The following is a 227,917-nucleotide window of genomic DNA, read 5'->3' as shown; positions in this document are numbered from 1 at the left end:
GGGTCGTAGAGAGCAATCTGGAAGACCTCACTTTAGAGGCACAGGGGGCGGTCAGCGCAGTGCTGAATAGCCCATACTCGTCAAGGACACTTGGGTTGGTGCGAGATGGCTGGCTCCCTTCCGGCATCGCGTTCAAGGATTCGATGATTGTGCTTCCCGACAGATGCGTTTTCACTGAGCTTGCCGGCAGGTTTCGTGCTGGGGAAAAAACAAAGTTGGAGGACAAGGACTTCCTTGATTTCCTCACCGGGCGACCGGTTCGAATCAATCCTTTGCTGTATGTGCTTGAGGGTAACCTCAAAAAAAATCCCGACTATGCAAGCATCGAACAGCAGTTCGACGTCGCAACTGAGATCATAAACGCGGCATTGCCATTGGCTCAGATAGTACCGAGCGGGCGGGGTTGTCTGGAGGGTGTAAGGGGCCTCATTCGCGACAGTGAAGCGGGCATGGCGCGTAAGCAGGACTTTCTGATGTGTTTGGCGCCGAAACTACGGGCTCCGATAGCCGCGCGACGTGTGACGGAGGTCTGGGATGATGTGTTATCCACCGCCAAAGCATGTAGCGTTCCTGCTCTGTCACTTGTGGTGCTGGCTGCTTTGAGTGTTGTATGTGTGCCAAACGGCAAGAGTCCGGCCAAAGGTCTGCTCAAGTTTAACGTAAGTAAGTACACGGTTGAGGATGCGTACAACGCCTTGGCCGACCTTCGATCGCTTGAGGTACTGATGCACCTGTTTGCAGCGTTCCCGGATGAGGAGATTCTTCTCTGCACTGGGGACAAGGATCTCGTGCTCTTCTGGGCGGGAATCAGGCCGTCCGAGTTCGTGATGGTCAACGGGGTTTTCAGTGCCAAATTCTCGCCCGTCGAAGAGCTTTTGCCGAGCGTCACGCCGGAGCGAAAGGCCGCCTACTTTTCCGCAAATGGCGAATGACGCTCGGAGCCTCACTTTGCGGCGTTGCGGTCACGATCTCGGGGGCTGGTATGTGTAGTCTGGGGGTAGAGGTTGATCGGTTATCGCTGTGCATCGACACCCAGGATTGGGGGGGGCAGCCTGCAGGTCGGTACAGCCTGAACGCGAGCCTGGGGCCCTGATCGTCAGCATGCTGTTGTCAGATGGTAGGCCAGGTTCGATACCACCCTTGAACTGGCATGCTGTTGATAGCTCCCCTTGGCCACGCTCCAGCATCTGAGCATGTGAAGCCAATTAACAGCAGCTTGGGCGACACTTCCTCGATTGACCTCCATGGTTCTCGATCAAACTCGATACTGTTTGATCGTCTCAAATACCAGTAACGTAATATGATCGAGCGTATGTTCGGCTGGCTGAAGGAGAACCGTCGAGTCGTGACACGCTTCGACAAGCTCGCAAAAAGTTATGGCGCGATGGTCTCGCTGGCTTGTGTTACGCGGTGTCTGCGACAATTTTTTTCAGACAGAACCAGGCAGACTTTTCGGGCCGCAAGCGCGCCTGATGATGTGTCGTGGTGGTTTTTTATATTAATGATTGACACGCGCATTTTGATTGTCATGTACTCCATTACGACGTGCGTATGGGGGTAGGACGTAAGCCAGCCGACATCGAGGTAAGGAATGTACCAAGTCATAGGGATCACCAAGACCCTTGGGTATTTTGCTAGCACGTGCGTGCTAGTTTTTCTGGTCATGCACTATAAGGACATCTCTGTGCTGGTCACTGGGCCGCTGATTGATCTCGGTCGACCGATCTCCTCAGCGGTCACGATCGGCGCCAGCGTTTTCTGGGTGCTGGGTCAAAGCCCTCTGTTCGTTTGGCTGTGTCGGGTGCCCCTTGTTCGCAAGTACCTTCCCCCCATCGAAGGAGACTGGGACATGCAGCTAAAATCCAATTGGGGGATCAAGCAAAAATGGCTGGGACAGGGCGCTGGGACTTCGCTCATCAGCGTGCCCGGCAAGGTCAAAATCTATGCGCGACTGTTCAGCGTCAAGATGGAATTCACGTCTGCTGATAGGTATTCCGAGTCGAAGACCATCAGCGTCTCGGTGCGGTCCAGCGATCAGACGGGTCTACTTGAACTGAACTACATGTTCGTCAACTTCACCCAGATCCCTGTGGCGACTGATACGAACACGCATACCGGTGCTGCGCGGGTTTTCGTGAAAGAGTCGGGTGATGAACTCTACATGGAAGGCACGTACTTCACCGATCGCAAATGGACTGAAGGCCTCAACACCGCGGGGCAGGTCACCTTCACAAGAGCTAAATCAGCCTAACCCTTTCCATGAGTTACGCGGTTTGCAACCGCTATAACACTATATGTAGTGCTATGTATTATCTGTTGATCTACATGTTGTGGCATGGCACTATGTCATCTCACACGTGTCATCGAGCATGGTAGCTGACAAACCGGGAAGGACTGCACCCTTTGGAAATACGTGGTTGGCGTAGGGTGGCAGTGACGAGATTCAGGGGCGCATGAGCGCTCGGTAATCTCGATGTGAAGGTCAGCAGTTGCTGGAGGCACCGTTCATTTAGCGACTGAGCGGAGGCTTTATGCCCAATTTTAGTCCTTTGCTGTTCACTACTACTGGGGAAGCATGCTTCCTTGACCAGCTTGACCTGGCACCCGAAGAACTATCCCGCATTGATAATGCCCGGAAAGACATCCGGGAAGCCTTGAAGGCCGATCTTCGCGGTAAAGGCCTGGAAGGCGATATCTGTGAACCCCGGTTTTACATCCAGGGTTCGCGTGCTTACAAAACCCTGAACAGCCCTTGCACGACCCCTCCTCAGCAATCAGATATCGATGACGGCGTTTACCTGCCTCTTAGTGTTATGCGTGAGGAGAGCAGCCCTAAGCTTGCAATCGCATTGTTCTTTGATGCAGTCCTGGACGTGCTTCGACCTATGTGCGCTGAGCGGGGCTGGCATACCGAGAGCAAGGACACCTGCGTTCGCGTAACCATCTCGCCTTACGCGCACATCGACCTACCGCTGTACGTGATCCCCGACACGCTGTTCCAGCAGATCAAGGCCAACATGGAGAGCCGCGGGCATGCGGTTTTCGATAGCGCGATCAATTCCGAGCGCGATAGCTGGAAGACCCTGCCTTCGGACAAAATCCTGCTAGCTGACCGCAAGCAGGGTTGGCGTAAGTCTGACCCCATGGCAATGAAAAATTGGTTCAAGCGCGAGTGCTTGGAAAAGGGTGATCAGTTGATCCGCGTCGTGCGGTACCTGAAGGCATTCCGGGACAAGCAGTGGGAAGAGAAGGGGCCGAGTTCGATCCTCCTCATGGCCGCAGCCTGCCCACTGTTCGAGTCCTTCGACAAGCGCGATGACCGCTCGCTGCTAAATGTGGTGAAGGGCATTCCGGCCGCTCTGCGCAACGGTGTCGCCAGCCCCATCGATTCCACCGCATCGCTCACTGCACACATGCCCAAAGAGGCCATTGCTGACGCAGTGGAATTTTTCGAAGAGTTCGCCCGGCACCTGGAAGGCGCCATCAATGCAACTGATGCCACTACCGCCAATAACTGGTTGCATAAGATGCTGGGTGACCGTTTCCCTTACGCCCCTCACCGCATGAAGTCGACCCCTGAGGGCATGCCGGCATCAATGGCTGCGATCGCGCCCTTGGCTGGCCCTGCAGAGCCTGTGAAACGCACCAAGGCAGGTTGAGCCATGAGTGCCATGCAGGAGGTGTTGCGTCACATGACGGCCTGGGGGTTCACCAAAATGGAACCCCAGCCCCGTGCAGCCTGGCTTGTGATGACTGGAAAATTGTCGACCACTACTCAAGGCAATGTGCCGTGCGAAGTGTGGATAGACCATTCATTCGAACGGCCTCTGAAGCTGTGGGTCACCAAGCTACCTAGGTCGCTTCCACGGCTGGTGCCGCACCTTGGGCCGGATGGGTATCTATGCTACGCCGCGCCCGGGACACAGGTGATTGATATCTACGATCCTGTTGGACAAATCCGGACATCCTTGCTTCAGGCCGCAGAGGTTCTGGAGCAGCTGCTCGCGGGGAAGATGAAAGAAGATCTCCAGGAAGAGTTCTTCGTCTACTGGGACGGTATCTACTGCTTCCATGACATCGAAAGACGTACGTCTGGCCGGGCTGAGTTGCTTCAGCTATCCGACAACAAGATGTTCGTGCTCACTGACGATGTTGATCGCAGTCGTGCCAAGTTTGCACGCCCAGGGCGCAACATTGATGAGTTCATCTCCCAGATAGCGCTGATTACATCCAGCGCAGCACCGAGACCGCTGCAGGAAAACTGGCCACCGAAAACGGTCAGCCAGATTCTCGACTGGCAACACGAGATGGATGAAGCCTGCCGGCGCAAGATTCGCGACAAAATCATCGCAGCGTACCGCGATAAAGCACCGGGCCTACTCATCGTCATCGAGTCTGAGAAGACGGGATACAGCTACGGTTTTATCGTGCATGAGCTTCAGCGCAACCGTCCAAGTGACCACCGTGCTTGTGATCAGCGCATACCCATTTTCGACTGCCCGATTGAGCCGGTGCAGATGCTTCGGCTCGATGATAAATACCTGGCGGAGCGCAACATTCCGGGGCGTACAACCCTCGCCGGTAAGCGCATCGGTTTGATCGGGTGCGGCACCATCGGCGGGTTTCTTGGCGAAATGCTCATCAAAGCCGGTGCCGGAACAGGTGGGGGTGAGTTGCTGTTGGTCGATGACGATCTGGTGATGCCACAGAACCTAGGGCGCCACCGATTAGGCTTCAACTACCTCTTCAAACCCAAAGCAAAAGCGCTTGCGGATGAGCTCAAAATTGTCCTGCCGAGTGCCCAGGTACGCGGGTATAACAACGACGCCAAGGACGTAAATTTGGCTGACTTGGATCTCATCATTGATGCTACCGGAGAAGAGGCCTTCGGCCACTGGCTTGCTAAAGCTTCACCCTGTCCAACCTTGCATATCTGGATCGAGGGAGCTGGTGTCGCTGTGCGTTCGCTGATCAAACACCGCGCAGAGCAAGGTTGTTATCGGTGCCTGACGGAAGCAAATAGCCAAGGTGAGTTGCTATCGGTCGTCGGCGGTGTAGAGCCCATTTTCGCAGGGCAGGGGTGTGAAGGGTTATACGTACCATTCCCTGCATCGGTCTCCATCCAAGCAGCAGCGTTGGCAATGGATACTGCTCTGGCGTGGGTCGCAGACAAGCCTTGGCCCACCCTCACGACTCGCCTGACGGATTATACCTATGAGCCGGCAACCCCAGACTGCTCACCATTGCCACATATGGGATGTCCAGCATGCCGTTCGTAACGACTTGGGTTGTGCCTGGTACCCAGCAGATGGTGTATCTGCGTGAGCAACCCCTAGAGGTCTTCAGTCGCTACATCCAGGAAGGAGTCGACTCGACGGAGGCTGGTGGGATATTGCTTGGTCATGTTCGCGGTGAGCATCTGGAGATCATTGAAGCGACTGAGCCCTCGTTTTGGGACAGGCGCTTCAGATTTTTTTTTGAGCGAATGCCCTATTTCCACCATAAATTGGCCATGAAACGTTGGAAGGAGAGCAATGGCCTTGTGAGGTACATCGGGGAGTGGCATATCCATCCGCAAGGCCGCCCAACACCGTCGTCAATTGACCTGAAGGAGTGGCAAATTTTAGCTGCTGACCGTGTCGACGGAAGGCCTCTCCTGGCCCTTATCGTTGGCTGGGAAGATCTGCATGTGGAATACATGTCGCCCACAGGTAAGCGCCATCCTCTTGAGCATGCGCACTTGAGGCGTTGAGACGAGTGACGTGTCCGAGATGGACCGCTCCTTTAATTTTTCTCCAATCGTTAGCACCAGGGGATATTTTCTAAAGCGCGGCCGAGCCGCTATGCTAGCGGGGCATTCAGATGTTGAATGCCTCAGTCAGACCAAAAATCAAGCCAAGGTGTGTTTTTTATGACGTTAATTCGGCTGGCAACAACGTGACGTTGCAGCGATTGGCCGATCTGCTCGTAGATGTGGCAGCCCTTTCAGGAGAAGATTTTTCTGGGGCGGGGGTAATCGTGATGGAGGACGATGCCATTCTACCTGCATTCCCTATGCGTGTTAACGCGACAGTAAATAGTACGTTGGATACTGCACATCTATTGGCGGAGATATCACATGCTGATAACGATTTACATGATGGTTTTCATGTTTTGAGCGCTGATCTAAAGATTATTTTATTAGCGCAGTATTTCTCTCCTCCGATCCCTTCAGGTGTTTTGCCAAATCGAAGCCGCGCGTTCGGAGGGCGCTATTTAGCAGCTCTATTTGGCTCGTGTCTGCCAGGTGTAATATTTACTGGCGTTTCCACACCGAGGCTGGGAGTGGCCGTGTTTGAGAAAGGCAATGAGGTTTTTTTTCAAGGAGTGTAAATGTTTTCTACTTTGTCTCCGTTAAAAGCAATGGTTTTGGTTGCTAAGATATATGCGGCTTTCGTTACATTATTGGTTTTTATTTTGTTTCTCTGTGGTGTCGAGGTTACGCTTCAGCAAGCTCTCAGGGTCGTGGGAGGTGGAGCGGTAGTGCTAGAGGTTTCACTGTTCGTACTTGGTAGTTTTCTGTGGAGAAAATTGTGGGGGCTCTTTCCAGTTCTTAATGACTGGGTCTTTCCTGATTTGAATGGTATGTGGGATATGGATATTGCTTACGTGTGGGATGGCACAGAGGGCTCGGCAAAAGCAGTTGCGACGATCAAGCAAAGCTTGTTTTCAGTAAGTATGGAGGTTCACTCTGAAAGTTCCGACTCCGAAACGCTTGCAGTGAAAACTATCAAGGATATTAACTCGGCGCGTCCTGTTCTTTATTATTTCTATAGAGTAGTTCCTAAGGTTTCAAAAGGTGTGGTTGGAAGTGGCTATGAGGGGGCTTCCATTCTAAAGCTTTATGGTCATGAAGGTGATATATTGAGGGGTAATTATTTTACAAGTAATAACAGTCAGGGACGTTTTTCGTTGGCAAAAAGGTAGCGGATGTTCTTTTTCGATTTTTGAACTTTCTTGAAAGTCGAAGTGGCTAGCTGGCAGATAATTGCAAGCGTCACCTGCCTGTTAGTTCGGAGTACAGATTTCCGCCGATTTTTTCAGTTCTCTACAGCATCCAAATTCAAGCCCCTGGATAACTAGCAGCATCGGCCATCTACATCGATAGGACTCTGACTAATAGGTGTATCCTTGATTGATTATCTCCAGTGCATCTTTGACGAATGCGTGCCCGGACTCGCTTGGCGCGAATTGCAGTGGCGTGAGTCCACCCAACTCGGTTTTTGGGTGGTTCAGCCAGCGTCGCTTTTGTTTGTTGTCAAAAAAATTCTCCGTTCGACGCTGAAGAGGCCCGACATCATTTATGTTTATAGAAAATCGGGCCGCGGCAGACATAAGCCGCCTGGACGGCTTATGTTTTGAACTGTCAAACTCTGTTCAACTACTCCAGTGTCTCCTCGCGGCGTCTTCTGCTGATTTCACTGCGAATTCTGATTTCTTCCTGGAACTGACGTTCCTGTTTGCGTTTTTCTTCGTCTTTGTCTTCAAGGGCGTTATGCAATGGCGGGCAATAGATCCATCGTTTTTCGTAGGTGTCATCGTGCAACGAATGGAATGCCATGATGGCTAAACCAGATAGGCTTAGCCAAATGTGTGTAGTCGTTGAAAAGTATGTAATGCTCATCTGGGCCAAGGTCTGCGCTTGGGGTGAGCTAGGTAGGCAGCAATTCAGTATGAGAAAGCACAGTGCACAAAATGCAAAAAAATCGACTCTTCGTTGGTTCATTTGCTCTTGGTTTCGAATCGTGTCATAGGCGTTATAGAGCTGAATGAGGAAGTCGCTTTGTGTTTTGTGTGCTTCCTCTCGCAGCTCCCATGGACGTACACGGTCACGTTCGCGTCTTTTTGGCCCTGTATAGTGTATAGGCTCATTGTCCGGTTCGATCTTCTGCTTCAACCAAAGAAGGAAAGTATAGATCGTGGGGATATAGAGTTGGATCGATGCTATGTATAAAAAAGGAAGAATCATTGAAGCCAAACCTGAAAAGACCAGGAAGGTCAGAATCAAGTGGATTCCAACGGTTGAAGTGCTCAGGTTCGAAGTGCCGAGTTCAAAGAGTCCGGTGTGGTGAAAACGTACTAGCGAAGCGTCGAAGAGCACAACGAAACTAAATGTGAGAAAAAAGAACTGTGGCTTGACCGCTTTTTCAACTAGGGAAAATAATTCTTCTTTCGTAAGCTCTACTGATCCAGACATGAGATGACCTATTCGCTTGTTTAAGATTCGATACTTTTGAATTGTTTTGACGAGATTATTAGTTGATTTTTTCTTTCCTGATTTCTCGGATTTTTTGACTGGCAAATTCGATACCAGCAGATCATTTCTCCTAGGTTGAATGCTGTTTCCGCAAGCAGAGGGGCAACCTGCCATGCCCCTTTGGGTAGTGCCTTATAGGTACTGCATTGTGGATATTAAGAGCGCCGCGCTGGTAGGTGGACACCATCGACTTAAGCGGTGATGTTAGGAAGGTGAGTTGCCCGGGCGGTTATGGTCAAACGGAACGATTTTCTGCGTAGGAGAAATCTTTCCAAAATACAGATAGATGCCTGTGAACAGACTTACATTGCCGTCGAAAATTGTATCGTACTTGATTTCAATCCCGACACTGGATGTCGAAGCGTTGAGAAAGTAATTGTTTGCGAGGTGATGTTTATGGGCAAATTTTTCTTTCACTTCATCTGGTATGTTTGGTGATGTGCCTGAACCCATAAACTCATAATCATTCGGAAATTTATTTTTCGAAAGTTTCAGTAGTTCGGAAAGGGGGGCTACGGGGATTTTTATTTCTCCTTGTGCAGGTACGCTAAGGCGGCTTAATGTTGATTTTGATATTGCCTGGCTCGGTGTGAAAGCGAGCCCGCGAGAAGACTTTTCACCAGGTCTGACGGGCTCTAATAATTGAATCCTTAACTTTTCTGCAGGTAGCTTGCTGACGTTGCTTAATGTGAGTGTCAGATACTCCTCAGCATCCACTGCCCACATCTCCATTTGGGCAGTGGATAGTTTTACCTCGGTTGGATTTGTGACCTCCAAAAAACGTGCGATTTTCGTGACTGCATCAGCCATACCCTTAATTGCCGAAAGATTTGTACAGTAAGTAGGCTGAATGTTAGGTGCCTCACCATTCACTATGTTCACAACGACGTTACAATCTCCACTGATTATTTGCTTGTTTTCAGAGGCTGGATTGGCAGCTATAACCGGCGCAATCCAGGCAAAGATAGTCGCAATAATGCCGCATAGAATCCGAGAGATCATTTGGTTTTTCCAACTTGGTTTGTAATCGTGTTGTGGGAGCCGTTCACAATCTGCATATTATTGGATTGAACAGCGCTCAGGTCCGGTCCCTCTATTGGTTTTACTGTCGACTCTTGCTTCTCCGGCACAGAAGGAGTATGTGGGATGGATAAAGGCTCTTGAATGCTCTTATAAGCTGCGACTACAATAACAAAAGCAGCAATCGTCAGAAAGCAAAAAAACACTTGGTGGGCGATCTTTATATTTTGTCGATTATTAGTTATTAAGAAAAAAGCTATGAGCGAGACTAGCAGCACAACGAATCCAATCAGGACGTTGGGTTTCTCTAGGTAGGGAACCCATGACTCCCACTTGATGTTGTTCAATTTAAACTCCGGTATTGTTAGGTTGAAGTTTGGAGAGTGTTTTCCTGTGCAGGTTAGCGGCCAGTCGGACAAAAACATTAATTAATGGAGTGCGTTACATGTAAGGCGCCGATCATTGCGTTAATGGGATATTACTGAAATTTATGTTTTTTCGACTTTAAGAAAAGGATTGTCTGCCGGTAGAGGTGCAGTTTCGAACAATGCTGCTGATTTTTCTAGAAAGTAGCCTTTGAGTTTGGCCTTTCTCCGAGGACCTTCAACTTGGCAAGTCCAGATGTTCAAACCGTCGTCTCGCTTTCTGTGGACTTTCAGTTTCTCAAACTGCTTCTGCACCCAGCGCCATTCTTCAATTTCTAGATCGGCCCCCTGTGAGATACCAGGAAACTCATGGACGTAGCGTTGGAAAAGGCCAGGTGTGACCAGTAATACGCTGCCACTTACCGTGTGAATTTTGGCCTTGCTGTCATTGATGATCAGTTTGTGGCTCTGGATGCCCTCCTTGACCCAATTCAGAAATGCCTGGCCAGGGTTATCCGAAGGGAGGGTTGAAGTTTCGAGAGCACTTTCTGACGGTGCATCACTGGCCTCAGGCTCTTCCAACTCGAACATTTCCAGCAGCGTGCCGAGGTAGTCGGCATTCTCCCTCGTCATGGGATCTGGCTGCGATGGGCTTTGAGTTGACTTTGTATTGGCAGCCTTGGGGGCTGGTGGTGATACCGGAGCGTTCTGCTGATTGTCATCGAGTGCCACGCTCACTGTTCCAGTGAAAGCCTCAGGGCGGTCTTCGCTTCCCCAAATCAACGCCGGTTGAAGTCGCAGAAAGGTGAAGCTCTGCTGCCAGTCTCCCTGTACCACGAGCGCAGTCCAGATGGCTTTGCCTTCTGGGGTGGACTCAACCAAACCATGCGACTGGAGTTCGTCGAACACGGCAATGTTGGATGAGGGAATGCCCTCTATCGCTTGCGACAGCAGATAGGCCCGTAGCTTGTCCGTGACCGTCTTGCTGACCAGCCAGAGTGCGTCCTGGGTCAGCCATCCCGCGGCACCCGGCTGGTTAAGTTTCAGCTCGTGCTGAACCAGATGACGTAGTCCGCTGATCAAGTGATGTTGCAGCGAATGAGTTGGTGCTTGCAGCGCCTTGCTCGGGTTACCGCCAATGTTCTGCGCAGTGGAAACGCGGTCGGCTTGAATGACCAGCTCACCCAGTACGCCGGCACGTTCGTATTGGCCGGCCAGGACATACAGCAGGCTGGCCCAAAGTGGCGGAAACCCACTGAGCCAATCGAGGATTGGGCGCTCGAGAATTTGGGTGTAAAACAAGCCTGCGGCGGCAGCGTGCAAGTGGTAATCACGACCCTTGATGTAACGAAAACGGTAGGGCTGATCCAGGGAGCCCTGCCAAGGATGCCAAACACGGCCATCCTGGCGTTCGACCAGCAGGTCCACGGCGATCTTGCCGATGTCATGCAGCAGGGCGCCATAGGCGATGCCAGCGGACCAGGCGTCAGTCTGGGCGGCCTGGTCTTCGGGCGCAGCGCCGGTGGGAAGCAGATACGACTGACGCAGTTTCAAACTGCAGGCGACCAGTTCCAGTCCATGGTCGAGCATGCCGCCGAGATAAGCATGGTGGTGCGTCTCGCTGGCCGGGAGTTGCTGGACTTGTTCGGCGTAGCGATGGATCGGATTTAAATAGAGCTGGGTGAATTGGACGTGGGAGAGGGCGGTGTATTGCCAGATGCGATCGAGCAACTGGCGGCGGTGTTCCGCTGCTAACAAACTGTGGGCCGACTCAATGGGCAGGTAACCGTCGGCGACGCTCACGGTCGGTGGTGGAGGGGGCTTTTGCCTTTTGCGGCGAAACAGACTGAGCATTGTGGCCTCCGGGAATTGGCTGGGTCGGTGGCCTTTTAGCCTTTTTGGATAGCGCTCTTACCCTTGAGTCCCCATTCCCTTCCAACCCTTACCCGTCCTTTTGGCTTGGGTCCCTTTGTGCGGCAATCGGAATATCGATTTGCGCTGGTGCCATTTTGTTGGAGGTGAGTGCTGGTACGGCCAAGGAAAGAGTCGGTACACTGCGTGTGCGAATTTTCTCGGGTCTTGCTATGAACCTCACTGACGCCACGCTCGTACTGCTGCTCGCGGCACGTATCCATGGGACCGACGAAGCCGTCAGGGCCTCGGCGAAGAGCGTGGTCAAGAAGTTGCCGCGCAGTAAGCGTGATCTGATCTACCAGGTGATCGACAGCCGGAGACCACTTGAGTTGGTTGGGTTTCTAGCGGAAAACCTGGATGACTGACCACAATCTGTTCGGGGCGTTCAGCTCTCGAAATGGCTCTCGGTGGCGAGAGTGAGTTGTCCACGAAATGCGTGGGTATGTCTGTGGATAAAGCTCGGCATGCCGCGGAGCACACTGATTGCGATGGAGTGATTATTAATTGAGCGATAGCGCTCATGATGGCTGATGGCATGCGATCCCGACATCGAAGAACGTCTCCCAAGGGCGCGAGGTCTCTCTGCTAATGTGTCATCGCCGAGTAGAAAAAGGCCCAACTCGTGTCGGGCCCTGTGAAGCATTTGATGCGGTGAGTTTAAGAGTTGCTCACGATTAAACGTTGGCGCTTCTGCTCGGCGGGCTCCTCCAATACTGCTTGCTCCAATTGTTGCTTCAGATTGAGTACATACTCTGACGCGGCTCTAGCTTGGCCACTGGCACGAAAGATTGCGCGCTTGTCAGCCTTGAGCAGGCCGAGCGACGAGTCGATGTAGCCCTCGTGCCGCAGCTCTCCCTGTATACCGGTGTAGGCGCATAAAAAAGCAGCGCCCATTTCGGCAATCAACTCCTCAAACGCGTAGCCTGGCGAGCCGAACGGACAGGCTGACGTTACGCCTTCGCGCTGCAACCGCGAGTGGTGTCCGGTCCAGTGCGTCAGCTCGTGCAGTGCGGTGGCGTAGTACCCGCCTTCATCGTGAAATTGTGCTTTTGTCGGCAGTTGGATGAGATCCCTGATCGGGTGGTAAAAGGCTTCGTCGGCCGGCCGATGAACGATGCGTGCACCTGAACTCAGCAGCAGATTTTCCGCAACGCTGTTGGCCTGGAAGGGATCGGTCAATTCCGTTTCGAGCAGGGTTTCATTGAGCGCTTCGAGCCCCTCCGTTTGCTCGATGTTGAACAGAAAATGCGTCCTGAGAAGGCCAAAGTGAGCAACCTTGGACTGACCGTTTTCATCCAGTACTGGCTGGCCTGACTCGGTCTGTTCCTCGCGCTCCATCGGCTTGTAGAGCACTGCCAGGGCGCTGTGCTCACCCTTACGAATGTGCCCACCGGCCTTTTTGGCTTGGTTGAAGGTCAGCCAACGATCTTGAGTGAACCCCTGTAATCTGGCCTCAGCCCAGAGCAACGGTAAATTGATACCCGAATACGGACGACGCGTGATGGCGTTAATGGGGTAAGGTTGATGATGACGGACGTCAGCTGAGCCACTTGAGGACCAGGGTTTGATCCAGGGAGTTACGCCTTGGTCCAAGGCGGTAACGATCTTGTCAGTCACGTCTTGGTAGATATCGTGCATGGCATTTCCTCGAGAGAAAACGGAGGAACGCCTTGCCCGTCGGGGAGGGTTCCCCGGTTGGGTGAAGGGTGGATTGATGCAGGTCTTGCCTGCTGTCCGAATTTGAATTTGAGCGCCAAGTTCGGTTATGTGCGTTTTGCGTTGGCCTCTCCTGCAAGTGCTATCAGCAAGGCGCCAGGCTGACCCGGTTCTTGGAGTAGGCTGAGACTCAATTGCAGCAACAGGTCTTGGTCTGAGTGATCCGTTGATTGAATGTGGACTACCTCGAACGGCACATAGGGCTCGCGTGGAGAGGCCAGGTGAGCCTCGAAGGCTGCGCGCAATACGTGGCTCAACTGATCGACCTGCAGCGTCTCAGGATGATCTGAGCGCTCGAGTAGTACTGCGCGTTGCCACGCGCCAGGCGTGAACACAACGGGCAACCTTAGGGTGTTCAGTGCTTCCGGCGTAAGTGAATCGGACATGGTGTGCCTCCGTTGAAAACGCGAAGAAACCTGTCCCGTGCGGGGAAAGATTTCCCCGCAGTGGGTTGCAAAAAAACAAGAAGGTTTGCCTGGCGAGCAGAGCTCGAAAGGCGCTCAGGAGAGCAAGTAGGCGTTCATCACCGTCGAAACGGTCACCGTGCGAGCCACCGAACGCTAATCGCACTTGGGGAGAACCATCACCGAAGTGATGTAGCCTTGAAGGCTCTGGCTACCTGGGAAGGTGCTGTCGATAACAGCGATCCGTACCTTGTATTTAGCTGGACGATTTATATGGGTCAATCACTGTAGAGAAGCTGTTTCACGGGGCTTGTCTTCTGTCTTCCAGTGAAGATTTTTCGGCTGGGCAAACTGATAAACGGTCAGGCACGGACAGATTTCAGTAGTAGGCTGTTACTCCTGTCTCAACCATGACAACGCTCAGACGAGGGCGAGAGCATGCCGACTCAGCAACCTGTTCGGAATTCACGTGCCCACTACTGGGCATACGCCTGTGGCATGTCGGTAAAGCGTGGTTACCGTAGGTTAAAAACGTTTGAGTCCTGCGTGGCTGAGCGTGTGGTAACGGCAGGTATACCCGCAGGTAAATTACTGGTTCGCGGGAGCTTTCTGACTGCCAAGTTGGCGTTGGTTGGTGGGCTGCTCTTTATCGGTTTCTGGCTGGTCGCTTCTGTTGTGGTGATGATCGCTGTGATTGCTCTTCTGCAGTCCAAGGCTGTCATCGACACGGATTTTGAAAAGGATAATCCAGGTCCGGACTATCTTGGTGCTAGCTCCTATCTTGGCAACTACGATGACAATGGCCACTACATAGGTCATTTCAAATCATCTGATGACGTCAGATGAGTTTCTTCGTAGCACCCATCAACTGATCTGTTCCTTTGCCCGCTGCACCATGCGCGGCTTTGCTTGCACCACCTAACATCCCCTCAAGGCTGTTGCCGATTGAGTAGCCTGCCCAGCTCATGGCGACCAAAAACAGTCCAGGGAGCACCAAGAACATCGCCCCCATCACATACTCGATCACCTGCGCCGTGACGGTTCCATCCATGAGGCCGGATGTGGGCACCGATAACAGCACCTGATTGGAAGCCGAAACCTGGTTGTACAAGGTGTCGAGCATGCTGGAGTCGACCCAGCGGGCCAGTTCCCACCAGAAGGTGAGCATGTGCAGCGTGAACAGCGCGAACGTCACGGTCATGATGGTCTTCAGCTGGTAGGTACTGACCAGCAGGACCAGCGGCAAGCTGATGATCACGCCCATGATCAAGAAAGCCTGCACCATCGGCAGCGCTGCACGTAGCGCATTCATTGCCGGGAAGTTGCTGAAGGAGCCGAGGGCCAATCCGGTATTGGTGGCCAGGTTATTAAGCCCCTGATTGACCGAGCCGCCACGAGCGCTGGAGCCATAGTCCTGATACACCTGTCCGGGCGACATGGACATCGATTGCTGGCGCGGGCTGACCAGCTCGCGCAAGGTGGCATCCTCGATCTCGTTGCTCGAACGGCCAGTCAACCAACCTTTCAGCTGAGTCAGCAACGAGGGATCAACTTGCTCGATTAAGCGTTCGCGTAACCCGACACCGCTATCATTCCACCACTGCTTGCAGGTGGGGTAGCCCGCGCCATTCTCTAATCGAGGCAGAGAGACATCGCGATTTTCATCATACGGCCAACTGACTCGCGGTGTGCGTGAGCGATCGGTGTCGTAATAGCCGGGCGTGTCGAGAAAATAGCTGGAGCCGATCCAGGAGGCGTCGTGACTTTGCGCCTTGTCCAGCTGCGGGCGATTGGTAAACAATCTAGATCGGGAATAGCCGTAGCAGTCGCGGGTGAAGTCGGCGACTTCCTGCAGCAGTACCTGATTGTTGATGCGCGAACTGTCGATCTCCATACGCATCTGCCGGATATCCGGTGCACAGGGGATGGAGGCAGTAGCCGCGGCAGTCACCCCTTTGCTCAAGGCATGCACCAGAAACCACCAGATCGGTACATTAGCGGAGCGTTCGCCGATGGTATTGAAGGTGGTTCCCCAGGCTGTTTCTGCTGGCTTGGCCACACTCACGCCGCAGCGCTGGCTCGCCGCATCTTCGAACGCCATTGAGGCGAGGCTCAGCGGAAAGACCGGCGCGCAGCCGAACAAGACGACGATGTAGGCCAGCCACAGCCGGTTCTCGATCCTCGGCACCGAGAGCAGTCCCTTGTTGCCCTCATCCGCACCTTGCTGACGGGCAGACAACCATTCCTGCAAGATAATTGCACCAAAGGGCGCGGCGAATAGCCCTGTGTCGGACAGGACGCTCCAGAGGCCGTTGTTGATGATCCAGGCTAGGAGAGAGAGGTAAAACTCCAGGTAGCTGTTGGTGCTCATGAGCATGGTGGTGACCTCACAGTCGGGTGAGTTCGACACAGGTAAAGAGCACGAGCCCTAATGCCCCGATACGTTTCATGCGCCGTCGATCCTGTGGTCGATGTCGGTAGCGCCGAAGCAGATCCCACCAGAGCACAAAGAGGGCGGCGTAGAGCAGGGCGCGCCACCACTGCAGATAAGGCCGTGCGGATTCGAAAGCCTGCTGCCAGACCTCAAAGCTACCCAGCGCAGTGCGGCCGATCCAGGCGACCAGTGCGGCGGTCAGGATCATCAGTGCTGCAATCCCCAGACCTGAAAGCAGAGTGAATAGCGGTGAGCGTTTCATGACTCACTTGCGCCTGGCGTCAGCATCATTGAGTCGGCCCGGCTCAGGGTCGCCTTGCTCGACGGTGCGCGAAGCATCGGCACCACCGGCATGCCGATCGAGCACCAGGCTGGCAGTGTTGGTAGCGAGCATCTGCCGGACCTGCAGTTCGGTTTGTAGCAGGCGTATTTCGCGCTCCAAGGCGTCGATATTTTTCGTCAAGGCGGTCTGAGCCGGCTCGGCGGAAGCGATGTTCGGTTCGTGACTGCCCGCCAGCAGCGTACGCAATAGCAGCAGGGCCTTGTCGAGTACGCTAGACATGGCCGTTTCACTGGCCAGTCGTCGTGCTAGGAGTTCCTGGTCGGGATCGTCGCGCAGGGCTTCGATCACACCACGGGTCACCGGCAGCATCGGGCTGGAGGCTTTAGTCAGCTTGTCAGGGGTTGGTGGTAGAGCGCCCGACAGCAGCCCTTGCAGGGCCTTGAGATGTTCGCTGTAGGCCTCCTGGATCAGCGGCGTTAGCCCACTGCCAGCGGTAGCACGTAGGGTTTCGCAGGCGTCGCAGGTCGCGACTTCGCTCTCGCCCAACACCCGAACGGCCCATTCGGATTCCTCCTGGGGCGAGGTCCATGTCTGGCAAATAGCCCCACCCAGACAATCATTGCTACTGATCGAGGCGCTGTCATCCACCGAACGGTTATGCAGCAGGTTATAACCCGCGCGCACCACGTCGGCGGTCACCCGAATGGGCGTCTGCCCGCTGCCTCCAGCCTTGGAACCGCCGATCCAGGACACTCCATTGTTGCCGTTATGAGTCTCGGTGTTTTTCACCGCGGCCACTGCATCACCGCCGGTTTGCTCCAGATTGCCCTGCATCTCCTGGTTTTTGGCCAACGCGCCCCAACCGGCTTGGCCGACTTTGTCGGCCATCTTTTCGGCCATGGCCTGGCAGGTCAGCTTGGAGCGGTCGAAGTCGATACGCCCCTGCATCACCCCGTTACTGAGTAACTCATAGAGGCCGGGGTTGGCACGCTGGATGATCAACGCCGGCAGCGACATCACCGCTTGGGTCGCGTTCTGCACGATGCTGCCCATGATCTGCTGAAAACCTTCGGTGGCGCCGTTCAGCTGGTTTTGCAGGGTGTTGGTGAGGCTCATATTGCCGCACATCATGTTTGCTCGCCAGGCCCCGCCGACGCCGAGACCGCTGGGTCGGTAGAGCGAGCTGGGTGAGCCCACTGCCGAACCGCCGCCGATGGTGTACATCACCCGGTCGTCGAGCACTTCGCCCTGCGTGCCCAGACGGTAATTGTCCTCGGCAGCGTGGGCATGCGTGGCCATGGCGAGCAGTCCGTAGAGCAACAGACTCATTACACCCAACCTGGGCCGCGCGCGAGGCTGACTCATGAAGCACCGCCTTCGAAGTCGATGCTAAACAGAAATGTCTGCCCCTCGCGTTTGCAGCAGCTGTAGGGCCGCCACAGCGACCAGGCGTAGCCGCCATCCGCGCTCTGTACCGGATCGCTGGGGAAGATGGCACACGTGGACTGAACCTGAGGGAAGAGTAATTGCCATTTGTGGGTCGACGCGTCGTTTTCAACGATCGGGCCAGGCGGCCAGTAGCCGTCGCCTTTCGCGGGCGTGAGCGGTAAGTACACATGCGGCTGTCCGTTACGGGTAATCACATCGCCGGCCCGTTGTGTCATGACAGCGGCCGCCTTGAAGTCGTCGGGCTGTACCAGAAAGCCTTGCCGGGGATAAAGGTTCCCCCACATGTTTCCCGAAGCCTGCCGACCGATTTCACGGATCCCCGGCATGAGCGACTCGGGGTAAAGACTTTCCGGTATGCCATGGCGCCAGGCCAGCGAGTCCAGGGTGCTAAGGTAGTAGGGCATGAACGCAGTTGCACCGCTGGCGCAGGCATAGCCAGATTGAGAAGCCAATTGCGTGGCGGCCCAGCCACCGGGGTGGCCGATGCCATCGACGTTTTTGAAACGAGGCAGGTTGTCGCGGTGGGTGTTTGGGGTGATCAGGTTGCCGCCACCCTCCGCGCCGCTGATGGGAGCGGAGAGTGTAGCCATCTCGGTCCAGGGGTTGTTGCCGGTGGTGGCGTAGCTCGTGACCACCAGCTCAGGAATGAAATGACGAACCTTGGTCGAGGTCTTGATTGAGCAGCCGAAGGGCGTGCAGAGCAGCCAGAAACAAATGCCGACGACCCTGTAGGCGAGGCAGTTTGGCGAAAGCACGGAGGAGATGATGCTAGGGGTGTCCATCGCCATGCTTGGGCCACACGCCAGCAGGATACCCAGGGCCAAGGGCCGTAGCTTCGTAGGCGGGATTGACGAGCAGTCAACAGGCATGATCCAGGCACTCAATGTATGGCCTGGGCAGGTTCGGTTACGGACTGAAGACTGTCAGTGGAAATTATGAAGGCGGATCTATCGGATTTGTGAGACGTGAGACTATTATTTGACGTGAAGGACGCTTCGTAGGATGTCGGGTTCTACAAGTAGCTGATCTGTGGTGATTTCGAGAATATTGGCGAGCTTGCACAGGACCATCAGCGACGGATTGCCCGTGCATCGTTCGATTTGACTGACGTAGGTGCGATCGACCTCGGCCATGAGCGCCAGCTGCTCTTGGGTAAGGTTTTTCACGCGTCGCATCAAGCGGATGTTTTCCGCCAGTTGCAGACGCAGCTGTTCGTAGTCTTGAGTCATGCGCGCAAATTGCGCCTTGAGGGACTCTCAATCCACGGGATATAGTCTACATTGGTATTGATCTAGGCCATTTGATGCTGATGTCTGTTATCGAGCGTTCATTTTGTTTCGTTATGATTTCCAGATTGGGTCCAGCGTCTAACAATAAAATCAGCAATCTAGGGTGTGTATGGACGAAAACTACATTTCAATTCCCGCGGCGGATGGTTGCCCGAGTCTTCTGACACCTTGGGGCAGCGAGTTTGCCCCGATGATCGAACGTGGCGTGCAATGCGCCCAGGCTTGGCTTGATACGCCCGGCGAGATACCCCTGTGGTGGGAGCTGGCGCAAACCCGCAAGACGTTTCCTGTTGGCGACTGCCAGGATGCGTTTGAAGCCGGATTCCTGTTGAGGATTCAGCAGCGGCTTCAGAGCGTGTCACATTAAAAACTCTTGAAAGGTATGGTTCCAGACGCCATTCCTCTAGAATGGAGTCGACAGAACCAGCCTTTGCCCTGTTACCAACAGGTTCACGTAGCTAAGATTCTGATTAAGTGCAAATTCTGCACGCTCTGAGAACGTGGAGCGCGATATGAAAGCCAAACGAGTGTCGAGTGACGAAGTGTTGAGTGATGACCTGGTGAGCAGGCTGGAGAATAAGATCCCGGTCATGGCTGAAGGCGCCATCAATACCGCCTATATCAACGCGCTGGCTGCTGGCCGTAGCGTGATGGAAGTCGTGAACGGCATGCTTGTTGAAACGACTGCCGACGGTAAGCACAAGGTCATTCGGGTGGCTAAACCCAAGCACAAAGTGACGCAGGGTGGTGTCATCAAGGTGCGCCGCTGCTCATGATTGTCCCTCGCTTGAGGGTCTTTGCTGGACCCAACGGCTCCGGCAAGAGCACGATGAAAAGTGCCATCCCTTCCCACTTGATCGGCATATATATTAACCCGGATGAAATCGAGAAGGCTGCCAAAGAGAGCGGCCGTCTGGAGTTCAGTGATTTTCAACTGGAAGCTGAGAGTGATGAAATCCTCGGTTTCATTCGAGAGCATCGGCTGGTCAGGTCCGCCAGGCTCGATGAGGAGGCGGCCAAAATAGGCTTTAGCGGCAACGGCCTGAATTTTCAGGCGGTCGCGATGAACTCCTATTTTGCCTCCGTGCTCTCCGACTTCATTCGGAACAAGCTCCTCGAAGAGCAACTGTCTTTCACCTTCGAGACGGTGATGTCCAGCGAAGACAAAGTCGCTTTTATGCTCAAGGCGAGAGCGTCGGGGTACCGAACCTACCTCTACTTCGTGGCAACTGAAGACCCAGACATCAATATCAACAGGGTCAAGAACCGTGTTGCGGCAGGTGGACACCCAGTTCCCACCGAGAAAATTGTCCAGCGCTACGCCCGTTGCTTGAACCTGTTGCCTGCGGCTATTGCCGCTTCGAACCGGGCCTACATCTTCGATAACTCCGGTGCCGATCTGGTGCTGCTGGCCGAAGTTACGGATGGAACTGACCTTGAATTCAAGGTTGATGAGGTTCCTGACTGGTTCATGGATGCCTACGTTGAAAAGGTGTCCAATGGCTAGCTGCTGGATAGGCTAGAGCGGTGTGCTACTGCTCCCTTAGATCGGCTCTATTCCTCGCGCGCTATCGATCCGTTCGGCTACCCGGTAAGCCGCTTCCAGCTCTGAGCAGCCGTGCTCCTGCATCAGAGTCCAACGCTCGGCTTTTTCCTCGGGCTCCGTCATAGCCAGAGCGAGATAAAGGCTAGGCGGTACGGCCCGAAACAGCGTTTCGAGCTTCTTTGACAGCACGACCCCCTCAGTGTATTTCCCTGGCTCCTTACTGGCGGAGAGCAACAAGGCTTTCTGCGCCGGCGTGAGTTTCTTGAAGCGCGCGATCTCTTCGATTTCCGCGGGCGGCATGTTCAAACAAATCCACCATTCGATCATGTTGAGCATGGTCTGCGCGGCCGTGGGGAAGTCGGCAAGGTTCTGTGTGGCGAGCCAGAACCACGCGCCGAGCTTGCGCCACATCTTCGTGCCCTTGACCACGAATGGCGCCAGCAGCGGGTTCTTGGTGATGATATGGCCCTCGTCGGTGACCATGATGATCGGTCGGCCCAGGTACTGGTCGCGCTCGGCAAGGTTGTTCACGGTGTTCATCAGGCTGATGTAGCTAATGGACATCTGTGCTTCGTAGCCTTCACGAGCATAGGTGGCCAGGTCGACGATGGTCACATCGCTCTCGGCCCAAGGCATGCCTTCGCGATCGAACAGTTCCCCTTCGAAACCCTGGCAAAACAGGTCGATGGACTCGCCCATCTCCTGGGCGCGTTCGCGACGTTTTTCCGGCAGGTGCGGGTCGGCGGCGACGCGCAGCAAAGCGTTGCGCACGTCGCGGGTCAGCACCTGGCGGTTCGCTGCGACACAGGTCTGCGCCGCATCGAGAATGCACTCGCGAATCAAGCTGCGATCGGCTCGACTCAGGCGCGCCTCTTCCTTGGCCTCGCCGCCGGTGATCATCAGGCGGGCGGTGATTTCCAGTTCGCCAAGAACATCGCGCTGGTCTTCGCGATTGGTTACCACCTCGTCGTCCAGCTCATCGATCGACAGACTCGCCACCTGATCCGGCTGCTCGACCAGCCGCCCGGCATCGGCGAACGGCGCGAGACTGACCGAGGCGCCAGGTTTCAATTGGACCTTGTTGACCGACAGACCCAATGTCGCGAAGTAGTCGCCCTGCAAGCCGAATGAGTTACCGGCCTCGACGATAAACAGGCGAGGGCGGTACACCGCCATGACCTGCATCAGCAGGGTGACCAGGGTGGCCGACTTGCCGGCGCCGGTGGGGCCGAACAGTAGCAGATGGCCGTTCATGGCCCGGTCCAGGCGCGACAACGGATCAAAGCTCAGTGGCGAACCGCCGCGGTTGAACAGGGTGATACCCGGATGGCCGGTGCCGGTGCTGCGGCCCCAGATGGGGGCCAGGTTCGCCAGGTGCTGGGCGAACATCAGGCGCGTGTACCAGTTGCGCGTGTCGCGGGCCGGGTTGTACGCCATCGGTAACCAACGTAGGTAACTGTTGCAGGCGGCGACTTCATCGCCTTCGCGTACCGGTTGTAGCCCCGCACTCAGCAGTGCGCTGGCCAGGTTGACCGAGCGCTGGTGCAGTTGCTGTTGATCCTGACCGCGCACGTAGAACGCCAGGGTTCCTCGGTACAGCTTGTGCTGGCGACCGATGATCGCGCGAGCCTCTTCGACATCTTGGCGGGTCTGGGTCGAGGCCAGGTTTTCCCCGATGGCTTTGCGCGCCAGGCGGTTCAACTGGTCCTCGAGCACATCTTGCGGTTTGACCACCAGGGTCAGACTCATCACCGTACCTTCGGGTAACTGGTCGAACAGCGCATTCAGCGCGTCACCCTTGCGGGTTTCGCCGGTAAGTTGACCAATCAAGGGTGCCCGCCGCAGTTTGTCCACCACCATGACCTGATGGGGCTGATCGTCGAAAAACCAGAGTCCGCGTTGGACGTCTGAACGAGGTAAGTTGAAGAATAGGCGCTCGGCGAAATCGTGGTCGAAGGGCAGTTCCAGCGACTCGCCGTCGTTCGACTCCGGATAGGCCACGCGGCGGTAGAACTCCTCGGGCGCTTCCTCGGTGAGCCTGGGTGCCGGATTGAACCAGGGCAATAACCAGGCATACAGACCTCGGCCATCGACTCGCGTCGATTGCACGCCGCACGCCTGCAACGAAGCACCGATACGTTCGCAAGCCTGTTGTAGGGATTGCTCCGGAGTGAGCCCCGTTTCCTCAGCGTCAGACTCGAGCCAGCGATAGACCACCAGGCGCACCCGGCGGTTATTGCCACGCCAGGGCAGGCGTGTCATCACCTTATCTTCAAACAGACCGCCGGGCTTGGCGATGGCCTTAAGGTGACGGCGGCAGAGTTCGAGAAATGCCTCGGTAAAGACCGTGCCTCGCGCGCTGTCCTGAATATACTCGGTGAGCCGGGTCAGGTAGGGGGTGAAGTCGTTGTCGTCCTGGCAGAAAAACTGCGCCACCCAAGGCGCTTGATCCAGCTCATCGAAACTGTCCTGCAGGGCATCCTCTAGGGCATCGCGGGCCGCCATCAGACAATCGGGTTCGCGCCCTTCAGTGCCGAGGGGCAGCAACTCGAACACCGCACCCACCGAGCGATTGTCATCCAGTAGAAAACACTGTTCGGTTTCGAGGTATTCCACCCAAGGCAGGTGATCGGTGAAGCTAGGATTGTGCGCATACAGTGCAGCTTCATCGGTCAAGGTGGCGCGAGGTCGCAATGGGTGGCGCCAGGCTTTCCACGCAGATGTGCGTTTGCCCGATTCGCCGGTACGCACTACAAGTCTTCCTGACGTTCACCCGGTAATGCGTATTGCACCCGCTGGTAGAACGGAAAAACAGTCGAGTAACCCGGCACCGGTGCCTGCTCGGTACCACTCAAATGCGGATACACGTACAGCACTAGATCGGGATTGGGCAAGCGAGGGAACAAATTGCGGATCTCGTTCGCCGCTGTGCGCGTGTACGCTTCTTGGAGAGCAACGGAGAAATCTGCCGGGGCCAGCGGGCGGCGTAACTGCTGCCGAGCTTCCAGCAGTTGCAGCTGAGTGCCTTGCGAACCGTCACCGTTCCAGATGTCCAGCATGGTTTGCTCGCCATGGGGCAGCAGCGTCTCCTTGTCGGTGGAACACCCCGCCAGGACCCAGCAGAACACGCTAATCCAGGTCAGGCAGGGAAGTACGGTCTTTTTCATGGCGAACGCTCCGGCCCTTGGGCTCGTAGTCGATGGTGATCTCATGGTCGAGGTGCAGTGCGACTTGGGCGGCCGGTGGCACGTACACGGCAGCAAAGGCCTCGCCATACAGTTTGTTGACCCACTCGCGGATGTCGCTGACCCCGCCGCTGAGAATTGAATTCAGCGCGCTATTGCCACTGCTGCTGGTGACCCCGAGCGTACTGCCGCCCGAACTGATCACGCTGCTGTTGCTCTGCTCATCTCCGAGCAAGGCGGCGACACCCGCGCCGGCCGCGGTGATCAAACTCTGGCTGCCGAGATATTGTTGGGCGTTCGAGCGGCGCTCGCCGGCAATGCACGGAATACCGTACGGATCGGACAGGTAACCGAGTCCGCCACGGATTTTGTCGGTACTCGAACTCTGGGTGGTGGAGGCATTGCGGCTGGCTACCGCCTTCGGCTGAGGCACCGTGCGGATGGTGCCATCGGTGAACACAAAGGTGATCGACTCGACCTGTCCGCGTACGCAAGACAACGTCCAGTCACCGGACGCCGTGCCGCTCATTACGGCACCCGCGACGTCCGGCAGGTCGATGCCGTTGGCGGTCAGGTTCTCCGGACCGACCAGTACCTTGAAGGGATAGGGATCATTCACGGTGCCGTCCACCGGGACTCGGCCGATCAGCGCGGTCATGGCGACCGAACCCATCAATGTCGCGTTTTCGGGAATGGTGTAGACCGGCTTCGCGCCTTCGGTACGATCAACGGATCGCGTCAGGTCGCGCTCACCCTTGGTGACAACACGTAGCTGTTTCTGGCTGCGATCAATCGCGTTATCGTTTGAGCCTTCCAGCGAGTTGAACGCGGTAGGCAGACTCATTGCGGAGGAAGTCTTGGTTTTGCCTCGGGCGTCGGTGGCCGGAGTATCCGAGGGTTCAATCCACTGCAGCGCATCAACAGCAGGATGCTGCCCGTCGAACTGAGCCCCATCACCCGGCTCAAGCCCCAGTCCGATCGGCATGTCCTTGGCTTTGCCGGACAGCCCCGACAGCTGTTCCTGCAATTGCGTCAGTAGACCGCGAGCCTGACGACTGTCTTGTTCTGCTTTGAGTCGGACCTCATTGGCTTGTCGACGGCCTTCGTCGACCTGCTGGGTCACGCTGCCCAGAGCCGTCTGGATACGCGAATCGACACTGTTTTCCCGTTCGCGCAGGCGGTTGTTTTCCGTCTGCAGTGAATCGTTGTGTTTCTTCAACCCGAGCATGTCGCTGCGCATGGCCTTCACTTGGCCGACCAGGGTGGCGACGGTGTCGCGTGGGGTATCGCCAGCAATGCCGAGCGACTTGGCTTGCTCGGCGGATAGCTGAAGGTTGCCCTGATCTACCGTGCTTTTTGAAGAGGGAGCGTTACTACCCGCGACCCAGGTTTTCAAAATGATCAACACCACGGCCAGTAGCGCAGCCGGTACCAGCCATTTGAGCAAGGCGTTAGCTTTCATCGTCAGCCCCTCGCGCAACGGGCGGGAGCAGCACGGCGTGTTCGAGGCCGGCTCCGCGGGTGATGAGGTAGGCAACCGTGGTGTCTTCAGCACTGCCGAGCGGCCCGAGGAAAGCATGCTGGAAGGTCGCGGCGAACAGCGTGGCCTGAAGCCGACGCGGATCGAGTTGCACCGTCGCTGGACCACGATTGCGCAACTTCACCGCCGTCACCCAGAAATCACCGAGTCGCCAGGCGGCGATGGGCGTGCTGGACACGTTTTCGGTCGGCAGCAGGGTCGGCAGTTCGGTGCGCAGCTTGAGCGGGAGGCGGCGGACGCCGGGCAAGGGTTCTACGGTGCGCAGCGGCGCGTACAGGCTTTGCGCGGCATAGCGCGTCAACGCGACCGGGATCGGCGTGCGTTCTGGAACAGGCACGGTGTTAGATTCAGCCTCGGTAGCCTGCATCGGAGCATTCTTGAGAATACGCACGGGCTCCAGCGGTTGATCGCCAGGCGTGGCCGCGATATCCAGCAGGATGATCTCGCCCGTCGTGATTGATTGCAGTTGCAGGCGGGTCGGTGCGATAGCTTCCGACGCGCGCAGGTACAGTGTGCCGCCAGTTGATTGCACGCGCAGCTTGCCCGTCAGGGTTGAGGGCACGCCGACTCGAACAGCCTCATCGATAAAAACCACCCGCTCCTGATTGATCACCAGTGGGACCGCGAGGGGGAGGCGTTCCCAATGCATCAGCTCGATGGCCTGCGCCGCAACTCCCCATAGCATCAGTACGACGGTCAGTCCCAGGGTAGACATCCGCTTCATGGTTCACCTCCCGGCAGGGCGATTTTTTGCGGCGTGCCCTGATAACAATCCAGTGCCAGCCCCCACTTATTGCGTTCGGGGTCCAGGTCGAAACGCACCACGCGTAATGGATAACGCACCACCACCCGTTTCACCGGCTCCGCTGCGTAATACTCATCGGCATTGAGGTCGAGCTTGACCAGCCAGCTGTCGCGGTCGAGTTGCTTGACCCTGAGTTCCGGATCCTCGCTGTAGCCTCGGCCCAGGATTTCGTAGACGCCACGCACCCGCTGGCGCAGTTCGCCGGCAGCCTTGCGGTACTCGTAGTCGCCATCGAGAAAGGCCTTGCAGGCGGGTGTCAGGTAGGACTGCAAGCCATAGATGGCGTGGCGATAGTCCTGCTCGCCGTCTGAGGGCCAGCGGTTGAGTTGGCCAAAGATGTACAGGGCAAAGGCATAGACATTCTCTGAGGGAATATCCCACCACTTGCGTGTGCTGCCCGAGCGCAGATCCGGGGGGACATGCACGGTCAAATCGGTCGGTGCCGAGCGCCAGCCATACCAGAGTCCGGCACAGACCAGGGCAAGGACCATTACCGCCAGACGCAGGCTGAAGATATGCGCCTGTTGGGCATCCACCTTGTTTCGAAATCGGCTCATGACTGCCACCGAGACAGGGCAGGGCGCAGTCGGCGGGAACGACGAACCGTCCAGGCACCGGAGTGAAGGATCAAACTCCCGCGGCTCAGACGCCAACGGCTGGCGAGTACCCATTCGAGCTTGCGATACAACCAGGTCTCGGGGCGGGCCCGTTTGGCCCGACGCAAAAGCGTGCCGCCGGCAAATAACACCAGCGCCATGCCTGCGATCATGCCGGTTGGCGCCACAGCAATGGAGGCGGTGGCGATCGCCAGCGGAATGCCCAGCAGCAGACCAATGACCGCACCGCCACCGAGCGCCACCCACATCTCGTCGTTGGTCAAACCGCGCAGCACGGCGGGATCACGATTGAGTCGCTCAGGCAGAAAGACCAAGGTGCCGTCGACGAGGTGTTCGATAGTGTCGTTCATGTCGACCTCAAAGAATCGCGGCTGCCTTGGTCAGGAACCAGATGATGATCACCACCAGTAGGGCGCCGATACCAACCACGGCACCGAGGTCTTTCCAAGTCTTGCGCTGATTTTGCACGTCGGCATACACCGTCAGCGAGTGCCAAGCCACGCCAAGAAACGCAAGCAAGGCGATCAGCAGGCCGAGCAGGATGCCGCCGTCGTAGGCGTAGTTTTTGATCGTATCGATCAAGCCGGATCCTTCACCACGTGAAGGAGCTTCCATGGTGGGAAGCTCGGCAAAAGCCAAACTTGGACCGAGCACCAGCAGCAGACCGATCAAGCGCTGGCTGGCACCATCGCGCAGGTTGTTTTTCAGAGGGGCAAGGCACTTGAGCATGACGGCGATCTCCGGTGTTAGGACAGGGTGAAGAACATCAAAACCAGTAAGGTGAGCAGTACGCGTGCGGCACTGCCGCCCAAGGCGCCGAAGCGCACACTGCCGGCGGCCCAGCCCCGGTAAGCGGTCCATATCACCCAGGCGCACCAGAGCAACGCCAGGACGAGAATCAGCGAGATCCAGAGCGTCGAACTGCTCTGTGCCGAGAAGCCGGAGGCGTTTTGGAACGCTGAGCTTTGGGCGTCGGTCATGCTCATGGCGCCGACTCCACAGACAATGTGTCGAGACGGTATTCACCGACCAGCTCAGCGGGATCGCGGGGTTGAGCACGGGAAGGGGAGAGATAGCCCTGCACACCAAAACGGACGCGCTGTATGTCTCGAACGAACTGGGGATAGTCGAAGCGATAGCGTTCGTCCGGTTCGGCCGTGCTGGCTGCCTCAGCTTGCGTTGTTAGGCGCTCGAGAATGGCGAGTTGATGCAGAATAAGACTGAACTGATCCTGCTCATGCGCAGATGCGGCGTAGCCGCCGCTATGGAACGTCATCAATATGAACAGCGAGCAGATTCGGAAAAATGTAGTTGGCATGTGGATGGCCCATTTGAAGATGGGGCCAGCATTCAACTAATGTCCAAGGCTCAGCAGTAAGAAACACGAAACACGCTGCGTCATTTTATTTCGGCACAGTCTCTGATCAGTAGCGAGTTCGGAAACCGTATCGAGCGCTATAAAACGCGGAAAATGACGCGATTGGACCGCAAGTTCGGCCTCGGTTACTCATGAAAAACGATCAGTAGCCGTTAACGTTTGACTCTACTAACACCATCGTTAGGAGGGCGCAGATAAGCGCGGACGAAATCAGTTAACGAAAAGTGAGTGCAAAGAGTGAACATCCAACAAGCAATTCGGCGGTACCGTATTCGACAGGCCGTGGGTTTCTCCTTGATAGTTTTCGGTGCGCTATTTTATTTGGTTTCATCGTTGATTTTTTTGCACCGTCAAGCAGAGATTCTCGCTGGCACAAAGATTTTTGGGCATCTGGGAGGGGTTGTGCAAAATTTAGTAGCCGACATTTATCAGGCCACATCACCCTACATCGGTTTTGTGTGGCAGCACGCGCCGACCCTCAGCCAGGAAAACCCGCTCAGCTATGGAAATTTGCTGTTTTTCGGTTTGCTGGGTGTGATGATTATTGGAAAGCAAATTCTCCTTTCCGCGAGCCAACTCAAGAGGCGTGTTCAGGTTCAACTCGAACGTCTTGAGGAGGCTCAGTGGCGCAATTCGATGCAAAATGGCGTAGCGACCCAAGTCAACGCGAATCAGGTCGGACAGATAAATTTCTATCAGCAATCTATGCCGCCGTCCTCTAGCGGTGATTGGTGGCAGCGGCCGTTGGGTATTGTTGGTTTGTCTATCATTGGCGGCTACATCGTCGCGGTGTTGGCCAAACTCACCGGAATGGTCTAACACGCCAGCAATACGTTTATCAGATGTATTTTTTAAACGTCGCCGCGGTGATAGCTGTCGTTATTCCGAGCGTCACCGCGCACGGCAAAAATACGGCTATAGGATTGAGCGAGAAGGGTAGAGAGAGATAAATGATCCACGGCACGATCAGCAATGGCATCACTGCCCGCTTGGCGCGGTGATAGACAAAACTGCTCTCTCGCCCGGCTCCAAATTTTCGCAGGTCACGGTGCATCAGGCCGTCGATAAAACCGGTGAACATCGCCAGCAGAAACAAGGGTGTGGCCAGGGCCAGAATGGTCAGGCGCACCACGAAGGTGAAGCTGACGTACACCGCTGCCAGCACAAAGTCCTCGATGCTCACGTAGAGCTGATTGATCCCGCTCCATAAGCCGTTGCCCTGGCTCGAGACTCGAGCCTGCTGGGCAAAATCCGTAAAACCGGTCTTGACCAGTAACCACTGCTTGAGGAAATCCAACCACTGGACAATCGTCTGTCCAGGCTGTTGGATAATCAGTGAGGATGTGAAGTGCTCACTGAACCAGCCCAGTTCGCTGCTCATCATCGCCTGACTGTGTCGCCAGCCTTGATCGCCCCAGAACAGCAGCAGACCGGCCCACTCGATTAGAATCGAGAGCAGCAACGAGGCGATCAACAAACCGATAATGCGCAGGACCAGGCTAATCGCCGAGACGATCAGCCCTGGGCTCTGGTTGGGTTGCGGTGGAGGGCGCTGAGATGAAGTCATCCTCCTTGAATCCACGAGATGCACTGTAGGGCCGACGGCGTCATAGGGCTTCCTTAGCAGGAACACTTGCATCCAGCGCTGAAGGAGTGCTTGGAGGCGTAACCCGATCTGGATCGAAGTCTAGCGTCGGACCGCCGCCACTTGCACTCCACCAGTGCCCCGCCTGTTCGTTGTAGCTGACGCGCATCCGCTGAGTGAGCTCTTGAAGATCCTTGGGCATGGCATCGTCTGGCGAAGGTTTGGGCAGAGGCATGCGGACTTTCCAGAGCTGACCGCCCACCTGGAACGAGAACATTTGCCCCTTGGGTAAGCTGACGATATGGGCCGGTTCGATCAGTGGCACGCTGGTGCTGCTGACCCGGTCTTGGGAGGACGAGGTGAAATCCGTGTTGGCCTCCGGATCGGAGGTGTCGGTGGCCCCCGAGACCAGGGTCTTGGTCAGCACGTTGATCTTGGGCAACTGTTGGGTGAGCAGCTCAGCGGTGGCGGTTTCGCGCACGCGGAGCATCTGCAGCGTGTTGAAGTTGCCGATGACCTGGCCGGCTTTGGCGCGGTTGCCGATACGCGCTTCGATATCGCTGAGGGTTTGGGTGTACGCCGTCACTTGGATACCCGCGCCGCCGCCCTTGTTGATCAGCGGAATGAATTCATCGCCCATCAACTCGTTGAACTCATCGGCGTGCAGGTTGATCGGTAGCTTGTCACTGCTGCTGCCTGATGCGGGCAGGCCATGATCGATGCCGTGTTTGTAGATATGCCCGGCCACTGAGACCAGATCGGCAAACATGGAGTTGCCCACGGCGGCGGCCACCTCGGCGTCGGTCAACGCATCGAGGCCGACGTAGACGATGCCGCGTTTTCGGATGATCTGCATCCAGTCGAAGATCGGCCGCGGGTCATCTAAATCGGTGTAGTTGGGGGCCAGTAACTGGGCGGTCTTGCCGGTGGTGAGTTTTTCCAGCAGCGGTAGTAGCGAGGCAACAATCTTGTCGAAGTAAGTACGGTCGTAGCGCACTGCCGAACGCAGCCCGTCCATTACCGGATCAAATACCCGTTTGGCCGCCAGGTACTGCTCGATGGCCACCACGCGCTTATCGCGTCCCACCATATGCCGGGGAATGTTTTTCTCGGTGAGCTTGCCTTCGAGCTGGACGATCACTTCCCACGCCTTCGGGTCGGTCTTGGCGAAAAACTGCTGGGCGTACTCGATGAACAGGGCGTCGATGTTGACCACATGTCGCTGGATCTGCAGGTAGTCTGGACGCCGGCCCAACTCGATCAGAGCGCGGGCGATGATGTTGACGAAACGCCAGGCGAACTCACGAAAGGCCGCAGAGTTGCCTTCACCGCTGAGCTGCCCGGCGATGCGCGACGCCACTTCCGAAATTCGCCCGAAACGTCCTACGGCGTTGTAACGCGCGGAGATCTCTGGCCAGCCTAGATGGAAAACATAGAATTCCTTCTCCCGACCGGCGCGCTTGGCTTCGACATACATCCGTTTGAGCAAGTCGGCATCGCCCTTCGGATCGAAGACAATCACTACCTCATGTTCAACACGGTGAATGTCCTGAGTGATGTACACCTCGGCAAGTCGCGTCTTGCCGACACGAGTAGTGCCGAGCACCAGGGTGTGTCCGACCCGTTCGCCCAGTGGCAGACTGACCTCCGTTTCATTGGGCTCGACCCCATGCAACAGCGGCGAGCCACCTACCGAGGGCAAAGGGCGCAACGGATTGAAGGCACTGTCCCAGGCGGTGACACGGGCCAATGTCGAGAGCGGAAACGGTGCATGCTCCAGGCGCCGTTCGAGTCCTCGGGCCAGGCGGTAGGTGGTCGGTTGCTCGACATAGTGGGCGACTGCCGGATCCTGGGCCTCGACCAAGCGCTGGGTGTGCAGGCGGGTCCAGCGAAAGCCGGGACCCATGAATAGACGTTTGCGGCTGACCGGAATCTGTCGGCTGGTCAGTTCGTAGCGGGGTAGGCGACGGATATTGCGCCGATAGCGTAGCACCTCCCAGGCTTGTCGCAGGCGGATGAGGCCGAATAGGGCGTAGGCCAGCGCTGCAACCAGACCGATCTCGGGTGATAGGGCCACGGCCCAGGGCGAATACACGCACAGCACCGCGGCGGCGATGCAGATCGCTACGGTGTACAGCTCCACCGCTGGCCGGAGCTTGGATTCCATTGCATGTTCGGTCATGACCGGGCTCACTGTTCCAGTGAGGTGGCAGTGATCAAGACGGGGTAGTGCTCAATCTGCAAGCGGGTGGCGATGTCGTTGCCGTTGACTGGCAGTATAGTGATGCCCGGAGCGGCTGCTCGAATCCGGGCCAGGGCTTCAGTATTAGCCACTTCGACGGCGAGGCCAGCCGCGCCTATTTTCTGCAATCCAGCCGCGCGTTGATGCAACCAAGCCAGTGACTGGTTATCCTCACCGACCAGGAAAAATGGCCGTAAGCCCGGCATGTTCAGGGCACGAGACGTGATCTGGCCTGGGGTCAAGAGAGAGCTGCGGACGGGCAGTGTCCAGGCTTCATCAGCAAACGTGGATAGGTCTGTATGTATGGCCCGATCGGACTGGATCTGGTTGTTTATGGGCGGCCTGGCGACCTGAAAATGGAGGCGGGTGAAGTCGCTAGGCTGATCCCCGGCTACGGTCAACTCCGGCTGGGCGAACGGTGCCAAGAGTAGGATGAAATAGCCGGTAAGGGATATTCGCTTCATGGTGGTGTGCCCTGTTCGAAGGAAACCAGCAGTCGTTCGAGTTGTCGGGAAAAGCCTACGCGGTAACGCGCAGCCGGCGCGCCGCCTGCCGGGCGGTGATAGCGTCCGGCTGCTGATACCCAATCGCCGGTGGCGGCGTGATGCTCTTGTAACAGCGCGGCGGTCACGGCGAGATTTCGGTAGGGATCCAGGGCTTCACAGGGGCTCGAAAAACGTTGGCCGTGGTAACCCAGGTTGGTTTGCCCGAGTCCGGCGTCGACCCGCTTCGCGTCATGTCGGGCGAGCGCCTGAAGCAAGGCGTGACAGGCGGCTTGGCGACTGGCGAAGCGGTAAGGTGTTCCGGCGATGTTAAGGGTCCAAGGCCAGGGTCGCAGTCGACCACGGACGCGAATACCACTCTCTTGCAGGGCAATGGCGAACAGCACCGTAGAAGGGATGTCGGCGCCACGCGCCGCCAATTGGTAGGCTGGAGGTGGAAGCTCCTCGGCCTGTGCCGCTAGCATCAGCGCAATACCACTCAGTCGAGGCGTTGCCATTGTCCATTCACCTGTTGAAATGTGGCAGGTAATGACCCCAAGGCACCCAGGCTGAACCAGCGACCACGGTCGTGGTTCAGGGTGATTTGGCGGCGTTGAACCTTGGTCGGATCAATGCCGGCTTGCCGAGCCCAGCGACGGACGCGTTCATCCTCGCCTTGGCTGCCCACCAGGTAGATATCGAACGCCGTGTCACTGCTTTGCAGACGCTGCGCTTCGGCGGTGCATGCTGGGCAGTGATCCTCGACAAACAAGGCTTGGCGGGGCGCGGCCGCTGAGCCGATGGGGGACGGGGATGCCATGCCCTGGATCGGCAGCAGCCCGGGGAACAGCTTGGCCCAGGCCGCGGTGTAAGCGTTTTGGTAGGCCAACTCGCGTTCGGCGCGTTTGGCTTCGAGCGCTACCTGTAGTTCGGCATAGCGATGGCGCTCTTGGTCGGTCTCGGCTTCGACTCCGAGTGTGGTCAACGGATCGAGGTTCGGGCTCCAGAAACCGCGTGGGCCGGCTTGGATCTGTTCGAAGCGCGTCCACTCCTGCTCGGTCAGCCCCCAGCTCGCAGCCTGTTCAGAGTGAGAGCGCCGCAGCGGAGCGGACTGCGTGTCCTGAATCCGTGACTGTGTCGTGACGGGGTTACCCACCGCAGCACCGGTGATCAGTAGCGAAACCAGACAGACGATGGCGGGCAGTTTCGTTCTGTTCATGATTGCTTCTCAAGGGAGGTGCACGGTCTGGTCTGGCTGAGCGGCCACCGCGAAGATGGCAGCGTTCGGCTCCAGTACTTTTAGGTGCCAGGCGCCGAATTCCTCGCCGCTATGCAGCAGTCGAACCTCTGTGAGAGAGCGGCTGTCATGAGGTGCGATCGCCAGAAAGTGCTCTCCACCGCGGGACTCGACCCCCAACACTGAGAACGGTGGCGAGAGCGGGATGGGCTTGGGGTGAGCGGTCTTTTTCGGCTGGGTCGTGGAAGAGGTCGGTGGTGGGAGTGAAGGCTTGGTCTTGAGGTTCAGGAGCTGCTGCTCGACGTGCTCAAAGCGTGCACGTAGCGCGGTCATGTCTGCCGCGGTGGCACGGGCTGCCAGACCATCGTGCAGTTCCTGTATTTCTTGCGCCCACTGATCCAGCATCGGATCGAGGGTATTGGCCTGTAGCTCACCGGTATCGACCATTTGCTTCAGGTCTATCAGTGCGTACTGCAGTTTTTCCTGTGTGTCCTTGAGAGCGCTTGAATCTCGTTGCAGGATGTCCAGGGTTTGTTGGTATTGCGTATCCGTGCTCTGTAGCTCGGCCAAGCGCTGATACTGGTTATACAAACCACTGCTCAGGCCGGCGACCGCCAGGCAAAGCAATCCAATGATGAGGGTTTGAAACGTTGAGGCTTTCATGGACGCGCCTCCCATTGATGGGGCGAGACTGGCGTGATCGGCGTGACGCTGGCATTAGTTTTTTGCTGTTCGAAGCAAACCGAACGGCTGACTTCATCGGTCGTGAGTTGCCAAGCGGGGCCAGCCAACACTTGTAGCGCGCGGCGCAACGGGATTGGACCGAGCTGGTAATGGGCCGCTGGCAGGGGCCGGGTAAACAGCACCTCCACCGACGGGGAAACTGGACAGAGCGAATAACCCGAGCGCAGCAGCACGTAGTGCATCGCCTCCTCTACCGATGGATTTAGGTTGGACGGGATACTCACGTCAATGATTTGAGCGAGAAGATCGCGTTGTTCCGTGGTGGGTTCGGTGCTGACCAGCGTATAGCGGCCATAACGAAGCTCTGCCGGATGGCTTCCTACAGCTGTGGCCGACGAGAGCTGGGCCTGATTGAAGCCACTGTCGATCTCTGAATGGGTCGGTAATGGGGTAGGGATTTGCGCAGTGCAGGCGCTCAACAAACCCAGCAGGCACACAGGCGTGAAAAAACGCTCCATGGAAAAAACCTCATGTCAGATTCAGTGCAGAACCTGACATGAGGTGAAGGAGCGATTCAGTGAGAAAGTTGATTCAAGGCGGTTCGTGTTAACGCTGAACACGTTGCTATTCGTCAAAAATGGCGAGCCCATCCAAAACGGCAGCGTCGGGGTCGAAAATCAACAATCGCACATCCGCCAATGCCGCCAGGTACAGTGTGTTGACCAAGGCTTCCGGCGTGCCGGCGTCGAGCTGCTCTTGTCTCAGGCTGGAGTATGGCTGGCTCTCAATGTTCAGCAGGTTGTCGTCCGTCCATGGCGTGCCGATCAGTTTGCAACCGATGCCACAGCAATCCGGCAAGTTGAACAGCTCGAACAAGAGGCCGGTTTGCCACAGGGCGGAGTGACCGACCCACGCCTCCAGGCACAGCATCGCTTCGTCGGGAAGGTGCGCGGTACTGATCTCCCAGGCTCGACTGTAGTGTCCCGTTTCGAAGCTCAAGCGATGGACCATGACTTGGGCTTCTTCCAGGGAGTACAAATCGCCGACGTGATGCCGCTCGTTGAACATTTCGCCCATCACGGCGTAGATCACTTGGCGCACCAACCCGGTAGACGGGCAGCGTTCCTCCAAGTCCTTCGGAATGGATTGGCCTTCGCTGATCAAGACGAAATCGTCATTGAACAGGCAGGGGAACAGTTGCAACTCTTCGTCGGGCAGCTGCGCCTGTGTGTCGTGTACGGGGCGAAAGCAGGGAGGGCAGTCGTTTTCATCGGTGATCAGTAGCAGCCGTGCGATATGCAGGTTGTCGTAGCCGCGAACAAATGGGTTTGAGGCCGTCAGCAGGGTTGAGGTTTGGTGTGCGGGGTGCATGAGGGTTCTCGAGAGTGAAAATGAACAAGGCGCCCGAAGACGCCTGTGAGGATTACAGCCAGCCATGTTCGGCAAGGGAGAGCGGACGGCCTTCACCGACGATGAAGTGGTCCAAAACGCGCACCTCGATCATGGCCAAGGCCTCCTTCAACCGTGCGGTCAAGAGGCGATCCGCCTGACTGGGTTCCGTACAACCTGAAGGGTGGTTGTGGACCAAAATGACAGCGCCGGCGTTATGAGCCATGGATCTCTTCATGACCTGTCGGGGGTAAACGCTGGCGCCGTCAATGCTGCCGTGAAAGAGGATCTCGAACGCCAGCACCCGGTGCTGGGCGTCGAGAAACATCACACCGAAGACCTCATGCTCCTGTTGCACAAGGTGCAGTTTTAAGTACGAGGCCACGGCGTCAGGTGAGGTCAGGGTAGGGCCGCGGGTGAACAGCCGACGATCCAGAATATGCAACGCTTCGTCGATCATCTGGTTTTCTTGGACGATACGATCAGCCTCGACATCCGAGGTTTCAATCAGTGTGAGTTGGGTGCTCATGGTGGTACCTCCGAAGGGAACAATCAGGGGTACACGCCCGAGGGGAGTGGAGTCCCCAGGTGGATATAGCGTGGCGGGTGTTAGTCGCTGGCGCGCTGTTTACAGCTGAGTGAATTGATGGCGCTGACCGTGCAGGGGTGAACCACAGCCGTCGCAGGGCAATGGGGAAAAGGCTCTTATCCCCCAGCCGGCTTCGGGATCGAAGTCGGCACTGATGGGCATTAATCGAACCAGTCCACGATGGATATTGGCGATGCGATCCTCGATCTCATCCGTCGTGTAGTAGAGCGATAACGCGCTGTAGTCCTCGTAAGCCGCAGCGAATAGGCAGTCGTCGCAAAGCCAGAAGGATTCCATGTCGGTTCTCCTATGCTGATTGAAGAAAAGGCGCTCGAGAGAGCGCCTTGATGTGGAACATCGTGGACTGTTCAGGCGGACTGAACAGTGCGGGTGGCATCACGGCGGGCCGTGCGGGGAGTGGGTGGAGATTCAGGTTCGACCTGAGCCTCTGTTGGTTCGTCGGTCCCGTCAGCTTCGGCATCAGCCGATGGTGGGGATGGTTCACTGGTGGGCGCTTGCTCAGCAGGTGCTGTTGCTTCCTGCCTGGCGGGCGCTTTGTATTCGAACATCCCGTTGACCTTGATCCAATCGATGAACAGCAAACGACCTTTCAGGCTGGCACCGGGTTGACCTTGTTTATCGCCTTTCTCGTAGAGAAACGGATCGATCCACAGGTCGCCGATACGGAACGACAGCAAGACCTTTTTCTCGGCTTTGACGGCGTCCATATAGAGACGAATCAAGCGTTCAGCTTCACCCCCAGCGACTTTGCAGTCGAAACGGGTGTACTCCACCGCATCGCTGGCACCGTGCAGTGCGGCGATATCGCAGGCCATGAACGGCTGGCCGCGGCGGACCTGTACTTCACGAACACGGTTGAGGTAGCCGATACCGACGGTGTGAAGGTTGAAGTAAGTGGTCGCTTCTTGGGATTGGTTGGTGTGGGCCATGGTGGTTCTCCTGTTTCAAGGGAAAACGGCGACGCACAATCCCTAAGAGGGAAGTGAGCCCCCGTCAGGGTGGGTAAAGTGAAGGTGAGCAATGAACGACTCGCTACCGGCAAGCCGATGACGATCCGAACGATGCGTCTGGAGGAATAGCTGTGCAGAAGAGGAGCGTCTGCGGTGGTGATCCGCAGGCATGGGTAGTGGGCATTCATCACCGCTGAAGCGGTAATCGCGCGAGCTTCCGAACGCTGATCGCACTTGGGTAAACCACCACGAACGTGGCGTAGCCTTGAAGGTTCAAGCTACCTGGGCTGGGCTGTCAACGACAGCGAACCACGCCTTTTGTATAAGCCTGTCACAGGGGAGCGTCAAGGCGCTGCCACCCGATTTTTTACGCCTGGAATACGGTAGCAGTCACTGGAATGAAAAAATGAAGAGTAGGCCTGGCGAGGCGCCAGGCGAGGAACAGAAAAGCCACCTTTGACGGTCTTACGCAGTCACAAGCTCCTCGCAAAACTTGGTTTAACTGCGCCATGATTCGCCAACCGACCCTTGTCGTGGCCTGGGTCGGAACATGCTGGCACGCATCCGCGCACAAAGGGTGCCCCGTGTTTCCCCGGTGGGCTCCGGGACTGAATACGATCGCCGAAGCGGATGACCGCTATTGCCGGGTAGAGGCAACAGTGGTCATCCGCCACCACGATCAGGTCGAGCACAAAACGGGAACGAAACCCCGCAGAAGAGAAGGCTCCGAACTCAAGGAGTCCGACCGAACTACCCGGAGCGAGTCGGTCTTGGGTCGCCGTTGGCGATGATCCTGAGGCACTACAGCAGAGAGGGTGGGACGAGGTCAAGCCAGAGAACTCACCGTTCTCATGATGATCGTCTCATGGCACATCAAGAGCGACGCGTATCTTTACTGATTGACACAGTGCCCTTGCAACCCGGATAGCGGGAGCATGACCAGAACGGACCTGATTTTCCCTTTCGCCTGAGCATTGAGGCGTTGCACATGGGGCAGTCCGGGCTCATTTCTCCCGCTATGGCCAAAGTGAGCGAGCGGTAGTGTGCGACCAACTGCGCAATCCAGTTCGCCTGCTTCGCGACGAACGCATCCAGGGTCAGACGTCCCGCTTCGATTTCGTCCAGCGCCTGTTCCCAGATCGCGGTCATACCCGGATCCGCGACTGCAGCGGGTACCGCCTCGATCAGAGTATGGGCCGCGGCGGAGGCCATTAAAGCGCGTTTTTTCTTCAGCAAATAACCGCGTTCAATCAACCCCTTGATGATGCCGGCTCGCGTGGCTTCGGTACCGATACCGGTGGTGTCCCGAAGTTTTTGTTTCAGGCGTGGGTCGTTGACCAGCTTGGCCACGTTTTTCATCGCCTTGATCAGATCGCCTTCGGTAAGAGGTTTGGGAGCGGCAGTGCGCATGGACTTGAGTTCGGCATCGTCCACTGCGCAGTGCGTGCCCTGCTTCAAGATGGGTAATACTTGGGATTTTTGACTGGGCTCATCCTCCTCGGTGTTGTCGGTGAGCAAGCCTTTCCAGCCCTGGATCAGGATCTGTTTGCCGACGGCGGTCAAACGTTCTTCGCCACATTCCAGTTCGACCTGGGTTCGATCAAACTCATGATGCGGAAGAAACTGCGCAAGGTAGTGGCTACGGATCAGTTCGTGGACATGGCGTTCTTGTTCGGACATCCGCGCCAGGTTTGCCGGCTCGGTGGTGGGAATGATGCCGTGGTGCGCGGTGACCTTGGTATCGTTCCATACGCGGGAGCGTAATGATCGATCCAGGCACCCAAATGCAGTTCTGAGTGTAGGATCCGTTTTAAGCAGGGCATCAAGTACCGTGGGTGCCTCGTTGAACGTATTCTCTGGCAAATAGCGGCAATCGCTGCGAGGGTAGGTGGTGGCTTTGTGGGTTTCATACAGGGTTTGGGCGATGTTCAGGGTTTCCTGAGCGCCGAGTCCCAGCTTGCGTGAGCAGACTTCTTGCAGTGTGCTCAAGTCGAAGGGCAGGGGCGGCGGTTCGCGGGAGTGCTCAGTCTGCAGCGAGACCACTGTGGTGGTCTTACTGCTAGAGATCGCTTGGACGGCCTGACTGGCAAGCGCCTGCTGCAGGCAACGACCTGCCTCGTCCCGTCCTGAACATGGCGGTAACCACGAGGCGATGAATCGCTGGCCCATCGAGGACAGGTGCACATCCACGTCCCAGTAGGGCACCGAGACGAAGCCGGCAATCGCACGATCCCGATCGACCACCAGACGTAAAGTGGGTGTCTGGACGCGTCCAACTGACAATACACCATCGTAGCCTGCCCGCCGACCGAGAAGGGTAAATAAACGACTGAGGTTCATGCCAATCAGCCAGTCGGCGCGGCTGCGGGCGAGGGCGGAGTGATAAAGCAGGAAGGTCTCCTGACCGGATTTCAGCGAGGACAATGCTTTGCGAATCGACGCCTCGTTGAGGGCGGACAACCAGAGGCGCTGAACGGGTCCTCGATACCTGCAAAGCTCCAGCAATTCGCGGGCAATCATTTCACCTTCGCGGTCGGCGTCGGTCGCGATGATGACGGTGGTAGTGTCACTGAGCAGGCGTTTGATGACCTTGAACTGTGCCGCTGTCTTGGATTTGACCTCGACCTGCCACTGCACGGGAATGATCGGTAGATGATCCAGCGACCAGGATTTGTACTGATCACTATAAGCTTCAGGTGGGGCTGTCTCCAGCAAGTGGCCAATACACCAGGTGACAGTGGAGTCGGCGCCGATCAGGCAACCATCACCGCGCCGAGTGGCCCCGAGTACTTTGGCAATGTCCCGACCCTGGGAAGGTTTCTCGCAGAGGAAGAGACGCATAGAACTGCTCCAGATTGAGTTCGGAGCAGCGTTATTGGAAACAGCAGTGACGGGATATGAGAAACCTGAATGGCAGGTTCCTCATATTAGTCGGTGAGGGCATGCTTGAATGGTCCGAGGCTGCTAGCCCATTGCAGTTTGTCGGCAGTGTGGAGCTTCACGAGCAGCGCGTAATAACACGCCAGCAACTTCGTGTGGAGGTGCAATTTTTATGCCTGATGTCCGTCAGTCCGTAGGTGGTGGCTCTCTGCGTTTCTTGGATTTCGACGCCGGTGAACTGGCCTGCTCTGTATTTTGAGAGGCCGTCGGTTCACTGGAGCGCTCCCGCATGACCACGCTGTGCACTCGGTGAGGCAGGATGCCGACTCGACGGGCCTCGATCTTGAAGGTCACCCGCGCATTGTCTTCGCTGTCCTCCCACTCATCACGCACCGTACGACCTTCGACCAGCACGCGCATACCCTTTTGATACAGCGTGCTCCAGTGTTCAGCCTCGCGGTGCCAGAGCTCAACCGGCGCCCAATAGCCGCCTCGATCTTCATAGCTGCCCTCGCGTGGCACGGGATTGTCGAAATACACATTCAGCCGCAGCAAGCGCCGTGGCTCGTCATTGCCTGAGGCGAACTCCTGGAACTCCGGCGCACTGCCGATATTGCCTTCACCGACGAAAAAAGTACTCATTGTGATACCTCCACTGCGGGTGTGAACTGGCGCAGCAGCCGCTCGGCGCTGTCCATTTTGATCGCGCAGGTCGTGGCCTGGCGGTAGAGCGAGTGCACCACGCTCATCTGCAGGTTCAGTGCAATGCGATCGCATTCGAAACGGTGCAATCTCTCGCGTACGGCCTGCGGCAGGGCTTTGTTGCAGACCTGGCGTTCCCAGACCGCAACCCCCATACGGGCGAAGTCACGGGTGCGCCAACGCAAAAAGGTGCTGCCTGCGCTGGTGTTCTGCAGCACTAAACGAATGTCCAGCAGCGAGTAAGGGGGCTGTCCGGCCTGCTGCACCACAGCCTCCATCAGGTGACGTAACTGCGCCTCGATTTCCCTCGCCACCTGTGCCAGTTGCTCCAACTCCCCCTTACCCTTAAATGGTTTTAAAAGGCCTTTTAGGGAGGCGGCGTGTTCGAGCTGTCGATAGGCATCCGGTGTCAACACTTCGAAGGGCATTGGTTGAGCCGGGATCATGAGATTCATGCTTCGTCCTCCGGCTCATCCACTGTCGCAGCTAGCTCTCTCGCTTGCTCTGCCAACGCTTCAGCGTCATCCACTGCCACCGCACCACGCCGAGTGATCGGCGGCGCGAACTGGGAGCGTCGATGACCCTCAAGTATATCCATGGGGGGCAAACCCAATTTATCGATGGCCGCCAGGGCACGGGCGTTGTTCGCCGCCATGTCATCACGGGTGACGCCGGCATGCCGGTAGCGCTGTGTCTGACCAAACAGGCTACGCAGTAGATGGGCGCCGTCGTCGATCCAGGCTTCCATATCGATGCGGCCGATCAGGGCGGTGTGATGGGCCAATAGGGTCCGGCGCACCAGAGTGTCGTAGTCGGTCAGCAGGTAGACCGCGAGAAAGCCCAGCTGGCTACCGATGTACAACGGCAAGGTGACGGGGTGGATGTTGAGGTTGTCGCCCATGTCGATCTGTGTCGGCAGATCCTGCCTGATCCGATCCAGCTGTTGGCTCAGTTCTAACATCCCAGCCTTGGCCTGTATGAGTTTTTCTTCGAGTTGCACGATAGCCCAGTCGGCATAGGGGTCGTCTTGGGCCGCGGTTTGTTTGATCAGGTTGGTGACACTGATGTAGCCCGCCATGCCCATGATCGAGTGGGCACCTTCACGTGCGGTCCGACCTTGCCAGATGCGGGCGGCGTGGTGAGTGTGCAGGGTAAGGGTGATACTGCTGCGCAATGAACCCAGGTTGAGTTGGTAGTGATCGGCCACGGTGTTGTCCTCACAGAAGCTTGGACGGGAACGTTGCGACAGATGAGGGTCAAGGGCAGCCAAAAAGCTGAATGCGGTCTGTTCGATTTGGTTTAAGAGGGCTAACTATGGCGACGTCAGTGGGGAGGGGGGACCGGCTTTTCCCTAAAAGTTTCATCGTTTGCTCCGATGTGTTCGTAGAGTGGAACTCCATGGATTTGATGCCACTGGCATCAAATCTACTAACGTCCACTCCCTCCACGCAGTTGGCGCAGCTCATTCAGGCACGCTTGAGCGACGGCTGATGCAGGTTCGCCCTTTTTTCGAGACGTCCGCGAAGGGGCTGGTGGGGACGGCTCTGCGATGGGTGATGGTTCGGCCTGACTTGCCCAAGGCCGAAAGTCACCCTTCAGCGCACGCTGGGCCAAGCCCATCAGATAGGCCGCTGGCTTGCGTATACCACCAGCCGCACAGCGTGCCCCCGCTTCGTTAAGGACTGCCTGCCGATCCGCTGGGCTGAGCTTGTTCAGCGCCACGGCGACGGCTTTACGCTCACTTGGACTTAGATGCAGCGGCTCGGGCCAGTGAAGGTTATCCACTGGTGGAGTCGCGCGCGTTACAGTACTTATTCTTTCTTTTAATACAGTACAGGCGCCGTTCGGATTCCGAACGCTGCCGGAAACACTGGCGTTCACGCCTGGTTTGGATTCCGAACAAGGATCTGCACGATTCCGAACGAGGGAATTTTCTCCCGGTTCGGAATCGTGCAGAGCGGCATCGGTTTCCGGATCCAATCCTTGCTGCGCCCAAAGTCCGCCCCAACTGTCGAGCCGCGTCGGTAATCGATCCCGATCAATATTCGTGTCTTGGCGGACTTCCTCCACAACGTGCTGGGCGACAATACGTACCGCCTTGGTGGCATGACCGAGGGCATGTCCGACCAGCGCCAGGTAATCCTGATCCAGTTCCATGGCTTCGGCGGGGGTTAACGGCTCATCGTGCAGAACGTACAGCGAACCTTGAAGACGTCCGCTGAGCTGATCGCGTCCGCGACTCACCAAACTGAGCCAGCGCGTTAACCTGAGCATCGTCAACACCCGAGAAATGGTTTCACGGGACGCTGACGCTCCGTAGGGCACGCTTGATAGGTAAGGCTGCAAATCCTCATAGCGCGGTGTGACCACGCCCTGACCGTGCAGCATGAGCCGAAACACCTGCCAGGCATTCCGTTCCAATGGCGTCAGCCGATTATCCAACATCAGCCGACGTAGCACGACTTCGTGAGATTGGCCACTGAACAAAAAGCCCGCCTGCAGGGCCTGGTTGGAGGGTTGTTCAGTGGTGGGGCGTGCGGGCCAGCGTTCACTAAGCTGCTGGGTGCATTGCTGCAGAACACGCTGCCAGCGACTGGAAGGTGCAGGGTTCATGTTCCGTTGCTGTACTGGTTGATCTGCTGCCAGACGATGGTCAAGCTGATCTGCTGTTCTTGGGCCAGCAGCATCATGGCGTCGAGCTGATCCTCGGTACCGTCTTGAGTGCGTAGCTGGCACCATCGCTGCCAGAGCGCATGTTCCTGGGCTTCGCTCAAATGCTGAGGGCGGCCCTTACGGGTTTCTATCTTGAGCAGACGTCGACGCAGGGCGGTTTCCGAATGCGCCAAGCCGAAGTAGTGATACATGATTGTGCTGCTGGCGCCTAACTTGAGCGCGCGGTTGATCAAGCGCTCGTTCTGTTCGTCGCGTTCGGCTTGTTCGATCAACCGGTGCAGCACCGGCGAGTCGATCTTGACCTCTACCCATGGTACGGCGGCATGGGCCAGGCGTGACAGGGTGGTGGGCGGTAAAGATTGCAACAGGTAGATGTCGTCCTCACCCAGTCCAAGTGCTTTGCAGCGCTGCAGGTTGCCCTGGCGCAACTCGTGTAGCACCTGGGTAAGCATGGCTTGGTTGAGCACATTGAAAGACGGATTCATAGCAGCTCCTTCGGTGAGTTGCCTTCCTGGTTAAGCGTTAAGTCGATCAGGCGGCGGGCCAGGCGGATCAGGCGATACAGTTTGATGAGCAGACTGTCGGGCAATCGCTCCAGTCCCACATCCATGGCGGGACGATCTGTCAGCGGCATTTGATAGATCCCCAACAGCAGCTGCCCGAACAGGGCTGAAGGCAGTTGCTTGCGATCCTCCCAGTTCACTTCGTCTTGAGCACGCAGCAGGGCCAGGAGCAATAAGTGAACGCCGGCCGTGCGCGGCGCTGCAAGATCAACTCGCTCGATGTTCAGGGCGAAGCCCAAGCCAAGCTTCTGATCGATGATGCTCTCGGGATGTCCAGCATAGGCCGCCATTTCCCGCGCCAGTTTGGCAATGGCGGATCGCAGTTGTTCGGGGCTATCCAGTGCTGGTGCGATAGTCCAGATGTCGTCGATCGCATAGGTGTCGACCGAAGATGCCGCGTCGGTGGCGGTCTCGCGATCGATCTGTTCACGGATCTGTTGAACGCGTGATGGAAGACTGACCGCTGATACGACCTTCGTTTCTGGCGGTGTGAGCGGCTCTTCTAGCGTGGGTTCGGTATGGGGCCCAGTCTCAGTTGATTTGGGATGGAGCTCGGAGGAGGGAGGTCCTGCCGCGGCGACATCAACGCTCGGCAGATGGCTATTCTCTGAGGGTGTAGTCACGACGATGCCCGGCGTTGAGATGACTCGCTGGGTATCGCTCAGCTCCAGGGCCAACATACGGTAGGACTGTCCGAGCAAGCGGCTCATGCGTTCGAGCAGTTCATCCTGGAGCTGCTCAAGATCGAATGACTCGGGTTCGGCATCAAAGTAACCCAGTGTATCGAACCAAAAATCGGTGAACGCAATGGGGGCGGTTGGATAGCGGTTCCAGGTTCGTTCAGCCTGGCTACGTAGACCGATCAGGCGCTCTATTTGAGGTTTGCCCAAACCGGCATACAGGGTTTGTGGAATGGCGGGCAATAAGTGTTCGAGGGTGTCCAGCATTCGGCTGATGTGCGACTGCGAAATCGGATAGCCTCCAGCGGCAAGATGTCCTGCCAACTCACGTTGCGAGAGCAGCGCTCCCTCTGCTTCGAGCATGGTTTTGAGCTTGGCTACCGCCAGAGCCCGTTCGATGAAGGTGAGTTGGCCGTGCAGATCGCTTTCGGCCAGATGGCCGAGTAGGGCGGTGATTTCATTGCTCCAAGGTCGGAACAGGCAATGAATGCGAAAGAAACGCTCGTCGCGGGTTTCCTGCCACAGCTCGCCGAGAATTGCCAAGCGTGTATTACCGCCGTTGCGGATGATGAAATAGGATTCGCCCGGGCGGCGGGTAATCGGTGGGGGTTGATCCAGTCCGCGCTCACGGATCGACGCCTTGATGTCGTCGTACAGCGGATTACGGATGAAGCGCGGGTTGTGTTCGTAGGGCCGCAACTGCTCCAGCGTGACCAGCATGGGCGTGTCGATGAGTGGATCGGACAGCCGCTCCAGCTCCGGGCCCCGAGGGAAGTGGTCCTGGTGCAGCTTGCCGGTGATCTGCTCCTGACTGAGCTTCTTCATCTGAACAACCTCAGTTAACGCCGGTTGCGCAAATGGTCACCGACCTCGAACTTGACGATCTCGGCAGTACCCGAACCTTCGAAATGCCGAGAGAGTTCTGCGAGGAACCAGCCCATAGCCGAGCGCCCACCCTGCAGGCGAAAGACCACGGTGCAGTACTCCTCACAAGGCGGGTGGTGTGGTTGAGTGGACGGTGGAACGATGATGGGAAGTTGATCCAACATCAGAGAACTCCTAGCCAAACGGTTGGCCTCAAGATCGATCAAACACAATGACGGGGTGAGAAGTGCCAGTTGGGTGACTTGTCTCATTGAACCTCCGCGCATCGGCTTACCGAAGAGATCGCTTTGTGCCAGTCCGGGAATAGCTCAATGGCCAGCGCTTGCATGGTTTCCATCGCGGATGGCGAGCGTCGTTCGCGTGACTGGCGCGTCTCGATTCGGTGGACCGGTAGGCCAAGGGAGGCGGCATTGAGATACGCCACTCGGTCTGGAACTACGGTGTCTAGAACTGAGATATTGGTAGTCCCAGCAAAGGTTTCGCGCAGGCCTCGGATGATCATCCGTGTGTCCACTCGAATGCTATTCACCTGGTTCAGTAGCAATCGCAAAGGGGGCGGTGGAATGCCCATGTGGCGGAAAGGTTCGAGTTCGCTGAGTAGCTTCAAGGTGCCACGCTGCAGTTCGCGGGCGGCGAGCATTTCCGGGGTGATGGGAGAGAGGGCAAGGTCGGAGGCCAGGATGGCCATCTCCAGCAGCACGCTACGCGCACCTTGGGTGTCGATCAAAAGCAGGTCGTAACGGGCGCGGAAGTTGTCGAGCAGATTGCGTAGGCGAAATCGCCCGTCAGGGGCGTGCAGCAGCAAGGTACTCAGTCGACCTTGATCGTCGTTGGAGACGATCAGATCGAGCCCTGCAATCACTGTCCTGGAAATAATCTGGGCAGGCATAGCTAGGTTGAGTGCGATGAACTCGTACGCACCGGCATCAGCCTTCTGGCTCAAGGCGTAATAGCTGGAGAGGGTGGGTTGGCTATCCAGATCCAGTAGCAGGACGCGTAGGCCTGCGTCAGCCAGTAGGCCGCCGAGATTGGCGGCTACTGTGGTTTTGCCCACCCCGCTTTTGGTGGAAACCACCGATACCACACGCATGGCATCAGGCCTGTTGGCCTAAGCGTTCAACGACCCACTGCTCGATTTCCAGCGAGTCCCAGCCGACTGCCCGCAATCCAATGCGTTTAGCCTGAGGGAATTTACCTTCCTTCATCAGGTTGTAGATGTGCGCGCGTTTGAAGCCGGTTTTTCGTTCCACCTCGTCACGTCGCATGATGTGGCGTTCAATGTTGTCTGCGCGCGTGGGCAGGTAGAGGGCCAATTGATCAGTCATGTGGAGCACTCCATAGCACTTGCTGGGGAGTTGCCATTCAAGAACAAGATGAGTAACTGAGCACCGAAAAATGCGATAGTGGCTCTCGCGGATTTCGGTATCTATTCAAAATCATCGATGCATCGCTTGGCCGCTGCAAATTTTTCCTCAAGAGTACGCTGGCTGAAACCTGGCTTATTACGATTGTGTGCAATCAGCGCACTGATGATCGAAGCTTGACTTGTCAATGTGGAATAAGATCTGCCTCCTGGGGATTTCCCAAGCATAAGCTTCAAAAGCGCTCCGATCAGACGCAGATAGTTTTTTTGGCTTCGTTCGGAGGGCTTGCCTCGCACGCAAAGTTCTGAAGTAAGAGCAATATTCTTTTCGCGAAGGGAGTCTCGTTCTTCCTGAAGTTCAAGAAGTAAGGACTGAGTGCGAGCTTGCTTGATCTTGTATATTTCGATCTCTGTCAATAAAAAATTGTACGTGTCAGAAGTTTCAGGTAGTACAGATTTTCTTTCCAAGTCATTGAATAAAAAGGCTGGTTTTTCACCCGAAAGAAATTGAGTGAACCAGTTTTTTAGGTCAGTATGTCGGATAGTCAGTAAGGCAGGTTCGACGTGTTCGCTAGATGACACAGTGACTCCCAGACAACCGTACGGCAGTTCCTGATGACGGATGGCATCCCATAAAATTTCGAGTTTTTGTTGAATGCAGGGATAAGAATGAGTATATCCTCGCTGCAGTAGTAAGTGATCGGCTTCGCTGACTATCTGCGCCTCTAGATGTAATAAATCGCACCAGCGGATGGCAACTTCGATTGGGCGATAGAAAGTTTTTGAGTGTGGCAATTTGAGGGATTTATTATCCATTTTAATATCCTTCTTCACTCAAAAATACGAACGTCACCAGCCATATGAGTTTGGTTACGCTGACCGGGCGGCGTTAAGCAAATGGCGCCGCTTGACCTACGGTTAGGCTACCGACCAAGGCAGCAGCGGGAACAGGTCGTACGGTTCCATCAACGGATGGACGGTATGGTTTCGCACTATGTCCCGCCCTAATGGCGCATTCATTCTTAACACTACCGAAGATGAGGATTCACTCCCAAGGTAGATTAAGGGGCGCCAGACAAGCTTTGGGACCTAGGCTTTGCGCGATCTTCAAGGTTGGCATGGGGCTATTACCGCGCCTGTCTGTGGCGATTTACTGATGGTTGCCATCACACCGTTCCTCTCTCGTTGGCACATGCGTACATAATTTCGTTGCCGCCCCGAGTGAAACTACTGTGGCGCGCGCTTGCCTCAACCGCGACGAGGTTTTGCAATGGTGGCATGGGAGTGATATGCATAATTCACTAGGCCGGAGATATTGCGGTCTGAATGGCACTCATCCGTGTATCTCCCATTGCACGAGATGCTCCAGTGGCGTGGCGCTACCTTATTAGCTAGCGCCAATCAGCCTTCTGTGACGGTCACTCGACGCTTAGATCTCTGGGGATCGCCCAAGGCCATCTATAACTTAAGCTAGAGCATTTGGCGTGCGATGTCCCGGCCCACACCTGATGCTCTAGTCGATTATGTAGCTAGAGATTTTAGCCAAGCAGGATAAGCTCCTTGAGTATGTCCTTTGGAAGCAGCCTCAACACAACCAGCTAGGCTCGCGAAGTGGACGGGGCGACCGACGAGACCTGGAGCGTAATGCGCAAATTTCGCCGAGTTGGTCATGACGTTTTTGGCAGCCAGCGGGATCACTGGCTCGCCTAGCATGCACCAGCAAGTGTCATTTACGATTTGGCCGCCGAACCGCTCGATCTCCGCGATATAGCCGTTTTGTATCGCCTGCTCGTAAATAGCACGTCCACATGTGATGACCATTGCTGTATCAGGAGCTTTGACTAAACCCTTGCAGAGCTTCGCCAGAGTCTTGAATTCCGTCAGCGAAAAATGTGGATTACCCAGCGTTACGATATCGACGCGCGATTCACTGGCACTGTTCAGACTGTTCCAATTTTGAAGCAAGTCGACTGGGGCAATGGTTATCTCTTCTAAGCCGGAGTCCAAAAACTCGGATTTATCGACATCCAGTGCTTCTGGCGTAACACCCGCGATGTGAAATAGCGGGGCCCCTGATGTGGTTCCGAATGCTGCCGAGAAAGCCTTCAGGTTGTCTAGGGTTGGAGCAGCGCTCTCTAGCCCAAACACAAGCGGAATACGCTTCCCGGCCAACAATCCGACGTGATACCCGAGCAGAGGATAAAACGCATCGTCTAGCTCATTAGGCAATGCCACGTGGATTTTCAACTGAGGCTTCCGGTGTTCGTTTAGGTGGCATCCGGAAAGGGGCGCTCGCCCAGTGATGGCGATGCAGATATCTAGGTAATCGGGGTACTTCAATGTTCGGGCCGCAAGAACACTGTTCGCATACACGACCGCGTTAGACTCTGCCCAGACGATTTGCTCACCTGCCTTAGGCGCCGACTCCAGCAGGTAGGGCGCGCACGTGTAACTCATCCGTGCTCCCATTGCCATATAGGCACTTCCCACAGCGCTGGCAGGCTCGCCGAATGCTGGATCTACACCGAGAGTCTTCCACCGGCGCTGATCAACGGAAATTGAGTTGAGCGTCGTAGGAACAACAACCTTGGCACCCCACTCGACAAACTGCTCAGCGAATTTAAGGCTCGCTGGCCCGGTGTAAATGCATCCATCAATATGTGCTTGGGTGACGTTGATAAGCTCACTGGCACCTTGTAAATCGGCCATCTTCAAAACGACTTGCATAGCAACCTGGGCAGCTTTGCCTTGATCGCCTGCTAGCATTTTTCGATCTTCATCCGAAAGAACGATTGGGTACGCTGAAAAGTCGAGCGTGCCGTTGGGCTTGCTCGGTGCAAAATCATCTTGGGGAAGGCTACTCAGTGTCCTTACGGACTCGTCGCTGACACGTGCATAGGAGCTACCACGAAGGGATTCAAACGCCTCCTTACCGATGCTGATAACAGGTATTGAGCGCTCGTAGATCATCTCCGCCAGCAACACTCCGAGTGTAAGGATCTCATCCACTTCCGCTAGGATAAGCGCTGCAGGCGCATGGCCAGAACTGATGAGCTCCATCATCACACTGCTTCCAGTGCAAGAGCCCCTGCCAGAAGGAATCGCCAAGACACGACCTGCTAAGTTCTTCCCGGCTAGCGGATGATGCTGGTCGATTACGTCACCTGTGAGTGAATTCACTCCTCCCCAGAAGCTGAGTCCTACGTCAGCGAAAAGCAGTTCGCCCTGTGCAGAGCCGCCAACCAAGCTGCGGCCTGGGAGAATTTTATCCTCGTTCGTCATCAGTAACCTCGGCACTCAACTTTACCTTCGGCGCCCAATCGGACGCTGAAGGCCGTCATTTAGCTGTTTTTAGAGTTGACCGGCTGCACAGTGAAGGAGCGCTTCATCTTGTAGAGCGTACCCTCGCCCAGCCACTTATCAAAAATTGTCTGCATTTCACCAGAGTTCTCCATATCTCGAAGCGCTTTGTTGACCGATTCAAGCAAGGCTGGCTCGCCCTTCTTCACACCGATACTCCAGAACTCGTTACCAATAGGCGGGCTCAACACAGCGTATTTGCTAGCGTCAGCGCCAACTTGATGCCGTTGCTCCCAGATGGGCTGCAGCACTTCACGGAGCTTTTAGTACCGGTACTGCAGGCCCGTGGCCTCTTCCGCACTGATTACAGCGGCACGACTTTGAGAGACCACTTTGGCCTGGCCCCCCCAGCGAATCGCAACGCAACTCACCAGGAAAAGCTGAACCAAAGCGTCTGATCAGAGATGCTTGACCTGGCGACTAGTTTGCCAGGCGCCGAGGCCAAATGATCATCCCATAATGCCCGGCATGATACGCCGGGCACTTCTAAGCAGTGCGATCGAACCGTACACGGCTCACAGCTATCGACCCAAGCGGGCACTTGGCATTCGCCACTACTTGTTTCCAGCAAGCCAGATGATGGCTCTGCCGGAGCGAGATTTGGCGTTTCCCCCGGACCAGGGGCATACCCACGGTGTATTAAGCTCGCGCAGGCTCCGGCGCAAACGCTTGGCAGATTACTCCGCCGAGCACCAACGCACCAATACAGATGCCCAGTGTTGCCTGCACGCCATGGGTCTCCATCACGATCGGCAACAGGAATGTCCCGCCCGCTGCTCCTAGCCGGCTTATGGCCACCGAAAATCCGATTCCAGAAGCCCGCAATTCAGTCGGGAACAGCTCCGGCAGATAAGCATATTCGAGCACAGTGCACCCTGACATCACTACAGCGAACGCCGAGAACAGCACCACAGCCAACATTGGCGGCATGCCCGCCCACAGGGTGAGCACCAGTAGCACGGCGGCGCAGAAGTAGAAACTGCCGATCAGGAAGACACGGCGGCTGATCTTGTCCACGATCCAGAACCCAGCCAGGATGCCGACGAACAGGAAGATGTTGTAGATGATCGAGCCTGCCTCGGTGTTCTCCACCTTTATGGCTTCCAGCACCCGCGGAATGAACGTGCCCAGTGCAAAGAACGGTATCACCTGACAGAAGTAGAACGCCGCGCCAACAAATGCATTCTTACGCCAGGCTCGGCTGAACAACTGCGCCCAGCCGGCATTCTTCTGCACAGCGCCTTGCTCTGGCAGAGCAATGTCGGCGCCCATATGCTGTTTGACGATTGCCTGCGCTTCCTGCCGACGCCCCTTCGAGATCAGCCACAGCGGCGATTCAGGCGTACCCATCCGGATCAACAAAGTCATCAGCGCCGGAATCAAGCTGCTGGCCAAGGCCCAGCGCCATGCGCCTTCACCCATATTCTCGATCAGCACACCCGCAAAGTAGGCGAACACAAAGCCAGCCACCCAGGCGATCATCACGGCGCTCATGATCCGACCGCGATGGCGCTTGGGCGCTAGTTCGCTGACCAGCGAAAGGCTGACCGCGTAATCGGCGCCAATCGCCAGCCCTAGCACCAAACGCAAGACAAGCAACTGCTCAGGGGAAGTGACGAAGTATTGCAGCACCGCGGCAACGGCGAACACCCAGATCGTCTGGTTGTAGATGCCCTTGCGACCGATACGGTCGACCACCGAGCCGGCAAGCAAGCTGCCGAACAGAATACCGAGCAAAGAGCCGGCGGCGATCAGGCCGGTCCAGAAATTGTTCAGGTGCAGGTCACCAGCGGCCATGCTTAGGGCGATGCCGATCATGCCGATAATGAAACCATCGGTGAACTGGCCGCCCATGCCGCCGGCAATAGCCTTGACGTGTACGCGCCGCAGCGGCGCATCATCAAAGGAGATCGAGCCGGGTGAAACGGAATCCGAGTATCCAGTAACGACTGTACTCATGGTGTGCCTCGCTGTTTTTATAGTTGGCTTGGTCAAAGGATGTGGATCGGTTTTATTGGGGCTGAGCGAATCCGTCGCACGGTCAGAAGGCCGACCTGGCAAGTGGGCGTGATGCTTGTAAGCGGCGGTTATCTATTCAGCATTCGGGCCCCAGGTGTCTGAGAGCACGTAGCCGTTGGCGTAGGGGTCTGTGGCATCTGCCCAGTACTTTTCGCGGGAGTAGATCCAGGCCCTGCCGCTAATTTCATGGGTGATGTTGCCGCTACGAGGTTCGGCCTGCTCGACGATCCGGCACTCGAACGTGCTGCCGATCAGGCTGTGGAAAGTCACGGGCTGGTTCACTGCTACCTGCCCCCGTCGATGCAGGATCGCCAGCCTTGCACCGCAGCCGGTGCCGCATGGTGAGCGGTCGACGCGACCGGGGTGGATGATGTTGCAGTTCAGCCGTTTGCCGTCCTCGGTGTCGGTAAACATCACGTATTCGATCTTGCAGGAACCCAGTCCCGGGCGCTGCGCGAGGTGAATCTGCTCCTGGGCGGCCTGCTTGATGACCGCGGCCAGTTCAACCAGCCGCCGCGCCGCCTGCTTCACCAGACGCACACCCAGTTGCTCGGCCTCGACCAGCACAAAGAAGCAACCGCCGTATGCCACATCCACCTTCAGCTGCCCAAGGCCGGGCACCTCCAGAGCGTGGTCCAGGTGCTCGACGAAGCTGGGCGCCATCTTCACCGTTACCCGTTCACACTTGCCATCGCGACACTTGGCGCGGGCTTCTACGCGCCCGGCCGGTGTCTCGATCGCCACGGTGGTCAGCGGCTCGCGCATGGCGACCGTGCCTATCTCCAGGGCGGCGGTAGTCACGCAGATGCAGTTGGACCCAGACAGCGCGTGGGCGCCGTCGGGCTGAAGCGGGATGAAGGCGATGTCCGCCGAGGTATCCACCGGCTCAAGCAACAGGTTCACGGTCATGTTGGCCGAGCCGCGCGGTTCGAACAGACAGCGCCGGATCAGGCTGTCATCCACGAGGTTGAGATAGTCCATCTTCTCGCGCAGCGTGTGCCCGGGAATGGCCGGTGCGCCCTTGAGCAGCACCCGGCCGATTTCGCCTTCGGCGTGCACACCAGCCAATTCGATGATCTGCATAGTTCAGGCCTCCAGGTTCTTGACAGCGACCAAGCGCAGCGCCGAGGGCGTGGTGGCGCAACCGCCGCGTGCTGTGCAGCGCAGGTCGGGATGCATCATGTCGCCGACCTTGACGGTCTGCTCGACCAGTTCATCGAAGGGAATAACCGCATCGAAGCCGCCCAAGGCTGCTGTGCTGGCGCTCCACGCGTGGCCCACACCGGCGATATTGCGGGCGTGGCAGGGGATCTCCACTTCGCCGCCCACAGGGTCACAGATCAGCCCCAGGGTGTTCATCAGGCAGATCGATGCAGCGGTAAGGATCTGCGCCGGTGTACCGCCGAAGTAGTGGGTGATGCCAGCCGCCGCCATGGCCGCCGAGGTGCCGGTTTCCACGGAGCAGCCGCCCATTTCTGCGGCGTAGGAGCCGCGCACCGCGAACAGCGCGCCAATCAGCGCCATCACTTTCAGGCTGTCGCTCAGGGCGTGGTAGCTGGCGCCGAATGCGCGCAGTGCGTGCAGACAACCGGGTACGATACCGGCGCTGCCTGCCGTGGGCGCGGCGCAGACAACGCCGCGGCTGGTGGTTTCTTCCATGGCAGCCAGCGCGCCGGCGATCGCGATCTTGAGGAAGCTGCTTTCCAGCGGCTCCGGCAACGGGGTGCGGGAAAATCGGCGGGCCGTCGGGCGCAGGTATTTCATGCCGGCGCTGTCTTCTTTGGCCAAGCCAGCTTCCACCGAGGCGGCCATCAGTTGCACGCGTTCATCGAACCGCTGCTGGACAGTGGCCACGTCCAGCCCGAGCCGGTCGCATTCGTAGGCCGTCGCATAGTCGGCCAGGTCGGCGTCCGCTGCTACACATTGCAGCAGATGGCTTGCGCCCAGCAAGGTGCGTTCGCGGTTGCACACTACTTCCTGGGTGGGGCTGGCCAGACGCACCCGACGCAGGCCAGCCTGCCCGCGCAGGTCGGCGAGCATCCGGGCCGACGGCGCGGCTGTCAGGGCGCAGATCGTCATGTCGTGGAGCCTTCGGCGCTGCGCTACCTGCGAGCCTTCAAGGCAGAACATCAGGTCGCTCGTTACCGCTCCTTCGTGTTCGACGATCAGGGTGTACGCGGCGCCGTCCACATTGATGTGCTGGCCATTGAGGTGGGTGACCAGAAAGGTACCACCACCGAGTGACACGCCCTCGAACACATCGGTGCGCTCATGGGCTTGGATGCCGGTGACGCAGACGTGCAGATCGACCCGGTTCGGATGGTCGTTGCGCTCCAGCGGCACGATGCGGATCGCGAATTCGAAATCCTGCCCTCGGCGAACGCGCTGCAAGGCCTGCTTGTAAGCCTCGGAGGTTATGGTCACACCCGCCAGCCCGGCGGCAAACCCTTCATCGCTGCCCTGATTGCTGTAAACCTCGGCAAATGAGCCCGATGGGTCGAAATGGACGACCACCGACCTCAACTGCTCTCCTGGGGCGAGCGCCAGTTCCCGCACGGTCCGGCCGATCATGTAGGGCGCAGCGGAGTGAGAACTGGAAGGGCCACGCATCACGGGGCCGATGACAGTATTTAGCAGGCTGATGTCTTGGGTCATGAACGCTTCTACTGATGTGGTCTTGGAGTTATGGACGGACTCAGGCGTGCCCGTTGAAAAAATCATAAGGGGGAAAGTTTAGTTAATATGAGTACACAGGCGACATCAGCAGGTATTATCCGGACATCCGCCATGAGGATGCTGACGATGAATATTCCCAGGCTGAATTTTCCCTCTCCGGTGGACGACCATCTGCCGGTGGTGAGCGTGCCCGGCCTGTCGGTGGGGTTTGTGCTGTTGCCAGGTTTTACCCTGATGGCGTTTTCCGGCCTCGTCGAGGTCTTGCGGCACGCGGCCGATCGAGGCGACAAGAGTGATCAGGTACTGTGCCGCTGGAAGCTGATGGCCGCTGATCGATCGATGCTTAAAGCCAGTTGCGGGCTGGAAGTACGGCCGGAGGCCACACTTGAGGACCCCGCGCAGTTCGACTACATCGTGGTAGTGGGCGGGCGAGTACCGCGGCCTCTGGACTACGATCGCCGAGTGCTGGAGTACCTGCGCACAGCCCAGGCGACAGGGAAAGTGCTGGTCGGAGCCTGCACTGGTTCCTTCGCATTGGCCAAGGCGGGGTTGATGGACGCCGTGCACACCAGCGTTCACTGGTATCACTACACCGAATTCCAAGAGTACTTCCCTGAGTCGATCCCCGTGACCGATGAAATATTCATCGTCGACAAAGGCATTATCACTTGCGCGGGTGGCACATCGACGATGGATCTGGCGCTGTATCTGGTCAGCCGCCACTGCGGCGTTGACCGTGCGACGAAGAGCCTGAGGCACCTGATTTCCGACCAGATGCGCGAGGCCAACCATCCGCAGATCCCATTGCTGCACTCGGACTCGAAAGCCTTTTCACTCGACGGCAAGGTACGCAGGGCGGTGTTCCTCATGCATCAATATATCCGTGCGCCGCTGACGATTGCGCAGATCGCCGAGAAGGCGAGCATCGGGGAGCGGCAGCTTTCACGGCTATTCGTGAAATATCTGGGAGTGACACCTTCGGAGTATTACCGGCGTGTCAGGCTGGAGCAGGGGTGCTGGTTGCTGGAAAGCACAGCGCACCCGGTCACGCAGGTGGCATACGAGACCGGGTTTACTGACTTATCACATTTCAATCGGCAGTTTGCTCAAGCGTACGGAATGCTACCATCGCGGTGGCGGGACCAAGCGCGTGCCCCGTCATAGCGGACTGCAAACCACTATAAGTCCAAAAGCATCATCGGTACGCTGGAGGGCTCAAGCCTGCGAAGATTTGCTCCCAGACGGCGAGCTAGGCCCGCCCTTCGACCCAACCGGGCTCAGGTCGATGCTGACAGCCAGCTAGCTTTACGGTGAAGCGCTCTCCCAAGCTTGGGATAAGGGCGCTCTAGCAGCTGGATCAGTTACTCAGCGCACTCTGGGCCCCTGCTGAGTTTTTTGTTTTCCTACGGTTCTGCGAGATCAAGCCTAGCGCGACCGTCAGCAACGTCAGCAGACCCGTGGCTGTCACTTCACTGCGGTGCTCAGGCAGCACGACCATCGTGGTCAGCGCGGCGACGATAAAGCCGATTGCCAGCCAGGTCAGTACCAGGAACATCCACATTTTGAGCGCGATCGGCGTGTTGCTGCGCTCAAGCTTATAACGCATGCGCAGCTGGCACATCGCGATCACCAGGTAGACCAGCAGAGCGATCGCGCCAGATGATGCCAGCAATAAACCAAACACCTCTGACGGTGCGAAGAAGTTCAATGCAGTGGTCAGCAGTCCGATGACCGTGCTGGCTACTACTGCAAAAGCTGGTACGTCTTTGCGAGTGGTGCGGCGGATGACACTTGGCGCATCGCCCCGCTTAGCCAGCGAGAAGACCATGCGCGAGGAGATGTAGATCGCTGAGTTCAAGCAACTGGAGACCGCTACCAGCACCACGATGTCGACCAGGAACTTGGCGTGTGGGATGTTCATGATCTCCAGCGCGCGCTGATATGAGCCCTGCACCGGCAACTGCGGGTCATTCCAGGCAACGATCGAGATGATTACGAAGATCGACACCAGGTAGAACAGGCAGATTCGCCAGATCACCGAACGGGTCGCCTTGGCGATGTTGCGCGCCGGATCTTTCGACTCCGCCGCAGCGATGGTCACCGCCTCGATACTGATGAAGCTGAACATGGTGGTCAGCAGTGCGCCGATGACCGCGCCGAACCCATTGGGCATGAAGCCGCCATTCTGAGCGACCAGGGTGCTGAGCCCGATGACTTCACGGTTCGGCAGGAAGTCGAACAGCACCAGGCCGCCGAGTACGATGAAGGCGATGATCGCGATCACCTTGAGCATGGCGAACCAGAACTCGAACTCCCCGTACTTGCCGACTCTGAAGAGGTTGGTGATGGTCAGCAATGCGGTGATGCTGAAAGCGAACACCCACGTCTCGATGCCGGGGAACCAGGTATTGAGGACTGCAGCTGCAGCGATGGCCTCAAGCGGGATGACCAGCACCCAGAACCACCAGTACAGCCAACCGATGGTGAAGCCGGCCCATGGGCCAATGGCACGATCTGCATAGGTGGAAAATGACCCGGTGTCCGGAGAGGCGATGGCCATCTCGTCGAGCATGCGCATGACGAGTACCACTAGTGCCCCCGCCATCATGTAGGCCAGGATGGCGGCAGGACCTGCAGCTGCGATCGCATGACCGGAACCGCTGAATAGGCCCCCGCCGATCACGCCGGCGATGGAAAGCATCGTGATATGTCGTTGTTTGAAGCCGTGCGCGAGCGCACCTGCTCAGATACAGAAGTGGACATGGCTACACCTTTATTGTTGTTAATATGTGGCTCTGTGGGCTGCCGGTCACAGCAGCCTTATGTGTTGCACGCGGAAAAGCTTGGGATGGTGGAAGTCACTGTTCGTTCTGATTGAGAGCGACCTCCAGTGTGTCGCGCATGAGCATGGCAATGGTCATAGGGCCAGCGCCGCCGGGGACGGGGGTGATTGCCCGGGCGTGGCGTGACACGGAGTTGATCAAGTCGAGGAGTTCGACCTCGCTGGTCGAGACTGGCAACTCAAACTGGCGAGAATTGAACCCACAGGCTTCGGCCTGGGCGCTCTTGTTACGTACATAGACCCTGCTGGCTGGATCTTCACCGACAAGCACCACCGCCAGTCCTGGTGCGATTGAATGCTGGACAACAGCTGTTCGCACTTCGGCCAGGATGCGCTCGACGATCGCCTTGCTGCGGATCACTTGGGGGGCTTAGTGGAAAATAACTGTGCGATCGTCATTGAGCAGAATCCTGTGTTCGAGGTGGAGTTTCACGGCACGGGCCAGAACTTGGCACTCCGTGTCGCGTCCGATGGCCACAAGGTCTTCCGCGGTCGCGGCATGATCGATGCGCTGCACGTTTTGCTCGATGATCGGCCTCTCATCTAGGTCCGCAGTAACGTAGTGGGCGGTTGCCCCGATGAGCTTCACCCCGCGCTTGTGCGCCTGGTGGTACGGACGCGCGCCTTTGAAACTAGGCAGGAAGGAGTGATGGATGTTGATGACGTGTCCAGCGAGGGCACGTGAAAGGTCATCGCTCAGGATCTGCATGTAGCGGGCAAGGATTACCAAGTCGATCTGCTGGTCTCGAACCATTTCGAGCAGCTTGTCCTCCTGCTCCTGCTTGTTGGCGGGAGTCACTGGCAGGTAGTGGAAGGCCAGGCCCTCATGCTCGGCTCTGCGACGAAAGTGCTCATGGTTCGACACGATGGACACAAGTTCCATCGGCAGTTGCTCAATGCTGTGCCGATGGAGCAGGTCATTCAGGCAGTGGCCGAGTTGGGACACAATGATCATCACGCGCGGCTTGGACGCTGCATCGTAGATCTGCCATTGCATGCCATAGGCACTCGCCACGAAGGAAAAAACCTCACGGAAATCGCTCAGGGCGACGCCCTGGCCGAGCTCAACGCAGACGCGCATGAAGAATTTGTTGTTGGCCGAGTCAACGTACTGGCCGCACTCAGTGATGTTGCCCGATTGAACAGAAATACAATTTCCGACGGCGGCAACTATCCCTTTTTGATCATTACAGACGAGCGTCAAAATCAGTTTGCTCATGGATACCTCAGGGAGCAATTGAAGCGGCTTCGCGGACTTACGGCAGCAGCGGCCCTCAAGCAAAGTGATGGATGCTTGTGGTTAGTTCATTGAGTTGCTGCGAGGAAACTATCGAGGATTAGATAAGCGAAAACAACGGATATGTTGGAATCCATAGATTCTGGAATGGAATACTTTTCACAGTGACACGCCCAGGGTCACCGGCTGGCCCTAGAGTGAGGAATCTCAAAGCTCTGCGCTAGAAGGGTTTCGAAGAAGGGGTCGCAGTAATCGCGCCGCCTAGGTGCTACTGGCCTTTCTTTACCGGAGCAGGGTAATGCAGCCTTCCGTTGAAATATGAGCATCTGGAATACCTAAATGCCGTTTTTTCGTTAGTCAGCCATTGGTGATTACTGGATGCTTGCAACAACACCTTTGGAGGTAGCCATGCAAAAGATTAGTAAGTTCCCGATCGTCGACGGAAACTTGGGCTGGTATGAAACATCCCCGTCCCATGGGCAGAAGCTGGGTGAAAGACTCAAAGGCAGGAAGAGGTTCGACTACGCCGTGATTGGCGCCGGCTACACGGGCGTTGCAGTGGCGCAGCGCCTGGCCGAGTTGAATCCCGGTGCAAGAATCGCGATTGTGGATGCGCTGGGTGTTGGGCAAGGCACGTCCGGCCGCAATGCAGGCTTCGTGATCGATGTGCCGCACAACCTGGATGCTGGCAAGTCGAACGTCGAGCACGACCACAAGCTGTTCAAGCTCAACAACTTCGCCATCGAGCGCCTACGATCCCTCAAGGACAAGCACTCCATCGATTGCGCCTGGCAGAACGCCGGCAAGTACATGTCCGCCCATGAGCAGAGCAACGTCGCCGGCCTGGACCACTTCGTCGAGACCTTGAAGGCCTCCGGCTTTGAGTACGAGGTCGTGGAAGGCGCTGCGCTGAAGAAGCGACTGGGTACTGACTACTACCGCATGGCGGTGTACACGCCGGGTAACATCCTGATCAACCCTTCTTCCTTGATCAGAGGCCTGGCTGCTGCGCTGCCCAAAAATGTCACCTTGTTCGAAAACAGCCCGGTGGTCAGCTGTGAGTATGGCTCGCCGCATAAGCTCAACTTCCTGGGCGGTTCGATCGAAGCTAGCACCGTGATCCAGACCACCAGTTCGTTCAACGAGGAGTTCGGCCACCTGCAGAATCGATTGGCACCGATCTTCACCTACGCGAGCCTTACCGAAAAGCTGACACCGGACGAGTTGAAGAAGTACTTCGACGGCGTAAAGCCATGGGGCACCACTTCCGCGCACCCAGCCGGAACCACCGTGCGCTTCACCACTGACGGGCGTATTTTCGTGCGCAACTCGCTCAACTACGAGCGCAGCTTGAACAGCAACGCCGAGGGCCTGGAAATGGCCTTCAAGCAGCACCGCCGGTCTTACGAGGCGCGCTTCCCGTTCTTGGCCCACAAGAATTTTGAATACACCTGGGGCGGGATGCTGTGCATGACGCTGAATCACCAGTCGGTCTTCAAGAAGTCCGCAGAAGGCGTCTACACCATCGTTGGCTGCAACGGTGTAGGTGTGGCCAAGGGCACCTACCTCGGCTACTACATGGCCGACTACATCTGCGGCATCCCAAGTGAAGAGCTGGATTTCATCTTCGATAACAGCAACCCGTCCTGGGTACCGCCTGATCCCCTGAAGGCCATCGGGGCCGGCATTCGGCTCAAGCACGAATCCAGCAACGCTGGTGGCGATATCTAAGGACTACCCTTAGCTGCACATAGCCCGCCCGGCTTTGATACCGGCGGGCTGGGTCAGCACTCATCCATTGCAGAGAGGATCGAATGATCAAACGTCTTCACGAAAACCACCTCATAGCCCAGGTCGTCCGTTACGGGAGCACTGTAGAGACCGCGGGTCAGGTCGCTACCAATACTGCGGCTTCACTGGAAGAGCAGTCCATTGAAGTCCTTGGCAAAGTGACTGGCTTGCTGGAGGAAGTCGGCGCCACGCTGAATGACCTAGTGCGTGTTCAGGTGTGGCTGACCAACATCGCCGAATTCGAGACCTTCAATGCTGTCTACGAGAAGTGGTTGGATGGCCGACCAAAGCCGGTGCGCGCCTGCGTCGAGAGCGCACTCGTTGCCGGCGGCTACGTGGTCGAGGTACAGGCCTTCGCCTACGTGGCCGAGTAAGCCTGAAGGCTAACCGCTGACACCGTTATCGGTCGTCAGCGGTTGATTGCAGCAGCCACTCCTCAAAAATCTTGCATGCGTTCGAGAGCTTGGCCTTGTTCGAGTGAACGAGGAAGTCTGAGAAGCCGGTCTTTAGCTCGAACTGCTGCAACGCCTTCACAGCGCCTTTCTCGATCATCTCTCTAGCCATGAACTCCCAGCCCAGAGCGATCCCCAATCCTCTTTCCGCAGCGTTCAAGGCCAAGGTGACTTGGTTGTAGGTGATGACCTTGCCGGTAGGCTTGAACGTCTTCCCGAACTGCCCGAGCCAGTCATTCCAGTTCATGATATTCCAGCCCTCGTTGTCGATCTGGACCAGCGGGAGCTTCAACAGGTCATCAAGTGACTCCACCTGCTCGGCGGCGAATTTTGCACTGCAAACGGGGTACACGATCTCATCGAACAACTTCACACCGGAAAGGCCTGTCCATTCCCCCGCACCGTAGAGAATGCCGAAGTCATAGTTCAAGCACAGTGGGGCGGAAAGCTGGTTGGTGGCCACCACGTTGACCGTAATGTCGGGGAACTGCTGCTGGAAGTGGGCGAGTTTGGGGAAGAGGTAGTAGTGAGCGACCGCGTGCGTGCACACCACGCTGATGGTGTTCTGGTCGTACCATTTGCGCACCCGCTGGACGGTTTCGCGGAAAGACTCTAGCGCCGGCTGCACACCTTCGTATAGCTCACGCCCAGGTTCGGTCAGCACAACCCCGCGGTACTTGCGTGTAAACAGCGCAAACCCAAGGTTGTCCTCCAGCTTCTTCACCTGCTTGCTGACGGCGCTTTGCGTGATGAACAGCTCCTCGGCGGCCAGCGTAAAGCTGCCTGTCCGAGCTACAGCTTCGAAGAAAACCAGAGGACCCACTGGGGGGAGTGCTTTGGTGTTTTTATCCATACCAAGGACCTTTGGCTCTAATACTCAAGATCAACTATAATCAATTTTTCAGTTTTCAATCGTGCCCTGTTGACTATGCAATGAGTCGATACACGCTCTAAGTTCTTCAAAATGGTTTGAGTAGTTGTGAGAAGAATATACCCTTCTAATGTCAGATCGGAACCTCTTCGGGTGCGCTCGAACAAAACAATCCCTAAGCTCTGCTCTAAGTTAGATATCTGTTTGCTGATAGCGCTTTGCGTGATGTGAAGCTCCTCGGCAGCCCTTGTAAAGCTGCGGTGTCAGGCGGCCGCCTCAAAGTAATGGATGGCTTGCAGCGTCGGCAGGGCTGTGCTCATGGCGGTCTCTCAAGATGTAATTATTTAAATCTACATAATTACTCAGAAAGATTACAGAGCCTAAGTAGAAATATTCGTATCCCACTAAGTCATACAGCTATTCCTTTTGCTCATGTATCAGGCTTTTTAATTTGCTGGTATATCGTAAATTTCACCTTTTTAAAAATATCGATACCTCAGACAAGTACTCACCGCTCGTCGAAGTGGATGTCTGAGATATTCATGATCAAAGACGTCATCGGCACGCCTTACGCTGCCCTTTTCAGCTGAAGAGGGGGCCTATGGACGTGTCCGAAGTCTGCCGGAAAGCTGTTGACGGAATCAATATGGCCGGTCGTATTAGTTTCATCATGCGGGCACACCGATCGCCTCCGACCTAGGTCCGCTCTGTTCTCACCCTAACTGGATAGAGTCTTGATGATCGATTCCACGCTTCTTTCCCCTGTCAAACTGGGCCAGTACAAGCTGTCGCACCGCGTGGTGATGGCGCCACTAACCCGTATGCGCGCCGCTGAGGGAAATGTCCCCAACGAGCACGCTGCTGAGTACTACAGTCAGCGAGCCACACCAGGTGGGCTGATCATTTCGGAGGCGACCCAGGTCACTCCATATGGAGAGGACTACCCTGCCACACTAGGCATTCACTCCGCCGAGCAGGTGGCTGGCTGAAGAAAGTAACCGAGGCCGTCCACAAGAATGGCGGCATCATCTTCCAACAACTCTGGCACGTAGGGCGGTCCCCGCACTCCAGCTTCCAACCAGGCGGGTATTGCCTGTTAGGCCGTCTGCAATTCCGATCACCGATCAACAATCCCTGACGCCGGAGTGGAAAACCGTACCGTACGAGACGCCCCGCGCCTTGGAACTCGATGAGATCCCAGGGATCGTCAAGGCATATCGCCAAGGGGCACGTAAGGCTCTGGCCGCTGGCTTCGATGGTGTTGAAGTCCACGGTGCCAACGGTATCTGCTGGAGCAGTTCCTTCACTCCAAATCCAACCACCGAACCGACGCCTACGGTGGTTCCGTTGAGAACCGAGTTCGCCTGTTGTTGGAAGTCACCAAGGCGGCCATCGATGTTTGGGGTGCTGATCGAGTCGGAGTCCGTCTTTCCCCGTTCGGCACCTACAACGATGTCGGAGACGCAGACCCAATCGGTTTGTACTAGTACGTGCTGAGCAGTCTGGACAATTTGAATGTGGCCTATGTGAGCCTGATTGAGGCCCGCACCGGTGACAGCATGGAGACCGGCACACCGAACAATGTCGATGCCCTCCGAGAGTTCTAGCCGCGGACACTGATCCTAGCTGGAGGCTTCACCCGGGAGACGGTCGAAAAAGCGATTCTCGAAGGTCGTGCTGACGCCGTTGCCTTCGGCCGGCAGTTTATTGCCAACCCCGATCTTCCAGCGCGCTTCCGTCAGGGCGCGTAGCTGAATGCCTATGACCGCTCGACCTTCTACGGAGGGGGCGCTAAACACTACACCGACCACCCAACGCTGAGTGATGGCGCAGCTTCAAATTGAAGTGCTGCGATCACTGCACCTTGTCGTCCTCATACTTGGAGGCTTTTTAATATGAAAGTTGTAGTTCTTGCCGCCACCGGCCGGATTGGCCGCACTGTCATCAGCGAGTTGTTGAGCCGCGGCCACGATGTCACCGCCGTCGCCCGCAGGCCAGAAAAGCTGCCCAGCAGCATCAACACTATAAAAAAAACGGCCTGAGTAACGCCGATCGCCTGGCCGACATCATTTCTGGCTTTGACGCGGTTGTAAGCGCCTACGGTCCATACAAGGAAGATCAGCGCTATTTCTCTGATTTGTCCTATACCGACGAACTGGTCAGCGTCACTGAGCTAGTTATCAAAGCCGTTGAGATCGCCAAGGTCCCGCAGGTGCTGGTTGCAGGCGGCGCCGGCTCGCTTTGGTTCAAACCTGGGGTAACCGTGCTGGAGTCGGGGCACTGGCCGCAATAGTATGTTCCGATTGCATCCTCGCACGTCAAAACCTTTAAGGTGCTGCGTGAGTCCGACATAAACTGCACCTACTTCAGTCCTGCGATGTTGATCGAGCCAGGTGTGCGCACCGGGCCGTATCGCTTGGGTAAAGACGATGTCATCCAGGATGGCATGGGTCGCTGTTGGATCTATTTTGAGGACTACGCAATCGCTGTGGTGAATGAACTGGAACATCCTGAGCACGAGCGCGCACGGTTCACCATCGGCTACTAGGCAATGCCCCACTGGCGGCAACATGGGGATGGTGTTGCCAGTGGGTTTTTACGCCCGACGTAAGTCAGACGGGTTCAGCTTGACTTGGAGATGACTGGTCATATTATTCAGGCTCGATAGGCGTATCTCCCATGGCAAGACATAGTGTTCGTAAACAACTGATTGATGCAGGGCTTGAGACGCTTCACCTGAGCGGTTTCAACGGCTGTGCAGTGCAAGACATCACCCGCGCAGCCGGCGTACCCAAGGGCTCTTTCTACAACCACTTTGAGAGCAAGGAAGCGCTTGCACTCTTTGTGCTGGAGCGTTTTTGGGAAGGCGGGGCGGAACGCCGTGCGCGTCTTCTGGACCCTTCGGTCGATCCAGTGTGCGTCTGCGTGATCACTTAAAGGCATACGCCGACATGGTGGTCGCCCAAGAATTTCAGAAGGGATGCCTGATTGGTAACTTCAGTGCTGAGATGGCGCGCAATGACGACGTCAGGGCGCGACTGAAAGGCATGTACAAGGCTTGGACTGATGCGCTCGCGACCTGTATTCAACAGGCCGGCGGGGCCGGAAAACTGAAGTCCCCTGCACCTGCAGAGGCGGTCGTTAGCTTTCCGGTCAGTGCATGGGAAGGGACCATCCTGCGCGCCAAGGTCGAACGTGACCAAGACGTTCTTGAGCAGTTTGAGTTCGTCGTCTTCCCCACCTTCTTCGGCTGAACAACGTGTGAAGTACATTCGATATATTATTAACGATGGATTTCCGTGTGCAGCGCTACTGCTCCAGACAGCTTTTGAGTTGGCCAACGATCAGATCGGGCATGCGTTCTTTCAGGTGTCGATTCACTCCGAGCATGGCGGGGTAATTACAAGTTCGGGAGGACTGCCAGCACAGACTGAGCCTCTACCGGTACACCCAGGCGAACAGGATTGGATAGTCGCTTTTAAAACGGAGCGTGCTAAGCCGAGGACCTCAACCAGGTTGTCCAATTTCTTCAATGCCATGCCCGCAGCAGGCTTGCGGCGAGTCATCCTGGGGCCTGGAATCTTCATCTTCTGTGATTCGTCGTCGACGACGGATTGAATCGCCCCGAGTTTCCTAGACACCTCTTTGCCTTAAACTGAGGCCAATCAGGAGGTGCCATGAACAACCCACGTTACCCCGAGAATTCAAAATCCAAGCGGTCAATCAAGTGACCGAAAAGAGGCTAGCCGTCGCCGATGTGGCGGCCCGTCTTGGCGTGTCGGCGCACAGCCTCCATGCCTGGATAAAGCGCTACAGCAAATTTCAAGAGGAGCGCCAGCAGGATGATGATCAGTACGCTGAACTGCGTCGCCTGCGAGCGGAACTCAAGCGTGTCACTGAAGAGCGAGACATCTTAAAAAGGCCGCCGCGTACTTTGCCAAGGAGTGCGGCTGAAGTACGCCTTTATCACGCTGCGCGCGGGCGAACTCCATTCGACGGCTTTGCCAGACGCTGAAAGTCCATCCCAGTGGTTATTACGCCTGGTTGTCTGAACCGCAATCTTCATGCGCCAAAGACGACCAGCGACTGCTGGGTTTGATCAAGCATTCATGGCTGGAAAGTGGCGGCGTTTATGGCTATCGCAAAAATCCATGACGATCTGCGCGAAGTGGGTGAAGTGTGTGGCCGCCATCGTGTGGCAAGACTGATGCGTCTTGAAGGGCTGCGCTCTCAGACAGGGTATCGACGTCCCCCTGGAAAATACGGCGGTAAGCCACCGGTCACTTCACCCAATTTGCTGAAGCGCCAGTTCGATGTCGTGGAACCCAACAAGGTTTGGGTCACCGACATCACTTACATTCGTACGCATGAAGGCTGGCTGTATTTGGCTGTGGTGCTGGATCTGTTTTCTCGTCAGGTCGTTGGCTGGTCAATGAAGTCGCAAATGACCAGTGATTTGGCCATTGATGCGTTATTGATGGCGGTTTGGAGACGAAAGCCGAAGCAGGAAGTGATGGTTCACAGCGACCAGGGCAGCTAATACAGTAGCTCCGATTGGCGCAGCTTTTTGAAGGCGAACAACTTAGTCGCCAACATGAGTCGTCGTGGCAACTGCCATGACAATGCCGTGGCCGAAAGCTTTTTTCAGCTTCTAAAGCGGGAGCGGATCAAACGAAAAACTTACACCACGCAGGAGGATGCTCGTAGCGATGTGTTCGATTACATCGAGATGTACTACAACGCAAAACGTCGTTATGGTTTCAACAATAAGCTGTCGCCGGTAGAGTTTGAAAAGCGTTACGTAATGAACTTGCAAGGTATCTAGAGAATCCGGGGCGATTCATTGGAGCTAAGGCGTCCATGCGAGAGAAGATGTCGATCTTAGCCTCGACGGTTTCTCGCACGTTTTCTTGCATGAGAACAGAGTCCCGTAACGCCTCACCCAGATCCGCAACGCAGGTAATGCGCTCCAGCACGGTGGACGGGTGTCATTCAGTAGATCGAATTCAGCGAGCTCATTCAATCTGGCCTCGATATAGCCGTGGCTGCTTGCCACGGCTTGCTCATCCATGTCGTGCAAACGTACAGGGTGCCCTGCGCGAGCAAACACAATTGCCCAAGCTCTACCGATCAGGCCTGCACCTACAACAGCGACAGGTTCGCGACCAGCGGCAGCGGATGATGTAGTACTCAAGTTGTTTCCAACTTCTTTTATTTGTGATTCTGAGTTGTGACTTCGCTCTCGCCATCATCATTGCCCTGGCTACCTCCGGCGTTGCTGGCAGATACAAGGGAACAAAGTCGGGTGACGTGTGGATCTTGCTAGCTAGTGTTATTACAGATCACAATATGTTTGTTTGAGGTGCCGGACGATTGGCATTAGGAGGGATTGGGCGTGAGGAAAAAGCCTCGGCAGGATGGAAAACGATGCGGGGGGCTGGCTGAGTCGAGGTGGATCGTTAACACCGCCTTTTTCGCCATGGTATGCAAGTACTGCCACTGACTGTCAAAAAGTGTATGCGTGCGACCCTTCTTGCGATCCGTGAGGAGTTGAGTCGCCGGCGTCATGACCTTATCCGGATTCAAGGGCGATGGCTAAAACGTGTGATAAGCGGTTACTTCAATTACCACGCGGTGCCGGAAAACTGATATGTCTTGGCGGTTTTCGTCTGGCAGTGTGTCGTCTCTAGCGGCAAGCCTACAAGCGTCGCAGTCAGCGTCATCGGCTTCAATGGTCACGTCTTGGACGCTTTGCTGACCTCAATATGCCGAGCCCTAAGAGTGCACATCCTTACCCTGAGGATCGTTTCGCGTCACCCATCCAAGGCAGGAGCCGTATGCGGTAGTTCAGCACCTACGGGTCTGTGGGGTAAGCGGTTGGTAAACCCACCCAACGCGATAACTTTGACGGCAGCAATCTAGGCAGGTAGGAGCTCTAACTACTGAGATGCCTGACGGAATGAGATCTGGTTGCAGGTCAAACCACTACGGCATATCTTCTGTTTGGTATATGAACCAAGTGTTTGATGGACGACTATACACGTGCACGCGAAGCGATCTCCTTGATCGCCCCGCGAATAGACTTGCCTTTAAGTATGCGTCACTTCAGCCATACACCGACCTGCTGCTCAGTTCCCTCTATAAACACCAAAGCCTCAACCTGACCTGCTTCGATCAAGTCTTGGCGAACGCCTTTTATCACTTCAAGCCGCGCAGCACTGTCAACCAGTTCAACACGTGCTACCGGAGCCTTCATGGATTGGCGGCTGTCAGATTTTGCTTTGCGAATCGCGGATAGCACGGCACTAACACTCATCAATAAGCTTTCACTAGACGCGTCAGGAGAAGCATCCCCTTGCGGCCAAGACGCATTGTGCACTGAGCCGCAATTCCAAAATTGCCATACTTCCTCGCACACAAATGGCAGAAATGGCGCAAACAGTCGCTGTTGCACGCTCAGTGCATGTGCAAGAGCATTACGGGCCGAATGGTCTTCTGGTCGATAGGCGCGACGCTTGACCAACTCGACGTAGTCATCGCAAAACCACCAAAAGAACCCTTCGATACGCGAGAGCGCCACGCTATAGTCGTACGCCTCAAGGGCGAACGTAGCGTCCTGGACTACGCAGTCCAAGCGTTTAAGCATGGCCTGATCCAGCGGTTGGTCGATATCTCCGTTGTCATCCTTCGCAAAACCTTGAACCAACTTTGATAGATTGAACAGCTTGACGGCCAAACGGCGGCCGATCTTCATCTGCTGTTCCTCAAAGGCTGTATCACTGCCGAGCCGCGCTGAGGCTGCCCAGTAGCGCACGCCGTCACTTCCATGCTGGTCGAGCAAGTCTTGAGGGGTCACCACGTTACCCTTGGATTTAGACATTTTTTTACGGTCAGGATCAAGAATCCACCCAGAGAGCGCGACATTACGCCATGGCACGCAACGGTGTTCAAAATGGCTGCGTACCAAAGTTGAGAATAGCCAAGTGCGGATTATGTCGTGACCTTGAGGCCTGAGATCCATGGGGTATATTTTGGCGAACAATGCGTCGTCATCTCCCCACCCTCCTGCGATTTGAGGCGTCAGCGAGCTGGTGGCCCACGTATCCATGATGTCCTGTTCGCCGATGAAACCATTCGGTTGCCCACGTTGTTCTGGCCGATACCCTGGCGGAGTATCCAGGCTCGGATCAACTGGCAAGCTTTCCTCGTAGGCAATAATCGGAGCGCTGTATTGCGCTTCGCTTTGTGCGTTCAGGCTGTACCAGAACGGTATCGGCACGCCGAACATGCGCTGACGACTGATTAACCAATCACCATTCAAACCACCGACCCAGTGCTCGTAACGCCTGAGCATATGCGGCGGATGCCAGTCCAGCGCCTGGCCAGAGGTAAGTAACGAGTTCCGCAGGCTCATATCGCGTCCGCCATTGCGCAAGTACCACTGCCGAGTGGCGAGAACTTCCAAAGGTCGGTCACCTTTTTCGAAAAACTTTACAAAGTGTCGAATCGGTCGTGGCTCATCTTGCATGGCGCTGCAGTCGCGCAGCATCGACACGAGCAGTGTACGAACCTGAGACAAATTACGGCCGGCCAAGCCTGCATAGGCTTGCTGGCTACGGGGTGTCGTCAACCAGGAAGGCGTCTCAAGCAACAGGCGCCCATCTTTTCCCAGTATCGATCGCGTTGGCAACTGCAATTCCCGCCACCAAATCACATCGGTAAGATCGCCAAAGGTGCAGACCATGACCAAGCCGGTGCCCTTATCAGGATCACCCAAAGGGTGTGCCAGCAGCGGTACCTCAAAGTCAAAAATCGGCAAGCGCATGGATTGCCCGAACTGCTCCTGATAGCGAACGTCGTCCGGGTGAGCTACCAGCGCCACGCATGCCATCAGTAGCTCAGGCCGAGTGGTAGCAACCTTCAATGCACCACCATCCGCTGATTCAAAGACGAGTTCGTGATATGCACCATCGACCTCGCGCTCTTCAAGCTCTGCTTGAGCCACGGCTGTCTGAAACGTTACATCCCACAGGCAAGGCGCTTCCTGGCTATAAAGTTCGCCACGCTGATAGTTACGAAGTAAAGCGCGCTGACTTACTCGTTGGGAGCGCTCATCAATGGTGGCATATGAAAGGCTCCAATCAACGGACAAGCCCAGTTGCACGAAGAGTGCACGGAATGCTTGCTCATCAATAGCTGTCAGTTCGTGACACAACTCGATGAAGTTGCGCCTACTGATGACAGTAAAGTCACCTCGCTTTAAAGGAGCGGGCTCAGATGGCCTGAAACCAGGCTGATAGGCTGCCAGCGAGTCGCAGCGTACCCCATAGAAATTCTCGACCCTGCGTTCGGTAGGCAATCCGTTGTCGTCCCATCCCATGGGATAGAACACAGCCTTGCCTCGCATACGCTGGAATCGAGCGATGATATCTGTGTGGGTATAGCTGAAGACATGGCCGACATGCAGCGAGCCTGAAGCCGTCGGCGGGGGCGTATCAATTGAGAACACGGCGTCGCGTTGGGCTGCGTGGTCAAAGGCGTAAGTGCCTTCGAGCTGCCAACGTTGAGACCAGCGTGTTTCAAGATTTTCGAGAGAGGGGGTGACAGCTTGATCGTTTAGAACTTCATCACGTTTAACGGTGACATAGCATCCTCCTATTTAATATCAAGGGGCACAACGGTTAGTGTGCGCACAATTTAAAATTATATTGAATCCCCTTTGAAGTAAACCCCCTAATCAACGTTTACCCTCGTAGTTCAATGCAACTGACGGCTCGTCCAAGAGGATGCATTCAGATTTACATCACCTGAGGAGCCCATTTATGCGGCAGCAGCTCGGCGATGTCACTTGCACGCTGTGTTGGCAGTCGAGCCACAGCGTCTTTCAAGTAAGCATATGGATCATGCCCGTTGAGCCGCGCCGACTGGATCAAACTCATGATCGCGGCCGCTCGTTTGCCGCTGCGCAGAGATCCGGCAAACAACCAATCAATTGGAGCGCCCAAGCGCCCATGTCCTGATCGTGTTTTCGACCGGGTTATTGTCGATGGGCACAGCACCATCATCCAGGTAGCGCGTTAGCGCTACCCTGCGTTTCAAGCTGTAATCCAAAGTCTTGGCCGTCGCTGAGCCTTCTGGCACAAGCTCGCGCTGAACCAGCATCCACTCATGCAACTTTGCTGCAATGGGCACCGTTATTTCCTGACGTAATCGCCTGCGTTCTTCATCGTCCATGTCTTTGGCTTGCCGCTCGATCTCGTACAGGCCGCCGACTGAGTGAAGTGCCTGTTCAGCCAGTTGGCTTTTGTTTGCCGCATGCAGTTCGAAGAACTTACGGCATGCGTGTGCCATGCAGCCGATCTCGGTGATGCCTCAAGACGTGGTTTTGGAGGTGCGGGCCCATTTTCGCTCGCTTTCGGCCTGGATAACCTCTGTACTAGAGCGAGGGGCAAAACAGGGAGTATTGGTGTTGTCCAGTGATGCGCGTGCCGAAGCAGAGATGTTCATGGCAGCGGTCCATGGCGCCATGCTTTCGGCGCGCGCCTATGGCGATCCAGAAGTCTTCGGTGTGATCACTGAGCCCCTGTTCGACAGGCTCTTCCTTTAAAAAGATTGAAGTCAGAGAGCACGGGTTCGGGCTTATAAGAAGGCCGGGCCCGGGGCGGCTGCGCCGACGTTCGAGCCACGTCAGTCTGTATCCAGGTGAGCACGCTTGCGGGCTGCGCCAAGGCATTAAGGGAAGCGGGCACTCTGCATTCGAAAGGAATACCGAGAATATAGGCGTTCTTACACGTGTTGGCGTGTCCGATGTCGTCTCGGGGTGCGCTGTGGACGTCGACGCTCGCCGAAGTAAGCTGGCATTGTTCCTTCAACAGCGCCGGAAAATCAGCGGCAACTGCTTTCGCCCCCGGGCAACTCCCGGTTTCTGCGGTTTTTGGTAACACATAAGGTGCTGGCAGCAGGGCAGGAATGATGATCATGATAGTTCCTTATGACACGGCTTGGGTTTAACTGTTTACTAGTTGGAAGGCAAATAAAAATTATTCTTCCTGGACCTACCTACACGCTCTTCGAATGGGTATTGCTGAGTGCAGAATCACAAGGGTAAGCGTCATGACGGTCTTAGCACTGGAAAAACAGTTGAATTTCCTGCGGGAAATCGATCGCTTGAAGTTGGAGGTAAGCACGGGGGATCTTGCGACACCGGTTGGCCTTGTACTCGCCTACGGCGGCGGCCGACTGATGGCTACCGTCTTTGATGAGCTGCGGACCGCAGTATTCGTCCGTGTCAACGCTAACGCAACTCGCTTGTCAGGACTTCGCATCTTCAAGAGGCTGCATCAGCTCAGTCTCAGATTCCACCTTGATCGGAAGACAGGGGAGGGGGTAGCGCGTTAAATCGAGCGGGTACCCACTGTATCCCGGTCATTCTATCGACAGTCTTGTTCTCTCTGGTGCCTATCGCCTTCGAGGTCGTGCTTGTCTGAACCATTCTTTGGTACCTCTTCGGTGCGATCTTCAGATTGGTGACTTTGGCTACTGTGGCTGCCTACGCAGGGTTTACAATTTCCATTAGCGCGTGGTGCACTCGTTTCCGTCGCGCGCTCAACGAGGCGAGCGCTGAATCCAGCAGCAAATCAATTGATAGTCTTCTAAATTTCGAGACGGTGAAATACTTCGGCGCAGAAGATCATGAGGCTCAGCGTCTCGATGCTGCGTTGAGAAAGCGGGAGGACGCATCTGCCAGGAATGAGTGGACGTTTGTTTGTTTGAGCATTGGGCAGGTCTTCATCATATCCACCGGCCTAATTTTCATAATGCTGATTGCAGTAAGGCGCATACATGAAGGGGCAATGGGCTTGGGCGATATTGTACTAGTCAATGCGTACATACTTCAGCTCCATCAGTCGTTGAATTTTTTCGGCCTAACGTAAAAGTTCTTCATGCGCGTTTGCGTGGAGTTGCGCCACGGCGTTGCGCTGAGCGACTCGCGCGAAGCCTGCTACGGCATGGAATGGAACACCTATGACACGTCAGTGGAGCCGCGGGTCATGATGATGGTGTCTCAGATGGGCCATTGCTTGAATGACCTGCTGTACCGCAACAGTGTCGATCATTTGCCAATGGAACTGGTCTTGATCGTATCGAACCTTGAGAAGTTCAGGCGCAGAGCTGAGCATGAGAGGCTGGATTTTCACTACCTGCCTGTCACTTCTGAAAAAAAACAAGCAGGAAGCCAACTTCTGGAAATGGTGCGTGAGCAGAAGATCGACACCGTGATTCTCGCCCGTTACACACAGATCCTGAGCGGTGACGTATCAAGACTATGGGCCGGCCAAATCATCGATATCCATCACTCGATCCTACTCAGCGTCAAGGTCGAGGGTTCTTACCATCAAACCCATAAACTTAGGGGTGAAGCTCATCGCAGCCACTGCCCACTATGTGACGGCGGGCCACGATGAGGATCCACTCATCGAGTCGAACTTGCAGCGCATTGATCATGCCCCAACTGCAGATGATCTGGTGGCCAATGTCGCGACACCGAATGCTAGGTACTCGCCCGCGCCGTGCAACTTCACGTTGAACACAGAATTCTGCTCAATGACGATCGCACAGTCGTTTTCTACTAGTGCCGCCCAGGTGATGCGCAGCCAGGTCATCGTGGAACACATCTTGGAAGGGATTCGCTCGGCTGTGGGGTGGCACGCCATTACACCTGGTCCTGCAGTGGTGCTGGTCGGCGAGGACATGGCCAGCCGGGTGTATGTGCGAAACAAGACCTCCTAGGCCGAGGCGTGTGGACTCAACTCTCGTCAGTACGTCCCCGGCAACCCTCTGACTCTAGCTATTTGGTTTTAGGTTAGCCCGGCTTGTGGGAGACGTTTTTATTTTATTAAGTTCTTGAATTTAAATGTTATTATTTTATTCATGCGCTGCCCGCCCCCATTTTTCCCTCCAGTCTGATCCTGCATGCAACCCCAGTGAGTAGGTGCGGGCGCCCGAGCTGAAAATTATGCTCAGGCGATTCGCGAACTGCAACGGATGCTGAGCAGAAAACTCGGGAGGCGAAAATTCTCAAAGATACCGTGGTGATTATCTGCTCGCGAAGATGGATTGTCCCCTTACCTTTGTCGCCGGAAATGGCTAGCGGACCCGGTTATCTTGGTATGGTGCGCTCGCGATTAGCTGTCCGGCGAAACAAATTTATCGGACATCGACTGCGGCGTCCCCAGCCGGATATCGCGGTGTTAATGCCCGCGACTTGAAGCTAGGGAGTGTTGAAAGTCGATATGGTGTCATGTGCAAAGCGCCCCCGGCAAAGCCTAAACGGTAACGGTTTGGCGCAGGGCTTCGTCAGCGGAGACATCGACTTAACTGAGAGTTGGTATCCAGCACAAAGGGGCAAATTCAGGACGTCAACCAAGCGTGCAAACGGCAGGGCAGGATGGAGGATTTACTTCATGGTCACCTCGATCAAGATCGATTACCCTGATGCGCACCTTTATAGGTGCAGGGGGCTGAGTCGCATCTAGCCCTGGGTGGAAGGTAAGACCCGGTCGACTCTCAATATCGAGGGCAGGTGCTGCAGCCACAGGCGTGGATTCCTCCACCGATCCGCCCAACAACAAGTTCATAAATGAGGATAGTTGCTGGACAGGCCTTTGCTTGGTCTAGCCTTTCACTATTGTTTTTCGCAGTTTTAATAGCCGGCCTCTACGACCGCATCGGCCAGCCGAGTTGGCGATAGAACTCCAGCGTTCGCGCCTTAAGAGCCATTGTGCAAAACGTTTCACCTGAGTCGCTGCTTTTATCTATGATTCTTACGGTAACCCCTTGCTTGGTTAGCCAGAGAGCGAGAGCGAGCCCAGTTGGGCCAGCTCCGACTACGAGAACTTCGGTTTGAGCCATGATCCACCCTCATTAATGTTATCTAAACTTTCGAAACTCAATTATTCATCGACGCTGATGCGCCGTTGGGCTTAGCAAATCGACAGGGGCAGGAGAGTCAGGGATTGAGAGGTAGACATCCCATAACATGTCGAAGCCGTCTTGCATGACGCGGTCTAACGCCCTGTTCGCTTCGGCTTCGAAGACAGGATGAGGGTACTGCGCGGTGGCTCCGGCTGCGAGTATTCGAGCCTGAGTGCACCTCCCATGCGCAAGTTAGGCAGGCGACCACTGATGAGGCAGCAATTGCTCAAAGTGAAGGGCTCGCTGAGTCGGCAGCCGCGTGAGCACATCCTTGAGATAAGTGTACGGGTCATGCCCATTGAAGCGTGCAGATTGAATCAAGCTCATTATCACCGCCGCCTTTTTGCCGCTGCGCAGCGACCCAGCAACTAACCAGTTCGACCGCCCAAGCGCCCACGCGCGGATCAAGTTCTCGATCTGGTTGTTGTCTATGCGCACAGCACCCTCTTCTAGGTAGCGCGCCTGCGCTACCCAGCTTTTCAGGCTGTAATCTAGGGCCTTGGCCGTGGTCGAACCCTCGGGCACAAGTGCACGCGGAGCCAACATCCACTCATGCTGTTTTCCAGCGATGGGCACCGCCATTTCCTGGCGTAATCGCCAAAGGTCCTCGTCACTCATTTCCTTGGCGTGTTTTTCGACTTTGTACAGCCCATTAATCGAGTGAAGCTCCTGCTCCGCCATCTGGCTTTTGTTGGCCATATGCCGGTCAAAGAACTTGCGGCGCGCATGGGCCATGCAGCCAATTTCGGTGATGCCCAGCACGAAGCTAGCCACATAGCCGGCGAAGTGGTCACAGACCAGCTTGCTGTTCCAGGAGCCCAGGAGGTAACGCGCATGTTCTCCAGCACGGCTGGGGCTGAAGTCGTAGACCACGGCGTTGAGTGCCGAAACCGGCGTAGAGTTGTAGGCCAAAATGTAAGCGCGGTGGGTTTTCTTCCGACCCGGCAACAGCATTTGTACCGGCGTTTCGTCAGCGTGAACCACGCGCTGGGCCAGCACCACATCGCGCAGCGCATCGACCAAGGGTTGAAGTAGTACGCCGGTTTGACCCACCCACTACGACAGCGTTGAACGCAGGATGGTAGGTAATCGGCGAACTTGGCACCATCACGTGCGCCAGCAGGCCCGCCGTGGGGATGCCCTTGTCGATCACCTGCGGCGGCACCGGCGCTTGGATCAGTGTTTCGCACTGGGCAAACCCATTTCCCCCTTACGTACTGTTCAGCGGTGAACACGCCCGGTGTGTAATCCCGCTTCTCGCTGACATCTTCTCCGATGCGCTGAAGCTGGCAGCCGCAAACGCATCGAGTGGTGTCCGGTTATTAATAGGTCACGGTGCGCGGGAAATGCGGCGGTAATGGCGCACGATTGGGTTGCTGGCGTTGCTCTAGCGGCGCGAGCGGTGAGGGGCTTGTCAGCCAGAGAAAATGAGTACATATTTAAGTACTTGCATTATGTTTTCTAGTTTGGTTTTGCGTTAAATCAACAGGTTAGAGGTTGAGTTATGTTCCCGTCCGCTGCGCCATATTCGGTCACCTGGACCACTGAACGCCAGGTCACCACAGAAAGCCCGCTCATTGAGCGGGCTTTTTTTCGTCTGCGATTTGCCCTGGCAGCTTCTTCTTGCGTGGTTGGCGCGTGGCCAGGTGCTCGAAACAAAAAGACGCGGTGCCGAACACGGCAATGAGGGTCAGTACGAGCATGCCGAGGGTTGAGCTTTCCACGGTGACTTCCTGCGCAGTGATGGGTAGGTGGTCACGTTAGAAGCGGGGCGCAGGCAGCTCAATAGACCCGACGCGATCCTTACGGCGCCGGGCCTGTTTTTACGAACTCTTTATGGTGCGTTGCGGCTGTGGCGGTAATCGCTGACCGCTTCATACACGGCTTTGCGCAGCCGGTTGATGCCGCCAATCGGCCGGTGCGCTTCCAGCCCGAACCAAGGGTTGAACGACTGGTTGTCGCACGCCAGATTCAAAGCCGGGGTGTCGAAATCCTGGGCAGGAATGTTCACCTTGGCTACCGTTTCGTAAGGCGCATCGCTTTCCTTCCACTCGATACTGGTGTCTTCGATCGGCATGAATTTTTGCGGGTTCTGGCGCTGAATCTGCAACACGAAACACGCCGGTACGCGGTCTGTGGACAGTTGCTGGTTCAAAGCGCTGCGCAGGAAGTTCGGCAAGTCTTCGTTCTGCTTGGGCAAGACGTATTCCGGGCAGCTTTGCGGGTCAGGCGCGACGCGGAACTTGGCGTTGGCCGTGCCGAACTTGTAGGGCGAGACTGAAAAGTACGTAGCCTGCGTCGGGCTGGCAGGGGCGGGTGCCAAGGTTGCCAGTGCGATAAACAAGTGGCGCACTTGCCAGCTGCGCGGGTCAGCCTTGGGGAAGAACGCCAGCACTTTCTTGCCATCCGCCTGCGCGCCGATGTTCTGCGCGTATTCGGCCACATCGCTGACAAAAAAGTTGGGGTGGCTGAACATCACGAAGTCCTGCTCCGCGCGCGCCTGTTGGTCGGCCATCAATTGCTTGCCCGGCACATCCAGCAACTTGATCGCCATGCCCCGCGCATCGCGGATGCTGTCGAACTGCGGGTAGGCGTTGCCGTTGGACAGCCGCATCATCGCCTGCCAGGTCTTGCCGGGTTCGGCGAACACGCCTTGGCGCAGCGCCGGGTCCAGGTCGGCCAGCACGCTGACTTCGGCCTTCACACAGCCGTGGGCCTTGGCGTGGGCATCGCGCAGGTAGCGCGTGCCCTCGCGGTGCTGGTCGACGATGCGCACGGCGGTCTGGATGATGCCCTGGGTCATCGCCGCTTCACCGGGCGGTATCTGCTCGTTCGACGACACCGGGCCACTGTGCTGCCAGGCGAACCACGCGGTCGCCGCCAGCCAGCCGAGCAGCCCGAGGCCCGCCAGCCACAACAGCGTCTTGCCGAGAAATTTGCCCAGGCCCAGCCACAGTCGCGCGAGCAGGGAGCGTTCGTTGTATTGCGATCGGATAATCATGGCAGTTGTTGCTCCAGCGGGCCGCCCAGCACTTTGAGGTATTCCAGCAGCGCCCAGCGTTCCTGCGGCAGCAGGCTGCGGCCGATCACGCCGTTGCCACGCTGGCCGGCACGGAATTCGTGGCCACTGTTGTGGTTGCCGGTGATTTTGGTATCGAACAAAAAGGCGTTCTTGAAGGTGCCGGTCTGGAAGCCCAGGTGGCGCGGGTCGTAGTCGAAAGTGCCTTTAAAGAAGGTGGTGCTGCGCTCGTCCTGGGGCGAGAGCAGTTGGTAGATCGTCGGTACCGAGCCATTGTGCAGGAACGGCGGGGTGGCCCACACACCGGCCAGTGGTCGCGCCTTGTAGGCACGCAACTCGCGTACGCCGATGGGTAAGCCGTAGCCGTCCAGGCGGGGGCGTTCGGTTGGGGTGACCCCCGCAGCGCGGTAGGCGTGTTCTTCCACGAATGCGGTGACGTAGGCCAGGCCCTTGGCCACTGACATTTGCTTCAGGTCCAGCGGCTCACTCGGCGTCGGGTGCAGTTCGACATTCAGCTTGGCCAACTCCGCCGGGTCCCATTGCAGAGCGCTCAGGTCGTAACGCTGGTCGGCAATGTTGCTGGCGGCGCTCGGGTCGGTGCCGATGTAGTCCACGGGGATCATTTTCAGTTGTTGCACCGGGCGGCCATTTTCCTGGGTGACGCTCGGCACGTGGCAGCCGGCGCAGTTCTCGGCGAACAGTGCGCGCCCCTGGGCGGCGAGGGGCTTGTCTATGGCACCGAACAGGTCTTCGGGCCAGGTCGGTGGTTTGAGGCGCTGCAGGGTTTCTTCGATCATGTTCAGGTCGCGCACCCGTACGCTGGACGGGTAACGCGCGTCGCCTTGCAGGGGCTGGCCGGCGTTGTCGAAGAAGGTCAGCGTGGCGCCAACGCCCAGGGCTTCACCGATATTGCGTGCCATGGGTTGTTGGGCCGAACCGTTCCATTGCACCCAGTCGAAGGTCCAGATATCCCACAAGTGCGGGTAGTCCACCGGCGCGTTGGCGACGCGATAATTCTCCGGGGAGATGGCATCGCCGAAGCTGGCATTGGCGATACGGCCAAAGGCGTCGGTACGGCCGGGGCCTTCTTCGGTGGGGTAGAGGCCGCGGTGGGTGTCGTTCCAGGCGACTTTGAGGAACTGGTTCAGCGACTGTTTGAAGTCCTGGCGCAGCTGGTTTTTGTTGGGCTCGTCATAGTGAGGGCCGAGCACTGCGCGGGCGAAACGGTCGAATTTCCAGGGCATGTAGTAGGTGGCGGCCAGGCTGGCCACCAACGCCTGGCCGAAGCTGCCGCCGCGCAGGGTGGGCACGCTGGAAGGCAGCACGTGTTGGGCTGAGCCACCGTCGATGCGCAGGGCCTGACCTTTGAAGTGCAGCTCGCCGGTATGGCAGGCGGCGCAGGTGATGTCGAGGTATTCAACCTGGCTGCCGGCGTTTTGATGACGGGCGAAACCGACGGGCAGGTTGCCAGGGTTCTGCGCGGTGGGCACTTGTTTTGGGTCCACCAGGAAGCCGAAACGTGCGAGGTATTCCGGGGTGGCGAAACGCTGCTGGGAAAACGGCAATTCCAGGGCGGTGAACCAGTCGTAATGCAGGCCTTTTACCTGGGTGCCCTGGGGCGTGAAGTAATAGGTCTGGCGGTCGGCGGCACTCCATTGATCCTGGTAGTGCACCTGGTCTACGGGCACGTAGTCCGGCAGCCTGGGGTTGATGGTGTAGTAGAGCACCACGGCCAGGAGCAGGCCCAGTGCTATGAGTATCAGCAGTAATACACGGGAAAAAATGCGCAAGATAACTATCCTTGTCTTGGCCTTGCCTCGGCCTTGTCGAGTTGTTGCGTTCTTATGCCATTGCGCCAAAGGTGCGGCAAGTGGCCAGTAAGTGGGTTGTAAGAGGCCCCGCGATCCGTCGCGGGCCCCCATCATGAATGAAATTGCTTTTAAACACGTGAACTTATCAGAAATTTCCCCCTCAGATGCCGGTAGCCATTGGTCGTGGCCGCCTGATAAGCTCGCGACTTTACTCGAATGCCCTTTTGGCGCACGAACAAGGAAATAGCATGAAACAGCATCGGTTGGCGGCGGCGGTGGCCCTGGTTAGCCTGGTACTTGCGGGTTGTGATTCGCAAACCAGCGTAGAGCTGAAAACCCCGGCGCAGAAAGCTTCCTACGGCATCGGCCTGAACATGGGCAAAAGCCTTGCTCAAGAAGGCATGGATGACCTGGACTCCAAAGCGGTAGCCCAAGGCATCGAAGATGCTGTCGGCAACAAAGAACAGAAGCTGAAAGACGACGAGTTGGTTGAAGCGTTTGCCGCACTGCAAAAGCGTGCTGAAGAACGCATGACCAAAATGAGCGAAGAGTCGGCAGCTGCCGGCAAGAAATTCCTCGAAGACAACGCCAAGAAAGACGGCGTAGTCACCACCGCTTCCGGTCTGCAGTACAAGATCGTGAAGAAAGCCGATGGCGCTCAGCCCAAGCCTACCGACGTAGTGACTGTTCATTACACCGGCAAGCTCACCAACGGCACCACCTTTGACAGCTCCGTAGATCGCGGCAGCCCGATTGACCTGCCGGTCAGCGGTGTGATCCCGGGTTGGGTCGAAGGCCTGCAACTGATGCACGTGGGCGAGAAGGTCGAGCTGTACATCCCATCCGACCTGGCCTACGGCGCGCAGAGCCCGAGCCCGGCGATTCCAGCCAATTCCGTGCTGGTATTCGACCTGGAACTGCTGGCCATCAAGGACCCGGCCAAGGCTGAAGCCGCTGACGCTCCTGCTGCGCCAGCTGCCAAGAAGTAATCAGCGCTTGAACACACAACGCCCCGTTTCGACGGGGCGTTGTCGTATCTGGGCACATATGAATCATGGGTGGAGCCTGACCCGCTCATACAGACACTCGGCCGGCCTCAAGCCTGTGCAAATCCAAGCGAACGTCCGTGGCGGCTAACAGTCTGATATAAAACTCGAGTACGGGTAGTCGCACATCCGCGCCAAGTCAATGAAATCTTGGGTTTTTTTTATGTGCGCAAAAAATGCCCGATCTGACTGAAAGCCTTGTAGTCCGTGGCTTACAGCCATGAAAACAGGCTCTGTTCACAAGGTTATCCACAATTTGTGTGGATAACCTTTCTGTCGTATGGAACTGGAGTGACAAATGAAACCACCCTTCAATTTCACCCGTTTCCTGCCAATGGCTGCTCGCTTGCTGGGTCGAGGGCGCCTGCCCACCTTGCTGTTCGCGGTGGCCGCCAAAGGCTCAAGCCAGGGTAACCGCCTGGGCAAACTCAAGGATGATCTCAAGTTGCTTCAGGCACTGTGCCTGGCGTACTGGCGCGGCGAATACCGTGCGATCAGCCCCAAGGCGTTGATCTCGGTGGTGGCAGGGCTCATGTACTTTCTCAGCCCCATCGATGCGATTCCGGACTTTATCCCCGTGTTCGGCATGCTCGATGACATCGCCGTGCTGGCATGGGTCATGAAGACCCTGGACGGCGAGCTGAGCGCTTTTCGCGCCTGGCGTGACGCCCAGCGCCCGGAAAAGCTGAGAGTCGTTGAGCGCTTGCCTGCGACGCCTGAGCTGCTGGCCCGGGAGAACCCGCAAAAAAACGCATGACACGTATATCCCCCTGCGACCTTTGTGGCTGTTAGGATTACACTTCTAAGGAAAGAACTTACTTGGTAAGTGTTGTTATCCTACGGGGCAGTCATGGATATTCAGATCATTTCACGCGATGGCGCACCCGAGTATGCGGTGTTGCCATGGGACCAGTACCAGGCGCTGCTAAAAGCCGCCGGTCAGCAGCCACCCACTCTTGCTCCTTCTCCTGTTGTCAGCGCGGCCGAGCCGGATCTGCGCCCGCTCGCAGACTTGCGCGGCCTGCGCGAGGCCAAGGGCCTGGCCATCGAAACCCTGGCCCGCACCGTGGGCATTAGCCCTTCGTATCTCGGATTGATTGAAAGTGGTGAGCGCCAGCCGGATGCCGCGATACGCCGCAGCCTGGCCTGGGAATTGGGCGTTGCAGGGTGGAGGGATGAATCTTGAGCCTACGTATCAGCCGTCAACATTGGGATGGGTTAATCAACGAGCTGGACCAGGCGCGCCGCCAGCGCCATTTACTGACCTACCGCGCGCTGCTGGAGCGCCTGCAATTTCCCACACCCGCCATGCAAACCCTGGCCGCCGCGCTTGAGCACCTGGCCGCGCTGGACGCCAAGGCCGAGCAGCCGTTGCGCAGCTCGCTGGTCATCAGCCAGGGTGCGAGCCGCCTGCCGCGTACCGGTTTTTTTGAATGTGTGGAGCGCCTTGGGCGCTTCAGCGGGCCTTCCGATGGCGTGGCCGCTGCGTCCTGGCACGCTTCGGAAGTGGTGCGGGTATTCGAATACGAGTACCCGGAATCGGCCGAGGCCTAAAGCGCCTGGGGCAGCATATCCATGCTGTCGATGACGTGAATGCTGTAGCCGGCAACGTCCTTGGCATGATGCTTGGCCTGTGACGCCAGTTCAGCCAACTGGCTGGCATCCAGTTGTCCACAGGCCTGTGGATATAAATGCACCACGCCGATCGACAGTGACAGCAGGGCGAACTCCTGGCGCACGCCCTGGCGGTTCAGCGCCACGAAACAGCCGGCATCAAGGTGTTCGGCCCGGTAGAAGCGCCGGCATTGGGTGTGGAAGTCATCCAGCAACTGGTTAAGCCGCTTGCGCCAATCCTGCGGCCCCAACACCAGCAAAAAATCATCGCCGCCAATATGCCCGACGAAATCGCGGCTGGGGTCGACCCGGTCATTCAGGCATTGCGCCAGGCACAGCAACACTTCATCCCCGCGCCCATAGCCATAGATATCGTTGAACGGCTTGAAACTGTCGATATCCACATAGCAAATCACCGACTCGCGCTGTTGCTGCAGCAGCCGCGTGAGGCACTGCTGGATCGGCACGTTGCCCGGCAGCAGCGTCAGCGGGTTGGCATAACGCGCCTGCTGGATTTTCAGTTCGGTGATCAGCTTGAGCACGTCGATCACCCGGCCCAGGCCTAGATAGTCGCCATTCAACGTGATGATGAAATCTTCTTCAATTCGTTGCCGTGCGCGGCTGGTCAGCAGGCGACTCACTTGTTGCAAGGACTGGCTTAGTTCCACCGCGAGAAAGTCATCGCTCATCAAGCGGCTGATGGGCTTGCGTGCGAACAGATCGGTAGCAAACGGCTTGAGCAGGGCGTCGGACAGCGAATGCCGGTGCACGATCCCCACCGGGTGGCCGCGCGCGTCCAGCACCGCCAGCGAGTTGAGGTTGGCCTGGCGGCGAAAGGATTCCAGCACCTGGGCGGTGGCGGTGTCCTGGTCCACCGCCGGTTGTTCGTTGAGCAGGGCGCTGAGGTCGCTGCCTTCTTCGCTGAGGGCGATGTTGGCGTTGTCCTGCTTGGGCAGCATCAGGCGAACTTCCTGCGGCGGCTGTTCCTGAGGGCGGCACAGCAAGTAGCCCTGAACCAGGTCGACGCCCATCTCGGTCAGCACCGCCAGTTCTTCCGGCAACTCGATACCTTCTGCAATCACTTGGGCGCGTGAAGCCTTGGCGATCTGCAGGATCGAGCCAACGAATTCGCGCTTGAGCGCATCCTGATGAATGCCGTCGATAAAGTGCCGGTCGATCTTCACGTAATCCGGGCGCAGCTCCGACCACAGGCGCAAGCTGGAGTACCCGGCGCCCAGGTCATCCAGCGCGATGGCAAAACCCATGTCGCGGTAGTGGTGCAGGGCGGTTTGCAGCAGGTCGAAATCATCGGTGGGCGTTTGTTCGGTGAGTTCGATCACCACTTGGCTCGGCGGAATGCCGAAGTCGCGCAACAGTTGCAGGGTGCGCCCCGGCTGGTGCGCGGTTTCCATCAGGGATTCCGGCGAGATGTTCAAAAACAACTTGCCCGGCAGTTTTTGTTCGCTGAAGCGGCGGCAGGCGCTTTCGCGGCAGGCCATTTCCAGCTCACTGAGACGCCCGGCGTGGCTGGCCACGGAGAACAAGGCAACGGGAGAGTGCAGCGGGCTATTGGACGGGCCGCGGCTTAAGGCTTCGTAGCCGAGAATACGTCGCTCGGACAGGCAGATGATCGGTTGGAACAGGCTGTGCAAACTGCCTTGAGCCAGGATTGAGCCCAATGCATTCAGCTGTTCGGTCATGGTCATGGCGATCTCGATCGAAAAAAAAGGACCGCAGGCGGTGAGCCTGCGGTCCTTCATTTCACGACAGAATGATGTCTATATGATGACACTCCGCGGAGCGCTCACATTAAATTGCCATCATTTACTGCTTGGCCACCTGCTTGCTGATTTTCAGGTAGTCCAGCAGGATCCGGCCTGTCTCGGCCAGGTAGGCGTCGTCTTCCGGCTTGGTTTTTTCAGCTTCGGCCGGCAGTGCATCCTCATCTTCTTTCTTCAGCTCTTTGAGCGGATCTTCACCCTTGGCCTTGCGGCGGGTGTTCTCCAGCACCAGTTGCTGATTTTCGATGGAGGTGTGCTGTGCGCGACGGTCCGCTTCATTGAGGCTGACGGTTTTCTCTTCCATCAGCTTCTTGGCCAGGGCCAGTTTGTCGCGGATAAACACAAACTCGGCATCCTTGGCGGAGCGAGTGTCGTGGTCAGCCTTCAACTGCGCAATGAACGGTTTGAACGGGTCCGACGCCGGCTTGATCGCCGGGCGGATGGTGTCCCACGGCATGGCTTCCGGCAGGGCGCTCTCGCCGATTTCCTTGGTGTCGATGATCGACGGGAAATCGATATCCGGCAGTACGCCCTGATGCTGTGTGCTCTGCCCGGAAACCCGGTAGAACTTGGCTAGGGTCAACTTCAGCTCGCCATGGTTCAGCGGCTGAATGGTCTGCACGGTGCCTTTGCCGAAGGTCTGGCCGCCAATGATCAGCGCGCGGTGGTAGTCCTGCATGGCGCCGGCGAAAATCTCCGAAGCCGAAGCCGAGAGACGGTTCACCAGCAGCGCCATCGGGCCTTTGTAGAAGGCGCCCGGGTTCTCGTCTTCCAGCACGTCCACACGGCCATCAGCGTTGCGCACCAACACGGTCGGGCCCTTGTCGATGAACAGGCTGGTCAGCTCGGTGGCTTCCTGCAGGGAACCGCCGCCGTTGTTGCGCAGGTCGATGACCACGCCGTCAACCTTGTCTTTTTGCAGCTCGGTCAGGATTTTCTTCACGTCGCGGGTGGTGGACTTGTAATCCGGGTCACCGGCGCGGAACGCTTTGAAGTCCAGGTAGAAGGCCGGGATCTCAATCACGCCCAGCTTGTAATCCTTGCCATCCTGCTTGAGGTTGAGGATTTTCTTCTGCACGGCCTGGTCTTCGAGCTTCACCGCTTCACGGGTGATCGACACGATCTTGCTGGTCTGGTCGTTCGGCGCATTGGTGTGCGGAATCACTTCCAGGCGCACCACGCTGCCTTTCGGCCCGCGGATCAGCTTGACCACTTCGTCCAGACGCCAGCCGACCACATCAACCATTTCCTTATCGGCCTGGGCTACGCCGATGATCTTGTCCGCCGGGGCAACCTGCTTGGTCTTGTCGGCCGGACCTGCCGGCACCAGACGCACGATCTTGACCTGGTCATTGTCGCTTTGCAGGACGGCACCGATGCCTTCCAGCGACAGGCTCATGTTGATATCGAAGTTTTCCGCGTTATCCGGCGACAGATAGTTTGTGTGCGGGTCGTAGGACATCGCGAAGGTGTTGATGTACGCCTGGAAGATATCTTCGGCACGGGTCTGGTCCAGGCGTGCCAGCTGATTCTTGTAGCGTTTGGTCAGCAGTTCCTGAATGGCCTTCGGCTCTTTGCCGGCGATCTTCAGGCGCAGCACCTCGTCCTTGACGCGTTTGCGCCACAGGTCGTCGAGCGCGGCGGTGCTGGTCAGCCAAGGGGCGTCCTTGCGGTCCACCAGAAGGGTTTCCTTCTGGGTGAAGTCGAGCTTGTCGACGCCTTTGTCCAGCTCGGCCAGCGCGAAGTCCAGGCGCGCTTTCACGCGGTCCAGGTAGCGCTTGTAGATGGTGAAGCCGGGTTGCAGGTCGCCGCTTTTGAGGAAGTCGTCGAACTGCGTCTTCCACTTGTCGAACTCGGCGATGTCGCTGGCCAGGAAGTAGCTGCGCGACGGGTCCAGCAGCTTGAGGTAGCTGTCATAGATGATTACCGAGCGAGCATCGTCCAGGGGCGGCTTGCTGTAGTGATGGCGCTTGAGCAACTCGACGACGTTAAGGCTGGCAATCACCTCATCGCGATCAGGCTGAAGGTTGTCCCAGCTGTTGGCTGCGAACGTATTGGTCGACATCGACGCGAAGCCGAGACCAATGAAAAGAGCGAGGGCGGTGCTTGGGAACAAATGCTTCATGCTGATTCGACGCGGGGGCAATTGATAACGCATATTAGGCCGTCTTTGAGGGAGCCGGTTCCATATGGTCCGGTCGCATAATGCAAAAAGCCCGGCGCTACAGCTACGGGCTCAGTCCAGACTCACTATGGAGGCACTGTGAAAGCATTGCAAGGCGTTGACGGTCACGTGGAGTGGTTGGATGAAACCCGTCCTGTGTGCGATGTAGGCCAGGTTCGCATCCAAGTGGCGGCTGCGGGCCTCAATCGCGCGGATTTATTGCAGCGTTCGGGGCTCTATCCGCCACCGCCGGGTGCCAGCCAAGTGCTGGGGCTTGAATGCGCTGGCGTGATCAGTGAAGTCGGTGCGGGTTCGTCCTGGCAGGTGGGGGATCGGGTTTGCGCGTTGCTGGCCGGTGGCGGCATGGCCGAGGAAGTGGTGGTGGACGCGCGCCACGTGCTGCCGGTGCCGGAAGGCCTGTCGCTGGTCGAAGCGGCGGCACTGCCCGAGGTGTACAGCACTGCCTGGCTGAACCTCTTCCAGCTGGCCGGCCTCAAGGCGGGAGAGAAGGTCTTGCTGCACGCGGGCGCCAGTGGCGTGGGCTCGGCGGCGATCCAGTTGTGCAAGGCGTTCGGCAGCCCATGCTGGGTCAGTGTCGGCTCGGCGGAGCGGCTCGCGTACTGCGAAGCGCTTGGCGCACAAGGCGGCGTGGTACGCACCGACGGGCTCGACGGACTGCGGGATTTCGGGCCGTTTGATGTGATTCTTGACCCTGTAGGCGGCAACTACGCCGCGCTGGACCTCAAGCTATTGGCCCTTGACGGGCGCTGGGTGCTGATCGGTTTGATGGGCGGGCGCGATGCGCAACTGGATCTTGCCCAGGTGCTCGGCAAGCGGATTCAGTTGCTTGGTTCGACCTTGCGCAGCCGTAGCGATCAGTTCAAGGCGGACCTGTTCACTGATTTGAGCCAGCACGTATGGCCGCTGTTTGTGGAAGGACGCCTGAGCCCGCAACTGGCCAAAACCTACCCGATCAAGGACGCCGAGACGGCGTTTGCCGAGCTGGCGGGTAATCAAATTTCCGGAAAGCTGGTGTTGGTCATCGACGAAAGCCTGGTCTGATCTCAACTTGAAATCCAGTCAATGTGGGAGCTGGCTTGCCTGCGATAGCGGTGTATCAGTGAAGAATGTTTCATCTGAAACGCCGCCATCGCAGGCAAGCCAGCTCCCACATTTTGATCTCTGTTGAATCAGGTCCAGTGGTGAATCGGCCAACCGGCCTGTTCAGCATGCTCGCGCAACACCGGGTCCGGGTTCACCACCTGCGGGTACTCCACCTTGCTCAGCAACGGCAGGTCATTGCGCGAATCCGAATAGAAATACGCGCCGTCCAGCGTTTCGCCTTCCTGCTCCAGCCATTCCAGCAAACGCGTGATCTTGCCCTCGCGATACGTCAGCACGCCCACGGTATGCCCGCTGTACACGCCATGGCTGACATCCAGATCGATCCCCAGCACTTCATCAATACCAATGCGCGCGGCAATCGGCGTGACCAAGTATGTGCCCGAGGCAGAAATCACCAGAATCCGGTCGCCATTCGCGCGGTGGCGGGCGATGGTTTTCGTGGCGTCGCTGTAGATCAGCGGCTCGATCACGTCCTCAACCCAGGGTTCTACCAAATGCTCGATTTCCTCCGGCGTGCGGCCGATCATCGGCTCCAGGCTGAAGTCCATGAAGTCTTCCATGGCCAGCTTGCCCTGGCTGTAAGCGGCCATGAGCTCGTCGTTCTTGCGCATGAACGACTCCGGGTCGACCCAGCCCAGGCGGCCCATCTGCTCGCTCCACAGGGTGGCGCAGTCGCCGTGGATCAAGGTGTCGTCCAGATCAAAAATTACCAATGCCATCGGTCATGCTCTCTCAGTAAAACGTCGCGTCAGGCTACTTCACACAGGGCGCTCGGGTCGATGGAAAGTGCCAGGCGTTGCCCGTCCGGATGCAGGTCGTCGGCCGAGCGGTTGAGCACATCCACCACCAGTTCCACGCCGCGCGCTTCGATGCGATAGCGAATCACGTTGCCCAGCAGGCTGTGGCTGCGCACCCGTGCGTCCAGTTCGCCGCTGCGGCTCAGTTCGATGGCTTCCGGGCGAATCGCGATGCGAGTGTTGATCGGGCGTTGCAGCAGTTGGCTGGCCTTGTCGGCGTCCAGCAGGTTGTAGTTGCCGATAAAGCCTGCGGCGAACACATCCACGGGCGCGGTGTAGAGGGTTTCGGCGTCACCGCTCTGCACGATCTTGCCCTGGTTCATCAGGAAGATGCGGTCCGACATGGTCAGGGCTTCTTCCTGGTCATGGGTCACGAAAATCGTGGTCAGGCCCAGCTCGCGCTGGATCTGGCGGATCTGTTCGCGCAGGTGTTTGCGAATCCGCGCATCGAGTGCCGACAGGGGTTCATCGAGCAGCAACAGGCGCGGGCGGGTCACCAGGGACCGGGCCAGCGCCACACGCTGGCACTGGCCACCGGACATCTGGTGCGGATAGCGCCCGGCTAGGTCCTTGAGCTCCACCAGCTGCAGCACTTCCTGCACGCGCTTGTGGCTGTCGTCGGCGTTGACCTTTTGCATGCGCAGGCCGAAGGCGACGTTCTGCTCCACGGTCATGTTGGGGAACAGTGCATAGCTCTGGAACACCATGCCGATGTTTCGTTTCTGCGGGCTCAGCGGGACGATGTCCTGCCCATCCAGCAGGATTTTCCCGCTGTCCACCGGGGTCAGGCCGGCAATGCAGCGCAGCAGGGTCGACTTGCCGCAACCGGACGGGCCAAGCAGGGTGACGAATTCGCCCTTGGCGATTTCGCAGTTGATGTCACTGAACACCGGGGTGCCGGCGTAGCCTTTTTGCAGGTGTTGGACGCTGACGAAGCTCATTGGCTTTTGTCCTTGTTCAAGATATTGGCGGCCCAGGTCAGCACCAGCACAAAGAAGAAATAGGAAATGACGACGGCACTGGTGAAGTGGCCGCTGCTGTTGCGCATGTTGTTGAGGTACACCTGCAGGGTTTCGTAGCGAGTGCCCACCAGAATGTTGGCGAATACGAACTCGCCGAACAGGAAGGAGAACGACAGCAGCAGCGCGACCATCAGGCCTTTGCGCAGGTTGGGCAGCACCACCAGAATCGCGGCTTGCCAGGTGCTGGCACCCAGCAGCTGCGAGGCGTCCATCAGGTCCCGCAGGTTGATGGCTTGCAGGTTGTTGGTGATCGCGCGGTACATGAACGGCAACGCCACGGTGAAGTAGCAACCGATCAGAATCCACGGTGTGCCCACCATCGCCAGCGGCCCGGAACCGTAGAGTTGCAACAGGCCCACCGACGACACCACCGGCGGCACCGCGAAGGGCAGCAGGATCAAAATGTTCATCAGCGCATCAAGCTTGGGAAAGTGGTAATGCACCACGAACAGCAGCGGCAGAATCAGCACCACCGAGAGAATAAGTGCGCCCACGCATACCAGCAGCGACTGGCCGAACGCCGCCAGAAAGCGCGGGTCGCTCCACAGTTGCACATACCATTTCACGGTAAAGCCGGCCGGTAGCACGGTGGCCGACCAACTGCTGGCAATGGAGTAGACAAAGGTGCCCACCAGCGGCAACACCAGAATGGCAAACAACAGATACACCACGACCCGATGGTAGAGGGACGCCGGGCCGGCTTCAGCGCGAGACATGGTAGCTCCTCTTGAGCAGCAGTTGATGGACCACGGTGACCACGGTCATGAGCGCCACCAGCACCACGGCCAGGGCACTCGCCATGTTCGGGTCCAGGGAGATGTCGCCGGACACCATCGCCGCGATACGGATCGGCAGCACGTTGAAGTTGCCGGTGGTCAACGCGTATACCGTGGCGTAGGCGCCAAGAGCGTTGGCCAGCAGGATCACGAAGGTGCCGAGCAGGGCAGGGGTGAGCACCGGCAGCCCGATATGCCGCCAGAACTGCCAGCCACTGGCGCCGAGCAGTGACGCGGACTCACGCCAGTCTTCGCGCAGCGCGTCGAAGGCCGGGTAAAGCAGCAGCACGCCCAATGGAATCTGGAAGTAGGTGTAGAGAATGATCAGGCCGGTCTTGGAGTACAGGTTGAAGTCCTGAATGATCCCGGCCTGCTTGAGCATGATCGTGATGCTGCCGTTGAAACCCAGCAGAATGATGAAGGCGAAGGCCAGGGGCACGCCGGCAAAGTTGCTGGTCATGTTGGCAAACGCTGTCACGAAGTTGCGCAACGGGCCATCCACGCGGCGCAGCGAGTAGCTGCCCAGCACCGAGATGATGATTCCGAACACGCTGGAGTAGAAGCTGATCTCAAGGCTGTATTGAATGGCCTGCAGGTAGAACTTCGAACTGAAGATTTTGGTGAAGTTGGCCACGCCCCAGCCGGACTCTTCCGACTGCAGACTGTTGATCAGCACCCACACCAGCGGGGCGATTTCAAACACGATAAAGAACAGCGCGAAGGGCACCAGGCACAGGATCGCCAGCCATTTGCCACGGGTTATGGAATTCACTTCAACAGCTCCCGGCATACAGGTTTGTCGTGGGGCACGCCGAGCAGTTCGCAGACGGTGCCGCACAGTTCGGTTTGCGCAGGTTTGGCGGCAGGGTCGAAGCTGAAAGCCGAGCCCAGCACGAACAGCGGTACTTCGCGTTCTTCCGGCAACAGGCCGTTGTGGGACCGATCGTTATTCATGCCGTGGTCGGCGGTCACCAGCACCTGGTAGCCGGCGTCGAGCCAGCCTTGCAGGTAGTCGGCGAGAATGATGTCGGCCGAGCGCGCGCTGTTGCGGTACTGCGGGGTATCGAGGCCATGTTTGTGGCCGGCGTCATCAATGTTCATCGGGTGCACCACCAGCACATTCGGCGCATGTTTACGGCGCAGGCTTTCGGCGTCGGCGAACAGGTGCGAGTCCGGGTAGTGGTCATTCCAGTAGAAATGCCCGTGCTGGATCGGCAGCGCCTTGTCGTCGGTATGACGATCGCGCGCGGCGATAAAGGGCGTGCGGTTATACAACTCGCTGACCCAGTGATAGGCCGCCGCCGCAGTAGTGAGACCGGCGTCGGTGGCGTAATGGAAAATGCTGCGCCCGTTGGACAGGCGCGAGACATTGTTGTGGACGATGCCACTGTCGATCGGTGGCACGCCGGTCAGGATGCATTCGTACAACGGCCGCGACAGGGCCGGCAGTTCACAGTCCAGTTTGTAAAGCGCTGCGCGTCCTGCGCCGATGTAGGCCTGGAGATGCCCCATGGCATGTCGGGCAACCTCGTAATTCAGGCCGTCGAGCACCACAAGGATGACGTTGTGCTTCATGGGGGCTGGGGCTCCGCGACGGGTGGTTTGAATCAAATTCTCTGGCGCGACGGCGTCAAAATGTGGGAGCTGGCTTGCCTGCGATAGCATCACCTCGGCTTACATGAAACACCGGGTTGTCTGCATCGCGGGCAAGCCCGGCTCCCACACAAGCCCGCTCCGACACTGACCGCGTACCACTTAAACAGGCGTGTCAGGCCTTACTGCATATTGATGATGACCTCTTCCTGCCACTTCTGCGGCAGGGCCTTGGAGGTCTTCTCCCAAGCCTCGGCATCCTTGATCGGCGTGACCTTTTTGTATTGCTCGTTCGGCAGCAGCTTGGCCTGTACGTCAGCCGGCAGGGTCAGGTGCTCGGCACGAATCGGACGGGCGTTGCCGCGCGCCAGGTTGGTCTGGCCGGCATCGCTGAAGATGTATTCGCGCGTCAGCTTGGCCGCGTTCGGGTGCTTGGCGTATTTGTTGATGATGGTGGTGTAGCCGGAAATCACCGAGCCGTCCGACGGGATCAGCACCACGTAGTCATCCGGGTTGGCCATCTTGGCTTTGTAGCTCAGGCCGTTGAAGTCCCAGACCACGCCCACTTCCACTTCGCCTTTTTCCATGGTGGCGATGGTCGGGTTGGCCAGCGACAGACGACCTTGCTTGGCAATGTCGGCAAACATCAGCAGCGCGGGCTGAATGTTTTTCTCGTCACCGCCGTTGGCCAGTGCGGCAGCCAGTACGCCGTTGGCGGCCTGGGCGGCGGTGCTTACGTCACCAATGGACACCTTGTATTTGCCGGTTTTCAGGTCAGCCCAGCTTTTTGGCGCTTCGGAGCCATGCAGCAGTTTTTTGTTGACGATAAAAGCGATGGTGCCGGTGTAGGCCAGGGCCCAGTTACCGTCTTTGTCTTTCGCCCAGTCCGGAACCTGGTCCCAGGTGGTTGGCTTGTAGGGTTGGGTCACGCCCTGTTTTACCGCAATCGGGCCGAAGGCCGCGCCGACGTCACCAATATCCGCGCTGGCGTTGTCTTTTTCAGCGGCGAACTTGGCGATTTCCTGTGCCGAGCTCATGTCGGTGTCGATGTGCTTGAGGCCGTAGGTCTTGGCCAGGTCATCCCAGGTGCCTTTCCAGTTGGCCCAGTCATCGGGCATGCCGACGCTGTTGACGGCGCCTTCCGCTTTCGCGGCGGCTTCCAAGGTTTTCAAATCGGTATCAGCGGCCATGGCGGCGGTGCACATGGCAATGGTCGAGCCTAACAGTGATGCCAGGAAAAGCTGTTTCATCCGAAGCTCCTTTGGGCGTTTTCAACGCGGCTTTTTTTAAAAAGTTACGGTGGTGTTGGTCTAGGTCAGCAATACCTGAGCCAATCTAGGCGTGCTGGATGACAGTTTCATGTCGATGTCGTTTTTAAACCGGTTTTGTCGCTTGGCACAGACTCAGCGTAGACCATGCCCAAGTGCCCGCAGCCTCTGGACTTGGCCGATGTATTGCAGGGTGTAGTGAGCGGGATGGAGAGGGACTGTCATCTGTCGGTCATCTGTAATGCCTAGGCTGGCACGCAGTAGCAGACGCCCAAATAGCGCGCGGTTTGTGCACCGAAGCGGTGCTGGTCTAGTCCAGATAGGTAACGTTGATGAGTGATGAGGCAATCAAGGCGGTGACATCCATTGGTCTGGCGCTGCAAGAGCAGATCGACCATGGCCTGTTGCCGCCTGCGAGCAAATTGCCCGCCGAGCGCAAGCTCAGCGAGTTGTTTGGTACCACTCGCATTACTGTGCGGGAAGCCTTGTTACAGCTGGAAGCCCAGGGCCAGATTTATCGCGAAGAGCGCCGCGGCTGGTTTGTTTCGCCACCGCGGCTCGCCTACAACCTGATGCAGCGCAGCCACTTTCACGCGATGGTGGGTGAACAGGGGCGGGTGGCTTCCACTGAGGTTATCTCGGCCCGGCTGCAACCGGCGTCGGCGGCGGTGTGTGCGTGGTTGCAGTTGCCGGCATTGTCCAGTGTGATCCAGATTTGCCGGGGGCGGCGCATTGACGGGCGCCTGGTGCTGTATGTGGAGCACTACCTGAACCCGCAGTATTTTCCGGGGATCCTGGAATGCGACCTGAACCAGTCGATGACTGAGCTGTACGCCCGCAAATACGACCTGCATTACGGGCGTGTGCGCTTTGAAATCGTGCCGACGTCGTTGCCGGTGGAAGCAGCGGGCGCGTTGCGCGTATCGGTGGGCAGCCCGGGCTTGCGGATTGCGCGGGTCAATTATGACCAGCACCAGCGGTTGATCGATTGCGACCTGGAGTTCTGGCGGCATGATGCGATTCATGTCGGGGTGGATGTGCTTTGATCGGCGGGTCTGGACTGATTGAGCTGAGGTCACTCACTCCAACTGTGGGAGCTGGCTTGCCTGCGATTTGGGCGCCTGGGTACATCTGACGAACCGAGGTGATGCTATCGCAGGCAAGCCAGCTCCCACATTTGCACAGTGTAACGCCTACAGGGTGAGCGCCTTGATCACCTGATCCACATTGGTTTCCAGCTCTGAAACCGGGTCGGCAGTGTCGACATTCAATACCAGCAATTGCGCACCCCCTGCCGTCACCGCGGCTTTTATCGCGTCGCTGGGCTGGCGATGGTGCAGCACCACAGCCACGTCACTTTCCTTCAATTGGGCGGTGAGTTTCTGCAAGGCCTCGGGCGACCAGTCGGCGTCAGGCCTTGTGTCTGTGCTGACCACTTCAAGGTTCAAACTGCTGACCAAGTAGGCAAAGTGATCGCTCAGGCTGACCACACTCAGATTGTCGGCCTTGGCCAGCCACGCTTCGCTGTCGGCGGTGAGCTTGAGCAGGCGCTGCTTGAGGGCGGCGAGGTTGGCGTCGATCTTCGGTTTGGCATTCGGTGCCAGGCGGCTGAGGTCGGCAGCCATTACGTCGGCCATGCGCCCCAGGTTGTTGCTTGATTGCCAGGGTTGGCTGTTCAAACCGTCGTTGCTGCCGGGCTGTACGGCGATGCCTGGCAAGCCGCCATCCACCGGGCGCGCGGCGTCGACTTCGACAATACGGATGTTGCTGCGCCGCGCCACTGGGTAGAGCGGATCATCTGCCCACAGCGAGCGCAGGCCGATGGCTGCGTCGGCGTCCTGGGCCAGGGTGTTCAAGGCCTGCGCGCCACGGCCGGTGAAGTAGGACACCTGGCGCGAACCTGGCAGGTTGGCCGGTGCGGCGCGCTCCAGTTGCACGTCGGTGCCCTTGAGCAGTACTTCCGCCAGGCCGTAGGTGACCGGCAACGAAGCCAGCACCTTGACCGGCTTGGCCCCCTTGGTCAGCGCCGCGTGGCCAAGGCCTTGGTTGACTTTGAAATCCTTGGGCTCGAAACCGTCTACGGCCAGCGCGCATGGGCTGATTAAACAGGCAATGGTCAGAGCCAGTGGGCGAAAGACAGGGCGCATTATCCAAGATTCCCTTTGAGGCTGGGCACGGTGCCGCGCGCGATGGCGGCGCAGGCGAAGGCAATACCGGCCATTAGAATGATCGCCGCACCGGAAGGGATGGGCAGGTCGAAGATGATCGGCAGCAAGATGCCGCACAGGGTGCTGACGGTGGCGATGACCACGGATACCCAGAAAAACCCCTTGAGCGACTGGCTCAGCAAGCGCGCCGCCGCGGCCGGGATCACCAGCAATGCGCCGACCAGAATCGCACCGATCACCTTGACCGCCGCCACGGTGATCAGCGTCACCAGAATCACGAACAGGTAATCCAGGGTCTTCACCGCCACGCCGCGCACTGCCGCCAGTTGCGGGTTGAAACTGGCGAGCATGATGCGGTTGTACAGCGGCAGCGCCAGGGCCATGACCAGCGAACCGACAATCGCCAGCACCAGCAGGTCATTGCCATTGACCGTCAGCACCGAGCCGAACAGTACGTTTTCCAGAATGTGCACGTTAATCTTGCCCGCCAGTATCAGCAGCAAACTCGCACCCAATGCCAGGGACACCGACAGGAACACGCCGATCAAGGTGTCCGGCGCGAGCCCGGTGCGGTTACGCAGGTAGTTGAGCAGGATGCCGAACAGCAGGCAGTAGCCGAACAAGGCGCCGTACGGCCCGGTGTAGGGCTCACCGAGCAGGATGCCCACGGCCACGCCGGTCAGTGCGGCATGGCCGACCGCTTCGGAGAAAAACGCAAAGCGCTTGACCACCACCAACGTGCCCAGCCCGCCCAGTACCGGGCCGATCAGCAGCCCGGCCAGCAAGGCGTTGACCACAAACCCATAGGCCAGCGCTTCCGGCAGGTACCCGGAGGAGGCCCAGCCCTGGACCATCAAACGAAACGCTTCGTAACTCATTGCGCCGGGCTCCGAGGGTGGGTGGAGAACAGGGTCAGCAGGCGATCCGGGGTCAGCGCCTCTTTTGGCGTGGCGTCGAACAGCACGCGGCGGTTCAGGCCGGTGACGCGATCGGCCAGGCGGCCCACGGCTTCAAGGTCGTGCTCGATCCACAGCACGGTGATTCCGGCCAGACGCCAGTCATTCAACAACCGCTCGAAGACCTGGATGCCGGCCTCGTCGAGGGCCGACATCGGCTCATCCAGCACCAGCAATTGCGGCGCCGGAATCAGGCCCTGGGCGAGCAGCACGCGCTGACGCTCACCACCGGAGAGCGCACCCATGCGCCGTTTGCGTTTGTGCTGCATGCCCACCCGTTCCAGCGCTTCGCCAATTGCGCCGGCGTAATGTCTGGACACGCCGAGAAACGCCGGGCGTCGCTGGCACATGGCGGCCATGAAATCGTCCACGGTCATGGGCAAACCGCGGTCGAACTCCAGTGCCTGAGGCACATAACCAACGATGCCCACCGAGTCGGGCCAGTGCAGGCGCAATTGCCCCTGATGCGGCGTTTGCCCCAGCAGCGTCTTGATCAGCGAGCTTTTTCCGCCGCCGTTCGGCCCCACCAGCGCATGGATACTGCCCGGCTGTACCTGGAAGCTCACGCTATCGAGAATTACCGTGCGGCCCAGGGTCAGCGATACCTGGTCGAAGTCGATAGTCGGGCCAATGCTGGCGATGCTCAGTTGCTCCGCTGCCGTCATGCGCCCGACTCCTGAATCGCCCGTACCACGGTGTTGAGGTTGCCGGTCATTTCCACTTCGTATTTTTCAGGGGTGTATTCGCCGTAGGAAATGTGCGACAGCGGGTACAACTTGACCCCGGATTCACGCTGGATGGTCTCCACATAGGTGGACGGGAAATCCATCTCCGAGAAGATCACTTTCACGTCAAGGGCACGCAGTTCATCGATGGTCTTTTTCAGCTGGCTCGGGCTCGGCTCGATACCGTGCGCGGGCTCGACCACCGCCGTCACTTCCAGGCCAAACTCACGCAGCAGGTAATCATAGGCCGCGTGCACGGTGGCCACGCGCAGGTCCGGGTTGGGTGCGCTGGTCAGCTTGGCCAGGGCGTCGGCGCGCATCTGGCGCAGGCGTTTGCCATAAGCGCGGGCGTTCTGGGTGTAGGTCTTGGCGTTGTCCGGGTCGAGCTTTCCCAGTTCGCGGGCGATGTTGTTGACCTGGGCGATCGAGGCGCTGATCGACAGAAAGGTGTGCGGGTTGACCACCTTGCCCGCACCGCGTGCGGCGTTGCCGGTGGCGGCCAGCAGCGGCACGTTGGCGTTGGCCTCGATCACCGGGATGTCCGGGCGCTCACTGGTGGCGATCATGCGGTCGGCGAAGTCGTCATGGCCGACGCCGTTGAGCACGATCACGTCCAGCGTGCCGATACGCTTGATGTCCTCGGCGCGCGGTTCGTAGGCATGAGGGTTGAAGCCGGCTGGGATCAACGGCACGACGTCAGCCTTATCGCCGACGATATTGGCGACGTAGCTGTAGTAAGGATGCAGGGTGATGCCGATGCGCAAGCGTTTTGCCGCCTCGGCATTCGCCAGCGGCGCGAGCATCAGGCTGAACAGGCTGACCAGTAAAAGGCGTAACAAGGGTGATGAAGTAGACATGGGCAATCGATCTTCTCGTTCAGTGACGGTGCTGGCGGGTCACGCCGGCATCGAATTGCGTGACCACCTGCTGCCAGCCGGCGGCGATCAGCGCCGGGTCGGTCAGGTCGGAAGGCGGGGCAAGGTTGGCCTGGCGGTTGAGCCAGATGTCCGGCTCGGCGCCGTGGACTCGCATCAACAGTGAGCCGCTGGTGGCCGGCGTCCGGCTCAAGCCCAGGTAGGCGCCGGGTTCAATCAGCTGCCAGCGATGGTCGCCACGGCTGACCGAACTGGCGTCCTGCACAAACGGGGCGAAGCCTTCTTCGGCCAACTGCTCAGGCGTCGGCAGGGTGTTTTGCTCCTCCTGCAGCAGGTGGATTTCGTCCAGGGTCACCCGCAGGTCGGCGTAGATCCCTTGCTCGGCGGCACTGAGGTCGCGGCGGGCATCCAGTTGATGGCGGGGCAGGGTGGCCACTTCCCGGGTGTCACCGTGCAAGGCGATCACCGTGCCGGCCACCGCGAGGATGATCAGGCACAGCAGCAGGACGTAGAGGGTTTCATGGCCGGCACCCGCGGGGCGTACAACCTGTGTGGTGGTCATTGTGGCTGGATATCCGCTTGGTCGATTTCCACCACGTGGCCGGGGCCCGCATCGAACAGCACGTAGAACTCGGCGGATGGCTTCTTGAAGGTCAGGGTCGAGTCCTGGCCAAGCTTGCCGGGCAGCAGGATGGTTTCGTCGTAGCCGATCACATCCAGGGTCACGCCGGGGGCGCCGCTGCCGTCGGAGAAACCGCCGGTGCACTGGATTTGCTCCCCGGCGATTTCCTTGCATTCGCACATCGGGTTGTGGGCCAGCGCCACGGAGCTGAAGCCGGCACACAGCAAAAGCGTGGCCCCGGCGCGGGTCAGGTGTTTGCGCGTCATGGTTTGACTCCTCTCTTGTTCAGCCAGGCCAGGGTGGCAGGCGAGGCTTGGCTCAGCGGGATGGAACCCTGGTGCATGCTGCCGTCCCAGCCTTCCATGGTGATCCACAGTTCGGCGTCGGCGGGCGTGCGTTCAGGAATGGGCAGCGCAGCGGCCATACGGTATGGCGTGCCAAAAAAGATCACCCCGGCAGCCCGTAGACTGCGCGGTTTACCGATGCGCAGGTAAGTGGCCTTGACCTGCCCGGCGCAGGTGTCGCACAAGGCCGCGTTGAAAAACTTCATGGGCCCGGCCGGGTCTGGTTGCGGGCCTTCGTTGCGGAACTCGGCGAGCGTCAGGCTCCAGGGCCCCACCTGTACGTCGCCCACCACGCGCTCGCCGATACCGGTATCACCACGAAACAGCGCGGCATCGGCAAAGTACTTGGGCATGAACCCCAGCGGTATAAGCAACAGCAGCACGTTGATGTGGAAGCGCCATTTCAGCCAAAAGGCCTGCAGCGGCGAAGGGGGGACAGCGGCGACCTTGCTCATCGGTTGCTCTCCGAGGTTTCAGCCTGCATGGCGGGGATGGGCGCCGGCCGGCGTGGCGCCTTGGCCTCACGCTTGAGGGCGTTGAGGGTGGCCAGCGCGGTGCGCTTGGTCCAGATCAGCAGGCCGCTCAGCACCATCATGCTCAGCACCAGACCAAAGAAGGCCCAGATCAGCTTGATCCAGATGCCGCCGAAGTCGCCGGTGTGCAACGGGCGCATGGATTCGGTGACGAACTCCAGTTTGGAGCGGTCGGACAGCAGGTGCGAAGAGGCGATTTCACCGTCATACGGGTTGATTTGTGCCGTCTGGTACATCAACGGGTACCAGCCCCGGCCACCAATCTGCAGGTGGCTGTAGGCGTTGAGCGGCAGGCTCACAAAGCTGGCCTCCAGCCCCGGAATGCGTTGGGTGGCAATCTTGATGGCGTCATCCAGGGGAATCATGGGGGCCGGTACACCCGGCGCGGAGGTCGGGACTTTTTCGCGGGCGATGACCGGAACCACGGGCTCGCTGGAGATGGAAATCTGGTTGTCGCCCAGGATGGCCTGAATCAGGAACCAGGTGCCGGTGATGGAAATGACGGCGATGAACCAGATCGACCAGATGCCGCTCAGGCGGTGGAAATCCCCCCAGAAAATCCGCGCGCCGTGGCGGATACGCAGGGTCGGCCGGAAAAAGCCTTTCCAGAACCGTTTGTACACCACCAGCCCGGTGACCAGCGATGCCAGCAGCGGCAAGCCCAGCAATGACACCAGGTACCAGCCCCAGCTGTAGCCATTGGTAAACGGCACCAGCCACCAGCCGTGCAGTGCGCGGGTGAACTGGCGGAAGTTGAACGACGGGCTGATGCCCTGGATCGCTCCGGTATAGGGGTTGACGTAAACCTCCACGGAGCGGCCATCCGGATAGCTGAGGTCGACACTCAAGGCAAAGTGCGATTCGTCCGGCCGGCTGAGGGATTGCACGATCACCTGGGGTTCGGCGCGCTTGATGGCGCTGATCACCTGGTCATAGCTCAGGGGTTCGGCGTCATCCGTGGGTTTGCTCGCGCGGATGTCCGGGTTGGCCAGCCACACGATTTCCTGGCTCACCACCGCCAGGGTGCCGGTGACGCAGACGATCAGGACAAAAAACCAGATGGGCAATGCCAGCCAACTGTGTACGAGAAACCAGAGTTTTGAGCGTGACTTCTTCGACATGTGAATGCGGGTCTTGATTGGAGGGGGGCAATGGAGGCCCGGAAAAGGCCGGTCGTAGCTTTTGCTGACGCGACGGGCTGTATCTAAGTTAAGACGGATGAGATCCACAAATCCCTAAGCGGGATATGAAAGAAAATGTTTCAGGTTCACATTCGCGACGCTTCAACGCCTGGATCGAACACGAAACATGTTCCAAGCCATCACCCGTGCGCCATTGATGGGCCCCGGGGGCTGCGTAGGATGGGGTTATGCCGTTGAGCCAGCCCCAAGAAACGTGAGCCTATAAAAAATGACTGCCAGAACCCTCTACGACAAACACATCGACTCCCACACGGTGTGCCCCCTGGATGACCAGGGCCATGTCCTGCTTTATATCGACCGCCAGGTGATCAACGAATACACCAGCCCCCAGGCATTCAGCGGCCTGCGTGAGGCCGGGCGTGATGTTTGGCGCCCCGGCACGGCGCTGGCGGTGGTCGACCACGTAAACCCCACCACGCCCAAGCGGATCGCGGCCATGCCGGATGCGGGCGGCGCGCGGCAGGTGTCGTACCTGGCGGAAAACTGCGCGGATTTCGGCATCGAACTGCTGGATATCCTCGACAAACGCCAGGGTATCGAGCACGTAATCGCCCCCGAGCAGGGCTTCATTCTGCCGGGCATGGTGATCGCCGCCGGTGACAGCCACACCACCACTTACGGTGCCCTCGGCGCGTTCGGGTTCGGCATCGGCACCTCGGAAATCGAGCACTTGCTGGCGTCGCAAACCCTGGTCTACAAACGCCTTAAAAGCATGCGCGTGACCGTCGATGGCGAACTGGCGCCGGGCTTGACCTCCAAAGACGTGATCATGGCGCTGATCGGCAAGATCGGCGCATCCGGCGCAACCGGTTATGCCATTGAATTCCGTGGTTCGACCATTGACGCGCTGAGCGTCGAGGCACGCATGACCATCTGCAACATGGCGGTGGAAGCCGGTGCGCGCGGTGCGTTCATGGCGCCGGACGAAAAAGTCTTCGCCTACCTCAAGGGCAAACCCCGCGCGCCACAGGGTGAATTGTGGGAGCAGGCCCTGGTGGGCTGGCGCCAACTGCATTCAGACGCCGACGCCGTGTTCGACCAGGAAGTGCAGCTCGACGCCAACGCCCTGGAACCCATGGTCACCTGGGGCACCAGCCCCGACCAGGCCGCGCCGATTGGCGCCTGCGTGCCCGACCCGCAGGACGTCAGCGACCTGATCCTGCGCCAGGACATGCGCCGCGCGCTCAATTACATGGGCCTGGAAGCCGGCATGCCGTTGAGTGAAATCGTCATCAGCCACGCGTTTATCGGTTCCTGCACCAACGCGCGCATCGAAGACCTGCGCGACGCGGCCAGCGTAGTGCGTGGCAAACACGTGGCCGAGCACGTGCGGGCGATGATCGTGCCGGGCTCCACCGAAGTACGCGACCAGGCCGAAGCCGAAGGGCTGGCAGCCATTTTTATCGACGCCGGTTTCGAATGGCGCCAGTCCGGCTGCTCGATGTGCCTGGCAATGAACGACGACGTGCTCGCCCCCGGCGACCGCTGCGCCTCCAGCACCAACCGCAACTTTGAAGGCCGCCAGGGCGCGGGCGCACGCACCCACCTGATGAGCCCGGCGATGGTCGCCGCTGCCGCCATCACCGGCCGCCTCACCGATATCCGCCATTTTGGAGACCGCACATGAGCCTGCAACCTTTCACCCTGGTCACCGGCAAGGCCGCGCCCATGCTCGCGGCGAATATCGACACCGACGTGATCATGCCCAAGCAGTTTCTCAAAGGCATTGACCGCAGCGGGCTGGATCGCGGTTTGTTTTTTGACCTGCGTTTCCTCGCGTCCGGCGAACTGAACCCTGAGTTCGTGCTGAACCAGCCGGCCTGGCAAGGTGCCGGCTTTATGGTGGTCGGGCCGAACTTCGGTTGTGGTTCCAGCCGTGAACACGCGGTGTGGGGCCTGAAACAAATGGGCATTCGCGCGCTGATCGGCAGCAGCTTTGCCGGGATTTTCTATGACAACTGCCAGCGTAACGGCGTGTTGTTGATCACGCTGGAAGAGACGGTGTTGCAGCAATTGGGGCAATTTGTGAGTCAGCCTGCGCAGGCGCAGATCAGTGTGAATCTGGAGGCGCAGGAAATTCACTTGGCGGATGGCCAGGTGATCCCGTTCCAGATCGATACCTTGCGCAAGACTGCGCTGTTGCTGGGGCTGGATGCGATTGGCAGTACGTTGCAGCGCAGCGATGAGATCAAGGCGTTTGAGCAGCGTCACCTCGCGGCCAACCCCTGGCTAAGCTGACACAACAAAAATCAACCTGTGGGAGCTGGCTTGCCTGCGATAGCGGTCTATCAGTAACAGAAATGTCAGATGACCTACCGCTATCGCAGGCAAGCCAGCTCCCACATGGGACTCCATTTCAATCTGGAACCAGGCTAAATCGAGAGCCCCTTGAAGTGCTCCTGCAAAAACTCCACGCAGGCGCGCAGCTTGCCGGAATACGCCAGTCGTGTCGGGTATACCGCCCACACATTGGCGCTCTGGGTGTAGTCGTGCAGCACCTGCACCAGCTTGCCTTGCTCCAGCAGCGGCTTCACATCCCACATTGAGCGCAGCAATACACCGCGCCCGTCCAATGCCCACTGCAACACAATCTCGCCATTGTTCGACGACAGCGGCCCGCGCACGCGCACGCTTTCGGACGCGCCGTCGCGTTCCAGGTTCCAGATGCCAAACGCGTTGTCGCGCTCCTTGAGCACCAGGCAATCGTGGTGTTCCAGGTCGCTCAGTTGCTGTGGTGTACCACGGCGTTTGAGGTAAGCCGGTGCGGCGCACAGCACGCGGCGGTTACTCACCAGGCGGCGGCCGATGTGCTGGCCGGGGATGTCGTCGCCCACGCGAATTTCCAGGTCAAAGCCTTCGCTGACGATGTCCACCACCCGGTCGAACAGGTCCAGGCGGATTTCCAGGTCCGGGTACTGTTCCGCCAGCAACGACAGGGCAGGCGCCACATGGTTGCGGCCAAAACCGAAACTGCTGCACAAGTGCAGGTGGCCTCGCGGGCTGTCATGGGCGTCGGAGAGTTCATCGGAGAGTTGCTGGAAATCTTCGAGGATGCGCACGGCCCAGCGCTGCACGCGTTCGCCGTCTTCGGTCAGGGCGATGCGGCGGCTGGTGCGGTGCAGCAGGCGGGTGGCCAGGGTGGTTTCAAGGATCTGGATACGCTTGCTGACATACGCCGGCGACAACCCCAGCTCATCGGCGGCGGCAGCGAAGCCGGCCTTGCGGATCACAGTCAGGAACACCCGTAGGTCTTCGGGTAGGGGCACGGTATCTTTCTTGTTAGTCATCAGAAACAGACGTGGCGGCATGAGCCGCCAGAATAGCACCGGTTGGGTGTGCCTTCCGGCACACCCGGGTGTATTGGCTTACTCGGCGGCGATCTTCGCCTTGGCGGCAGCCCGCGCGTGGCGGCCATGCTTGAGGGCAATCGGGGCCATTTTTTCGCGGTCCAGCTCACCTTCCCAGGCAGCGACCACCAGCGCGGCCACGGCGTTGCCGATGATATTGGTCAGCGAGCGGCATTCGGCCATGAAGCGGTCGACGCCCAGGATCAACACCATCGCCGCCACCGGCACGGTCGGCACCACCGCCAGGCTCGCGGCCAGTGCCACAAAACCCGCACCGACCACGGCTCCGGCGCCTTTGGAGGTCAGCATTGCGACCGCCAGCAAGGTCAACTGTTGTTCCAGCGGCAGGTGGGTATTGGTGGCCTGGGCCAGGAACAGCACCGCCAGGGTCATATAGATGTTGGTGCCGTCGAGGTTGAAGGTGTAGCCGGTCGGCACCACGATGCCCACCACGCCCTTGGAGGCGCCGAGGCGCTCCAGTTTCTGGATCAATTGCGGCAGGGCGGACTCCGAAGAGCTGGTGCCCAGCACGATCAACAGTTCCGACTTGATATAGCCCATCAACTTGAAAATGCTGAAGCCTGCGTAACGCGCGATGCTGCCCAGCACCACGGCGACAAAGAAAAACGCGGTGATATAGAAGGTGCCCACCAGTTTGAGCAGCGGCAGCAGCGAACCCACACCGTATTTGCCGATGGTGAAGGCAATCGCACCAAACGCACCAATCGGCGCCACCCGGCTGATCATGCCGACAATGCGGAAAAACACTTCGCTTGCCTGGTTGATCACACCCACCAGCGGTCGCGCCTTTTCGCCGACCATCACCAGGCCCAAACCGAACAGCACGGAGATAAACAGCACCGGCAGGATTTCACCCTTGGCGAAGGCATCGAAAAAGGTGCCCGGGATGATGTTCAGCAGAAAACCGGTCACGCCTTCACTGTGTTGCGCCTGGCCGACAAAACCGGCGATGGCCGAGCCGTCGAGGGTTTTCACATCGATATTGAAGCCCACGCCGGGGTGCAGCAGGTGCGCGGAAAGGATGCCGATCAGCAGGGCGATGGTGGACACGACCTCGAAGTACAGCAGCGCCTTGCCGCCGACCCGACCCACCTGTTTCACGTCGTGCATGCTGGTGATGCCGGACACCACCGTGCAGAAGATGATCGGGCCGATGATCATCTTGATCAGTTTGATGAACCCGTCGCCCAGCGGCTTGAGGTCGATGCCGATTTGCGGCCACTCATGGCCGATCAACACACCCAGCGCGATGGCGATGAGCACCTGCACATACAGGGTTCCCAGCAGTTTTCTGATTGTCATTGTTATTGTCTCAATCGTTTTTTGGGGCAAAGCGAACCCGTCGCAGGCGATTGGCAGCCTGCGAGGCGGGTCCATCAGGTCACGGGGTTACGGCATTCAGCGAAGGAAGGTCAGGACTTCGCCGAGCAACAACTCGGGGATTTCTTCAGCGATGTAATGGCCGGCCGGCAGGGCCTTGCCACGCACGTCGGTGGCGACTTTCTGCCACTCCTTGAGCGGCTCGAAACAGCGGCCGACAGTGCCTTCGGCGCCCCACATCACCAGCAACGGCAGGTTGAGGTGGTTGCCGGCGTCGATGTCCGCCCTGTCATGTTCGAGGTCGATACCGGCGGCAGCACGGTAGTCCTCGCAGATGCCGGTGGCGCTGCCGGGCAAGCTCAGGCAGCGCAGGTATTCGGCGAACGCTTCGTCGGTGAAGGGTTTGAGCCCGGCGCTGCGGCTGCCCATCACGCTGCGCAGGTACAGCTCGGGGTTGCTTTCGATCAGGGCTTCGGGCAACGGCGCCGGGCGGATCAGGAAGAACCAGTGCCAGTAGGCGCGGGCAAAGGCTTCGTCGGTCTGGGCGTACATCGCCAGTGTCGGCGCGATGTCCAGCAGCACCATGCGTTGTACGGCATGCGGGTGGTCCAGCGCCAGGCGGTGGGCAACGCGGGCGCCCCGGTCGTGGGCCAGCACCGAGAAGGTGTCGAAACCCAGGGCTTGCATCAGCTCGACGCCGTCGCGGGCCATTTCGCGTTTTGAATAGCTGGCGTGATTGTCATCCGCCGGTGGCTTGCTGCTGTCGCCATAACCACGCAGGTCGGCAGCGACCACGGTGAAATGCTCGGCGAGTTGTTCGGCGACTTTGTGCCAGATGACGTGGGTTTGCGGGTGCCCGTGCAGCAGGAGCAGACCGGGACCTGTACCGCCTTTGCGGTAGCTGATGTCCACGCCGTTGACGTGGCACCTGTCTTTTTGGAAACCGGCGAACATGGGATGACTCCTCTTTATTAGTGCTTGCATCGTGGAATCACGCGGCGTTCGGGGCAAGGGGGAAAGCGTGGAGGGGTTGTTCATGAAGTGTGTAGGAGCGTGGTCTCGGCAAACAATGAACACTCCTGCGGGAGCTGGCTTGCCTGCGGTGCAGCCACTGCGGTGCATCAGGCATTTTGAGTCGATGCCATCGCAGGCAAGCCAGCTCCCACAGGGGGCAGTCGGGTTCTCAGCCTTGCTGGAACATCTCCATGGCTCGCTGGCGGATCTGTTCTTCGGTCAAGTCCTCCTTGCGCGTGGCCAGAAACCACAGGTGCCCGAACGGGTCCTTCACGCTTGCCGAGCGGTCGCCATAAAACTGGTCTTTCGGCTCGGACACCACGCTGGCACCCGCTGCCAGCGCCTGTTTGAATTGCGCGTCCACATCATTCACGTACAGGTGCAAGCCGACGCTGGTGTGTTCGGCCGGGTTGCGCAGGGCCATTTCATCGCAGGGCGTGCCCAGCATGATCGCCGAGTCGCCAATGCGCAGCTCCGCGTGGCCGACCTTGCCGTCGGGCATGTCCAGGCGCATGACTTGGGTGGCGCCGAAGGCTTTTTTGTAAAACTCGATGGCTTCGGCAGCGTTGTTGATGCCCATGTAAGGCGTGACGCTGTGATAGCCCTCTGGAATCGGTTTAACGCTCATATCGTTCTCCCAGGTGGTGGTGATGGAGGCACGGCCTTTTCACTATAGGCCACGTGCCGCGCGGGCTGCGGCGAGCCGACGAGGTGTTCGCCAGGCAACAGTGAACCGGCAGATTGCTGCGCCACACACGGGTTCGGATCCGTTTTACCGCGCCAAACCGCCGGTTTCAGCCCCGGCACAGAAGCTGCAATACCCCAGGCAACCCATTCCCCCGAGAGCGTTGTATGTCTGTGCCTTTTGTATCTGCCGATTACCCCATCCACACGCCCCATGCCGATGTGATCCGCGATGAAGCCGAGGCGATTGCCGTCGCCCATCGTATCGCCGCCGTTTTGCTGGAACAGGACGCCGAGCGTGATCGCACCCGCCAGGTCCCCGCCGAGGTGGTGGACCTGTATTCCAACAGTGGCCTGTGGGGCATCAGCGTGCCGCGCGAGTTCGGCGGGGCGCAGGTGTCCTACGCGGTGCTGGCCCAGGTAATTGCGATTATTTCGGCCGCAGATCCGTCACTGGGGCAAATCCCGCAGAACCATTACTGCCTGCTGGAAGATATCCGCCTGCAAGGTACGCCTGAACAACAGGCGCATTTCTTTGCGCTGGCGTTGCAGGGCCACCGGTTTGCCAATGCGCTGTCGGAAACCGGCGGCAAAAATGTGCAGGACATTCAGGCGACGATCCGCCGCGAAGGTGATAGTTACGTGATCAACGGCCGCAAGGGTTATTGCACCGGTTCGTTGTACGCTCATTGGCTCGCGGTGCTGGCGCTGGATGAGCAACAAAATGCGCAGTTGGCGTTCGTGCAGCGGGGCACTCAAGGGCTGGTGGTGGTGGATGACTGGGACAGCATGGGACAGCGCACCACGTCGAGCGGCACGGTGCTGGCACAGAACCTCCGGGTACCGGCGTTCAACCTGTTTCCTACACATAAATCCTATGATTCGCCGACCCTGGCCGGGCCTTTCGCACAACTGACCACTGCCGCCATCGACGCCGGGATCGCCCGTGCCGCGCTGCGTGACACGGTGCAGTTCGTGCAGCAATTTGCGCGCCCGTGGATCGACGCCGGCGTGGAAAAAGCCAGCGAAGATCCGCTGACCATCATTCAGGTCGGCGCCCTGGACATTCGCCTGGAAGCTGCCGAGGCGCTGCTGGAGCGTGCCGGGTTGGCGCTCGATGCGGCGCGGCCTGCGCCGGATGAAGACAACGTCGCCCACGCCTCTCTGGCCGTGGCCCGCGCCAAGGTGCTGACCACTGAAATCGCCATCGAAGCCAGCAACAAACTCTTCGAACTGGGCGGCACGCGTTCGACTTTGAAGAAGCACAACTTCGACCGCCATTGGCGCAACGCACGGGTACACACCCTGCATGACCCGGTGCGCTGGAAATATCACGTGGTGGGCAACTGGCTGCTCAATGGCACCCGGCCGCCCCGTCACGACTGGTCGTGATCCATGGCCGAATTGTTCAAGAACATCTACTGGGCCGACATCGGCCAGGCGTGCCTGGAAACCCTGAGCATGCTCGCCGCAGCCCTGGGGTTTACCGTGCTGTTGGGGCTGCCGCTGGGGGTGCTGCTGTTTCTCACCGGCAAGCGCCAGTTGCATGAAGCACTGGTGGTGTACCGGCTGTTGTCGGTGGTGGTCAACGTGCTGCGCTCGCTGCCGTTCATCATTTTGCTAATTGTGTTGATCCCGTTGACCACCTTGCTGGTGGGCACCTCGCTGGGTGTGCCCGGCACCATTCCGCCGTTGGTAGTGGGCTGCACGCCGTTCTTTGCGCGGCTGGTGGAAACCGCGTTGCGTGAAGTCGACCGCGGTGTGGTGGAGGCCACCCAGTCCATGGGCGCCAGCACCTGGCAAGTGATCCGCCACACCCTGTTGCCGGAGGCCCGCGGTGGCTTGCTGGCGGCAGTGACCGTGACCGCGATCGTGCTGGTGGACTACACCGCCATGGCCGGGGTAATCGGCGGCGGTGGCCTGGGCGACCTGGCGATTCGTTATGGCTACCAACGCTTTCAGACCGACGTGATGGTGGTCACCGTGCTGCTTTTGCTGGTGCTGGTGCAGGCCCTGCAAATGACCGGTGACCGTTTGGTGGCGCGTTACAGCCGCCGTTAATTCCTATAAAGCTGCCTTCGGAGCATTCATGAAAAAGTCCCTGGCCATTTTGGCTGCCGTGCTGTCGTTCAACGCCTTCGCCAACGAAAAGTTGGTGGTCGGCGCCACACCCGTGCCCCATGCGGAAATTCTCGAATTCGTGAAGCCGGTATTGGCCAAGGAAGGCGTCGACCTGCAGATCAAAGTCTTCACGGACTTCATTCAGCCCAACCAGCAGTTGGCGCTGAAAAATATCGATGCCAACTATTACCAATATCGCCCGTTCCTCGATGACTACAACAAGACCCGCCACACCGACCTGGTGCCGGTGGTGGGCGTGCACATCGAGCCGTTCGGGGCGTATTCGACGCGCATCAAGAACCTGTCGGAGTTGAAGGACGGCGCCACGGTGTCGATCCCCAACGACCCGGTCAACACCGGCCGCGCGTTGGTACTGTTGGATGAGGCCGGGCTGATCAAGCTCAAGGACCCGAGCAACACCCTCAGTACCCCGCGTGAAATCGTGGAGAACCCCAAGCACTTGAAAATCCGTGAGCTGGAAGGCGCCTTGCTCGCCCGCTCGGTGAGCCAGGTGGATTTGGCGTTTGTGTTCGCCAACTACGCGCTGGAAGCGGGGATCGATACCAACAGTGCGTTGATCGTGGAGAAGGGCAAGTCGCTGTACGTCGAGTACCTGGTGGCGCGGCCGGACAACATCAACGACCCGCGCATCCAGAAACTGGCCAAGGCGTTGAACTCCGATGAAGTGCGCCAGTTCATTTTGACGCGCTACAAAGGCCAGATCGCCCCGGGCTTCTAAACCCAACGAAGATCGACTGTGGGAGCTGGCTTGCCTGCGATGGCAGTGGGTCAGCTTGTCCATCTGTAACTGACACACCGCCATCGCAGGCAAGCCAGCTCCCACATTGATTGGGTTGTCACTTCAGGATTGGGGGGTAGGCTCTAACAACTGCGCCCCCGAGCCGTGCTGGCCCAATTGATCATCCTGATTTCGCAACGGGCACGCCTCCAGCGACAAACACCCGCACCCGATACAGCCGCTGAGCTTATCGCGCAGCAGCATCAGCTTGTTGATGCGCTCATCCAGATCTTCGCGCCACAGCGCCGACAAGCGTTCCCAATCCTCAGCCGTCGGTGTGCGGCCGTTCGGCAGTGTCTGCAAGGCCTGGCCAATCGTCGCCAGCGGGATGCCCAGACGCTGGGCGATTTTGATCACCACCACCCGCCGCAATACGTCTCGTGGGTAACGCCGCTGGTTGCCGGCATTGCGGTTGCTCTTGATCAAGCCCTTGGATTCATAGAAATGCAACGCCGTCACGGCGACACCGCTGCGCGCGGCCAACTGGCCGACGGTGAGTTCTTTGTTGAGCATGAAAAACTCCGTAACAACGCTTGACCTTGACTTAACTAGAGGTTTTACCCTGCGTGGCATCGAATCGCAAGATTCTGCCTACAAAGAAAGGGGAGTGTTCATGCAGGTATCAGAGAAGAGTCGCAGCTTCACTCAATTGATCGAATTTCAGATCGAGCCCCGGCAGCAAGTCGCCCTGGTGGCGGCCCTCACCACCCAAAGCGAACGCCTGGCTCAGGGCCATGGCGGTTTTCTGAGTGCCAGCGTGCAGGTCAGCGATGACGGACGGCGCGTGCTCAATTACCTGCAATGGCAGTCACGCGAAGATGGCGAGGCGGCATTCCAGCGCTTTGAGAAGGGCGAAGAGGACTTCTGGACGCTGATTCGCGCCCACCAGGCCACGGCCGTGACTTTCGGTTCGTTCCAGGTGCTGCGCAGTTTCGAGCGCAGCCATGACAACGCGTTGCACTGCCGCCTAAATGGATAAATGCAGCATGCGCTCGCCCTGCAGGTTTTCGCCGGGGCGGCGTTTGTTCACCGCCAGCTCGCCGATCTTGATCAGGCGGGTGCGGGTGACGTTGCGGCTCAGGCCCAGCAGGTTGGCGGTGTGCACCTGGTTGTAATGGCTGAAGCGGTAGGCGGCACGCAATAACGCGTCTTCGACCTTTTCATGCAGCGCGCCGGCCTGTTCTTCGAACAGCTTCTGGAACGCGCGGGCGAGCAGGGCTTCGGCACTGTTATCGGCGGCGTGCTGGTTGTCGTCCTGGCGCTCGATGCGCATGTTCGACAGGCGCAAATCATCCCGCTCGATCACGCCGTTGCGGCAGATCAACAGCGTGTGGTGAATCACGTTTTCCAGCTCGCGGATGTTGCCCGGCCAGCTGTAGCTCTTGAGTTTGTGTTCCGCCTCGCGGCTGATGCTGATCGGGCCGTAGCCCAGGCGCTGGCTGTAGGCTTCGATAAAATGCCGGGTCAGCGGCAAAATATCGCCCGGGCGCTCGCGCAGCGGGCTGAGTTCCAGGCTGACCACGTCGAGGCGGTAATAAAGGTCTTCACGGAAATGCCCGGCGTTGATGGCTTTTTCCAGCTGCACGTTAGTGGCCGCCAGCACCCGCACATCAATCGGAATGCTCTTGCGCGAGCCCAGGCGCACCACTTCGCGCTCCTGTAAAACGCGCAGCAACTTGACCTGGATGGCCATCGGTAAATCGCCGATCTCATCCAGAAACAAGGTGCCGCCGTCGGCCTCCTCGAACCAGCCGGCTTTGGCGCTCAGGGCGCCGGTGAAGGCGCCTTTCTCATGACCAAACAATTCCGCTTCCACCAGCGATTCAGAGAAAGCGCCGCAGTTCACCGCCACAAATGGCCGGTTGCGCCGTGCGCTGAGGTTGTGGATATGCCGCGCCACCAGCTCTTTACCGGTACCGGTTTCGCCGATGATCAGCACGCTGGCTTCACTGGGCGCCACTTGCTGGATGTGGGCGAGCAGCGCCTGGGATTTGGGGTCTTCGAAGACCTGGGCCGTGGCGCGAATCGACGTGGCCAGGGCGGGCGAGGGCGGTAGGGTCAAAAGCTGCATGGGCACCTCTCAGGAGTAAAACGTAGGAATGGGCAGGGACTGGTTCAAGGCCCAGTCCCCCAGTTCGTGGAGCTTGTAGTCCACCGGATCGTGCAGGGTTTGGGTGCGCAGGTTGCGCCAGTGGCGGTCCAGACGCAGCGAGGCGTGGGTGGAGCGCGCGCCGGTCACTTCAAACAATCGGCTGCACAGGTCCAGGCCCTGGCGGGTGGCGGCGACCTTGGCGGTCGCGATGGCGATGGCCAGTTGGCCGCGTTCGTGTTCACTGAGGTTCGGGCCCTTGGCCCAGGCCTGGTCGAGCAGCTCTGCGGCGCGCTCCACCAACAGACGCACGCCCTCGAGGGCCACCCAGAACTCGCCGTAGTGATGCAGCACGTAAGGGTCCTGGCGCACGTCTTCGGCCGAGGATTTGTGCCAGGCGCGGGTTTCGGTGGCGGTGTAACTGCGCGCTTCTTCAAAGGCGCCTTCGGCAATCCCGAGAAACATATGCGTGAAGGTCAGTTGGGCGATCAGTGGACGCAGGCAGGCGAAGGGTGTACTCAACGGGCCTGGATCGAGCAGCAGTTCGGATTCTTCGACACGCACACGCTCAAAGCTGGCACTGCCGCTGTCGGTCTGGCGCTGGCCGATGTTGTTCCAGTCATTGTGTAACGTAATGCCACTGCGCCCGCTGGGGATGGCGGCGATCAGCAGCTTGCCGCCGGCGCTTTCATCCACCGCCGAGGCGATCAGCATTTCCGAGTCGCTGGCGCCGGAGCAGAAGCTTTTCTTGCCTGAGAACTCGCGCCAGCCGCCGAAATCCTTGACCACGGTGCGCGTGTCCAGCGGGTTGAGGGCGTTGCCCCAGAACCAATTCTTGCGCGCGGTTTGTTCGAACCAGGGTTGCCATTGGTCCGGGCGCGAAAACAGGCGCACGGTGGCGAGCATCAGGTGGTGGAAACCGAAGACGTGGGCGATGGAGCTGTCGACCTTGGCGAACTCGCGCACGATGCCCAGGGTTTCACTCCAGCGCGTGCCGAGGCCGCCGTATTGGGTGGGAATGCTCAAGGCCAGCAGGCCGCTGTGGCGCAAGGCATCACGTTCGGCTTTGGGCGTGCCGCCACGCTCATCGCGCTCGACGGCGGTGTGGGCGAATTCGGCGGCCAGCAGTTTGGCGGTCTGCAAGGGGGAGGGCAGGACGCTGTGGGGTTTGGCTGTCACGCGGTGTTCCTCAATTAAGTCAAATGCCGGGCGCTATCTGGCAGGCGCTGAAAATCAAGCGTGGGAGCTGGCTTGCCTGCGATGGCTTCACCTGGCACCTGGTGAAAAACCGAGTCGTCTGCATCGCGGGCAAGCCCGGCTCCCACAGAAGAGCAGGTTCCCTGTTGAAGGGTTTAACTGCACTCAGGCCTTTGTTTTGGGCAGCACATCGTTGGCAATCATTTCGCCAAACGGCCCCGTGAGGTTGGTGACGCCGCGCCCGGCAAGGCTGGCGTAGGGTTCCGGCAGCAACGGGAACACCAGCTCGGCAAACCGGTAGGCTTCTTCCAGGTGCGGGTAACCGGAAAAAATGAAGCTTTCAATGCCCAGGTCCGCGTATTCCTTGATGCGTTCGGCCACTTGCTGCGGGTTGCCCACCAGCGCAGTGCCGGCGCCGCCGCGTACCAGTCCGACGCCGGCCCACAGGTTGGGCGCGATTTGCAGGTTGTCGCGGCGCCCGTCATGCAGGGCGGCCATGCGGCGTTGACCTTCGGAGTCAAAGCGCGAGAAGGATTTCTGTGCCGCGGCGATGGTTTCATCGCTGATGTGTTCGATCAGTTTATCGGCGGCTTTCCAGGCCTCTTCTTCGGTTTCGCGCACGATCACATGCAGGCGGATGCCGAATTTCACCGTGCGGCCATGGCGTGCTGCGCGCTCACGTACATCCGCGAGCTTTTCCGCGACAGCCGCGGGTGGCTCTCCCCAGGTCAGGTACACGTCGACCTGTTCGGCGGCGAGGTCGTGGGCGGCGTCGGAAGATCCGCCGAAGTACAGCGGCGGATAAGGTTTTTGCACCGGTGGGTAAAGTGCCTTGGCATTCTGTACGCGCAGGTGCTTGCCTTCAAAATCTACGGACTCGCCTTGCAATACGCGGCGCCAGATCCGCAGGAATTCGTCAGACACTTCGTAGCGCTCGCTGTGATCGAGGAAGCTGCCGTCGCCACGGTTTTCGTCGGGGTCACCCCCCGTTACCACATTGATCAGCAAGCGGCCGTTGGACAGGCGATCCAATGTGGCCGCCATGCGCGCGGAGACGGTGGGCGAGATGATGCCGGGGCGGATCGCGACCAGATAGCGCAGGCGCTCGGTCAGCGGTACCAGCGCCGAGGCGATCACCCAGGAGTCTTCGCACGAGCGTCCGGTAGGAATCAACACGCCGTGGTAGCCGAGACTGTCAGCCGCCTGCGCCACTTGCTTCAGATAATTGAGGGTGACCGGCCGAGCGCCCTGAGTGGTGCCCAGGTAATGACCGTCGCCGTGGGTAGGCAGAAACCAGAAAACATCCATGACAAATCCTTATGCGATTTTCAACAGCGAAGGGGCGTGCGCGGTAAACAAGGGCGCTGCGCGTTCTGCCGCCAGTTGAATGCGGGCTTTTAACAAGTCGCTGGTGATTTGGTAGTCGGTGAAGTCGGCCTCGGTGGCGTACACGCCGATCGGCAGCGTCAGGGCCTGGAAGAAGCTGAACAGCGGGCGCAACTGGTGATCCAGAACCAGCGCGTGGCGTTCGCTGCCACCGGTGGCGGCGAGCAAAACCGGGGTGTTGATCAGCGCATTGAGGCCAATCAGATCGAACAAATGTTTGAGCAGGCCCGGATAGGAGCCGCGATACACCGGGGCGGCCACCACCAATAAATCGGCATGTTCGATGGCCAACAGTTGGGCTTCGACGTCGGCGGGCAATTCATCGCGGGACAGCGCACCGCCCAACGGCCGGGCGATGTCGCCCAGTTCGATCAGGGTGGTCTGGATTGGCAGTAAGGTGGCCAACTCGGCCAGCACGGCCTGGGTCAACACCAGGGTACGGGACGGGCGCCAGGTACCGCCGGAGAGGGCAACGACATTCAGGGGACGGGTCATGAACAGTTCCTTTATCAACAGTGGGTCATGGCAAATGAGGTCACCCGACAGGAGCAAGAGCTGTACCAACGGCTGAAAGCCTTGAATGGCAAGGGCTGCGGGTGTTCTGCTGAACAATGAAGCTGTTGTGTGCCTGGTGTTTTGTTGAATGGCTGTTGCCCTGGCAACAGTTGCGTGGCGAACAGTTGCGGCGCGCTACAGGCCATTTATAGAAGGTTACGTTTATTCCGTAAACGAACGTATTTCCATATTTATAGGCTCTAAAGGAATATGAAACACTGCTATCGAAGGTGCCGGAACGGTTGATAGCGACTATCACGGACGATGATTTTTCGTCGTGCGAGGGCGGGAGTAGCCTGTGTTCATTGACTTCAAACCTTCATTGCAGGGCCGCCGCCATGAATCGTTTTCTCGCTGTTTCGTTATTAGTCGTCAGCTCCGTCCTCGCCGGGTGTGCGACACATTCCTCTCCAGAGTTACGCCCCTACACTGCGCAAGAAACCAAACAACTGGCGCTTGAGGCGCTGAGCCGTCGCGGGTTGTCGTTCGATGAGTATCAGCAACAACGTGCAGCGCTGACCGGCCAGCCACAAAGGCCTTTCGGCTTTGATCGCCAGGGCGAAATGAACGCCGAGCGCAGTGTCACACTGCACGGTCGTCCCAGTTGAGCCTGTGCCAGACAGCAAAAAGCCCGAGATTTCCACAAGGAATCTCGGGCTTTTTGTTTGCCATGGCGCCACGTCAGCCTGTTAAGCTCAATTTCAGGAGCGTTCCTACGCACATTTAAATAAAGTGGTCCTTCTTTAATGGCATTCGATTGGTTAAACCTGACGACCTCTGTCCCGATCGATGCCCCTGAGACGCTGGTCTCGGGAATACGCTCTGCGAGTCTTTAACGTCATGAATAAACGTCCGTTGTATTTCGACTACGCCGCCACCACACCGGTGGATGAGCGTGTGATTCAGGTGATGGTCGAGTGTCTGGGCTTCAATGCCAATTTCGGTAACCCGGCGTCCAGTTCCCATGCGTTCGGCCAGGCGGCCCGGCAAACGGTCGAACAGGCGCGCGGCCAAGTGGCCGAACTGGTTGGCGCAAGCCCCGCGCAGATTGTCTGGACCTCCGGCGCCACCGAATCCAATAACCTCGCGCTCAAGGGCGTCGCCCAGGCGCGCGGCGTCGCGGGCGGGCATATCATCACCAGCCAGATTGAACACAAGGCCACCCTGGACACCGCGCGACAGTTGCAGGAAGCCGGCGTGGCGGTGACCTATCTGGTGCCGGATGCCGAAGGGCTGATCACGGCCGAGGCGGTCAGCGAGGCGCTGCGTGAAGACACTTTTCTGGTGTCGTTGATGCTGGTCAATAACGAGCTTGGTACCCTGAACGACATCCCCGCCATCGGCGCGCGCGTGCGTGAACACGGCGCCTTGCTGCATGTGGACGCTGCGCAGGGCGCGGGCAAGGTGGCGATTGACCTGGCTCAATGGCCAGTGGACTTGATGTCGTTTTCCGCGCACAAGCTGTATGGGCCCAAAGGCATCGGCGCGTTGTACGTCGGCCCGCGGGCGCAACAAAAAGTGTTGGCGCAGATTCACGGCGGCGGCCATGAGGGCGGTTTGCGCTCGGGCACCCTGGCGACTCACCAGATTGCCGGCATGGGCACCGCGTTTGCGCTGGCGGCGGCATCTTTTAATGAAGAGAAAGCCAGGATTGTGGCTCTGCGCCAGCGTCTGCTGGATCAATTGCAGCCTGTCGCCGGCGTGCGTTTGAACGGCAGCCAGACCCAGCGCATTCCCCATACCCTGAGCCTCACGTTCGGCGAGGGCGAATTCAATTCCGCCGCGCTGAGCGCAGGTATCGCGTTTTCGGCCACGTCGGCCTGCAACTCGGCCAGCAATGCGCCGTCCCACGTGCTTCTGGCCCTGGGCCATGATGCGCGCAGTGCCGGGCGCACCATTCGCTTGAGCCTGGGCCGGTATACCACCGAGCAGGATATCGACGAGGCCGTGCAACTGATCAAGGCCGCATTGGCCAGCGCCCCGGCGTTCTGGGCGGTTTGATTTGAATCGCAACACATAATAATGATGAGTGGTCAGCAGGAGACACAATGAGTACGCAGCCTTTGATCCATGGAACGGTTCCCCAGCGCCTGGCGCACACCCGCGAACTGATGAGCCGTGAGGGCATTCACGCGCTTCTGGTGCCGTCGGCCGACCCGCATTTGTCCGAGTACCTGCCGGGTTACTGGCAGGGGCGACAATGGCTGTCGGGGTTTCATGGCTCGGTGGGCACACTGATTGTTACCGCCGATTTCGCAGGTGTTTGGGCCGACAGCCGCTACTGGGAACAAGCCACCAAGGAACTCAAGGGCAGCGGCATCGAGCTGGTCAAGTTGCAGCCCGGCCAACCCGGCCCGCTGGAGTGGCTGGCCGAACAAACCCCGGAAGGTGGCGTGGTGGCGGTGGACGGCGCGGTGATGGCCGTGGCCTCGGCGCGCACCCTGGGTGGCAAGCTGGCCGAACGTGGCGCGCGGTTGCGTACCGACATCGACTTGCTCGACGAAGTCTGGCAGGACCGCCCCGCCTTGCCGGACCAGCCGATCTATCAGCATCTGCCGCCACAGGCGACTGTCAGCCGTGGCGACAAACTTGCCGCACTGCGCGCCAGCCTCAAAGAAAAGGGCGCCGACTGGCATTTCATCGCCACCCTGGATGACATCGCGTGGTTGTTCAACCTGCGCGGCGGCGATGTGTCGTTCAACCCGGTGTTTGTGTCCTTTGCCTTGATCAATCAACAGCACGCCACGTTGTTTGTAGCGCTGAGCAAAGTCGATGCAGAGTTGCGTGCGGTGCTGGAGCAGGATGGCGTGACCCTGCGCGACTACAGCGAAGTCGCCGATGCACTGCGTGATGTGCCTGCGGGCGCCAGCCTGCAAGTCGACCCGGCTCGCGTTACCGCCGGCCTGCTGGAAAACCTCGATGCCGGCGTCAAGCTGGTTGAAGGGCTGAACCCGACTACCCTGGCCAAATCGCGCAAAAGCCTGGCGGACGCCGAGCACATTCGCCACGCCATGGAGCAGGACGGCGCGGCCCTGTGCGAATTTTTCGCCTGGCTGGACAGTGCCCTGGGCCGTGAGCGCATAACCGAGCTGACCATCGACGAACACCTGACCGCGGCTCGTACCCGTCGGCCGGATTATGTGTCGCTGAGTTTCAATACCATCGCGGCGTTTAACGCCAACGGTGCGATGCCCCACTATCACGCCACCGAAGAAGAGCATGCGCTGATCGAAGGCGACGGCTTGCTGCTGATTGACTCGGGTGGCCAGTACCTCGGCGGCACCACGGATATCACGCGGATGGTGCCAATCGGCACGCCGAGTGAGGAGCAGAAGCGTGATTGCACTCGCGTACTCAAAGGGGTGATTGCGCTCTCCCGTGCCCATTTCCCTAAAGGCATTCTGTCGCCGCTGCTGGATTCGATTGCTCGCGCGCCGATCTGGGCCGAGGGCGTGGACTACGGCCACGGTACCGGTCACGGCGTAGGTTATTTCCTGAATGTGCACGAAGGCCCGCAAGTGATCACCTATCAGGCCGCCACTGCGCCGCAAACGGCCATGCAGCCTGGGATGATTACGTCGATTGAGCCGGGGACTTATCGCCCGGGGCGCTGGGGCGTGCGGATCGAGAACCTGGTGCTGAACCGTGAAGCCGGGAAGACCGAGTTTGGTGAGTTCCTCAAATTCGAAACCCTGACGCTGTGCCCGATCGACACCCGTTGCCTGGAGCCGTCGTTGCTGACGGCGGACGAGCGCGAGTGGTTCAACGGCTATCACGCAGAGGTCCGTGAACGCTTGAGCCCATTGCTCAGTGGCGCCGCGCTGGAGTGGCTGCAGGTGCGCACGGCGGCTATCTGATCGGTTGCAACTCGGGGGCCTGGGCCAAGGCCTCGGCCATATAGTCGACGAATGCCCTGACCCGGGCCGACTGACGACGGTTGGGCGCCGACACTGCGTGAATCGGCAGCGACAGTGGCGTGTAATCCTGCAATAACGCCACCACGCGGCCGGCTTTCAAGTCGTCAGCGAACAACCACAGGGGCGACAGCGCAATGCCGAGCCCCGTCAACACCATTTCGCGCACCGCCTCGGAGTTATTGCTCTGGGCGTTGCCGCTGATGCGGACCGTGTGGCGTTTGCCGTCCTTGTCGTAAACCCATTGGTTCTGGCTGCTCAGCAGGTTGAAGAGCAGGCAATTGTGTTGCGAGAGATCTTGCGGTGTTTGCGGCGCGGACTGCCGGCTGAGGTAAGCCGGGCTGGCCAGGGTGACGCGATGAGTGATGCCGATCTGCCGGGCGATCAGGCCACTGTCGCGCAGTTCGCCGATGCGCAGGGTCACGTCCAGGCCTTCGCTGACCATATCCTGCAAGTGATCATTGAGTTGCAGGTCAACCTGGACGTCGGGAAATTGCTGCAAAAAACCACTCAGGCGTGGAGCGATATGCAGTCGCCCGAAGCTTACGGATGAACCGATGCGCAACGGCCCGGCGACGGTTTCCTTGCCGGTCTGGAAACTGTGTTCCGCTGCATCCACTGCCGCGAGGATTTCCCTGCAATGGTTGTAGTACCGCTGACCTTCGTCCGTCAGGGAAAGGTGGCGGGTACTGCGGGCGATCAGTTTGCCCCCCAGCGCGGCTTCCAGACCTTGCAGCACTTTGCTGATGGTGGGCTGGGTGGTCTGCATTTCCCGGGCGACGGCGGAAAAGCTGCCGCGTTCGATCACTCGAACGAAAATCGCCATTGCACTGAGTTTGTCCATGAGTTATCCAATTCATGCCATATGCGCATAGGCACTATAGCTTTTTAGCGTCTTATCGGCATGAGTGTGGGCGTAGATCATTGATTGCAACTTCAATGAACCGGGAATGCTGACATGACCTCTATGAATGCGCTGATCGTGGACACCGTAAATGGGCCGTTTCGGCTGACGAGCATTGTTCGGCCGCTGGCGGGGCCAGGCGAAGTGCTGGTAAGAATCCGAGCCAGCGGCCTCAACCCGCTGGATGGGAAAATTCGCGCTGGCCAGGCCGCGCACGCCAGGCAACCGTTACCGGCAGTCCTCGGAATGGATTTGGCGGGGACTGTTGAGGCGGTTGGCCCATTGGCGGGCGAATGGCAGGTGGGCGATGAGGTGTACGCCCTTGGCACCGGCATCGGCGGCGTGCAGGGCTCGTTGGCCGAGTTTGCGGTCGTCGACGTTCGGCTGCTGGCAAAAAAACCAGCCAGCTTGAGCATGGGCGAAGCGGCGGTGTTGCCGCTGGTGTTGATCACCGCGTGGGAAGGGTTGGTGGATCGGGCCCGTGTGGGAATAGGGCACAAGGTTTTGATCCAGGGCGGCGCAGGTGGGGTAGGGCATGTCGCGGTGCAGCTGGCGCTTGCCTTCGGCGCAGACGTGTATGCGACCGGCTCGGCCAGGCATCGGGCCACTATCGAAGGCTTGGGGGCGACCTTTATCGACTATCAGCAACAAACGGTTGAAGACTATGTGGCGCTGCACACTGAGGGCGAAGGCTTCGACATTGTGTACGACACCGTTGGCGGTGAAACACTGGACGCGTCCTTTCGGGCGGCCCGGACTTATACCGGCCACGTAGTGAGCTGCCTGGGTTGGGGGCAGCACAGCCTGGCGCCGCTTTCATTTCGCGGGGCGACGTATTCCGGCGTTTTTACGCTGTTGCCGCTGCTGACAGGCAAGGGGCGCGAGCATCATGGTGAAATACTTGCTCAAGCTGCCGGGTTGATTGAGGCAGGCAAGCTCAAGCCGATCATGGATCCCCGTCAGTTCGATATGCACAGCGCCAACGCCGCTTACGATTTACTCGCAAACGGCGCTCAGGGGCGCTTGGCGATCGAAACCTAACTGAGCGCTTCTCGCACAAACTCCAGACGGTCCTGACCAAAGAACAGCCGGTTTCCCACAAACATGCTCGGCGCACCAAACACACCGCGCTTAACGGCTTGTTCGGTTTTGTCCTTGAGGGCGTTTTTTACCGCTTCATCGTTGGCCAACGCGAGAACGGCTTCCGGGTCGAAGCCGTTTTCGGTCAATACTGCGGCCACGACGGCAGGGTCGCCCAAGTGACGGCCTTCAACCCACAGGGCGCGAAACAGGCAATCGATAAAGTCCTGGAAGCGTTCGGGCTGGTGTATCTGGATACCGGTAATGGCGCGCATCAGTACCAGGGTGTTGATGGGGAAATGCGGGGTGAATTTCAGTACCACGTTGTAGCGTTGGGCATAGCGCGCCAAGTCATCAAACATATAGCGACCTTTGGCCGGTATGGTGATTGGCGATGCATTACCGGTGGCTTTGAACACACCGCCCAACAGCATCGGTTGATAGACGAGCTGTGTGCCGGTTTCCGCGCAGAGTGCGGGCAGTTGGGTGTAGGCCAGATAAGTGGCGGGGCTGCCGAGGTCGAAAAAGAATTCCAGGGTTTTACGCATGGTCGGTACTCGTGCCTTGTTGTTATGAGAGCGGGCTTACCAGGGTTCATTCCAGGGGCGCAGGTCCAGTTCGAAGGTCCAGGCGTCGCGCGGCTGGCTGTGCAGGAACCAATAGTTGTCGGCAATGTGATCGGGGTTGAGTATGCCGTCCTGATCTTTCTGGGCGTACTTTTGCGGGAAATTGTCGCGAATGAAGTCCGTGTCGATGGCGCCGTCGACGACCACATGGGCTACGTGAATATTCATGGGGCCCAGCTCCCGCGCCATGCTTTGCGCAAGCGCCCGAATGCCGTGCTTGGCGCCGGCGAATGCGGCAAAGCCCGGGCCGCCACGCAAGCCCGCGGTGGCGCCGGTGAACAGGATCGTGCCGCGGTTACGCGTGACCATGCGCTTGGCGACCTCGCGAGCATTCAGGAAACCCGAGAAGCAGGCCATCTCCCAGATCTTGAAGTATTTACGCGCGGTTTCTTCAAGAATGCTGCACGGCACATTGGCGCCGATGTTAAAGACGAAGGCCTCGACGGGCCCCAGCTCGGTTTCAATCTGCTCGATCAGGGCGATCACGTCTTCTTCTTTACGGGCATCGCAGGCAAAGCCATGGGCTTGGCCTCCCGCTGCCCGGATGCTCTCTACCAGAGGTTGCAATTTGTCGGCGCTGCGACGGGTGACGCAGGCAACGTAACCTTCGCGGGCAAAACGCTTGGCAATGGCACCGCCGGTGGCATCGCCGGCACCCACTACCAATACGATTTTCTTGTTGAGGGTCATGGGGAACTCCATTGGCTCGATTGTCGAGCAGGAGTCTAGACCCAGCATTGCCAAGGGGAGGTATTGTTCGGCAATTTAATGAGCAGTCGCGGGTGACTGCTCGAAGCTTCATTTACAGATGACGATCATGCTGCGGCTGGTATAGCCGGCCGGGTTAAGGCCGAATGGGTAATCCCCTGGCTCTTCCGAGTTGTCACCTGATTTGGCAATCACCCGGTAGCCCTTGGCGCCGCATGAGTTGGCGGCACTGGTGTAGCACTGATCCCAGGAGGAGGACAGGCCGGAACAGTTGATATGCAGCCCTTTTTTGCCCCGTTTCACTTCTGTCTTGGTGGTCGCAGCACAGCCGGCAATAGCCACGACCATTAACAGTATCAAAATTCGCTTCATTCCAATCCTTATAGCCGCTGCGCCAAAAGGGCCAAAGCAGGCTTTACTCGCTCTCGATTGTAGCGTTCAGCTGTCCCTGTCGAAATTCTCCATGAATGACATTCGTTTACGGGCTAAACATGGCCTAAATGCGCGGCAAATACCAGAGCTACCTTTAAAGCAAAGCCAGTCAATCGGCTGGCACCAGCGGTTTGGATTCATTGCGCATCGTCAGCGTGGCGCCCACGGAGGCCAGGATGATGCAGGTGATGGCCAGCCATTGAGCAAGGGACAAGTGTTCTTGCAGGAAGAACAAGCCGGACAAGGCGCCGAATGCCGGTTCGATACTCATGAGGGTACCGAAGGTGCGTGCAGGCAGGCGCGTGAGGGCGACCATTTCCAGGGTATAGGGTAAGGCCGTGGATAAAACGGCGACGCCGATGGCAATCGGGATCAGCGCCGGCGTCAGCAAGGCCGCCCCGGCGTGAACGATTCCAATAGGGGCCACGAACAGAGCGGCGATCATCACTCCAAGGGCGGCGGTTTGTACGCCATTGTCATTCCCTGCCTTCTGGCCGAACAGGATGTAGAGCGCCCAGCAGATGCCTGCGCCCAGCGCGTAAGCGGCACCGATCAAATCGATACCGTTGCTGGTGTCTCCGCTGGGAATCAGTAGAAGAAGGCCTACGATTGCCAGCGCAATCCACAGGAAATCCACCGCTCGGCGCGACGCATAGATGGCAACGGCCAGCGGGCCGGTGAATTCCAGGGCAACCGCAATGCCCAAGGGCACGGTGCGCAGTGACATATAGAAGAGAAAGTTCATGCCGCCCAGCGCCATCCCGTAGATGACGACGGTGCGCAGGGATTTGGCCGTCAGCCTGGCGCGCCATGGGCGTAGCAGAAGCAGCATTATTACGCTGGCGAAAATCAGCCGCAGGGTTGTAGTCCCTTGGGCGCCGACGATGGGAAACATGCTTTTGGCCAGCGATGCGCCGGATTGGATCGAGGCCATGGCAATCAGCAGCAGGCCGACGGGGAACAGTGTCGAAGCCAGGCCGCGGGAAGGGGGGGTCATTTGAAGAAGGCGTCCGAAGTAAGGATAGGAGAGCGGAAGTCGCTATGATGCTTAACTGTTTTGTTTTGAGCAATATATTGCTCATTGAGCTATGTGTTGCCTTATATATAGGAGGGGGTCCACGGGTTTCTGTTTGTTTGATAGAAAAACGAAATTAAGGGTTGACGGCAGATTCTGGAAGTCTATAATTCGCCCCACTTCCGGCGCAGTCGAAACGGAAAACTCCTTGAGTTTCAATGAGTTAAGTAAGTTTCGAGAGCGAATTGCTTCAGTTAATCGAAGCCCAGAAGGAGTTGATAGGGCGGCGTTGTTTGGCTCTGTTAACGTTTCGATCCTCTCGGTCGAAAGCGGAGAAAAAGAGGTGTTGACAGCAGCGTGTAACGCTGTAGAATTCGCCTCCCGCTAACGAGAGATCGGAAGCGCAAGTGGTTGAAGTTGTTGAAGAAATCTTCGAAAACTTCTGAAAATAATCACTTGACAGCAAATGAGGCTGCTGTAGAATGCGCGCCTCGGTTGAGACGAAAGATCTTAACCAACCGCTCTTTAACAACTGAATCAAGCAATTCGTGTGGGTGCTTGTGGAGTCAGACTGATAGTCAACAAGATTATCAGCATCACAAGTTACTCCGCGAGAAATCAAAGATGTAACCAACGATTGCTGAGCCAAGTTTAGGGTTTCTTAAAAACCCAAAGATGTTTGAACTGAAGAGTTTGATCATGGCTCAGATTGAACGCTGGCGGCAGGCCTAACACATGCAAGTCGAGCGGTAGAGAGAAGCTTGCTTCTCTTGAGAGCGGCGGACGGGTGAGTAATGCCTAGGAATCTGCCTGGTAGTGGGGGATAACGTCCGGAAACGGACGCTAATACCGCATACGTCCTACGGGAGAAAGCAGGGGACCTTCGGGCCTTGCGCTATCAGATGAGCCTAGGTCGGATTAGCTAGTTGGTGAGGTAATGGCTCACCAAGGCGACGATCCGTAACTGGTCTGAGAGGATGATCAGTCACACTGGAACTGAGACACGGTCCAGACTCCTACGGGAGGCAGCAGTGGGGAATATTGGACAATGGGCGAAAGCCTGATCCAGCCATGCCGCGTGTGTGAAGAAGGTCTTCGGATTGTAAAGCACTTTAAGTTGGGAGGAAGGGCAGTTGCCTAATACGTAACTGTTTTGACGTTACCGACAGAATAAGCACCGGCTAACTCTGTGCCAGCAGCCGCGGTAATACAGAGGGTGCAAGCGTTAATCGGAATTACTGGGCGTAAAGCGCGCGTAGGTGGTTTGTTAAGTTGGATGTGAAATCCCCGGGCTCAACCTGGGAACTGCATTCAAAACTGACTGACTAGAGTATGGTAGAGGGTGGTGGAATTTCCTGTGTAGCGGTGAAATGCGTAGATATAGGAAGGAACACCAGTGGCGAAGGCGACCACCTGGACTAATACTGACACTGAGGTGCGAAAGCGTGGGGAGCAAACAGGATTAGATACCCTGGTAGTCCACGCCGTAAACGATGTCAACTAGCCGTTGGAAGCCTTGAGCTTTTAGTGGCGCAGCTAACGCATTAAGTTGACCGCCTGGGGAGTACGGCCGCAAGGTTAAAACTCAAATGAATTGACGGGGGCCCGCACAAGCGGTGGAGCATGTGGTTTAATTCGAAGCAACGCGAAGAACCTTACCAGGCCTTGACATCCAATGAACTTTCCAGAGATGGATTGGTGCCTTCGGGAACATTGAGACAGGTGCTGCATGGCTGTCGTCAGCTCGTGTCGTGAGATGTTGGGTTAAGTCCCGTAACGAGCGCAACCCTTGTCCTTAGTTACCAGCACGTTATGGTGGGCACTCTAAGGAGACTGCCGGTGACAAACCGGAGGAAGGTGGGGATGACGTCAAGTCATCATGGCCCTTACGGCCTGGGCTACACACGTGCTACAATGGTCGGTACAGAGGGTTGCCAAGCCGCGAGGTGGAGCTAATCCCATAAAACCGATCGTAGTCCGGATCGCAGTCTGCAACTCGACTGCGTGAAGTCGGAATCGCTAGTAATCGCGAATCAGAATGTCGCGGTGAATACGTTCCCGGGCCTTGTACACACCGCCCGTCACACCATGGGAGTGGGTTGCACCAGAAGTAGCTAGTCTAACCTTCGGGAGGACGGTTACCACGGTGTGATTCATGACTGGGGTGAAGTCGTAACAAGGTAGCCGTAGGGGAACCTGCGGCTGGATCACCTCCTTAATCGACGACATCAGCTGCTCCATAAGTTCCCACACGAATTGCTTGATTCATTGAAGAAGACGATAAGAAGCAGCCCGAAATTGGGTCTGTAGCTCAGTTGGTTAGAGCGCACCCCTGATAAGGGTGAGGTCGGCAGTTCGAATCTGCCCAGACCCACCAATTTTGTGTGGGAAACGCCTGTAGAAATACGGGGCCATAGCTCAGCTGGGAGAGCGCCTGCCTTGCACGCAGGAGGTCAGCGGTTCGATCCCGCTTGGCTCCACCACTACTGCTTCTGAAGTTTTAAAGCTTAGAAATGAGCATTCCATCAGTGTGATGGTGAATGTTGATTTCTAGTCTTTGATTAGATCGTTCTTTAAAAATTTGGGTATGTGATAGAAAGATAGACTGAACGTTACTTTCACTGGTAACGGATCAGGCTAAGGTAAAATTTGTGAGTTCTCTTAGTTGAGAAATTCGAATTTTCGGCGAATGTCGTCTTCACAGTATAACCAGATTGCTTGGGGTTATATGGTCAAGTGAAGAAGCGCATACGGTGGATGCCTTGGCAGTCAGAGGCGATGAAAGACGTGGTAGCCTGCGAAAAGCTTCGGGGAGTCGGCAAACAGACTTTGATCCGGAGATGTCTGAATGGGGGAACCCAACCATCATAAGATGGTTATCTTGTACTGAATACATAGGTGCAAGAAGCGAACCAGGGGAACTGAAACATCTAAGTACCCTGAGGAAAAGAAATCAACCGAGATTCCCTTAGTAGTGGCGAGCGAACGGGGACTAGCCCTTAAGTGGCTTTGAGATTAGCGGAACGCTCTGGAAAGTGCGGCCATAGTGGGTGATAGCCCTGTACGCGAAAATCTCTTAGTCATGAAATCGAGTAGGACGGAGCACGAGAAACTTTGTCTGAATATGGGGGGACCATCCTCCAAGGCTAAATACTACTGACTGACCGATAGTGAACTAGTACCGTGAGGGAAAGGCGAAAAGAACCCCGGAGAGGGGAGTGAAATAGATCCTGAAACCGTATGCGTACAAGCAGTGGGAGCAGACTTTGTTCTGTGACTGCGTACCTTTTGTATAATGGGTCAGCGACTTATTTTCAGTGGCGAGCTTAACCGAATAGGGGAGGCGTAGCGAAAGCGAGTCTTAATAGGGCGTCTAGTCGCTGGGAATAGACCCGAAACCGGGCGATCTATCCATGGGCAGGTTGAAGGTTGGGTAACACTAACTGGAGGACCGAACCGACTACCGTTGAAAAGTTAGCGGATGACCTGTGGATCGGAGTGAAAGGCTAATCAAGCTCGGAGATAGCTGGTTCTCCTCGAAAGCTATTTAGGTAGCGCCTCATGTATCACTGTAGGGGGTAGAGCACTGTTTCGGCTAGGGGGTCATCCCGACTTACCAAACCGATGCAAACTCCGAATACCTACAAGTGCCGAGCATGGGAGACACACGGCGGGTGCTAACGTCCGTCGTGAAAAGGGAAACAACCCAGACCGTCAGCTAAGGTCCCAAAGTTATGGTTAAGTGGGAAACGATGTGGGAAGGCTTAGACAGCTAGGAGGTTGGCTTAGAAGCAGCCACCCTTTAAAGAAAGCGTAATAGCTCACTAGTCGAGTCGGCCTGCGCGGAAGATGTAACGGGGCTCAAACCATACACCGAAGCTACGGGTATCACGTAAGTGATGCGGTAGAGGAGCGTTCTGTAAGCCTGTGAAGGTGAGTTGAGAAGCTTGCTGGAGGTATCAGAAGTGCGAATGCTGACATGAGTAACGACAATGGGTGTGAAAAACACCCACGCCGAAAGACCAAGGTTTCCTGCGCAACGTTAATCGACGCAGGGTTAGTCGGTCCCTAAGGCGAGGCTGAAAAGCGTAGTCGATGGAAAACAGGTTAATATTCCTGTACTTCTGGTTATTGCGATGGAGGGACGGAGAAGGCTAGGCCAGCTTGGCGTTGGTTGTCCAAGTTTAAGGTGGTAGGCTGAGATCTTAGGTAAATCCGGGATCTTAAGGCCGAGAGCTGATGACGAGCTAACTTTTAGTTAGCGAAGTGGTTGATGCCATGCTTCCAAGAAAAGCTTCTAAGCTTCAGGTAACCAGGAACCGTACCCCAAACCGACACAGGTGGTTGGGTAGAGAATACCAAGGCGCTTGAGAGAACTCGGGTGAAGGAACTAGGCAAAATGGCACCGTAACTTCGGGAGAAGGTGCGCCGGTGAGGGTGAAGGACTTGCTCCGTAAGCTCATGCCGGTCGAAGATACCAGGCCGCTGCGACTGTTTATTAAAAACACAGCACTCTGCAAACACGAAAGTGGACGTATAGGGTGTGACGCCTGCCCGGTGCCGGAAGGTTAATTGATGGGGTTAGCTAACGCGAAGCTCTTGATCGAAGCCCCGGTAAACGGCGGCCGTAACTATAACGGTCCTAAGGTAGCGAAATTCCTTGTCGGGTAAGTTCCGACCTGCACGAATGGCGTAACGATGGCGGCGCTGTCTCCACCCGAGACTCAGTGAAATTGAAATCGCTGTGAAGATGCAGTGTATCCGCGGCTAGACGGAAAGACCCCGTGAACCTTTACTATAGCTTTGCACTGGACTTTGAATTTGCTTGTGTAGGATAGGTGGGAGGCTTTGAAGCGTGGACGCCAGTCTGCGTGGAGCCATCCTTGAAATACCACCCTGGCAACTTTGAGGTTCTAACTCAGGTCCGTTATCCGGATCGAGGACAGTGTATGGTGGGTAGTTTGACTGGGGCGGTCTCCTCCTAAAGAGTAACGGAGGAGTACGAAGGTGCGCTCAGACCGGTCGGAAATCGGTCGTAGAGTATAAAGGCAAAAGCGCGCTTGACTGCGAGACAGACACGTCGAGCAGGTACGAAAGTAGGTCTTAGTGATCCGGTGGTTCTGTATGGAAGGGCCATCGCTCAACGGATAAAAGGTACTCCGGGGATAACAGGCTGATACCGCCCAAGAGTTCATATCGACGGCGGTGTTTGGCACCTCGATGTCGGCTCATCACATCCTGGGGCTGAAGCCGGTCCCAAGGGTATGGCTGTTCGCCATTTAAAGTGGTACGCGAGCTGGGTTTAGAACGTCGTGAGACAGTTCGGTCCCTATCTGCCGTGGACGTTTGAGATTTGAGAGGGGCTGCTCCTAGTACGAGAGGACCGGAGTGGACGAACCTCTGGTGTTCCGGTTGTCACGCCAGTGGCATTGCCGGGTAGCTATGTTCGGAATAGATAACCGCTGAAAGCATCTAAGCGGGAAACTAGCCTCAAGATGAGATCTCACTGGAACCTTGAGTTCCCTGAAGGGCCGTCGAAGACTACGACGTTGATAGGTTGGGTGTGTAAGCGCTGTGAGGCGTTGAGCTAACCAATACTAATTGCCCGTGAGGCTTGACCATATAACACCCAAGCAATTTGACTACTCTAACGAGCATCAGATTGCGGTGTGTGAAGACGAAATGAACCGAAAGTTCGACGCTCACAAAACACCGAAAGCTGTCACATACCCAATTTGCTGAAGCGAGGCACACGCCACGACTCAGTACCCGAATTTCTTGACGACCATAGAGCATTGGAACCACCTGATCCCATCCCGAACTCAGTAGTGAAACGATGCATCGCCGATGGTAGTGTGGGGTTTCCCCATGTGAGAGTAGGTCATCGTCAAGATTAAATTCCGAAACCCCAATTGCGAAAGCAGTTGGGGTTTTGTTTTGGGCGGTCGGAAAGGGTCGAGTCAAGACTCGCCGTCAAAACGCTTGCTCCTTGATCAAATCAATCAACGCCCTTAACCCTGCCGGAATATGACGTCTGCCTGGGTAATAGAGCCGCAGCGAATCAAAAGGCGGCGTCCACTCCTCAAGTACGCGCACTAATGTCCCTTCGGCCATATCTGCAGCGGCATTCCACTCCGTCAAATAAGTCAGCCCCAGCCCTGCTCTGGCGGCTTGAAGCATCAAAGTCGGGTTATCCAGTGTCAGTGCGCCTGGTACGTCGACGGCAATATTTTCCCCGTGGCGTTCAAACTCCCATCGATAGATCGCTCCACTCGGCATTCGACTGCGGATGCACTCATGAGCGTTTAAATCCAGAGGGCTCAACGGGGCAGGGTGCCTGGCAAAGTAGGCGGGGCTGCCAACAACAGCAAAGCGTTGTGGCGGGCTGATATCGAGGGCGATCATATCTTGAGGAACGCTGTCGCCCAGACGAATTCCTGCGTCGAACCCTTGAGACACTATGTCGACCAGTCGGCCCTCCGTGACGATATCAAGCTTCATTTGCGGATAACGCCGCACGTACTCCAATAACAGCGGCATCACCTGTTTGGCCGCACCCGCGGATGTATTGAGCCGTAATGTGCCAGTGGGCGCAGCCTGGCTATTCCCAGCTTGTTCCAGCGCAATCCGGATGGTCGAAAGTGCAGGTGTGATCGTGCCGACGAACTCTGCCCCGACCTCCGATAGCGACACGCTACGCGTTGTACGATTGAACAGTCGGACACCCATGCGCGCCTCAAGCGCCGCGATTGAATGGCTCAGCGCCGATGTTGAAACATCCAACTCGGTTGCTGCCGCCCGAAAGCTGCGATGGCGTGCTACCGCCAGCACTGCCTCTAATTCATTTAAGCCTGATGTATTCATTGTCCTGAATTTCTCATCAAGTCATTCGTGTTTGTACGGATTATCAGATCAATCATAGTGACATACCGTGGAGCACATCAACAAAGTGTCTACGGAGGCCCTATGCACCAGATCAACCAGATCTATATCAACGGACAATTTGTCACCCCACACGGCGAAGAGCTGTTCGACTTGTTCAACCCTGCCACTGCCCGGCGTATTGGCCAGGTTCGGCTGGCTGATGAAAGAGATGCACTGAATGCAATCAGCGCAGCAAAGGCAGCGTTCCCGTTATTTTCTCGGACAACAAAATCAGAGCGCGTTGCTAACCTGCGGCGCATGCACGCCGCAATCACCTCCGTGGAGTCAGAGTTGACGGAGGCCATCATCGAAGAATATGGCGCGCCCGTATCCCGGGCGTCGTGGATGGCCAAGCATGCCGCCAGTGTTCTGAGTGAGACCGCGGCGGTGCTGGAGGATTACGATTTCACGCGGAAAATCGGCATCGCCGAAATCACCATGCAAGCTCTAGGCGTTGCCGGCCTCATAACGCCCTGGAACAGCAATGCCGGTTTCATTTGCGGCAAGCTGGCTGCTGCGTTGGCGGCCGGTTGTACCGCGGTGATCAAACCGAGTGAGATGAGCGCGCTGCAGACCTCTATCGTCACACGAGCCCTGCACCAAGCCGGCCTTCCGCCGGGTGTCTTCAACATTGTTACAGGCCGTGGCGAAACTGTGGGGGCCGTGCTGAGTACCCACCCCGACATCGCCAAAGTGTCGTTTACCGGGTCAACTGCGGTAGGCAAACAAATCCTGCGAGCAGGGGCTGAAACGCTGAAACGCATTACCCTGGAACTGGGTGGGAAGTCGCCGGTGCTGATACTCGATGACGCTGACTTCAAAGAAGCCATACCCATGGCACTTCAAGCCGGTTTCATGAACAGCGGCCAGGCCTGCATTGCCGGCAGCCGTCTCCTCGTCCCCGCCGGGCGCCTGGCAGAAGTAGAAGCGCTGATCGTTCAGGAAATCAATCACATCCGCGCAGGTAACCCCACCCATCCGGATACCAGTGTCGGTCCCATGGTCAGTTTCAAGCAATGGCAACGCGTTCAGCGCTATATCCAGATCGGCATCGAAGAGGGGGCCCATTTGCTGGCCGGTGGCCCTGGCTTGCCTGACGGGATTGAAGCGGGTTGGTTCGTCCGGCCCACCGTATTCAGCCGTGTCACCAACCAGATGACGATTGCCCGCGAGGAAATCTTCGGCCCCGTGCTGTCGGTCATCACCTACAACGATGAAGAAGAGGCCCTGACAATCGCCAACGACACGCCCTACGGCCTGCAGGCCTACATTCTGTCCTCTGACCCACAGAGAGCCCAAAAACTGGCCTCAGACATTGATGCAGGCCGCGTGCTGATCAATACCCTGGCCCACGAGCCCCGCGCCCCGTTCGGCGGTTTCAAGCAGTCCGGCATCGGCCGAGAATACGGGACTTACGGTCTGGAAGCCTTTCTAGAGCCAAAATCCGTCCTGTCCTGACAAAACAGCATGCCGTTGGGGAAATCGATGCAAAGTGTTTCTGCATTTTTGGTATGGTGCAGCACATTTTCACAAGGATTGATTTTTATCCGCAGGATGCGGCGTCGACTTTCTTCAACGAGATGCTGTAGAAATGCCTGAACCGATACCTATCAAGGATCACGAAAAAGAAAACCGCCTGGTCAACAAGCGCCTGCTCGCCTGCGCGTTGCTGGTGATCGGTATTACCTGCGCCCTGGTAGGCCGCATGTATTTCCTTCAAGTGGTGCAATATGACTACCACTCCACGATTTCCGAAAATAACCGTGTCCACGTGTTGCCGATCACGCCGACCCGCGGGCTGATCTACGATCGCAACGGCGTGGTGTTGGCCGATAACCGCCCCAGTTACAACCTGACCATCACCCGCGAGCGCGCCACCGACCTCAAAGGTGAGCTGGACGCCATCGTCAACCTGCTGCATCTGCCCGCTGAAGACCGAGCCGTATTCGACAAGGCATTGAAACAGGCGCGCCACCCGTTTGTTCCGGTCACGCTGTTTTACGAGTTGACCGAAGAACAAATCGCCGTGTTGGCCGTCAACGAATTCCGCCTTCCGGGGGTAGACGTCGAGCCGCAATTCGTTCGCCACTACCCATTGGGCGCACATTTTGCCCACTCGATTGGCTACGTTGGCCGCATCAACGAAAAAGAATCCAAGGCCCTCGACTCTGTGGAGTATCGCGGTACCCAGTCCATCGGCAAGACCGGCATCGAACGCTTCTACGAATCCGAGCTGCACGGCCACGTGGGTTATGAAGAGGTTGAGACCAACGCACAGGGCCGCGTGCTGCGTGTGCTCAAACACACTGACCCGGTGCCGGGCAAAAATATCGTTTTAAGCCTCGATGTCCATCTTCAGGAAGCGGCCGAAGAAGCTTTGGGCGATCGTCGCGGTTCCGTCGTTGCCCTCGACCCGCAGACAGGCGAAGTGCTGGCCATGGTCAGCAAGCCGAGCTTCGACCCGAACAGCTTTGTCACCGGAATCAGTTTCAAGGAATACGCCGCGCTGCACGATTCCATTGACCGACCACTGTTCAACCGCGTGTTGCGCGGGCTCTACGCGCCGGGTTCAACCATCAAGCCGGAAGTGGCTATCGCCGGCCTAGACAGTGGCGTCGTGACCGCCCAAACCCGGGTGTTCGACCCCGGTTACTATCAATTACCCGATTTTGACCACAAATACCGCAACTGGAACCACAGTGGTGACGGTTGGGTGGACATGGACGCGGCCATCATGCGTTCCAACGACACCTACTTCTATGACTTGGCGCACAAGCTCGGCATCGACCGCCTGCATGACTACCTCGCTGAGTTCGGCCTCGGCCAGAAAGTGTCTCTCGACATGTTTGAGGAATCCGCCGGCCTGATGCCGTCCCAAGCCTGGAAACGCGCGACACGGCGCCAACCCTGGTTCCCGGGGGAAACCGTGATCCTTGGCATTGGCCAAGGCTACATGCAAGTCACGCCGCTGCAACTGGCCCAGGCCACGGCGCTGATTGCCAACAAGGGCGTGTGGAACCGCCCGCATCTGGCCAAGACCATCAACGGCGTACCGCCGGTGGATGAAAACCCGATGCCGAATGTGGTGCTCAAGGATCCGCGTGATTGGGAGCAGGTTAACCATGGGATGCAACTGGTGATGCACGACCCGCGCGGTATCGCTCGGGCTGCTGCGCAAGGCGCGCAATATCGGATTGCCGGCAAGAGTGGTACGGCGCAGGTGGTCGCGATCAAACAGGGTGAGCGTTATAACCGTAACAAAACCCTTGAACGTCACAGGGACAACGCCCTGTTCGTCGGCTTTGCGCCAGCCGAACATCCGAAGATCGTAATTTCGGTGATGATCGAAAACGGCGAGGCCGGTGGCCGTGTGGCAGGTCCGGTGGTGCGGCAGATCATGGACGCCTGGCTGCTCGACCAGGAAGGCCATTTGAAACCGCAGTACGCCACCCCGGCCAAGGCACCGGGTGACCCGCACGTATAGCTCAAGCCTGGGTTGCGTATTGGTCGATGTCGCCTACTGTTCATTGAGGAGGTGACTTATGCACGTATTGGATCGCATCGAACGAAAAGTCCTGCTCAACGCGTCACGCAAACAGGTTTGGGAAGCGCTCACGGACGCCGAACAGTTTGGCAGCTGGTTCGGTATCGCCCTGAAAGGCGAAACGTTCACGGCGGGGGAGTCCATCGAAGCGCCGATTACTTACCCCGGTTATGAACATGTGGTGTGGAAGGCCCAAATCGAGCGCATATTGCCGCAGACGTTGTTTTCGTTCCGGTGGCACCCCTTTGCGGTGGAAGAGGGTGTCGACTACGACAAGGAAACGCCGACGTTGGTGGAGTTCACCCTTGAGGATCGCGCGCCGGGCATTCTGCTGCGGGTGGTTGAATCCGGCTTTGATGCCGTCCCCGAGGCTCGCCGGCAGAAAGCCTTCAAGATGAATTCCCGCGGCTGGGATGAGCAAATGGGCAACATTGAAACCTATCTCAACCAGGCTCGTCGTGCCTGAACCGAACGGGCATCTTGCCGATGCCCGTCCTCCTTACCGTCAGCCTTCGTGGGCCGTGGTGATTTCCAGGGTGTCGGTGAAGGTCACCAGCACACTCTGCCCGACCTTCAGGTCTTTGAGCCCGGCACGGATCTCCGGTTTTTCAACGTTCAGCACCTTGGTCGCGCCGGTCGGGTTTTCCAGGGTGACCTGGTTTTTCTTCAGGTCGATATGGGTGATCTTCAGTTGTACCTGCACTTGGCGAAATGCTGCCCCACCGGGGTTCCGGTTGTCGGCGGTGGCACGCAGCACGCCCGTTTTCTCGCTGGAGTCCGGGGCGCTCTTGTCCACATCGGTGTCGAGTACGGCGGCTACCGAGTGGGTGGTCAGTACTTTCACTTGATCGCCCACCTTGAGGTTGCCCAGGTCCTTGGCGTCATCGTTGAGTTGTACATGCACCGGGTTGCCCTGGGCGCCCGCCAGCACCACCTGGTGGTTGGCGGCATCGACCGACAACACCTTGGTGGTCACTTCATCGGCTTCCAGGGATTTGGACAACGGGATATCGGCAGCGTAAGCGGAGAGGTTGCCGACGGACAGCAGGGTGGCCAAGGCGATGGCCGGGCGCAGAGGGGGGAGTTTCATTGAGGTGACTTCCATGTGAGAGAAGCCATGAGTCTAGTGGCGAGTCAGTGATGAGCAAATGCGCTGACAGCCACCAGCCTGTTTGCAGGTTTTAGAAACTCATCTGCCATTGGCCAACCAGCGCATGGTTGCGACTGCTGCTGCCCAGCTCCCCGTTGTAACCTACGCTCAAGCTCTGGCGTGCAGACAAACCGACGTCCAGCCCAACCTCAATCATCAGGCTGTCGCGATCCAGGGCGCTGCCTTCAACATTAAACGCGTCGCCTCCGACCAGAAACGCCTGGCGTGTCTCGCTGTCTACGTTGCCATAAAGGTGTCGCCAGCCAAGGCTGGCGCGCGGCGTCAGGCTGATACCGTTTTCCAGTTGGCTCAGATGTGCCAAGCGCATCCCGAAGGTGCTGCTGAAGTTTTCCTGTGTCTGGGCGTCCACCTGAAGTGCTGCCACGCTGCCTTTTTCGCGGAAGCTGTCGCGGTGATAGCGCTGATAACCCAGGTTGGCGAAAGGTTCGATGCTGAAACGGCCAGTGCCCAGAGCGTAACCTACTTCGGCGAAGGTTTGCTGGCTGTCGGCGTCGTAATCACCCTTGGGGCGCTCGTTGAACCCTTCAAACGCCACTGTGCGCTTGTTATCGCCAACATGATGGCTGTAGGCAGCGCCCAGTCGCAAAGCCAGCGGGCCATCCTGGCGTACGGCATAGGCGCCGACGTGCCAACTGCGCAGTGTGTTATCGACGTTGTGGCTGTCGACGTCAGTCTTCGAATAACCCCCCAGTACGCCCAGGCGCCAGAGGGGCGACAATGACCAGTCCACACCCAGCAAGCTGCCCTGGGTGCGCTGCTGCGAGGCGTCGGTGCCATGCTGGCCGTCCAGTTTGCCGTAGCTGCCGATCCCTTGCAGCCAGACGCGGCCGCGTGCGTTCGGGTCGTTCAGGTTGCGAGCACTGCTCGGTACGCCCGTCGCGGCCAGCTCCGGGGTTTGTGCCGGTTCAAGCCCGACCAGCAAGCCTGAGTTGCTGTTCATCTGGCGCATGGCGGAAAGCATTGAGGTGCCGATCTGAGCGCTGGCTACCAGAGTGGCGCTGGCCAGATTGGCATTGCTGCTGCCGGCCAACGCTTCGATGGCCGCGCTGGCGGTGGTTTCGGAGGTGGCCAGCAATGCGTCATAGAGCGGGTTTGGAGCAGGCAAAAACCATGGGTAGGGAAACGGGCCTTCTCCCTCTGGCAAGTGGCTCCATGTAATCGACTCAATACTGTTGACCGCGCGAGCACCGTTTGCTGTACGGGCGTAATCGATGAACTGGATGTCGTTGCGGGTGTAGCTCAAGTCAACGGCAGTGGCTGCGTAACTGAGTTTTGGTGTGAGGAATGCGTAGTCGTTTTTCAGGTTGGAATCATCAAAAGTGCCAATGATGTTACCGGCCTCAAGCAGGCGGAATTGACTGTGCCACGGGTATTCATACGGCGCGCCGGGCTCCAGCAGCAACCGGGCACCATTGAGGTTGGCAGTGCCCGTCACGTGGGTAGTTGCAGCGCTGCCATCGGCATTGGTCGCGAAATAAAAGGTAGAGCCACGCGCCATGGTGAAATCCCCATTGACCTGAGGTGCCCCTGATCGAGTGTTGGTGGTCAGTTGGCCATTGATGACTAGATTGCCAACTGATCCGCTCCCCTGATATTCAGCCCCCTGATCAACTACAACATTTCCGTTGATGGAGCCCAGGTTTTTCAGCAGCGCGCCGGTGAACACTTGCACGCCCTCATCAAAGTCCGTTTTTCCATTGATCTGCCAGTAACCCTTGCGCACTTCCAGTGATTGGAAATTACGACTTTCATCCAGAGTGCCATCAGGCGTGGAAGGCCAGGAGTAACGGTTGTAGCCATCCATGATCATGGTGTTACGGCCGGTGCCGCCATCGACCAGACCTTCAAAGCGTGCGCCGTATTTCAGGGTCAGCGTGTCGTTGCCACCGCCCATATCCAGGGCTATGCCGTTGGCGCCACTGATCAGCCCTCCGTTGGACACCTGATCATCAAAATTGCCGATCAGCCTCACACCATAGCCATCCTGGCCGCGTATCTCGCCGTAATTTTCCAGCGTTGTTGCAGCCAGTGCCGAACCGCCCAAGCCATTGCCTGCGATCAGACCGTTGTTGGCCCCCGTGATGCTCCCTCCCGTGGCGCTGTTGAAGACATAGCCGCCACCGATAGACACACCTTCGCTGGTATTGGCGTGACCATTTTTGTCGACACCGCTGGAGCCGGTGCCCTGAATCGTTCCCCAATTATCGATGCGAGCTATGCCGCCAATCCGTACGCCGTCACCATCAATGTTTGTCAGTCGGCCATCTTGTCCGCCTTTGATCGTGCCATCCCTGTTGAACACCGTGGCGTCACCTGTAGAGATGACACCTGCACCATTGCGCCCCTCGATCGTGCCCAAATAGTTACTCAACGAACTGATGTGCGCACCGGAAACGCCATTGCGACCACCAGAAATCAAGCCGCTGTTTGAAACTCGAACATCCGTGGCTGAATCGATTTTGATGGCGTCGAATCCATCGGCAACGTTGCGCAGGTCACCGGTAGATATTTCGCCGTAATTGCTGAGGTTCATGTGAGAACCCGTGCGCACGCCGTCACCGGACTCAGACCTGATAACACCACCTGTGTTGTTATCAAGCGTCGTACGTGCACGGTTTCCGGTAACACTACTGAAGTCCACTGCCTGGCCGCTCAAGGCGCGAACAGTGCCTCGATTACTCAGATTGATTTCGCCGAACTGATTTAAGGTCGTATCGATACGAATGGCATCGTTTGCACCCTCAATGACTGCGCCGGCATAGTTACGAACATAGTAGTAGCCGTAGTCATTTTGAATGCCACGAGTAACGATGGCTCCGGCGCCAGTTGACGCAATCCGGCCGTAATTATTGACGTAGACAGTGGGTACCCAGAACGGGGTGGCTTTGAATTCAACGGCATTTTGCACCGTATTGATAGTGCCGGAGCTCTTGACCCATAGACTTGGATCTATCCGGTCGCCGTTACCAATGACCTGAGTCGTGGTGTTCTGTGTGTCAATCATGATCTCTGCTTCAGACGCCAGAGGCATCCACACACCAGAAACAATCAACGAAATTTGCAGGGCGAGACGGCGGGGGGGCATATGACATGCATGAAATCCTTTTCTTGAATCGCGCTATTTTCCTATATAGCTATTTGATATTGCCAGCGCATTCTAATAATTCAATGCGCTGACAACCGAAGTGGGAGGCGGGTGGATCAGAAATCCACCGTCGCCGACAACTTGGCCACGCGTGGGTCGCCCTGGGTCAGGTACCCGCCCAGCGCCGACTCCCAGTACCGGGTATTCCCCACGTTTTCCACGGTTGCGCCCAGCGTCACATCCCGCTGTTCCACCTTGAAGTTGTAGCGTGCGCCCACATCGAAACGGTTCCAGGCCGGCAGGCTCAGGTTGTTTGCCGCGTCCGCGTATTGGCCGCCGGTACGCAGCATGCGCCCGTTGACGCTCACGCCTTGCAGGCCGGGCACGTCCCAATCCACCCCGGCGTTGAGCTGGAACGACGGTACGCCGATAGCGCGATTGCCATCGTTGGCGCCGTTTTGAGTGCCATTGACTTCGGTGTGGATGATCGTCGCACCACCCAGCAGGCGCAGGCCGCTGACCGGTTCGCCGAAGACGTTCAGCTCTACGCCTTTGTTGACTTGCTCACCCTGGAACACAAAGGTCGCGCCACCACCAGCATCCAGTTGCGAGTAACCCTGGGTCGGTTGCTCAATGCGGTACACACCCAGAGTCGCGCCGTAAGTGCCCATATCAACCTTCACCCCGGCTTCGGTCTGTTTCGAACGGGCCGGGGCGAAGGTCTGGTTGGCGTTGCTCACGACCGCGCCGCCAAAGGTGGTCGGCGCAGTTGGCCCTGAAGCCAGGCCCTCGATATGGTTGGCGTAGAACGACACATGGTCCCACGGCTTGAACACCAGACCATACACCGGTGTGGTGATGCCCTTGTTGTAGTTGGCGTTGCGTATGCCGGTGCCATAGGCATAACCCTGCACGACCAGTTCCTGACGGCGCAGGCCGGCGGTGAACAGCAAGCGGTCATCCATAAAGCCCAGGGTGTCCGACACCGCCGCGCTGCGGGCGAATGTCTTGGCAGTAATGCCCGGGTCATTGAGGTCACTGCCGGAGGTGAAACCGCCCTTGGCGGGCGCACTTAAGTCAGCCGGGTTATAAATGTTGGTGGGTTGGCTGCCTGAGGCAAAGTCAAAGGCGTTGCGGGTCTGGGTCCAGATGCCGGTCAGGCCCAGGTTCAGTTTATGGCTGACCGCGCCGGTCTGGAATTTACCGTTCAGGCCGGCCATCAGGCTGGTGTTGTCTTCCTGGTGAGCAATGTGCGAACCGCTGACCGTGGCGTTGCCCAGCGTATCGTTCAGGGTGACGGAGGAATAACGCCCGATTTCATTGGTGTGCTTGGCGCCGCCGGCGACGTAGGCGGTCCAGTTTTCGTTGAGATCATATTCGCCACGCAGCATGCCGAAGGTGTCTTCGAGGCTGGTGGTGCCCCAGTCCGGTGCGTAGTTGGTATCTGCAGACGGCGCTTTGGGAATATGGGTCAGACCACTGCCGAGCAGCACCGTGTTGCGCCCGCCGTTGACCTGTTGCTTTTGATACACAAAGTCGCCCGACAGCCGCAACGCATCGCCGCGATAATCCAGGCCGACGGAAAACAGCTTCGAACGCTGGCTCTCGTCGTCCACGCCGGTGTCGCCTTCACGCTGGGAAATGTTCACCCGTGCGCCAAAACGGTTGTCTTCGCCAAAACGCTGACCAACGTCCAGATGTTCACCGACCCGGCCATCATTGCTGATATCCGTGCTGAATCGGCGCAACGGCACGTCATCGGCGCGCTTGAGTTGCAGGTTAACTCCGCCGCCGATGCCCGAACCGCCCGGCGTGACGCCGTTAATAAACGCATTGGGGCCCTTGAACACTTCCACGCGCTCGAGCGCGTCGGTGGACATGATCTGGCGCGGCAAAATGCCGTACAGCCCGTTGAGTGAAATATCGTCACCGTTGAGCGGCAGGCCACGGATCACAAAGGCCTGGGCCTGGTTGGAAAACCCGGATGCCTGGCGCACCGAGGAATCATTGAGCAGCACGTCGCCGATGTTTTCGGCCTGCTGGTCACGGATCAGCTTCTCGGTGTAAGAGGACATGCTGAACGGCACGTCCATGATGTCTTGATTGCCCAGCACGCCCAATTGGCCACCGCGCGCCACCTGACCGCCGGCGTATACCGGGGGCAGTGCATTCGGCGCGGGGGCGTCGGCGTTGATGTTGGTGGCACCCAATTCCAGCGTGTTGCCGTCCTGACGAGTGTTCGCATCCTGCGGGGTGGCTGGGGTTGCGGCGTGGGCGCTGAGGCCCAGTGAGCAGCAAAGGGCGAGCAGGGTCGGGCGAAACGGCACGGAAATTCGGGTGGGCATGGTCGATCCTGACGGCGAACCGTCAATGTGAGGAAAAGGGCAACGGCGGTTGCGCGTCCTCACTGCGCGGATACGACTCCGATGCAAATGATAGTAATTGTTATTAAGGTTTTGCAACAAAATTATCCGATTGTGGTCCGCGGGCGCGTTAACGTGCCGCGTTTGCCCGGATGCCGAGTAGAATCACGCCCTGAAAGCGATTCCTGAGGTGCGGTACGGTGGATTTACAGCAGGGGTTTGTCCTGACCCGGCATTGGCGCGACACCCCGGCGGGCACGGAGGTCAGTTTCTGGCTGGCCACCGACCACGGGCCCAGGTTCGTTCGCCTACCCATGCAGACCTCGGTGATGTTCATTCCCGAGGCCCACCGCAAGCCGCTCGACTGGCTGCTCAAGGGCGAACGCGATATCGAACTACGCCCGTTGCAGCTGTGTGATTTTCATCACCGACCGGTGTTGGGCCTCTATACCCGCCAGCACCGCCAGGCGATGGACGTGGAAAAGCGCCTGCGTGCAGCCGGGGTGGATGTCTACGAAGGCGACGTGCGCCCGCCCGAGCGCTACATGATGGAGCGCTTCATCACTGCACCGGTATGGTTTGGCGGTACGCCGGATGCCGGCGGCGTGCTGTGTGACGCGCAGATGAAACCCGATCCCGACTACCGCCCACCGCTGAAACTGGTGTCGCTGGACATCGAAACCACCGCCCAGGGCGACCTGTATTCCATCGCCCTTGAAGGCTGCGGCGAGCGCCAGGTGTACATGCTCGGCCCGCCGAATAAAGCCGACGCGGTGGATTTCAAGCTCGACTACTGCGACACCCGCGCCCAACTGCTCGAACGCCTGAATGAATGGCTCGCCACCCACGACCCCGACGCGATCATCGGCTGGAATGTGGTGCAGTTCGACCTGCGCGTGCTCCACGAACACGCCCAGCGTCTCAACGTGCCGCTGATGCTGGGGCGCGGCGACGAACCCATGGCCTGGCGCGAGCACGGCAGCCGCAACCACTACTTCGCGGCAGCGGCGGGGCGGTTGATCATCGACGGCATCGAAGCGCTGCGTTCGGCCACCTGGAGTTTCGAGTCCTTCAGCCTGGAAAACGTCGCGCAAACCTTGCTCGGCGAAGGCAAGGACATTTCCACGCCGTACCAGCGCATGGACGAAATCAACCGTATGTTCGCCGAGGACAAACCCGCCCTGGCGCGCTACAACCTCAAGGACTGCGAGCTGGTCACGCGGATTTTCGAGAAGACCGAACTGCTCAAGTTCCTGCTGGAGCGGGCCAGTGTCACCGGGCTGCCGGTCGACCGCAGTGGTGGCTCCGTTGCGGCATTCACCCATTTGTACATGCCGTTGATGCATCGCCAGGGGTTCGTCGCGCCGAACCTGGGAGACAAACCGCCCCAGGCCAGCCCCGGCGGGTTTGTGATGGACTCGCGCCCCGGCCTCTATGAATCGGTGCTGGTGCTGGACTACAAAAGCCTTTACCCGTCGATCATCCGCAGCTTCCTGATCGACCCGGTGGGGTTGATCGAAGGCCTGAAACACCCCGACGACAGCGCGTCAGTGGAAGGCTTTCGCGGCGCGCGTTTCTCCCGCACCCGCCACTGCCTGCCGTCCATCGTCACTCGCGTGTCCGAGGGGCGTGAAGCCGCCAAGCGCGAGCACAATGCACCGCTGTCCCAGGCCCTGAAAATCATCATGAACGCCTTCTACGGCGTGCTCGGCTCCAGCGGCTGCCGGTTCTTCGACACGCGGCTGGCGTCCTCGATCACGATGCGCGGGCATCAGATCATGCGCCAGACTCGCGAGCTGGTTGAAGCCCAGGGTTATGAGGTGATCTACGGCGACACCGACTCGACCTTCGTCTGGCTCGGCAGCGCCCACTCCGGGGAAGACGCCAGCCGTATCGGCCGCGCGCTGGTGCAGCACGTCAACGACTGGTGGCGCGCGCATTTGCACAACGCGTTCGGCTTGCAAAGCGCCCTGGAGCTGCAATACGAAACCCACTTCAGTCGCTTCCTGATGCCGACCATTCGCGGCGCGGAGGAGGGCAGCAAGAAGCGCTACGCGGGCCTGGTGGTGCGCGACGATGGCAGCGAAGACATGGTCTACAAAGGCCTGGAAACCGTGCGCAGCGACTGGTCGCCCCTGGCGCGGCAATTCCAGCAGGAGCTGTACCGGCGCATCTTCCACCGCCAGCCCCATCAGGATTACATCCGCGACTACGTGCGCCGCACCTTGAGCGGCGAGCTCGACGATTTGCTGATCTACCGCAAGCGCCTGCGCCGCCGACTCGACGACTACGAACGCAACGTGCCGCCCCACGTGCGCGCCGCGCGCCTGGCCGATGACTACAACGACCGCCTGGGGCGCCCGCGCCAGTACCAGCGCGGTGGCTGGATCAGCTACGTGATGAGCGTCAACGGCCCCGAGCCACTGGAAGTGCGCCAGGCGCCGATCGACTACGACCACTACGTCACCAAGCAATTGCAGCCGGTGGCCGATGCGATCCTGCCGTTTGTGAATGATGATTTCTCCACCCTGGTCGGCGGTCAGATGGGCCTGTTTTAAAACGCTTGCCCGAGCATGGTGGCAGCCTGCACTCTAGGTCACTGACGACCACCCAGACGGCGCAGCGCTCCATGACCCAGATCACCCTGACCGGCACCCAAGTCGAACTCCAACCCCTGCAGCGCGAACACGCGTCGGCCTTGCTCGATGCCGCCGCCGACGGCGAACTGTGGAACCTTAAAGTCACCAACGTGCCCGGCCCGGCCACCGTCGATCAATACATCGACACTGCGTTGGCCGGGCGCGAGGCCGGTACCGTTATCCCGTTCACCGTCGTGCGTCGGGATACCGGGCAGGTGGTGGGCAGCACGCGTTTCTGGAAGGTTGACCGGGCCAACCGCAAGCTGGAAATCGGTCACACCTGGCTGGCGCAATCCACCCAAAAAACCGGCATTAACACTGAAGCCAAGTTGCTGTTGCTGACCTATGCGTTTGAAGTGCTCGACTGCGTGCGGGTGCAATTCACCACCGACGAACTCAACGAAAAATCCCGCGCCGCGATCCTGCGCCTCGGCGCTGTGCAGGAAGGCATCGTGCGTCACGAACGCATCATGCCCGATGGGCGCAAGCGCAACTCGGTGCGCTTCAGCATCATCGATTCGGAATGGCCCCAGGTGAAAACCAGCTTGCAGGCCAAACTGCAGCGCTAGGAGGAAAAGCCCCATGTACACGCTTTATGGCACCGACGAATCCGGCTCTTGCATGATCGAAATCGCCCTGCAGCGTTGTAGCGTGCAGTGGCAGCGGATCAACGCCAGTTCCTGGGAAGACACCGAGGGCAGTGAAGCGCTGGCGCGGATCAACCCGCTCAAACAGATTCCCACCCTGGTCACGCCGGATGATCAGGTGCTGACCGAAAGCGCCGCGATCCTCATCCACCTTGGCCTGGAGTTTCCCGCCTCCGGGTTACTGGCGGGCAACCGCGCGCAGATTATCCGGGGGTTGGTGTACATCGCCGCCAACTGCTACTCGGCCATCGGCATCATCGACTACCCGCAACGCTGGCTTGGGGAGGCGGACCCAACCGTGCAAACACAATTGACCACGGGCACGCGCCGCTACCTGCATCAGGCCTGGGTAGTGTTTGCCGACCAGTTTGCCGAGCAGTTATTCGGCCCCAAGGGGGTGCCGAATGCATTGGGCATCATGGCCGCCGCGGTGTCGCGCTGGGACGAGGCGCGCGAGGTGCTCAAGGCCCTGGCCCCCGGCTTCGCCCAGACCCTGGCGCAGGTGGACGCCGACCCGGTCGTGGCCCCGGTGTTTGCGCGGCACTGGCCGGATTGGGACGTCTCATGATGTTTCCGCAATCAGCGGAAACAATCACGATTGAACCTGGCCAAACCCTTGCGTAGCGGGCGTCCTGACCTACGCTTTCTTAAAGTCGTGTAGGAATCATCCTTGAATTTGACTGTCGCACACATGAAACTCAAGAACCCTGCATGGAATTCAAAGGAGGTGCGCATGCTCATCCGGTCGCTGACCCTGGCTACCTTGATGGCTTTTACGGGGCCGCTGTTGGCCGCTGATGATATCAACCCGCTCAAGCAGGATTTGGGCAAAGCCCGCCCCTTGGTGGTGGTGGAACTCGACTCCGGCAACGAAACCCTGGCCACCCTCAAGAAGCAATTGGACGAGCCTGCCAACAAGCAGTCCTTTGAAGAACGCAGCATGGTGTTCTACACCGTGAAGTTCGGCAGCATCGGCGCGGAAGGGGAGAAGTTCGCCAAGGACGCCAAGGACAACAAAAAGCTCACGCCACCTGAAACCAATGCATTGATTCGTGCCCTGAAGCTCGGCGCCGGCAGCGGCACCAAGGTGATTCTGGTGGGCAAGGATGGCGAGAAGAAACTCGAGAAGACCGTGCCACCGGATACCCTCGACCTGAAGGCGTTTTTCAGCGCCATCGACCAGATGCCGCAGGCTGAAAAAGACCTTGCTGCGCCTGCGGAGCCGGAGCCTGCTGCGGCGGCGCCCGCCAAGGGCGGCAAGCCTGCTAAACCAGCCAAGCCGGAAAAAGCCAGCAAGCAGCCTGCGCAGCAACTGGACGACTAAACGCATAATCCCTGTGGGAGCGGGCTTGCTCGCGAAAGCGGTTTGTCAGATAAAGAAATACTGACTGACCCACCGCTTTCGCGAGCAAGCCCGCTCCCACATTTGGTTCAGTGACCTGCTTGAGATTGTTTACGCACCGGAAACGGAAAGTAGAAAAACCGCAAAAACGCCACCCGCTTGATCACTTCCCCGATCAACAGCGGCACCACCACCGCCACCACCAAACCCACGCACGCCGCCACGAAGGGATGCAGCCCCAGGCGCTCCATCAGGTCGACAGTCTTGTGTTGAATCTCGCCGTGGAAAATCAACAGGATCAACGTGGACTGGCCAATGTAAGTCATCGCCCGCGTCAGAAGGGTCGACACCATCAGCACCTTGGCCAGCGCCCAGCAGGCGTACACGCCAATCACCGCCAACAGGCTGGTCCACAGCCAGCTGTCATAACGGCGTTGCGCCAGGTCCATGGTGTCGTGGCTGTAGAAAAATACCCCGGCGAACGCTGCGACCGACAGCAACAACGTCAACAACGAACCCTCATGCCTGCGCAACCAGTCACGCAGCAGGTAACCATAGATGAAGTAGGTGCTGCTGATCAGCGTCACGTCGAGGCTGAAGGGCAAGCCGGGCATCGTCCAGGTCTGGCCGCCGACGACCACCGGTTGTTGCCAGAACCACGGCAGCATCCAGATGCCGAGCAACAGTTGCACAATCATCAGCAAGCAGCCCGTCAGCAGTGAAAGCTTCAGGCGCTGGATCAGCCGCAGCATCAGCCAACTGAACAGAATCGCGACCCAAAAGTGCGGCAAAAACCATAATGCTTGCCACGGAATGGTGTCGACCGAGGCGTACAGCACGCCGCCGATATCCGGTAACAGCGGTTGCCCGCGCAGTATCGCGCGTACGATCACGTACACCAGCATGGTGAAGAAGAAGGGCTTGAGCAGGCCGTCGGCCTTGCGTATCGCCATCTCTAAAAACGGTTGTTCGGGCTTGAAGAACACCCCGGAGAGGAAAAAGAACAGCGGCAATATGAACGAGGCGATGATCGGGTACAGCAGTTCCGGCGAGTTGGCGACAAACCAACTGTGGCCATACACGATCATCAGGATGCCGATGCCCTTGGCGATATCCATTTGAATCCAACGATGTTTCACCTGGTCACCCTCGCTTGCCCATTCATGCCTTGCGCCACGGCTTCAGCCACAGCCCCATGCCCAGCAACACCACGGCGCCTGCCAGGGTGCTCAGCCCCAGTTGCAGCCACACGCCTTCAATCCGGAACAACCCCAGCGCCGCCAACCCCATCACCAGCGCGCTGAGCGCCCAATGCCGCGCCCATGGCAGGGCGCCGAGCAATGACTGGCGCTGCATCAGCAGCAGCGCCGTGCAGATCACCCCCGCCAGTGCCGCCAGCGGAATACCCGCCAAACCGAACACAAAGGGCAGGGCGCCCAGCAGCAGTACGTTGACCAGGCTGCCGAGCAGCTCGCAGCGCAATGGCTGGCGCGTGTCGCCGGCGGCATAGGCGTAGCGCGCGAGCAAGGCGTTCCACGCGCCAAACACCAACGGCACGGCGAACCACGCCAGCAGCAGCGGCAACGGCGAGTCCGCCGATTGCCTGGGCAGCAGCAGCGCCACCAGGCTCGGCGCCGCCGCTACCAGCCCGACACCGGCTGGCAGGGTCAGCACGCTGGCCGTTTCCAGGCCGCGCTTGAGCAAGGCCAGGCGCTCGTCGCCCTGGCGGCGGCTCATCATGCCCAGCAGTACCTGGTTGAGGCTCATCAGCGCAATCAGCGGCAGGTTCATCAATTTGCGGGCGAGGTTGACCCAGGTGACCGCGCCTTCCCCCAGCAGCGACGCCACCAGCCGTTCGATCAACGCCAGGCCCTGGCTGGCGCCATTGCTCAGCAGCAGCGGGCCGATGCGCTGGCCCAGTTCGCGCAGCGGTGCACCGTCCAGCTGCCAGCGCCACGGTCGCCAGCCTTGACCCCACATCGACGGCAGCAACGCCAACGGCATCAACAGGCTGCCGGCCAGGCACGCCAGCGCCAGGGTGTGAGGTTGCGTGGCCGTGCCCGCCAGTGCGAGGTAGGTCACCGGTGGCAGGTTGAACAGCAGCGAGCCCAACCCCGCCAGCACAAAGCGCTCGCTGGCCTGCAGCGGAATGCTGAACAGCGCATGCAGCATCAAGCCCGGCACACACCACGCCACGATCTGCAAATTGCTCGCGGCCAACGCGGTGGCGCTGTCGGCCAAACCGGGACCGAGCAGTTGCACCAGCCAGGGCGCCAACAGGGTCAACAGCAGGCCTGTGACCAGCGCAATCAGCATCAGCGCCGGAAACAACACGGCCAGCCAATCCAGCCGCTCAGCGTCTTTGCGTTGCAGATACAGCGGCAGCGCCGCGGCACTCAGCACGCCACCGGCGAGTGACATGCGCAGCGCCTCGGGCAAAAACAGCGCGATCAGAAACGCGTCACTGCGCTCCCCGGCGCCCCACGCCGCCACCAGCAGCCATTCGCGCGCGAACCCCAGGCACAGGCCGAGCAGGGTCGCGAGGGTCAGCCAGGCGGCAGAACCGAGCATGGCTAAGGCCGTGCGCCGTCAAGCATCGGCTTGCGAAACGCCACGGCTTTGACCTGCGGCAGGCGCGCCGCAAACAGTCGTCGGGCTTCGAGCACGTTGAGGCCCACCATCAGCCAGAACAGCGACACCATCACCACCGCAAAACTGAAGTAGTGGTCAAACAAACCGCTGACCAGCGCTGCGAGAATCCCGGCGGTGCTGCCCAGCCACAGGGCGTTGTCCTTGGTCAGGCGGATCGGGCCGGTTTCCGGCCGTGCTTCGCGCCACCAGCGCACGGTCACCGCGACAAACAACAGCATGCCGATGATGCCGGTCTTGTAGATGTAGTTCAGCCACAGGTTGGAGATCCCCAAAAACGGCGTGCCCGGTACCGGCGGATCGACCTTGAAGCCGATGCCGAGCGGGTAGGCCGCTACCGCCTGGGGGAACATGCGGTATTCATCGAAACGTATTTCGGTACTGGCGTTGTCCGATGAAAAAATCGTCGCCAGCCGGTCTTGCAGCGGAGGGTAAGCCATCACCAGTGCCACGGTAAGCGCCGCGCCGATCATCAACAAGCGCCCGGTGTACGGCACGCGACGGGTGGCCATCCAGACCAACACCAGGGCCAGGCTGACCATCGCGCCACGGCTACTGGCGAGCAGCAGCGCGGCGGCGCCCAGGCATGCCACGCCCAGTCCCAGCGCACGCTTCCAGCCTTGCTCGGTCATGCCATAGCAGAACGCCAGCGGCAGCAGCAGCGCCATGATCCCGCCGATGGCGTTCGGGTGCATCCACGGTGAGCCCATGCGTGAAGACATGGCCTCAAGGCCAAATTTCAACGCATCGAAGTTACCGTAATTGAACAGGGCCAGGACTGGCGCAATGCCCGCACCCGAGCGTGTGCGTATAAACACCGCGATCGACAGCACCAGCATGGCCAGGCTGCCGAGCAGCAGCGCGATGACCAGCGATTCGCGCTGTTTCTGGTTCACCAACAATTTGGCTGCCAGAAATACCCCCGACAGGTTCAACAACCAGCGCAGCCAATTGGCGGTGCCGCTGGTGTCGGCGTGGATGGTGACTTGGCCGACGATAAAGGGGAATACGCTGAACAGCATCAGCGCCAATAGCATCTGGTCGGTGGGGCGTCGCGACAGGCTCGGCGTGTCGGGCAGGCGCGACAGAAAGCTATGCCACAGCACCGCGCCCCAGGTCAGCGCGAGGATGGCTTCGCTGACCGTACTGCGGATCCCCAGGTTCAGGGTCGAGTACGGCATAAAGGTCGCGACCCCGGCAAACAACAACAACCCCCACAGCGGGAAGCGCAGGATCGTCACCGCAGCCGCCAGGCCGATGACGGCAAGGAACGCCTTGACGGGTGACAGCGCCAGGGCCAGGGCGCCAAACAACAGGCCAAAGAGCACGGCAACGAGGCTGGCCAGGGAAAATCTCATTTCAATTCCTCGATCAGTTGCGCCAGGCGCTGGCGATAGGCGTGCCGGTTAAAACGTTGCGCCCACTGCTGACAGTGTTCGGCAGACTCTTCAGGGGAGCGCCCGCCCAACCCCAGCATCAACTTAACCAATGCAGGGCCGTCGGTGGGTGAAAAACGCGGCGCCGACGGCGGCGTGATTTCGTCCAGCGAGCTGCCGCCGGCTACCGCGACAGGCGTGCCGACGCTTAACGCTTCGATCACCGGCAGGCCGAAACCTTCGGCATAAGACGGCTGCCAGAGGCGTGAGGCCTGGCGGTAGAGCCCGTGCAGTTCGGCGTCCGACACGCCGCTCAAGGCGCGAATCCCCGGCAGGTTACGCTGGGCTTCGGGCAAATGTTCAAGGCTGCCGACCAGCACCAGCTCGGGCACGTCGGGGGATTGCAGGCGTGCCTGCTGCCAGGCATCCACGAGGAACGGTATGTTCTTGCGCAATTCGCGGGTTCCCACCAACAGCCAGTAACGCTCAGGTAACTGGCGCGCCGAGAGGTCTGCCGCAAGGCTCACAAAACCGTCAACCTGATTGGGCAGCACGCGAACCTTGCCCGCCGCTTTTGGAAACAACCGCACGGTTTCATCGGCGCTGTACTGCGAAGGCGTCCACACACGGTCAGCGCTGTGCACAGCCCAGGCAATCGACAGGCGATCGCTGGTCTTGTAGATCAGTGCCTTGAGGCGGTTGGCGTGGTAGTTGTTCAAGGTGATCTGAAACAGGTCATGCAGTAGCACCACGGTGCGCAGCCCTTTGGGTTTGGGCGGCAGCGGCAGGCCCATATTGAAGGTGCTGATGTACAGGTCGATGTGCTGCTCGCGCAACGCACGCGGTAAGAAACCGGCCTCAAAGCGCAGGCGATTGTGCGGCTGGTGCATCGCCGTTTTTGCGCAACCCCAGGCCGGGCAGTGAGCATGCAAACGGGTTTCATCCCCCAGCGGCGCTACGGTAAAACGCTCAAGCTCAATGCCCGGCAGGACGCGCAAGGCATCTTCCAGCGCATAGACCTGGCGACTGATCCCCGATTGCGGCGAGGTGCCGACGGTGCGGTAATCCAGGCCTATACGCATGCGGGCTCCTTTTGATTGAGCGGTGCCAGTGTGGCGTATACCTGCTCCAACTGGCTGGCGGCCACGCTCCAGTCGTGGGCACGGCGCACATAAGCGCGGCCGGCTTCGCCCATGGGCGCGGCGGCCTCGGGATATTGCAGCAGGCGCACCACAGCGTCGGCCAGGCCTGTGGCGCTTTGGCCGCCGAGGTAGTCCAGGCCTTCCACCAGGTCCAGCCCCGACACGCCTTGCTCGGTGCTGGCCAACGGCAGGCCGGCGGCCAGGGCTTCGAGTACTTTGAGTTTGGAGCCGCCGCCATGGCGCAAGGGCGCCAGGAACACCGAACAACTCGATTGCAGGCTCAGCAGGTTCGGCACAAAACCTTGCCATTCGATGCGCGGGTCTTTCCAGCGCTCGCGCCAGCTGCCGGGCATGCCGAACCCGCACACGCTCATGCGTGCATCCGGGCAACGCTCCCAGACCTTGGGGAGGATTTCATCCAGCGCCCATTCAATGGCGTCCACGTTGGGCGCGTATTCATAGTTGCCAAGAAACAGAATGCGACGGGTCGAAGCGTCCGGACGGGCAGCGGCGAAGTGGTCGCAGTCCACGCCATTGACCACCACCGGTACCGGCTTGCCGGCGATTTTTTCCAGCACTTGGGCGTCGCTGTCGGTGACCGCGATCACTTGCGCGGCCTGACGCATCACGCGGTGCTCCCAGCGGCTGTAACGCCATTGATCGTAGCGAATAAACGGCAGCGCCCAGCGCGGCAGACGGTCGTAGGTGGCGGCGCCGAGGGCCGACTCAACATTGTGTTCGGTGAGTACAAACGGTTGGGATTTGCGCGCAAGAGCATCTTCATACGGTTGGAACGTGTAGGTGTGCTCGATCTGCACCACGTCCCAATGCTCGTTGAGCAATTGATTGAAGGTGTCCTGCAACGCGCCCGACAAGCCATTGACGCTGGCCAGCAGCGGGTAGGGTGCAAACAGCCCGGCCACCAGGGTTTTCAGGCTGCGTAAGGGGCGGCGCGGCAGGATGATCAGTTGTTCGAGGAAGCTTTCCAGCACTTGGCGGTCGGTCAGCGACACCGGGTGCTTGTCGTGCAGCAGCAAGGTGATGCGGTGCCCGCGCGCGGCCAGGCTGCGCAGCAAATGGAACTGGCGCGTCTTGCCACCGCTGGTGGCGGGCCAGGGCGAATAGGGCAGGATCCATAAAATGCGCATGGCAGGCTCTAATCCCATAGCAGAATTTGCAGGTTCGACTTGACCGGTACGGTCAGGCCGCTGGTGCCGCTCACCGGGGTTTGGGTGCCGCGCAGCGGGTCGTACAGGGTGGCGCTGGAGAGGTTGGGCAAGTGCGCGTTACCGCCCTGGGCCGACCAGAATAACCAGAGTTTGTGGCCGTCGGCGCGGGTCCAGCCGATGCTGAACAGGCCGTCGGGCAGTTGGTCGGCCACCGGCGGGTCGGCCGGGGTGAGCTGTGGCCCTGTGGTGTCGAGGAAGTTCTTCAGCGCGGTATAGGACGGCTTGGGGTTGGCGTTGATATCGAGCAAGCCGTAAGACTGATCGCGCACGCTGGCGCGCTGGTCGAGGTCGCTCAAGGTGAACAGGAAAATCTTGTCGTAATCCATGGTGCTCATCAGCGCCACGCGGCGCACGATGTAATCGGCCTGACCCTGCTGGGTGATGATGTCCTGGGCGTCTTTGGGCCCGGTGTAGGTTGACCAGCCCCACTCGGTGCTCCACAGGGTTTGCACACCAGCGTTGCGCAGCGCCTGGTTGAGCGCGGTGGTCTTGGCGATAAAGTCGAGGTTGGCCGGGTCATTGCCTTCGGGCAATTGGGTGTAGGGGTGATAGGAAATCGTGGTGTTCAGGTTGGCCACACCGAGGGCGCCCAATGCATCGAACATGGTCTGGCCATTGGGCATTTCACTGAAAAACGCCATGCCGGCCGCGACGACGGGCTTGGTCGGGTTCACCGCGCGCAGCGCGTTGGCCGTGGCGGTGAGCAGGGTTGCGTAGCCTGCGGGGTCGGCCACCGGCCGCCAGAAACCGAGCAGGTTGGGCTCGTTCCACACCTGCCAGGCGTCAACGCTGGGGTAACGCTGGGCCAGCAACGCCATGCGGTTGGCGAACAGGTTCGGGTCTTGCGGCGGGTATTGGTCCTGATAGGGCGCGCCCGCCGGTGCAGTGGTGGCAAAGGGCGCCGAACCCACCAGGTAGAACACGGATTTGAGCTGGTTGGTTTGCAGGTTGCCGACCAACTGATCCAGGGTTGCGATCTGGTATTGGCCCTGCACCGGCTCCAGTTGGTCCCAGTGCAAATCCAGGCGCACCCATTCCAGGCCCAGTGCTTTGAGTTTGTCGATCTGCTGTTGATACAGCGTGGGGCTGAACCACAGGAACTGCGCGTTCACCCCGAGAAAATCCTTCCACACCACCACCTTGTTGCCCTTGAGCACATGGTTCTCGGCGTCGGCCTGGCGACCCCACATAAAGGCTGTCAGGCCCAGGGCCGCGATCACGGCGAGCGTGGCGAAATAGGTCCGTTTACGCGCCATAAGAAGCTCCCGCGATCGTTTGCTCGAAGAGCTGCTTGAACTTCTGCGCGGTCAGCGGCCACAGGCGTTCGCGGCCAATTTCTCCGGCGCGCTCGGCCCAGTCCCGCGCCAGCGACGGTGTGCGTGCCAGGCGCAGCAGTTGTTCGCTGAGCGCTTGCACATCGCCTTCCGGGTAGATCGCCCCGTTGCCGCTGGCGACCTCTTCGGCAAACGCCCGGGCATTCGAGGTAATCGCCCCGCGACCACACGCGGCGGCCCAGGACAGCGCGCCACTGGTGCCGCGCTGGCGCCCGAGCAGGCCGAGTTTTTTCGATTCGCGATACGGCAGCACCATCACATGGTGTGCCTGGATCGTTTGGGCGATTTCGTCGGCCGGCAGGTTCAGCCGCCAGTCGATGACGCCCTCAAGGCCGAGTTCGGCGATCTGGGCATTCAGGTGTTCCAGGTAATTGCCGCCCGCACCAAACGCCATTTCGGCGGCAGTGCCACCGGCCAGGGTCAGGCGCACACGGTCACGCAATTCGGGCGCTTGTTTGAAGACGGCGGCGAGTGCCTGCAACAGGTCTTCAATGCCTTTGCCACGGTAGATAAAGCCGAAATACAGCAGGTGCAGGGTGTCCAGCGACGGCAAGGTGGCCGGTGCAATCGCGAGATTGGCGTGGTTGATCACCGCCACTTTGCCCGCCGGCAGTTGCATGCGCTCGGTGAGGCAATCGGCGCCGAGACGGGTGAGGGTGATCAAGCGCGTCAGCCCCTTGGCAACGTGACGTTCTTCGCGCAGGGTCAGCGGGTCGGCCAGCACCACCGCTGCCTGGGGCAGCGGGCTGGGCAAGCGTTCCAGCACATTCAATGGAAATGGCAGCCGTTCGCGCCGCCACACGATGCGCTCCGGGTCATGCACCGTGGCGGTCAATGGCAGGTTTGGGTGAGCCTTGCGCAATTCGCGCAAGGCCAGGAATTCCCCCAACCGCCCGCCACCCAGCTCGGCGTGGACCAGGTCCACGCCTTGCCAGTCAAAGCCACCGAGGGCCTGTTTGATTGCCACGCTGTTGCCTTCAACGCCGGTCAGCGGTGTTGCCACCGTCACGCCCAGTTGCTCCAGTGCCGACTTGAAATGGTTCGCGTAATCGGCGATTCCGTTTTTTTCCGGCGGCAAAGGCGCGAGCAGGGCGATGCGCATCAGAACGCTCCCCGGTATTTGGCGATGGTTTTGAGCACCTTGGCCGGCACTTCGAATTTGCGCCGGTTGATGATGATGCCGTCCACCTTGCCGAACGCGGTGTTGAGGATCGACAGCGCATGTTCCACCACCGGCACGGTGCTGTGCTGAGCTTCCACCACCAACCCGATCAGGTCGGCGCGGCGCAGGGTCACAAACGCATCACGGTTATCCAGCAGCGCCGACGCATCCAGCAGCACCACTTCGCCTGGCTCGGCGGCGGCCAGGCCACCGACGCGCACATTCACGCCGTTTTCCTGCAGCAACTGGCGCAGTTGCTCGACCACGAAGGTCACGCCTTCGCCATGGCGCGCCGAGGTCAGCCCGAGGGTCAGGCCGTGTTCTGCAATGCGGATCGGTTGCAGCAGGCTGTACAGCCGGTAGATGCTCGCATTGAACGCGTTGGTGCCCTGCGCGGTGCTGGTGTCCAACTCCGGCAGCGTGGTCCACAGCGGCAGGCCGAATTTGCGCTCCACCAAACCGCCGTCATGAATGCGCTGGTCCAGCAGGTAGCACAGGTAAATCACCAGCAGGCCGACCACGATGGCAAACGGGATGGCCAGCACCAGCATCACCAGGGTTTTCGGGAAGATGCGGCCCGGGTTCAGGGTGGCTTCTTCGATCACGGCGATGTTGCTGATCTGGCTGTTGTCGAGCTCACGGTCGATGCGCGATTTTTCCAGGTTGTCCACGTACAGCGCGTAGTTGCGCTCGGTGGCGCTCAGCTCGCGGGAAAGGCGCGACAGCTCCGGTTCAATCTCCAGCGCTTGCTTGCGTTGCGCCTCCAGGTTGACCAACTGCTTCTGCTGCTGAACCAGTTGGGTGCGCAGGGCCTGGTTGTTGCTCGACTCATCCAGCAGCACGCGCTGCAAGTGAATCTCCAGGGTGTTTGGCGCACGGTTTTCCGAGCTTTGCACCGTGTTGCTTTCGCTGGCGACCTGGGCCTGCATCGCGCGGATCGAGGCGTCCAGTGCTTTGACCGGCGGCGCGTTATCCGTGTAGGTGCGCATCATGTCGGCCTTTTCCAGCAGCTTCTGGTTGAGCAGGCGACGCAAGTCCTGCTGCTGCGGGTTCAGGGCGATCTGGCGAACCGTGGTCACCTCCTTCGGCTGGGTCTTGAGCTGGGTGCGGGTGCTCTCGATGGCGCTGTCGGAGGAGGCGATCAAACGGGTGGTGTTGAAGGTCTCGCCGCGCAGCACGTTGATGCGCTCGGACAAGTCTTCCAGGCGATCGGTGATGCTCGCTGCGCCGATTTCGTTCAAGTGCTTGAGGATTTGCTCCTTGTAGCTTTTGATCTCGTTGGCACTGGAGTTCACCTGGCCTTCATAAAAAGCGTACAGGCTCTTGCGCCCCAGGGCCTGGGTGCGTTCGCTGATGTAGGTTTCGACCCAGTCCTTGACCACCGACTGGGCAATTTCCGGGTCATTCCATTTGAAGCTGATGTCCATCACCGTGGAACCTGCGGCGTGGCTGACCTCGAAGTTCTTCTCAAGGCTTGCCGCCAGGCGTTCCACCGGCGTGGTTTTCTCGATGATGCCGACGGTCTCCAGCACCACGCGAATACCGTCGAACACCGCACCGACGCCCGACTTGACGTAGTACTTGGTGCGCTTCCAGACGCCTTCCGGCGGCGGCGCGTTTTCGATGGCTTCCAGGTAATGCTCGGCCACCGTGCGTACGATCGGGCGACCGGTCAGCAGGCGCTCCTCGTCGACAATCGGGTCGCGCTGGGTGCTCGGCATCACCAATGCCTGGCGGTTGCTGATCTCGATCGGCAGCGTCGAATCACGCCCCGGTTTGACCAGCAGGCGCGCGGTGGATTCGTACTTGGCCGGCAGCAAAAAGGCCCCCAGCAGAATGATCACCAGCGCCGCGACGGCCGCCAGTTTGAATTCGTGCCGGAAGATGAAGAACAGGCGCAGAAGATCACGAAAAGAACGGATCTCGATCATGGGATGTCGCTCCTTTAGTTATTGCCGCCGCTGGTTTTGGTGTAGTTGTAGCCAACCCCAATGGATTTGGTGAACGGGATCAATTGGTTCAAGTAGGTATCCACTCCCTGGATGCGTTCGCCGACGTTGGATTTGGGCACGAACACCACGTCGCCGCGTTGCAGGCGCACGGATTTGCGCCCGTTGGGGCCGGGTTTGAGGTATTGGCTGAAGTCCAGGAAGTAAGCGCGATAGACCCCCTGGGTATCCTCACGCAGCAGCGCGACCATGCTGGCATCGCCCGAAGGGTTGACCCCGCCGGCCCCCACGATGGCTTGCTCAAGCGTATTGGCCGTGCCGATCTGCACCGCCGTCGGGTTGTTCACCGCGCCGCCGACGATCACCGAGTTGCCCGGCGCCTGGTTGATGTTCACCGTCACCCGTGGCTCGCGATAGACCGGGGCGAGCTTTTTGCTCAGCTCTGCAGCCAGCTCGGAAGGCTGGCGCCCGGCCACCTGGATCGGCCCCAGGAACGGGTAGTTGATCTTGCCGTCGGTTTGCACCGTGTACAGCGTCAGCTCGTAGATGGTGCTGACGTTGAATGCCGACAGCGTCGGCATTTCCCCGGCATCACGCACGATGCGCAGCTGGTCGCCGACGCGGATGCGTTCCACGGCCTGGGGCAGTTGTGCCAACTGTTCGAGGGCGCGCTTGCCCTCCTCGACAGACTGGCTGTCCGGCCGGACGATGCGGGCGGGAGTATTGCAGGCGGCCAAGGCCATCATGGCCACAACGAGCAAGGTTCGTTTCATCAAGGGGGACTTCCTGTAGGTCATGATGCTCACCTCCAATAACCGGGGAACATGCTGATGCGCCGCTTGAGGGCGACGGGGAGGCGGCGTTCAAGATGGCCCAGCCGGTAGCCGAGCAACTTGAACGCGCTGCGCACCAGGACTTCGGGTACGCGGTGCAATGCACCGGCTGCGCGCAATGCTGCGAGCTCGGCCAGTACATAGCGTTTACCTTCACCGCCGGCATCGCCAAAAGCCTGGCGGATCCACGGTTCGCGGCCGTAGAACACGCCAATGTCGAAGTAGCGGTGAAACTCATCCATGAGGCGGTAATCGTGGGAGTGGTACACCCGCGCCGAGGCGGCGTAGCGCACCTTGTAGCCCTCAAGCAGCATGCGCGCGGCCACGTAGGCGTCTTCGCTGCCGATCACATCGGCGGGAAAGCCGCCGACGGCTTGCAATGCGCTGCGTCGGTAGACCGAAAACGAGTCGGAGCTGAAACAGGTCTTGATCCCCAGTTCCGGCGCGTCGGCCAGGCTTTTGCTGCGGCTCTGGTCCGGGTAATTGAAGTGCCGCGACTGCGCGCCCAGCACCCCGGCGCCGGGGTGCGGCAGTTGGCGGCCGTAGGCCACGCCGTTGAGTGGGTCTTGCTGCAGTTCGTCGAGCAGGTTGGCGAAGGTCTCGGGGGCTGCCGGGATCGCGTCCTGGGTCATCACGATCAACGCGTCGCCACCCACTTGCTCGCTGGCCCAGCGCCGCGTGCCGCCGTGGTTGAAGTCGCGGGCGTCGATCACTTCGACCCGGGCGCCGAACGCGCGAAAGCGCGCCACGGTGTCGTCGCTGGAGGCGCTGTCGACCACCAGCGTTTCGTCCGGCTGCAGTGTCTGCATCTTCAGCGCCGGCAGAAGCCGTGCCAGGTGGCTGGACGCGTTGCGGGTCGGGATGATCAACGAGGTGCGCATATCACTTCTTCACTTCGGCAGGCGCGCGCCCGTAGATGTCATCAAAGCGCACGATGTCGTCTTCACCCAGGTACTCGCCGCTCTGCACCTCGATCATCACCAGGTCGATAATGCCGGGGTTGGTCAGACGGTGTTTGTGCCCGGCAGGAATGTAAGTGGACTCGTTGGCGTTGATCAAAAACTCGCGGTCGCCATTGGTGATTTGCGCGGCGCCGCTGACCACCACCCAGTGCTCGCTGCGGTGGTGGTGCATCTGCAACGACAGCGACGCCTGCGGCTTGACCACGATGCGCTTGATCTTGAACCGGCTGCTTTCCTCCAGCACGGTGTAGGTGCCCCATGGCCGGGTGACGGTGCGGTGCAGGCTGAACGCCGGATGGTTCTGGCGCTTGAGCTCGGCCACGATGTAGCGCACGTCCTGGCTGCGGTTGGCGTCGGCGATCAGCAGGGCGTCGGGGGTGTCGACGATGATCAAATCCCGCACACCAACGGCGCCGAGCACGCGCTTGGGCGAGTCGATGTAGCAGTTGTGCACGTCATGCAAAATCGCTTCGCCATTGACCTGGTTGCCATGGGCGTCGCTCGGGGTGAGCTGGCGCAGGGCTTCCCACGAGCCGATGTCGCTCCAGCCGATGTCGCAGGGCACCACGGCCACTTGTTTGGATTTTTCCATCAGCGCCACGTCGATGGAAATGTCCGGCGCGCTGCCGAAGGCTTCCGAGTCCAGTTCACGCTGGCGCGAGGTTTTGTTTTGCAGGCTCTGGCTGTGTTCCAGCGCGGCCCTGGCGGCGGTCAGCACGTCGGGCGCGTGGGTGGCGAGTTCTTCGACCAGGGTGCTGGCCTTGAAACAGAACATGCCGGCGTTCCACAGGTGTTTGCCGCCGTCGAGGTAGGCCTGGGCGGTGGCCAGGTCGGGCTTCTCCACAAAGCGCTTGACCCGGTTGCCGGTGCCCAGTGCTTCGCCTTTTTCGATATAGCCAAAGCCGGTTTCCGGGTGGTCGGGCTGGATGCCGAAGGTCACCAGGTAACCGGCCTCGGCCAGGTCTCGGGCTTCGTTGACGGCCTGGGCGAAGGCCACTTCATTGAGAATCAAATGGTCGGCGGGCATCACCAGCAACTGGGCCGCGTCGCCAAAGTGTTCCTGCACGTGCAGCGCCGCCACCGCGATGGCGGCGGCGGTGTTGCGGCCGAACGGTTCGAGCAACAGGTCCAGCGGCAGGTGGGCCTTGTTGACGCCACGGTAGTCGTCAAGGGTGCGAAACAGCAGGTCGCGATTGGTCACCGTGAGCACGCTTTCAACGCCTGGCAGTTTGGCGGCGCGCTGGAAGGTTTTCTGCAGCAGGCTCTGGCCGTCACGCATGCGCATGAACGGCTTGGGCATATTCTGCCGGGACACCGGCCACAGCCGCGTGCCCGACCCACCGGAAATGATGCAGGGAATTAATCCGTTGAGGGTATTCATCAATAGACTTCCTTGGTGGAAAGGACGGCCGGGACCGTCATGAAGACGATGTACAAGTCAAACCACACCGACCATTTGGAGATGTACTCCAGGTCGTACTCGACACGTTTCTGGATCTTGAACAGGGTGTCGGTTTCGCCCCGGTACCCATTGATTTGCGCCCAGCCGGTAATGCCCGGCTTGACCCGGTGCCGCGAGCTGTATTCGCTCACCGCCACCTCAAATGGAATGCCCGCCGCCTTGGTGGCCGTGGCGTGGGGGCGCGGGCCGACCATGGACATGTTGCCCAGCAGCACGTTGAACAACTGCGGCAGCTCGTCGATGCTGGTTTTGCGGATGATGCGGCCCACACGGGTGATGCGCGGGTCCTGGCGGGTAGTCTGTTGCGCGGCAGTGAAGTCGCTTTGCTCAGTGAACATCGAGCGGAACTTGAACACGCGAATTTCATTGTCGTTGTAGCCGTAGCGGTTCTGGCGAAACAGCACCGGGCCCTTGGAGTCGAGCTTGATTGCAAGGGCCGTCGCCAGCATTACCGGCGACAGCGCCACCAGGGCGAAGCTTGCCAGCAGCAAATCTTCAAAACGCTTGATCACCGGCGACCAGCCGCGCAGCGGCAACTGCGAGGTGTTGAACATCAGAATGCCGCCCACGTCGGTAATCTTGCTGTGGCCGTAGCGCAGGGCGGCCATGTCGGGCACCAGCATCACGTTCACCGACATTTGCCGCAGGCGGTTGACCAGCCCGTGAATGCGCTGCTCGGCCGCCCACGGCAGGCAGATCATCACCTGGTTGACCTGCTCGGCGCGGATCAGTTTTTCCAGGTCACGGGTGTTGCCCAACAGCGGCAGGTTGCTCAGTTCCTTGGGAATGCGTTCGGTGCGGTCGTCGATAAAACCGATCAGCCCGGAGCGGATATCGCCGTTGCGTTGCAGGTGGTCGGCGACGTGCACGGCGGTGTCGGTGAAGCCCAGGATTACCGTGCGTTGCAGGTATTTGCCCTTGCGCATCAGGTTGCGGTACAGGCGCAGCATCACCAGGCGTTCGACGCACAGCAAGCCCAGGCTGGCGACGTACCACACCACCAGGTTGCGCGGCGTCAGTTGGGGGAAAAACTGCAGAATCTGGTACATGAACAGCAAGATGCAAAACGCTGCAGACCAGGCCACGGTTTTCGTGCGCAGGCGCAGGCGGTTGCTGAACAGCTCTTCGGAATAGATGCCCATGGCGTGAAACAGAATGATGGTCAGGACCGCAAAAAACAGCAGCAGCCCGAGAAAGTGAGAGCGCAGCTCGGGGTCCATCGGGTCGATAAACAGCACCAGCACCAACGGCGGCAGAATGGCCGTCAGACCGTGGATCAACTTGACGAAAACAACAAAGAATTCAACAAAACCGGCGCGGGTCAGGAACAGGCTATCGACTGACGACTTCTCTCGCATAAAAACATCCCTCATTGCACTCCAGGCTTTCTGTTCGGTTATCTATCCGGGCACGGCGAACAATGACGACTCTGGGTAAAACGCAACTTTTTTCATCCAAATGAAACGGTCCACATGAAGGAAATGTGCGGGGGCAGTGACGTAAGGAAGGTTCCTTTACTTTGCTTGGTCAACGAATTGACGGTGGTGCGGAGGCGGCATATTAGACACGTTAATCAGTCTTTTTTGCGGCATTTTATTGACTTTCCTTGTTCAAACACTCGGTGAATAGGTGTGATTTGGAGTGTAGGAACAAATGTGAGAATTTTCCTGTTTGAATGGGAAACCTTTTTTTATGGGTAGTAGGAAAAGGGGACAGAAACGCAATAACCAGACTCGCCAAGTGCCTGTTATGCAGGGCTTTAGGTTGAGCTGAGTTGTTTTTCAACGCCAAATGAAAATAGCCGGATCGCGCCTCTTTGCTGAAAAAAAACCGTTAAGTCTCACCGATTTTGTCGTGGCGAGGGAGCAAGCTCCCTCGCCACAGGTACAGCGTTCGTCCTTAACTGACTGGCATTAGGGCAAGCCCGTCCTCCACGGCACGCGAACTGAGGGCTCAACCCAGCCGCGCAGCCGCCCGTGCGACGATCTCGCCACGCACCCGGCGCGATTCCGCCGTGCGCTTTTGCGCTTCTTCCAGCACATGTTTGGGTGCAGTGTCCGGGCTGCCCGAATCGAATGGCGGCGCGGGCGCGTATTCGATCTGCAGTTGCACCAGTTGCGCCGCTGCTTCGCTGTACAGCTCGGCCGCCAGGGTCAGGGCGAAATCGATGCCGGCCGTGATGCCGCCCCCCGTCAACAGGTTGCCGTCACGTACCACCCGGGCTTGTACCGGGATCGCGCCGAGTGGGGCGAGCAGGTCGTGGTAGGCCCAGTGCGTCGTGGCTTTGCGCCCGCGCAGCAACCCTGCGGCGCCAAGCACCAGCGAACCGGTGCACACCGAGGTCACGTATCGCGCGGTGTTGGCCTGGGTCTTGAGAAAGTCGAGGGTGGCCGGGTCTTCCATCAACGCGCCGACACCTGCACCGCCGGGCACACAGATCACATCCAGGCGCGGGCAGTCGGCAAAGGTGGTGGTTGGGGTAAATGCGAGCCCGGTGCTGGACGTGACCGGTTCCAGGTCCTTCCACACCAGGTGCAGTTTCACGTCCGGCAGTGAGCCCATCACGTCATAGGGGCCAGTGAGGTCCAGTTGCTGGATGCCGGGGAATACCAGAAAACCGATCTGCAAGGTCATGGGGAAAGCTCCGATAAAGGGGTGGACGGCTCTACTCTAGAGGCCTAGGCTTTGGCGTATACGCCATTAACCCCACGAATCACGCCAATCATGTCTCGAATCATCCACGTACTCGCTTTTGAAAACGCCCAGGTGCTGGACGTGACCGGGCCGTTGCAGGTCTTCGCCTCCACCAATGATCTGTTTCGCCAGCGTGGCCTGCCGTTGCCGTATGCCGCCTCGGTGATTGCCGCCCAGTCAGTGCCAGTGAAGACTTCCGCCGGGCTGGCGCTGGTCGCCGAGCCGTTGCCCGCCGTCCACAAACCCTGCGACACGTTGGTGGTCGCCGGCGGCTGGGGTGTGTATGGCGCCGCTGAAGATCCGGCGCTGGTGGAATGGGTTCGCGGCAAAGCCCAGCACACCCGGCGCATGGCCTCGGTCTGCACCGGCGCCTTTTTGCTGGCGGCCAGCGGTTTGCTCGACGGTTGCCGTGTGGCCACTCACTGGACGCGCTGTGAAGAGCTGGCGCGCAAGTTTCCCGCACTGACGGTGGAGCCCAACCCGATTTTCATACGGCAAGGCACGGTATGGACCTCCGCCGGCGTCACGGCCGGCATCGACCTGTGCCTGGCGATGGTGGAGGACGACCTGGGCCGCGCGGTGGCACTGGAAGTGGCGCGGCATCTGGTGGTGTTCCTCAAGCGCCCGGGCGGGCAGTCGCAATTCAGCGTGGCGCTGTCTCTGCAGAAGGGCGACAGCCGCTTCGCCGATCTGCACGCCTGGATGGCGGAAAACCTGACCCTGGACCTCAACATCCCGACCCTCGCCGCCAAGGCCTGCATGAGCGAGCGCAGTTTCGTGCGCCACTACCGTGCCGAAACCGGCCAGACCCCGGCGCGTGCCGTGGAGTTGATTCGCGTTGAAACCGCGCGCCGCCAGTTGGCGGAGAGCACTGCGTCGATCAAGCGCATTGCCGTGCAATGCGGTTTTGGCTGTGAAGAAACCCTGCGCCGCAGCTTTTTGCGCGCCTTGGCGGTGACACCTCAGGCTTACCGCGAACGCTTTTCGCCGGTGTCGTAAGCGAGCAGTTCAAACAGCGCTTCAAGGGTCACTTGCGGCGCTTCCTGAAACACGTTGTGACCCACGCCCGCCAGTACCTGGCGCCGATAGACACCGGTGAAATTATCCACATCGTCATCCTCGACCGGCGCCGGGCCCACGCCGTCATCGGCGCCGCACAAGGAAATGCTCGGCACCGAAATCGGCGGTTGCAGCGCGAGGGCCTGTTCGATGGGGTCCAGCGCCGGGTCGCCGGGTGCGTACATGAAACGGTGGCGGTAGGAGTGAATCACCACCTCGACAAAGTCCGGGTTATCGAACGAGGGGGCGGTCTTGCCATAAAGGCTTGGCCCTTCGGCCCAGGTGGGCGACCACAGCTTCCACAGCAGTTCGCAGAATTCGCGGCGATTGGCCGTCAAGCCGTCCACACCGCGCTGGGTATGAAAATAGAACTGATACCACAGCCGGTGTTCCGTCTCCGGCGCCCGGGGTTTCAGCGACTTGGCGATGTTTTGAATGTTGTAGCCATCGCCGGTCACCAGCCCGCGTACACGCTGCGGCCACAACGCGGCGACAATGCACGCCGCCCGGCCCCCCCAGTCAAACCCCGCCAGTGTGGCCTGGGGAATGGCCAACGCATCCATGAAATCCAGCAAGTCCTTGGCCAGCGCCGCCTGTTGGCCGGAGCGCATCACCTGCGCATTGATAAAACGCGTTGGTCCATAGCCACGCAAATACGGCACCAACACCCGGTAGCCGCGCTCGGCCAGCACCGGGGCGATCTCATCGTAACCGCGCGGGTCATACGGAAAACCATGCAGCAGAATCACCGGCGCACCGTCGGCGGGGCCGTGGGCTTCATAGGCCACAGTAAGCATGGGCGTCTGGACGTGCAGCAGCGGGGCGGTCGGGGTCATGGCGGGCTCTGACGGGGTCACAGAAGAAGGTCAAAGGCTAGCTGAAAACGATGACGGGGAGGGGCGTGGCACATGGCAATGGTCTTACTTGTCCAGACCATCGCCAACGCGTATCCCCGCTATTCATCTGCAAGGCATTCAAGGTTGCCAGGTGGTCTTCTCCCCACTGAGTTTGCGGTCCAGAAAGGTCGCCGCGCTGATCAGCGCCAAATGGCTCAGTGCCTGCGGCGTGTTGCCCAGATGGCGTGCCTGGCTGTCGAATTCTTCGGCGTACAGGCCCAGCGGGTTGGCGTAGCGCAGCAGTTGTTCGAATTCCAGGTGAGCCTTTTCCACTTGTCCGGCGCGGGCCAGGCATTCGACGTACCAGAACGAGCACGCGGCAAACGCGCCTTCGGTGCCTTGCAGGCCATCGATCTGGCTGTCGTCGTTGCGGTAGCGGTAGACCATGCCGTCGCGCACCAGGCTTTTCTGGATGGCTTCGAGTGTCGACAACCAGCGCGGGTCGGTGGCGGCGACGAACCGCACCAGTGGCATCAGCAACATCGAACCGTCCAGCGCGGTGCTGCCGATGTGCTGCACAAAATGCCCGCGTTCTTCGTTCCAGAAGTTGCTCCAGATGTCGGCGTAGATCGCCTGGCGCGTCTGGTCCCAACGTGCGAACGGCGCGGGCAGCGAGCGCTTGGAGGCCAGGCGGATGGCACGGTCCAACGCCACCCAGCACATCAGGCGCGAGTGCAGGAAGTGATGTTCTTCGCCGCGCATTTCCCAGATACCCACGTCCTTGGTATTCCAGATTTCACACACCTGATCGGCGACTTCCACGGTGTGCTTCCAGCCTTCGTGGGAGATGGCTTCGCCATATTTATTGACCAGGTACACCGCGTCCATCAGCTCGCCATAGATATCCAGCTGGATCTGGTCGAAGGCTTCATTGCCGATGCGCACCGGTTTGGCGCCGCCATGGCCGCTGAAGTGGTCGAGCTCGGTTTCCGGCAGTTTCTGGCGGCCGTCAATGCCATAGAGAATATTGATTTTGGTCGGCTGCCCGCAGCAATCACTGACCCGGCCCTTGAGCCAGCGCATATAGGCGTTGGCCTCGTCGACAAAGCCCAGGCGCATGAAGGCATAGACGGTGAACGAGGCGTCGCGGATCCAGGTGTAGCGGTAGTCCCAATTGCGTTCGCCGCCGGGTGTTTCCGGCAGGCCGAAGGTGGCGGCGGCGATGATCGCGCCGTGTTTGCGTGAAGTTAGAAGCTTCAGGGCCAGCGCCGAGCGGTTGACCATTTCGCGCCAGCGCCCGCGATAGTTGGATTGGGCGATCCAGCCGCGCCAGAATTTCAACGTGTGTGCCAGGACCAGATCGGTGCAGCCGCTGTCGACGCGCTCGTCGTCCTCACCGCCCAGCACGAATTCGGCGCCTTCTTCCTGGTTAAGCGTGAAGGTGGCGATGGCAGCGTTGTCTTCGATCTGCAGCGGGTGGCTGCTCGCCAGGCGCAGGCCGGGCTGACCGTCAGCGCTGAAAAGCACTTTGCCATCGGCCTCGCTGGCGCGGGTTGGCGCGCGGGCATAGTCATGGCGCACGGCGCAGCGCAGGTGGAGGGTGGCCTTGCCGCTGACCACGCGCACGCGGCGTACCAGCAGCGGCAAGTCATCGATTTCCTCGCTGATCACCAGCAGGTCGGTGATCTCCACCACGGCTTCATCACTGAGCCAACGGGTTTGCAACACGTTGGTGTCGGGCAGGTAAATCTGCTCGCGACGGGCGTTGGGCAGGTCGGGGGTGAGCTGGAAAACACCGGCGTCCGGGGTGTCGAGCAGGGAGCAGAAGACCGACGGGCTGTCGAATTCCGGCCAGCAGAAAAAGTCGATGCTGCCCTTGTCGTTGATCAGTGCCACGCTGCGCATGTCGCCGATGATGCCGTGGGCATCGATGGCGCTTTGGGGTTCGTTCTTGAAATCAACCATTGCCACGGAACTCCGGATAAAGGCTCATGCCGCCATCAATGAACAGGGTGCTGCCCACGACATAGTCGGAGGCGTCGCTGGCCAGCCACACCACGGCGTTGGCCACGTCTTCCACGTCGCCCACGCGACCATAGGGAATCAATTTGAGCAGTTCTTTTTCCGCCGCGCCTTCGGTGGCCGCGCGGTTGATCGCCGTGCGAATCGCTCCCGGCGCAATGCCATTGATGCGGATGCGTTGCTCGCTGACCTCCTGGGCGAGGGTGCGCATCAGCATTTCCACGCCGCCTTTGGACGCGGCGTAATTCACGTGCCCGGCCCAGGGGATGACCTGGTGCACCGAACTCATGTGGATGATTTTGCCCGCCGCCCGCGATACGCCCTCGCGCACGCCCTGGCGATTGAAAATTCGCACGGCGGCGCGGGCGCACAGGAACTGCCCGGTGAGGTTGACGCCGATCACGGTGTTCCAGTCGTCCAGGGTCATGTCGACCAGATTGGCGTCTTTCTGCAGACCGGAATTGGCCACGAGGATGTCCAGGTGGCCGAAGGCGTCGAGGGCTTGGGCGAACAGGCGTTCAACGTCGGCTTCTTTGGACACGTCACCGCCGATGGCAATCGCCCGGCCGCCATTGGCGTTGATCTGCGCCGCCAAAGCCTCGGCCGGTGCGGCCTGGGAGTTGTAGTTGAGGACCACGGCCGCACCGGCCTCGGCCAGAGCCCTGGCCGCACCTGCGCCGATGCCGGAGCTGGCGCCAGTGACCAGGGCCACTTGTTGCTGTAACGAGATCTGCATCGCCTACCCACCGTTTTATGAGAGTCCTTTGTGCTGACTGGCGGGGCGGGGCACAAGTTCAGCGGCAATCGGCGCGACGGGTAGCAATTGCTCCGCTTAATAGGAAGCATTACTATTCACGCCCCGCCTCTCCAGTGCCCACGCGATGATTCCTCAGCCGCCCCGCAGAACAGGCTTTTTCGAGCATTACGAAGAGTTGATCGGAACCTGGACGCGCCGCCTGAGAAACCGTCAGCAGGCCGAAGACCTGGCCCACGACACCTTTGTGCGGGTGCTTGAATCCCGTTCCTCGGACGTCGAGCAACCGCGCGCGTACCTGCATCAAACTGCGCGCAACATTGCGGTGGATGCTTATCGCCGTGAAGACCGCCGTGAGGCGCTGGCGCTGGAAACCTTTGATCAGAGCTCGCCCCACAGTGGCGACCCGGAGCATTACATGCACGCGATCCAGCTGGCGGACTCCGTGGAGCGGGCCTTGGCCGAGCTGCCGCTCAACTGTCGCAAGATTTTCATCTGGCAGAAAATCGAAGGCCTCACCCAGCAGGAAATCGCGGTGCGCCTGGGGTTGTCAAAAAACATGGTGGAAAAGTATATGATCCGCACCTTGCGGCATCTGCGTGACCGCCTGGATGCGATGGCCCCATGACCCGCTTTGACACAGGATCTTCCATGATCGATCGCCATGCCCGCGATGAAGCCGCGCAATGGTTCGCACGCTTGCAAGACGCCGGGTTGAGCCCCGAGGAGCGCCAGCGCTTCGACGCGTGGCGCGCCGAAAGCCCTGAACATCAATACGAATTCGATGTATTGCAAGGGCTGTGGAGCGCCACCGACCTGTTGCCCAAGGCGCGTTTGCAGGCCTTGTGCGAGGCGCCGACCGAACGCCCAAAACGCCGCAGCTTGTTGCGTTATGCGGTGGCCGCGAGCGTGTTGGCCGTCGGCGTGGGGCTGGGGCTGTTCAGCGGGCTCGATCATCCAAAACCCTACAGCGCCGAGTTCAGCACGCGTTTGGGCGAGCATCGCCAAGTGGCATTGCCCGACGGCTCGGTGATGGATATCAACAGCCGCAGCATCGTCGCCGTGCACTTTGAAAAAGGCCGGCGCGGTGTGGAGCTTAAGCAGGGCGAAGCGATGTTCAGCGTCGAACACGACACCAGTCGCCCGTTTGTGGTGGCGGCCGGGGCAGGGCAGGTGACGGTGACCGGCACCCGTTTTGACGTGCGCCGCGACGACGACCAGACCCGCGTGGTGGTCGAGGCCGGCACGGTCAAGGTGCAAGGGCGTGCAGCGGACCAGAGTGTGACGCTGACGGCGGGGCGCGGGACGCATGTCGATGCGCTCGGGCAAGTGGCCGCCGCCTATGCGGTGAACACCGATGAGCTGACGGCCTGGCGCAGCGGCAAGCTGGTGTTCAATAACGCCAGCCTGGGCGAAGTGGCGCGGGAGGTTTCGCGCTATCGCGAGCAGCCTTTGCGCGTCAGTTCGGCGGCGGTGCGCGACCTGCGCCTGACCAGCGTGTTCAAGGCCAATGACACCGACGCCTTGCTCAAGGCCTTGCCACACATACTGCCGGTGGCCGTGCGCGCCTTGCCGGATGGCAGTCAGGAAATTATTTCACGCTGACATTCAGGTTTTTTTCGAGTTCTTCGTCTTCTTCTGCAACTGCAACTGGTTTGCATTAACAGCCGCACACTCTTGCGATCACAGGACTAGGTTCGACGTGAAAAAACTTGTCATGCACAACAATAAAATCTCGCGCTGGGCGCCGCTCGCCCTGGCACTTGCCGTCAGCGCCGCGGTGCCTGCGGCCTATGCGGACGATGGCATTCACATCCGCGCCCAGCCTTTGGGCGCCGCGCTGAGCCAACTGGGCCAGCAGACCTCCCTTCAAGTGTTTTTCAGCCCGGACATGGTCGCCGGCAAACAAGCCCCGGCTGTGGACGGCAACCTGTCCCCCGAGCAAGCCCTGCGCCAGTTGCTGCAAGGCAGCGGCCTGGACTACCAGATTGACGCCGGTTCCGTGACCTTGCGCCCGCAGAGCAGCGGCACCGGTGAAGCCGGTTCACCACTGGAGCTGGGCGTGACCGACGTGAAAGTGGTCGGCGACTGGCTGGGCGATGCCAACGCCGCCGTGGTGCAGAACCACCCCGGCGCGCGTACGGTGATCCGCCGCGAAGCCATGGTGGAGCAGGGCGCGATGAACGTCGGCGACGTATTGCGCCGCGTGCCGGGTGTACAGGTGCAGGAAGCCAACGGCACCGGTGGCAGCGATATTTCCCTGAACGTTGGCGTGCGCGGCCTGACTTCGCGCCTGTCGCCACGCTCCACTGTGCTGATCGACGGCGTGCCGGCCGCGTTTGCCCCGTATGGCCAGCCCCAACTGTCGATGGCGCCGATTTCCGCCGGTAACCTGGACAGCATCGATGTGGTGCGCGGCGCCGGTTCCGTGCGTTATGGGCCACAGAACGTCGGCGGCGTGATCAACTTCGTGACCCGCGCCATCCCCGAAAAATTCTCCGGTGAAGTCGGTACGACGTTGCAAACCGCTGAACACGGTGGCTGGAAACACGTCGACAACGCCTTTTTGGGCGGCACGGCCGACAACGGCATTGGCGTGGCCTTGCTCTACACCGGTGTGAACGGCAACGGTTACCGCGAGAGTAACAACTCCAACGACATTGACGACGTGATCCTCAAGACCCACTGGGCGCCGACCGATCAAGACGATTTCAGCCTGAACTTCCACTACTACGACGCCAGCGCCGACATGCCGGGCGGCCTGACGCAGAAGCAGTTCGACGCCAACCCGTACCAGTCGGTGCGTGACTGGGACAACTTCAGTGGCCGGCGCAAGGATGTGTCCTTCAAGTACATCCGCCAGATCGATGATCGTACCCAGGCCGAAGTGTTGACCTATTACATCGACAGCTTCCGTGGCAGCAACATTGCCAACCGCGACCTGAAAACCATCGGCTCTTACCCGCGCAGCTACTACACCTTCGGCGTCGAGCCACGTGTGTCCCATGTGTTCGACCTGGGCCCGAGCACCCAGGAAGTCAGCCTGGGCTACCGTTACCTCAAGGAAGGCATGCATGAGCAAGCCAGCAGCCTGAACCTGGTCAATAACGTGCCGACGCCGGGCGGGCAAAACGATGGCCACGTTTACCAGGACCGCACCGGTGGCACAGTGGCCAACGCGTTCTACATCGACAACAAAATTGATATCGGCAAGTGGACCATCACGCCCGGCATCCGTTTTGAAAACATCGAGACCACTTGGCATGATCGCCCGGTGGTCGCGCTGAACGGTGTGCGCACGGTGGAGAAAAACCGCAAGATCACCAGCAACGAGCCGTTGCCGGCGTTGAGCGTGATGTACCACATTTCCGATGCCTGGAAAGTGTTCGCCAACTACGAGAACTCGTTCGGCAGCCTGCAATACGCGCAGATCGGGCAGGGCGGCCGGGTCAACCAGACGGCCGACGGCCTGAACCCGGAAAAAGCCAAGACCTACGAGATCGGTACGCGCTACAACGACAGCGTGTGGGGCGGCGAAGTGACGCTGTTCTACATCGACTTCTCGGATGAGCTGCAATACGTCAGCAACGATGTGGGCTGGACCAACCTCGGCGCGACCAAGCACCAGGGTATCGAAACCTCCGCCCACTACGACCTCTCGAACCTGGACCCTCGCCTGGACGGCCTGACCGCCAGCGCCGGTTTCACCTACACCAAGGCCACCGCCGAGGGTGATGTGCCGTTCAAGGGCCGTGACCTGCCGCTCTACTCCCGTGAAGTGGCGACGGCGGGCCTGCGCTACGACATCAACCACTGGACCCATAACCTGGATGTGTATGCCCAGTCCGGCCAACGCGCGCCGGGTACCGGCACCACCTACATCACCCAGGGCACTGCCGATGGTCAGTATGGTGACATTCCCGGTTACGTCTCGGTCAACGTGCGCAGCGGCTACGATTTCGGCGAGAAACTCTCGAACCTGAAAGTGGGCGTGGGCGTGAAAAACGTCTTCGACCAACAGCACTACACGCGTTCCAGCGACAACAATGCCGGGTTGTACCTGGGCGAACCCCGTACGTTCTTCGTGCAGGCCAGCGTCGGTTTCTGATTTAAAAGGGTGATGAAAAAAATCGCAGTCTTCGGGCTGCGATTTTTTTTGCCTGTTTCCTGGCGTAGATGGGATTTATCGCCTTTACAGGAACCGTTTGTGTCTGTTTGCCACTCAAGGTGACACAGCGGCCTTGGTTATACGGGGCACTTTTCAGACGTTGAGTCAGGGCCCACACATGACTGCCAATTCATTTCAATCCTGCCAACCCAATAGCCGTCTCGCTTTTCACGGCTGTTATCCGGGCGAACGATCACCCGTCTCGAACGTAAGTGAACAGCCTGCACACGACGCACTTTGCGCCGCGCTTTCGAACGCGCACGCGCAGGAAGCACAGCGAATGAAAGCGTTATCGGGGCAACGCAAGTTCCGGGCGCCGGTCGCTGAAGATTTTGCGCGCGGCATGCTGGCGCCGGGGCACGAGGAAGGAGTGTCCTCCATGCAATCCAGCCGTGGCTGGGTCGGGCTGATCAAGGCGCTCATGACCCGGCGGCGTGGCCAAAAAAACGAATGAATCGCGACCCCTGGATTTTTACATGTTGTCATGGGTATTCCCCTGATACCCGGAACTTTCATATTCAATCGGCCACACATCGATGGCCGACGGCTTTGCAAACCTTTCGCCGAGTCCAGGGCGAGTCGTTGATGGCCATCCGGCCTGTGCAGATTTGAAAAGGGTGGGGAAAAGTCGCATGAAAATCGAAAGTGCAATACACGGTCAGCGAATGATCATGGGCGCGCCGGAGGCCCGTTTGGCCGTGCCGGCAGTCGTGCATCCGTCCTGTGATGATCAGTCCCTTCAGCCAGGCACCCCGGCGCGTCGGCCTGCGGTGTTGCGTGGAGCGTTGTCGTCGTTACGTTACCAGGCTTTGCAGAATCCACCGGTTGCCCGCGCGGATACTACTCCGCCAGGTCCCACCACCAGCGATAGCCAACTGGCGGGTGAATTGGCAAAGCATTTCGGGGAACTGCATGCGTTCCTGAAGGGCGGGAGGTTGACGCCCTCATCCTTGCGGCAAGTTGCCGCTCAAGCTTTGACGGGAGAGTAGCGTGCGGGACCGTCTGATCCTGGTGGTCCGGGAAATTCTCAGGCGTGCGCCTTTGCGCGACGCAATCATGGATAGCGAGGGCTATATCACCCGTGACAGCCTGAGTGCCGCCGCCGCCTCGACGTTGTCGCGTAACAGTTCTGTTGGCACGTTCAGCCACGATCCTTTTCATGGCCAGGGCAATGCTGAAGTCGTTCAGGCGCTGCGCGTTCACTTCAAGCAATTGAGGGATCAGTCCAGGGACCGTCCAGGCTTTTTTGAAACGGTCGAATACCTGGAAATTGCACACTTGCAATTCGTCATGGGCGACCCGGATGATCTGGATCCGCAAGGCTCGCCCATTCTGGACCCCACCACCGGGCTGCCCCGCAAGAAGTACACTGAACACTGCGTGTACACGGCAAAGAACGTTCTCGAGCGCCCGGGTTTGCTCAGGTCATTGGAGCGGGCCAATCAGGCTCGCCTGTTTGGGCGGCCGAAACACGAAGGATGGTTGTGCAATAGAAACCTGGAGCGCTGGCTCGAACAGTATGAAATGTACAAGGCCAGGTAGTACCCCGGCCTTGTCGAGCTTGCGGCTTTACACTTTGAGGATTTTGCCGCTGACCGCCACACCGGCGAGCAGGGCTGCGATCAGCACGAAAGCAGTGCTCAGGCTGCTGCCATGCGCGATAAAGCCAATCACTGCAGGCCCCGCGAGAATGCCGGCGTAACCCAGGGTGGTGATGGCGGGCACTGCAATATGCTCCGGCATGACCTTCTGTTTGCCGACGGCGGTGTACAGCACCGGCACAATGTTCGAGCACCCGGCACCTACCAGGGCGTAGCCCAACAGTGCGGTTTCCCAGGCGGGCAAAAACGTGGCGAGCAACATGCCAGCAGTCGCGAGCGCACCGCCGATGACGATCACGCGGGTAGCGCCAAGGCGTCGGACGATGGCATCCCCGGTCAGGCGTCCGGCGGTCATCGTCAAGGCAAAGGCTGCGTAACCCAGGCCCGCGTAGGCTTCATCAAGGCCGCGCTCGGCACTCAGGAAGACGGCGCTCCAATCCAGCACGGCGCCTTCTGCCAGAAATACAATGAAACACAGGCAGCCGATAAACAGCACGACGCCATGGGGGATGGCAAATGCAGGCCCCGAACTTTCACTGCCATAAGGCAGCAGGTGCGGCCCGGCCTTGAACAGCGCCAGCAGCGTGATGACGATCACCACCAACGTTGCCTGCAGCGGCGAAAAACCCAGCCCCAGCAACCCGGCAACGCCCGCGGCGCCGACAATGCCGCCCAGGCTGAACAGGCCGTGGAAGCCTGACATCATGGTTTTGCCACTGGCGCGCTCAACGATCACCGCTTGCAGGTTGACCGTCGAATCCACAGTGCCCAGGCCCGCACCGAACAGGAACAACCCCACCATCAGCATCGGCACCGAACTGACTGTTGCGAGCATCGGCAGGGCGAGGCAGATCATGATCGTGCCAGCGGTCAGCACGCGTCGGCAGCCGTAACGCGAGGCCAGCGCGCCGGCCACCGGCATCGCGATAATCGACCCCACGCCGAGACATAACAGCAGCAGGCCCAGCGTGCCTTCATTGAGTTGCGCACGCGCTTTGGCGTAGGGCACCAGCGGCGCCCAGGCGGCGATGCCGAAGCCTGCGATGAAAAAAGCGATGCGAGTCGACATTTGTTCCAGCCGCCCGGGAACCACGGGCGCTGGAGTGGGGATGGCAGTCATGAAAAATCCTTGGTTTTGCGTTCAATGAACGATGTCCGGCGCGACATCCTTGCACATCAGGCCAAATGGAGCGAGCCAGGTTCCCTGTGGATTGCAGTCTGGACTTTTATTTTTACAAACCGGGAACGGGCCGGACACAGGTAGCCACATAGAAGCGATCAAACCGGCGGGCGTTGGCCTGGGAAGCGCGTAATCCGCGCAAGAACTGATGAACCCCAGAGGTCTTGTGTCGAGTGAGTGCTTTCCAGTCCAACGCCCAATGGCCAGCGATTCTGTAATACGCTGCTGTCCAGTGTGTAGTTAACTGGACGAATTGGCCGATGAAAATTTTCAGGCAAGTGGCGACATGACCCGTTTCTACGATGCGCGGGGCAATATCTACGGGGTAGTCAGCCCGGCTTATTTAAGAGAGCAGGGCATTGCCGTGCCCGAACACGCCGATCTGGCGGCGAGCACGCGCACGGCCTGGAGCACCTCGGCGATCACCTCCGAATGCGGCTGGGGCACCTTGCCCCATGCGCTCGGTGCCAAAGCGCACCGCTGCGACGGCTTGCTGGTGGGGCCGTTTCAATCGGCGCCGCCGTTCGACCTGTTAATCGTCAATACCGATGGCACGCTTGCCGAACGCAGCGGCAATGGTTTGACGATCTTCGCCCAGGCCCTGACCGATGAGGGCTTGATGACGCAGGGCTGCGAATTGCGTGTGCATCATGACAAGCAGGATGCCGGCTCACCCGTTACAACCACCGTTGAACCGGCAGTCGTCGATCAGCGCGCCGGATTCTGGCTGGCGCTGGGGCGCCCGGCGTTCGGGCCCTCGGCGGCAGGTGCTGAAGGTGTGGAGGGGCTCGATCCTGCGTTCAGTCATGTGCCGGCGCTCTCGGCAATCAATCCGCAATGGGCGCGCAGCCAGTTTGTACGCGTGGGCAACCCACATTGCGTGACGCTTGTGGAACACGCTGATGCGCTGCCCGACAATCGGTCGATGCAACAACCCGAATTGTTTGCCGCGTTGCAGGCGATTGCCTTTGCGCCACCCGCAGGGCGTGGCCAACCCTGCGCCGCAGGTGTCAATTTGCAGTGGGCCCTGCGCGCTGAAGGCAATCAGGTTATTGCGCGGGTGTTTGAGCGCGGTGAGGGGCCTACCGCGTCTTCGGGAACAAGTGCCAGTGCTGTGGCCTGTGCGGCGTGGCGAGCGGGGTGGGTCGAGAGCGGAAACGTTGCCGTGGTCATGCCGGGTGGCACGGCGCCAGTGCGCTTGCACAGCCACGGGGGAATGTTGTTGAGCGTCAGTCTGTTCGGGGCTGCGACACCGCAAAAATGAACCCTTGGAAACAGCCGATAACTTGAGGAGGCGTCGGCTGTTTCTTTATTTGAAAGATGTTTTTTGTAAGGTGCCTGTAGGCATTTTCTTGTCGCTGAAAGTTGAGTTGTTGTTGCGCAGAATTGTTTTGTAAAAGCCTCGTCCGATCGCGCCGTGCGAAACTTCCTTTTCGTTATTTCATGGGCCGAACGCCTTCCTGAATCGCTAAGCTTTGCTGCGTTCAGGCGCTTTTTCCGCTGTTTGAATCTGGGGATAAAGCCTTTCGGTTCTCTTTGAAAACGGATCACTACGGATGGTTGAAGGGGTTGTTCTACCGCGTTTTAAATTAATACTTCCGGAAATAAACAACGACTTTCAGGTGCTCGACTTTAATGGCAGCGAAGTACTTGATGAGCCTTATTTCATTCAACTGCAAATCGTCAGCGAAAACCCGTCGCTGGATTTGGAGACGTTGCTTCATCAACCCGTCTATCTCGACTTCGGTGAAGCGGATTCCGGGTTGCATGGGCAGGTGTATGCCGTTGGCCGGGATGAGCCCTACGCCAGGCTCACGCGATATCACCTGACACTGGCACCACGGCTGGCGTGTCTGGCTCATCGGTGTGACCAGCGGATTTTCCAGCAAGCCACCGTGCCGCAAATTATTGCCCAGGTGCTTGAACACCACGGCATTCTGGCCGACGCCTATGCCTTTGAACTCGGCCCGGTGATTTACCCGCCGCGCACGTTCTGTGTGCAGTATGCCGAGTCCGACCTGCACTTCATCCAGCGGCTGTGCGAAGAAGAGGGCATTCATTTTCACTTTCGCCACAGCCCGGATAATCACCTGCTGGTGTTCGGTGACGACCAGACGGTGTTCCGGCGCCTGCCCGCGCAACGCTATTGCTCGGTGGGGGGGCCGGCAGACGGTGCGAGAGCAATACGGCGTTTCGACGTACGCCTGGAAACCCGCAGCCAGCAGACCGTGCGCCGTGATCACGATTTCGAGCACCCCTCGTTGCGCCTGCACGAGCGGGCGGGTTCTGCGCCGGCACATCTGCTGGAGGATTACCGTTATCCCTCGGGTTTTACTGATCGTAAACGCGGGCGTCAGTTGGCCAGGCGAGGCCATGAACGCCATCAAAGCGACCGCTATCGAGCGTTGGGCAAAAGCGATCAGCCGGTGCTGCAGTGCGGTCACTTCCTTGAGCTGCACGACCATCCCGATCCCGTTTGTAACGACCTGTGGCTGCTTACGTCAGTGCGGCATGAGGGGTATCAACCGCAAGTGCTGGAAGAGGCGGTGGTTGAAACCGATAGATTCCAGGGGTATCGCAACCGATTTACCGCAACACCCTGGCGTGCGGTGCATCGGCCGGCTACCCGGCACCCGAAACCGACCATCCAGGGTAGCCAGACCGCCACAGTGACAGGCCCTCCAGGTGAAGACATCCACTGCGATGCGTATGGTCGGGTGAAGGTGCGTTTTCACTGGGATCGGCGCGACACAACCGATGAAAAAAGCAGTTACTGGGTTCGTGTGGCGTCCGGCTGGGCGGGCAATGGCTTTGGTGCAACGCTGATTCCCAGGGTCGGCATGGAAGTGCTGGTGACTTTCCTTGAGGGCGACCCTGACCGACCGCTGATCACCGGTTGCTTGCCGAATGCGCAACACATGCCCGTTTACCCGTTGCCCCTGCACAAGACGCGCAGTGTGTTGCGCAGCCGTAGCACTCCGGGAGGCGCAGGCGCCAACGAGCTGCACCTTGAAGACCGCCGTGGCGAAGAGCTTATCTTTCTGCGTGCCCAACGCGACTTGGAACAGCAGGTAGGGCGTGACAGCCGCCTGGAAGTCGCGGGAGCGCGTCGTGAAACCATTCAGGGTTCAAACACGGTTCAGGTGACCGGCGAGGACCACCATCAGGTCACTGGAAAGCGCACCGTCGTACTCGGTGCCGACGATCAACTGAGTGTGCAAGGTAGCGGCCAGACGTATGCCGGCCAGTCCCTGGTCATTGAGGCCGGGCAGCAGATTGTCCTTAAAGCCGGTGCCAGCCTGGTGATCGATGGTGGCGCGCACCTGAGTCTCAAGGCAGGCGGAGAGCATTTGATGCTCCAGGCAGGCGCCATTTTCAGCAGCAGGCCGATTACGGTGGGAGGCGCACCGCCTGCTACCCGCTCGGCGAGCCCGGCGTTTGTGGCGCAACCTCCGAAAATGTCTGCTACGCAGGGCGCACTTCTCGAGACTGCCCGACAGTTGGACGCGGACTTTTGCCCGGTGTGTGAGCAATGCCGTGAAGGTCTGTGTGATAGCAACGGGAGGGCCGCTTGATGGAGAGCATGCCAAACCGTTGGATGGCTCAACAGCAACAGGCGGGGCGACGTCTGTGTTTGATTCTTGAGGGACAGCACGAAGCGTGTAACCCGCTGCTGGCGGCTCGTTCATTGTCACAGCACTGCAGTGTCTATCGCGAAACCGCATTGGCCGAGCTCGCGGCTGACGGGCCGGTGATCGTGTTGCTGGACCGGTTGGATGAACCTGCCCTGGTCGATCTGCTGCAACACCCCGAGGGTAACTGGGGGTGGTTGGGCAGCCTGCCGGACGACGACCTGTCTTGCGTGGTCCGGCATTGGCGCGAGCGCTTGCTGGTTGGGCCGCAGGGAAGCCAGGCGATGTACCGCTTCCACGATAACCGCACCCTTGCTCGGGCGTTGGCCCATTTGCCCCGTGAGCATTGGCCGACCTTTCTCGGCCCACTGGTCAGTGTTTGCTATTGGCGCGAAGGCGACTGGTGCCAAGGTGAAAACCCTGCTCCGGGCGAATACCCAGTGCCTGTTCCTGCGCCCTGGCTGACCACCCCGAATCCCCAGGCTTCGGCCATTCTCCAGGCCAACGTCCTGCGGTTCCTCCTGACCGAACACAGCGAGAGCCTTGCGGCATTGGTCGAGTTTCAAGACCCCCGAATCTGGTTGAGCCAAGTGCTGGAGCAGGCTCGGATTTGGCAATGGTGTGGGCCGCAGCAGCTTGAATTTTTGGTGGTACGCCGCCTGGAGGAGGCGACGGGAAACTGTGCGATTCAGTGGCAGCCGATGCCGGACGAGTCGGCAAAGGAGCATTTTGAACGGGTGTTGGAGCACTGGCGCAGGGCAGGGGGCAAACATGAGTAAGCGAGTGCTTGGTGTATGGGTGGCACTCGGAATGGGATGGCTGTCAGGGTGTTCGATAAAGCCGGTTGAGCGCTTCACGCTGGAAGTGGATTTACCGGCGAACTTCGAGCTTAAAACGGCGGCCAATTACCGCCCCGCTACCGGGGAAACCTGCACCTTGCCGGTACGTCGGGGCAAACGGCCGGAGCGGAAGTTGTTTTTTACCGAGTTGAACCCGGTGGCCAACCGGGTGAGTTACGAATTGCCGCTGAGTGAAACCATTGAGGGCTGCCCGTCGGTGTTGAAGAGTGTGCAGTTTGAGTTTTATGCGAAGTGGGGGACGCGTGATTCTGACGTAGGAGGGGATCGGGCTGGCATCGGTATTTCTGACCGTTTGCCAGAGAGATTTCCAGGAATGCCTGAAACCGGGGTTCAGGCGTTTACGGGGCAATGCAGGTGGCATTTCCGCACGGTGGGACGTTCACATGCAATCAGGAAAATTCTGAGGTGCAATGCGCTGGACGAACTGGGGATGCTGGAGAAATTTAAACCGGGTGGCGGGGCTCAGCGAGATCAATTGGGGGGGAGAACGCTCAGGCTGGTGCTGAGGGTAACGGAGGATGAGCAGCCTGCATTTGGCGACAATTGGATAGCCGTCAAGGGGGGATGGAAACGTTGTCGGGGTGAAAGCTTTGAGGATATGTCCGCGTATTGCGGAGATAACACCACAGAATTCAAACCGATAACGATGCCGGATGGGCGCGTTTGCGACGTCTATCCAACATGCGAATAACAAGGAGTCAACATGAAGCAGGAAGCTTGGAAACAACCTTTTTTCAGTGACAAGATGCCTGCGTGTGCGTTGAAAGGGCATTGGACGAGTTTCTGCCTCGTCGATGAAGCCGGCAGCGGAAAAGCTTACGGCGGACTTCCGTATACAGTTCATGACAGCACAGGGCGAAAATACAGTGGCCGATTGAATGCAGATGGATTCGCAAAGTTGGAAAGTTTCTATTGCGGCCCTGTCGTTCTTAAATTGGATGAGCTTTATTCCGGAAAACGGGCGCCTTACCACCGATTACGAACACGTGAAGCCTACGGGTTGCCCATCACCGAACTTCAAGTCAGGGCTGAACAAACCCGCTTTTCTGCAGAGGATGGCCAACGTATAAAGGGCAACCCCGCACAATCGCAAGCAGACCGGTTTTATCAAGTGGAAGTACGGGATCTGGTACGCCATGTGGCGCATCTGCCTCCGCAAATTCCAAGAGCTCATAGCCCTCAACGCCATGCTTTGAAGATGATGGCCGATCTGGGATTCGGCCCACCTCAGCCCAGCCTGACGGGCATCGTGTTGTTTCCCAATAAACATAGCGTACTGGAGGTGCGGCCTTTACGCGCCTTGCGTCCGATACTTTCTACAGACGATCAGTTCTGCGCCTTGAACCTGTATCAATTGGCGCTGATGGCCGCTCTGAGTTACTGCAATTTTGGCCAGCAACCACCCCAAAAACCTGAGGATCAGGTGTCGTTTCCTCTGGACCCAACGGTTGGCAATCTGTTTGCCGACAAGCTGTCTGGGTTTCAGGAGGCCTGGCGCATCGATCCGGAGCAAACTCAGCGCTATTACCCGCTTTATGAGGACGTTCCTTACTCGCGGCGCTTTGAGATCCTGCCCTTTGACCCCGAGCTTTATCCGTCTAATCATCCGAGTTTGGAGGAGCAGCAGGAGCATCCCGCAAACCTGCATTTCTTCGATGATGAAAAGTTCGGAACCGATACCCAGGCGTTCATCACACACCACGATGAAGTCATCCTGATTTCTGTACGAGGTACGGCCAGTGGTGCCGATGCATTGCGCGATGCAAACGCCCATCAGGTGGATTTTGCCGAGGGTGCTGGTCGAGCACATGAAGGTTTTTATCTGGCCTATCGTGCGATGCGCAAATTCGTACTGCAATACCTTGACCAGTTTCACTTCGGGCAGCGCATTATCATTTGCGGCCACAGTCTGGGTGGCGCCATTGCCTTGCTCCTTGCAGAAGGCCTACGCCGAACACCCAAAACCGACTACAACATCCTCCTCTACACCTACGGCGCCCCCCGCGCCGCCGATTCCGATTTCACCGACGCTGCGTCATCCCTGGTCCATCACCGTATCGTCAACCACAACGATCCCGTCCCCAGCGTTCCGGCAACATGGATGAATACCACCGCCAAATTATGGATTCCAGGCGCGGTAATGATGTTCAGCGCGCCCGGCCCTGGTGGCCTTTTGTTTGCCTCGGGTCTGGTGCGTGTGGGCGGCAATCCCTATCGGCATCACGGTGAGCAACAACATTTCATGCCGATCAAACTTCCGGACGGTACCCGTTCCTCGGTGTTGTGGAAACCCGGTTGTGAGTCAATTCAGGAGGCGGGCTGTAACCGTGCGGTACAACTCCATGGCGATATGCCCAGCCGCGACAACCTGCTGAAACAACTGTTTCAGGCCAGCGAACATTTCATGACGGCCAGCTATATTCCGGCCGCTTGGGCCACCTTGAGACGCTGGCAGCAAACCGTGGAAAGCCAGGGACCTCTGGTCACGTCGAGGGAGTTTGAGCTGATTGACCTTGCGCTTGAGACGATGACGCAGCAACTGCGTGACAAAAGGCGTGAGCTTGATCGCCGTCGTCCACCCAATCAGCGTGGCAATGAATACGAACATAACCCGGCCTTGAACGCTGAAGTCGATCGATTGCGCAGCAGTCGACAGCGGCTGGAAACCTTGCGATGGCGGCGCCTTGAAGCTCGCGACGTCTACGGCAGCCACGCTCATGCCACGGAACTGCAACCCAGCCTGAAACGCTGGTTCAGCCATCGCGAAAACCGCGAGCTGTCCCAATTTGCCAGTATTCCTCCGCCGTCCCACAACGAGCCGGGGAGGGTCTATACGCTGGATATCGATTCAATTGTTTGAATCGGCAGGTTACAAAAACTCCACCTGGGCCGGTTGCCGTTTCATCAACACTTTGCCATTGCGGATCGAGTACAGCGGCAGGCCCTGGCTGCGGATCACCTCATAGTCGCTGTCTGCCGACAGGATCAACAGGTTTGCTGGGCGGCCGGGTTCCAGGCCGTATCGATCACCCAGGGCCATCGCTTTGGCGCTGTTGTCGGTGACCAGGTCAAGGGCGTTTTGCAGGTTGCGGTAGCCCAGCATATGGCAGATGTGCAAACCGGCTTCGAGCACGCGCAGGATGTTGCCGTTGCCGAGCGGGTACCAGGGATCGACGATAGAGTCCTGGCCAAAGCACACGTTCATGCCGGCGTCGAGCAGCTCGTTCACGCGGGTTACGCCGCGGCGTTTCGGGAAAGTGTCGAAACGGCCTTGCAGATGGATGCTTTCGGTCGGGCAGGAAACAAAGCTGATACCCGAGTGCCCCAGCAGGCGAAACAGCTTGGCGCAGTACGCATTATCGTAGGAGCCCATGGCCGTGGTGTGGCTGGCGGTGACGCGTGCGCCCATGTCGCGGCTGCGCGCTTCTTCGGCAAGCACTTCAAGAAAACGCGAGTGCGGGTCATCGGTTTCGTCGCAGTGCACATCCACCAGGCACCCGGTGCGCTCGGCCAGGTCCATAAGAAACTTCACCGAGCTCACGCCCTGGTCACGGGTGTATTCGAAGTGGGGGATCCCACCGATTACATCGGCGCCCAGTCGAATGGCTGCTTCCATCAATTGGCGGCCATTGCGGTAAGACTCGATACCTTCCTGGGGAAAGGCGACGATTTGCAGGTCGATCAGGTGCGTGGTTTCTTCGCGCACTTCAAGCATGGCCTTGAGCGCGGTGAGGTCCGGGTCGGTGACGTCGACGTGGGTGCGAACGTGCTGGATGCCGTGAGCGGCCAGGGCCTGGATGGTTTTTTTGGCCCGCGCCTTGGTGTCTTCCCGAGTGATGGTGGCTTTGCGCTCGCCCCAGCACTCGATGCCTTCGAACAGCGTACCGCTCATGTTCCAGCGCGGTTCGCCGGCAGTGAGGGTGGCGTCGAGGTGAATATGTGGCTCAACAAAGGGTGGAATCACCAGATTGCCGGCAGCATCCAGGTCATCTGCCGTCAACGTTGGTGTTGCCGTTTGTTCGGTGATACTGGCGATCCGGCCATGTTCCAGGTGCAGATCATGCAGGCCTTCACGGTTGCGCAGGCGGGCGTTGATGATATGCATGGGCAAGTTCCTCTTGGTTTGAAGCAATCAGGCGTTAATTTTCTTGTCAGTCAAACAGCGTCCGGGTGGTTTCCCCGCGATGAAAGGCAAACGCTGCCTCCAGGTCACTTTCGATGGTGCGCCCACGGGACAGCGGTGGCAGGTCATCCAAACTGAAAAAGCCCACCTCGGTGGTTTCGAACCCGGCCATGGGCGCGAGTTGGTCCACCCGTTCGCACAGGAAATACAGTTTGTAGAAGTCCCGCACATCCGGGCGATACAGCCCCTTGGCTTTGTGGGTCACGCTGTACAGTGCCTGGGCGGTCACGGTCAGCCCGGCTTCCTCGCGTATCTCCTTAACGATGTTTTCCGCCGCCGACAAACCGATATCGGCATACCCGCCCGGCAGGGCCCAGCAGCCATCGGTCAATTCGCGTACCAGCAGAATACGATCGCCCTCGATCACCGCGCCGCGCACATCAATCATCGGCGTGGAATAGCGCTTGGCGAAATCTGTCACCAGCCCGGTGATGCGTTCCAGGGGAACGTCCGCCAATTGTGCCAGCATGCTGTGGGCAATCTCGGCGATTTCCTCGAGGCGTTCTCGCTCGAAATCGTCGGTACAAAAGTGCAGCCCGGTGGACGCCAACGCCTGCAAGCGCTTGGCCTGGGCCAGCCAGATACTTTCCATGGTTGCTCCTAAAGACGCTTGCTCATGTACACGCGGTGCAGGCCGTGTTCTAACGCGCGATGGGTTTCCAGGTAGCCGCGTTTGGCGTACAACGCGATGTTCTCGGTCATGGCTTCGTTGGTGTACAGATGGATAGCAGAGTAACCGGCGTCGCTCGCATGCTGTTGCGCAAAATCCATCAACCGGCGCCCGAAGCCCAGACCTTGGGCTGTCGGAGCAACCGCCAGGTTGTCCAACACACACGTGCCGTCTTCCTGCAGCAGAATAACGAAACCTTGAACCAGACCGGAATCGTCGAGCACGTACACGCCGCCCGCTTCGACACGCTGGCGATAGTCTTCCAGCATCGGCCCGGGCTTGCGGCCGATCCGTTCTATGTAAGGCGAGTAAGCCGCTTCGACGATGGCCTCAATTGAGGCGACATCGCCCACAGTCGCCAGGCGTATGGAGCTAGACATTGCGGCACGCTCTTGGGCAGGAAATGAAGACTGTAAGTTAGCCGGGCATAAAAAAACCACCGCGAGGGTGGTTTTTTCAGTGCGGTGGATCACTCGCCGCGATAGATGCAACCGCTGGTGCACGTCTCGTGGATCCGAATCGCGCTGAGTTCCGGCAGTAAAGGCTTCAGCTCATTCCAGATCCACTTGGCCAGCACTTCGCTGGTCGGGTTTTCCAAGCCTGGAATATCGTTGAGGTAGTTGTGGTCAAGGCGCTCATAGAGCGGCTTGAAAATCGCCTTGATCTCCGAGAAGTCGCGAATCCAGCCGGTATGAGGGTCCAGGTCGCCGCTCAAGTGGATCGCCACCTTGAACGAATGCCCGTGCAGGCGCCCGCATTTATGGCCTTCCGGTACGTGGGGCAGGCGGTGGGCGGATTCGAATGTAAATTCCTTGAAGATTTCCACAGTGTTTTCAGCTCGGTCAGGTGTCTGGCAGGGGGCGAGTTTAACAGCTTGATCCCCCGCCGCGCATACCGCTGGGTCAAAGTGCGTGCAAGCGTTCGCTCAATTGACCGTTATCCGCCAACTTCAGGAACTCATCCCCCAGGCGCCGGCTCTCGCTCATTGCGGTTTGCCAGTATTTGTTTCGGCTCGGGTCATCGCCCATGAAACGCTTGAAATCGCTGCGATCCGGCAGTTTGCCGTGAGGCAGGCGCGCCAGGTATTCCCTGGAGGGGGCCAACAGCAACACATCCTGCAAACCCTGTTGATTGCTGCGCCGCCACGGCAGGCCCTTGTCGAACCAGCCGGGGATGACCCGGTCGGTAAAATGCGGATAAAGCACGATGTCATCGCCGTGGTAAGGGAGGTCGAGGTGGTAGTCCAGCAGGCCGCCGTCGCGGTAAGTGCCTGCGCCCGCACCCGGCAAGTCACGCACGCCTTGCATTACCATCGGAATCGAGCCCGAGGCCAGCAGTGCCTGGCGCAGGTTGCCCAGTTCCAGTTCAAGGAAGCGCGAAGGGAAATCCTTCAGTTCATGCACCGGCGGCGACTGGCGCGGGTCGTGGACGATCAACCGTTCGAAATGCCGTGACAGCCGCGCGCGGCCGCGCAGGTTGTCGGCGATTACGGATGACAAACCCAGGCCAAGGCGCCCGCGGTGGTCGTCGGCGAGCAGGCCGTGGCTTTTGACGACCATGATGTTCAGGCGATAGTCGGGGTTATCCAGCACTCGCGCATCACGGCCTGCCAGCAGCTCATCGAGCATGCGCCGGCAGCTCTGGCTGACCTCTGCCATGGTCACGCCTTTGGCAAAACGCTGTTCGTTGTACAGGCGGCCGAGGTCCAGCAGGCCTTGCACCGGGTCGGGCAGGCAGGCACTGGCAAAGCGCCAGGAACCAATGGACGCACCGATCAGTGCGCGCTCGCGGCGCGCCCGGGGCAACCAGTCGCCGAACAACGCCAGGTCCAGGCCTTGAATGCCCAGCGCCTTGGGCCCGCCGGCGGCACCGGGAAGGATACCCACCTCAGCAGGTGTCAGGCCTTTCTCACGGATGCGTGTGAAGGCGCGTTTACCGGCCTTGAGCGTCAAGGCGGGAAATTTGATGTGGATGGCAGTCATACCGGTCTCTTTTGCAACGAGCGGGGCAGTATAGGAAAAGTCGTACGGTGATGGGTGAATGTGCCTATAGGAAATTGCCATGGTGGCAATTCAGTTTCAGTTAAGTTGCGACGGTTACCGTGACCGTCGTAGGAAAAACATCCTGAAACGGAGACTCACCATGAAGCGCCTCACAGCGCTGGTCGCCGCCGGTATCATCGCGGTCATGGCGGCGCAGGCCCAAGCAACGGACCCCGACAAACCGCTGAAATTGCCTGGCACTGTTACAATTGTTGCCTTTGATCAATTGGAAGCGGCTGCTCTGGCGCTGCATCCCGGTTCCAGACTGCTGGACACCGACCTGGATGAGGCGTACGGCAACTATCTGTACCAAGTTGAACTGGAAGATGCTGACGGCATCGAGTGGGAAGTCGAATTGGACGCGCTCACCGGGCACGTTCTCAAGAATCATCAGGAAACGTAATGACGGTATATCGACGCGCCAGCAGTGTGATGGTGCTGGTGCTCCTGGCCTTTTGCTCAGGCCTTGCCGCCCGCGACCTCAATCAGGATGAAGCCTTGGCCTTGCGCCAGCAGGGTGTGATCCTGCCGCTCGAGCAACTGTTGCAGCAGGCCATGGCGCGCTATCCGGGTTCGAGACTATTGGAAGCCGAGCTTGAAAAGAAGCACGGCCAATATGCCTATGAGGTGGAGCTGGTCACCACCGAAGGGGTGGTGCGCGAAATCAAACTGGATGCTACAACCGGTGTATTGCTCAAAGACAAGGAAGACGATTGATGCGCCTGCTTCTGGTGGAAGACAACGTGCCGCTGGCCGACGAGCTGTTGGCGGGCCTGCAGCGCCAGGGTTACGCCGTCGATTGGCTGGCCGACGGCCGCGATGCCGTGTACCAGGGCCGCAGCGAACCTTATGACCTGATCATCCTCGACCTCGGCCTGCCCGGCTTGCCGGGGCTGGACGTGCTGGCGCAATGGCGTGCTGCCGCACTGGTCACACCGGTGCTGGTGCTCACGGCCCGGGATTCCTGGGCCGAGCGCATCGAAGGGCTCAAGGCCGGCGCCGATGATTACCTGAGCAAACCCTTTCACCCTGAAGAGCTGCACCTGCGTATCCAGGCCTTGCTGCGACGCTCCCATGGCCATGCCAACCAGCCCACCCTGCAAGCCGCCGGCCTGCATCTGGATGAGGGCCGCCAGTGCGTGCTGCGCGATGGCGCGGAGATTCAGCTGACCGCCGCCGAATTCCGCCTGTTGCGTTACTTCATGCTGCACCCGGACCAGATCTTGTCGAAAAGCCACCTGGCCGAGCATTTGTATGACGGCGAGACCGAGCGCGACTCCAATGTGCTGGAAGTCCACGTCAATCATCTGCGCCGAAAACTGGGGCGCAGCGTGATCGAGACCCGGCGCGGCCAGGGTTACCGCTTTGGCGCCGGCACTGCATGAGGTCGATCCAGCGGCGCCTGAGCCTGGGGCTGATCAGCGTGATGGTGATCGTCGGCGTGGTGCTGGCGCAAACCAGCTTGTGGTTGTTCGAAGCCGGCTTGCAGCGCTATCTGGAAGCGGGCTTGCGCAATGACAGCGAGAACCTGCTGGTGGCCTTGGTGCGTGGGCCCGACGGGTTGCAACTGCACGAAAAGCGGTTATCACCGGCGTATCAACGACCCTTTTCCGGTCACTATTTTCGTATTGATTTTGCCGACAAACACTGGCGTTCCCGCTCCTTGTGGGACCAGGACCTGCCGCGCCTGCCGGAGGCGGGGATAAAGGGCAACTTGCAGCTCGGGCCGGAAGGGCAGCAACTGTTGGTCTTACGTGAAGACTACAAGCGCTTCGGCCAAGCGATTTCCATCAGTGTGGCTCAGGACTACACGCCGGTGCGGGACAGCTTTCGCCTGATGCGTCAGATTGGGCTGGTGATTGGGCTGGCGGCATTGCTGCTGGTATTGATTCTGCAACGGGTCACTGTGCGCCGCGCTTTGCGCCCGCTGGAAACCGCGCGCAACCAGATTGCCCAGCTGCAACAGGGCCAGCGTTCGCAACTCGACACTCAGGTGCCACAAGAACTGGAGCCGCTGGTGGCGCAGATCAACCACCTGCTGGCCCACACCGAAGACAGCCTCAAGCGTTCGCGCAATGCCCTGGGCAACCTGGGGCATGCATTGAAAACCCCGTTGGCGGTGTTGCTGAGTGCGGCGTCCAGCGAGCAGCTCAAGGACCATCCGGAGCTGGCCAAATTGCTGCGTGATCATCTGGAGCAGGTGCAACAGCGTCTTAACCGCGAGCTCAATCGCGCCCGCCTGGCCGGTGAAACCCTGCCGGGCGCCTTGTTTGACTGTGAAAAGGAACTGCCCGGCCTGCTGGCGACCCTGAACATGATCCATGGTGAGCATCTGGATTTAAGCCAGCATGTCACCCCCGGCCTGCAGTTGCCCTGGGACCGCGAAGACCTGCTGGAGCTGCTCGGCAACCTGTTGGATAACGCCTGCAAATGGGCCGACGCTGAAATCCGCGTGAATATCCACGAAACGGCGCACAGCTACATCATTGAGGTTGAGGACGACGGCCCCGGCATCCCCGAAACCCAACGTGCCCTGGTATTCAGCCGCGGCACACGCCTGGATGAACAGATTGACGGCCACGGCCTGGGGCTCGGGATCGTGCGCGATATTGTCGAGGTGTGGGGCGGGGTGTTGCAGTTGCAGGAAAGTGAGCTGGGTGGGTTGAAAGCATTGATTGAGCTGCCCAAGCGCTGACACTCACAACAACGTTGGGGCCCGCTTGTGTGTGAGCTGGCTTGCCTGCGATTGCATCACCGCCGTACACCCGAAACACCGTGGTGTCTGCATCGCAGGCAAGCCAGCTCCCACACAGCCGCATTAAACCCTGAACGGGTCCATCAACCCCTGCTGCTGATTTGCCAGGCTGTTCAGCGCCTGGCTCACCCGCGCCGATTCGTTTGCCTGTTCCGACAGCGATTCGGTCACATCCCGAATCGTCGCCACGTTGCTGTTGATCTCCTCGGCCACGGCGCTTTGCTCCTCGGCGGCGCTGGCGATTTGCAGGTTCATGTCGCTGATCACCGTGACCGCATCGCCGATCTGGCGCAGGGCGGTCACCGCCTGACCTACTTGCTCGACACTGTCCTGGGCCTGGCGATAACTGTTGCCCATGGAGCCGACCACTTCCTCGGTACCGCTTTGCAAATGCTCGATCACCAGACGGGTTTCTTCCACCGACTCCTGGGTGCGCCGCGCCAGGTTACGCACTTCGTCGGCGACCACCGCAAACCCTCGGCCAGCCTCGCCGGCGCGGGCGGCTTCAATGGCGGCGTTGAGCGCCAGCAGGTTGGTCTGCTCGGCAATACCACGAATCACTTCCAGCACTGAACCGATCTTCTCGCTGTTGGCCGCCAGGCCTTCAACCTGGGCCATGGCGGTGCTCATGTCTGCGGCAAGGTGTTCGATGTTGGCGGTGGTGCGGCCGATCACGGTCAAGCCTTCGCGCGTCGCCTGGTCGGCATCGCGGGCGGCCTGTGCGGCTTGGGCCGCGCTGCGTGCCACGTCTTGGGCAGTGGCGCTCATTTCGTGGGAGGCGGTGGCCACCTGATCGACCTGGCGGTATTGCTGTTCCATGCCGGCGCTGGTTTCTGTGGCAATCGTGGCGGATTGATCGGCAGTGCCACGGGCGTCCTGCACCGAGCGTTTGACCTGCGCAATGATCGGTTGCAGTTTATCGAGGAAGCGGTTGAACCAGCCGGCCAGTTGCCCCAGTTCGTCGTGTTTGTCGTAAGCCAGGCGGCGGGTCAGGTCGCCTTCGCCACTGGCGATGTCTTCAAGCATGCGGGCCACGCCGAGGATCGGCCGGGTTACGCTGCGCGCCATCAGCCACACCAGCATCAAACCGACTACGGCGGCAAGCAGGCCCAGGCTCAGTTCCAGCACGGTGCCCCTGGTGTTGTCGGCATCCAGTTTGGCCTTGAGTGCCTCGGCCGGGGCGACCAGGACGTTCTCCGGCACATCCAGCAATACACCCCACGGCTTGCCGTTCGGAATGGGCGTGAAGGGCGCGAGCACCTTGAGTTGGTGATCGGTGCGCAGGCTGCGGGTTTGGAGGCCGTCGGCCAGGGCGCTGATCAGTTGCGCGCCACTGGCCGTGTCGACCTGATCAAGGCGCTGGCTGAGCTTGCCGGCGTCCGGGCTGTAGCCGGCGAGCACGCCGGTCGGGCTGAGGATGCTGACCTGGGTCTGGCCGTCATACAGCTTGTGGCTGGCCTGCAGGCTCACGGCCTGCAGGCTGTTGAGGTTGATGTCCACCGACAGCGAGGCGATGACTTTGCCATTGACCATCAGCGGAAACACGATGCTCGTCATCAGCACGTTTTGCCCGTTGATCACATAGAAGTAAGGTTCGATCACGCAGGGTTTGAGCGTAGCGCGCGGGCAGGTGAACCAGGCGTTGGCCTTTTCACCGCTGGGGCCGACGCGGGTGTCGGCCATATCGCTTTCCGGCAACGCCATCGACTCCAGCTTGCCTGGAGTGGGTTGCGACCAGTACAGGGCGAAGCGGCCCTTGTCGTTGCTGCCCAGCTCGGCCTGGTTGGCGAACAGCTCGTCCTTGCCATCCAGCGCGTTGGCTTCAAAAACCAGTGACAAACCCAACAGGTCAGGGTTGGCTTGCAGGGCGGCCTTGACCTGGCGGGTCAGGTCTTCACGGGTGTCGAAAGCGTCGAGAAAGCGTTTTTCCGCCTGCTCGCGCAAAAACAGCACCTGCCGGGAAAAGCCGTGGCCGTACTGGTAGGCGTCCATGAACTGCTGACGAATGCCCAGTGCCTGTACTTCGCCCTGGGCCTCGATGCGCGCCTGGGCCGCCTCGTCGAGCATCTGCATGCTGGACGCCTTGACCTGTTGTGAACTCTGTTCCATGCGATACAACGACAGACCCACCAGCAGGGTCACGATCCCCAGCAGGCAAAGGCCGGCGAGCAGGGTGATTTTCCATTGAATGGAGAGCTGTCTGACGGACATCGAGGGGCATCCTTAACCTGAAAACACAGAGAATCAGGTTATCGGCTTCTTTTGAATTTTCTTTATTCAAACGATCAATTTAAACCTGAAAGCGGCGCCGTTTTTTGACATGTTGGCCCGCCTGCGGCACAGTGCGCGCCCTCTAATAAGACCTCCTTCAAGCCTGCACGCTGGCAGCCACACTGGCCGCCGGGGCGCGGGCATGCCTGTTTTTTATGTTTCTGCTTGAGGTAACCATGATTAACGCAGTCATTGCCGCGGTCGGCACCATGCTGGTGCTCAGCCTGTCCCGCGTGCATGTGGTCATCGCCATTATTGTCGGCGCCCTGGTTGGCGGGTTGACCGGTGGCCTGGGGATCGAGGCCACGCTCAAAGCCTTCAACGGCGGTTTGGGGGGTGGTGCTACGGTGGCGTTGTCCTACGCCTTGCTCGGTGCTTTCGCGGTGGCGATTGCCAAATCGGGGCTGGCCCACGCCCTGGCGGACAAGGCGCTGTTGCTGGTGGATCGCCAGGAAGCCACTGGCGGCAGCCACGTCAAATGGCTGCTGATCGGCCTGCTCTGGGTGGTGGCGATTGCTTCGCAGAACATCCTGCCGATTCACATTGCGTTTATCCCGTTGCTGGTGCCGCCGCTGCTCTACGTGCTGACCAAGTTGCAGCTGGACCGTCGCCTGATCGCCTGCGTCATGACCTTCGGCCTGATCACGCCCTATATGTTCCTGCCGGTGGGCTTCGGCAATATCTTCCTCAACCAGATCCTGCTGGCCAACGTGGCCAAGAGCGGCGTGGACATCAGCCAGGTCAACGTCACTCACGCCATGGGGTTGCCGGCGTTGGGCATGGTGTTCGGACTGCTGGTGGCGGTGTTTGTCAGCTACCGCAAAAAACGCGTGTACGACCTGGAGAAAATCGAGCGGGTCGAGCAAGTGGCGGTGCAGTACAACCCGCTGACCCTGTTGGTGGCAGGGTTGGCGATTGCTTCGGCGTTCATCATTCAACTGTGGCTGGACTCGATGATCATCGGCGCGCTGGCCGGGTTCCTGATCTTTTCGGTGTCGGGCATCGTGCGCTGGCGCGAGACGGATGACCTGTTCACTGAAGGCATGAAGATGATGGCGATGATCGGCTTCATCATGATTGCTTCGTCAGGGTTTGCCGAAGTGCTCAAGGCCACCGGTGACGTGCGCTCGCTGGTGGAAGCGTCGGCGGCGTTTATCGGGCATAGCCGCGGCGTGGGCGCGTTGTTGATGTTGCTGGTGGGGTTGTTGGTGACCATGGGGATTGGTTCGTCGTTTTCGACCGTGCCGATTCTGGCGGCGATTTTTGTGCCGTTGTGTGTGCAGTTGGGGTTCAGTCCGTTGGCCATTGTGTGCATCGTCGGCACGGCGGGGGCGTTGGGTGATGCGGGGTCGCCGGCTTCTGATTCGACGCTGGGACCGACTTCCGGGTTGAATATTGACGGGCAGCATCACCATATCTGGGACACGGTGGTGCCGACCTTTTTGCATTACAACCTTCCGTTGCTGGCGTTTGGGTGGTTGGCAGCGATGACGCTTTGATCGGGTGGTTGGGGGGAGTACCTCTCAACCATCACTCAAATAACGGATGTAGCCCCAGCCAATCTCAAAAAGACATTACGCATTCGAATAACAATCGCAACACATAATGAATTGCAAGAATATTAGCTTATGTCCAAATAGCATTATATTTTTGAAATTCATTCCGTTATGTTTGATCGCAACAGCCTACCCCTGACCTCGGATGGTACCCAGCGTGATACAGATTCTGCGCGCCATAACCGGGTAAAGGCCCCGCGGCAGAATCGTTGGAAGGGAGTTCAACGTATGTTGCCGATTCAAACCCCGCACTCGCTCCACACCTAGTTCCCAATCGCCGAAACCCTTGGAAAACCCCGAGCACCGCGCGCCCCTGCGTGGCTGCCCGACTTCGCGATTTGGAACGTTTGGAGTGGCTAATGAAGCAAGTCTTGCAACCCACCGCTGCCCTGGCGCTGGCCCTGCTGGCAAACACCGCCCAGGCCCAGGACGACAGCACCCTGTCCACCGTCGTGGTCACCGGCAACCGTGGCGCCGAACAACGCACCGTCACCAGCAGCCCGGTGCCGATAGATGTGGTCAGCGCCAGGCAACTGCAAAGCACCGGCAAGCCCGGTTTGATGGAAGCGCTGAGCGCGGTGATTCCGTCGCTGACCCTGCCGGAAAAAACCGGTTGGGACGCCAGTGGCATCGCGCGGGCGCCGAACCTGCGAGGCTTGAGTTCCGCTGAAGTGCTGGTGCTGGTCAACGGCAAACGCCGCCACACCAGCGCGACCCTGAACATCAATGGCATCAACACCGGCGCGGCCCCGGCTGACCTGGATTTGATTCCGATCAGCGCCATCGACCACGTCGAAGTGCTGCGCGACGGCGCCGCCGCCCAATATGGCTCCGACGCCATCGCCGGGGTGATCAATATAATCCTCAAGGCCGACACCAGCGGCACCTCGGTGACCAACGTCGGCCAGGGTTACGACGGCAAGAAGCAAACCGTGCAGCAAAGCCTCAACAAGGGGTTTGAAATCGGCAATGGCGGCATTGTGCACCTGGCGTTGGATGCCCGCAGCCAGAACGATGACAACAAAGCCAGCGCCAATGGCTACACCTATGCGCAAGCCTACAATCAGGCGGGCAGGGCCACTTACGGCGGCTACGGCACGCCCAAGACCAACCTGTTGACCTTGGGCTACAACGCCGAACTGCCGATCGATGACAGCCTCAGCCTGTATTCCTTCACCACCTATTCGCGCCGCAAGGCCGAGCAGGGGCAGAACTACCGCCTGCCGACCATCACCAACACCATTACCACGGGCCCCAACGGTTACCCGGCCGGTTACACGCCCACCTGGTACATCGACGAGGACGATTTCCAGGCCGCGTTCGGCGGCAAAGGCACCGTCGGCGAGTGGGACTGGGACCTGTCCACCACCTACGGGCGCAACGAGGCGGAGCAGGGCACCACCCACAACCAGAACCCGTCCTTGGGCGAATACACGCCGAACAGCTTCACCTCCGGCACCTGGATTTCCACCGAGCTGACCACCAACCTCGACTTCAAGCGCGGCTTCGACATCGGCCTGCAAAAGCCGCTGGACCTGAGCTACGGCTTCGAGCACCGGCGCGACACCTATGAGGTGCAGGCCGGTGACTACGCGTCCTATGCCAACGGCGGCTACTGCGTGGCGCCGGGCAATTGCGCGTCGTCCGGGGCGCAGGTCACCAATGGCATTTCACCGGCTGAAGAGAGCAGCGCCTCGCGCAACAGCCTCGCCAGCTATATCGATGCCGGCTTCAACCCGCTGCCGGACTGGTACGTGGGCACTGCCTTGCGCTATGAGCATTACAACGAAGGCGTAGGCGCGACCCGCAGCGGCAAGCTGACCACGCGCTACGACTTCACCCCGCAATTTGCCGTGCGCGCCACGGTCAGCAATGGCTTTCGCGCGCCGTCGTTGGCCAACAGCCTGTTCAGTGCGCGCTCCACCACCTATGGCGTGGTGGACGGGGTGTATCAGTCGATCAACTACGGCGTGTTGCCGGTCGGTTCGGCGGCCGCCAAAGCCCTGGGCGCGCAGGACTTGAAACCCGAGCGCTCGACCAACTTCAGCCTTGGTTTCACCCTCACGCCCACCGACCGCCTGAACTTCACCGCCGACGCCTACGTGATCAACCTGCGCGACCGCATCACGCTGACCGGCACCTTGCTCGGCCCGCAAATCACCCAGGTGCTGCAGAACAGCGGCATCAACTCCACTTCCGGCGGGCAGTACTTCATCAACGGTGCCGACACCCGCACCAAAGGCCTGGATCTGGTCAGTAACTACCACCAGGACCTCGGCCGGTTCGGCTCGCTGAAATGGACGGCGGCGTTCAACTGGAACCAGACGAAGATCCTCAATTACAAGGAATCCACCACGATCCTTGGCACCGCCTATGACCTGTTGGACCGCCAGGCCCGCGGCCTGATCACCGACGTGCAGCCCAAAACCAAGCTGATCCTGGGGGGCGACTGGAGCATCGACCGCTTCACCCTCAACCTGGCCCTGACGCGCTACGGCGCTTACAAAGAGGTCAACGTCTCCGCTGACCGCAGCCTGGACCGTATCTACAGCGCCAAATGGATCACCGACCTCGACCTTGGCTACCACCTCACCAAAGACCTCAACATCGCCATCGGCGCCAAGAACCTGTTCGACCAGTACCCCAGGAAACAAGGCGTGCCGAGCAGCACCATGGTTGCCAGCTACGGCACTTATTCGCCCTTCGGTTTTACCGGCGGGTACTACTACACCCGCTTGACCTATGCCTTCTAAGGCCGAGGAGTGCACCATGCCTATCGTCGCCAAATCCTATGACCTGATCGAAGACGTCAGCCCGGTTCGCCAGGCCCGCGTTTCAACGCCCATCAAGGCTCTGCAAGTAGTACCCGCGCGGCACCCCTGGCGCTGGGCGGGGTCGATCTTTGCCGCGCTGGTGCTGTTGGCCATCGCCCATTCCCTGGCCACCAACCCGCGTTGGGAGTGGGGCGTGTTCGGCCAGTGGTTTTTCTCGCCGTCGGTACTGCGCGGCCTGGGCCAAACGCTGTTGTTGACCCTGCTCAGCACCGTGTTCAGTGCGATTCTCGGCACCGGGCTGGCGCTGGCGCGGTTGTCGGGCTCGCCGTTGCTCTCGGCATTGGCCTGGGGCTATATCTGGTTTTTCCGCTCGATGCCGGCGCTGCTGGTGCTGATCATCCTTTACAACTTTGCTTACCTGTATGACCACATCGTGCTCGGCGTGCCGTTCACGTCGGTGGTGTTCGCTGAGTGGTCCACAGTGGACGTGCTCAGCCAGTTCACTGTGGCGGTATTGGGCCTGAGCCTGATGCAGGCGGCCTATGCGGCGGAGATCATTCGCGGCGGCCTGATCGGCGTGGATGCCGGCCAGCATGAAGCGGCGGCGGCCCTCGGGTTACCGGCTTCACGGCGGATTTTTCGCATCATCCTGCCGCAAGCCTTGCGCTCGATTCTGCCCTCGGGTTTCAACGAAATCATCGGGCTGGTCAAGGGCACGTCCATCGTCTACGTGCTGGCGCTGCCGGAGCTGTTCTACACCGTGCAGGTCATCTACAACCGCACCCAGGCGGTGATCCCGCTGCTGATCGTCGCCACGGTGTGGTACCTGATCATCACCAGTGTGCTGACCAGCGCCCAGTACTACGTCGAGCGGCATTTCGCCCGGGGCACCGCACGCGTGTTGCCGCCCACGCCACTGCAACGCCTGCGCCGCTGGCTCAAGGAGAACACCCATGAGTGAAGCCCGCGCCGGCCGCATCCAGATCCAGGGCGTGGGCAAGCGCTTTGGCAACCAGCAGGTGTTGAAAGACATCGACCTGACCATCGCCCCCGGGGAGGTCACGGTGATTCTCGGGCCGTCGGGCTCGGGCAAATCCACCTTGCTGCGCACCATCAACCACCTGGAGAAAATCGACAGCGGCCACATCACCATTGACGGTGAATATGTCGGCTACCGACGCAAGGGCGACCTGCTCTACGAACTCAAGGAGCGCGAGATTCTCAAGCGCCGCATCGACGTGGGCTTCGTGTTCCAGAACTTCAACCTGTTCCCGCACCTGACCGCCTGGGAAAACATCGCCGAAGCGCCGCTGGCCCACAAACGCTGGCGCAAGGCCGAGGCCCAGGGCAAGGCTGCCGAACTGCTGGCCAAAGTCGGCCTGGCCGACAAAGTGGACGCTTACCCGCGGCAGCTCTCCGGCGGCCAGCAGCAGCGCGTGGCCATTGCCCGCGCGTTGGCGCTGGACCCCAAAGTGCTGTTGTTCGATGAGCCCACTTCGGCCCTCGACCCGGAGCTGGTGGGCGAAGTCCTCGACGTGATCAAGGGCCTGACCCGGCTGGGTGTGACCCTGGTGATTGTGACCCACGAGATCGGCTTTGCCCGCGAAGTGGCTGACCACGTGGTGTTCCTTTGCGACGGTCAACTCATCGAAGAAGGCCCGCCCGAACAGATTCTTCGCCAACCCCGACATCCCCGCACCGCGGCCTTTCTCGGCAAGGTGCTTTAGTTCAAGGAGTGACTGCCATGTTTGTTTCTACTGCCCGTATGGCCCTGCTGACGCTGGCTGTCAGCACCGCGCAAAGTGCTTTCGCCGTGCAACAGGTTGACCTCAGCCCCGACCGTCCGCGCATCCATGTGCCGCGCAACGAAGCTGCCATCGCGCAGATCCCGCCGGGCTTCAAGTTCGCCCAGCCGGGCAAGTTCACCGTGGCCGTGTCCGGCGTGGCCGGGCCGCCCCTGGCGCTGCTGGCCAGCGACGACAAGACCACCATCGGCAGCGAAGCCGACACCGCGCAGTTGGTGGCCGACAGCCTCGGCTTGCAACTCAACGTGGTGCAAACCAGTTGGGAAGACTGGCCGCTGGGCGTCAGCTCCGGCAAGTACGACGCGGTGATCAGCAACGTTACCGTGACCGAAGCGCGCAAGAAGCGTTTTGACTTCGCCACCTATCGCCAGGATGTGCTCGGGTTTTATGTGAAGAGCACCAGCAAGATCACCGAGATCAAACAGGCCTCCGACATTACTGGGCTGAAGATCATCGTCGGCTCCGGCACCAACCAGGAAAAAGTCTTGCTCGCCTGGAACGAGGCCAATGAAAAGGCGGGCCTCAAACCCGCGCTGTTGCAGTACTTCGACGACCAGGCCGCCGCGCAGCTGGCGGTGCAGTCGGGGCGCAGCGATGCGCTGTTCGGGCCCAACTCGGTCTACGCCTATTCCGCCGCCATAACGGGTGGCATCAGGCTCGTGGGCACGGTGAACGGTGGCTGGCCGTTGAAGGCGGATATCGCCGTGACCACGCGCAAGGACAACGGCCTGGTCAAGCCGATTCACACCGCCCTGGAAGGCGCGATTGCCGGCGGCCAATACGAGCAGGTGCTGCAACGCTGGGGCCTGGATATCGAGCGCGTCGACACGTCGCTGATCAACCCACCGGGCCTGCCGGATTAAGGAGTGCCGAACATGGGACTGACACGCCGTGAAGCGCTGTCGAGCATCGCCGCGGTCGGCGGTGAGAAGGCCGTCAAGGACGCGCTGGGGGCATTGGGGCTGGGGCCGTCGTCGCATCGTCGCCCGCAGCCGCTGAAACTCAAGGAAGGCCTGGGGCAGGGCACCCGCGTGCTGGTGCTGGGCGCCGGAATTGCCGGGCTGGTTACTGCCCTGGAACTGGCCCGCGCCGGGTTCACCGTGCAAGTGTTGGAAGCCCGCGACCGCGTGGGCGGGCGCACCTGGACCCTGCGCCATGGCGACCGTGTGGACTACAAGGACGGGCGCACGCAAACCGTGGCGTTCGACAGCGGCCTGTATTTCAACGCCGGCCCGGCGAGGATTCCGAGCCAGCACCGTACGATTCTCGACTATTGCAGCGAGTTGGGCGTGCCGCTGGAAGTGCTGGTCAACAGCAGCCATGGCGCGCAGGTGCGCCCGGATCTGCAGCAACCGGCGTTCACTGTCGGCCAGGCAGTCAATGACGCGCGTGGGCACCTGTCCGGCTTGCTCGCCAAGGCGGTGCAGCGTGATGCCCTTGATGACGTATTGAGCAGCGAAGAACGCACACGCTTGCTGGCGTTTTTGCAGGTGTATGGTGATTTGTCCCAGGAACTGGCATTTGAGGGCAGTCTGCGTTCCGGTCACCTGGAGTCGCCGGCACATCCAGGCGCATTGCCTGCCCGTCGCAGCCCGCTGGCGCTGGAGCGCCTGCTGCATCCGGAACTCTGGGGGGCGTTATTGCACACCGAGTTCCCGGAGTTTTCCGCGACCATGTTCCAGCCGGTCGGCGGCATGGACCGCATCACCGACGCGTTCTATGGCCGCGTGCGCGATCACGTGCAATTGGGCGCCCAGGTGCGCCGGATCCGCCAATTGGACGACGGCGTGGCGGTGACCTACCACGATAAGCACAGCGGCCGCGAACAGGTGGTACGCGCCGATTATCTGGTTTCGACATTGCCACTGCCGTTGCTGGCCAAGCTCGACACCGACTTCAGCGACCCGATCAAGGCCGCGCTGCTCAGCACCCGCAACGACCAGGCCACCAAAGTGGCGTGGCAATCGCCGCGTTTCTGGGAAACCGATTACCGCACCTATGGCGGCCTGTCCTGGATCGAACACCCGGCGCGCCTGCTGTGGTACCCGAGCAACGACCTCAACACCCGCGAAGGCTTGCTGGTGGCGGGCTACGTGACCGGGGAGGGCGCCGATGTGTTTGGCGCACAACCCTTCGCCCGGCAGTACGCCACGTCAAAAGAGGCCGTGGAGCTGCTGCACCCCGGCTACTCGAAACATTTGCGCAACCCCCTGGCGGTGTCCTGGGAGCAAATCCCCTACAGCGAAGGCCCGTGGCTGCAACGCGAACACTTCCCGGCGGATGCCAGCGCTTTGCTCGAAGCCGGCCACGGCCGCGTGTACTTCGCCGGTGACGGCCTGGTGCAAAGCGGGGTGGGTATCTGGCAGGAATCGGCGGCCAATTCGGCGCGCCATGTGGTTGGGCAACTGGCCGAGCGCGTGACTCAACAACGACATCTTGCGGCCGTGGCCGCCTCTTAAGGAGCACCACCATGAGCGACAGCATTCAACGCACCAGCGTCGGCGATTTTCCGATCTCGCAGACCGTCACCGTTCCGGCATCCGCCAGCCTGATCTTTGTCAGCGGCACCTTGCCGGACCTCCACGATGCAACCGCCCCGGCAGGCACTCCGGCGGCGTATGGCAACACCGAAGTGCAGACCGTGTCAGTGTTCAACAAACTGCGCAAAATCCTCCGGCAGCAGGATCTGGACCTGGGCGATATTGTGCAGTTGCGGGTGTTTCTGGTCGGTGCCGAAGAGACCGGCGGCAAGCTGGATTTCGCCGGGTTGCAGGCGGGGTATACGCAGTTTTTTGGCACGCCGCAGCAACCGAACAAACCGGCGCGCACGGCGTTGCAGGTGGTGGCGCTGCCTTTGCCGGGGGCTCTGGTGGAAGTGGAGGCGATCGCGGCCAGACCCGTTTGATCAATTAAGGCGTGGCGTCGAGCTTCTCCTGAGTGGCCTTGTCGATGAGATGGCGCAGCTTCTCGAAGATTGGTTCGGCATCCGTGTGTTTTTTGCCGTAAGCCAGGTTGAAGGCGTAGTCGAAATCGGGCGGGTTCAGCCCCTGGGTGTGTTGCAGCAGGGTTTCCAGCTTGTCCATGGCCTTGACAGCCCTGGCTTCGGGTGACGTTGCGTTTTCGTAGTCGTCCCACAGTGCCAGGATTTCATCGCGCAGGGGGCGGTCCAGGGGCTGGGCCAGAACCAGCAGGTCATTGCGCTCCTGCTCGCCCTTGTTGGGAAATGCTGCCTGGCTGACCGCCGGGATGTCGCCATGGAGGGCTTCGCCCAAGTCATGGATGACGCACATTTTGAGGATTTTCAGCAGGTCGAGCCCAGGCAGTTCATCGGCGAACACCATCGCCATCAGGCACAGGCGCCAGCTGTGTTCAGCCGTGCTTTCGGTGCGCCCGGACGCCGTGTGGGCGCTTCTGAGCACGTCCTTGAGTTTTTCCGCTTCGCGCAGAAAGTCGAGGCGACCTTTGATCTTTTCAATGTCCATGCGCTTGCCCACGTCTTAAAGCGTAAAGCCTAGGTGCCAGGGCGCGGCTCGTCCACGCATAAAATATGCGCAGAAGGCTGTCAGAGCGTCTCGACCAGGCGCGCGGCGCTACCATCGCTCAACACCAGGCGCGTCCAGCGGCACAGGCCGGGGTGAATGGGCACGAGGCTGGAGGCGTTGCGGCCGGTCATGAACTCCAGCGCCGGTGGCGCCTGGGTTTCGCGCCAACCGGCGGTTTCTAGCGCGGCCTCAACCTGCACGATTTCAGGCGTTGCGAAGTGCCATAGCGACTGCCCGATCAATTCGCCCAGCGGCCTGCTGAATTGCGCGGCGCGGGAAGGCGAACACGCCAGCAGGCGATGGGTCAGGTCGCACACCAGATGCACCGGGCGCGAACTCTCCCCGACCAGGCGGGCCAGCGCATGATCGGCAGCCGCTTCAAGGCGCGCTGCCAACAAACGCTCAAGCTGGTGGTGCGCATCGGGGTCCATGGCCAGTGCGCCGCTTTCCCAGCGCGAAATGGTCGATTGGGTCACCTTGAACATCTGCGCGGCATGGCTTTGCTTGACGCGGTGCAGCGTCCGCCAACGCCGCAGAGCAATACCTGGCAAGGCTGGCTTGAGCAATGGAGCGGGCATCTGGACCTCTGTAGTGGGTGGGCTGCGGTGTCAGTGTGATGAGTGGACGGCCGTGGTGCAAATGGGAGAGGGCGTTACCACCACTTCCAGCGGCCCTGTTTTTTCAGGCCCGCGATGATGTCTTGGCGTTTTCGGCGGATCTCAACCATCTTGTGGCGCATTTCCCGGCAGCGGTTGCTGTTGAGGATGAGCAGGCCGATCAACGGGCTGAGGAGGGCGCTGGCATAGAGGTAGAGGTTGGGGCGGTAGGCGATTGCTGGAAGTGAAACCACCAAGCAGGTGAGATAGATGCTGACATTTATCCAGACCCATTGAATACGACCGTACAATACTTCTGCTTTGGCTAGGGCAAACATGCCACCCAAAACCATGATGCCCCCAAAAACTGCCTTGGATACAATGTCAACGGTGTAACCAGAGAGATAGGTGAGCATCGCAAGTATGGCTGTCAATGCAATCGAGCCGCATCCGGTAAGAAGGTCGCCTGCGATAACCGGCATGTACCGCCTGAGCAATGGCCAGGGTTCTTCAATAAATGCTGTTGAGTAATAGTGGTTTTTTATCTTGCTTCGGTTACTCACTGATGGACTTCCTCGTAGATGCCTACGGCCAGTGTCTTGACGTTTCCGTTCGTTGCACTACTTGTGAAACTCAGCGAGGCGGCTGCGGCCTCCAATATATGGACGACGGTTGCCTTTTGCAGGTAGGCAGCGCTAACACGTTTGGAAGCACTGCCAGCCGCTTTTTCCAGTTTGAGTAGTTTGGGCGTTAGTCTCGGATCTCGGATTCTTAGTAACTCGTTGTTGAGTTTTACGCGCTCCTGCCGTGTGAGTCCTTTGAGTATTTGGCGAGTCGTTTTCCCGGTTGCTTTCGTGGTTGTCGCGATCACTTTCATTATGACCAACGCTGACGTGGCCACCCCTAACAAAGCAATAGCGTCCAGTATGACCGTTGCAGCCTCATACCAGGCTTCATTATCCAGATAGTCATTAAACTCGGGAGAAGCGGCCTCTGATCCTATCCGTACAACGCCGGCGATGCATTGAAACGTACCGGCAATAGCAGCAGCTTTTCCAATAAATGAAATAACCGCACTTGTCCCTGCTGTAAACGGCATCAATGCCACTCCACTCGTAACCACCACCCAACTCAATATTGCCCCCGTACACGTCACCGCTGTATTCATCACTTCAGCCACCAATCTCGACTGCCGCGGCTCATGCTCCAGCATCCTCTTGAACTCGGCTGGGCCGACATATCGAGGGGCTTCGCGCAGCACCACCTTCTTCGGTACCACACTGCAAATCGCCTGGAACTCACGCAATACCACCACGTTGAATTCCTCGTCGATGTACACCACTCCAGCTCCAATCAATACCGGATCCGCGTCAACGGCAGAGAACAGCCGGCGCAGATCCAGGCTGCTTTCAAGTCGTTGGCGTGTTGTGCGGTGGGCTGAGGGGAATCCATCTTTCAGCAGTGAAGCCGCCATATCCAAACTCCTTTTATGCGGGAGCCGAGAGAGTAGAGACGGGCAGATAGAGCTGAATGTCGGAAGGTTCGCCAATTCAAGTCGGGTGCTTCCTTCTTCTGCTTTGGCGTCTTGTTAGCACTCGCCGGATTAGTGAAAAGTGCGCGCCACGTCAGTACCGACGCCTACAAAGACAGGGAAGAATCATGGCAGTTGATATGTTTTTGAAACTCGGCGATATCAAAGGTGAATCACGGGACCAGGCGCACCGCGATGAAATCGACATCACCGAATGGGCATGGGGGCTGTCGCAAAGCGGATCGATGCACAGCGGCACAGGTGGCGGTGCGGGCAAGGTCGATATCGCCAACCTGAATCTGAAGAAACCGCTGGATAAATCCAGCCCCAATTTGATGATGGCCTGCGCCAGCGGCAAGCATTATCCCGAGGCGAGGCTGGTAGTACGCAAGGCGGGTGGTAGTAGCCCGGTGGAGTATCTGGTGATCATCCTCAAGGAAGTCATGGTGGCGTCCTACAACACTAATGCCGACCAGACGGGCGATGTCATACATGACAGCTTCGCGCTGAATTTCGCCACGGTGGAAGTCAGTTATCAACCGCAAAACGCAGACGGCGGCAAGGACGGCGGGCCGGTGAAGTTTGGCTGGAATATTCGGCAGAACATCAAGATGTGAACCTCTGACTGTTCCCGACGCAGCGGATCAAATGTGGGAGCTGGCTTGCCTGCGATGGCGATAGATCAGCCAGCACATCATTGCCAGATAGACCGCTATCGCAGGCAAGCCAGCTCCCACATAGGTTTACTCCTGCAGCTGCAACGCTTGCTGTTTGAGCCTGCGCTTCTGTTCGAATGGCAGCTTCTCATCATCCCCGTACGGCGCGCTGTACCAGTTCCCATAGCTCGGGTTGGGCAGCAGGAACCAGCGCTGCCCGAACCAATTCACATAGGGTTCGGCCGCTTTGCGCTGGGCCGCCAGGGTGTTGTGTTCAGCCTGCACGAAATCCCCCAGCGAATCCCCGGCCATCAACAACACACGCGCATGGCCGGCCACCCACTGGCGGCGACAATTCTTGCCGTAACCGGCGCTTTCGCAATGGCCGGTGGGCGTGCTGGCGGCGAGCACTTGCTCATCGCTTTCCACCGGGAAGCCGCGCAGGCGCAGGTTGGCGACCGTGGCCGCCACCTGGCTGTGTTCACGGTTGGTCAGGTAATAAACCTTGATGCCTTTTTGCTGCGCGGCCTGCAGGAATGCAACCGAACCCGGCAGCGCCTGGGCCTTGGCCTGATCGACCCAGGTGTTCCAGCGGTCGTAGGAGTAGACCTGATTATTGATAATGTCTCGAGCATTCAACGGCACGTTGTCCAGCAGGGTTTCGTCGATATCCACCACCACAGCGGGCGGCAACCCTGTCAAGTCTCGCGCAGGAAACGGCAGCGCATCCCAGCTTGGATCGGCCAGGGCCACATCGAGTTGGCGGGTGGCGTTGGCGAACAGCTGGCGATAGATCAACTCATGTTCGATGGACGTCTGTGTCCAGAGCACGGCATCCAGTTGGTCGTTGGCCGGCGGGTTTTGCTGACAGCCAACCAGCGCCGTGGACAGCAGGCAGAGGCTGGCGAAGAACAGGTTACGCATGGGCAGGTCTCTGAAAAAGGATGGGCAGCACAGTAATTGATTCACCGGCGCTTTACAGGCACCAGGTCCTGATCAATCGCCCAGTAAGGCTGGCCGGGTTGCAGGCAGACCCCGCCCACCCAGCGGTCGTGGTGGGTGAAATCCAGCCAGTTGGCAGCGCCGCGCAAAACAGCTTGCCCGAGTGAGGTTAGCGCCAGCGTTCGTCGGGGCCAATCCAGATCAACGTTGGACTCGGTCAGCAGTGGATGCTCGCCATCAATCAATGGCCGCAACAATGCATGAAACATCATGTCCCCCAGAAACGGCAGCGGCTCTCGTCTTGCCATCAACTCGGCAAACACCCGGCCAAAGGGCACGGGGCCGGCTTCGGCGATGTAGGTCAAGGACAGGCGCTCAGTGAGCGACAGGCCGTCCTGAACCCCCGGCAGTTCCTGCAACTGGCGCAGTAAAGCCGGTGCGAGAAAGGGCAGGGCCGGGTGTTTTCCGTGGGCCAATTCCGCCAGTTTGAGCGGTGAGCTGGCGCAGTAAGCCGACCACGCTTGCCGAGCCAGTTGCACCGCCTCGTCATCAATCAATCGACGTTGCGGCCACAACCACGCCAATACATCGGGCGCCAGCTGGCCGATGCCGATAAAACGCTCGACGCCGGGAATCCGGTCTACTTCGATCAACTCCAGTTTTTCCGGCGCTCGATCAAGGCCAGCCAGCGCGCGGATCAGAAACAGTTGGTCATAGGCATCCGCCTCGCACCACAGCACGCTGTGTTCGGCGCTGGCCAGTGCTTCAAGTTGAGCGTATTCGTCGGCGACCCGGCGTGCAGCGTCCCGGGGTTCAATGGCAAATGCCTGGCTGATAAAGGCGCTGCGCAGTGCCCGGAAATCTTCCATGGGCAAATCCCGAACCGGCCCCATGCACAGCGGGTCCGTGAGCATCCGGAAACGCCCCTTGAAGCCCGCCACCTGCAGGCTGTGGGCGATGTCATTGCCGCAGCGCCAGTGTGTGGTGCGGGCTTCGTCGCTGGCCTCGAAACCGGGGTGGCGGCTGGCAAAGTCGAGGGCGTCGACGTGGGCTTTGAGTTTGGGCCAACTGCGAAAGCCCAGTTGCCTTGCGACTTGCCATTGGGCTTGGGAGAGGGTAGTTGTCGGGTCCTGTTGTTTCAGCTGCGACAACAGTTCCTTGGCGCGTTTGCGCTGCTGTTCAAGGTTCAGACGGCCGTTGGAATTAGAGGTTAAGGGGCGTTGCGACATACGATCTCCTTGCACAAACCTTGTCCGCTTTAAGGTTGGGAGTCGTAGAAAAAGAAGGGTAGTGCATTGTCTTGGGCGCAGCCCTTTCCGCGGAAGGTGGCGTAGCAGGCGCCAGGCGGGAAATATAGGTAATCAACGGCGGAAGCGCAATGCGGATGTCTTGAAACATCATTTTACATCTACCCCGCGCCTGTCTATGATCAGCCCCCTGGAGATGGCATTCCTCCATGACCCAACCGCTGCGTCCGGCAGCTGATGATGCCTACAGACACCTGGTCAATTCAGGGCTGTAGGCGTTTGTGCGCAAAATCCCTGTGTTGGTCCGGCCCCTTGGTTTTTTGTGGCTGACTCCATGTTTCCTATCAAACGCCCTGAACAACTCGATTTAATCCCGTACCTGATCAAATGGCTGCTGCTCGCCAGCCTGGTGGCCGTATTGGCCGGCAGTGCGTCGGCGGTGTTTTTGTTCTCGCTGGACAAGGCCACCCAATGGCGCGAGGCCCATCGCTGGGTGATCTGGCTGCTGCCCCTGGCCGGTTTTGCGGTGGGGCTGGTGTACCACTGGGTCGGTAAACCGGTGGATGCGGGCAACAACCTGCTGATCGACGAAATCCATGACCCCAGGAAAGTCGTGCCGCTGCGCATGGTGCCGCTGGTGCTGGGCGGTACGCTGGTTTCCCATTTGTTTGGTGCTTCGGTCGGCCGTGAAGGCACCGCCGTGCAGATGGGCGGTGCGTTGGCGGATCAGTTGACCCACGTGTTTCGCCTGCGTCGGGAAGATCGCCGGATCGTGCTGATGGCCGGTATCAGCGCAGGCTTCGCTTCGGTGTTCGGCACGCCGCTGGCCGGGGCGCTGTTTGGCCTGGAAGTGTTGGCCATCGGGCGGATGCGTTATGACGCGCTGTTCCCTTGCATGGTCGCGGCCATCGTGGCGGACCAGGTCGGCCTGGCCTGGGGCGTGATGCACACCCATTACGCCATTGGCGAAGTGGTGCCGGTTTCGCTGTGGAGCGTGCTGGCGGTGGCGCTGGCGGGCGTGGTGTTTGGCCTGACGGGTCTGCTGTTTGCCACGGCGACCCACCGCCTGGGTGCGTGGGTCAAGCGCGTAATTGCTTACGCGCCGCTGCGGCCTTTGCTCGGCGGGGTTGTTATCGCCGTGGCGGTCTGGGCGTTGGACGCTTATCAGTACATTGGCCTGGGCATCCCCGGCATTGTTCAGTCGTTCGATGTGCCGGTGGCGCCGTGGGACTGGCTGGGCAAGCTGGTGTTCACCGTGGTGTCTTTGGGCAGCGGGTTCAAGGGCGGCGAAGTCACACCGCTGTTCTACATCGGCGCTACCCTGGGCAATGCATTGGCGCCGTTGCTGCACTTGCCGTTTGCGATGCTCGCGGGGATTGGCTTTGTGGCCGTGTTCGCGGGTGCGGCGAATACGCCATTGGCGACTATCGTGATGGCCATGGAACTGTTCGGCCCGGACATCGCCCCTCTGGCCGCCATCGCCTGCATCGCCAGTTATCTCGTCTCGGGGCACACTGGCATTTATCGCGCCCAGCGCATCGGTCACGCCAAACATGAGCGTTTCAAACAGGAGCCCAAATAATTCCATGACAGCCTTGCTGCAAACCCTTGCCCTGACGCGGATGGACGAACATCGCCAGGTACCGCTGCTGCGCGCCACGGACTTCACCCTGAACAGCGGCGACCGTGTATCGATCACCGGCGCCTCGGGTTCCGGTAAAAGCGTGTTCCTGCGCGCGCTGGCGTTGCTCGACGCGCCCACCTCGGGGCAGATCCTGTGGAATGACCAGCCGATCGCCAATGCCGAGATTCCCCATTACCGCAGCCACATCAGCTACCTGTCCCAACGCCCGGCATTGATCGAGGGCACGGTGGAAGACAACCTGCGTTTTCCCTTCAGCCTCAAGACCCTGCGCAAACGCACTTTCGATCTGCAGGCCGTCACCACGCTGCTGGGGCACGCCGGTAAATCCTCGGGCTTTCTGGCAAAAAATGCCGGCGACCTGTCGGGCGGCGAAGCCCAGGTGGTTTCGCTGATCCGCACCTTGCAACTCAACCCCGAGGTGCTGCTGCTGGACGAACCCACTGCCGCCCTCGATCCCGCGTCTTCGCGCGAGGTCGAGGCGTTGATTGATGCCTGGTTTGCCGCCGATAACGACCGTGCCTGTATCTGGGTATCCCACGATCCGGACCAGGCTCAACGCATGAGCGACATCTACTTGCACATGGATGCCGGCGTGCTCGACGGAGCGCCCCGGCCATGAATTATCACAACCTCACAGCGCTGGACATGGCCATCGCCGCGTCGCTGATCCTCATCAATGGCGCGTTGTCGCTGCTGCTGCGCCTGGGCCTTGGGCGACAGTTGCTGTGGGCGGCGGTGCGCACCGTGGTGCAATTGATGGCGATCGGTTACCTGCTCGGCTGGGTGTTCGAGTTTGCCTATTGGTATGTGGTGCTGCCGCTGATGTGTGCGATGACGTTGATCGCCGGCCTGTCGGCGGCGGGGCGCGGGCGGCGCACCTATCGGGGGCAGCGCGTCGACAGCATCCTGTCGGTGTGGGGCAGCTCGTGGCTGGTGACGGCGGTGGGGCTGTTTGCGGTGATCCGCATTCACCCGTGGTACGAGCCGCAGTATGCGATCCCGATCCTCGGCATGATCCTGGGCAACACCTTGACCGGCGTGTCGCTGGGCATTGAGCGCATGACCCAGGAGCTGACTTCGGGGCGCAACACCATCGAGATGATCCTGGCCCTGGGCGGCTCGCGCTGGGAGGCGGCGCAGGAAGCGATTCGTCAGGCGGTGCGCGCGGGGATGATTCCGACGCTGAACCAGATGACGGTGGTGGGTATCGTCAGCCTGCCCGGCATGATGACCGGCCAGGTGCTGGCGGGGGAGAGCCCGGTGGACGCGGTGCGCTACCAAATTGTGATCATGTTCCTGATTGCCGCCTCGTCGGCGCTGGGCACGGTAGGCGCGGTGCTGCTCACTTACCGGCGGTTGTTTTCGGCGAGCCACCGGTTTTTGCGCGATCGGCTGCAAGCGCGCTGACCCCTCAAGAACACTGCAGATCAACTGTGGGAGCTGGCTTGCCTGCGATGGCGGTATGACCCTTACACCTGCATGAATGGTCCACCGCTATCGCAGGCAAGCCAGCTCCCACACTCGCTCAGCGAACAGATTTTAATCCTGGTCCGGCACTCCGAAATCCAGCACCACTTTCATTGCTTGAGTCTTGTCGGCGGCCAGCTCGAACGCCTGAATTGCCTTCTCAAACGGCACGGTGTGGGAAATCACCGGCCGCACATCGATCACTTGGCGGTTGAGCAAGTCCACCGCCTGGGCGAACTCCGGATGAAAGCGGAACGTGCCGCGCAAATCGATCTCGCGGCTCACCAGCAGGTTCAGCGGCAGCGACACATCGCCGCCCAGCCCCACGGTCACCAGCACGCCGCGCGGCGCGATGCATTCCAGGCCGTTGCGCAGGGCCTGGGCGCTGCCGGACACCTCGAACATCACGTCAAAGTAGCCTTTCTCGGCGGTGTAGCGTTTGAGCGCGTCGGCGCCGTCGGCAAGGTTATGGGTGCGCGTGGCGCCCATTTTTTCGGCGCAGGCGAGGGCGCTGGCCGACAAGTCCACCGCCACGATTTCACCCGCCCCGGCGGCGCGCAGGCTGCCGATCAACAAGTTACCGATGGGGCCGCAGCCGGTCACCAGCACGCGTTTGCCGAAGACCGTGCCGGCGCGCTGGATCGCATGCAAACCCACCGACAACGGTTCGGCCAGCGCGCCTTCAGCGAGGCTGACGGTATCGTCCAGCCGATGGGCCTGATGGGTTTCGATCACCAGGCTTTGGCGAAAGGCGCCCTGAATGTGCGGGAACGGCATGGCGCTGCCGTAGAAGCGCATGTTCAAACAATGGTTTGGCAACCCCTGATGGCAATAGCGGCAGCCACCGCAGGGGCGCGACGGCGATACCGCAATGCGTTGGCCCACCTTGAACAGCCCGGCGTCGCTGCCTACCGCATCGATCACCGCCGACACCTCGTGGCCCAGCACCATCGGCTCGCGCAGGCGCACGGCACCGAAGCCGCCGTGCTGATAGTAATGCAGGTCCGAACCGCAAATGCCGCCCCGTGCGATGCGTACGCGCAGTTGGTCGGGGGCGAGGGGTTGCGGCTCATCCTGAAGGTCGACCCGCAGGTCTTTCGGGGCGTGGCAGACAATGGCGTGCATAAGTTTCTCCAGAATTACAGCGACGCGGTGATGCCACCGTCGACGTACAGAATATGACCGTTAACGAAACTCGCCGCATCGCTGGCCAGAAACACCGCTGCGCCCGCCAGTTCTGCCACGTCGCCCCAGCGCCTGCTCGGCGTGCGTTGCACCAGCCAGTCGCTGAATTCGGGGTTGGCCACCAGGTTCGCATTGAGTTCGGTCTTGAAATAACCGGGGCCGATGCCGTTGACGGTCAAACCGTGGGGGCCCCAATCAATGGCCATGCCCTTGGTCAGCATTTTCAGCGCGCCCTTGCTCGCCGCGTAGGGCGCGATGCCTGGGCGGCCCAGCTCGCTTTGCACCGAGCAAATATTGATGATGCGCCCACGCTTGCGCGGGATCATCGCCCGTGCCACGGCCTGGCCCACCAGAAAGGCGCTGTCGAGGTTGGTGCTGATCAACTCGCGCCAGTGTTGCTCGCTGTAGTCTTCCAGCGGGCCGCGGCGCTGCATCCCGGCGTTGTTCACCAGGATTTCCAGTGCGCCCAGGCGTTCTTCAATATCGGCCACGGCGGCCTGGATGGCCGCGCTGTCGGTCACATCGAACGCCTGGGTGTGTACCTCCAAACCTTCGGCTGCCAGCAATGCCGCCGCATCACGCAAGGTGCTGCGGTTGCGCCCGTTGAGCACCACCCGCGCACCGGCCTGGGCCAGGCCGCGCGCGATCGCCAGGCCGATACCGGCGCTGGAACCGGTGACCAGTGCCAGCCGGCCATCCAGGCGGAAGTTGTCTAAAACACTTTGCATGGGCTACTTCTCCTAACGCTTCACACCACCAACGACAGCAGCATGATGAACCCCAGGGCGGCGAAGGAGAGCACGGTCTCCATCAGCGTCCAGGTCTTGAAAGTTTCGACGACGGTCATGTTGAAATACTGCTTCACCAGCCAGAACCCGGCATCGTTGACATGGGACAGCACCAGCGAACCTGCGCCGGTGGCAAGCACCAGCAGCTCGCGGTTTACGCCGGGCATCAGGCCGATGACGGGCGCAACAATCCCTGCGCCGGTAATGGTCGCTACGGTGGCGGAACCGGTGGCCACACGAATCACTGCCGCCACCAGCCATGCCAGCAGAATCGGCGAAATCTCGGCGCGCACCGCCATATGCCCAATCACATCACCCACGCCGCTGGCTACCAGCATTTGCTTGAAGCCACCCCCGGCGCCGACGATCAGCACAATCGCCGCCGTCGGCGCGAGGCTCGAATCCAGCAGTTTGCTCAACTGCTCCCGCGAGAACCCGCGCGCCGCGCCAAAGGTATAGAACGCCAGCAGCAGGGCCGCGAGCAGGGCCGTGATCGGGTGGCCGATAAAATCCATCCATACACGGAAGGTGCTGTCGGCGGCGAAGGCCACGTCGGCAAAAGTTTTGAGCAACATCAGCACCACCGGCAGCAGGATGGTGGTGACGGTAATCCCGAAGCCCGGCAGGTTGTCACCCGACGACTCCTTGGCGAGTTGCTCCATGAGTTCGTCCGACGCTTTGCCGGGCACGTAGCGGGAAATCAGGTTGCCGAACAAGGGCCCTGCGACCACCGCCGTGGGCAGGCCAACGATCAGCCCGTAAAAAATCGTCTTGCCAATGTCCGCGCCAAATACGCCGATCGCCAACAGCGGCCCCGGATGCGGCGGCACCAGCCCGTGCACCACCGACAGCCCGGCGAGCAGCGGCATGCCGACCTTGATCAGCGACAGCCCGGTGCGCCGCGCCACGATAAACACCAGCGGAATCAACAGCACAAAGCCGATTTCAAAAAACAGTGGGATGCCCACCAGAAACGCCGAAAACATCATCGCCCAGTGCACGCGCTGTTTGCCGAAAGCGCGGATCAAGGTGCGGGCGATCTGGTCGGCGCCGCCGGAATCGGCCATCAACTTGCCGAGCATGGTGCCCAGGCCGAGGATGATGCCGACAAACCCCAGTACGCCGCCAAAGCCGTCCTGGAAAGACTTCATCACCTTGTCCACCGGCATGCCGGAGGTCAGGCCAAGAAAGCCCGCCGCTACCGTCAGCGCGACAAACGGGTGAACCTTGAGGTGGGTGATCAACAATATCAATCCGATAATCGTGACCAGCGCGTCCAGCAGCAGATAAGTGTCGTTAGCCATGCCGAGCATGGTGCCTCCTTGTTCTCATTGTTATAGGCCAAGCCCTGTCATATCGTGTATGACGGAGTGTTACTTCACCGCAGGCGCGGGTCAGCGTCCAATTTTCATTTGTGATCGGGTGATCAATGTTTGTGATAACCGGGGAGGCTTGATGGAGCTCAAGCACTTGCGTGCCTTTGTGGTGCTGGCCCAGGAGCTGCATTTCGGCCGGGCGGCCGCGCACTTGTCCATCGTGCAACCGGCGCTGAGCATGCAGATCAAGCTGCTGGAAAACGGCCTGGGCGTGCGCCTGCTCGACCGCAACCGCCATTCGGTGACGCTGACCGAGGCGGGCCGCGCGTTCCTGCCCGAGGCCCAGGCGACATTGCATCAGGCCGCGCGCGCGGCCGATGCGGCGCGGGCTTCAAACCGGGGGGAAATCGGCCGCGTGCGACTGGGCTTCGTGTCCTCGGTGCTGCCGCAACTGCTGCCCGAACTGATTCGCGCCGTGCACCAGCGCTACCCGCGGATCGAACTGGAGCTCAAGGACATGCCCGGCCCCGACCAGGCAGCGGCGTTGAAAAACGGCTTGCTGGATTTCGGCCTGATGCGCCTGCCCGCCGCGCACCCCGGCGTGCAGACCCGCGCCGTGCTGCGTGAAAGTTTCTGTGTGGCCTTGCCGATGGACCACCCGTTGGCCGCCCGCCAATCGATCCGGCCCGCGGATTTGCATGACGTGCCGGTGTACATCCTCGCGCGGCGTTATGCGCCGGGCTTCCATGATGAATTTATGCAAGCCGTGGGTATTCCCCTGGACATCCCCTCGGAACTGGGCGAGTTCACCACCATGCTCGCGCTGGTGTCCGCCGGCCTCGGCGTGGGTGTGTTGCCGTTGCAGGCGGCGCGGGCGTTACCGGCTAATTGTGTTTCGCGCCACCTTGAATTGGGCGCGTTCCAGGCCTCGACCGGACTGGCGTGGGCAGAACTGGACAGTGCGGTGAAGACCACGCTGTTCAACCTGATCGTTGAATTGTTCGGCGAGTGATTGTTTCATTTTGTGAAATACTGGATTGTGATTTCTGGTGATTCCGTCGCTCGGGGCAACGGTGGAACATGGGTGGCGTCGATAACCTCACTTCTGGAGCCTTTCCATGTCTCAGTCCGCGATCAAGCTTTACGGTTTCCCGCTGTCCGGCCACTCCCATCGGGTCGAACTGATGCTCTCCCTGTTGGGCCTGCCCAGCGAATACATTCTGGTGGACCTCAAACAGGGCGCCCACAAAGCCCCGGCGTTCACCGCCACGATCAACAGCTTCGGCCAGGTGCCGGCGATTGACGACAACGGCACCGTACTGGCGGACTCCAACGCGATTCTGGTCTACCTCGCCAACACTTACGGCAAAGGCCAGTGGTTGCCGACGGACCCGGCCGGGCAAGCCCGTGTGCAGCGCTGGCTGTCGGCAGCCGCCGGCCAATTGCACGGCGGCCCTGCGGCGGCGCGACTGGCCACGGTGTTCGGCGCTGAGATCGACACCGCCACCGCCATCAGCCGCTCCCACGCACTGCTGCAATTGGTGGAACAGCAACTGGGCCAGAATCGCTTCCTGGCCAGCGAACAGCCGAGCATCGCCGACGTAGCCTTCTATACCTACGTGGCCCACGCGCCGGAAGGCAATGTATCGCTGGCCGACTACCCGAACGTGCGCGCCTGGCTCGCCAGCATCGAAGCACTGCCGGGCTTTGTCGGCATGCCGCGCACAGCCGTTGGCCTGCAGCAGCCATAATGCGAACCCCCTGTGGCGAGGGAGCCAGCTCCCTCGCCACAACAGCAAAGCCACAGTGAAAAAGAGGAACACCGATGGACCGTTTTCATGAAATGCAGGTGTTCCTCGCGGTGGCCGAGGAGGAGGGCTTCGCCGCTGCCGCGCGCCGCCTCAAGACCTCGCCGCCGAGTGTGACCCGGGCCATTGCCGCCATGGAACAACGCATCGGTACCCAACTGCTGGCGCGCACCACTCGCAGCCTGCACCTCACCGAGGCCGGCCAGCGTTATCTGGAAGACTGCCGACGCATCCTGGCTGAACTTGATGAGGCCGAGGAAGCGGCGGCGGGCAGTTACTCCATTCCGTGCGGTCATCTGACGGTGACCGCCCCGGTGCTGTTCGGCGAGTTGTACGTGGCGCCGGTACTGGGTGACTACCTCGACCGTTTTCCGCTGGTGAATATCAACGCCTTGCTGGTGGATCGCGTGGTGAACATGCTCGATGAAGGCGTCGACATTGCCGTGCGCATTGGTCATTTGCAGGAACCCGGCCAGCAGGCGATCAAGGTCGGCGAGGTGCGCCGTGTGGTCTGTGCATCGCCCGCTTACCTGGACCGGCACGGGCGGCCACAACATCCCGCGCAATTGCGCGAGGCCAGGATTGCTACGTCATCGTCCAGCCAGTTGGTCAGCCAGTGGCAGTTCGTTGACGGCGGTCAGCCGCTGACCGTCGCCATCGAGCCACGGCTGGTGGTGACGGCCAATAACGCCGCCATCAACCTGGCTCGCCTGGGCTGGGGCATGACGCGAGTACTGTCTTATCAAGTGGCCGCCTCGGTGGCGGCAGGTGAACTGGAAATCGTGCTGGAAGACTTCGAGCCGGCACCGTTGCCGATTCAGGTGGTGTTCCATAAAAGCAGCCGCGTGCCGGCCAAGGTCAACACCTTCGTGGACTTTCTCACCCATCGTCTGGGCCAGGACGCTGCGTTGAACCCGGCCATGAAGCGGCGCAGTTGATGGAACGCTATCGCGACATGCAGCTGTTCGCCACGCTGGCTGACCACCCCAGTCTGGCGTCGGCCGCCCGCAGCGCCGGGGTGTCCGGGCCGACCCTGGTGCGAGCCATTGCCCGCCTGGAAGCCCGCCTGCGGGTGAAGTTGCTGCAACGCAGCACTCGGGGCGTGAGCCTTACGGAGGCGGGCAATGCTTATCTGGTGGATTGCATACGCCTGTTGGCCGCCGTGGACGCTGCCGAAGCTTCGGCCAAAGGCCTGCACGTAGAGGCCCAGGGCAACCTGCGGGTGTTTCTGCCGTTTCTGTTCAGTCGCTATGTGATGGCGCCCGCATTGGCCAGCTATATGGAGCGTTATCCCGACGTGAACCTGGTCGCGCGGTACCACGACTATTACCCGAACCTGCACGAAGAGGGGCTGGACGTGGCGGTGCTCGTCGGCGAACTGCCCAACTCTTCGCTGATCGCCCGCGAGGTTGGCCAGGTGCGCCACATTCTCTGTGCCAGCCCTGAGTACCTGGCTGCCCACGGCCAGCTTCAACACCCGGAGGACCTCAAGCGACACCGGCTGGTTGCCAGTGCCGATCAGGTTCATTGGGATTTTGCCGGCTATCAACTCAAGGCCCGCGCACGCTTGAGCTGCGCCACGGTGCAAGGCGCGATCAACGCGGCGGTGCACGGTGCCGGGCTGATTCGCTGCCAGAGCTACGCGGTTCACGAGCACCTGCTCAGCGGCCAGCTGGTGCGTGTATTGCCGGGCTACGAATTGCCGGCCATGCCGGTGCATGTGGTTTACCGCGAGGGTCGCAACGCGCCCATGCGCGTGCGCAGCTTTGTCGATCACTGCGTGGCGACGCTGCGTGAACACCCGGCATTTCAGTTGGCGTAATGCTGGGTTGCGCGGCCTGGGCATTCTCACGCCGCCGGGCGCGGAGCAGCATTAACACAGTTCATTTGAGGTGATCGCCATGAATCCCACCGAAAAATCCCCCTGGCATGCCGGCGAACTGCATTTGCAGGAAAGCGCAGGCGCTGCAGAACGCATGGCCGTGGTCGGGCTCAAGGTCATTCGTGACCATTTGCCGGAACAGCACCGCGACTTTTACCCGTTGCTGCCGTACCTGATGCTGGGCGTGGTGGATGAACAAGGCATTCCCTGGGCAACCCTGATCGAAGGCGCGCCAGGCTTTGCGCATTCCCCGGCCCCCCAGACCTTGCAGGTCGACAGCCTGCCGTCCGGAAGCGACCCGGCCTATGCCGCGATGGCGCAAGGCGTACCCGTCGGCTTGCTCGGTATCGACCTCAACACCCGGCGCCGCAACCGCATGAACGGGCGCATCGGTGCGCTGGACCGCGAGGGTTTTTCGGTCGATGTGGTGCATACCTATGGCAACTGCCCCAAGTACATCCAGTTGCGTCCGGTGGAGTCCATCGCCCGCAAGCCCGGCACCGTTGTGGAGCGGTTTGACGGGCTGGACGAAGCCGCGCAAGCCATGATCCGCAACGCCGACACGTTCTTCGTGGCCAGCTACGTCGAGGTCGACGGGCAACGTTCGGTAGACGTGTCTCACCGGGGCGGCAACACCGGCTTCGTGCGGGTGGAGGGCAATGTGCTGACCATTCCCGATTTCGCCGGCAACCTGTTTTTCAATACCCTGGGAAATCTGCAGGTCAACCCGGTGGCGGGGTTGTTGTTCATCGACTTTGAGTCGGGGGATGTGCTGCAACTGTCCGGGCGTACCACGTTGATCCTCGACGGCCCCGAAGTAGCCCGCTTCGAAGGCGCACAACGGTTATGGACCGTGACGGTGGACCAGGTCGTACGCCGCCCCGCAGCCCTGGCGCTGCGCTGGCAGTTCGCCGAGTTTTCGCCGCACAGCCTGGCGATGGGGCGTTGGCAGGACATTCTGTGAAAATCAGATGGGGGGGAACCAGCATCATCACGCCAAGAACGTGTTCGCCAGCGATGACGATCAAAGGTGGGAGCTGGCTTGCCTGCGAAAGCGGCGGCACTGTTGATAGAGATGTCGCCCGTGCCGCCGCCTTCGCAGCCTCGCCTAGGCTCGACAGCTCCCACAGGGGATGGGCGGTGTTTGGGAAATTATCCGTACACTCATCAGGCGCCAACCATCCATTTGGCCAGGCCATGCCGGCCGCTCACGCCCAACTTGGCGGCAGCGCGTTTGAGGTAGGTTTCAATCGAGCTGTTTTTCACGCTGAGTTTTTCCGCCATTTGCGGCACGGTACCGCCGGTCAACAGTCCGAGGCAGACTTCCTGCTCCCGTGCTGACAAGGTGACCTCGCTCAGCGACAGGCGTTTATAGAACTCGCGCTGCAACTGCGATTGCTCCAGCAGGTTATATGCAGGCTCTACTTCGGTGTGCGTCGCCTGGCGCAGGATTTGCGCATGGCGCTCCATCAGCGGCAGCAGGGTGTCTGACAGGCACTTGAGAAACGACAGTTCAGCCAGGGAAAACCCGCGCAATGTCGGCGGACGGTAGAACGAAATCACACAGCGGCGGTTGCCCTGACGCGACACCAGGTTGCATTGGTGCGAGGTGCCATGGGGGTGTGCGCTGTTGGTTTTAGCCTTCATCTGGATCAGCAACGGGTCCTGCATGCGCAGCATTTCACGCAGCAGCGGGTGATCCTTGAGGGGGTGCAGGGTTTGCGGCGCCGACAAATCCTTTTTCATCCCGGCGCTGCCCAGAAGCTTGATGTCGCGCACGCTGTCGCGGGCTTCATCGAGGGTCCATTCACTGAGGTCAACCAGGTGAATCGGCACCCATTTGTCCACCAGATGCAGCATGGTGGCAGCAAAATTTTCCTGGCCGCTGCTGGAAATCAATTCGCCCATTTCGGCGTAGAAGTGCGGGCTGTGTACGGGGGTAATGTTGCGTTTCAGACTCATAGCCATCTCATCCTTGATGTCGAAAACCGTCGACGGGCGCCCCAGGTCTGTGTGGGGTGGTCCGTGCTTCCTGGACGTAACTCACGTTGAATGTAGCTCGGCGTTCGAGACTGCATTTAGCCATGGCGAATTATCCTACGTATGTAGCGGAAACGAGGGACACAAGCTGCCATAAAAACCGCGTCATTAATTCGACGTTTCTGACGGAATATTCCGACTACGTAACGCTGTCAGTAGCATTTAGAGTTAAATAACTATTTGATTTAAAACAATAAAAATCGTCCTACAAAAATAATGCTCTTCGCTGACATCGGCCAGATATAGCCAATTTCCTACAACCCTTTAATCGTTTCAGCAGTGAACCATCAGCCAAGCCCGTTTTTGCCCTGCGGATGTCCGGGTTTCGGGTGACAGACAGCCCCCGACCCTCATGCTCAAATCCGGCAGTTTCGTCGTAATGGGCCTCCCTGCGCGGCCAGTGCCCGACCCCCATGAGAAGGATCTTATGAAGCATTTCTCCAGCCCGCCGGCCAGTTACCCCCTCACCGCCGCCCAGCAGGACATCTGGCTCGACCAATTGCGCGTGGGTGACTCGCCGCTGTACAACATTGGTGGTTACGTCGACTTTGCAGGCGCCGTGGTCCCTGCACTGATTCAGCGCGCTGTCGAATTGCTGGTGGCCAAGCACGATGCGCTGCGTACGCAGTTGCACAGCGATGAGCAGGGGCTGCCACGCCAGACTTTTGCCGACACGCTGGCGGTTGACGTGGCGCTGTATGATTTTTCCGCGCTGCCCGACCCGCAGGCCGCCACCCAGGCGTTGATGCAGGCGCAAATGGCCCGGCCCTACGCCATGACCGGCGAGCCGCTGTTCCGGTTTTTTCTGGTCAAGCTTGATGACGACCACTATCGCCTCGGCACCCAGGCCCACCACTTGATTCTTGATGGCTGGGGGTTTGGCCAGATGCTGCAATCCCTGGGGCGGCTGTATACCGAGCTGGAACACGGCCGGGAACCCGAGCCGCAGGCGCCGTCCTACATCGACTTTATTGACACCGACCAGCGCTATCACCTGTCTGCGCGTTACGCCCGCGATCGCGCCTATTGGCTGGACAAATACCAGGTGCTGCCCGAGCCACTGCTCACCCCGCGACACACTGCGCCGGCGGCGAGCAATACCCATGTGGAAGCCTTTCCGGTGGCGCTGCTCAACCGCATGGAGCACGTCGCCACCCGCTACCAGGCGTCGGCGTTTCACGTGTTGTTGGCGGCGATGTATGTGTATTTCACCCGCGCCCACCAACGTGATGAGTGGGTAGTCGGGCTACCGATTCTCAACCGTTCCAACGCGCGATTCCGCTCCACCGTGGGGCTGTTTGCCCAAGTGAGCGCGGTGCGTTTTCAGTTCGACGAATCGTTGCCGTTCAGCGCGGTGGTGCGCGGTGTGCGCGACCAGCTCAAGCAAGACTTTCGCCACCAGCGTTTCCCTTTGAGCGAGATGAACCGCGAGCTGGGCCTGCGCCGCACCGATCGCGGGCAATTGTTTGACCTGTCGGTGTCCTTCGAGCAGGACGACCATGACCTGCGCTACGGCGCTGTTCAGGCGCGTGCGATCAAGGTCTCCAACCACCATGAGCCGCTGCCGATTGCCATCCATCTGCGCAGCAACCGGTACCAGGACACCGCGTGCCTGCATTGCGTGTACAACGAGGCGTACTGGCGACATGACGAAGTGCAGGCGCTTGCGCAGCGTTTCACCTGGCTGCTGGAACAAGGGCTGGAAAACACCGCGCTGGCCGTGGGTGAGTTCTCCTTGGTCACGCCTGCCGAACAGGCGCGCTTGCAGCAGTGGAATGCCACCGCGCAGCCGGTGGCGGTGCCGCACACCTTGCACGGGCGGATCGAAGCCCAGGCTGCGCGCACCCCGGATGCGATTGCGGCGGTGTATCAGGGCCAGTCACTCACTTACGCCCAACTCGATCAACAGGCCAACGCGCTGGCCCATCAACTGTTGAGCCATGGCATCGAGCCGGATGACCGCGTGGCGATTGTTGCGCGGCGCAGTCTGGAGACCGTGGTGGGGTTGTTGGCGATTCTCAAATCCGGCGCCTGCTATGTGCCCATCGACCCGGCGCATCCCGCCGAGCGCTTGAGTTATCTACTGCAAGACAGCGCCCCCGTGGCGGTGCTGACTCAGCATGCGCTGCTGCATCGCTTGCCTGCATCCGAGCGGCCCGTGTTGTTGCTCGACCACCCCAGCACCCACCTCGGCGACAGCCCGCAGGTGGCGGTCAAACCCTCGAACCTGGCCTATGTGATCTACACCTCAGGCTCCACCGGTTTGCCCAAGGGCGTGATGGTCGAACACCACACCGTGTCGAACCTGGTGGACTGGCATTGCCGCGCCTTCCACCTGCACGCGGGCAGCCATACCGCCAGCGTGGCCGGGTTCGGGTTTGATGCGATGGCCTGGGAAGTCTGGCCGGCGCTGTGCGTGGGCGCGACGTTGCACTTGCCGCCTGCCCATGACGGCGCGGAAAACATCGATGCACTGTTGGACTGGTGGCGCGCACAGCCACTGGTCGTGTGCTTCCTGCCCACGCCGGTTGCCGAGTACGCCTTCAGCCAGCGCCTGGAACACCCGACCCTGCGCACCTTGCTGATCGGTGGCGACCGTTTGCGCACCTTCAATCGCGCGCAGACCTTTGACGTGATCAACAACTACGGCCCCACCGAAGCCACCGTGGTCGCCACCTCGGGCCGCGTCGACGTCGGCCAGCCGTTGCACATTGGCGCCCCCATCGCAAACGCCTGCGTGTACCTGCTGGACGAGAGGCAACGCCCGGTGCCGATTGGCGCGACGGGGGAGTTGTACGTCGGCGGCAAAGGCGTGGCGCGCGGTTATTTGAACCGCCCGCAAATGAGCGCCGAGCGTTTCCTGGATGATCCGTTCACGCCGGGCCGAATGTACCGCACCGGCGACCTGGCGCGCTGGCTGCCGGACGGCAACCTGGAGTACCTGGGCCGCAATGACGATCAGGTAAAAATCCGTGGTGTGCGTATCGAACTGGGCGAAATCGAGTCGGCGCTGGCCACCCATCCGGCGGTCAAGGAAGCGGTGGTGCAGTATCGCGAGGGGCAGTTGCTGGCATGGTTTATCGAACGTCACCCCATCGACATCGACGCGCTGCGTGCTCATCTGCAAGCCTCGTTGCCGGACTACATGCTGCCCGCTGCCTATGTGAAATTGCAGGTTTTTCCGCTCACTAACAATGGCAAGCTCGACCGCAAGGCCCTGCCGGCGCCGACCAAGGACGCGTTTGTCACACGGGTGTTCGAGGCCCCGCGCGCGGGTGTGGAAGCCACCCTCGCGCAGATCTGGGCCGAACTGTTGCAGGTGCAGGCAATCGGCAGGCATGACCATTTCTTCGAACTGGGCGGGCATTCGTTGCTGGCCGTGCACCTGGTGCAACGCATGCGCCAGGCCGGTTTGCGCGCCAATGTGCAGGTGCTGTTCAGTCAGCCGACGCTGGCGGCGTTGGCGGCGGCGAGTACCGGCAATGAAGCGGCGGTTGCGCCCAATCGAATCGAAGCAGGGTGCCGCCGTATCACCCCGGACATGCTCGCGCTGGCTGAGCTGGACCAGGCCAGCATTGATCGCATCGTCGCCGCCATTCCCGGCGGCGCAGCCAACGTGCAGGAAATCTACCCGCTGGCGCCGTTGCAGGAAGGCTTGCTCTACCATCACGTCACGGACGAGCGCGACCCGTACCAGCAACACGCGATGTTCAGCTTCACGCGGCGCGAGCAACTGGACGCCTTTGCCCAGGCCTTGCAGCAGGTGATCAACCGCCACGATATTCTGCGCACCAGCCTGGTGTGGGACGCGCTCGAGCAACCGATGCAGGTGGTGTGGCGCGAGGCGCGCTTGCCGGTTGGACCGTTGAGCGAACCCCCACAACCACTGGATTTGCGTCAGGCCCCGCTGATGGCGCTGGACTGCGCGCAAGAGCCGCACAACGCACGCTGGGTTGCGCGGTTGCGCTTTCACCATCTGGTCAACGATGCAACGTCGGTGACACTGCTGAACGATGAAATCCGTGCGCATCTGCTCGGCCAACAGGCGCAGCTGGCAGTGCCGGTGCCTTATCGGAATGTGGTGGCGCAGAGTCGCTCGTCGGCGCAGCAGGCTGAGCACGAGGCGTTTTTCCGGGAGCGGTTGGGGGACGTCGACGAACCGACCCTGGCGTTCGGTTTACAGGAGCACCACGCGGACCGTGCCGAAATCGAAACCTTCCAACAGCCGCTCCCCGACGCCCTTAACCAGCGCTTGCGCGCCCAGGCGCGTGCGCTTGGCGTCAGTGCGGCGAGCCTGTTTCACCTCGCCTGGGCGCAGGTCCTCGGGCGTGTATCGGGTCGCGACGACGTGGTGTTCGGTACGGTGTTGCTCGGCCGGTTACAGGCGGGCGAGGGCGCCGACCGTGCCCTGGGCATGTTCATCAACACCTTGCCGCTGCGGGTGCGCCTGGCCGGGCAGACTGTGCTTGGCGCGCTGCATGACACCCACAACCAATTGACCACCTTGCTTGTGCATGAGCAGGCCTCCCTGGCGCTCGCCCAGCGTTGCAGCCGTGCGTCACCGTTGTTTAACAGCCTGCTTAACTACCGCCATACCCGCGCCGATCGGGAGCTGAAGCTGGTACCGGGTGTGGAGTTGCTCAGCAGTGAAGACGTGCTCAGTTACCCCTTCATGATCTCGGTGGATGACGTCGCAAGCGGTTTCCATCTTGAGGTGATGGCGCCGCGCAAGGTCGGTGCACAACGGCTGGCGGGCTATCTGGTCACGGCATTGAACGGTCTGGTGGAGGGGCTTGAGCACACACCGGCCAAACCGATGCGCGACGTGCAGGTGATTGGCGCCGGCGAATTGCGCAAGCAACTGGTCGACTTCAACGCCACCGAAACCGACGACCCGCAGTCCCTCACGCTGCAGGCATTGTTTGAGGCGCATGCGCGGCACATTCCCCACGCCATCGCTGCGCAGGCGGGTGCCGTGCAACTGACCTACCGCGAGCTCAACGAGCGCGCCAACCGGCTGGCCTACCACCTGCGCGAGCGCGGGGTGCAGCCCGATTCCCGCGTGGCGCTGTGCGTCGAACGCGGGCTGGACCTGGTGGTGGGCTTGCTGGCGATTCTCAAGGCAGGCGGCGCCTATGTGCCGCTGGACCCGGGCTTCCCGCCCGAGCGCCTCGCCTACATGCTCAAAGACAGCCAGCCCGTTGCATTGCTGGTGCACGCGGCCACTCGTGAAGTGGCGGGTGAGGTGTCGATCCCGGTCATCGACTTCGACCACGGCGGCTGGAGCCAGGCGCCCAGCGGCAACCCGTTGGTACCCGGCTTGAGCGTCGCGAACCTGGCCTACGTGATGTACACCTCAGGCTCTACCGGCACCCCCAAAGGCGTGATGGTCGAGCATCGCGGCCTGTGCAACTTGATGCACTGGGCCTCCAGGCTGTGCCCCAACGCCGAAACCGGCGCGTTGCTGCAACGCGCGCCGTTCAGCTTTGACGGCTCGGTGTGGGAGCTGTTCTGGCCGTTGGCCAACGGCATGCGCCTGGTGCTGGCGCGCCCCGACGGCCATCGTGAGCCCGCGTACCTGGCACAGGTGATTCGTGAGCAGCGCATCACGGTGGTCCAGTTTGTGCCTGCCATGCTGCAACAGTTTCTTGACCTGGAGGAGTCGGCCCTGTGCACCAGCCTCACGGATGTATTGTGTGGCGGCGGCGAACTCACCGAGGCGTTGGCCCGGGCGGTACAGGCGCGTTTGCCGAACGTGCGCTTGCACAATGTCTATGGCCCCACCGAGGCCACGGTGGACAGTTGCGCCTGGACCCTGGAGCCCGGCGCGCCGGTGCCCTCCGTGCAATTGCCGATTGGCCGGGCGATCAGTAATACGCGCCTGTATGTGCTGGATGAGCACGACACTCCGGTGCCGATGGGCGTCAGTGGTCAGTTGCATATCGGGGGAGCGGGCGTCGCCCGAGGCTACCTGGGGCTTGCGCAGATGACGGCCGAGCGGTTTATCGACAGCCCGTTCGTGGCCGGTGACCGGCTGTACCGCACGGGCGATCTGGTGCGTTATCTGCCTGACGGCAACCTGGAGTTCCTGGGTCGCAACGACTTTCAGGTCAAGCTGCGGGGTGTGCGACTGGAACTGGGGGAGATCGAGTCAGGACTGGCTGCTCATCCGGCGTTGCGTGAGGTTGCGGTAGTGATTCGCGATGAGCGTTTGGTCGCCTATTTCACCCTGCGCGAGCAGGCACCGACGCCCCAGGCGCTGCGTGCCCATTTGCTGGCGCAGTTGCCGGAATACATGGTGCCCGCCGCGTTTGTGCCGCTTGATGCGATGCCGCTCAACCCGGCCGGCAAGCTCGACCGCAAGGCACTGCCGGAGCCCGGGCTGGAAGCGGTGGTCAGCCGCGCCTATGAGGCTCCCCAGGGCGAAACCGAAACTTTGATGTCGGGCCTCTGGGCGCGGGTGTTGAAGGTGGAGCGGGTCGGGCGCCACGACCACTTTTTCGAACTGGGTGGGCATTCGCTGCTGGCGGTCAACCTGGTGGCGCAGATGCGCAAGGCGGGATTGGAGGTGGACGTGCGGGCGCTGTTCAGCCATCCGACGCTGGCGCAACTGGCGGGCAGAGTGGTGCCCCAGGTGCAGCCGGTGGAAGTTGCACAAACCGCCATTCCGCAACTCAACCGCCGCCGCCGGATCTAGGGTACTGCAACCGATCAAGGTGAGAGCCGGGCTTGCCCGAGATGGCGGTGTATCAGGTAGGGCATCAGTGGCTGGGCCACCGCTATCGCAGGCAAGCCAGCTCCCACATTTTGACCGAGCCTGGTTACGCCATCCGGCCGCATCGGCTGTGCTTTTCTGTGGGAGCCGGGCTTGCCCGCGATGGCGGTGTATCAGGTGGGGCATCAGTGGCTGAGCCACCGCTATCGCAGGCCAGCTCCCACCGTTGAACGCGGTTTACCGGCTCGCCCCCATCTTGCGCAACAACGGCAACACCTCTGCCCCCACATGAATCGCCTCTTCCAAATGGGGAAAGCCCGACAGGATAAAACTGTCGACCCCCAGTTGGTGGTACTCCTCGATCCGCTCGGCCACTTTCGCGTAGCTGCCCACCAGCGCCGTGCCCGCGCCGCCGCGAACCAGGCCGACCCCGGCCCAGAGGTTGGGAGACACTTCCAGTTCCCGCGCGCCACGGCCACGGCCTTGCATGAGTTGGGTCTGGCGGCTTTGGCCGACGGATTCGTAAGCGGCCATCTGCCGCTGGGCCTTGTCGATGGCGTCTTTGGGGATTTCCTCGAGCAGGCGCTCCACATGGGCCCAGGCAGCGTCGTCGGTCGGCGCGGCGAAGATGTGCAGGCGCAAGCCGAAGCGCAGGGTGCGGCCATGGGCGGCAGCGAGGTCGCGCATGCGTTGAATGCGTTCGGCGATCATCAACGGCGGTTCGCACCACATCAGGTAGGTTTGCCCGTGGGCCGCGCCGACACGCTCGGCGGCTTCGGAGGCGCCGCCGAAGTAGATGGCGGGCGTTTCGGCGCCCGGTGCAATCGGCGTGGTGACGCCGCTGCGGTAGTAACGCCCCGGATGCGTCGGCGCTTGCCCGGCCCACACGGCCTGGAACACCTGGAGGAATTCGGCAGTGCGTGCGTAGCGTTCGTCGTGTTCGAGAAAGTCGCCGAGGGAGCGCTGTTCAAAGCGGCTGGAACCGGTCACCACGTGCAGCGCCAAGCGGTTTTCGCTGAGCAACTGCAAGGTTGCCGCGCGGTGGGCGGTGTAGGCGGGCAGCTCGGTGCCGGGGCGCAGGGTCAGCAGGAATTTCAGGCGGCGCACTTCCTGGGCCAGCACGGCGGTGATCAGCCACGGGTCTTCGAAACCGCTGGCGGTGGGCACCATGATGCCGTCGAAACCGGCTTGTTCGGTGGCGCGCACGATCTGGCGCAGGTAGTCGAGGGTCGGCGCGCGTTCGCCTTGCTGAAACAGCCCGACCTTGGGCAAGCCGCTGCTGGTGAGGTGGCGGCCATCGCCATTGGTGGGCAGGAACCAGTCCAGTTGCAGGGGCGGGCGTACGTCATGGCTCATGGTGCGGGCGCTCCTTGCGCAGAAGAGGGATCACATGTTCGCCAAAGCGCAGCACCTCGGCGACGTCGGGGCCGCCTTCCAGAATGACCTGACTCAACCCCAGCCCGTGCAGTTCTTGCAGGCGGGTGGCGATCTGTTGCGGCGTGCCCACCAGAATCAGCGGCTGGCCAGGCTGCCGTTGCAGCAGGTTGGGGTGCACTTCCCATTGGCGCAGCGGGTGGCGGGCGCGGGGCAAGGTCGCCAGGCGCTCATCCGGCACATCCGGCACGGGCAACCGGGTGGCGGCGGTTTCCCAGGCGAGGTCTTCGCTGTCGCCGAGAATCAGGCCGAAGGTGCAGGCAAACCGCAAGGTTGGCTGGATCTGCCGCCAGCGCTGGATCTCTTTGCTGAGCCAGTGCGGATGGCCCGGCGTGAGCAGGCAGGTTTGCGCATGGGCGGCCACCAGTGCGTGGCTTTGGCTGTCATCCAGCACCAGCGTTGGCGCAGGCAGTTCGCGACGGGCGACACCGGCATTTTCCAGCTGGAAATACAGGCCTTGATAATCAAGGCCACCGTCATTCGGTGTGAGCAACTGCTGAAGGATTTGCAGGTATTCGCCAATGCGTTCACTGCGCTGGTCGCGGTTGAGCCATTCACCAAAGGTACTGCGCTCGCTGTTGGGCAGGTGCAGTTGCACGCGATGGCCGCTGATCGATTGCAGACTTTGCAAAGTGGTCGCCAACGCCGCCGGCAGCATCACTTCCGGCGGCACACTCACCGACAGTTGCACCCGCCGCGTGCGCGCGCACAGCGCCGCCGCCACGCCGAGGCTGTCGGCGCACAACGCGCCGCCGGGAATCCACAGGCCGTCGAGCCCGGCATATTCCACGGCCTGGGCCAGCTGAATCCATTGCCCCGGCCGCGCCGCCCAGTCAGGGGTACACAGGGGCATCAGCCAACTGAAATGAAGGGGCATGCACACACTCCGTGGTTCATGATTGTTTCCAGCCGCTTTCCCAGCCCAGGGCCGGCGCAATGTCCCGGGCGATGATTTCCAGGCGCTTGAGGATCTGCGCCTGAGTCGAGCTTTCGGCCTGGACCACGGCGATCACGTAGTCAGCATAAGGCAGCAGGGACGGATCTTGCTGCAAGCTTTTGATCACTTCATCCGGATGGCCATGGTGCACGTTCATCAGGCGCAGATGCTCCTGCAAATCCACCGCCTCGTCGATCAAGCCTTCGCGTTGCAGGCGCGGGATATGCCGCTCGATATCCACCGCCAGTTCCGCCTGGGCGCTGGCGCGGTCGGCGGCCGGGAAGATGGCGCGTACCACGCCGATGCGTGGTGCGCGTTCGGTGTGCGACCAGGCCTGCAGGTAGGCGTCTGCCAGCGGTTTTTGCACCGTCAGCGGGTCGTGGGTGGCGGTGCCGAGGAGCAAGCCATTGCCCTGTTGCGCGGTGTAGACGGCGCCGTCGAGGCTGCCGTGGGAGTGCCACACGCGTGAAGCCAGGCCCGGTGCGGGCGGTTGCAAGGTCAACTCGCCCGCCAGCGGTTTGCCGGCCAGCAGGTGCTGTACGCGCTGTTGGCGTTCGGCGAAATCTACCTGGCGTTGGCTCGGGTCGCGATCAAACGCACTGAAGTTGTCGAGGTTGGCGCCACCGCTGCCCAGGCCCAGCTGCACGCGTGCGCCGCTCAAGGCATCCAGCACGCTGGCGTCCTCGGCCAGGCGAATCGGGTCTTCGAAAGGCAGCACCACCACGCCCGTCCCCAGTTCAATGCGCTGCGTGCGCTCGGCCACTGCCGCCAACAACACCAGCGGCGACGGCAAGCGGCCAAAGCCATGGCTCAGGTGATGCTGGGCAATCCAGCCGCCATCAAAGCCCAGCGCCTCGGCAACTTCGAATTGTTCGATCAGGTCCCGATAGACCTGCTGTGGATCGTCGCCAAAGGCGTGGCTCAAAAAGCCCAGTTTGAAGGTCATGGCAGGGCTCCTGTGGCCAGGGACGGTTGCCAACCCAGGGCGGGTGCGATGTGTTGGCGGATGATTTCCAGGCTGCGAATGGCTTCGCGCAGTGGCGTGCTGGTGGTCTGCACTTGCAGGATCAACTGGTCGTGGGCGCCCAGCGTCGGGCCTTGTTGCAACTGCTCGACAATCTGCTCCACCGGGCCGTGCAACACGCCGAGGCGTTTGAGGGTGCTGTCGAAGTCGTCGTCAAGGGTGCCCTTGAACACGCCGATGCTTTGTTGGCGTTGGACGTAGGCGAGGATGTCCCTGCGCGTCGCATCGTCAGGTGAGGGAAAGAGCGCTTGCACCCGTGCGACTCGCGCCGGTGTGCCGTTGTCGCCGGTCCAGGCGTTGCGGTAACGCGTGACCCGCTCTACCCCGGCCTCGGCGGGCTGGTGCGGGTTGGGTGCCATGATCAAGCCGTGGCCGCGTTCGGCCACCAATTCCACCCGTGAAGTGGCTTCCCACAGCCGGTGGTTGAGGCCGCTGGCCCGCGGCA

206 protein-coding genes, 2 tRNA genes, 3 rRNA genes, 12 pseudogenes and 1 riboswitch (2 of these 224 only partly in view) are annotated in these 227,917 nt (G+C 59.4%); of the genes and pseudogenes, 87 read left to right on the top strand and 136 right to left on the bottom strand.

What is annotated here, in order from left to right:
- From ATI14_RS27865 to ATI14_RS27830, 8 genes and pseudogenes are all read left to right on the top strand, one after another.
- Positions 1-932, top strand: the 3' portion of a protein-coding gene (locus ATI14_RS27865; protein ID WP_016970324.1) for a hypothetical protein. The gene continues 226 nt to the left of window position 1, outside the view; the window shows 932 of its 1,158 coding nt (coding positions 227-1,158); its start codon lies beyond the left edge, outside the window; its stop codon occupies positions 930-932.
- Positions 933-1,267: 335 nt separating this feature from the next.
- Positions 1,268-1,441, top strand: a pseudogene (locus ATI14_RS27855) (IS5/IS1182 family transposase); the annotation flags it as partial.
- A 150-nt stretch (positions 1,442-1,591) separates the two neighbouring features.
- On the top strand, positions 1,592-2,251 hold the full coding sequence (locus ATI14_RS27850; RefSeq protein ID WP_080520656.1) for a hypothetical protein: 660 nt from the start codon (positions 1,592-1,594) through the stop codon (positions 2,249-2,251).
- 280 nt (positions 2,252-2,531) lie between these two features.
- Positions 2,532-3,659 carry a CBASS cGAMP synthase gene (locus ATI14_RS27845; protein ID WP_080520657.1) on the top strand — a complete coding sequence of 376 codons (1,128 nt, stop codon included), beginning with the start codon at positions 2,532-2,534 and terminating at the stop codon, positions 3,657-3,659.
- 3 nt (positions 3,660-3,662) lie between these two features.
- Complete coding sequence (locus ATI14_RS27840) at positions 3,663-5,279, top strand: ThiF family adenylyltransferase (RefSeq protein WP_016973568.1); 1,617 nt, start codon at positions 3,663-3,665, stop codon at positions 5,277-5,279.
- Positions 5,267-5,752, top strand: a complete 486-nt coding sequence (locus ATI14_RS27835; RefSeq protein ID WP_016973567.1) for a Mov34/MPN/PAD-1 family protein — start codon at positions 5,267-5,269, stop codon at positions 5,750-5,752. Before ATI14_RS27840 ends, ATI14_RS27835 begins: the two co-directional genes overlap by 13 nt.
- Before the next feature lie 110 nt (positions 5,753-5,862).
- A complete protein-coding gene (locus tag ATI14_RS31300; protein WP_130886752.1) occupies positions 5,863-6,372 on the top strand; it encodes a hypothetical protein in 510 nt (169 codons plus the stop codon).
- A complete protein-coding gene (locus tag ATI14_RS27830; RefSeq protein ID WP_016973566.1) occupies positions 6,373-6,966 on the top strand; it encodes a Cap15 family cyclic dinucleotide receptor domain-containing protein in 594 nt (197 codons plus the stop codon).
- Between the two features lie 189 nt (positions 6,967-7,155).
- Here the strand turns inward: ATI14_RS27830 and ATI14_RS27825 are convergent, their stop codons facing one another.
- The 5 genes from ATI14_RS27825 to mobH all read right to left on the bottom strand — a co-directional run bounded on the left by ATI14_RS27825 (position 7,156) and on the right by mobH (position 11,535).
- The gene (locus tag ATI14_RS27825) at positions 7,156-7,374 is read right to left on the bottom strand and encodes an antitoxin Xre/MbcA/ParS toxin-binding domain-containing protein (RefSeq protein ID WP_218166706.1); all 219 of its coding nucleotides are present in this window, start codon (positions 7,372-7,374) and stop codon (positions 7,156-7,158) included.
- A 46-nt stretch (positions 7,375-7,420) separates the two neighbouring features.
- Entirely contained in the window at positions 7,421-8,341 is a 921-nt protein-coding gene (locus tag ATI14_RS27820; protein ID WP_130886753.1) for a hypothetical protein, read from the bottom strand.
- A gap of 159 nt (positions 8,342-8,500) precedes the next feature.
- A complete protein-coding gene (locus tag ATI14_RS31295) occupies positions 8,501-9,298 on the bottom strand; it encodes a hypothetical protein (RefSeq protein ID WP_016973564.1) in 798 nt (265 codons plus the stop codon).
- The gene (locus tag ATI14_RS27815) at positions 9,295-9,663 is read right to left on the bottom strand and encodes a hypothetical protein (protein ID WP_016973563.1); all 369 of its coding nucleotides are present in this window, start codon (positions 9,661-9,663) and stop codon (positions 9,295-9,297) included. The genes ATI14_RS31295 and ATI14_RS27815 overlap by 4 nt, the downstream gene beginning before the upstream one ends.
- 141 nt (positions 9,664-9,804) lie before the next feature.
- Positions 9,805-11,535, bottom strand: a complete 1,731-nt coding sequence (mobH, locus tag ATI14_RS27810; RefSeq protein WP_016973562.1) for a MobH family relaxase — start codon at positions 11,533-11,535, stop codon at positions 9,805-9,807.
- 230 nt (positions 11,536-11,765) lie between these two features.
- Between mobH and ATI14_RS27805 the strand changes: the two genes are divergently transcribed.
- Positions 11,766-11,960: a DUF7740 domain-containing protein gene (locus tag ATI14_RS27805; RefSeq protein WP_031320307.1), complete on the top strand. Its 195-nt coding sequence runs from the start codon at positions 11,766-11,768 to the stop codon at positions 11,958-11,960.
- Positions 11,961-12,252: 292 nt separating this feature from the next.
- On the opposite strand, the gene ATI14_RS27800 is transcribed toward ATI14_RS27805, so the two are convergent.
- Positions 12,253-13,233 carry an ArdC family protein gene (locus ATI14_RS27800; RefSeq protein ID WP_080520658.1) on the bottom strand — a complete coding sequence of 327 codons (981 nt, stop codon included), beginning with the start codon at positions 13,231-13,233 and terminating at the stop codon, positions 12,253-12,255.
- A gap of 125 nt (positions 13,234-13,358) precedes the next feature.
- Positions 13,359-13,697 (bottom strand): hypothetical protein, encoded by a 339-nt coding sequence (locus ATI14_RS27795; protein WP_016973560.1) that lies wholly within the window; start codon positions 13,695-13,697, stop codon positions 13,359-13,361.
- Between the two features lie 456 nt (positions 13,698-14,153).
- Here ATI14_RS27795 and ATI14_RS27790 point away from each other — a divergent pair, with 456 nt between their 5' ends.
- Complete coding sequence (locus ATI14_RS27790; RefSeq protein WP_080520659.1) at positions 14,154-14,561, top strand: DUF3742 family protein; 408 nt, start codon at positions 14,154-14,156, stop codon at positions 14,559-14,561.
- On the opposite strand, the gene ATI14_RS27785 is transcribed toward ATI14_RS27790, so the two are convergent.
- From ATI14_RS27785 to ATI14_RS27765, 5 genes are all read right to left on the bottom strand, one after another.
- Complete coding sequence (locus tag ATI14_RS27785; RefSeq protein WP_080520660.1) at positions 14,554-16,092, bottom strand: conjugal transfer protein TraG N-terminal domain-containing protein; 1,539 nt, start codon at positions 16,090-16,092, stop codon at positions 14,554-14,556. The genes ATI14_RS27790 and ATI14_RS27785 overlap by 8 nt on opposite strands.
- Before the next feature lie 10 nt (positions 16,093-16,102).
- A complete protein-coding gene (locus ATI14_RS27780; protein ID WP_016973557.1) occupies positions 16,103-16,411 on the bottom strand; it encodes a hypothetical protein in 309 nt (102 codons plus the stop codon).
- 3 nt (positions 16,412-16,414) lie between these two features.
- Positions 16,415-17,797, bottom strand: a complete 1,383-nt coding sequence (locus tag ATI14_RS27775; RefSeq protein WP_031320306.1) for an integrating conjugative element protein — start codon at positions 17,795-17,797, stop codon at positions 16,415-16,417.
- Positions 17,794-18,750, bottom strand: a complete 957-nt coding sequence (locus ATI14_RS27770) for a TIGR03756 family integrating conjugative element protein (RefSeq protein ID WP_031320304.1) — start codon at positions 18,748-18,750, stop codon at positions 17,794-17,796. The genes ATI14_RS27775 and ATI14_RS27770 overlap by 4 nt, the downstream gene beginning before the upstream one ends.
- A gap of 105 nt (positions 18,751-18,855) precedes the next feature.
- The gene (locus tag ATI14_RS27765) at positions 18,856-19,110 is read right to left on the bottom strand and encodes a helix-turn-helix domain-containing protein (protein ID WP_016973554.1); all 255 of its coding nucleotides are present in this window, start codon (positions 19,108-19,110) and stop codon (positions 18,856-18,858) included.
- Between the two features lie 169 nt (positions 19,111-19,279).
- On the opposite strand from ATI14_RS27765, the gene ATI14_RS27760 reads away from it, so the two are divergent.
- The 3 genes from ATI14_RS27760 to ATI14_RS27750 all read left to right on the top strand — a co-directional run bounded on the left by ATI14_RS27760 (position 19,280) and on the right by ATI14_RS27750 (position 20,677).
- Positions 19,280-19,537, top strand: coding sequence for a LasR-specific antiactivator QslA (locus tag ATI14_RS27760; RefSeq protein WP_016973553.1), 258 nt, complete (start codon positions 19,280-19,282; stop codon positions 19,535-19,537).
- A 145-nt stretch (positions 19,538-19,682) separates the two neighbouring features.
- Entirely contained in the window at positions 19,683-19,946 is a 264-nt protein-coding gene (locus tag ATI14_RS27755) for a hypothetical protein (protein WP_016973552.1), read from the top strand.
- Positions 19,943-20,677, top strand: a complete 735-nt coding sequence (locus tag ATI14_RS27750; protein ID WP_016973551.1) for an ATPase — start codon at positions 19,943-19,945, stop codon at positions 20,675-20,677. Before ATI14_RS27755 ends, ATI14_RS27750 begins: the two co-directional genes overlap by 4 nt.
- Before the next feature lie 36 nt (positions 20,678-20,713).
- Here the strand turns inward: ATI14_RS27750 and ATI14_RS27745 are convergent, their stop codons facing one another.
- From ATI14_RS27745 to ATI14_RS27705, 9 genes are read right to left on the bottom strand one after another with little or no spacing between them, the layout of a single operon-like run.
- A complete protein-coding gene (locus tag ATI14_RS27745) occupies positions 20,714-23,467 on the bottom strand; it encodes a conjugative transfer ATPase (RefSeq protein ID WP_016973550.1) in 2,754 nt (917 codons plus the stop codon).
- Complete coding sequence (locus ATI14_RS27740) at positions 23,467-23,883, bottom strand: TIGR03751 family conjugal transfer lipoprotein (RefSeq protein WP_080520661.1); 417 nt, start codon at positions 23,881-23,883, stop codon at positions 23,467-23,469. Before ATI14_RS27740 ends, ATI14_RS27745 begins: the two co-directional genes overlap by 1 nt.
- Positions 23,846-25,363: a TIGR03752 family integrating conjugative element protein gene (locus ATI14_RS27735; protein WP_016973549.1), complete on the bottom strand. Its 1,518-nt coding sequence runs from the start codon at positions 25,361-25,363 to the stop codon at positions 23,846-23,848. Before ATI14_RS27735 ends, ATI14_RS27740 begins: the two co-directional genes overlap by 38 nt.
- A complete protein-coding gene (locus tag ATI14_RS27730; protein WP_016973548.1) occupies positions 25,353-26,165 on the bottom strand; it encodes a TIGR03749 family integrating conjugative element protein in 813 nt (270 codons plus the stop codon). The genes ATI14_RS27735 and ATI14_RS27730 overlap by 11 nt, the downstream gene beginning before the upstream one ends.
- Positions 26,162-26,803 carry a PFL_4703 family integrating conjugative element protein gene (locus ATI14_RS27725; protein WP_080520662.1) on the bottom strand — a complete coding sequence of 214 codons (642 nt, stop codon included), beginning with the start codon at positions 26,801-26,803 and terminating at the stop codon, positions 26,162-26,164. Before ATI14_RS27725 ends, ATI14_RS27730 begins: the two co-directional genes overlap by 4 nt.
- The gene (locus ATI14_RS27720) at positions 26,800-27,213 is read right to left on the bottom strand and encodes a TIGR03750 family conjugal transfer protein (RefSeq protein WP_016973546.1); all 414 of its coding nucleotides are present in this window, start codon (positions 27,211-27,213) and stop codon (positions 26,800-26,802) included. The genes ATI14_RS27725 and ATI14_RS27720 overlap by 4 nt, the downstream gene beginning before the upstream one ends.
- Positions 27,214-27,220: 7 nt before the next feature.
- Entirely contained in the window at positions 27,221-27,592 is a 372-nt protein-coding gene (locus ATI14_RS27715) for a TIGR03745 family integrating conjugative element membrane protein (protein WP_016973545.1), read from the bottom strand.
- A gap of 17 nt (positions 27,593-27,609) precedes the next feature.
- On the bottom strand, positions 27,610-27,849 hold the full coding sequence (locus ATI14_RS27710) for a TIGR03758 family integrating conjugative element protein (protein WP_016973544.1): 240 nt from the start codon (positions 27,847-27,849) through the stop codon (positions 27,610-27,612).
- On the bottom strand, positions 27,846-28,181 hold the full coding sequence (locus ATI14_RS27705; protein ID WP_016973543.1) for an integrative conjugative element protein, RAQPRD family: 336 nt from the start codon (positions 28,179-28,181) through the stop codon (positions 27,846-27,848). The genes ATI14_RS27710 and ATI14_RS27705 overlap by 4 nt, the downstream gene beginning before the upstream one ends.
- A 297-nt stretch (positions 28,182-28,478) precedes the next feature.
- Here ATI14_RS27705 and ATI14_RS27700 point away from each other — a divergent pair, with 297 nt between their 5' ends.
- Complete coding sequence (locus ATI14_RS27700) at positions 28,479-29,060, top strand: hypothetical protein (protein WP_080520663.1); 582 nt, start codon at positions 28,479-28,481, stop codon at positions 29,058-29,060.
- 19 nt (positions 29,061-29,079) lie between these two features.
- On the opposite strand, the gene ATI14_RS27695 is transcribed toward ATI14_RS27700, so the two are convergent.
- The 25 genes and pseudogenes from ATI14_RS27695 to ATI14_RS31765 form a co-directional block, all read right to left on the bottom strand.
- Positions 29,080-29,808: a TIGR03747 family integrating conjugative element membrane protein gene (locus ATI14_RS27695; protein ID WP_080520664.1), complete on the bottom strand. Its 729-nt coding sequence runs from the start codon at positions 29,806-29,808 to the stop codon at positions 29,080-29,082.
- A gap of 40 nt (positions 29,809-29,848) precedes the next feature.
- The gene (traD, locus tag ATI14_RS27690; RefSeq protein WP_016973541.1) at positions 29,849-32,008 is read right to left on the bottom strand and encodes a type IV conjugative transfer system coupling protein TraD; all 2,160 of its coding nucleotides are present in this window, start codon (positions 32,006-32,008) and stop codon (positions 29,849-29,851) included.
- Between the two features lie 8 nt (positions 32,009-32,016).
- Positions 32,017-32,532 (bottom strand): integrating conjugative element protein, encoded by a 516-nt coding sequence (locus tag ATI14_RS27685; RefSeq protein ID WP_016973540.1) that lies wholly within the window; start codon positions 32,530-32,532, stop codon positions 32,017-32,019.
- On the bottom strand, positions 32,529-33,068 hold the full coding sequence (locus ATI14_RS27680; RefSeq protein ID WP_016973539.1) for a lysozyme family protein: 540 nt from the start codon (positions 33,066-33,068) through the stop codon (positions 32,529-32,531). The genes ATI14_RS27685 and ATI14_RS27680 overlap by 4 nt, the downstream gene beginning before the upstream one ends.
- Positions 33,050-33,769 (bottom strand): TIGR03759 family integrating conjugative element protein, encoded by a 720-nt coding sequence (locus ATI14_RS27675; RefSeq protein ID WP_016973538.1) that lies wholly within the window; start codon positions 33,767-33,769, stop codon positions 33,050-33,052. The genes ATI14_RS27680 and ATI14_RS27675 overlap by 19 nt, the downstream gene beginning before the upstream one ends.
- A gap of 9 nt (positions 33,770-33,778) precedes the next feature.
- Positions 33,779-34,450 (bottom strand): hypothetical protein, encoded by a 672-nt coding sequence (locus ATI14_RS27670; RefSeq protein ID WP_016973537.1) that lies wholly within the window; start codon positions 34,448-34,450, stop codon positions 33,779-33,781.
- The gene (pilL2, locus tag ATI14_RS27665) at positions 34,447-34,989 is read right to left on the bottom strand and encodes a PFGI-1 class ICE element type IV pilus protein PilL2 (protein WP_016973536.1); all 543 of its coding nucleotides are present in this window, start codon (positions 34,987-34,989) and stop codon (positions 34,447-34,449) included. Before pilL2 ends, ATI14_RS27670 begins: the two co-directional genes overlap by 4 nt.
- Before the next feature lie 106 nt (positions 34,990-35,095).
- Positions 35,096-35,842, bottom strand: a complete 747-nt coding sequence (locus ATI14_RS27660; protein ID WP_016973535.1) for a DUF5983 family protein — start codon at positions 35,840-35,842, stop codon at positions 35,096-35,098.
- Positions 35,843-35,894: 52 nt separating this feature from the next.
- Positions 35,895-36,389 carry a RadC family protein gene (radC, locus tag ATI14_RS27655; RefSeq protein ID WP_016973534.1) on the bottom strand — a complete coding sequence of 165 codons (495 nt, stop codon included), beginning with the start codon at positions 36,387-36,389 and terminating at the stop codon, positions 35,895-35,897.
- Between the two features lie 99 nt (positions 36,390-36,488).
- The gene (locus ATI14_RS27650) at positions 36,489-36,746 is read right to left on the bottom strand and encodes a hypothetical protein (protein WP_016973533.1); all 258 of its coding nucleotides are present in this window, start codon (positions 36,744-36,746) and stop codon (positions 36,489-36,491) included.
- A gap of 71 nt (positions 36,747-36,817) precedes the next feature.
- Complete coding sequence (locus tag ATI14_RS27645) at positions 36,818-37,399, bottom strand: STY4534 family ICE replication protein (RefSeq protein ID WP_016973532.1); 582 nt, start codon at positions 37,397-37,399, stop codon at positions 36,818-36,820.
- 894 nt (positions 37,400-38,293) lie between these two features.
- Positions 38,294-40,261 carry a DNA topoisomerase III gene (locus ATI14_RS27640; RefSeq protein ID WP_080520665.1) on the bottom strand — a complete coding sequence of 656 codons (1,968 nt, stop codon included), beginning with the start codon at positions 40,259-40,261 and terminating at the stop codon, positions 38,294-38,296.
- A gap of 225 nt (positions 40,262-40,486) precedes the next feature.
- Entirely contained in the window at positions 40,487-40,942 is a 456-nt protein-coding gene (locus ATI14_RS27630) for a single-stranded DNA-binding protein (RefSeq protein ID WP_016973529.1), read from the bottom strand.
- Positions 40,939-41,457 (bottom strand): DUF3158 family protein, encoded by a 519-nt coding sequence (locus ATI14_RS27625; RefSeq protein ID WP_016973528.1) that lies wholly within the window; start codon positions 41,455-41,457, stop codon positions 40,939-40,941. Before ATI14_RS27625 ends, ATI14_RS27630 begins: the two co-directional genes overlap by 4 nt.
- Complete coding sequence (locus tag ATI14_RS27620) at positions 41,454-42,209, bottom strand: PFL_4669 family integrating conjugative element protein (RefSeq protein WP_016973527.1); 756 nt, start codon at positions 42,207-42,209, stop codon at positions 41,454-41,456. The genes ATI14_RS27625 and ATI14_RS27620 overlap by 4 nt, the downstream gene beginning before the upstream one ends.
- 221 nt (positions 42,210-42,430) lie before the next feature.
- Positions 42,431-43,615 carry an STY4528 family pathogenicity island replication protein gene (locus ATI14_RS27615; RefSeq protein WP_080520666.1) on the bottom strand — a complete coding sequence of 395 codons (1,185 nt, stop codon included), beginning with the start codon at positions 43,613-43,615 and terminating at the stop codon, positions 42,431-42,433.
- Positions 43,612-44,160, bottom strand: coding sequence for a DUF2857 domain-containing protein (locus ATI14_RS27610; RefSeq protein ID WP_016973524.1), 549 nt, complete (start codon positions 44,158-44,160; stop codon positions 43,612-43,614). The genes ATI14_RS27615 and ATI14_RS27610 overlap by 4 nt, the downstream gene beginning before the upstream one ends.
- Entirely contained in the window at positions 44,157-45,743 is a 1,587-nt protein-coding gene (locus ATI14_RS27605; protein WP_016973523.1) for a ParB family protein, read from the bottom strand. Before ATI14_RS27605 ends, ATI14_RS27610 begins: the two co-directional genes overlap by 4 nt.
- Before the next feature lie 14 nt (positions 45,744-45,757).
- The gene (locus ATI14_RS27600) at positions 45,758-45,967 is read right to left on the bottom strand and encodes a hypothetical protein (RefSeq protein WP_031320302.1); all 210 of its coding nucleotides are present in this window, start codon (positions 45,965-45,967) and stop codon (positions 45,758-45,760) included.
- 83 nt (positions 45,968-46,050) lie between these two features.
- On the bottom strand, positions 46,051-46,893 hold the full coding sequence (locus ATI14_RS27595) for a ParA family protein (RefSeq protein ID WP_016973521.1): 843 nt from the start codon (positions 46,891-46,893) through the stop codon (positions 46,051-46,053).
- 4 nt (positions 46,894-46,897) lie between these two features.
- Positions 46,898-47,128, bottom strand: coding sequence for an AlpA family transcriptional regulator (locus ATI14_RS27590; RefSeq protein WP_016973520.1), 231 nt, complete (start codon positions 47,126-47,128; stop codon positions 46,898-46,900).
- 101 nt (positions 47,129-47,229) lie between these two features.
- Positions 47,230-47,982 (bottom strand): hypothetical protein, encoded by a 753-nt coding sequence (locus tag ATI14_RS31290; RefSeq protein ID WP_130886754.1) that lies wholly within the window; start codon positions 47,980-47,982, stop codon positions 47,230-47,232.
- Between the two features lie 386 nt (positions 47,983-48,368).
- Positions 48,369-48,461 (bottom strand): annotated as a pseudogene (locus tag ATI14_RS32050) (LysR substrate-binding domain-containing protein); the annotation flags it as partial.
- Between the two features lie 226 nt (positions 48,462-48,687).
- Complete coding sequence (gene lhpI / locus ATI14_RS27585) at positions 48,688-50,448, bottom strand: cis-3-hydroxy-L-proline dehydratase (RefSeq protein ID WP_080520797.1); 1,761 nt, start codon at positions 50,446-50,448, stop codon at positions 48,688-48,690.
- A gap of 59 nt (positions 50,449-50,507) precedes the next feature.
- Complete coding sequence (locus ATI14_RS31765) at positions 50,508-50,717, bottom strand: transporter substrate-binding domain-containing protein (RefSeq protein ID WP_423812591.1); 210 nt, start codon at positions 50,715-50,717, stop codon at positions 50,508-50,510.
- 36 nt (positions 50,718-50,753) lie between these two features.
- Here ATI14_RS31765 and ATI14_RS31760 point away from each other — a divergent pair.
- A pseudogene (locus ATI14_RS31760) lies at positions 50,754-50,924 on the top strand (LLM class flavin-dependent oxidoreductase); the annotation flags it as partial.
- A gap of 241 nt (positions 50,925-51,165) precedes the next feature.
- On the opposite strand, the gene ATI14_RS27570 reads toward ATI14_RS31760, so the two are convergent.
- The 3 genes from ATI14_RS27570 to ATI14_RS27560 all read right to left on the bottom strand — a co-directional run bounded on the left by ATI14_RS27570 (position 51,166) and on the right by ATI14_RS27560 (position 55,059).
- Entirely contained in the window at positions 51,166-52,485 is a 1,320-nt protein-coding gene (locus ATI14_RS27570; RefSeq protein WP_051032813.1) for an MFS transporter, read from the bottom strand.
- Between the two features lie 132 nt (positions 52,486-52,617).
- Positions 52,618-53,628: a proline racemase family protein gene (locus tag ATI14_RS27565; protein ID WP_016973516.1), complete on the bottom strand. Its 1,011-nt coding sequence runs from the start codon at positions 53,626-53,628 to the stop codon at positions 52,618-52,620.
- 3 nt (positions 53,629-53,631) lie between these two features.
- A complete protein-coding gene (locus tag ATI14_RS27560) occupies positions 53,632-55,059 on the bottom strand; it encodes an L-serine ammonia-lyase, iron-sulfur-dependent, subunit alpha (RefSeq protein WP_242627784.1) in 1,428 nt (475 codons plus the stop codon).
- 273 nt (positions 55,060-55,332) lie between these two features.
- On the opposite strand from ATI14_RS27560, the gene ATI14_RS27555 reads away from it, so the two are divergent.
- A complete protein-coding gene (locus ATI14_RS27555) occupies positions 55,333-56,385 on the top strand; it encodes a GlxA family transcriptional regulator (RefSeq protein WP_016973514.1) in 1,053 nt (350 codons plus the stop codon).
- 193 nt (positions 56,386-56,578) lie between these two features.
- Here ATI14_RS27555 and gabP read toward each other — a convergent pair.
- From gabP to purU, 3 genes and pseudogenes are all read right to left on the bottom strand, one after another.
- A pseudogene (gabP, locus tag ATI14_RS27550) lies at positions 56,579-57,958 on the bottom strand (GABA permease); the annotation flags it as partial.
- A gap of 121 nt (positions 57,959-58,079) precedes the next feature.
- Positions 58,080-58,424 (bottom strand): tetrahydrofolate dehydrogenase/cyclohydrolase catalytic domain-containing protein, encoded by a 345-nt coding sequence (locus tag ATI14_RS27545; RefSeq protein ID WP_016973512.1) that lies wholly within the window; start codon positions 58,422-58,424, stop codon positions 58,080-58,082.
- Positions 58,425-58,433: 9 nt separating this feature from the next.
- Positions 58,434-59,282, bottom strand: a complete 849-nt coding sequence (purU, locus tag ATI14_RS27540) for a formyltetrahydrofolate deformylase (protein ID WP_016973511.1) — start codon at positions 59,280-59,282, stop codon at positions 58,434-58,436.
- 426 nt (positions 59,283-59,708) lie between these two features.
- Here purU and ATI14_RS27535 point away from each other — a divergent pair, with 426 nt between their 5' ends.
- Together ATI14_RS27535 and ATI14_RS27530 are read left to right on the top strand one after the other, a co-directional pair.
- On the top strand, positions 59,709-61,031 hold the full coding sequence (locus ATI14_RS27535; RefSeq protein ID WP_016973510.1) for an NAD(P)/FAD-dependent oxidoreductase: 1,323 nt from the start codon (positions 59,709-59,711) through the stop codon (positions 61,029-61,031).
- An 83-nt stretch (positions 61,032-61,114) separates the two neighbouring features.
- Entirely contained in the window at positions 61,115-61,465 is a 351-nt protein-coding gene (locus ATI14_RS27530; protein ID WP_016973509.1) for a RidA family protein, read from the top strand.
- Positions 61,466-61,490: 25 nt separating this feature from the next.
- Here the strand turns inward: ATI14_RS27530 and ATI14_RS27525 are convergent, their stop codons facing one another.
- Positions 61,491-62,396 carry a LysR substrate-binding domain-containing protein gene (locus ATI14_RS27525; protein WP_016973508.1) on the bottom strand — a complete coding sequence of 302 codons (906 nt, stop codon included), beginning with the start codon at positions 62,394-62,396 and terminating at the stop codon, positions 61,491-61,493.
- 17 nt (positions 62,397-62,413) lie between these two features.
- Positions 62,414-62,665: pseudogene (locus ATI14_RS27520) on the bottom strand (LysR family transcriptional regulator); the annotation flags it as partial.
- Positions 62,666-63,151: 486 nt separating this feature from the next.
- Here ATI14_RS27520 and ATI14_RS27515 point away from each other — a divergent pair.
- The 5 genes and pseudogenes from ATI14_RS27515 (at position 63,152) to ATI14_RS27495 (ending at position 67,239) form a co-directional block, all read left to right on the top strand.
- A pseudogene (locus ATI14_RS27515) lies at positions 63,152-64,258 on the top strand (alkene reductase).
- Between the two features lie 51 nt (positions 64,259-64,309).
- On the top strand, positions 64,310-64,456 hold the full coding sequence (locus ATI14_RS31530) for an NAD(P)H-binding protein (protein WP_196775061.1): 147 nt from the start codon (positions 64,310-64,312) through the stop codon (positions 64,454-64,456).
- 637 nt (positions 64,457-65,093) lie between these two features.
- Complete coding sequence (locus tag ATI14_RS27505) at positions 65,094-65,351, top strand: TetR/AcrR family transcriptional regulator (RefSeq protein WP_051032812.1); 258 nt, start codon at positions 65,094-65,096, stop codon at positions 65,349-65,351.
- A gap of 14 nt (positions 65,352-65,365) precedes the next feature.
- Positions 65,366-65,668, top strand: coding sequence for a TetR family transcriptional regulator C-terminal domain-containing protein (locus ATI14_RS27500; protein ID WP_016973507.1), 303 nt, complete (start codon positions 65,366-65,368; stop codon positions 65,666-65,668).
- 410 nt (positions 65,669-66,078) lie between these two features.
- A pseudogene (locus ATI14_RS27495) lies at positions 66,079-67,239 on the top strand (IS3 family transposase).
- Here the strand turns inward: ATI14_RS27495 and ATI14_RS31890 are convergent.
- The 4 genes and pseudogenes from ATI14_RS31890 to ATI14_RS27475 form a co-directional block, all read right to left on the bottom strand.
- Positions 67,175-67,390 (bottom strand): 3-hydroxyacyl-CoA dehydrogenase NAD-binding domain-containing protein, encoded by a 216-nt coding sequence (locus ATI14_RS31890; protein ID WP_250638331.1) that lies wholly within the window; start codon positions 67,388-67,390, stop codon positions 67,175-67,177. The pseudogene ATI14_RS27495 and the gene ATI14_RS31890 overlap by 65 nt on opposite strands.
- A 74-nt stretch (positions 67,391-67,464) precedes the next feature.
- A pseudogene (locus ATI14_RS31885) lies at positions 67,465-67,524 on the bottom strand (hypothetical protein); the annotation flags it as partial.
- Between the two features lie 990 nt (positions 67,525-68,514).
- Entirely contained in the window at positions 68,515-71,073 is a 2,559-nt protein-coding gene (gene valS / locus ATI14_RS27480; RefSeq protein WP_080520669.1) for a valine--tRNA ligase, read from the bottom strand.
- Between the two features lie 139 nt (positions 71,074-71,212).
- Positions 71,213-71,786: pseudogene (locus tag ATI14_RS27475) on the bottom strand (IS66 family transposase); the annotation flags it as partial.
- On the opposite strand from ATI14_RS27475, the gene ATI14_RS27470 reads away from it, so the two are divergent.
- A complete protein-coding gene (locus ATI14_RS27470) occupies positions 71,764-72,021 on the top strand; it encodes a hypothetical protein (protein ID WP_016973502.1) in 258 nt (85 codons plus the stop codon). The pseudogene ATI14_RS27475 and the gene ATI14_RS27470 overlap by 23 nt on opposite strands.
- Here the strand turns inward: ATI14_RS27470 and ATI14_RS31285 are convergent.
- Positions 71,987-72,394, bottom strand: coding sequence for a hypothetical protein (locus ATI14_RS31285; protein WP_130886755.1), 408 nt, complete (start codon positions 72,392-72,394; stop codon positions 71,987-71,989). The two genes, ATI14_RS27470 and ATI14_RS31285, sit on opposite strands and share 35 nt — an antisense overlap.
- 510 nt (positions 72,395-72,904) lie before the next feature.
- Between ATI14_RS31285 and ATI14_RS32045 the strand changes: the two genes are divergently transcribed.
- Genes ATI14_RS32045 through ATI14_RS31525 form a run of 3 tightly spaced genes read left to right on the top strand, consistent with a single transcriptional unit; the run spans position 72,905 to position 74,204 of the window.
- Entirely contained in the window at positions 72,905-73,348 is a 444-nt protein-coding gene (locus tag ATI14_RS32045) for an ABC transporter transmembrane domain-containing protein (RefSeq protein WP_100831523.1), read from the top strand.
- A gap of 21 nt (positions 73,349-73,369) precedes the next feature.
- Positions 73,370-73,879, top strand: a complete 510-nt coding sequence (locus ATI14_RS27455; RefSeq protein WP_196775062.1) for a formyltransferase family protein — start codon at positions 73,370-73,372, stop codon at positions 73,877-73,879.
- Between the two features lie 22 nt (positions 73,880-73,901).
- On the top strand, positions 73,902-74,204 hold the full coding sequence (locus tag ATI14_RS31525; protein WP_196775063.1) for a hypothetical protein: 303 nt from the start codon (positions 73,902-73,904) through the stop codon (positions 74,202-74,204).
- 916 nt (positions 74,205-75,120) lie between these two features.
- Here the strand turns inward: ATI14_RS31525 and ATI14_RS27450 are convergent.
- From ATI14_RS27450 to ATI14_RS27435, 5 genes and pseudogenes are all read right to left on the bottom strand, one after another.
- Positions 75,121-75,326: pseudogene (locus tag ATI14_RS27450) on the bottom strand (FAD-dependent oxidoreductase); the annotation flags it as partial.
- Between the two features lie 255 nt (positions 75,327-75,581).
- Positions 75,582-76,792: pseudogene (gene tnpC / locus ATI14_RS27445) on the bottom strand (IS66 family transposase); the annotation flags it as partial.
- A gap of 171 nt (positions 76,793-76,963) precedes the next feature.
- Entirely contained in the window at positions 76,964-77,113 is a 150-nt protein-coding gene (locus tag ATI14_RS31490) for a hypothetical protein (RefSeq protein ID WP_016968965.1), read from the bottom strand.
- A 110-nt stretch (positions 77,114-77,223) separates the two neighbouring features.
- Entirely contained in the window at positions 77,224-78,390 is a 1,167-nt protein-coding gene (locus tag ATI14_RS27440) for a catalase family protein (protein ID WP_016968966.1), read from the bottom strand.
- Positions 78,387-80,198, bottom strand: coding sequence for a di-heme-cytochrome C peroxidase (locus tag ATI14_RS27435; RefSeq protein ID WP_016968967.1), 1,812 nt, complete (start codon positions 80,196-80,198; stop codon positions 78,387-78,389). The genes ATI14_RS27440 and ATI14_RS27435 overlap by 4 nt, the downstream gene beginning before the upstream one ends.
- Positions 80,199-80,467: 269 nt before the next feature.
- Between ATI14_RS27435 and bamJ the strand changes: the two genes are divergently transcribed.
- From bamJ to ATI14_RS27415, 4 genes are all read left to right on the top strand, one after another.
- Positions 80,468-81,208, top strand: a complete 741-nt coding sequence (gene bamJ / locus ATI14_RS27430; protein ID WP_080520671.1) for a BamJ family beta-barrel-assembly machinery protein — start codon at positions 80,468-80,470, stop codon at positions 81,206-81,208.
- A 355-nt stretch (positions 81,209-81,563) separates the two neighbouring features.
- On the top strand, positions 81,564-82,022 hold the full coding sequence (locus ATI14_RS27425; protein WP_016968968.1) for a YkvA family protein: 459 nt from the start codon (positions 81,564-81,566) through the stop codon (positions 82,020-82,022).
- 93 nt (positions 82,023-82,115) lie between these two features.
- The gene (locus ATI14_RS27420; RefSeq protein WP_016968969.1) at positions 82,116-82,451 is read left to right on the top strand and encodes a helix-turn-helix domain-containing protein; all 336 of its coding nucleotides are present in this window, start codon (positions 82,116-82,118) and stop codon (positions 82,449-82,451) included.
- The gene (locus tag ATI14_RS27415) at positions 82,448-82,819 is read left to right on the top strand and encodes a hypothetical protein (RefSeq protein ID WP_003190138.1); all 372 of its coding nucleotides are present in this window, start codon (positions 82,448-82,450) and stop codon (positions 82,817-82,819) included. The genes ATI14_RS27420 and ATI14_RS27415 overlap by 4 nt, the downstream gene beginning before the upstream one ends.
- On the opposite strand, the gene ATI14_RS27410 is transcribed toward ATI14_RS27415, so the two are convergent.
- Complete coding sequence (locus ATI14_RS27410; RefSeq protein WP_031319394.1) at positions 82,816-84,585, bottom strand: bifunctional diguanylate cyclase/phosphodiesterase; 1,770 nt, start codon at positions 84,583-84,585, stop codon at positions 82,816-82,818. The genes ATI14_RS27415 and ATI14_RS27410 overlap by 4 nt on opposite strands.
- 118 nt (positions 84,586-84,703) lie before the next feature.
- On the bottom strand, positions 84,704-86,785 hold the full coding sequence (locus ATI14_RS27405) for a carboxy terminal-processing peptidase (protein ID WP_177007159.1): 2,082 nt from the start codon (positions 86,783-86,785) through the stop codon (positions 84,704-84,706).
- 138 nt (positions 86,786-86,923) lie between these two features.
- On the opposite strand from ATI14_RS27405, the gene ATI14_RS27400 reads away from it, so the two are divergent.
- On the top strand, positions 86,924-87,886 hold the full coding sequence (locus ATI14_RS27400; protein WP_016968972.1) for a zinc-binding dehydrogenase: 963 nt from the start codon (positions 86,924-86,926) through the stop codon (positions 87,884-87,886).
- A gap of 128 nt (positions 87,887-88,014) precedes the next feature.
- Here ATI14_RS27400 and ATI14_RS27395 read toward each other — a convergent pair whose 3' ends face one another.
- From ATI14_RS27395 to ATI14_RS27370, 6 genes are all read right to left on the bottom strand, one after another.
- Positions 88,015-88,668 carry an HAD family hydrolase gene (locus ATI14_RS27395; RefSeq protein ID WP_016968973.1) on the bottom strand — a complete coding sequence of 218 codons (654 nt, stop codon included), beginning with the start codon at positions 88,666-88,668 and terminating at the stop codon, positions 88,015-88,017.
- 29 nt (positions 88,669-88,697) lie between these two features.
- Positions 88,698-89,687, bottom strand: a complete 990-nt coding sequence (locus tag ATI14_RS27390; protein WP_016968974.1) for an ABC transporter ATP-binding protein — start codon at positions 89,685-89,687, stop codon at positions 88,698-88,700.
- Positions 89,684-90,484, bottom strand: a complete 801-nt coding sequence (locus ATI14_RS27385; protein ID WP_016968975.1) for an ABC transporter permease — start codon at positions 90,482-90,484, stop codon at positions 89,684-89,686. Before ATI14_RS27385 ends, ATI14_RS27390 begins: the two co-directional genes overlap by 4 nt.
- A complete protein-coding gene (locus ATI14_RS27380) occupies positions 90,471-91,334 on the bottom strand; it encodes an ABC transporter permease (protein ID WP_218166704.1) in 864 nt (287 codons plus the stop codon). Before ATI14_RS27380 ends, ATI14_RS27385 begins: the two co-directional genes overlap by 14 nt.
- Positions 91,313-92,119, bottom strand: coding sequence for an alkaline phosphatase family protein (locus tag ATI14_RS27375; protein WP_016968977.1), 807 nt, complete (start codon positions 92,117-92,119; stop codon positions 91,313-91,315). Before ATI14_RS27375 ends, ATI14_RS27380 begins: the two co-directional genes overlap by 22 nt.
- 200 nt (positions 92,120-92,319) lie before the next feature.
- Positions 92,320-93,387 (bottom strand): ABC transporter substrate-binding protein, encoded by a 1,068-nt coding sequence (locus ATI14_RS27370; RefSeq protein WP_016968978.1) that lies wholly within the window; start codon positions 93,385-93,387, stop codon positions 92,320-92,322.
- Between the two features lie 350 nt (positions 93,388-93,737).
- Between ATI14_RS27370 and ATI14_RS27365 the strand changes: the two genes are divergently transcribed.
- Positions 93,738-94,451: a UTRA domain-containing protein gene (locus tag ATI14_RS27365; protein WP_016968979.1), complete on the top strand. Its 714-nt coding sequence runs from the start codon at positions 93,738-93,740 to the stop codon at positions 94,449-94,451.
- Between the two features lie 147 nt (positions 94,452-94,598).
- On the opposite strand, the gene ATI14_RS27360 is transcribed toward ATI14_RS27365, so the two are convergent.
- Genes ATI14_RS27360 through ATI14_RS27325 form a run of 8 tightly spaced genes read right to left on the bottom strand, consistent with a single transcriptional unit; the run spans position 94,599 to position 100,749 of the window.
- Entirely contained in the window at positions 94,599-95,552 is a 954-nt protein-coding gene (locus tag ATI14_RS27360) for a metal ABC transporter substrate-binding protein (RefSeq protein ID WP_016968980.1), read from the bottom strand.
- Entirely contained in the window at positions 95,552-96,451 is a 900-nt protein-coding gene (locus ATI14_RS27355) for a metal ABC transporter permease (protein WP_016968981.1), read from the bottom strand. Before ATI14_RS27355 ends, ATI14_RS27360 begins: the two co-directional genes overlap by 1 nt.
- Positions 96,448-97,194, bottom strand: coding sequence for a metal ABC transporter ATP-binding protein (locus tag ATI14_RS27350; RefSeq protein ID WP_016968982.1), 747 nt, complete (start codon positions 97,192-97,194; stop codon positions 96,448-96,450). Before ATI14_RS27350 ends, ATI14_RS27355 begins: the two co-directional genes overlap by 4 nt.
- Positions 97,191-98,111, bottom strand: a complete 921-nt coding sequence (locus ATI14_RS27345; protein ID WP_016968983.1) for a metal ABC transporter substrate-binding protein — start codon at positions 98,109-98,111, stop codon at positions 97,191-97,193. The genes ATI14_RS27350 and ATI14_RS27345 overlap by 4 nt, the downstream gene beginning before the upstream one ends.
- Before the next feature lie 19 nt (positions 98,112-98,130).
- The gene (locus ATI14_RS27340; protein ID WP_016968984.1) at positions 98,131-98,691 is read right to left on the bottom strand and encodes a DUF6162 family protein; all 561 of its coding nucleotides are present in this window, start codon (positions 98,689-98,691) and stop codon (positions 98,131-98,133) included.
- Positions 98,688-99,017, bottom strand: a complete 330-nt coding sequence (locus tag ATI14_RS27335; RefSeq protein ID WP_016968985.1) for a hypothetical protein — start codon at positions 99,015-99,017, stop codon at positions 98,688-98,690. The genes ATI14_RS27340 and ATI14_RS27335 overlap by 4 nt, the downstream gene beginning before the upstream one ends.
- On the bottom strand, positions 99,014-99,550 hold the full coding sequence (locus ATI14_RS27330; protein WP_080520411.1) for a thiamine pyrophosphate-binding protein: 537 nt from the start codon (positions 99,548-99,550) through the stop codon (positions 99,014-99,016). Before ATI14_RS27330 ends, ATI14_RS27335 begins: the two co-directional genes overlap by 4 nt.
- Entirely contained in the window at positions 99,547-100,749 is a 1,203-nt protein-coding gene (locus ATI14_RS27325; RefSeq protein ID WP_016968986.1) for a PepSY-associated TM helix domain-containing protein, read from the bottom strand. Before ATI14_RS27325 ends, ATI14_RS27330 begins: the two co-directional genes overlap by 4 nt.
- Positions 100,750-101,038: 289 nt before the next feature.
- Between ATI14_RS27325 and leuC the strand changes: the two genes are divergently transcribed.
- Positions 101,039-102,457, top strand: a complete 1,419-nt coding sequence (gene leuC / locus ATI14_RS27320) for a 3-isopropylmalate dehydratase large subunit (protein ID WP_016968987.1) — start codon at positions 101,039-101,041, stop codon at positions 102,455-102,457.
- Positions 102,454-103,068 carry a 3-isopropylmalate dehydratase small subunit gene (leuD, locus tag ATI14_RS27315; protein ID WP_016968988.1) on the top strand — a complete coding sequence of 205 codons (615 nt, stop codon included), beginning with the start codon at positions 102,454-102,456 and terminating at the stop codon, positions 103,066-103,068. The genes leuC and leuD overlap by 4 nt, the downstream gene beginning before the upstream one ends.
- Positions 103,069-103,202: 134 nt before the next feature.
- On the opposite strand, the gene ATI14_RS27310 is transcribed toward leuD, so the two are convergent.
- The 4 genes from ATI14_RS27310 to ATI14_RS27295 all read right to left on the bottom strand — a co-directional run bounded on the left by ATI14_RS27310 (position 103,203) and on the right by ATI14_RS27295 (position 107,160).
- Entirely contained in the window at positions 103,203-104,117 is a 915-nt protein-coding gene (locus ATI14_RS27310; RefSeq protein WP_196775048.1) for a LysR substrate-binding domain-containing protein, read from the bottom strand.
- A gap of 78 nt (positions 104,118-104,195) precedes the next feature.
- Positions 104,196-105,500 (bottom strand): dicarboxylate/amino acid:cation symporter, encoded by a 1,305-nt coding sequence (locus ATI14_RS27305; RefSeq protein ID WP_016968990.1) that lies wholly within the window; start codon positions 105,498-105,500, stop codon positions 104,196-104,198.
- 96 nt (positions 105,501-105,596) lie between these two features.
- Positions 105,597-106,472 carry an alpha/beta fold hydrolase gene (locus tag ATI14_RS27300; RefSeq protein WP_016968991.1) on the bottom strand — a complete coding sequence of 292 codons (876 nt, stop codon included), beginning with the start codon at positions 106,470-106,472 and terminating at the stop codon, positions 105,597-105,599.
- Positions 106,473-106,701: 229 nt separating this feature from the next.
- Complete coding sequence (locus ATI14_RS27295; RefSeq protein ID WP_016968992.1) at positions 106,702-107,160, bottom strand: VOC family protein; 459 nt, start codon at positions 107,158-107,160, stop codon at positions 106,702-106,704.
- Between the two features lie 224 nt (positions 107,161-107,384).
- Here ATI14_RS27295 and ATI14_RS27290 point away from each other — a divergent pair, with 224 nt between their 5' ends.
- Genes ATI14_RS27290 through ATI14_RS27280 form a run of 3 tightly spaced genes read left to right on the top strand, consistent with a single transcriptional unit; the run spans position 107,385 to position 110,076 of the window.
- Positions 107,385-108,608, top strand: coding sequence for an SfnB family sulfur acquisition oxidoreductase (locus ATI14_RS27290; RefSeq protein WP_016968993.1), 1,224 nt, complete (start codon positions 107,385-107,387; stop codon positions 108,606-108,608).
- A gap of 3 nt (positions 108,609-108,611) precedes the next feature.
- Complete coding sequence (locus ATI14_RS27285; protein WP_016968994.1) at positions 108,612-109,277, top strand: methionine ABC transporter permease; 666 nt, start codon at positions 108,612-108,614, stop codon at positions 109,275-109,277.
- A 28-nt stretch (positions 109,278-109,305) separates the two neighbouring features.
- Positions 109,306-110,076, top strand: coding sequence for a MetQ/NlpA family ABC transporter substrate-binding protein (locus ATI14_RS27280; RefSeq protein WP_016968995.1), 771 nt, complete (start codon positions 109,306-109,308; stop codon positions 110,074-110,076).
- A gap of 123 nt (positions 110,077-110,199) precedes the next feature.
- Here the strand turns inward: ATI14_RS27280 and soxR are convergent, their stop codons facing one another.
- A complete protein-coding gene (soxR, locus tag ATI14_RS27275) occupies positions 110,200-110,649 on the bottom strand; it encodes a redox-sensitive transcriptional activator SoxR (RefSeq protein ID WP_016968996.1) in 450 nt (149 codons plus the stop codon).
- A gap of 100 nt (positions 110,650-110,749) precedes the next feature.
- Between soxR and ATI14_RS27270 the strand changes: the two genes are divergently transcribed.
- The gene (locus ATI14_RS27270; protein WP_031319397.1) at positions 110,750-111,115 is read left to right on the top strand and encodes an antibiotic biosynthesis monooxygenase; all 366 of its coding nucleotides are present in this window, start codon (positions 110,750-110,752) and stop codon (positions 111,113-111,115) included.
- Here the strand turns inward: ATI14_RS27270 and ATI14_RS27265 are convergent.
- From ATI14_RS27265 to msuE, 4 genes are all read right to left on the bottom strand, one after another.
- Positions 111,104-112,207 carry a sigma-54 interaction domain-containing protein gene (locus ATI14_RS27265; protein ID WP_016968998.1) on the bottom strand — a complete coding sequence of 368 codons (1,104 nt, stop codon included), beginning with the start codon at positions 112,205-112,207 and terminating at the stop codon, positions 111,104-111,106. The genes ATI14_RS27270 and ATI14_RS27265 overlap by 12 nt on opposite strands.
- Positions 112,208-112,216: 9 nt before the next feature.
- A complete protein-coding gene (locus ATI14_RS27260) occupies positions 112,217-113,404 on the bottom strand; it encodes an acyl-CoA dehydrogenase family protein (protein WP_016969000.1) in 1,188 nt (395 codons plus the stop codon).
- A gap of 183 nt (positions 113,405-113,587) precedes the next feature.
- A complete protein-coding gene (gene ssuD / locus ATI14_RS27255; protein ID WP_016969001.1) occupies positions 113,588-114,730 on the bottom strand; it encodes an FMNH2-dependent alkanesulfonate monooxygenase in 1,143 nt (380 codons plus the stop codon).
- A gap of 9 nt (positions 114,731-114,739) precedes the next feature.
- Complete coding sequence (gene msuE / locus ATI14_RS27250; protein WP_016969002.1) at positions 114,740-115,303, bottom strand: FMN reductase; 564 nt, start codon at positions 115,301-115,303, stop codon at positions 114,740-114,742.
- Between the two features lie 398 nt (positions 115,304-115,701).
- Here msuE and ATI14_RS27245 point away from each other — a divergent pair, with 398 nt between their 5' ends.
- From ATI14_RS27245 to ATI14_RS27235, 3 genes are all read left to right on the top strand, one after another.
- Entirely contained in the window at positions 115,702-115,971 is a 270-nt protein-coding gene (locus ATI14_RS27245; protein WP_031319398.1) for a DUF547 domain-containing protein, read from the top strand.
- A 232-nt stretch (positions 115,972-116,203) separates the two neighbouring features.
- Positions 116,204-117,364 (top strand): cysteine desulfurase family protein, encoded by a 1,161-nt coding sequence (locus ATI14_RS27240; RefSeq protein WP_016969004.1) that lies wholly within the window; start codon positions 116,204-116,206, stop codon positions 117,362-117,364.
- 47 nt (positions 117,365-117,411) lie between these two features.
- Positions 117,412-119,220, top strand: coding sequence for an aminopeptidase P family protein (locus ATI14_RS27235; RefSeq protein ID WP_016969005.1), 1,809 nt, complete (start codon positions 117,412-117,414; stop codon positions 119,218-119,220).
- On the opposite strand, the gene ATI14_RS27230 is transcribed toward ATI14_RS27235, so the two are convergent.
- Complete coding sequence (locus tag ATI14_RS27230; RefSeq protein ID WP_016969006.1) at positions 119,213-120,121, bottom strand: LysR family transcriptional regulator; 909 nt, start codon at positions 120,119-120,121, stop codon at positions 119,213-119,215. The two genes, ATI14_RS27235 and ATI14_RS27230, sit on opposite strands and share 8 nt — an antisense overlap.
- Before the next feature lie 123 nt (positions 120,122-120,244).
- Here ATI14_RS27230 and ATI14_RS27225 point away from each other — a divergent pair, with 123 nt between their 5' ends.
- The gene (locus ATI14_RS27225; protein WP_016969007.1) at positions 120,245-121,222 is read left to right on the top strand and encodes a zinc-dependent alcohol dehydrogenase family protein; all 978 of its coding nucleotides are present in this window, start codon (positions 120,245-120,247) and stop codon (positions 121,220-121,222) included.
- Here the strand turns inward: ATI14_RS27225 and ATI14_RS27220 are convergent.
- The 4 genes from ATI14_RS27220 to rhtA all read right to left on the bottom strand — a co-directional run bounded on the left by ATI14_RS27220 (position 121,219) and on the right by rhtA (position 124,024).
- Positions 121,219-121,809 carry a 2-hydroxychromene-2-carboxylate isomerase gene (locus tag ATI14_RS27220; RefSeq protein WP_016969008.1) on the bottom strand — a complete coding sequence of 197 codons (591 nt, stop codon included), beginning with the start codon at positions 121,807-121,809 and terminating at the stop codon, positions 121,219-121,221. The two genes, ATI14_RS27225 and ATI14_RS27220, sit on opposite strands and share 4 nt — an antisense overlap.
- Before the next feature lie 36 nt (positions 121,810-121,845).
- Complete coding sequence (locus ATI14_RS27215) at positions 121,846-122,577, bottom strand: SDR family oxidoreductase (RefSeq protein ID WP_016969009.1); 732 nt, start codon at positions 122,575-122,577, stop codon at positions 121,846-121,848.
- Positions 122,578-122,685: 108 nt separating this feature from the next.
- Positions 122,686-122,967: a hypothetical protein gene (locus ATI14_RS27210; protein ID WP_016969010.1), complete on the bottom strand. Its 282-nt coding sequence runs from the start codon at positions 122,965-122,967 to the stop codon at positions 122,686-122,688.
- A gap of 169 nt (positions 122,968-123,136) precedes the next feature.
- Positions 123,137-124,024 carry a threonine/homoserine exporter RhtA gene (rhtA, locus tag ATI14_RS27205; protein ID WP_080520410.1) on the bottom strand — a complete coding sequence of 296 codons (888 nt, stop codon included), beginning with the start codon at positions 124,022-124,024 and terminating at the stop codon, positions 123,137-123,139.
- 699 nt (positions 124,025-124,723) lie between these two features.
- On the opposite strand from rhtA, the gene ATI14_RS27195 reads away from it, so the two are divergent.
- The 5 genes from ATI14_RS27195 to rrf all read left to right on the top strand — a co-directional run bounded on the left by ATI14_RS27195 (position 124,724) and on the right by rrf (position 129,935).
- A 16S ribosomal RNA gene (locus ATI14_RS27195) occupies positions 124,724-126,260 on the top strand.
- 82 nt (positions 126,261-126,342) lie between these two features.
- Positions 126,343-126,419 (top strand) — tRNA-Ile (locus tag ATI14_RS27190).
- A 30-nt stretch (positions 126,420-126,449) separates the two neighbouring features.
- A tRNA-Ala gene (locus tag ATI14_RS27185) sits at positions 126,450-126,525 on the top strand.
- Positions 126,526-126,772: 247 nt separating this feature from the next.
- A 23S ribosomal RNA gene (locus ATI14_RS27180) occupies positions 126,773-129,664 on the top strand.
- Positions 129,665-129,819: 155 nt separating this feature from the next.
- A 5S ribosomal RNA gene (gene rrf / locus ATI14_RS27175) occupies positions 129,820-129,935 on the top strand.
- Together the 16S, 23S and 5S rRNA genes with 2 tRNA genes alongside form the textbook arrangement of a ribosomal RNA operon.
- Before the next feature lie 80 nt (positions 129,936-130,015).
- Here rrf and ATI14_RS27170 read toward each other — a convergent pair.
- Positions 130,016-130,906 carry a LysR family transcriptional regulator gene (locus ATI14_RS27170; RefSeq protein ID WP_026083402.1) on the bottom strand — a complete coding sequence of 297 codons (891 nt, stop codon included), beginning with the start codon at positions 130,904-130,906 and terminating at the stop codon, positions 130,016-130,018.
- A gap of 102 nt (positions 130,907-131,008) precedes the next feature.
- On the opposite strand from ATI14_RS27170, the gene ATI14_RS27165 reads away from it, so the two are divergent.
- The 3 genes from ATI14_RS27165 (at position 131,009) to ATI14_RS27155 (ending at position 134,976) form a co-directional block, all read left to right on the top strand.
- Positions 131,009-132,424, top strand: a complete 1,416-nt coding sequence (locus tag ATI14_RS27165) for an aldehyde dehydrogenase family protein (RefSeq protein WP_016968809.1) — start codon at positions 131,009-131,011, stop codon at positions 132,422-132,424.
- Positions 132,425-132,557: 133 nt separating this feature from the next.
- Entirely contained in the window at positions 132,558-134,450 is a 1,893-nt protein-coding gene (gene mrdA, locus ATI14_RS27160) for a penicillin-binding protein 2 (protein WP_016968810.1), read from the top strand.
- Between the two features lie 58 nt (positions 134,451-134,508).
- A complete protein-coding gene (locus ATI14_RS27155) occupies positions 134,509-134,976 on the top strand; it encodes an SRPBCC family protein (RefSeq protein ID WP_080520611.1) in 468 nt (155 codons plus the stop codon).
- 39 nt (positions 134,977-135,015) lie between these two features.
- Here ATI14_RS27155 and ATI14_RS27150 read toward each other — a convergent pair whose 3' ends face one another.
- The 3 genes from ATI14_RS27150 to ATI14_RS27140 all read right to left on the bottom strand — a co-directional run bounded on the left by ATI14_RS27150 (position 135,016) and on the right by ATI14_RS27140 (position 141,111).
- Positions 135,016-135,600, bottom strand: coding sequence for a hypothetical protein (locus ATI14_RS27150; RefSeq protein ID WP_016968812.1), 585 nt, complete (start codon positions 135,598-135,600; stop codon positions 135,016-135,018).
- Positions 135,601-135,691: 91 nt separating this feature from the next.
- Complete coding sequence (locus ATI14_RS27145; RefSeq protein ID WP_031319349.1) at positions 135,692-138,766, bottom strand: autotransporter outer membrane beta-barrel domain-containing protein; 3,075 nt, start codon at positions 138,764-138,766, stop codon at positions 135,692-135,694.
- A 116-nt stretch (positions 138,767-138,882) separates the two neighbouring features.
- Entirely contained in the window at positions 138,883-141,111 is a 2,229-nt protein-coding gene (locus tag ATI14_RS27140) for a TonB-dependent receptor (protein ID WP_016968814.1), read from the bottom strand.
- Positions 141,112-141,329: 218 nt separating this feature from the next.
- Between ATI14_RS27140 and ATI14_RS27135 the strand changes: the two genes are divergently transcribed.
- The 4 genes from ATI14_RS27135 (at position 141,330) to ATI14_RS27120 (ending at position 145,739) form a co-directional block, all read left to right on the top strand.
- The gene (locus tag ATI14_RS27135) at positions 141,330-143,687 is read left to right on the top strand and encodes a DNA polymerase II (protein ID WP_016968815.1); all 2,358 of its coding nucleotides are present in this window, start codon (positions 141,330-141,332) and stop codon (positions 143,685-143,687) included.
- Positions 143,688-143,758: 71 nt separating this feature from the next.
- A complete protein-coding gene (locus tag ATI14_RS27130) occupies positions 143,759-144,337 on the top strand; it encodes a GNAT family N-acetyltransferase (RefSeq protein WP_016968816.1) in 579 nt (192 codons plus the stop codon).
- A 13-nt stretch (positions 144,338-144,350) separates the two neighbouring features.
- Positions 144,351-144,983 carry a glutathione S-transferase N-terminal domain-containing protein gene (locus ATI14_RS27125; protein WP_016968817.1) on the top strand — a complete coding sequence of 211 codons (633 nt, stop codon included), beginning with the start codon at positions 144,351-144,353 and terminating at the stop codon, positions 144,981-144,983.
- Positions 144,984-145,148: 165 nt separating this feature from the next.
- Complete coding sequence (locus ATI14_RS27120; RefSeq protein ID WP_016968818.1) at positions 145,149-145,739, top strand: DUF4174 domain-containing protein; 591 nt, start codon at positions 145,149-145,151, stop codon at positions 145,737-145,739.
- Between the two features lie 107 nt (positions 145,740-145,846).
- On the opposite strand, the gene ATI14_RS27115 is transcribed toward ATI14_RS27120, so the two are convergent.
- The 13 genes from ATI14_RS27115 to inhA all read right to left on the bottom strand — a co-directional run bounded on the left by ATI14_RS27115 (position 145,847) and on the right by inhA (position 162,489).
- The gene (locus ATI14_RS27115) at positions 145,847-146,875 is read right to left on the bottom strand and encodes an acyltransferase family protein (protein WP_016968819.1); all 1,029 of its coding nucleotides are present in this window, start codon (positions 146,873-146,875) and stop codon (positions 145,847-145,849) included.
- Positions 146,876-146,918: 43 nt separating this feature from the next.
- Positions 146,919-148,328, bottom strand: a complete 1,410-nt coding sequence (murJ, locus tag ATI14_RS27110; RefSeq protein WP_080520610.1) for a murein biosynthesis integral membrane protein MurJ — start codon at positions 148,326-148,328, stop codon at positions 146,919-146,921.
- Between the two features lie 2 nt (positions 148,329-148,330).
- Complete coding sequence (locus ATI14_RS27105; protein ID WP_016968821.1) at positions 148,331-149,764, bottom strand: O-antigen ligase family protein; 1,434 nt, start codon at positions 149,762-149,764, stop codon at positions 148,331-148,333.
- Positions 149,761-150,864: a glycosyltransferase family 4 protein gene (locus ATI14_RS27100; RefSeq protein ID WP_080520609.1), complete on the bottom strand. Its 1,104-nt coding sequence runs from the start codon at positions 150,862-150,864 to the stop codon at positions 149,761-149,763. The genes ATI14_RS27105 and ATI14_RS27100 overlap by 4 nt, the downstream gene beginning before the upstream one ends.
- Complete coding sequence (locus tag ATI14_RS27095; RefSeq protein ID WP_016968822.1) at positions 150,855-152,072, bottom strand: glycosyltransferase family 4 protein; 1,218 nt, start codon at positions 152,070-152,072, stop codon at positions 150,855-150,857. The genes ATI14_RS27100 and ATI14_RS27095 overlap by 10 nt, the downstream gene beginning before the upstream one ends.
- 8 nt (positions 152,073-152,080) lie before the next feature.
- A complete protein-coding gene (locus tag ATI14_RS27090; RefSeq protein WP_016968823.1) occupies positions 152,081-153,409 on the bottom strand; it encodes a GH39 family glycosyl hydrolase in 1,329 nt (442 codons plus the stop codon).
- Positions 153,399-154,589 carry a glycosyltransferase gene (locus tag ATI14_RS27085; RefSeq protein WP_016968824.1) on the bottom strand — a complete coding sequence of 397 codons (1,191 nt, stop codon included), beginning with the start codon at positions 154,587-154,589 and terminating at the stop codon, positions 153,399-153,401. The genes ATI14_RS27090 and ATI14_RS27085 overlap by 11 nt, the downstream gene beginning before the upstream one ends.
- Entirely contained in the window at positions 154,589-156,580 is a 1,992-nt protein-coding gene (locus tag ATI14_RS27080; protein WP_016968825.1) for a GumC family protein, read from the bottom strand. Before ATI14_RS27080 ends, ATI14_RS27085 begins: the two co-directional genes overlap by 1 nt.
- A 14-nt stretch (positions 156,581-156,594) precedes the next feature.
- A complete protein-coding gene (locus ATI14_RS27075; protein WP_016968826.1) occupies positions 156,595-157,371 on the bottom strand; it encodes a polysaccharide biosynthesis/export family protein in 777 nt (258 codons plus the stop codon).
- A gap of 29 nt (positions 157,372-157,400) precedes the next feature.
- On the bottom strand, positions 157,401-158,312 hold the full coding sequence (locus ATI14_RS27070) for a glycosyltransferase family 2 protein (protein WP_016968827.1): 912 nt from the start codon (positions 158,310-158,312) through the stop codon (positions 157,401-157,403).
- A 1-nt stretch (position 158,313) separates the two neighbouring features.
- Positions 158,314-159,774: a mannose-1-phosphate guanylyltransferase/mannose-6-phosphate isomerase gene (locus ATI14_RS27065; RefSeq protein WP_016968828.1), complete on the bottom strand. Its 1,461-nt coding sequence runs from the start codon at positions 159,772-159,774 to the stop codon at positions 158,314-158,316.
- Positions 159,774-161,213 carry an undecaprenyl-phosphate glucose phosphotransferase gene (locus tag ATI14_RS27060; protein WP_016968829.1) on the bottom strand — a complete coding sequence of 480 codons (1,440 nt, stop codon included), beginning with the start codon at positions 161,211-161,213 and terminating at the stop codon, positions 159,774-159,776. The genes ATI14_RS27065 and ATI14_RS27060 overlap by 1 nt, the downstream gene beginning before the upstream one ends.
- 595 nt (positions 161,214-161,808) lie before the next feature.
- A complete protein-coding gene (gene inhA, locus ATI14_RS27055; protein ID WP_016968830.1) occupies positions 161,809-162,489 on the bottom strand; it encodes an isonitrile hydratase in 681 nt (226 codons plus the stop codon).
- A 90-nt stretch (positions 162,490-162,579) separates the two neighbouring features.
- On the opposite strand from inhA, the gene ATI14_RS27050 reads away from it, so the two are divergent.
- On the top strand, positions 162,580-163,548 hold the full coding sequence (locus tag ATI14_RS27050; protein ID WP_016968831.1) for a GlxA family transcriptional regulator: 969 nt from the start codon (positions 162,580-162,582) through the stop codon (positions 163,546-163,548).
- On the opposite strand, the gene ATI14_RS27045 is transcribed toward ATI14_RS27050, so the two are convergent.
- From ATI14_RS27045 to ATI14_RS27035, 3 genes are all read right to left on the bottom strand, one after another.
- Entirely contained in the window at positions 163,518-164,444 is a 927-nt protein-coding gene (locus tag ATI14_RS27045; RefSeq protein WP_016968832.1) for an alpha/beta fold hydrolase, read from the bottom strand. The genes ATI14_RS27050 and ATI14_RS27045 overlap by 31 nt on opposite strands.
- A 138-nt stretch (positions 164,445-164,582) precedes the next feature.
- Positions 164,583-166,409, bottom strand: a complete 1,827-nt coding sequence (locus ATI14_RS27040; protein WP_016968833.1) for a glycoside hydrolase family 15 protein — start codon at positions 166,407-166,409, stop codon at positions 164,583-164,585.
- Positions 166,402-167,202 carry a glucose 1-dehydrogenase gene (locus ATI14_RS27035; RefSeq protein ID WP_016968834.1) on the bottom strand — a complete coding sequence of 267 codons (801 nt, stop codon included), beginning with the start codon at positions 167,200-167,202 and terminating at the stop codon, positions 166,402-166,404. Before ATI14_RS27035 ends, ATI14_RS27040 begins: the two co-directional genes overlap by 8 nt.
- Positions 167,203-167,347: 145 nt before the next feature.
- On the opposite strand from ATI14_RS27035, the gene ATI14_RS27030 reads away from it, so the two are divergent.
- The 5 genes from ATI14_RS27030 to ATI14_RS27015 all read left to right on the top strand — a co-directional run bounded on the left by ATI14_RS27030 (position 167,348) and on the right by ATI14_RS27015 (position 172,930).
- On the top strand, positions 167,348-167,848 hold the full coding sequence (locus ATI14_RS27030; RefSeq protein WP_016968835.1) for a sigma-70 family RNA polymerase sigma factor: 501 nt from the start codon (positions 167,348-167,350) through the stop codon (positions 167,846-167,848).
- Positions 167,849-167,871: 23 nt separating this feature from the next.
- Positions 167,872-168,825 carry a FecR family protein gene (locus ATI14_RS27025; protein ID WP_016968836.1) on the top strand — a complete coding sequence of 318 codons (954 nt, stop codon included), beginning with the start codon at positions 167,872-167,874 and terminating at the stop codon, positions 168,823-168,825.
- A gap of 112 nt (positions 168,826-168,937) precedes the next feature.
- Positions 168,938-171,328, top strand: a complete 2,391-nt coding sequence (locus ATI14_RS27020) for a TonB-dependent siderophore receptor (protein ID WP_017253742.1) — start codon at positions 168,938-168,940, stop codon at positions 171,326-171,328.
- A 178-nt stretch (positions 171,329-171,506) separates the two neighbouring features.
- Positions 171,507-171,842 carry a hypothetical protein gene (locus ATI14_RS31280; protein ID WP_130886746.1) on the top strand — a complete coding sequence of 112 codons (336 nt, stop codon included), beginning with the start codon at positions 171,507-171,509 and terminating at the stop codon, positions 171,840-171,842.
- Positions 171,843-172,378: 536 nt separating this feature from the next.
- A complete protein-coding gene (locus ATI14_RS27015) occupies positions 172,379-172,930 on the top strand; it encodes a hypothetical protein (RefSeq protein ID WP_016970875.1) in 552 nt (183 codons plus the stop codon).
- Between the two features lie 27 nt (positions 172,931-172,957).
- Here ATI14_RS27015 and ATI14_RS27010 read toward each other — a convergent pair whose 3' ends face one another.
- Positions 172,958-174,109 carry an MFS transporter gene (locus ATI14_RS27010; protein ID WP_016970876.1) on the bottom strand — a complete coding sequence of 384 codons (1,152 nt, stop codon included), beginning with the start codon at positions 174,107-174,109 and terminating at the stop codon, positions 172,958-172,960.
- A gap of 346 nt (positions 174,110-174,455) precedes the next feature.
- Here ATI14_RS27010 and ATI14_RS27005 point away from each other — a divergent pair, with 346 nt between their 5' ends.
- The 5 genes from ATI14_RS27005 to ATI14_RS26985 all read left to right on the top strand — a co-directional run bounded on the left by ATI14_RS27005 (position 174,456) and on the right by ATI14_RS26985 (position 181,521).
- Entirely contained in the window at positions 174,456-175,433 is a 978-nt protein-coding gene (locus ATI14_RS27005; RefSeq protein WP_016970877.1) for a diaminopimelate epimerase, read from the top strand.
- Positions 175,434-175,725: 292 nt separating this feature from the next.
- A complete protein-coding gene (tssI, locus tag ATI14_RS27000; RefSeq protein ID WP_080520608.1) occupies positions 175,726-177,744 on the top strand; it encodes a type VI secretion system tip protein TssI/VgrG in 2,019 nt (672 codons plus the stop codon).
- On the top strand, positions 177,744-178,580 hold the full coding sequence (locus tag ATI14_RS26995; protein ID WP_016970878.1) for a DUF4123 domain-containing protein: 837 nt from the start codon (positions 177,744-177,746) through the stop codon (positions 178,578-178,580). The genes tssI and ATI14_RS26995 overlap by 1 nt, the downstream gene beginning before the upstream one ends.
- Positions 178,573-179,352 carry a hypothetical protein gene (locus ATI14_RS26990; protein ID WP_016970879.1) on the top strand — a complete coding sequence of 260 codons (780 nt, stop codon included), beginning with the start codon at positions 178,573-178,575 and terminating at the stop codon, positions 179,350-179,352. Before ATI14_RS26995 ends, ATI14_RS26990 begins: the two co-directional genes overlap by 8 nt.
- Positions 179,353-179,364: 12 nt before the next feature.
- Entirely contained in the window at positions 179,365-181,521 is a 2,157-nt protein-coding gene (locus ATI14_RS26985) for a lipase family protein (protein ID WP_080520607.1), read from the top strand.
- Positions 181,522-181,530: 9 nt separating this feature from the next.
- Here the strand turns inward: ATI14_RS26985 and codA are convergent, their stop codons facing one another.
- From codA to ATI14_RS26960, 5 genes are all read right to left on the bottom strand, one after another.
- Positions 181,531-182,766 carry a cytosine deaminase gene (codA, locus tag ATI14_RS26980; RefSeq protein WP_080520606.1) on the bottom strand — a complete coding sequence of 412 codons (1,236 nt, stop codon included), beginning with the start codon at positions 182,764-182,766 and terminating at the stop codon, positions 181,531-181,533.
- Between the two features lie 46 nt (positions 182,767-182,812).
- A complete protein-coding gene (locus ATI14_RS26975; RefSeq protein ID WP_016971911.1) occupies positions 182,813-183,436 on the bottom strand; it encodes an NUDIX hydrolase in 624 nt (207 codons plus the stop codon).
- Positions 183,437-183,444: 8 nt separating this feature from the next.
- Positions 183,445-183,894 (bottom strand): GNAT family N-acetyltransferase, encoded by a 450-nt coding sequence (locus ATI14_RS26970; RefSeq protein WP_016971910.1) that lies wholly within the window; start codon positions 183,892-183,894, stop codon positions 183,445-183,447.
- An 89-nt stretch (positions 183,895-183,983) separates the two neighbouring features.
- Positions 183,984-184,340, bottom strand: coding sequence for a 6-carboxytetrahydropterin synthase QueD (queD, locus tag ATI14_RS26965; protein ID WP_003190259.1), 357 nt, complete (start codon positions 184,338-184,340; stop codon positions 183,984-183,986).
- Positions 184,341-184,416: 76 nt separating this feature from the next.
- Positions 184,417-185,496, bottom strand: a complete 1,080-nt coding sequence (locus ATI14_RS26960; RefSeq protein WP_016971909.1) for a patatin-like phospholipase domain-containing protein — start codon at positions 185,494-185,496, stop codon at positions 184,417-184,419.
- Between the two features lie 160 nt (positions 185,497-185,656).
- Between ATI14_RS26960 and ATI14_RS26955 the strand changes: the two genes are divergently transcribed.
- Genes ATI14_RS26955 through ATI14_RS26940 form a run of 4 tightly spaced genes read left to right on the top strand, consistent with a single transcriptional unit; the run spans position 185,657 to position 188,251 of the window.
- Positions 185,657-185,959 (top strand): PepSY domain-containing protein, encoded by a 303-nt coding sequence (locus tag ATI14_RS26955; protein WP_016971908.1) that lies wholly within the window; start codon positions 185,657-185,659, stop codon positions 185,957-185,959.
- Positions 185,959-186,273, top strand: coding sequence for a PepSY domain-containing protein (locus ATI14_RS26950; RefSeq protein ID WP_016971907.1), 315 nt, complete (start codon positions 185,959-185,961; stop codon positions 186,271-186,273). Before ATI14_RS26955 ends, ATI14_RS26950 begins: the two co-directional genes overlap by 1 nt.
- Complete coding sequence (locus tag ATI14_RS26945; protein WP_016971906.1) at positions 186,273-186,941, top strand: response regulator transcription factor; 669 nt, start codon at positions 186,273-186,275, stop codon at positions 186,939-186,941. Before ATI14_RS26950 ends, ATI14_RS26945 begins: the two co-directional genes overlap by 1 nt.
- A complete protein-coding gene (locus tag ATI14_RS26940; protein WP_016971905.1) occupies positions 186,938-188,251 on the top strand; it encodes a sensor histidine kinase in 1,314 nt (437 codons plus the stop codon). Before ATI14_RS26945 ends, ATI14_RS26940 begins: the two co-directional genes overlap by 4 nt.
- 123 nt (positions 188,252-188,374) lie before the next feature.
- Here the strand turns inward: ATI14_RS26940 and ATI14_RS32040 are convergent, their stop codons facing one another.
- Both ATI14_RS32040 and ATI14_RS32035 read right to left on the bottom strand, forming a co-directional pair.
- Positions 188,375-189,130 carry a methyl-accepting chemotaxis protein gene (locus ATI14_RS32040; RefSeq protein ID WP_370590142.1) on the bottom strand — a complete coding sequence of 252 codons (756 nt, stop codon included), beginning with the start codon at positions 189,128-189,130 and terminating at the stop codon, positions 188,375-188,377.
- Between the two features lie 102 nt (positions 189,131-189,232).
- A pseudogene (locus tag ATI14_RS32035) lies at positions 189,233-189,379 on the bottom strand (HAMP domain-containing protein); the annotation flags it as partial.
- A 1,382-nt stretch (positions 189,380-190,761) separates the two neighbouring features.
- Here ATI14_RS32035 and ATI14_RS26930 point away from each other — a divergent pair.
- The 7 genes from ATI14_RS26930 (at position 190,762) to ATI14_RS26900 (ending at position 199,622) form a co-directional block, all read left to right on the top strand.
- Positions 190,762-192,081, top strand: a complete 1,320-nt coding sequence (locus ATI14_RS26930) for a Na+/H+ antiporter family protein (RefSeq protein WP_165448269.1) — start codon at positions 190,762-190,764, stop codon at positions 192,079-192,081.
- Positions 192,082-192,497: 416 nt separating this feature from the next.
- A complete protein-coding gene (locus ATI14_RS26925; protein ID WP_080520604.1) occupies positions 192,498-194,891 on the top strand; it encodes a TonB-dependent receptor plug domain-containing protein in 2,394 nt (797 codons plus the stop codon).
- 16 nt (positions 194,892-194,907) lie between these two features.
- On the top strand, positions 194,908-195,873 hold the full coding sequence (locus ATI14_RS26920; protein ID WP_016971901.1) for an amino acid ABC transporter permease: 966 nt from the start codon (positions 194,908-194,910) through the stop codon (positions 195,871-195,873).
- Positions 195,866-196,639, top strand: a complete 774-nt coding sequence (locus ATI14_RS26915) for an amino acid ABC transporter ATP-binding protein (RefSeq protein WP_016971900.1) — start codon at positions 195,866-195,868, stop codon at positions 196,637-196,639. Before ATI14_RS26920 ends, ATI14_RS26915 begins: the two co-directional genes overlap by 8 nt.
- A gap of 17 nt (positions 196,640-196,656) precedes the next feature.
- Positions 196,657-197,580, top strand: coding sequence for an ABC transporter substrate-binding protein (locus ATI14_RS26910; RefSeq protein WP_031319929.1), 924 nt, complete (start codon positions 196,657-196,659; stop codon positions 197,578-197,580).
- Between the two features lie 12 nt (positions 197,581-197,592).
- Positions 197,593-199,176, top strand: a complete 1,584-nt coding sequence (locus ATI14_RS26905; RefSeq protein ID WP_016971898.1) for a flavin monoamine oxidase family protein — start codon at positions 197,593-197,595, stop codon at positions 199,174-199,176.
- A gap of 11 nt (positions 199,177-199,187) precedes the next feature.
- The gene (locus tag ATI14_RS26900) at positions 199,188-199,622 is read left to right on the top strand and encodes a RidA family protein (protein ID WP_016971897.1); all 435 of its coding nucleotides are present in this window, start codon (positions 199,188-199,190) and stop codon (positions 199,620-199,622) included.
- A 4-nt stretch (positions 199,623-199,626) separates the two neighbouring features.
- Here ATI14_RS26900 and ATI14_RS26895 read toward each other — a convergent pair whose 3' ends face one another.
- The 4 genes from ATI14_RS26895 to ssp4 form a co-directional block, all read right to left on the bottom strand.
- Positions 199,627-200,199: an HD domain-containing protein gene (locus ATI14_RS26895; RefSeq protein WP_016971896.1), complete on the bottom strand. Its 573-nt coding sequence runs from the start codon at positions 200,197-200,199 to the stop codon at positions 199,627-199,629.
- An 80-nt stretch (positions 200,200-200,279) separates the two neighbouring features.
- Complete coding sequence (locus ATI14_RS26890; protein ID WP_016971895.1) at positions 200,280-200,837, bottom strand: helix-turn-helix domain-containing protein; 558 nt, start codon at positions 200,835-200,837, stop codon at positions 200,280-200,282.
- A gap of 74 nt (positions 200,838-200,911) precedes the next feature.
- A complete protein-coding gene (locus ATI14_RS26885) occupies positions 200,912-201,418 on the bottom strand; it encodes a hypothetical protein (protein WP_016971894.1) in 507 nt (168 codons plus the stop codon).
- On the bottom strand, positions 201,415-202,329 hold the full coding sequence (gene ssp4, locus ATI14_RS26880; protein WP_016971893.1) for an Ssp4 family T6SS effector: 915 nt from the start codon (positions 202,327-202,329) through the stop codon (positions 201,415-201,417). Before ssp4 ends, ATI14_RS26885 begins: the two co-directional genes overlap by 4 nt.
- A 185-nt stretch (positions 202,330-202,514) precedes the next feature.
- On the opposite strand from ssp4, the gene ATI14_RS26875 reads away from it, so the two are divergent.
- The gene (locus tag ATI14_RS26875; protein ID WP_080520603.1) at positions 202,515-203,003 is read left to right on the top strand and encodes an Hcp family type VI secretion system effector; all 489 of its coding nucleotides are present in this window, start codon (positions 202,515-202,517) and stop codon (positions 203,001-203,003) included.
- Positions 203,004-203,129: 126 nt separating this feature from the next.
- On the opposite strand, the gene ATI14_RS26870 is transcribed toward ATI14_RS26875, so the two are convergent.
- Together ATI14_RS26870 and ATI14_RS26865 are read right to left on the bottom strand one after the other, a co-directional pair.
- The gene (locus ATI14_RS26870) at positions 203,130-203,966 is read right to left on the bottom strand and encodes a 5'-nucleotidase, lipoprotein e(P4) family (protein WP_031319925.1); all 837 of its coding nucleotides are present in this window, start codon (positions 203,964-203,966) and stop codon (positions 203,130-203,132) included.
- 41 nt (positions 203,967-204,007) lie between these two features.
- On the bottom strand, positions 204,008-205,213 hold the full coding sequence (locus ATI14_RS26865; protein WP_016971890.1) for a DUF1835 domain-containing protein: 1,206 nt from the start codon (positions 205,211-205,213) through the stop codon (positions 204,008-204,010).
- A 201-nt stretch (positions 205,214-205,414) separates the two neighbouring features.
- A riboswitch (Fluoride riboswitch) is annotated at positions 205,415-205,485 on the top strand.
- Positions 205,486-205,565: 80 nt separating this feature from the next.
- On the opposite strand from ATI14_RS26865, the gene ATI14_RS26860 reads away from it, so the two are divergent.
- Genes ATI14_RS26860 through ATI14_RS26850 form a run of 3 tightly spaced genes read left to right on the top strand, consistent with a single transcriptional unit; the run spans position 205,566 to position 208,283 of the window.
- The gene (locus tag ATI14_RS26860; protein ID WP_016971889.1) at positions 205,566-206,813 is read left to right on the top strand and encodes a voltage-gated chloride channel family protein; all 1,248 of its coding nucleotides are present in this window, start codon (positions 205,566-205,568) and stop codon (positions 206,811-206,813) included.
- A 4-nt stretch (positions 206,814-206,817) separates the two neighbouring features.
- On the top strand, positions 206,818-207,495 hold the full coding sequence (locus ATI14_RS26855; protein ID WP_016971888.1) for an ABC transporter ATP-binding protein: 678 nt from the start codon (positions 206,818-206,820) through the stop codon (positions 207,493-207,495).
- Positions 207,492-208,283 (top strand): ABC transporter permease, encoded by a 792-nt coding sequence (locus ATI14_RS26850; protein ID WP_016971887.1) that lies wholly within the window; start codon positions 207,492-207,494, stop codon positions 208,281-208,283. The genes ATI14_RS26855 and ATI14_RS26850 overlap by 4 nt, the downstream gene beginning before the upstream one ends.
- Before the next feature lie 132 nt (positions 208,284-208,415).
- Here ATI14_RS26850 and ATI14_RS26845 read toward each other — a convergent pair whose 3' ends face one another.
- The 3 genes from ATI14_RS26845 to ATI14_RS26835 are packed head-to-tail and all read right to left on the bottom strand — an operon-like array spanning position 208,416 to position 211,629.
- Positions 208,416-209,468, bottom strand: coding sequence for an L-idonate 5-dehydrogenase (locus ATI14_RS26845; RefSeq protein ID WP_016971886.1), 1,053 nt, complete (start codon positions 209,466-209,468; stop codon positions 208,416-208,418).
- Positions 209,469-209,482: 14 nt separating this feature from the next.
- Complete coding sequence (locus ATI14_RS26840; protein ID WP_016971885.1) at positions 209,483-210,256, bottom strand: glucose 1-dehydrogenase; 774 nt, start codon at positions 210,254-210,256, stop codon at positions 209,483-209,485.
- A gap of 20 nt (positions 210,257-210,276) precedes the next feature.
- Positions 210,277-211,629, bottom strand: a complete 1,353-nt coding sequence (locus ATI14_RS26835) for a GntP family permease (RefSeq protein ID WP_016971884.1) — start codon at positions 211,627-211,629, stop codon at positions 210,277-210,279.
- A gap of 142 nt (positions 211,630-211,771) precedes the next feature.
- On the opposite strand from ATI14_RS26835, the gene ATI14_RS26830 reads away from it, so the two are divergent.
- The 5 genes from ATI14_RS26830 (at position 211,772) to ATI14_RS26810 (ending at position 216,286) form a co-directional block, all read left to right on the top strand.
- Positions 211,772-212,644 carry a LysR family transcriptional regulator gene (locus ATI14_RS26830; RefSeq protein WP_080520089.1) on the top strand — a complete coding sequence of 291 codons (873 nt, stop codon included), beginning with the start codon at positions 211,772-211,774 and terminating at the stop codon, positions 212,642-212,644.
- A 106-nt stretch (positions 212,645-212,750) separates the two neighbouring features.
- Positions 212,751-213,383 carry a glutathione S-transferase family protein gene (locus tag ATI14_RS26825; RefSeq protein ID WP_016971883.1) on the top strand — a complete coding sequence of 211 codons (633 nt, stop codon included), beginning with the start codon at positions 212,751-212,753 and terminating at the stop codon, positions 213,381-213,383.
- A gap of 74 nt (positions 213,384-213,457) precedes the next feature.
- Positions 213,458-214,378 (top strand): LysR family transcriptional regulator, encoded by a 921-nt coding sequence (locus ATI14_RS26820; protein ID WP_016971882.1) that lies wholly within the window; start codon positions 213,458-213,460, stop codon positions 214,376-214,378.
- The gene (locus tag ATI14_RS26815) at positions 214,378-215,262 is read left to right on the top strand and encodes a LysR family transcriptional regulator (protein WP_080520088.1); all 885 of its coding nucleotides are present in this window, start codon (positions 214,378-214,380) and stop codon (positions 215,260-215,262) included. The genes ATI14_RS26820 and ATI14_RS26815 overlap by 1 nt, the downstream gene beginning before the upstream one ends.
- Before the next feature lie 79 nt (positions 215,263-215,341).
- Positions 215,342-216,286, top strand: coding sequence for a pyridoxamine 5'-phosphate oxidase family protein (locus ATI14_RS26810; protein WP_016971880.1), 945 nt, complete (start codon positions 215,342-215,344; stop codon positions 216,284-216,286).
- Positions 216,287-216,489: 203 nt separating this feature from the next.
- Here ATI14_RS26810 and ATI14_RS26805 read toward each other — a convergent pair whose 3' ends face one another.
- A complete protein-coding gene (locus tag ATI14_RS26805) occupies positions 216,490-217,284 on the bottom strand; it encodes a helix-turn-helix transcriptional regulator (RefSeq protein ID WP_016971879.1) in 795 nt (264 codons plus the stop codon).
- Between the two features lie 505 nt (positions 217,285-217,789).
- Between ATI14_RS26805 and ATI14_RS26800 the strand changes: the two genes are divergently transcribed.
- Positions 217,790-224,059, top strand: a complete 6,270-nt coding sequence (locus tag ATI14_RS26800; RefSeq protein WP_016971878.1) for a non-ribosomal peptide synthetase — start codon at positions 217,790-217,792, stop codon at positions 224,057-224,059.
- A gap of 255 nt (positions 224,060-224,314) precedes the next feature.
- Here ATI14_RS26800 and ATI14_RS26795 read toward each other — a convergent pair whose 3' ends face one another.
- The 4 genes in view from ATI14_RS26795 to ATI14_RS26780 are tightly spaced (at most 16 nt apart) and all read right to left on the bottom strand, a layout consistent with a single transcriptional unit that may run on beyond the window.
- Positions 224,315-225,433 carry an LLM class flavin-dependent oxidoreductase gene (locus tag ATI14_RS26795; protein ID WP_016971877.1) on the bottom strand — a complete coding sequence of 373 codons (1,119 nt, stop codon included), beginning with the start codon at positions 225,431-225,433 and terminating at the stop codon, positions 224,315-224,317.
- Positions 225,423-226,388: an LLM class flavin-dependent oxidoreductase gene (locus ATI14_RS26790; protein ID WP_016971876.1), complete on the bottom strand. Its 966-nt coding sequence runs from the start codon at positions 226,386-226,388 to the stop codon at positions 225,423-225,425. The genes ATI14_RS26795 and ATI14_RS26790 overlap by 11 nt, the downstream gene beginning before the upstream one ends.
- Before the next feature lie 16 nt (positions 226,389-226,404).
- A complete protein-coding gene (locus tag ATI14_RS26785; RefSeq protein ID WP_016971875.1) occupies positions 226,405-227,394 on the bottom strand; it encodes an LLM class flavin-dependent oxidoreductase in 990 nt (329 codons plus the stop codon).
- Positions 227,391-227,917: the 3' portion of an LLM class flavin-dependent oxidoreductase gene (locus tag ATI14_RS26780; RefSeq protein WP_016971874.1), read on the bottom strand. Its footprint extends 463 nt past the window's final position; 527 of the gene's 990 nt are visible here — the last part of the coding sequence; the start codon falls outside the window, past its right edge — the gene reads right to left on this strand; the stop codon is at positions 227,391-227,393. Before ATI14_RS26780 ends, ATI14_RS26785 begins: the two co-directional genes overlap by 4 nt.

Origin of the sequence: Pseudomonas tolaasii NCPPB 2192 (genome assembly GCF_002813445.1) — a bacterium.
In the GTDB taxonomy this organism is placed as follows: Bacteria; Pseudomonadota; Gammaproteobacteria; order Pseudomonadales; family Pseudomonadaceae; genus Aquipseudomonas; species Aquipseudomonas tolaasii.
The sequence above is the reverse complement of the archived record's forward strand: the minus strand, read 5'-3'. Positions and strand labels throughout refer to the sequence as shown.

Bases quoted from the DNA above. Each gene is read 5' to 3' on its own strand.
- lhpI (WP_080520797.1), bottom strand. From the start codon at position 50,448: ATGACGAACGAGGATAAAATTCTCCCAGGCCGCAGCTTGGTTGGCGGC.
- ATI14_RS26810 (WP_016971880.1), top strand. From the start codon at position 215,342: ATGAATCCCACCGAAAAATCCCCCTGGCATGCCGGCGAACTGCATTTG.
- ATI14_RS27370 (WP_016968978.1), bottom strand. From the start codon at position 93,387: ATGAAACAGCTTTTCCTGGCATCACTGTTAGGCTCGACCATTGCCATG.
- ATI14_RS26960 (WP_016971909.1), bottom strand. From the start codon at position 185,496: ATGACTGCCATCCACATCAAATTTCCCGCCTTGACGCTCAAGGCCGGT.
- ATI14_RS27830 (WP_016973566.1), top strand. From the start codon at position 6,373: ATGTTTTCTACTTTGTCTCCGTTAAAAGCAATGGTTTTGGTTGCTAAG.
- ATI14_RS27425 (WP_016968968.1), top strand. From the start codon at position 81,564: ATGAAACCACCCTTCAATTTCACCCGTTTCCTGCCAATGGCTGCTCGC.
- ATI14_RS27670 (WP_016973537.1), bottom strand. From the start codon at position 34,450: ATGAAAGCCTCAACGTTTCAAACCCTCATCATTGGATTGCTTTGCCTG.
- ATI14_RS27030 (WP_016968835.1), top strand. From the start codon at position 167,348: ATGATTCCTCAGCCGCCCCGCAGAACAGGCTTTTTCGAGCATTACGAA.
- bamJ (WP_080520671.1), top strand. From the start codon at position 80,468: ATGAAACAGCATCGGTTGGCGGCGGCGGTGGCCCTGGTTAGCCTGGTA.
- ATI14_RS27265 (WP_016968998.1), bottom strand. From the start codon at position 112,207: ATGCAGCTTTTGACCCTACCGCCCTCGCCCGCCCTGGCCACGTCGATT.
- ATI14_RS27245 (WP_031319398.1), top strand. From the start codon at position 115,702: ATGAATCGTTTTCTCGCTGTTTCGTTATTAGTCGTCAGCTCCGTCCTC.
- leuD (WP_016968988.1), top strand. From the start codon at position 102,454: ATGAGCCTGCAACCTTTCACCCTGGTCACCGGCAAGGCCGCGCCCATG.
- ATI14_RS27355 (WP_016968981.1), bottom strand. From the start codon at position 96,451: ATGAGTTACGAAGCGTTTCGTTTGATGGTCCAGGGCTGGGCCTCCTCC.
- ATI14_RS31285 (WP_130886755.1), bottom strand. From the start codon at position 72,394: ATGATCATCATTCCTGCCCTGCTGCCAGCACCTTATGTGTTACCAAAA.
- ATI14_RS27340 (WP_016968984.1), bottom strand. From the start codon at position 98,691: ATGACCACCACACAGGTTGTACGCCCCGCGGGTGCCGGCCATGAAACC.
- msuE (WP_016969002.1), bottom strand. From the start codon at position 115,303: ATGACCCGTCCCCTGAATGTCGTTGCCCTCTCCGGCGGTACCTGGCGC.
- ATI14_RS27630 (WP_016973529.1), bottom strand. From the start codon at position 40,942: ATGAGTACTTTTTTCGTCGGTGAAGGCAATATCGGCAGTGCGCCGGAG.
- ATI14_RS27225 (WP_016969007.1), top strand. From the start codon at position 120,245: ATGAATGCGCTGATCGTGGACACCGTAAATGGGCCGTTTCGGCTGACG.
- ATI14_RS27045 (WP_016968832.1), bottom strand. From the start codon at position 164,444: ATGACCCCGACCGCCCCGCTGCTGCACGTCCAGACGCCCATGCTTACT.
- ATI14_RS31300 (WP_130886752.1), top strand. From the start codon at position 5,863: ATGTTGAATGCCTCAGTCAGACCAAAAATCAAGCCAAGGTGTGTTTTT.
- ssp4 (WP_016971893.1), bottom strand. From the start codon at position 202,329: ATGGCGGCTTCACTGCTGAAAGATGGATTCCCCTCAGCCCACCGCACA.
- ATI14_RS26820 (WP_016971882.1), top strand. From the start codon at position 213,458: ATGGACCGTTTTCATGAAATGCAGGTGTTCCTCGCGGTGGCCGAGGAG.
- ATI14_RS27790 (WP_080520659.1), top strand. From the start codon at position 14,154: ATGCCGACTCAGCAACCTGTTCGGAATTCACGTGCCCACTACTGGGCA.
- ATI14_RS27285 (WP_016968994.1), top strand. From the start codon at position 108,612: ATGGCCGAATTGTTCAAGAACATCTACTGGGCCGACATCGGCCAGGCG.
- ATI14_RS27040 (WP_016968833.1), bottom strand. From the start codon at position 166,409: ATGGTTGATTTCAAGAACGAACCCCAAAGCGCCATCGATGCCCACGGC.
- ATI14_RS27785 (WP_080520660.1), bottom strand. From the start codon at position 16,092: ATGCTCATGAGCACCAACAGCTACCTGGAGTTTTACCTCTCTCTCCTA.
- ATI14_RS26830 (WP_080520089.1), top strand. From the start codon at position 211,772: ATGGAGCTCAAGCACTTGCGTGCCTTTGTGGTGCTGGCCCAGGAGCTG.
- ATI14_RS27105 (WP_016968821.1), bottom strand. From the start codon at position 149,764: ATGAGATTTTCCCTGGCCAGCCTCGTTGCCGTGCTCTTTGGCCTGTTG.
- ATI14_RS27070 (WP_016968827.1), bottom strand. From the start codon at position 158,312: ATGCGCACCTCGTTGATCATCCCGACCCGCAACGCGTCCAGCCACCTG.
- ATI14_RS27380 (WP_218166704.1), bottom strand. From the start codon at position 91,334: ATGCCGGGAGCTGTTGAAGTGAATTCCATAACCCGTGGCAAATGGCTG.
- ATI14_RS26855 (WP_016971888.1), top strand. From the start codon at position 206,818: ATGACAGCCTTGCTGCAAACCCTTGCCCTGACGCGGATGGACGAACAT.
- ATI14_RS26925 (WP_080520604.1), top strand. From the start codon at position 192,498: ATGAAGCAAGTCTTGCAACCCACCGCTGCCCTGGCGCTGGCCCTGCTG.
- ATI14_RS27035 (WP_016968834.1), bottom strand. From the start codon at position 167,202: ATGCAGATCTCGTTACAGCAACAAGTGGCCCTGGTCACTGGCGCCAGC.
- ATI14_RS27505 (WP_051032812.1), top strand. From the start codon at position 65,094: ATGGCAAGACATAGTGTTCGTAAACAACTGATTGATGCAGGGCTTGAG.
- ATI14_RS27165 (WP_016968809.1), top strand. From the start codon at position 131,009: ATGCACCAGATCAACCAGATCTATATCAACGGACAATTTGTCACCCCA.
- ATI14_RS26900 (WP_016971897.1), top strand. From the start codon at position 199,188: ATGAGCGACAGCATTCAACGCACCAGCGTCGGCGATTTTCCGATCTCG.
- soxR (WP_016968996.1), bottom strand. From the start codon at position 110,649: ATGCTCAACAAAGAACTCACCGTCGGCCAGTTGGCCGCGCGCAGCGGT.
- ATI14_RS26800 (WP_016971878.1), top strand. From the start codon at position 217,790: ATGAAGCATTTCTCCAGCCCGCCGGCCAGTTACCCCCTCACCGCCGCC.
- ATI14_RS27170 (WP_026083402.1), bottom strand. From the start codon at position 130,906: ATGAATACATCAGGCTTAAATGAATTAGAGGCAGTGCTGGCGGTAGCA.
- ATI14_RS26970 (WP_016971910.1), bottom strand. From the start codon at position 183,894: ATGTCTAGCTCCATACGCCTGGCGACTGTGGGCGATGTCGCCTCAATT.
- leuC (WP_016968987.1), top strand. From the start codon at position 101,039: ATGACTGCCAGAACCCTCTACGACAAACACATCGACTCCCACACGGTG.
- ATI14_RS27395 (WP_016968973.1), bottom strand. From the start codon at position 88,668: ATGGCATTGGTAATTTTTGATCTGGACGACACCTTGATCCACGGCGAC.
- ATI14_RS27845 (WP_080520657.1), top strand. From the start codon at position 2,532: ATGCCCAATTTTAGTCCTTTGCTGTTCACTACTACTGGGGAAGCATGC.
- ATI14_RS31290 (WP_130886754.1), bottom strand. From the start codon at position 47,982: ATGGATAATAAATCCCTCAAATTGCCACACTCAAAAACTTTCTATCGC.
- ATI14_RS27215 (WP_016969009.1), bottom strand. From the start codon at position 122,577: ATGACCCTCAACAAGAAAATCGTATTGGTAGTGGGTGCCGGCGATGCC.
- ATI14_RS27775 (WP_031320306.1), bottom strand. From the start codon at position 17,797: ATGAGTCAGCCTCGCGCGCGGCCCAGGTTGGGTGTAATGAGTCTGTTG.
- ATI14_RS27720 (WP_016973546.1), bottom strand. From the start codon at position 27,213: ATGAACGACACTATCGAACACCTCGTCGACGGCACCTTGGTCTTTCTG.
- ATI14_RS27345 (WP_016968983.1), bottom strand. From the start codon at position 98,111: ATGTCTACTTCATCACCCTTGTTACGCCTTTTACTGGTCAGCCTGTTC.
- ATI14_RS27300 (WP_016968991.1), bottom strand. From the start codon at position 106,472: ATGTTCGCCGGTTTCCAAAAAGACAGGTGCCACGTCAACGGCGTGGAC.
- ATI14_RS26955 (WP_016971908.1), top strand. From the start codon at position 185,657: ATGAAGCGCCTCACAGCGCTGGTCGCCGCCGGTATCATCGCGGTCATG.
- ATI14_RS27660 (WP_016973535.1), bottom strand. From the start codon at position 35,842: ATGCACCCCGCACACCAAACCTCAACCCTGCTGACGGCCTCAAACCCA.
- ATI14_RS27210 (WP_016969010.1), bottom strand. From the start codon at position 122,967: ATGAAGCGAATTTTGATACTGTTAATGGTCGTGGCTATTGCCGGCTGT.
- ATI14_RS27595 (WP_016973521.1), bottom strand. From the start codon at position 46,893: ATGCGTGTGGTATCGGTGGTTTCCACCAAAAGCGGGGTGGGCAAAACC.
- ATI14_RS32040 (WP_370590142.1), bottom strand. From the start codon at position 189,130: ATGGAACAGCAATACCGCCAGGTCGATCAGGTGGCCACCGCCTCCCAC.
- ATI14_RS26865 (WP_016971890.1), bottom strand. From the start codon at position 205,213: ATGTCGCAACGCCCCTTAACCTCTAATTCCAACGGCCGTCTGAACCTT.
- ATI14_RS27675 (WP_016973538.1), bottom strand. From the start codon at position 33,769: ATGAACAGAACGAAACTGCCCGCCATCGTCTGTCTGGTTTCGCTACTG.
- ATI14_RS27220 (WP_016969008.1), bottom strand. From the start codon at position 121,809: ATGCGTAAAACCCTGGAATTCTTTTTCGACCTCGGCAGCCCCGCCACT.
- ATI14_RS26890 (WP_016971895.1), bottom strand. From the start codon at position 200,837: ATGCCCGCTCCATTGCTCAAGCCAGCCTTGCCAGGTATTGCTCTGCGG.
- ATI14_RS26975 (WP_016971911.1), bottom strand. From the start codon at position 183,436: ATGGAAAGTATCTGGCTGGCCCAGGCCAAGCGCTTGCAGGCGTTGGCG.
- ATI14_RS27715 (WP_016973545.1), bottom strand. From the start codon at position 27,592: ATGCTCAAGTGCCTTGCCCCTCTGAAAAACAACCTGCGCGATGGTGCC.
- ATI14_RS27685 (WP_016973540.1), bottom strand. From the start codon at position 32,532: ATGAAGCGAATATCCCTTACCGGCTATTTCATCCTACTCTTGGCACCG.
- ATI14_RS27610 (WP_016973524.1), bottom strand. From the start codon at position 44,160: ATGAATCCGTCTTTCAATGTGCTCAACCAAGCCATGCTTACCCAGGTG.
- ATI14_RS27645 (WP_016973532.1), bottom strand. From the start codon at position 37,399: ATGGCCCACACCAACCAATCCCAAGAAGCGACCACTTACTTCAACCTT.
- ATI14_RS26870 (WP_031319925.1), bottom strand. From the start codon at position 203,966: ATGCGTAACCTGTTCTTCGCCAGCCTCTGCCTGCTGTCCACGGCGCTG.
- ATI14_RS27555 (WP_016973514.1), top strand. From the start codon at position 55,333: ATGAGGATGCTGACGATGAATATTCCCAGGCTGAATTTTCCCTCTCCG.
- ATI14_RS26840 (WP_016971885.1), bottom strand. From the start codon at position 210,256: ATGCAAAGTGTTTTAGACAACTTCCGCCTGGATGGCCGGCTGGCACTG.
- ATI14_RS26815 (WP_080520088.1), top strand. From the start codon at position 214,378: ATGGAACGCTATCGCGACATGCAGCTGTTCGCCACGCTGGCTGACCAC.
- ATI14_RS27025 (WP_016968836.1), top strand. From the start codon at position 167,872: ATGATCGATCGCCATGCCCGCGATGAAGCCGCGCAATGGTTCGCACGC.
- ATI14_RS27235 (WP_016969005.1), top strand. From the start codon at position 117,412: ATGAGTACGCAGCCTTTGATCCATGGAACGGTTCCCCAGCGCCTGGCG.
- ATI14_RS26835 (WP_016971884.1), bottom strand. From the start codon at position 211,629: ATGCTCGGCATGGCTAACGACACTTATCTGCTGCTGGACGCGCTGGTC.
- traD (WP_016973541.1), bottom strand. From the start codon at position 32,008: ATGACCGAACATGCAATGGAATCCAAGCTCCGGCCAGCGGTGGAGCTG.
- ATI14_RS27095 (WP_016968822.1), bottom strand. From the start codon at position 152,072: ATGCGCATTTTATGGATCCTGCCCTATTCGCCCTGGCCCGCCACCAGC.
- ATI14_RS27650 (WP_016973533.1), bottom strand. From the start codon at position 36,746: ATGGAATCCTTCTGGCTTTGCGACGACTGCCTATTCGCTGCGGCTTAC.
- ATI14_RS27600 (WP_031320302.1), bottom strand. From the start codon at position 45,967: ATGTTGGATCAACTTCCCATCATCGTTCCACCGTCCACTCAACCACAC.
- inhA (WP_016968830.1), bottom strand. From the start codon at position 162,489: ATGACCTTGCAGATCGGTTTTCTGGTATTCCCCGGCATCCAGCAACTG.
- mrdA (WP_016968810.1), top strand. From the start codon at position 132,558: ATGCCTGAACCGATACCTATCAAGGATCACGAAAAAGAAAACCGCCTG.
- ATI14_RS27280 (WP_016968995.1), top strand. From the start codon at position 109,306: ATGAAAAAGTCCCTGGCCATTTTGGCTGCCGTGCTGTCGTTCAACGCC.
- ATI14_RS26790 (WP_016971876.1), bottom strand. From the start codon at position 226,388: ATGCCCCTTCATTTCAGTTGGCTGATGCCCCTGTGTACCCCTGACTGG.
- ATI14_RS27740 (WP_080520661.1), bottom strand. From the start codon at position 23,883: ATGAAAAAGACCGTACTTCCCTGCCTGACCTGGATTAGCGTGTTCTGC.
- ATI14_RS27325 (WP_016968986.1), bottom strand. From the start codon at position 100,749: ATGTCGAAGAAGTCACGCTCAAAACTCTGGTTTCTCGTACACAGTTGG.
- ATI14_RS27270 (WP_031319397.1), top strand. From the start codon at position 110,750: ATGCAGGTATCAGAGAAGAGTCGCAGCTTCACTCAATTGATCGAATTT.
- ATI14_RS31530 (WP_196775061.1), top strand. From the start codon at position 64,310: ATGAAAGTTGTAGTTCTTGCCGCCACCGGCCGGATTGGCCGCACTGTC.
- ATI14_RS27335 (WP_016968985.1), bottom strand. From the start codon at position 99,017: ATGACGCGCAAACACCTGACCCGCGCCGGGGCCACGCTTTTGCTGTGT.
- ATI14_RS27825 (WP_218166706.1), bottom strand. From the start codon at position 7,374: ATGTCTGCCGCGGCCCGATTTTCTATAAACATAAATGATGTCGGGCCT.
- ATI14_RS27125 (WP_016968817.1), top strand. From the start codon at position 144,351: ATGTACACGCTTTATGGCACCGACGAATCCGGCTCTTGCATGATCGAA.
- ATI14_RS26940 (WP_016971905.1), top strand. From the start codon at position 186,938: ATGAGGTCGATCCAGCGGCGCCTGAGCCTGGGGCTGATCAGCGTGATG.
- ATI14_RS26945 (WP_016971906.1), top strand. From the start codon at position 186,273: ATGCGCCTGCTTCTGGTGGAAGACAACGTGCCGCTGGCCGACGAGCTG.
- ATI14_RS27080 (WP_016968825.1), bottom strand. From the start codon at position 156,580: ATGATCGAGATCCGTTCTTTTCGTGATCTTCTGCGCCTGTTCTTCATC.
- ATI14_RS27565 (WP_016973516.1), bottom strand. From the start codon at position 53,628: ATGCAGATCATCGAATTGGCTGGTGTGCACGCCGAAGGCGAAATCGGC.
- ATI14_RS27240 (WP_016969004.1), top strand. From the start codon at position 116,204: ATGAATAAACGTCCGTTGTATTTCGACTACGCCGCCACCACACCGGTG.
- ATI14_RS27085 (WP_016968824.1), bottom strand. From the start codon at position 154,589: ATGCGCATCGCCCTGCTCGCGCCTTTGCCGCCGGAAAAAAACGGAATC.
- ATI14_RS27760 (WP_016973553.1), top strand. From the start codon at position 19,280: ATGGACGAAAACTACATTTCAATTCCCGCGGCGGATGGTTGCCCGAGT.
- ATI14_RS27410 (WP_031319394.1), bottom strand. From the start codon at position 84,585: ATGACCATGACCGAACAGCTGAATGCATTGGGCTCAATCCTGGCTCAA.
- ATI14_RS31295 (WP_016973564.1), bottom strand. From the start codon at position 9,298: ATGATCTCTCGGATTCTATGCGGCATTATTGCGACTATCTTTGCCTGG.
- ATI14_RS27835 (WP_016973567.1), top strand. From the start codon at position 5,267: ATGCCGTTCGTAACGACTTGGGTTGTGCCTGGTACCCAGCAGATGGTG.
- ATI14_RS27840 (WP_016973568.1), top strand. From the start codon at position 3,663: ATGAGTGCCATGCAGGAGGTGTTGCGTCACATGACGGCCTGGGGGTTC.
- ATI14_RS27130 (WP_016968816.1), top strand. From the start codon at position 143,759: ATGACCCAGATCACCCTGACCGGCACCCAAGTCGAACTCCAACCCCTG.
- ATI14_RS27795 (WP_016973560.1), bottom strand. From the start codon at position 13,697: ATGTCCGATTCACTTACGCCGGAAGCACTGAACACCCTAAGGTTGCCC.
- ATI14_RS27010 (WP_016970876.1), bottom strand. From the start codon at position 174,109: ATGACTGCCATCCCCACTCCAGCGCCCGTGGTTCCCGGGCGGCTGGAA.
- ATI14_RS27800 (WP_080520658.1), bottom strand. From the start codon at position 13,233: ATGCACGATATCTACCAAGACGTGACTGACAAGATCGTTACCGCCTTG.
- ATI14_RS26910 (WP_031319929.1), top strand. From the start codon at position 196,657: ATGTTTGTTTCTACTGCCCGTATGGCCCTGCTGACGCTGGCTGTCAGC.
- ATI14_RS27405 (WP_177007159.1), bottom strand. From the start codon at position 86,785: ATGAAGCATTTGTTCCCAAGCACCGCCCTCGCTCTTTTCATTGGTCTC.
- ATI14_RS26845 (WP_016971886.1), bottom strand. From the start codon at position 209,468: ATGCACGCCATTGTCTGCCACGCCCCGAAAGACCTGCGGGTCGACCTT.
- ATI14_RS26915 (WP_016971900.1), top strand. From the start codon at position 195,866: ATGAGTGAAGCCCGCGCCGGCCGCATCCAGATCCAGGGCGTGGGCAAG.
- ATI14_RS26805 (WP_016971879.1), bottom strand. From the start codon at position 217,284: ATGAGTCTGAAACGCAACATTACCCCCGTACACAGCCCGCACTTCTAC.
- ATI14_RS27625 (WP_016973528.1), bottom strand. From the start codon at position 41,457: ATGAATCTCATGATCCCGGCTCAACCAATGCCCTTCGAAGTGTTGACA.
- ATI14_RS27535 (WP_016973510.1), top strand. From the start codon at position 59,709: ATGCAAAAGATTAGTAAGTTCCCGATCGTCGACGGAAACTTGGGCTGG.
- ATI14_RS27305 (WP_016968990.1), bottom strand. From the start codon at position 105,500: ATGACAATCAGAAAACTGCTGGGAACCCTGTATGTGCAGGTGCTCATC.
- purU (WP_016973511.1), bottom strand. From the start codon at position 59,282: ATGAGCAAACTGATTTTGACGCTCGTCTGTAATGATCAAAAAGGGATA.
- ATI14_RS26825 (WP_016971883.1), top strand. From the start codon at position 212,751: ATGTCTCAGTCCGCGATCAAGCTTTACGGTTTCCCGCTGTCCGGCCAC.
- ATI14_RS27735 (WP_016973549.1), bottom strand. From the start codon at position 25,363: ATGAAAGCTAACGCCTTGCTCAAATGGCTGGTACCGGCTGCGCTACTG.
- ATI14_RS27120 (WP_016968818.1), top strand. From the start codon at position 145,149: ATGCTCATCCGGTCGCTGACCCTGGCTACCTTGATGGCTTTTACGGGG.
- ATI14_RS26905 (WP_016971898.1), top strand. From the start codon at position 197,593: ATGGGACTGACACGCCGTGAAGCGCTGTCGAGCATCGCCGCGGTCGGC.
- ATI14_RS27090 (WP_016968823.1), bottom strand. From the start codon at position 153,409: ATGGCGCGTAAACGGACCTATTTCGCCACGCTCGCCGTGATCGCGGCC.
- mobH (WP_016973562.1), bottom strand. From the start codon at position 11,535: ATGCTCAGTCTGTTTCGCCGCAAAAGGCAAAAGCCCCCTCCACCACCG.
- ATI14_RS27365 (WP_016968979.1), top strand. From the start codon at position 93,738: ATGAGTGATGAGGCAATCAAGGCGGTGACATCCATTGGTCTGGCGCTG.
- ATI14_RS27060 (WP_016968829.1), bottom strand. From the start codon at position 161,213: ATGCGAGAGAAGTCGTCAGTCGATAGCCTGTTCCTGACCCGCGCCGGT.
- ATI14_RS27770 (WP_031320304.1), bottom strand. From the start codon at position 18,750: ATGCCTGTTGACTGCTCGTCAATCCCGCCTACGAAGCTACGGCCCTTG.
- ATI14_RS27330 (WP_080520411.1), bottom strand. From the start codon at position 99,550: ATGAGCAAGGTCGCCGCTGTCCCCCCTTCGCCGCTGCAGGCCTTTTGG.
- ATI14_RS27420 (WP_016968969.1), top strand. From the start codon at position 82,116: ATGGATATTCAGATCATTTCACGCGATGGCGCACCCGAGTATGCGGTG.
- ATI14_RS26990 (WP_016970879.1), top strand. From the start codon at position 178,573: ATGAGTAAGCGAGTGCTTGGTGTATGGGTGGCACTCGGAATGGGATGG.
- ATI14_RS26920 (WP_016971901.1), top strand. From the start codon at position 194,908: ATGCCTATCGTCGCCAAATCCTATGACCTGATCGAAGACGTCAGCCCG.
- ATI14_RS26995 (WP_016970878.1), top strand. From the start codon at position 177,744: ATGGAGAGCATGCCAAACCGTTGGATGGCTCAACAGCAACAGGCGGGG.
- ATI14_RS27590 (WP_016973520.1), bottom strand. From the start codon at position 47,128: ATGACTGATCAATTGGCCCTCTACCTGCCCACGCGCGCAGACAACATT.
- ATI14_RS27150 (WP_016968812.1), bottom strand. From the start codon at position 135,600: ATGAAACTCCCCCCTCTGCGCCCGGCCATCGCCTTGGCCACCCTGCTG.
- ATI14_RS27050 (WP_016968831.1), top strand. From the start codon at position 162,580: ATGTCTCGAATCATCCACGTACTCGCTTTTGAAAACGCCCAGGTGCTG.
- ATI14_RS26985 (WP_080520607.1), top strand. From the start codon at position 179,365: ATGAAGCAGGAAGCTTGGAAACAACCTTTTTTCAGTGACAAGATGCCT.
- ATI14_RS27470 (WP_016973502.1), top strand. From the start codon at position 71,764: ATGCAGCCGATCTCGGTGATGCCTCAAGACGTGGTTTTGGAGGTGCGG.
- ATI14_RS27145 (WP_031319349.1), bottom strand. From the start codon at position 138,766: ATGCCCCCCCGCCGTCTCGCCCTGCAAATTTCGTTGATTGTTTCTGGT.
- tssI (WP_080520608.1), top strand. From the start codon at position 175,726: ATGGTTGAAGGGGTTGTTCTACCGCGTTTTAAATTAATACTTCCGGAA.
- ATI14_RS27525 (WP_016973508.1), bottom strand. From the start codon at position 62,396: ATGGATAAAAACACCAAAGCACTCCCCCCAGTGGGTCCTCTGGTTTTC.
- ATI14_RS27075 (WP_016968826.1), bottom strand. From the start codon at position 157,371: ATGAAACGAACCTTGCTCGTTGTGGCCATGATGGCCTTGGCCGCCTGC.
- ATI14_RS27290 (WP_016968993.1), top strand. From the start codon at position 107,385: ATGTCTGTGCCTTTTGTATCTGCCGATTACCCCATCCACACGCCCCAT.
- ATI14_RS27570 (WP_051032813.1), bottom strand. From the start codon at position 52,485: ATGAGTACAGTCGTTACTGGATACTCGGATTCCGTTTCACCCGGCTCG.
- ATI14_RS27350 (WP_016968982.1), bottom strand. From the start codon at position 97,194: ATGACGGCAGCGGAGCAACTGAGCATCGCCAGCATTGGCCCGACTATC.
- ATI14_RS26850 (WP_016971887.1), top strand. From the start codon at position 207,492: ATGAATTATCACAACCTCACAGCGCTGGACATGGCCATCGCCGCGTCG.
- ATI14_RS31280 (WP_130886746.1), top strand. From the start codon at position 171,507: ATGACTGCCAATTCATTTCAATCCTGCCAACCCAATAGCCGTCTCGCT.
- ATI14_RS27295 (WP_016968992.1), bottom strand. From the start codon at position 107,160: ATGAGCGTTAAACCGATTCCAGAGGGCTATCACAGCGTCACGCCTTAC.
- ATI14_RS27710 (WP_016973544.1), bottom strand. From the start codon at position 27,849: ATGAGCATGACCGACGCCCAAAGCTCAGCGTTCCAAAACGCCTCCGGC.
- ATI14_RS27680 (WP_016973539.1), bottom strand. From the start codon at position 33,068: ATGGCAACGCCTCGACTGAGTGGTATTGCGCTGATGCTAGCGGCACAG.
- ATI14_RS27755 (WP_016973552.1), top strand. From the start codon at position 19,683: ATGAAAGCCAAACGAGTGTCGAGTGACGAAGTGTTGAGTGATGACCTG.
- ATI14_RS27155 (WP_080520611.1), top strand. From the start codon at position 134,509: ATGCACGTATTGGATCGCATCGAACGAAAAGTCCTGCTCAACGCGTCA.
- ATI14_RS27390 (WP_016968974.1), bottom strand. From the start codon at position 89,687: ATGAGCTTCGTCAGCGTCCAACACCTGCAAAAAGGCTACGCCGGCACC.
- murJ (WP_080520610.1), bottom strand. From the start codon at position 148,328: ATGCTCGGTTCTGCCGCCTGGCTGACCCTCGCGACCCTGCTCGGCCTG.
- ATI14_RS27360 (WP_016968980.1), bottom strand. From the start codon at position 95,552: ATGCGCCCTGTCTTTCGCCCACTGGCTCTGACCATTGCCTGTTTAATC.
- rhtA (WP_080520410.1), bottom strand. From the start codon at position 124,024: ATGACCCCCCCTTCCCGCGGCCTGGCTTCGACACTGTTCCCCGTCGGC.
- ATI14_RS27615 (WP_080520666.1), bottom strand. From the start codon at position 43,615: ATGAACCCTGCACCTTCCAGTCGCTGGCAGCGTGTTCTGCAGCAATGC.
- ssuD (WP_016969001.1), bottom strand. From the start codon at position 114,730: ATGGATGTTTTCTGGTTTCTGCCTACCCACGGCGACGGTCATTACCTG.
- ATI14_RS27750 (WP_016973551.1), top strand. From the start codon at position 19,943: ATGATTGTCCCTCGCTTGAGGGTCTTTGCTGGACCCAACGGCTCCGGC.
- pilL2 (WP_016973536.1), bottom strand. From the start codon at position 34,989: ATGGAGCGTTTTTTCACGCCTGTGTGCCTGCTGGGTTTGTTGAGCGCC.
- ATI14_RS27605 (WP_016973523.1), bottom strand. From the start codon at position 45,743: ATGAAGAAGCTCAGTCAGGAGCAGATCACCGGCAAGCTGCACCAGGAC.
- ATI14_RS27100 (WP_080520609.1), bottom strand. From the start codon at position 150,864: ATGCGTATAGGCCTGGATTACCGCACCGTCGGCACCTCGCCGCAATCG.
- ATI14_RS27005 (WP_016970877.1), top strand. From the start codon at position 174,456: ATGACCCGTTTCTACGATGCGCGGGGCAATATCTACGGGGTAGTCAGC.
- ATI14_RS27730 (WP_016973548.1), bottom strand. From the start codon at position 26,165: ATGAAGCGGATGTCTACCCTGGGACTGACCGTCGTACTGATGCTATGG.
- ATI14_RS27765 (WP_016973554.1), bottom strand. From the start codon at position 19,110: ATGACTCAAGACTACGAACAGCTGCGTCTGCAACTGGCGGAAAACATC.
- ATI14_RS27020 (WP_017253742.1), top strand. From the start codon at position 168,938: ATGCACAACAATAAAATCTCGCGCTGGGCGCCGCTCGCCCTGGCACTT.
- ATI14_RS26785 (WP_016971875.1), bottom strand. From the start codon at position 227,394: ATGACCTTCAAACTGGGCTTTTTGAGCCACGCCTTTGGCGACGATCCA.
- ATI14_RS27695 (WP_080520664.1), bottom strand. From the start codon at position 29,808: ATGACTTCATCTCAGCGCCCTCCACCGCAACCCAACCAGAGCCCAGGG.
- ATI14_RS26795 (WP_016971877.1), bottom strand. From the start codon at position 225,433: ATGAGCCATGACGTACGCCCGCCCCTGCAACTGGACTGGTTCCTGCCC.
- ATI14_RS26875 (WP_080520603.1), top strand. From the start codon at position 202,515: ATGGCAGTTGATATGTTTTTGAAACTCGGCGATATCAAAGGTGAATCA.
- ATI14_RS27230 (WP_016969006.1), bottom strand. From the start codon at position 120,121: ATGGACAAACTCAGTGCAATGGCGATTTTCGTTCGAGTGATCGAACGC.
- ATI14_RS27375 (WP_016968977.1), bottom strand. From the start codon at position 92,119: ATGAAGCACAACGTCATCCTTGTGGTGCTCGACGGCCTGAATTACGAG.
- ATI14_RS27115 (WP_016968819.1), bottom strand. From the start codon at position 146,875: ATGGATATCGCCAAGGGCATCGGCATCCTGATGATCGTGTATGGCCAC.
- ATI14_RS27640 (WP_080520665.1), bottom strand. From the start codon at position 40,261: ATGCGTCTCTTCCTCTGCGAGAAACCTTCCCAGGGTCGGGACATTGCC.
- ATI14_RS27310 (WP_196775048.1), bottom strand. From the start codon at position 104,117: ATGACTAACAAGAAAGATACCGTGCCCCTACCCGAAGACCTACGGGTG.
- ATI14_RS27850 (WP_080520656.1), top strand. From the start codon at position 1,592: ATGTACCAAGTCATAGGGATCACCAAGACCCTTGGGTATTTTGCTAGC.
- ATI14_RS26895 (WP_016971896.1), bottom strand. From the start codon at position 200,199: ATGGACATTGAAAAGATCAAAGGTCGCCTCGACTTTCTGCGCGAAGCG.
- ATI14_RS26950 (WP_016971907.1), top strand. From the start codon at position 185,959: ATGACGGTATATCGACGCGCCAGCAGTGTGATGGTGCTGGTGCTCCTG.
- ATI14_RS27065 (WP_016968828.1), bottom strand. From the start codon at position 159,774: ATGAATACCCTCAACGGATTAATTCCCTGCATCATTTCCGGTGGGTCG.
- ATI14_RS27440 (WP_016968966.1), bottom strand. From the start codon at position 78,390: ATGATTATCCGATCGCAATACAACGAACGCTCCCTGCTCGCGCGACTG.
- radC (WP_016973534.1), bottom strand. From the start codon at position 36,389: ATGAGCACCCAACTCACACTGATTGAAACCTCGGATGTCGAGGCTGAT.
- ATI14_RS26860 (WP_016971889.1), top strand. From the start codon at position 205,566: ATGTTTCCTATCAAACGCCCTGAACAACTCGATTTAATCCCGTACCTG.
- ATI14_RS27805 (WP_031320307.1), top strand. From the start codon at position 11,766: ATGAACCTCACTGACGCCACGCTCGTACTGCTGCTCGCGGCACGTATC.
- ATI14_RS27140 (WP_016968814.1), bottom strand. From the start codon at position 141,111: ATGCCCACCCGAATTTCCGTGCCGTTTCGCCCGACCCTGCTCGCCCTT.
- ATI14_RS27500 (WP_016973507.1), top strand. From the start codon at position 65,366: ATGGTGGTCGCCCAAGAATTTCAGAAGGGATGCCTGATTGGTAACTTC.
- codA (WP_080520606.1), bottom strand. From the start codon at position 182,766: ATGCATATCATCAACGCCCGCCTGCGCAACCGTGAAGGCCTGCATGAT.
- ATI14_RS27705 (WP_016973543.1), bottom strand. From the start codon at position 28,181: ATGCCAACTACATTTTTCCGAATCTGCTCGCTGTTCATATTGATGACG.
- ATI14_RS27385 (WP_016968975.1), bottom strand. From the start codon at position 90,484: ATGTCTCGCGCTGAAGCCGGCCCGGCGTCCCTCTACCATCGGGTCGTG.
- ATI14_RS27530 (WP_016973509.1), top strand. From the start codon at position 61,115: ATGATCAAACGTCTTCACGAAAACCACCTCATAGCCCAGGTCGTCCGT.
- ATI14_RS27780 (WP_016973557.1), bottom strand. From the start codon at position 16,411: ATGAAACGCTCACCGCTATTCACTCTGCTTTCAGGTCTGGGGATTGCA.
- ATI14_RS27725 (WP_080520662.1), bottom strand. From the start codon at position 26,803: ATGAGCCGATTTCGAAACAAGGTGGATGCCCAACAGGCGCATATCTTC.